Origin of the sequence: Arthrobacter parietis (genome assembly GCF_039530425.1) — a bacterium.
GTDB classification, from domain to species: Bacteria; Actinomycetota; Actinomycetes; order Actinomycetales; family Micrococcaceae; genus Arthrobacter_D; species Arthrobacter_D parietis.
This window is the reverse complement of sequence record NZ_BAAAON010000002.1, coordinates 1-185892: the sequence shown is the minus strand read 5'-3', so window position 1 is coordinate 185892 and position 185892 is coordinate 1. Positions and strand designations below refer to the sequence as shown.

Genomic DNA, 185892 nt, shown 5'->3' with positions numbered 1-185892 from the left:
GCGGACCGGCGGGATACTCCGCCGGTCCGGCCGTCGCCTCCAGGGTGTCAACAACGATGATCAGCGGGCGACTGAACCTTCGGTGTAGTCGTCGTTGGTCTTGATCCACGAGAACAGCTTGCGCAGTTCGCGGCCCGTTGCCTCGATCGGGTGATCCTCGCCCTGCTTGCGCAGCTTCTCGAATTCGGGCGCACCCGCGTCCTGGTCATCGATGAAGCGCTTGGCGAAGGCACCGTTCTGGATATCCGCGAGAACTTCCTTCATGTTTTCCTTCACCGACGGGTCAATGACGCGCGGGCCGGAGACGTAGTCACCGTATTCTGCTGTGTCGGAGACGCTCCAGCGCTGCTTGGCGATGCCGCCCTCCACCATCAGGTCAACAATCAGCTTGAGTTCGTGCAGTACCTCGAAGTACGCGACCTCCGGCTTGTAGCCGGCCTCGGTGAGTGTTTCGAAACCGTACTGGATGAGCTGGGACGCGCCGCCGCACAGGACAGCCTGTTCCCCGAAAAGATCGGTTTCGGTCTCTTCGGTGAAGGTTGTCTCGATGACGCCCGCGCGGGTGCCGCCGATTGCCTTCGCGTAGGACAGTGCCAGTTCGCGGGCTTTGCCGGACGGGTTCTGCTCAACGGCGATCAGGTCGGGAACGCCGCGTCCCGCTTCGAATTCGCGGCGAACAATGTGGCCCGGGCCCTTCGGCGCAACGAGGGCAACATCCACGTCGGCCGGAGGCTGGATGTAGCCGTAGCGGATGTTGAACCCGTGACCGAAGAACAGGGCGTCACCTGCCTGCAGGTTGGGAGCAATGTCCTCAGCGTAGACGTGGCGCTGGACCTGATCCGGCGTCAGGACCATGATGAGGTCGGCTTCGGCAACGGCGTCGGAGACATTGAGGACGCGCAGGCCCTCGCTTTCCGCCTTGGCGCGGGACTTTGAGCCCTCCTTCAGGCCCACGCGGACGTCAACGCCCGAGTCGCGGAGGCTCAGCGCATGGGCGTGGCCCTGGCTGCCGTACCCGATAACAGCCACGGTGCGGCCCTGGATGATCGAAAGGTCTGCATCGTCGTCGTAGAACAACTCGGTCACTTGTGTTTCTCCTGTGATGTGATTGTGCCGCCCACCTGACGTGGACCGGCGTGGTTGAGGTATTGAGAGTGAAGTTCGCGCTGCTGGCTAGGCGCTCCTGAGCGCCCTGTCACTCATCGATTTGGCGCCGCGGCTGATCGCCAGGGTTCCGGACTGCACTATTTCGCGGATGCCGAACGGCTCCAGCACTGACAGGAGCGCGGAAAGCTTTTCGGCAGTGCCGGTGGCTTCGATGATCAGCGAGTCGGTGGACACGTCAACCACTGAAGCGCGGAACAAGTCTGCTGCCTGGGTTACCTGCAGCCGTGTTGCGGCATCCGCGCGGACCTTGACCAGGATGTGGTCCCGCTGCACGGAGGATTCGGGGACAAGCTCGACAATCTTGATCACATTGATGAGCTTGTTCAGCTGTTTTGTGACCTGCTCAAGCAGGTCCCCTTCTGCCTCTACCACGACAGTTATCCGGGACATCCCGGTTACTTCGGTCGGACCGACGGCCAGTGAGTTGATGTTGAAGGCGCGTCGAGCAAACAGGCTTGCGACACGGGTCAAAACGCCCGGGACGTCCTCGACCAGAACGGAAAGGGTATGACGGGCCATTGTTAGTCCTCCTGCTCCCAGTCCGGGGTCATGTTGCGGGCAATCTGGATGAGGTCGTTACTGACGCCAGTGGGGACCATAGGCCACACCATCGAGTCACGGCTGACCACGAAATCGATCACAACGGGCCGGTCGTTGATGTCCAGTGCCTGCTGGATGGTGGCATCAATGTCCTCATCCCGCTCACAACGCAGTCCGGCGCAGCCGTAGGCGTCGGCAAGTTTCACGAAGTCCGGAACCCTCACGGTGTTGTGCCCGGTGTTGAGGTCCGTGTTCGAGTAGCGGCCCTCGTAGAACAGGGTCTGCCACTGGCGCACCATGCCCAAGGAGGAATTGTTGATCACGGCGACCTTGATCGGAATGTTGTTGATCACACAGGTGGCCAGCTCCTGGTTGGTCATCTGGAAACAGCCGTCGCCGTCGATCGCCCACACCACGCGGTCAGGGTTGCCGACCTTGGCGCCCATGGCGGCCGGAACCGCATAACCCATGGTGCCCAGGCCGCCGGAGTTCAACCAGGCATGCGGCCGCTCGTAGTTGATGAATTGGGCTGCCCACATCTGGTGCTGGCCAACGCCTGCCGCATACACGCCCTCCGGTCCGGTGAGCTCACCGATGCGCTGGATGACGTGCTGCGGGGCGGAGAGCCCGTCTTCGGGCTGGGTGAACCCGATGGGGTAGCTCTCGCGGAGCCGGTTCAGCACCATCCACCAGGCGCTGTAGTCCGGCGCGCCGGAGGCGGCGAACTGCTCGCGCAGTGCCGCGGTGAACTCCGGAATGATCTCTTTCACCGAGCCGACAATCGGTACGTCGGCCGTCCGGTTCTTCGAAATTTCGGCAGGATCGATGTCCGCATGGATCACTTTCGCCCCGGGCGCGAAGCTCGAAAGCACACCGGTTACGCGGTCGTCGAACCGCGCGCCGAGCGTAATCAGCAGATCCGACTGCTGAAGGGCAGTCACCGCGGACACCGAGCCATGCATGCCGGGCATGCCGACGTGCTGCGGATGGGAGTCGGGAAAAACCCCGCGGGCCATCAGCGTGGTGACAACCGGTGCGCCCAGCAGCTCCGCCAGCTCGAGCAATTCTGCTGCCGCATGGGCCTTGACCACACCGCCGCCCACGTAAAAGACGGGACGTTCCGAGGCCATGATGAGCCGGGCGGCCTCGCGGACCTGCTTGGCGTGACCCCGTACCACCGTGCGGTAGCCGGGCAAGTCAACTTTCGGTGGCCAGGAGAAGGACATCGCGCCGACCTGGGCGTCCTTTGCGATGTCCACGAGCACCGGTCCCGGCCGCCCCGTCGAAGCGATGTGGAATGCTTCAGCGAGAACCCGGGGAATGTCCTGTGATTTGGTCACCAGGTAGGAGTGCTTGGTGATCGGCATGGTGATGCCGACGATGTCCGCTTCCTGGAACGCATCCGATCCGATCACGGCGCTGGATACCTGGCCGGTGATGGCCACCATCGGCACCGAATCCATATGCGCATCCGCTATTGCGGTGACCAGGTTGGTGGCCCCAGGCCCGGACGTGGCAATGCAGACCCCCGGACGCCCGGTCACCATGGCGTAGCCCTGGGCCGCATGCCCGGCGCCCTGCTCATGGCGGACGAGGATGTGCCGAAGTTTGGTAGAGGCCATCAGCGGGTCGTAGGTCGGAAGAATTGCGCCTCCGGGAAGGCCGAAGATGTCATCAACGCCGAGTTCCTCAAGGGCGCGGACAATCGCCTGGGATCCGGTCATCTGGGTTGGCGGCACCACGCGGTTGAGCCCGAGCACCGGACTGGCGGGCGCGGAAGGAGCCGCGTTGTCCCTGCCCGGCTGCTGGACCGGTGCCGCCGGAGCGGGTTGTCTGGTTGCCATCAGCGCCGGGCTGATGGGCGATCCCTTGGACATCTTTGAACTTCCTTTGTATCCAGCACAGCTTGATCGCTGCGCAAATGTACTGCGCGAATCTGTTCGGTGGGAACAAAAAAACCCCTCAGCCTGGTGGGCTCTGCGAGGGGTTTGCGCGTGACGTAGACGTACCAGCCGGGCTTTTAGGCCACGCGCTTGGTAACTAGGACTACGGATACGAACTGCATACCTGTAGTTTTCACTCCCTCGCCAGCAGTGTCAACAACACCCGGAACCGTCTCACTATATGGACAACCATTCCAGTTACTGGACACTAACTGAAGACGACGACGCCGGCGCGCAGCCTCCGTCGTCGTCTTCAGTTCCGGTTTCCAACCGGCGCAGATTAGCCGGTGTAGGCGCCCTCGGAGGCTGAATGCACCAGCTTCGCGTACTTCGCCAGCACTCCCCTGGTGTACCGGGCGGGAAGCGGCTCCCAACCGACCCTCCGGCGCTCCAGTTCCTCGGGATCGACCAGCAGGTCGAAGGTCTTGTTCGGAATATCGGCGCGGATACGGTCCCCGTCCTTGACGAACGCAATGGGGCCGCCGTCCACTGCCTCGGGAGCCACGTGGCCGATGCACAGCCCGGTGGTGCCGCCCGAGAACCTACCGTCCGTCAGTAGGAGTACATCCTTGCCCAGTCCCGCGCCCTTGATGGCTCCGGTGATGGCCAGCATTTCGCGCATGCCCGGTCCGCCTTTGGGGCCCTCATACCGGATGACGACGACGTCCCCCGCCTTCACCTCCCCCGCAGCGAGAGCCTGCAAGGCCCCCTGTTCGCGTTCGAAGACGCGCGCAGTACCTTCGAACACCTCTGCGTCGAAGCCTGCGCTCTTCACCACCGCACCTTCCGGAGCCATCGAGCCGTGCAGGATGGTAATGCCACCGGTTTTGTGGATGGGGTTATCCAGGGCACGCAGGATCTTGCCGTCAACGTCCGGCGGATTGATCGCCTCGAGATTTTCAGCGAGGGTCTTGCCCGTCACCGTCAGCACGTCTCCGTGGAGGAGTCCGGCGTCCAGAAGGGCACGCATGATCACCGGCACGCCGCCGATCTTGTCCACGTCGGTCATGACGTAGCGGCCGAACGGCTTGAGGTCACCCAGGTGCGGAACGCGGTCGCCGATGCGGTTGAAGTCATCGAGCGTAAGATCCACCTCCGCCTCGCGTGCGATGGCGAGCAGGTGCAGGACTGCATTGGTGGATCCACCGAAGGCCATCGTGACAGCAATGGCGTTTTCGAACGCCTTTTTGGTCATGATGTCCCGCGCTGTGATGCCTCGTCTCAGCAGGTTCACGACGGCTTCGCCGGACTTTCGGGCAAATTCATCCCGACGGCGGTCCGCAGACGGCGGCGCTGCCGAACCGGGCAGTGACATACCGAGCGCTTCACCGATGCAGGCCATCGTGTTGGCGGTATACATACCTCCGCAGGCGCCCTCACCAGGGCAGATTGCGCGCTCGATGCGGTCGACGTCACCCCTCGACATTTTTCCAGCCGCGCATGCCCCGACGGCTTCGAAAGCGTCAATCAGGGTGACTTCCTTCTCTGTGCCGTCTTCCAGCTTCACCCAGCCCGGCATGATTGAGCCGGCATACAGGAAAACGCTCGAGAGATTCAGCCGCGCAGCAGCCATGAGCATGCCGGGCAATGACTTGTCACAGCCTGCCAGAAGCACCGACCCGTCAATGCGCTCCGCTTCCATCACTGTCTCAACGGAGTCGGCGATGACCTCGCGGGATACGAGCGAGAAATGCATTCCTTCGTGGCCCATGGAGATGCCGTCCGAGACGGAGATTGTTCCGAACTGCATAGGGAACCCGCCGGCCGCGTGAACGCCCTCCTTGGCGCCCTGGGCCAAGCGGTTCAGGGAGAGATTGCAGGGCGTGATTTCATTCCAGGAGCTCGCGACGCCGACCTGCGGCTTGGCGAAGTCGTCATCACCCATTCCCACTGCACGCAGCATGCCTCGGGCAGGTGCCCGCTCCATGCCATCAGTGACCGCACGGCTTCTTGGCTTGATATCCGGTGTTGCCTTGGCTTCGCTATCCACGCTCATGGGTAAAAGTCTAGGCCCGAAAGCAGGTGCGCCCTGCGCGTGTGACCGACCTATTAAGCCCATCTTAGGGGTGTGCTGCGTCACAGGCGGCCGGCGTTCAGCGCGCCCGCCGGCCGAATGGACACCGCTTATTTCGGGTAGGGTGGTCGGCGCGGACCACGTGCGGCCGGCCATCGGCGGCCGCATACCGACCAGCCGTCCCGCGGGCACTTCCCTACCCAGGCCGAAAATGATTCCCCAGTTGCCGCACGCTTCACAGGACGAGCCCGGAAGCGATGCCCTGAAGAACATCCTCCGCGGAATCTTCGACTCCCAAATCCTTAACTACGGCGATTACAACCTCATCTTCGCTGTGAACGCTCGCCGCGAAGGCAGGGACGCCGACGGGACGCGAATCAGCGCACCGAGGTACTACGTCGTCGGATACCGTTGGCAACCCACGGAGATCATGGTGGCTCCCGTCAACGGGCAGACCCTGACCGGCGGCGGCGTTCCAGTCGAATTGAACATGACCAACCTCGCCCACGCCTTTCAGTTGGCGGATGGCGATTACGAGGTGGCAACAAACACCGGCAGGACGTTCCGCTTCGGGGTTCAGCCGGACGTCATTTTCCAGCCTGCACGCCACCAGGAACTCCACCTCGAGCAGGCGGACGACTACGCGGACTTCGAACTGTTCATGCAGACGTTCATCACGCTCGCATAGCCCTCAGACGTCGCGGCGCCCCGCTTCCCACGGTCCCGGCACCACCAGATTGACCGGCTCCCGACCGACGGCGAACGCCTCCAACTGGCGCCGCAGCAGCCGCACGATGCGTGGGAGGAACGCACCGGTATTCCCGCCGTTGTGGGGCGTGATGATCGCGTTTTCCGCACCCCAGAGCGGATGATCCGCGGGAAGGGGCTCAGGATCGAAGACATCGATTGCGGCATGCAGGCGGCCGCTGACCACCTCAGCCGTGAGTGCCTCCGAATCCACCACGGGGCCCCGTGCAACGTTGATGACGAGGGCGCCGTCGGGCAACGCCGCAAGCACGTCCCTTCCCACCAGTCCCCGGGTGGAGTCCGACAGCGGCGTAATGATAATCAGGACATCGTGGTTGGCAGCCAGTCCGAGAAGTTCATCGCTGCCGTGCACCTGCCCGCGCTGGTCGGTACGCGCTGTCCTGCCGACCCTCGTGAGCTCGACTTCGAAGGCATCGAGTCGATTGGCTATTTCTTCTCCGATGCCGCCAACTCCCAGGAGCAGCACTCTGCGGTCTGCAAGGCCCGGGAATCGTTCGGGCTTCCACACCCGCTCCCGCTGGTTCAACACTGCGACGTTGATGCCGCGAAGGGAGGTAATGGCGAGTCCGATTGCCATTTCGGCTGTAGCCGCAGCGTGGACGCCGGCGGCACTGCAGACGGCAACCCCGGCACCTGCCATTTCCGGCACGCCCTCATACCCGGTCGATTGGGTCTGCACCAGTTTGAGCGCGGGAGCTGACTGCAGCTGTGAGCTGAAATCGCCCCTGGCCATATAGGGCAGTACTGCGACGTCGACCTCCCGCAGGTCAGCCCCAAGGGGTTCGCCTTTGAAGTCCCACACTGCGAGGGTGATTCCGGCGGGTGCAGGACTGAGTGCTTCCAGAAGGTATTGGTCAGGCACTGTCACGGTACGGATTGTAGGAGCGGTCATGCGATCAGCGTAGCCGGACGACCGTGGGGCCCATGGACAGCCGTTTTCCGTCGTCGTAACGTGTCTGTCATGCGCACCGCGCAGCAGGAAAAACGGAACGATGGAATCACCCCGGCACTCCGGGGTCTCGCCGCAGCGTTCTGTCTGCTCGCCGGAGTCACCTCATGCAATGCCGGACCTGAGCCCGCCCCCATTGTCCGGCAGGCTCCGACCTCCCTGGGTGCCACCGCCGGTGAACCGGCGCCGTCGGTGTCCGAGCAGCCAATTCCGGCAGTCACCGCGGAGGTGGCAACAGGCTTGGATGTTCCGTGGGCAATGGCGTTGCTGCCGGACGGCAGCCTCATCGTCACTGAGCGGGAAAGCGCGGAGGTGAAACGGATTACCGACGGCGTGGTTGATGTCATCGGCGTAGTGCAGGACGCCATCGACGCCGACGGCGAGGGCGGATTATTGGGCGTTGCCGTGCCGCCGGACTTCACGGCTGACCCCCGCCTTTACTTCTACTACACGAGCACCGACGATAATCGTGTTATCAGCATGGCGTATGGCAACGGTGGCCTTGAAGGCACGGAAGAAGTGCTGACGGGCATACCGAAGGCGAACATCCACAACGGAGGCCGTATCAAATTCGGCCCCGACGGGTACCTGTACATCGGCACGGGCGATGCGTCCAACGCAGAAAGCGCACAGGACAGGGCGAGCCTCGGCGGGAAAATCCTTCGGGTTACTGCTGACGGCGAACCCGCCCCGGATAGTCCGTTCGGCTCTGCCGTCTATTCGCTGGGGCACCGGAATGTGCAGGGTCTGGCCTGGGACTCCGGGGACCGGCTCTGGGCAAGCGAGTTCGGCCCCGAGCGCGATGATGAGCTCAACCTCATCGAGCCCGGCGGAAACTACGGCTGGCCTGCAGTCACCGGGGCTTCGGGTCAGCGCGGTTTTATTGACGCCCAGGTGGTGTGGCCGTCCACCGCTACAGCTTCCCCCAGCGGCATGGCCATCGTGGAAGACGTCGCCTACATCGGCGGTCTACGGGGTGAACGGCTCTGGCGTGTACCGGTGTCCGGAGGTTCCGCCGGCAATCCGGCCAGCTTCCTCGACGGCGCTCACGGGCGGCTGAGGGACACTCTTGCGGGAGTTGACGGCAGCCTGCTCATTGCGACTAATGAAACCAGTGGATCCAGGATCCTGCGGGTGGAGATGCAATAGCTCACACGCAGCGCTCCGATTTCAACTTTCCGTCGCAGTGCTGGTAGGGTTTAGTGCTGTTGCGGAACGCGGTGAGACCGGATTCCGCAGGCACCTCTAGCTCAATTGGCAGAGCAATTGACTCTTAATCAATGGGTTCCGGGTTCAAGTCCCGGGGGGTGCACAGAAAAAGAAATCCTCCCGTTGGGCATCTGCCCGGCGGGAGGATTTCTGCTTTAACTCCAAGAACCGAGCGACCCGCTAATCGTCAATGAGCGCGGGCTCCGGAAGGCCAGCCCGCCGTGAGGCTGCAGGCGCACCATCAGCTTCCCAGTTCCAGCGCGGGGCACCGAGGTCCTCAATGACGGACTGGAGGTGTGACCTCAGTTCACTGGAGACAAGCCCCTCGCCGGCGATGAGCGTACGCTCAACATCTTTCGCTTCTCCGAGCACCCGGCTGCCCGCGGGCGTAATAGAGACTGCATGGCTGCGGCGATCGATGTCGCTGCGCGTCCTCAAGATGTGTCCGCGCAGTTCGAGGCGGGACAGGGTCTTGCCCATGGTTTGCGCCTGGACACGCACCAGCTGGGCAAGATTGGCCTGGGTCATGGCTCCCTGGGTTTCCAGCACGCCGAGCGCAATCACGCCGGCATGAGTGACACCAATGGAAACCAACCGTTCATTCCACGCATGCTCCACCAACCGAGCGGCCGTCGTCAGTAGTCGACCGGTAGGCCATTGCTCGAGATGCGGCATCAGCAAAAACTCCCTTTCACCCCGCGTAGCTCGTGTAGCTTCGCTTGGGGACCTTGAAATCCACCCACATATGATAGCTACTGCTCGGGCCGCAAACCCGGAGAGTTGCACCGCTGATGCACAATCGAGACCGAAAAGAGAGACCAATATGTCAAAACGACTCCAGACCGGGGACCGCGCACCCGATTTCAGGCTTTCGTCCGCGGACGGTTCGGACGTTTCCCTCAGCGACTTCGCCGGCGAGAATGTCGTCGTCTACTTCTATCCCGCAGCAGCGACACCGGGCTGCACAACCGAAGCCTGCGATTTCCGGGACAACCTCGCCTCGCTTGGCGCTGCAGGATACAGGGTCCTGGGAATTTCCCCCGATTCGGAAACGAAGCTCCGCTCCTTCAGTGAGAAGGAGTCACTGACTTTCCCGCTGCTTTCCGACCCGGATCATGCAGTGGCAGAGGCCTATGGCGCGTGGGGCGAAAAGAAGAACTATGGGAAGACCTATGAAGGTCTCATCCGATCCACAGTGGTGATCGACGGATCCGGGCAGGTCAGCCTCGCCCAATACAACGTCAGGGCCACCGGTCATGTAGCCAAGCTCCGCCGCGATTTAGGGATCAGCTAACGCGAAACCGGCAGCTCCGTAAGCGGCATCCGTTGCCCGTGATGGAACCAGTACAATGGACCGTGCGCCGGATCGTTCTGGCCGGCCGGCAGGCCCACGCGCGAGTGGCGAAATTGGCAGACGCGCTGGATTTAGGTTCCAGTGTCTTCGGACGTGGGGGTTCGAGTCCCCCCTTGCGCACTACCAGCTGGAGACGTAATCGGCGTCGATTATCCGGGCCCCCAGGCTTCACGCCTGGGGGCCCGGCTCGTTAAGCCCCAATGCGAAATCACGGCCCCGAGCCGCTGTCAACAATTTTTTCAGCACTCACCCATCCACCTTCATCGCTCAGCCGAATGACCTGTGAGACATCGACACGATGTGTTCGTCCGGAAATTAGACCATCGCGTTTTGCCGTGGGGGTCGGAATGAATGAAGGAGAAATGAAATGGAACTTCTCAAGCGCAGGAATCTCTCCGTATTCGGTGTCGCAGCTGTAGCCATGTTCGGCCTGGCAGCCTGTGGCGGTGGCGATGAAGCAGCCACCAGTGATTCGGAGACCACCGAATCAACCACGACTGAATCCTCAGCACCCGAGATGACCGAGGAAATGACCGAAGAGGCCATGGACCCCGCCGCCAACCTGGTGGGCCCGGGCTGCGAAGGTTACGCGGAGCAGGTGCCCGACGGCGACGGCTCGGTAGCCGGCATGGCTCAGGATCCGGTAGCGACGGCTGCTTCGAACAACCCGCTGCTTACTCAACTGACCGCCGCTGTGTCAGGTGGCATCAACCCTGATGTCGATCTGGTTGACACCCTCAACGGATCTGAAGCGCTGACCGTCTTCGCGCCGGTTGACGACGCCTTCGAAGCGCTCGATGCAGCAACCGTCGAGGCGCTGCAGACCGACGCAGACCTCCTCTCCGGAATCCTTACCTACCACGTCGTTGAGGGCCAGCTGGCTCCCGATGAGGTTGCCGGAACACACACCACGCTCAACGGTGCCGAGCTGACGGTCGAAGGCGAGGGTGACTCCATCACCGTCGGCGAAGAGGGCGCAGCGGTCATCTGCGGTGGCGTTCAGACCGCCAATGCAACGGTCTACCTGATCGACTCCATCCTGATGCCCCCGAGCGAGTAGTCAGTCCCGGGTAACAGGCACGGCAGTCCAGGCGAGCAATCGTCTGACAAAGACTCCTTGATTCGACTCCTCTAATCTGGATCAGGGACACGGTGGGTATCTGCACTCCGATGCAGATACCCACCGTTTTTGTGTGTCGGGCGTGTCGTACGATGCACCGCGATCAGCTTCCCTTCAGTCTCGTGACCTAAACTGGAGATTCCGCCCGCAGTCGTGCCCTACTGCACGCGCGCCCCGAGGAGACCATGCCAGCCAGCCCAACGCACCGCCGTCGTAAGCTGTCGGGACCGTTCCTGCGTGCGCTGGCGGGAGCAGCAGTGCTCGGCCTGACCGCGTGCACTGCAGCCACGCCGGTACCAACAACGACGACGGCGCCCGCCACCAGTGCGGAGCCGGCGGCTCCGGTTGGCGATACCACCACCGCAACGTTCACGTTCGGCACTGCCGCGACGCCTACCGGCCTTGATCCGGCACTTGTTGCAGACACTGAGTCCTACCGAATCACCCGGCAGATGTTGGAAGGTCTCGTCGGAATCGACCCGCTGACCTCAGAACCGGCGCCGCTCCTGGCCACGTCATGGGAGGAACGGGACGAGGGCCGCGCCTACGCCTTCGATCTGCGCCAGGACGTTGTCTTCCACGATGGCGAACCGTTCAACGCCGCAGCGGTCTGCGCAAACTTCGAGCGCTGGTACACGATGCCTCCCGAAACCCGGGTACTGGACGCCACCATCGCGTTCAAGTCCGTGTTCAAAGCCTTCTCTGATGAACCTGAGGAATCCGTCTACGATTCGTGTCAGCCGCTCGGAGAGCACACCGTGCTCATCCGGCTGACCGGTCGCCTCACGTCCTTCATTCCCGCCCTTGCTTTGCCTGCCTTCGGAATGGCCTCGCCAAAAGCGCTCGACGAGCTCAACGCGAACCAGCTGACTGTTGAACGAAATGGCAGGCAACTGTCGGAGTTCGCGCTCAGTCCGGTCGGAACGGGTCCGTTCACGTTCACCCGTTGGTCCGCGGATGAGGTGACCTTGAGCGCTTTTGAAGGTTACTGGGGCACGGCGGGTGAAATTCAGACCGTCACTTTTCGTACCATTCCGAACACAGCTGCCCGATTGCGTGCGCTGCTGAGCGAGGAAATCGACGGATACGACCTCGTGACCGTGGACAACGCCGCCGAGCTCGCCCGGGAGGGCCAGCAGATCCTGCAACGCGATCCATATTCGGTCCTGTACCTCGGGATGAACCAGGACTTTCCCGGCGTCGACGATGTGCTGTTCCGGCAGGCAGTAGCCCACGCGATCGACAAAGATGCACTCATCGAGGGCCGCTTCCTGGCCGGCACCAGCCCGGCCAACCAGTTCATTCCGCCGAAGCTCGGGGTGACCAATGAAGAGATCACCGATTACGAGTACGATCCTGAGCTGGCGAGGGAACTGCTGGACGAGGCCGGGTACAGCGGTGAGCCGCTCCCCTTCCACTATCCCCGCAACGTCTCCCGTCCCTATCTCTCCTCACCGGAGAAGGTGTACGCCGAGCTGAGCCGTCAGCTCACGGCCGCCGGATTCAATCTTCAGCCCGTCCCGACCGAATGGGCCGACGGCTATATCGAGACCGTCCAAAATGACGATAACCGTGCGTTCCACCTGCTCGGGTGGAGTGGGAGCTACCAGGATCCCGACAATTTCGTGGGCGCCCTGTTCGGCAGCTACAGCGAAGAATTCGCTTTCCGTGACAACCAGCTCTTCAGCAAGATTGCCAGGGCAGTCACCCTGCCCAACGGTGAGGAGCGCGTTGCCGCGTACCAGGAGATAAGTGAGAGCATCGCCGTTGACATTCCTGCCGTTCCGCTCGCCTTTCCCATCTCGGCCGCAGTGGTGTCTCCCCGTGTGCTCAGCTACCCCGTAAGCCCGGTCATGCACGAGGTTTTCAACAGCATTGACCTCGCTGATGTTGAACAACCGGTCCCCTGAACCGAGAACTGATTCGGCACCTTGCCAGCCGGGTGAATTCGGCGGAGCACTGGGACGAGGATCACTGCGCCGTGCGGCATTCGGATTTAGGGAACGCCTCTGCCAGAGGCTACGCTTCTAGGGCTAGCGCCCTTGCTATTGGAGACCCATCGTGACTGCTGACAGCCAGGCGGGAAAGCCCGCGAATCACACTGACGTCGTTCTTATCGGCGGCGGAATCATGAGCGCCACCCTGGGTGCGTTCCTCAAGCAACTGCAGCCGGACTGGAGCATCACTCTGTTCGAGCGGCTTGACCGCGCTGGGCTCGAGAGCTCCGACCCCTGGAACAACGCGGGGACCGGCCACGCCGCCCTATGCGAGCTCAACTACTCGCCGGCAGGCAAGGACGGCTCCGTAGACCCGTCCAAAGCCATCGCCATCAACGAGCAGTTCCAGATCTCCAGGCAGTTCTGGGCGCATATGGTCTCGAACGGCCACCTCGGCGATCCGGGCGGCTTCATCAACGCCGTTCCGCATATGAGCTTCGTCTGGGGTGAACCAAATGTGGAGTATCTCCGTCGGCGTTATGAGGCACTCCGCACGCAACCACTCTTCAAAACCATTGAGTTCGCCACTGAGCACGCGGAGATTGCAGAGTGGACTCCGCTCATCATGGAGGGCCGCAGTCCTGGTCAGCCCGTCGCAGCATCACGGGTAACCGGCGGTACGGACGTCGATTTCGGATCACTTACCCGCGGTCTCACAAGCTACCTCGGCGAAAATGACGTTGACCTGCGCTACGGCCATGACGTCATCAATCTTTCGAAGACCTCGCAGAACCGCTGGGATGTCACCGTTCGCAACCGGGCAACCGGGCAAGCGCACACCGTGAACACGCGGTTCGTCTTCATCGGGGCCGGCGGCGGTGCGCTGCATCTGCTGCAGAAGAGCGGCATCCCCGAAGGCCGCGGTTTTGCCGGATTCCCGGTCTCCGGACAGTTCCTGCGCTGCACCAACCCAAAGACCGTGACACGGCACAACGCCAAGGTGTACGGGCAGGCGTCGGTCGGTGCCCCGCCCATGTCCGTGCCGCACCTCGACACCCGCTACGTCAATGGCGAACGTTCGCTCTTGTTCGGCCCCTACGCCGGTTTTTCAACCAAGTTCCTCAAGCGCGGATCACTGCTGGACCTGCCAACGTCGATCCGCCCGTCCAACCTCCTGCCCATGCTGGCGGTAGGCAAGGACAATATCCCGTTGACCAAATACCTGATCAGCGAGGTGCTCAAGAAGCGTGAGGCGAAAAATGAGTACCTCAACGAGTTCCTGCCCGCAGCTGATGGCAACCGGTGGGAACTGATCAGCGCCGGGCAACGTGTACAGGTCATCAAGAAGGCACCCGGGAAGGGCGGCGTTCTGCAGTTCGGCACGGAAGTCATCACTTCCGCAGACGGCACTGTCGGTGCCCTGCTGGGAGCATCTCCGGGGGCGTCGACTGCGGCGCCGATCATGCTTGAGCTCATGCGTCGTTGCTTCCCCGGCCAGCTTGCTGACTGGGAGCCCAAATTGAAGGAAATGATCCCCGGCTACGGCACGAAGCTCAACGAGAATGAGTCGCTTGCCGATGACATCCAGTCAATGACTGACAGGGTCCTGGGACTCAACTAGACCGCGGTGCCGCCAGGACTGGATGCCCGCAGAAGGCAGAACCGATGTTCCGTTTGGCGCAGCTATCCCTGGCGAACCGCGCACTGATTGCCCTCATCACCGTGTGTGCGGCGGTGTTCGGTGTGATCGCCATGGGTTCCCTGAAGCAGGAGCTCATCCCCTCGCTGGAGTTCCCGCAGATCACTGTGGTTTCCTCATTGCCTGGGGCCGGGCCGGAGTACCTGGACAAGCAGGTCAGCGAACCGTTGGAAAGTGCCCTCAGCGGTGTCGAAGGCCTTGAATCGTCTTCGACGACGTCGCGGAACGGCGTTTCCACCGTCAGCTTGATGTTCGCCTACGGTACGGATCTGGACCGCGCCCGAGGGCAGGTGGACCGCGCCATCTCGACCGTACGTTCTGCCCTGCCGGACGACGTTGAGCCGCAGTCGTTGGCCGGAAGCATCAACGACCTCCCCGTTGTCTTCATGGCCGTGTCCTCAGACCGCTCCCTGAGCGAACTGGGCGAGGAACTGACGAGGCTCACGGTGCCGCGGCTTCAAAAGGTAGAGGGTGTTCGCAGCGCCGAGATCACCGGCGGTGCCGAACAGCACATCTCCATCCTTCCCCGCCAGGAAGATCTCGCTGCACAGGGACTATCCACCGGCGACATCATCGACGCCCTCGAAAACAACGGCGAGCTGTTTCCCATCGGCACCCTCGAGGAGGGCGAACGTTCCCTTACGATCCAGGCGGGCAGTCCCGTGCAGTCGCTGGACGACATCCGCGCCCTGCCGATCCTGCCACCGGAAGCCAGTACAGGCGCCACCGACCCGGCAACAATTGGGGAGGTTGCGGAGGTTTCAATAGCCGACGACGACGCCACGTCCATCACGCGTACCAACGGCACCGAAACACTCGCGCTCACGGTAACGAAGGTTCCGTCCGCAGATACCGTGACTCTCTCCAATGCGGTGACTGCCCTGATCCCCGAGCTTGAGGCTGAACTGGGCGACGGCGCGAATATCACGGTGATCTTCGACCAAGCGCCCTTCATCGAGCGTTCCATCGCCGACCTCACAACCGAGGGGCTGCTGGGGCTGGGCTTCGCCGTCGTCGTTATTCTGGTCTTCCTTCTCTCCGCGCGGTCCACGCTGGTGACCGCAGTGTCCATCCCGCTGTCGCTGCTGATCACGTTCATCGGGTTGTGGGCTACCGGCTACTCGCTCAATATCCTGACGCTCGGTGCGCTGACTATTGCGATCGGCCGGGTCGTTGATGACTCGATCGTGGTCATTGAGAACATCAAGCGTCACCTCAGTTACGGCGAGGACAAACGCTCGGCCATCCTCACCGCCATCCGCGAGGTTGCCGGCGCCATTACAGCTTCCACGCTGACCACGGTGGCGGTTTTTGCCCCGATCGCCTTTGTCGGGGATCTGGCGGGTGAGCTGTTCCGGCCGTTTGCGTTGACCGTCACGATTGCGCTGCTGGCGTCCCTGGCTGTGTCGCTGACAATCGTCCCGGTGCTGGCCTACTGGTTTCTGCCGCGGACGCGGATCGCAGCCGATCAGGCAGATCCGGCGTCGGCTGCGACTGCTGCGGCGGAGCAGCGGCACCGCGCTGAGGAAAAGGAGCAGCGGTCCTGGCTCCAGCGGGGGTACCTTCCCATCCTCCGGATAACCCAACACCATCCGGTGTGGACTGTGGTGGCCGGAGCGCTAGTGCTTGCCGGAACAGTGGCGCTGGTTCCCTTCATGCAGACCAATCTCCTGGGCAACACCGGTCAGAACAGTTTCAGCGTCATCCAGCGCCAGCAGCCGGGGTCAAGTCTTGAGAACACCGTTGCCGAAGCGGGGCGCGTGGAGGAAGCGCTGGCCGGTTTCGAGGAGATCCGTGACGTGCAGGTCACGGTCGGGAACGCAGCGGGGGCAGTCGGAGCCCGTTTTTCCGCCGGCGCTTCCACCGCGCAGTTCACCGTGACTACCGAGGAGGACGCAGACCAGCAGCAGCTGCAGAACGAGGTTCGCTCCGCGCTCAACGAGCTTGAGGGAGCGGGCGAGATCTCGCTGTCCAACCAACAGGGTGGATTAGGGACGTCGAGCACGGTGGACATCAATATCACTGCTCCCGAACCGGACGTCCTCGCTAAGGCAAGCGAGGCCGTCGTCGCCGCCATGCAGGGGGTGCCGGGAGCTCGCGATGTGACGTCGAACCTCGCCGCCGCCCAGCCGCAGATCCAGGTGAGCGTGGACCGGAACGCGGCGGTGGAGGCAGGGCTGACCGAGGGCCAGATCGGCGCGCTGTTGGGCGGCAGCATCAGCGCCGTTCCGGGAGGCACCGTCCGGCTCGATGCCACGGATTACCCCATCCTGATCGGTGAGGGAACGGAAATCACCAGCGTGGACCAACTCCGCAATCTCTCGTTGCCGACGCCGGCCGGGCCAATCCCGCTGACGGATGTCGCCACGGTGGAAGAGGTCCAGGTTCCGCTGACGATCACCAGTTCAAACGGCGAGCGGACAGCGCAGGTTTCCATCACGCCGTCCCAGGACAATCTGGGCGCACTGACGGCGTCCGTCACTGAGCGGCTGGACGCCGTCACGCTGCCAGCCGGGGCCACTGCCACACTGGGCGGCGCGTCCGAACAGCAAGCTGATTCCTTCGGCCAGCTCTTCCTCGCGCTCTGGGCGGCGGTGGCGATCGTGTACGTGATCATGGTGGCAACGTTCAAGAGCCTCATCCAGCCGCTTATCCTCCTCGTCTCGGTTCCTTTCGCGGCCACCGGTGCGATTGCCCTGCTTGTTCTCACGGGAATCCCGCTCGGGCTGCCCTCACTGATCGGCATGCTCATGCTGGTCGGCATCGTTGTAACGAACGCGATCGTGCTCATTGACCTGATCAACCAGTACCGCCGGCCGCAGAATGGTTCGCCGGGGCTGAGCGTTGCCGATGCAGTCACCCGCGGGTCCAGGCAACGTCTTCGTCCCATCCTGATGACGGCCCTTGCAACGGTCTTCGCCCTGACCCCGATGGCCCTCGGTCTGACCGGAGAAGGCGGGTTCATCTCCCAACCGCTTGCCGTCGTCGTCGTTGGTGGTCTTGTCTCTTCGACGCTGTTGACCCTGGTACTGGTTCCGGTGCTCTACCGCCTCATCGAAGGCCGGCGGGAGCGGCGTGCTGCGGTGGGTCGTGAACGGGAACAAATCCCGGAGCCTGCTGGTTACGGAGTACAGTAGATGCAAATGCATGTACTTCTAGGAGGAGGAATCCCATGCAGATCGGTATCTTCAGCGTCGGGGACGTAACGGTTGATCCCACCACCGGCAAAGCACCGAGCGAACACGAGCGCATCAAGGCGATGGTGACCATCGCCAAGCACGCCGAAGACGTCGGCATGGATGTCTTCGCGACCGGTGAGCACCACAACCGGCCCTTTGTTCCCAGCTCCCCCACCACCATGCTTGGCTATGTGGCAGCGCAGACGTCGCGGATCATCCTCTCCACCTCGACCACGCTGATCACCACCAATGACCCGGTCAAGATCGCCGAAGATTACGCGATGCTGCAGCATCTCGCCGATGGTCGGGTGGACCTGATCCTGGGACGCGGCAACACGGCGCCCGTCTACCCCTGGTTTGGCAAAAATCCGCAGGACAGCGTGGACCTCACCGTTGAGAACTACCATCTGCTGCGCCGGCTCTGGGACGAGGACGTGGTGACCTGGGAGGGCAAGCACCGCACCCCCCTGCATAACTTCACCTCCACACCCCGGCCGCTCGACGGTGTTGCACCCTTCGTCTGGCACGGCACCATCCGCACGCCGCAGGTCGCGGAGATCGCCGCCTATTATGGCGACGGCTACTTCGCCAACAACATCTTTTGGCCGAAGGAGCACTACCAACAGCTGATCTCGCTTTACCGCGAGAGGTACGCCCATTACGGCCATGGCACACCCGAGCAGGCAATTGTCGGGCTCGGCGGACAGTTCTTCATTCGGCCGAAGTCCCAGGACGCCGTGAACGACTTCCGCCCCTACTTCGACAATGCACCGGTTTACGGGCACGGGCCGTCGCTGGAGGACTTCACCTCGCAGACACCCCTGACCGTCGGCAGTCCGCAGGAGCTGATTGACAAGACGCTCTCCTTCCGGGAGTTCTTCGGGGACTACCAGCGCCAGCTGTTCCTCGTGGACCACGCGGGACTTCCGCTGAAAACCGTCCTGGAGCAGTTGGACCTGTTCGGCTCCGATGTGCTGCCCACGCTGCGCAAGGAATTTGCTGAGCGCACGCCGGCCTCGATACCCGCTCCCCCGACCTTCGAGAACCGGATGGCTGCGGTGTCTGCCCATGCCTGAGTCTCCGGCGACACCGCTGCGCCTCACTGCCGACGCCTGGGAGTCCCTCTTCCGGGCGCAGGTGGCGGTGATGCGCAGACTCCGGCGGGATCCTTCCTTTCAGACGCTCGCCATCGGGGAGTATGACGTCCTTTTCAACCTCAGCCGCTGTCCCACCGGTTGGACACGGCTCAACGAGCTGAACAGCCATCTGTTGATCAGCCAGCCAAGCCTGAGCCGGATGGCTGAGCGCCTTGAGCACAAGGGCCTCGTGCAGCGCAGGCAGGCGCCGGATGATCAGCGCGGTGTGCTGTTGTCACTCACCGACGAAGGCCGTCGCCTGCAGCGCGAGATCGGTTCGGCACACGTGCGTGCCATCCACGCGCTGCTCGGTCCCCTTCTGAACGAAGAGGAAATGGAACAGCTGTTGACCCTGACCACCAAGCTCCGGGCGGGCCTGGAGCACGACGACGGCGCTCACCGGCCGGACTGAGCGCCACTTGTCGTCGGCTTCGTCGGTTTCCGCTCGCTTCGCTCCGCTTTCGGCTGGCTGAATAGCCGGACGGCCGGCCGCTCTACGCTAGCCGAGCTGGACCGGCGAGGTGCCGTCGTCGTCGTGCAAGGTGTCTGCCACAGCGGTGACCTGCAGCGTGTCCAGGGTGAGGCTCCCGCCGACCGTGGAGAGAAACGCGGTATCCGAGGCGTCCCGCCCGGTTGCGATGCGCAGCAGGTTGGTCCGAGGAGCGAGCCCTGTTGCGTCGACGACATGCCACGCTTCGTCCACCCAGGCCTCAACCACCGCATGGAAGTCCATCGGATTCAGGCCGGGAGCATAAACGGACACCAGGCGCGCGGGTACGTCCTTGGCCCGCAGCAGCGCGATCACCAGATGGGCGTAGTCGCGGCAAACTCCTCTGCGGTCAAGCAGTGTCTGCGTGGCACCGTCGGTTGGCCGGGATGATCCCGAGACATAACTGATGTTGCCGCTTACCCAGGCGCGCACAGCGGCCAGCAGCTCGCTGCCGTGCAGGTTTCCGAACAGACTGTACGACGTCGGCAGCAACCGATCGGATTCACAATATCGGCTTGGGCGGACGTACCGGATGAGGTCGGCGTCGTCCTCCTCCGGCGCGGCAGCTGAACCCCGCACCTCGGCCCGGTAGGTCAGTTCGAGCACCGACGGCTGCTCGAGGGTGAGCGTGTGGAGGATCCCGCCATGGCTGTCCCGGATGGGGGTTGGCGCTACCGGTTCTCCGTTGGCCGTGATCTCAAGGACTTCGTTCACCGCTGAATACCCGGAGTTTCGCGCCACCGCTACGGAAAAGGCCATTGAGGTGTTGGCCCGGGTATTTGCGGTGAGACGAGCCGTGACTGATCGATTCATTCCGGTAGCTCCTGGCGGATGTCGATGAGCGGTGAACGGTGCCGGTCTGAAACACTGGCTGTAACACGGTACGACGAGAAAGGCGCCCCTGGTGAATCGCTCTACCACTGACAGCTCCGCAAACCACCGCCTGGACGGCCTGACCGCCGTTGTGACCGGCGCCAACAGCGGGTTGGGGCTACAGACCGTCATCGATTTGGCCCAGCGCGGGGCGTCGGTGGTTCTGGCCTGCCGCAGCGAGGAACGCGGAGCGGCCGCGCTGGAGAGGGCACGCATTGCCTCAGGCAGCGGGTCACTGACGCTGCGGCAGCTCGATCTCGGAAACCTGGAGTCGATACATTCGTTCGCTCGAGACTGGACCGGCCCCCTGGACCTCCTGGTCAACAATGCCGGAGTCATGGCCACACCATTGAAGCGCACGGTTGATGGTTTTGAGCAGCAGTTCGGCATCAACCATCTGGGGCACTTCGCACTGACCGGCCTGCTGTTGGACTTCCTGCGGCAGTCTCCGTCCGCGAGGGTTGTGACGGTCTCTTCCCTGGCCCACAAGCGCGGACACATCGACTTTTCCGATCTGAATTCCGATGCCCGGTACCGTGCCTGGAAGGCCTATAACCAGAGCAAGCTCGCGAACCTCATGTTCACCATGGAACTCGACCGGCGGGTACGGGCGGCCGGTTGGCCGCTGATCGCAGTTGCCGCCCACCCGGGTCTGTCAACGACCAACCTGACGGCCGGGATGCGCGGAGCAGCCGTGCTCGATCTCATGGGCGGATTCTTCCGGATCATGGGCCAGTCGGATGTGGACGGCGCACAGCCTATCCTTCTTGCAGCAACCGGCCCGCACGTTCATGGTGGTGATTACTACGGCCCGGATGGACCGGGCGAAACCCACGGGAACGCCGTGCTGGTAGCTCCGGCTCCGTCAGTCCTCGACGAGGGTGTTGCTGCGAAGCTCTGGGCGGCGAGTGAAGAGCTGACCGGTGTGACGTATGCGGGGCTTCCTGCCGCCTGATCCCTGCCCTTGAACCGAACGCGATAGTAAGCATGCTGCCCGCTGACGTGAGCAAGGCCGTCTCCGAGTAGGTCGCGCTCGCAGAGCTTCACGCTAACGGAGCTTCCAAGCAGGAAAGCGGCGCCAGGTCAGCTCGCAACCTGGAGGGACATGATCATCCGGCGGATCCGCTCGAAGTCCTCCTGATCGAATCGCTTCTGGGCCTCGGCGATGGTCGCAAATGATTCCGTCCGCGAGCCGACCTGCGTCGGATCCAGTGCCTGGAGCTGGATGCCGTCGCCGAAGGCGTACAGGCCGATGTGCCCCGGTCCCTGCACTGTGTTGTTCAGGACACACGCCGCTCCATCGGCTCCGCCCACCATGTCCGTGATCCCATACGAGCTGAAGAACCGGTAGCCCTGGATGAGCCGCACAACAAAGCGCGGCTCGATCGAGCCCTCTGCCTCTGCTGTGGATGGAACATCAACCGGCTCGCTGGTCAGAACGATGTACGGGTTCGCTGCCTCCTCGCCGCATTCCTCGGAGGGCGGGATGATTCGGGTATGCAGCTCTGCCATGCTGGCGCCCTCCGCGTTCGACACGTCGAAGTGCAGGCCTCCCTCGTCATACCCCTCACCCGGATCTTCGATCGGCTCCACCGTCCAGTCCTCGGGCACCTCGAAACTGACAAGTCTCTGTTCGTCGGTGAATGCGGTCCATCCATTCCCCGGCGCCGTCCGTTCCGGGAGCATGGGAAGCGCAACGGGAGTAGGGCTGGCGCTTGCCGAAGCCGGAGCATCATTCGTTGCACTTGCAGCAGGACTGGCAGGCGGCCGGTCGCCGACAACGAAGTCGTCACAGCCGGTGATGGTGGCTGCGACGGCGAGAATCAGCACAGCCCCCAGCGCACGGGACCCGACGGTGCGTTTCATAACAGCTCCTTTCGAATGACCTGATGTCCACTCTATGCAGTGAAGCACACCACTTCGGAGACATCCGCGGCGGGAGCGGCGCAGAATCACCTACATGAAGCGGTTCATCCATACATCCCTGGGATCAGTCGCAGTGCGCATACGCCCGGCCCATTCGAGTGCCCGGATCACACCGAACACCCCGCCATGGGTTCTGCTGCATGGCGCATCGGGCTCATGGCGTACGTTCCGTGAGCTCGTTCGGAGTCCAGTGCTGCCGGACACCTGCGACCACGTCATGATTGACCTGCCGGGCTGGGGAGAATCCCCCGGCATGCTGCCCTTCACGGTTGAGCAGCAGGGCAGGGCCGTCGCCGAGGTCCTGAGGGGTCTCAACTACCGGTCCTGGTACCTCTTCGGGCATTCGATGGGCGCGGTATTGGCGCTGGACATTGCGGCGTCGCATCCGGAAGAAACGCACGCCGTCGTCGCTCTTTCACCAACCGCACTGACAGCCGGCGCCGCCCTGAAGCACCCGCTCCGCCATCCCTCCATGGCACCGCTTCTTGGCATGTTCGGACTCATGTTTATTCTGCGGATACTCGGGAGAGCAGCCCCCTGGCTACTGCGTCGGGCAGAGCGCGCGGGATTACTGAGGCTCGTCCTTGGCCCGTTCTTCGCCGCCCCTTCTGACCTGCAGCGCCCCGTGTTCGCTGACCTTGCGCTCGATGCGCGGCCGGCGTCCTTCATTGCTGCAGCACACGCTCTGAAAAAGTACGACGCCGGCACCTGGCACTCCATCACCGCCCCCGTAGTTCTCGCTCGCGGCAGCAAGGACATCTTCACCCCGCCCGGCGAGCTGCGTTCCCTGGCTGCCCTCATGCCGCATTCACAAAGCGTGGTGCTGAACCGCACCGGACACTTCGCGCAGATAGAAAATCCAGCCGAAACGGCAGGGTTGATGACGGCCTTACGTGCGGCTTCCAAGACTCTGGATGCTCCTGACTGAAGCGACAACCGCGCGCCCGGCGAGCGCAATCTCTGCATCACTCGTTGCGGCCGTCCACGACAACCGCAGTGCTGTCTGGGCGATGTCCGGTCCCAGGCCCAGCGCCAGCAAAACCGCCGAGGGCTCGCTGGCGCCGGCCGCGCAGGCCGAACCGCTTGAGGTCACGACTCCGGCGCGCTCCAGTTCCAGCAGGATCGCCTCGCCGCTGGCGCCCGGAAAGCAGAACGAGGCAATATTCGGCAACCGCTGCTCCCGGTGACCCGTCAGGAGTGCGCCCTCGACCCCCTTAAGTACGGCGCTGATCAGATGGTCACGGCGCAGGATCGAGGCCGCTGTATTTGCGGTACGCTCCTGCTGGGCAAGCTTCAAGGCAGTCGCCATGGCCACCGCACCCGCTACATTCTCAGTACCTGACCGCTTCCCCCGCTCCTGCCCGCCTCCATGAACGAGCGGTTCCAATGGAAGGCGCGAGCGGATGAACAGAACACCACAGCCCTTCGACGCGCCGAGCTTGTGACCCGAGATGCTGAGAGCGTCCACGCCGAGCTCTGCACTATCCAGCGGCAGCCATCCCGCCGCCTGCACTGCATCGGTGTGGAAGGGAACGCCCTGTTCCCGGCAGATCGAGGCCAACGCTGGAATTGACTGCACCGTCCCCACCTCGTTATTCGCGTACATGATGGTGCACAACGTGGTCTCTTCCGTGAGGACAGCGCGGAGAGTCGCTTCCTCCACCAGTCCCTCCGCGGTTACAGGAAGAAGGGATATCCGGAAGCCGTGAAACCGCTGCAGATAGTCCAGCGTTTCCAGGACGGCCGGATGTTCGATTGCGGATGCAACAATATGCTTCCCCTTCGGACGGGCCAGGGATATGCCCTTGATTGCCAGGTTGTCAGCCTCTGTGCCGCCCGAGGTGAAGACGACGTCGTTCGGTTTGCAGTTGAGTTCCCTGGCCACCAGACGGCGTGCGTAGTCGAGAGCGCGCGCGGCCGATTCACCGACCGTATGGGAACTCGACGGATTACCATAGTCGGTGGTGAGCAGCGGCCACATCGCTTCGAGTGCCTCCCGGCGAACCGGAGTGGTGGCCGCAGCATCGAGATAGATCACCGCACGCTCCCGGGAATTTCGCGGGTGGAGCCGGAGCCGTCCTCCCGCGCAAGCGCATCGATATGGATGTCCAACCCGAGGTCCAGTGCCTTGACGCTGTGGGTGAGCGCACCGGACGAGATAATATCGACGCCGGTGCGCGCAATAGCGCCGATCGACTCGAGCCGGACGTTGCCGCTTGCTTCCACCAGCGCGCGCCCCGCGACCTGCTTCACTCCACTGGCCAGATCCTCGAGGCTGAAGTTGTCGAGCATGATCGTGTCGACGCCTGCTGCCAGCACCGGCTCGATCTGATCGAGCCGGTCAACCTCGACCTCGAAATGGACGGTATGCGGCAACCTGGCCCGCACTCCCCGGAGTGCCTCCGTAAGGCCGATCGCACCGCCCTGGGTCAGTACCGCAAGATGGTTGTCCTTGGCCATCACTGCATCGGACAGGCTGAAGCGATGATTGGCCCCTCCGCCGCAGCGCACCGCATGGCGTTCCAGGACGCGCAGTCCGGGAGTTGTCTTGCGGGTATCGACCACGCGCGCACCGGTCCCGGTTACTTCCGCAACAAATCTGCCGGTGAGCGTAGCGATACCGCTCAGTCGCTGCGCCAGGTTCAGGGCGACCCGTTCAGCGGTGAGGATCGACCGGGCGGGACCGGACACCGCAGCAAGCGCAGCGCCGGCGTCGAAAGCGTCGCCGTCCCGCACACTGAACGTGACGCGGATCCGCGGGTCGGTGAGTCGCATGGAAGCCTCGATGACCTGCTTTCCGCAGAAGATGCCTGGTTCGCGCGCTACAACGACCCCCTCGGCGTGTGCCTCCTCCGGAATGAGTACCTGCGAGGTTATGTCTCCCCACGGCGCGTCCTCGGCGAGCGCGGCTGCGACAATGCGGTCGACGTCGGCCGGGGATGGTCTGGCCGGTGTGAAATTCACGGAGCTCTCCTCAGGATGATGGGGCTGCCCTCGGGGGCGGAGGTGTCGGGAAAATCTGCTCGGTAATGCGCTCCACGCGATTCTGCGCGTGCCAGCGCAGACGCTGCGACGAGCCGGGAACAGAGGAGCAGATTCGCGGTCTCCCGCTCCGCGACAGAAGAGCCGTTCGAATGCCAATCGGCGAGTTGCTTCGAGGCAATACGGAGCCCCGCATCCTCGCGCAGGATGGAGACGTGGTCGGACATCACCCGCTGCACGTCAGCGCGGGCCGCGCGTACCGAACCGGGCGCCAGGCTCAGCGCCTCCGCCTCGACCGCCGGCCACTGCATGCGTTCTGCGGCGATCGCTTCCGCAGCCCGCGCGCCGAACACCAGTCCCTCCAGCAGCGAGTTGGACGCGAGCCGGTTGGCCCCGTGCACTCCGGTTCGGGCAACCTCCCCCACGGCGTACAGCCCAGGTACGGACGTCCGTCCTGCGGTGTCCGCCACCACTCCGCCCATCCAGTAGTGGGCAGCAGGGACAACCGGGAGCAAGTCGCGTGTCCAGTCGAAGCCTGCACGCGCAGTCACTGCGCTCAACGTCGGAAACCGCTGAGCGAGGAAGTCCGCACCGAGGTTCGTCGCGTCAAGAAAAACTTCCTCCCCTCCGGTCCGCGCAAGATGCAGTGCGATGCTGCGGGAGACAACATCACGCGGAGCAAGCTCACCGGCAGGATGATAATCAGCCATGAACCGACGCCCTGAGGCGTCCCTCAGCACTGCGCCCTCCCCACGCACCGCCTCGGAAATGAGCGGATGCCCGGCGACGTTCAGCGATGTCGGGTGGAACTGGAAAAACTCGAGGTCAGCCACCGCCGCGCCGGCGCGCCAGGCCGCCGCGACGCCGTCGCCTGTGGCCACGGACGGATTGGTGCTGTGCTGGAAGAGCCCTCCCGCACCGCCTGTCGCAAGCACAACCGCGTCAGCGGAAACTACACGATGGACACCGTTCTGCACGACGACGGCGCCGGTTACCCTCCCGTTGTCCCTGACGAGGTCCGCGGCAAAAGCGTGCTCCCACACGCCGATGCCGGGATCCGCCTGAGCGGCACGGACGAGCGGAGCCGCGATTCCCGCCCCGGTGGCATCCCCGCCAATATGTAGAATCCTTGAGGCTGCGTGCGCGGCTTCCCGACCGACTGCGAAATCACCATCCGCGGTGCGATCGAAGAGTGTTCCAAGATCCACCAGCCTCTGAATCTGGGCGGCCGCCTCCGAACAGAGAATGCGCGCGGCCCGTCGGTCGCAGTGCCCCGCTCCTGCCGCAAGGGTGTCGGCTACATGCGACTCGATGCTGTCATTCTGCAGGCCTAAGCGGCGCTCGCCGGCCTGGCCCGGCTCAGGAATCACTGCAGCAATCCCGCCCTGTGCGTACCAGGTGTTGCTCTCGACAAGCGCGCCCTTGGCCAGAACGGTGACCTGCGCATCAGTTCGCCGGCGCACCTCCAGCGCCGTGTACAGCCCCGCGATTCCGCTGCCGATGACGAGGACGGCGGTCACGGTTTGGCCGCCAGCATTCGCTCAAGCGCTACCCGTGCATCCGACGCCACGTCGGAGTCGACTCCGATTTGATTGCGGACCACTCCTGCGACCAGTCCCTCAAGCACCCATGCCAGATAGCCCGGATGGATCCGGTACATGGTCGAGCACGGGCAGATGACGGGATCCAGGCAGAAGATGGTGTGCTCGGGATGCTCCGCGGCGAGTCTGTTCACCATGTTGATCTCTGTCCCCACCGCGAACACGGAACCCGGCTCTGCCGCAGCGATTGCCTTCCGGATGTAGTCCGTTGACCCGGCTTCGTCAGCGGCGTCCACAACGGGCATGGGGCACTCCGGGTGCACGATGACCCTCACCCCGGGGTAATCAGCCCGTGCCTTCTCGATCTGGTTCACGGTGAAACGCTTATGCACGGAGCAAAAGCCGTGCCAGAGGATGACCTGCGAATCCAGGAGCTCCTGCTCGGTGTTGCCGCCCAGCACCTTGCGGGGGTTCCACATGGGCATCCGCTCGAGCGGCACCCCCATGGCTTTGGCTGTATTCCGGCCCAGGTGCTGATCCGGGAAGAAGAGAACGCGCTGGCCCCGCTCGAACGCCCAGTCGAGCACTGTGGCAGCGTTCGACGACGTACAAACGATGCCGCCGTGGCGGCCACAGAAGGCCTTCAACGCAGCTGAGGAATTCATGTAGGTGACCGGGATGACCGGTTGGCGGCCGGCGTCGTCGGGCTCTGTTCCGAAAAGCTCCTCGAGCTGTTCCCAGCAGTCCGCCACCGAATCGGCGTCAGCCATGTCCGCCATCGAGCATCCCGCGGCAAGGTTCGGCAGAATGACAGTCTGGTCAGGACTGGACAGAATGTCAGCGGTCTCCGCCATGAAATGCACTCCGCAAAACACGATGGCTTCGGCGTCGGGCCGGGTTAGCGCCGCGTTGGCGAGCTGAAAGGAATCTCCCACGAAGTCAGCGTGCTTGACGACCTCGTCCCGCTGATAGAAGTGGCCGAGGATGACAAGGCGCTCGCCCATCGCTTCCTTTGCTGCGAGGATCCGCGCTTCGAGCTCCACCTCACCGGCCCGCTGGTATTCCTCTGGAAGCACCTCCTGCCGCGGCGTTGAAACCGGCGCCGTGTCAGTCATCGAAGCGCCGGGCCCGTAGTCCGGACCCTGATTGGAGACGCCAGGCATGTCGAACTCCCATGGTCCCCTCGCGAGGTCCGGGCTGCAGGTACCACCGCGTGCGCTTGACCGCTCGGCGTCCTGGCGGGACATGAGTTGGATGGCGGTATTAATGCTCGTCATGGTGGTTCTCCCTGATGGAAACGGGCTCCGGTGAGCCGGTGGGTGTTTGGTGGTCTGGGCGTGCCTTCAAGGCGAGGCCGGCAGGGGTTGCCTGACACTGCCGTCCGGGACGGGCCCGGCATAGCGGTAGAGCCGCGGTGGCCGGTGCCGTGTGCCCGTGAGGTGCTCGTCAGTAGGTTCGATGTGCGGAGTTGAACGGAGCTGCCGACGGAAGTTGGCGGGGTCCAGTTCCTTGTCGAGCACCGCCTCGTATACCTCCCGGACCTGCGCAAGCGTGAACCGTTCGCCCAGAAGGTGGTAGGCAATCGAGCCGTACTCCATCTTGTTGCGCAGCCGCCAGAGCGCGTACTTCACGATTTCGTTGTGATCGAAGGCGAGCGACTCCAACCGGTCCGCGCGGAACCACCGAACGTTCTCGGATTCGCGCGTCAACGCTGCCTCGTCCGGTTGAACCAGCGCCCAGTACACGATCGACACCAGACGCTGCCCCGCAGACCGGTCCAGGCCTCCGAAGGCGTACAGCTGCTCCAGATAACGAGGTGCAAGCCCGGTGGTCTCGAGGAGGTTGCGCGATGCCGCATCCTGGAGCGACTCTGAGTGCGCCAATGGTCCACCCGGCAGCGCCCACTGGCCAAGGTACGGCTGGCGAATTCGCCTGACCAACGGCAACCACAGCGTTGGCCTGCCCGAGGACTCACTCGGGCGCAGGGCGAAGATCACTGTGGAGATAGCCAACGACGGCGGCTGCACGCGTCGTTCGGAGACGTTCGCTGAAGTTGCGCTCATGCTGGCTCTCCCTTCACCCTCCGTACTTATAGTCATCATGACTATAAGTGATTCTAGCGCGGCACCTCGATCGGCGCCGAATTGATGCGCTCCATGACGGACATGCCGGAAGATTCCGGGAATGACAGCGAAGCACTATCAGCCAATTTGCATCCGGGCAGAAGCGGTGACTAAAGTCACACGGGTTGGCCACTGCTGGCCGGGCGGCGGAGATCTGTTCAATGAAGCACAGTTCTCTGCCGCTTTTTCTTTTCGTACGAGTCCCGGCAAGGGACGCTAGAGTTCAGGAAAGACCGCAGCAAGAGCACCGGGGAGGAACTCATGGGACGTCACAGCGATCATCTGGTTGAGGGAACAAACCCGGGATTGAATGTCCTTGTCCACGAGCCCGCGAGCCCGTCAGCACTGCGCCCCATCCTGCTCCTTCACGGGTTCGCCTCCTCGGCCCGGCTCAATTGGGAAGATTCCGGCTGGATTCGTGCCCTTACTGACGCCGGCCGCAAAGTCGTCACCCTCGACCTCCCCGGTCATGGATCAAGTACGGCTCCCGAAGAAATGGACTCCTACTCCCCCAGCCGCATCCGGGCGGACCTGCTCCAGATACTGCTCGATGCACACGTCCACCCCCTCGCCGACGGTCAGCCGGGCAGCGGCGTCGACATCATCGGATACTCGCTCGGTTCACGTCTGGCGTGGGAATTCGGCGCCACGCAACCGGAACTGGTGCACCGTATGGTGCTTGGCGGACCTGGAAGCGGCGATCCGCTGGCGGCGTTCGACCTGGCAGCCGCGCAACGATTCCTGACCGACGGGTCACCCATCGCCGACGAGTCGACCAGCAGTCTGCTTCGGATGGCACGGCTTATTCCGACAAACGACGTCTTTGCACTGCTCACCATGGTAGAGGCAATCAAGCGAGAGCCTTTCGTGCCCCGTGACGCCATACCTCACATGCCGCTCCTCCTGGTGGCCGGAGACAAGGACGAACGAGCGCAGACCATTCCGGAACTGGCGGAGCTGAGCGGTCATGCGGAAATACTCTGGCTCCCAGGAAGAACCCATACCAACGCAGTAACGTCCCGGACCTTCAAGAGCGCGGCCATCAATTTCCTCGCCGCGTAACAATTATTGAACGTTTGAGGCTGCGGCGCGGGGCGGTCTTCCGCATCTCTCCGCGCAGGGTAGAATGTTAGAGGTGATCAGCATGCTTATCACCTGCTCTTCACCCCCATAACTTTTCTTTCTTCCCCGGAGGTCTCACGTGGATGAACTCCTGGCCGAGCGGTACCAACCCATTGAGCTGATTGGTACCGGCGGCGCAGCATCGGTGTTTCGGGCACTGGACCGAAACCTCGGCCGGGACGTGGCAATCAAGGTATTCAACCCCACCACCTCCGATGATGACGATTACCGGCGTCAGCATACAGAGACCCTGTTGCTCTCGACGCTGAACCATCCCGGGCTGGTGACGCTGCATGATGCCGGCCTGCAGGATGACGGCAGCGGCAAGACCACCAGTTTCCTTGTCATGGAACTGGTCGACGGACTGGATCTGCGCAAGCTGTTGAAATCCGGTCCGCTTCCTTCCGAGCACGTGGCTCAACTGGGTGCGGATCTCGCGGATGCGCTGGCCTACATCCACTCGCAGGGAGTCATCCACCGCGACGTGAAACCTGCGAATATCCTGATGTACCACTCCGGGGAGCAGGACACCCGCCTCTACCCCAAACTCACCGACTTCGGCATTGCCCGAATGGTGGAAGCAACGCACTCCACCGCACATGGCGCCACCATCGGCACGGCCAACTACCTCAGTCCGGAGCAGGCAGAGGGTGCGCACGTGGAAACGAGCAGCGACATCTATTCGCTCGGCCTGGTGCTTCTGGAATGCCTTACCGGGGAAAAGGCGTTTCCCGGCCCCGTCGTCGAGGCCGCCGTTGCCCGCCTCCTGCGGGACCCGGATGTTCCTGAGTCCCTCGGCGCCGACTGGGTCAATCTCCTCACGCGCATGACCGCCAGAAATCCGCAGTCGCGCCCTGACGCGCATGAGGTCGCGCTTGCGCTGCGCGTGGGAAGCGACTCCGATAAGGACGGCGGCATGATCCTCAATCTGCCAACACCCAGTGACACTCAGGCAGATACACCCGACGTGATCACGGGCGGAGTGACGACCGGAAACGTTCACATTCCCGAACCGCCCTCACACGCCCCGTCACTGGGTTAGCAGCTTCCAGCGTCAGAAACCGCTCAGTGCCTCACTTGGAGTCCCCGTCCTCATCCGGGTCTTCCTCCGGTTCGAAGCTGCTCGGCTCCTCAGTTGTAGTCGCGCCCACACCGTCCTCGGTGTCGGGTATGGTTCCTTCCGGCTCCGTGCTGGTGGAATCCCCGCTCTGGCGGTCGTCTTCCCGGTCGTGTGAATCATGCGTCATGGTGACCTCCGTAGTTGGAACCGGATTGTTACATCTTCGATCCTAGGGTCATTGATGTCGCCTGCGAAAGGTGCAGCCGCCACCAGGACCGGCGATGTCCAATCACTTGAGAAATTTGGAGGTCCGCCGATCTGCCAGTTGCTTCCCTCCTGTCTGGCAGGTTGGGCAGTACTGGAGCGCGGAATCGGCGAATGAAATTTCACGAACAGAGTCCCCGCACACCGGGCAGGGCTGACCGGTCCGGCCATGAACCTTCATCTCCCGCCGCTTGGAATCCTTCAACTCCTTCGCCGGCTTGCCGTCGGCCGCAGCAATAGCCGATTGCAGGACCGAGTGCATCGCGTCGTGAAGCACCCCCACTTGCTCATCAGTCAGCTTGGATGCGAGGGCAAACGGAGACAGGCGGGCGGCATGCAGGATTTCGTCGCTGTAGGCGTTGCCGATTCCCGCAATGAAAGACTGGTCCCGCAACGCACTCTTCACCTGGCTGCGGTGCCCATGGAGCATTGCCATGAACTGCTCCCGGCCGATGTCCAGCGCTTCGGGTCCCAACCGGCTTACCCCCGGAACCTCCGCCACCTTCCGGACGAGGTAGACCGCTGCTGACTTCTTTGTGCCCGCCTCGGTGAGATCGAATCCGTAGCCTGCTGGTTCCGAACATCTCAATCTCAACGCAATCGGCCCCTTGCCCGGCCGCAGGGCGGTATCCGGAAGCGCGTTAGACCAACGCAGCCAGCCGGCTCGCGCGAGATGCATCACGAGATACACGCCTTCAAGGCTCAGGATGAGGAACTTTCCCCTCCTGTCCACGCCGGTGAAGGTCATCGAGGACACGGCGTCAAGGGGAACCTCGGCAGTCTTCAGCACGGCGAAAGAGCCAAGCTCAACGTTCCCTACCCGGGCTGGTTCACCGTCCTCCGGCACTAATTTGCCGGCCAGGAAGTGGGCCAGTCCCTGTACCTCAGGCATCTCAGGCATGGCACTACGGTACCGCGGGAGGCCTTCGCTGCGAGTGCTGCGCCACGAAACCTCCAAGGCAACAGAGCAGCAGGTCTTCCACTACCGTGTAGGAGGGAGCAGGTGAACGGTGCCGGCTCCGGGCCGGAAGGAATCAGGAACACAAACGATGGTCGGCGCAACCGGTACATCCCCCCGCTCAGCGGGCAGGCCGCTGAACAGGATTCTTTCCCAGGAAGCAATCACCCGGGCGGCTCTCACGCTCATCGAAACCCGCGGGTATGAGGGCTTGACCATGTCTTCCCTTGCCCGCGCTCTCAAAGTGGCGCCGTCGTCGTTATATAACCACGTGGAATCCAAAGGCGACGTACTCATCCTTCTGCAGGACCACGTCATGACTCAGGTGGACGTGTCAGGTTTCGAGTCCGAACCGTGGGAGCAGGCTGTCCGCCGGTTCGCCTGGTCCTATCGCGATGTCTTCACCCGGCATACTCCGCTTATCCCGGTGATCGCCGTACTGCCCGTGAGCGGCGCGCCGCAGACCCTTGCCGTCTATGAGGCAGTGACCCGTGGATTTGAGAAGGTCGGCTGGCCGGAACCTTTGATCGTGCCGGCAATCATTGCTCTTGAGTCTTTTATCTTCGGGTCCGCGTTCGACGCGACGGCCCCGGAAACGATCTTCGAATCGGGAGCTCTGGCAGGGGCTTATCCCCGATTCACTGCTGCCGTGTCCGCGCGCAAGGACCAGGCGAACCAACGGCAGGCGGACGCTGCGTTCGGTCTCGGGCTTGACTCACTCATCACTGGGCTCAAGTCAGCGGCGGCAGTGCATCAGCAGTGACGCCAAATACACCGGCACAAGTTCGCGCAGCTGAACGTATGCGGTTTGTTGAATCAGAGGCCGGACATGCAAAAGGCCGGCTCGGTGGGCTGGGGGAACCCGTGGCGAGCCGGCCTTTCGTGTACCGGACCCGTCAGTCCGGCGGCGGGCCCCTCGTACAAGGCCCGTCTTGATCCTCAGTGTATGAAGGGCCGGCAGCGGACGCCATGGGGAGAACTACCCATGGATTCCACTGCCGGGCGCCGACGTTCCGGCTACTTCGCCTGAGTGTGACCGGAACCGACGTGCAGCGGTACCCCGCGTGTCTCCTTCACCATGGTCACAGCCGCGAACGAGATGGCGCAGAGCACCATGATGTAGACGCCGATCGAAATGGACGAGCCGGTGCCCCTCAGCAATGCTTCCGCAATCAGCGGGGCGAAGGCACCACCGAGAATGGCGCCCAGTGCGTAACCGATTCCGATACCGGAGTACCGCACGTTCGCAGGGAACATTTCGGCATACATCGCGGACATCGGTCCGTAGGACAGCCCCAAACCGATCGTAAGGACGAACAGAGCGACTCCATAGGCGAGGATGTTGCGCGTGTCGATCATCAGGAACAGGGGGATCATCCAGACGAACACGAGCCCATAGCCGATCTGGAAAGTACGCACCCGGCCAATCCGGTCGGAAAGAATGCCTCCGTACATCGTGAAGATCAGCCAGCCGAAGGAGGCAAGCAGGGTGGCGAACAGCACGGGCCCGCCGGGCATCCCCAGCGTGCGCTGGGCGTACGCCGAGAAGAAGGCGATGAGGAGATAGCCTGCCGCGTTGTTAGCAATGAAGATGGCTGCGGTCAGTACAACCTGCTTGGTGTTGTGGCGGAAGAGCTCCTTGAGCGGAACAGATGATTCCTGCTTCCGCTCGGTCATCTCCTTGAAAACGGGGCTTTCCGCAACTGCCTTGCGGATGAAGTAGCCGACAACGATGAGGACCACGGAGAGCAGGAACGGAACCCGCCAGCCCCAGGCGAGGAAATCTTCCTGGGACATGGAAGAGCGCAGCAGGAACAGCACCAACGTTGCGATGATCATGCCAACGGGAACACCGATCTGGGGGTATGCACCCCAAAAGCCGCGCTTGTGAACCGGAGCGTGCTCTACCGCCATCAGGGCCGCACCGCCCCATTCTCCGCCTGCCGAGAAGCCCTGCAGGATGCGCAGCAGCATCAACAGAATCGGCGCCGCCACGCCGATCTGCGCGTAGGTCGGCAGGAGGCCGATCAAGGCGGTGGCCGAACCCATCATCACCAGGGTGAAGACGAGCATGGCCTTGCGCCCGATGCGATCCCCCAGGTGACCTGCAACTACCGCTCCGAGCGGCCGGAAGAAGAAGCTGATGCCGATAGTGGCCCATGAGACCAGCTGCGCCAGGCCCGGACTGTCCTCGTTCAGCGGCGCGAAGTACAGCTGCGCGAAGACGAGCCCCGCGGCTTGCGCGAATATGAAGAAGTCATACCATTCGATGGTGGTACCGACCATGGTCCCCGCGACGACCTTGCGGTCCTCCCGAGACATGCGCTGCCGTGGGGCAGCCGTTGAAGACGTCATTGTTACTCCAGGTGGGACGGACTTTAATTACCGACAGAACGTTCGGTAACTGTGGTTCAGATCATACTCTTCAGGGGCACTACACCGCAGCATTACCGGAAGTCGACGCCTCCTATTGCGCGCCGCTGCCGTTAACCGACCAAACAGGCAGTTGCAGTTCGATAGTTGAACATATCGTTCCGATATAGAATAATATCCGAGTGTGAGCTCCGACACAACACCATCGCCCCAGCATTCGCAGACCCTGTCCCGCGGCCTGCGATCCCTCGAGATTCTCGCGGATGCTCCGCGGGCGCTATCAATTGCCGAGTTGTCAGTGGAGTTGGGCGTCCACCGCTCCATCGCATACCGGATTGTGCGCACGCTGGAAGATCATTCGCTCATCGTCAGGGACGATGCCGGCAAAATCACGTCCGGCCCTGGTCTGGCCGCCCTAGCGCGAGGAGTTTCCCGTGACCTGCAGACTGCAGCGCTTCCTGAATTGACGGTTCTGGCGAACGAACTCGGTATGACCGCATTTGTCGCCGTCTGGGACCGCCACGACTGCGTCACGCTGGTGACGGTCGAGCCGCGCCACTCCAGCGCCGCCGTCGCCCAGCGGCCGGGAACACGGCACGCCTTCAGCGCGGGCGCGCCGGGCATTGCAATCCAGTCGGCGGTGAGCGAGGAGGATTGGGAGCGGCTCGCGCCGGGCCAGCTCTACCGGGAAGAAGCTGCTGCAGCGCGCTTGCAGGGCTTCGCCACCAGCCACGATGAGGTTATCGCCGGCCTGTCGTCCGTTGCAGCTCCCATCCGGCTCGCCGGCGGACTGCCTGCGGCGGTGGCCGTCGTCTACATCCGCTCAGCCCACCCGGAGGCTGAACTCGGTCTGCGGATTGCGGGCAGCGCCCGCACCATCGAGGAACAGCTCAGCTGACTTCCGCCGCGTCAGTCCTGCTGGGCAGCATCACGGTCGACACCACGCCCAACAGCAGGAGTACGACGGCGGCCGCCACCGGAACCGCGAAAGCTTCACGGACGCTCGCCTCCGCCAGCGCTCCTGCTATGGACGCTCCAAGCGCCGTGCCGGCGACAATGCCGCTAGCCAACAGGGTCATCACCGTGCCGACCAGGTGCTTCGGGGCCACGAGTGAGCCGACGCTGAAAATTGTGACCATCGTTGGACCGACCGGGATCCCGAGGATCAGTAGTGCTGCGAGCATGAACGGAATGTCCAGAGCAAGGAGGGGCAGGAAAGCGGCCGCGCTCATCATCGCCGCTGAAGCCACCCACCGCAGTGGGTGGCGGAATCGCTGTGGCCAGTACGCTACCGACAAGGCGGTGAGGGCGGAGCTGACGCCCATGACGGCATACAGCAGGCCCGCCGCCGTCTCCGCTCCGAAACCTCCGGCGAAGGCGATCAAGGCGGTCTGGGTCGAACCGAAGAAGGTGCCCATCATCACCATCCCGAGAACCGGCAACGCCACAAGAAAACCGGTATGCGCTCTTCGCTGGGTCTTCACCTCCGAGCTTCGCGTCCGGGGGCGGCGCCGCAGCGGAATTACCGCCCGTTCCGTTGGGTGCACAGCGAAGGCGGAAACAAAAGCCAGGGTCAGTGCTGCTGCGAGGGCTAGCGGCAGCCAGGGCGCAATCAGGCTCGCCAGCAGTCCCACCAGCGCAGGACCCAGCACGAAGGTCAACTCATCGGCCGTGCTCTCGTAGGAGAGCGCCGTGTCGAGATCCGTTGGTCGTTTGTCCTGGGTCAGTGCCATCCAGCGAACCCTTGCCAATGGACCGATTTGAGGGCAGGTGGCGCCCACGAGGAAGGCAGCAATGAGCGTGGGAAGCAGCCCTGTTTCGATGCCCGACACGCCGCTGACAATGATCGAACCGACGATCGCCACGGTATTGAGTGCGGCTGAGAGCAGCAGGACCGGGCGTTGGCCGTAGCGGTCCGCCAGGAAACCGAGGACCGGCGCGCCCAGTGCAGAACCGACGCCGACAGCGCCGGCTGCAAAACCACCGAAAGCGTAGGAATCCGTGCCGGCTGTCACCAGGGTGAGCGCTCCAACGGTGAGCATCGCCAGAGGCAGGCGGGCAATCAAGCCGAGTGGAAGGAAACCTGCGCCTGCAATCTCAGGTAGCCGGCCGAAACGTCCGCGGTGCGAGGTATCTACTTCAGAGGTTGGTGTAGCCATGTGCACTCCGGGTGCTATGAAACGCGCATCGTCCCTCCTCCCGATGCGCCCAACCCGGTAACACCAGCAATTTTACACTCGCTGCAGCTGATTGACGAAGCGCACGGTAGACCCTGTCCGGCTCTTGGAAACGTGCAGCTGGGCGGGGATCCGCTGCATCAGGTCGGCAACATGGCTGACGAGCCCGACTACACGTCCGCCATCACGCAGGCTCTCCAGGGCGTCCATCACCTGCTCGAGGGAATGCTCGTCGAGACTTCCAAACCCCTCGTCAACGAAAAGCGTCTCGATATCCAGGCCGCCTGACTCCTGCTGCACGACGTCGGCAAGCCCCAATGCGAGCGCCAATGATGCCATGAATGACTCGCCGCCGGACAGCGTTGCCGTATCCCGGTGCAGTCCGGTCCAGCTGTCAATGACATTCAAACCAAGGCCCGATTTTCGATTTCCCGACTTGGAATCACTGTGGACAAGCGAGTACCGGCCGTCTGACATTTTCTGCAGCCGCTCGGTTGCGGCACCTGCAACCTGTTCCAGGCGGGCCGCCAGCACATAGGTCGCCAAGCTCATCCGATACAGGTTCTCGCCGTTGCCCCTGGCTGTGTCAGCAATCGACCGGGCGAGCTGGTGAGCGTGCCGCAGCGGCACGAGCCGTTCCTCAAGCGCTGCTGCCCTGTCCGCATAGGAGCCCATCTGAACCACTGACTGCTCCAGCAGCCCCACCTCCAGGACAGCCTGGTCAAGAAGCTTCGATGCGTCCGCTTCCTCGGTCGCGGCCGACGCAATGTCATCTTCGTTCGGCACGGGGCTGCCGTCCTTCTCCAGAATGGCGGCGGCCAGGTTCTCCGGCCGCTGCAGGTCCCGTTCGATCCGATGAGCAGAATTTTCGGCATCGCGGATGGCCCGCTCCGCGGTTTCGGCCTCCGTGCTGGTCAGCAGCGCGTCGCGGACGGCTTCCGCTGAAGCGAAGTCCGTTATAGACAGGCGTGTCCGCAATGCAGCTTCGGCCTTGTCAAGGTTCTCCTCTGCCTGCTCACAGCGATTCAAGGCAGCGCACACCGCCCCAAGACTCCGCTCCGTTGCTTCGAGCGCCGTGATTTTCTTCTCAACGGAATCGTAAGAACCACGCACGTCAGACAGCTTTGCGGCCAACGCCGCCTGCTGCTCCGCGAGTGCGGCTAGCCGTGATGATTCTTCTGCCTGAGTCCGCGCAAGGTCCGCCTGTTGCTCGTGCAGCCTGGCAAGCGTTGTATCCGCCGCGGTCTTCCGTGTGCTGAGGTCGGTGGCCAGACGGACCGCCCGTTCCGCTTCCGCATGCTCCTGCTCAAGGGACACAAGCGTAGCGCGAAGCTGCCCGGCATCGGCTTCGCCGCTTCTGGCGCGTAGCCCGGCGGCCTTCAACGCGGCCTCGTCGCGGGCCGCGGCGGTCTTCCGCAGCCGGTTCTCGGCTGCATCCTGCTCTTCCCTGGCAAGTGCTTCGTGTTCGCGGGTGACGAGGGACTGCGGATCCGCAGCTGCAGGCGCCGGATGATCCTCACTCCCGCAGACGGGACAGGGCTCCCCTGCATCCAACCGCTCGGCAAGCTCCGCAGCTGCCTGTTCCAGACGCGCCTGGAGTTTCCGCAGCCAGTCATCTTTCGCTGTGAGAAAGAGTGCTTGATGCTCCTGCTGCAGCTCGTTCAGCTCACGCACAGCACGTTCCGCACTGTCCGCCTGCCCCAGCAACTCCAACCGGCTGGCCGCTTCGATGCACTCCGTTGCCAGTTGTCCTTCACGGGCTGCCATCACCTGCGCGTCTTCCAGGCGCGATGTCAGTTCGACGTATTCCCGCCGCAACTGTTCATCTGCTTCACTGCAGCGCGTTGCCTCGGCCTTCTGACGCTCCAGAGCAGTCTCGGTAAGACGAATCCTTGCTGACAGCTGGCTGAGGTCCTTTTCCAGCGGCAGGGCTGCGCGCGTCGCGGCCAAAGATTCACGAACCACCTCGTGAGCACGTTCGAACGTGGCCAGCGACCGCAGGGAGTCGGGATGGAGAACCTCGGGGGCTTCGTGCCGGACTGCGGGATCGGCTTGCAACGGACGTGCTGCTGATTGCAGGCCCTCCCGCAGATTATGCACCTCTGCAGCCGCCTCGTCCCTCGATTGCAGCGCTCCCTGGAGGATTTGAGCGCGTTGGTGATCTGCCAGCTTTGCCCTCAGAGTTCCAGCCCCGACCAAGGCACCCTGGTTAGCCTGCGCTTCTGAAACCAGCTCGCGGAACGTCAGGCGATCCCTGCGCTCCGCCTCAAACCGGGTGCGCCTCTCTGCGGCGGCATCGCGCAGGATCCTGAGCTCGCGGGTCCTTTTCCGACCCTCAGCCACGGCCGCCGTCAGCAGGTCTTGAAGAAGCACGGGATCAGGCGTCCAATCAACGGAGGCACTGCCCTCGTGGCCGGAACCATCCGGTTCTCCTTCCGGGAATGACGCCGGGGTGCTTGACTGCCGGGGTGTCAGGCCGTGGCGCTCAACTTCCTCTGCAGCCCGACTGAGGAGGGCCTCCAGCTCGGTCTCGGCCTCCTGGAGCCGCGCGGATGTCCGTGCGGAGTGCTCTGCCAGCATGTGTTCCATAGTCGAGAACCGGTCGGTTGCGAACAGCCGCTGCAGGAGCTCGCCGCGAGCGGCTGCGTCCGACCGGAGGAAAGCCGCAAACTCTCCCTGCGGCAACATGACGACGCGCGTAAACTGTTCACGGTTCATTCCCAGAAGATTCTGGAGCTCCGCTCCCGCTTCATCATTGCGAGTGGACCGGGTTACCCACTCGCCGGCAACCCTTTCGCGCAGCAAGGTCTTGGCCTGCTCTGTGGTTGTTCCGCTTCCGCGTTTGGACGGCCGGTTCCAGGAAGGGTTTCGGGTCACTTCCAGACGCCGGGATCCCGCCGAGAACTCGCACACCACTTCCGGCGCAAGCGCATCGGGGGCGTGGTCGCTGCGCAGCCGCTTCGCGTTCTGACGTGCTCCCGGAACGGAACCATACAGCGCGAAACAGATGGCATCGAGCACGCTGGACTTACCCGCCCCGGTGGGCCCGTTCAGCAGGAACAGGCCTTGATCGGTGAGGGCGTCAAAATCGATGTGCTGGCGCACGGCAAAGGGCCCGAAGGCCTGTATCTCGAGTCTGTGGATTCTCATGCGCCGCTTTCAGCTGCCCGCAGGGCGTCGATCGTCTCAGCGAACAGGGCTGCCTCCTCGGTGCTGGCACTGCGTTGACGTACATGCTCAAGGAACCCGCAGCAGATGGAAGCATCATCAGCGGCCTGGGCGATCCGTTCACTGTAGGTACGCTCTTCCCCCGCGTTTCGGGACGGTTCGAACGCGAGCACCAGGGTTCCCGGAAACCGTGCCCGCAACCGTTCCATGGCCTGGTGCGGCCGCTCGGCATCGGTGAGCGTCACCTGGCACCACGCGTTTTCTGCCGCTGCGTGCTCCGGCGCAGTGATGAGCTCAGCGATAGGACCGCGCAGGATTGCAAGCTCGCGTTGCGGGGCCCACTTCACCGGCTGGATTTCACCTACCCCACCTTCATCGATGTCTACCAGCCAGGCTCCCTTCGACTGCCGCGCCTCGGAGAAGGAATATGCCAGCGGAGATCCGGAATAACGTACCCGCTCCTGCAACTGCTGCTGCCCATGGAGGTGGCCCAGCGCAACGTAGTCAAACCCTTCGAAGAGGTTCAAGGGCACAACGCCGAGACCGCCCATGCTGAGCTCCCGTTCGCTGTCCGAGCCGACGCCGCCACTGGCGAAGGTATGTGCCATGACGACCGAGTGCACGATTGATTGCGTGCGGCGCCGCCGCAGGTCCGACCTGATCTGATCCAGCGCCGCAGCAGTCACTGCCGTATGCGTGGAACTCTCACAATTAAGCGGATCCGCAACCATCCGGGGTTCAAGATATGGCACACCGTAGACGGCAACCTCAATCCCCTCGTCAATTCTGAAAACGGCAGGGCGCCCGATGTCTTCCAACCGGGTACGGAGGTGGACCCCTCCGCGCTCAATGAGCTTCCCGCCGAATCCCAGCCGCACTGCCGAGTCATGGTTGCCGCTGCTGACCACCACCTGCGCGCCGGCTACCGTAATCCGTTCCAATGCCTCGTCGAAGAGCTCGACGACGTCAACGCCAGGCAAAGCGCGATCATAGACATCACCGGCAATAAGCACCACGTCCACGTTCTCCTCGCGGACCGTCTTCTCCAACTGATCGACGAAAAGCCGCTGAGCCTCGAGCATCCCAACACCATGGAAGGAGCGGCCCAAGTGCCAGTCTGACGTGTGCAATAACCTCATGATTCCAAGCTACCGGCCGTCTCCGACAGTTTCGGACGGCAACGCCGAAGCACCGGTTGGAACGCCGCCCGGACGGTCGGTACGCGCTACGGGGTGCCGTCGTCGTCATGGGTGTCACGGCGGGCTGCCAGCGTAGCGGCGGCTGCCGCGGAACCGGCTGCAGTGTCGCCGGTTTCCGGAGCGCCGTTGTCCCCCGCCGGGGCGGACACGCTCTGCCGGCTGTGGATCGCGAGGTCGAAGCTCCGGTAGAGCAGGCCCGCGATCAGCGCACCGAGCAGGGGTGCAAGCCAAAAGAGCCACAGCTGCTGGACTGCCCACGCCTCGGCGAACAGTGCCGTTGCCGTGGACCGGGCAGGATTGATCGCGCCGTTGTCCATGGGAGCGAGCGCGGTGAGCAAGACGGCGTATCCCAGGCCGATGGCGAAGGGAGCCGCTGCACGTGAAAGTGACCGGCCGGTCGATCCAAGCACTACTGCGGTCAGCAGAGCAGCCGCAGTGACCTCGATCAACAGCACACTCGCGATCGGGAACTGGGTGGAGGAGTGCTCCGCATATCCGTTCGCCGCTGCCGAGAACAGCCCGGCAGTCTGGATGTCCTGCGGGTGCGCGCTGAAAATCACCCAGAACAGGCCGGACGCCGCAAGCCCGCCAAGAACCTGCGCCATGATGAAGGGCAGCACCGACCTCCACGCCAGGCGCCCGGCCATCGCCAGTCCGAGCGTGACAGCGGGGTTGAAGTAACCGCCCGATAGCCGGCCGAATGCGGCGATGGCCGCGGCCATCCCCAGCCCGAATGCCACACCGGGAGCAATGCCGCCCTGCGGATTGAGCATGGTCACGCCCAAGCCGCCCAGGATCACCAGAAACGATCCAAGCGCCTCCAGCAGGGAAGCCGTGATGAGGCCCGGGCCGTTGTCGTCGTACCGAGTGCCCGTGGCGGGCTTTTCCTGGCTGATCGGGTGCATGGTGGTTGATTCCTTCGATGGTGGTGCGTGCTGGGCACGAGGCAAACCCGTCAAGCGTTCCACTCGTATCTGGGCGTTTCCTGAAGGCATCGTGGCAGGGATCGGCTGGGCGGACTGCCTAGACTAGCGGGGTGACATCTTCTGAATGCTTCCCCCCTGCATTGCGCAGCAGAATCACCGGCTCGATCCTGGCCTGTGCACTCGGTGAGGCTGCCGCAGGATCACCCGATGCGTCTGTCTTCGGCGATGCCACCGCACTGACGCTCTACACGGTCGACGGCATGACTGAAGCGCTCGAGTGGGCCAACGACGGCGTCGCAGCCGATGAAACCGCCTGTCTCTGGCTTGCATACCTCCGGTGGCTCGGGACTCAGGGAGAGGCACCGCCGTCGTCCGCTCCCGCTCCTCCTGCCCGCTGGATCGACAGGCAGGACGTCCTGCATACCCGACGGCACTCGGACGCTGCCAGCATCCGTGCGCTCAGAAGCGGCGAGATGGGCAGCCGTCAGCGGCCGCTTGAAACGGACGACGACGGCCCCGGTGCGCTCCAGCGGTCCGCACCCTTCGGCCTCATCGCCAATGTTCCGCCCGCGATGGTCGAGAAGCTCACACTCGATGCCGCAGCGATCACACACGGCAATCCCGCTGCCCGGATTCCCGCAGCAGTCTTCGCCGGCCTGATTCATGCGATCGCCCACCGGGAACTCTCGCTGTCGGACGCTGTAGCCGAAGCTGCAGCGCACGCGGCGGCATTGGGGTCGACCGACCTCTCGGTCCAGCTCACGAGTCCGGATGCCGGCGCGCTCCCGACTGCTTCACCGACTGCCGGAAACATCCTGTGCGAGGCAATCAGGCTGGTGCTTGCCACCGCAACCGACGACGACGCTGCCCATGTGAGCGCTTTCCTCGCCGCTGCTGCGGAGCAGGATGCGCCTGCAGCGCGGGTTACCGGAGCTGTTGCCGGTGCAATCATCGGCGCACTGCATGGACGCGATGTACTCCCTGCCGCCGCAATTGATCAGCTCACGGGAGCACGGGCGGTCGAGGAATTAGCCGGCCGCTTCGCGTCCGAAATGGGCGCATAGGAAAGGCTCTACTGGCTCGTGACGGGCCAGCGTCCCTCGGTCATCTGCAGGAACTCTGCTTCCGAGAGCACTTCAATGTTCTGGCCCCGGCCGTGAAGCTCCATCACGCGTCGTGCCTTGCCCGTTACCCGACCACTGCGCAGATCTGCGGCAACGAAACCGTTCCCCACCACCAGCACTGTGGTCTTGCGGGTCACGGCGCTTGCCGGTTGCGCTCCGAGCACAGCGGCCCGCTGCTTTGCCTGCGGCCGCGGAATCCCGAGGTCGCCGGTGAAGACAACAGTCTGCCCGTACAACGGGTGTGTGGGATCCGCAGCCGGGTTCGGGTCCGGGTTCAGTCCTTCGTCCGGCCAACCTGCCCAGCCGGTGGCGGGCCCCCGTTCCAGCGCCGTACGGGTCGCCTTCGAAAGCTCGGAAATTCCTGGCTCGTAGGCTTCAAGACGGGACAGCTTCAGCCGGTGCCCGGATACAAGCTCCTCGAGCGTCGCCGCTTCGGCGCGACGCGCGATGTCCACCAGAATTCCTGCGCAGGCGCGGGCATCCTCAACAGCGTCATGGTGGTTCACCAACGGCACTCCGGCAGCTTCCGCCACGTAAGGCAGCGAGTAGGAGACAAGGAAGTAGCTGCGGCGCGAGAGCAGAACCGTGCAAGCGTAGTCGTAAGCAGGACCGGCCAGGTTGGACACTTCAAGCGCCGAACGGATAACGCCCATGTCGAAGGCAGCGTTGTGGGCCACTACGACATCGCTTCCAATGAAGGCACCGATCTCCGGGAACAGCTCACCGAAAGTCGGCTGGTGCGCCACCATGTCGGCGGTGATCCCGTGGATGGCGACGTTGCGGGAGTCGAAGTGGTCGTGGCCTGCCGGCGGGCGCATCAGCCACTGCGCTTCCTCGACGATTCGGCCATTGCGGACCTTCGTGAGCCCTACGGCGCAGGGCGATCCGCGAAACCCGTTGGCAGTCTCGAAGTCGATGGCCGTGAACTCAATTCCCACCCGCTCACGGTATCCGGTGGAGAAGCGTAGGCAGTGGAACCGACTCCGCGTGGCGGGGCCGGTTCCACTTCACGGCGGAACCGACTAAGGCTCTGCCCGACGCAGGGTGAGGAACGAACCGCCGGCAAGGGCAAGGGCCAGAACGGCGAGCCAGCCGGCAACTGTTAGCTGCGTCTGCGAACCAAGGAAGGCTCCGACCTCGGGCCAGGCGCTGCGTGAGCCGATCAGGTACAGGATTCCCACCAGCGCAAGAGCCACACTGATTCCGGCGATCAGCAATCCCGTTGCCTGCCAGCGCTTGTAAATTGTGGCTGACCAGAACCCGATCAGGAAGAGAGCCATCATCACGGCGAAGTAGAAGGCTATTGGTTGATACCAGGGGCCGTCCGCAATCCAGTCGAGGGCGAAGAAGCTTCCGCCCACTCCCCAGCCACCGGTCCCCTGCTCCACCAGTCCCAGCAACCAGTAGGTCACGGCGGTGATAAGCGCTATCAGCGAGAAGAGGGACAGGGTGCCGAGAAAGAAGGTGCGCCGGGTGATGCTCAGTCCCTGGGAGAACGGGAAGGTGAGCGTCAGGGACTGGATGCCCAGGGCGAAGAAGTACCACATGACAGCCTGGGATCCGCCTGAGATGCGCACCCCGCCGTCGTTCGGAATGAACGACCAGATGATCAGGGTCAGCAGAAAGGATGCGGCGAGGATGATCAGGGGTATCCCGATGAAGATCCAGCGGTTGGCCAGTTGCATCCGCATGACTTTGACGACGCGGTTCATCGTGCTACCTCCGAGAGGGGCCGGTCCGCGGCCCCGGAACTTGCCGGTGATGCGGACATGGTTCTGCGGACAATGAGTTGCTGCAGGGAAACGGGCGCGAGCTCAAGGCCGAGTTCAGCAGCTTCCCGGGTTTCGGACTCGTTCAGCGTGCCGAGTGCCGTTACCGACGCCAGTGAAGCGAAATTGTCTGCGTGGACCACCTCGCGGCCGCCGAGGAAGGTGCGAACCTTCTCGGCCGAGCCCACTACCGTGAATGCTGATCCGCGGATGGTTTCGGCGTCATCATCCATGATGATCCTCCCCTGATCGATCACGATCACGTGCTCCAGCAGGTTCGCTACTTCGTCGATCAGGTGAGACGACAGGACCACTGTGCGCGGGTGCCGCGAGTAGTCCTCGACCAGGCGGTCGTAGAAGAGCTGGCGTGCAACCGCGTCGAGTCCCAGGTAGGGCTCATCAAAGAACGTGAGCTCCGCGCGGGAGGCCAGCCCGATGATTACTCCTACTGCTGAGAGCTGGCCTCGGGACAGCTTCTTGATGTTGCGGCGCAGCGGAAGCTGGAAATCCGTAACCAAGCGATCCGCAAGTTCCTGGCTCCAGTTTGCGAAGAAGAGCGCGGCGGATTTGAAGGCGTGCTCCGCGGTGAAGGAGTCCGGGTACTTCTGGGATTCGCGGATGAAGCAGATGCGGTTGAGGACGCGCTCGTTCTCGTAGGGATGCTCGCCGAAAACCCGTACTTCCCCGGATGATGCGAAACCCTGGGCGGTAAGGATCGACATGAGGGTGGTCTTACCGGCACCATTACGGCCGAGGAGCCCGTAGATGCGGCCAGGCTCCAACGCGAGGTTGATCCCGCGCAGGGCCTCCGATTTCCGGTACTTCTTCGTGAGGTCGGTGACCTCGATGATGGTTTTCACTGCGCTCCCCCCTGCAGGGCGTGTTCGCCCTGCCTGATCATGTCTGCAAGTTCGTCCGGTTCAATGCCGAGCTTGCGGGCTTCCCTGGAAAGCGGCTGGACGTACTGGTCAAAGAACTGCTCCCGCCGACGCTGGATCAGCACCGTCCGGGCTCCGGTTGAAACGAACATGCCGATTCCTCGTTGCTTGTAGAGAATCCCGTCATCGACCAGGCGGTTGACGCCCTTTGCCGCCGTGGCCGGATTGATGCGGTAGAAAGCCGCAAACTCATTGGTTGACGGAACCTGGGATTCCTCGGCCAGGGTTCCGTCGATGATGTCGCTCTCGATGCGCTCGGCGATCTGTTGGAAGATTGGCCGACCATCCTCGATTAGCATGGCGATCCCGCACGGGGCCCACCGGCCCTGTCGACGGGGTTCGCTGGTTCATTACTCATGTAGCTAACCATATAACCAACGAGGGCAATGTCAAGAAAGGAACAGGTGTGAGTTTCAGGCGGTGGTCAAGAGCGGCAGAACAGGTTCCTCACCGTTGACGCCGAGGCTCCACTCAGGTCGCTTAAACCAATCCGCCTGAAGCCGAAGGTGCACTTGCCTGGTCACCTCACCGGGCCGGGCGACAACCTCCGACACACCGTTCGCTTCATAGCCGAGGCTGCGCGAAACCCCGAGCGATGAGTTGTTCCACTCAGCTGCCTCCGAGAGCGCCGCGACGGCACCGAGGTGATCGAACGCGAACAGGAGTATTGCGGCGCGCATCTCCTTGCCGAGGCCCCTGCCCTGAACAGGCTGCGTGAGCCAGGACCCGCTGTGAACGGTGCGCAGAAGCGGGAAATCACGGGCGGAGACATCCTGCATTCCCACCACCCGGCCCTCAAAGCTCACGGCGAAATTGATTGTCCAGGAACCCGGCTCAACAGAGCAGCGCTGGCGCCACTGGTGCCTGACGGTCTCGCGGATCAACACGTCCCGCGGCGCGTCCGTCCACGGCACACCGAACGGCATCTTCGCCGGGTCATGGATTCCATCCAGCACGGCATCGATCAGCTCCGGCAACTGCTCGTCCCGAACCGGCGTGAGCGACAGCCGCGGCGTCCGGAGTTCCAGACCGAAGAGCGGCCACACGTCACTCAGCCGGGTCATGAGGCTTCGCGCTTGCGACGCACCTTCCGTACCTTGCTGACAATGAAGAAGGCAACCACCAGCACGACGGCGGCAATCACCAGTTTCTGAAAGATGCCCGCATACTGCTCCACCAAATGCCAGTTTTCACCCAGGTAGTAGCCGGATAACACGAAGATAGTGTTCCAGATCAGGCTTCCCGCGAGGGTCAGGCCAAGGAACTTCCACACCGGCATGCGTTCGATACCGGCAGGAATGGAGACCAGGCTGCGGAAAATCGGCACCATCCGACCGAAAAAAACGGCCTTGTAGCCGTGGCGGTCGAACCACGCCTCAACGCTGTCAACATCCTCAAGATCGACCAGGGGGACCTTGGACACCAGAGTCCTCATCCGGTCCCGGCCGAGCAGTACTCCCAGCAGGTAGAGCAGGTAGGCACCCACCACCGAGCCGGCGGTGGTCCAGAAGAGTGCTTCGAACAGGGTGAAATCTCCCCTGCTGGCCGTGAAACCTGCAAGCGGGAGGATGACCTCGCTGGGAAGCGGGGGGAAAAGATTCTCGAGGGCGATCGCCAGGCCCGCACCGGGTGCACCGATCGTCTCCATCATGGTTACCGCCCAGTCAGCGACACCTCCGAGTGTGGATTCATTCCCGGTCTGCAGGGGCAGGTAACTCATGATTGTTCTCATAACCCGGTTAAGTCTGCCCTATCAGGCCGCCCACACTGAAAGCGGCAACCGGGCCGCTGCCTTTGAACGGCCAGTCATCCCAGGAGTTCGACGATCGACGGCAACAGCGCCTCGAACGCCTGCCCCCGATGGCTGATAGCATTCTTCTCCTCCGGTGCCAGCTCGGCGCAACTGCGGTTCATTCCCAGGGGCTGAAGCGCGGGGTCGTATCCGAAGCCGCCCTCGCCCCGCGGCTCACTCAGAAGCGTTCCTTCCAGTTCACCACGCCTCACGACGTCGGTGCCGCCGGGTAGTGCAAGAGCCGCCGCGCAGACGAACCGCGCCTGCCGCCGGCCCTCCGGAATGTCGGCTAGCTGGCTGAGCAGGAGGTTCAGGTTTGCGGAGTCATCGCCGTGGCGGCCGGCCCACCGTGCCGAAAAGATGCCGGGAGCACCGCCGAGTACGTCGACTGCCAGACCGGAGTCGTCAGCGATCGCAAGGATGCCTGTTGCCTCTGCAACCGCACGTGCTTTGAGCAGAGCGTTCTCCTCGAAGGTTGTGCCGCTTTCCACCACATCGGGTGCGCCGGCGGTGACAGCGTCAATCACCTGGGTATCGACGTCGAGCCCCGGTACCTTTCCGCGCAGCAGCGAGCGCAGTTCACGCAGCTTGCCCGCGTTTCGCGTTGCGAGGACCAGTCGCGGCGCAGCGACAGGATGTTCAGACACCGGCGGACTCCCCCAGTGTCTCGCGCTGCATCTGGGCAAGCTGGGACGTGCCCAGCAGTGCGAGATCAAGCAGCGCATCCAGTTCCGCCCGGTCAAAGGGTGCACCCTCGGCTGTGCCCTGAACCTCGACGAAGCTTCCGCTTCCCGTGACCACGACGTTCATGTCTGTCTCTGCGCGCACATCTTCGACATAGGGCAGGTCAAGCATCGGCACACCGTCGATGATGCCGACGCTCACGGCCGCCACGGTGTCCGTCAGCGGGCGGGAGGACTGCGGGATCATCTTGTGTTCCTTGGCGTAGCGGATTGCCTCCGCGAGCGCCACGTAGGCGCCGGTGATAGCGGCCGTGCGGGTGCCGCCGTCGGCCTGCAGTACGTCGCAGTCAAGAACAATGGTGTTCTCCCCAAGGGCCCGCGTATCAATGATCGAGCGGAGGGAGCGTCCGATCAGGCGGGAGATCTCGTGGGTCCTCCCGCCAATGCGGCCCTTGACGGACTCGCGGTCGGAGCGGGTGTTGGTCGCCCGGGGAAGCATTGCATATTCGGCCGTAACCCAGCCCTTGCCCTCCCCCTTGAGCCACCGCGGAACTCCGGTGGTCAACGACGCAGTACACAGCACCCGTGTGTTCCCGAATTCAATCAGCGCGGACCCTTCGGCCTGGTTGGACCAGCCCCGCGTGATGCTGATGGGCCTCAGCTGGTCAGGTGTCCGTCCATCCGCACGGACACCGTTGCTTTCGGAAGTCGATACAGGCGCAGAGTCAGGCTCGGAAGAAGAGGGGGAAGTCATGGTTCCAGTCTGCCAGAGCCGGTTCGGTGCGGGCTATTCACGCCCGCACGCAAACGGTCAGACCAGGTACGAGACCCCGGCAACCGCAACGGCGACATCCCCCGGATAACTGCTGCGTGCCTCTTCCATGGTGAGCACGGCATCGTTCCACACCGGTAGGTGTGTCAGCAGCAGCCGCCGCGATGAGGCAGCGGACGCGACCTCCCCGGCGCGTTTCCCAGTGAGGTGGACGCCACGGATGGCATCGTCCCTGCCCTCGTGGAAGGCTGCTTCGCACAGGAAAATCCCTGAGTCGGCGGCGGCCTCGACCAAACCGTCACATGCGTCTGTATCCCCCGAGTAGGTGAGGACCCGCTTGCCGCCCGGAGCTTCCGGATCCGTAACCTCGATGCGAAGGGCGTACGCCTCGTCCACCGGGTGCAGGACGGGGTAGGGAGTAATGGTGAAGGGACCAACCTGCACGGGAGTGCGCGGCGACCAGGCGCGGAAGTCGAAGTCATCATGCATGCCCGGATCGAGGTCCAGCCCGTAGGCGGTGGCCATCCGGTCCGCGGTCCCGGCGGGACCCCACACGGGGATACGCGGCTGGTTCCAGCCTCCCGGGTCCCAGTGCACTGCCACATGCAGACCGCACAGGTCCATGCAATGGTCCGGATGGAGATGGGTCAGCAGGACAGCGTCAATATCCCGCAGGTCCATATAGCGCTGGAGTGCGCCGATGGATCCGTTGCCGAGGTCGAGCAGGATCCGCCAGGTCTTGCCCTCCTCCTGCACCGTCACGAGGTAACAGGAGGCAGGCGAGTGAGGTCCAGGGAACGATCCGCTGCACCCGACGATGGTGAGCTTCATGGACGGCGGTTCCCGGCAGCGCCAGCGTCCGCCCGGGCCGTGGAAATCATTTCCGGCGTGATCCGAGCCATGCTTCCTGTCGGATACTGCGCGGACACATGGTCGACATGTTCCACGCTCAAGACTTCCGGTCCAAGGAAGCGCCGCGCCAGTTCCTCGAAGCGGGCTGCGTTGCCCGTAGCCACGAAGTGGTGCCGCGGCTGCCCGGATCCGGTGCGCAGGAGATTGTGGGACACAAGCGCGCGGTAGACGTCCTTGGCGGTTTCCTCCGCGCTGGAGACGAGGGTCACCGAGTCACCCATGACGTAGGAAATCACGCCTGTCAGAAGCGGATAGTGGGTGCAGCCAAGAACCAGGGTGTCGACGTCGGCATCCTGCAGCGGACGAAGGTAGCGGGCGGCCGTCTCGAGGACGTCCGAGCCGGCCGTGACGCCCGCTTCCACATAGTCGACGAACGCCGGGCACGCGGCGGAGAAGATATCGAGGTGGGGAGCCGCGGCGAAGGTGTCCTCATAGGCGCGGGATCCAACGGTTGCGCTGGTTCCGATGACGCCGATCCGTCCGGTCCTCGTCGAGGCGACTGCGCGGCGGACTGCCGGCTGGATCACTTCGATGACGGGAATTCCGTACCGGGCGGTGTAGCGCTCACGCGCATCACGCAAAACGGCAGCGGACGCGGAGTTGCAGGCGATGACGAGCAGTTTGACGCCCGAATCCACCAGTTCGTCCATGACACCGAGTGCGTAGGCCCTTACCTGCGCAATGGGAAGCGGACCGTACGGTGCGTGCGCGGTGTCTCCGACATAAAGCACCGATTCGTGGGGCAGCTGATCGATGACGGCCCGGGCCACCGTGAGGCCTCCGACGCCTGAGTCGAAGATGCCGATGGGGGCTTCGGTGGACCTCAGAGCGGCCAGTTCGGCAGCCTCGGAGTCGGCGGGGTCAGAACTCATGATCCTTTGAGGATAGGATGCACCGCCGGAGTTGGCTAAGCAGGAAGGCGTGTCCTTAATCACAGCGCAGCTCCGGTTTCCAGGCGGAAGCCTTCACCAGGACGGTCAATCGGAGGGCCCTGCCGATGACAGAAGAGCCTGCATCAGCCCCTCCTGCACCCACGTGACGAAGTTGTAGACCAGGGCAAGGTAGGACTCAAGATCCTCGGCATCCTCAAGGTCGGCGATCCCGTGCAGCCGGGCTGCATCCTCGTCTGTCTTGATCTCCAGGCGGTCCGCCAGCACCAGCCGGACATCATTGAGGGCACGGGCCAGCACCTGCGACTGGTCGGGATTCAGAACCATCTGCGGGTTCTCGAGCAGCAGCGCCGCCCCGCGCAGCGCACTGACCTTCTCCTCCCGTAGCGAGCGTTCGGTGAGGCGACGGAATTCCAGCGCGCCGTCGTCGTCGTTCCTTACTGCGTCCGGCAGCAGACGGATCACCGCGCTGTCCTCGGGCTTCACCGCCTCGAGGTCGAGGCCGATCAGCGCCGCCAGCGGATCCTCGTCCTCCCGTTTCTCGGTCTCGAGCAACTGCACGACGTCCGCGAACAGGCGCCGGAGCAGCCGCAGCTCCCCCGGTTCGAATTCACCGGCGATACCGCGCCGCGTTTTGCGAAATGCCCTGGCCACTGCTGCTCCCTACGCGTCCGCTGTCTGGAAAGTAGCCCACAGGCCGTACGAATGCATTGCCACCGTGTCACGCTCCGCCTGTTCGCGCGAACCGGTGGAGACAACCGATCTGCCCTGTTCGTGGACTTCCAGCATGAGGGTCCGCGCTTTCGCCTCGCTGTAACCAAAGTAGGTCTGGAAGACATAGGTCACGTAGCTCATCAGGTTCACCGGGTCATTCCACACGATGACCACCCACGGAACGGCGGTGCCGGCTGCCAGGTCTTCTTCCGTCTCCTCAAGCTGGTGGGTTTCGGGAATTACGCCAACACTCATGGTCTCCATTGTAGGTTGGCGCATGGTTCTGCCTGCGCTGCGCTCTTCGAGGCACCCGGAGCGCGAACGGGGCTAGAGTTTTCCTGTGAGCCCACATCGAACCTGGCAGCACCCCAATTCCGCGCTCTACACGGACCACTACGAGCTGACAATGCTGCAGGCCTCCCTCCACTCGGGGGCCGCGCACCGCAGATCGGTCTTCGAAGTCTTCACCCGGCGGCTGCCCGAGGGCCGCCGCTACGGTGTCGTGGCAGGAACCGGGCGCCTGTTGGAGGGCCTGGCGCACTTTCGCTTCGGGCAGGAGCAGCTGGACGCTCTCCGTGCTGCCGGAGTCGTCGATGACACTACATTGGCCTGGCTGGCCGACTTCCGCTTCACCGGAAACATTTGGGGGTACGCCGAGGGCGAGGCATACTTCCCCTCCTCCCCCATCCTCATTGTGGAGGGCACGTTTGCTGAGGCCTGCATCCTCGAGACCTATCTGCTCTCGGTACTCAACCATGACAGCGCCATCGCCTCCGCCGCATCCCGTATGACCGGAGCAGCCGGGTCCCGCCCGTGCATTGAGATGGGTTCGCGGCGCACGCAGGAGGAGTCCGCGGTGGCAGCCGCCCGCGCAGCCATCATCGGTGGTTTCGCCACCACCTCCAATCTCGAGGCGGGACGCCGTTACGGCCTGCGCACTGTCGGTACCGCAGCGCACTCCTTCACGCTGCTACACGATTCGGAGCCTGAGGCCTTCGCGGCACAGGTGGCTGCCCTCGGAAAGGGCACGTCACTCCTCGTCGACACGTACGACGTCGAACAGGGCGTCCGTAACGCCGTCGCCGCCGGTGGGCCGGACCTGGGCGCAGTGCGCCTGGATTCCGGTGATCTCGTGGAGCAGGCCCGCTGGGTGCGGCAGCTGCTCGATGACCTGGGGAACCACCAGACGCGCATTGTGGTGACATCGGACCTTGATGAGTACGCGATCGGGCTGCTCGCCTCCGCTCCCGTAGACAGCTACGGTGTGGGCACGTCCCTCGTCACCGGCTCGGGCGCACCGACCGCCGGCATGGTGTACAAGCTGGTCAGCCGGACCGACGACGACGGCGCTTTCGTCTCCGTGGCGAAGGCGGCCAAGAACAAAACGTCAGTAGGCGGCCGCAAGTATGCGCTGCGACGCCTCAATGAGTCCGGCAGGGCGGTCGCCGAAGTCCTTGGCATCGGCAGCCACCCTTACGACGACGGCAATGACCGCACGCTGCTGCACCAGTTCGTGGCAGACGGCGAGGTGCTCCCCGGGTGGACAGGACCGGAGGGCGTGCAGCGCGCCGTCGAACGCCACCGCCAGTCCATGGCGGAGCTGCCCGGCTCCGTGATGCGACTGCAGCGCGGTGAGCCTGCCATTCCGACCGAATACGAGGAGTCCACATGACACGCGCACTGATCATCGTCGACGTACAGAACGATTTCTGTGAGGGCGGCTCGCTGGCCGTAGAGGGCGGTGCGGGCGTGGCCCAGGCACTCAGTGATTACATCGACGCACAAGGTTTCCACTACGACTACATCGTTGCCACCCAGGACTGGCATATCGATCCTGGTTCGCACTTCTCCGACCAGCCTGACTTCGTGGACTCATGGCCTGTGCACTGCGTTGCGGACCAGCCGGGCGCACAGTTCCATCCCGATCTGGACACCGAGAGCCTTGACGCCGTCTTCCGCAAGGGTCAGTACGAGGCGGCGTACTCGGGGTTCGAAGGCGTCCTGGCACCGGAAGACCAGGTACCTACCGGCGAGCGGAAGATGGATGCAGCCGTCCCGGCCGCGGCGGATGAAGCCGTCTCACTGGACGACTGGCTGCGCGAGAACGAGGTGGACGAAGTGGCGGTCGCCGGTCTGGCCGCGGACTACTGTGTACGGGCCACAGCGCTCGACGCTGTCGTGGCGGGGTACACCACGCGCCTCCTCGTGGATTACACACGGCCTGTCCACGCCGAGCGCCTCAGTGAGGTTCTTGCGGAGCTTGAGGACGCCGGGGTCGAGCTTCTCGAGTGATACAACCGGTCAGTGCGCTTGGGTCAGTGCACGTCGGTCAGTGTACGTCGGTCAGTGTGCTTCGGTCAGTGCGCGTCTCACGTGCGGCCGATGAACCAGTCCTGCAGCTTCTTGAGCCGCCGCTGCAGCTGTTCCTCGTTTGCCTGCGCCACGGCCGGGCCTCCGCACGCCTTGCGGAGTTCCGAGTGCACCACCCCGTGGGGCATTCCGGAACGAGCGGACCACGCCGAGACATTCTTGGCGAGCTGACCGCGCAGCTCTGTGAGCTGGCGGTGGTCCATCACCTCGGGGACCGCGGGCTCGTGCGCGGCAACGGGGCGCCGTCGTCGTGATTGCTGCTCCTGCTGGCGCTGCCGCAGCAGGACGCCCACCTGATCCGCATCGAGCAGGCCCGGGATGCCGAGGAAGTCCAGTTCCTCCTCGCTGCCCATCTCGCCGCCGGTGCCGAACTCTCCGCCGTCGAACAGCACCCGGTCAAACGAAGCCTGGGATTCGAGGGCTTCGAACTTCTGCTTGGTCAGCTCACCGGAGGCTTTCTCCTCACGGTTGGCAGCCTCCATCAGCGCTTCCTCCGGCGCGAAGCCGTCCTCGTTGTTGTCCGGACGGTCCAGTGCGTGATCCCGCTCTACTTCGAGCTGATTTGCCAGCGCCATGAGGTTGGGCACTGACGGCAGGAAAACCGACGCGGTCTCCCCGCGCCGTCGGGCACGGACATACCGGCCGACTGCCTGGGCGAAAAACAGGGGCGTCGCCGTGGAGGTGGCATACACACCCACGGCCAAGCGCGGAACGTCCACGCCTTCGGACACCATGCGGACAGCGACCATCCAGCGCGTCTCACCGGCAGAGAAGTCTTCGATCTTTCCGGACGCCTTGGCATCATCGGACAGAATAACCGTGGGGGATTCGCCCGTGATCTTCTTCAACTGCCCGGCGTAGGCGCGTGCATCATCGTGATCGGTGGCGATCACCAGGCCGCCCGCGTCAGGAACAGCGCGGCGGACCTCTGTGAGGCGTCGGTCGGCCGCCGCCAGCACTGCAGGGATCCACTCGCCGTTGGGATTGAGGGCCGTCCGCCAGGCCTGGGCCGTGATGTCCTTGGTGACGGCCGCCTCACCCAGGGAAGCGGCCATTTCTTCTCCCGCGCTGGTCCGCCAGCGCATCTGTCCGGAGTAGGCCATAAAGATCACCGGACGGACTACGTGGTCCCGCAGCGCGTCACCGTACCCATACGTGTAGTCCGACCGTGAACGGCGGATGCCGTCGGCGTCTTCGGCGTACTCAACAAACGGGATGGCCGCTGTGTCTGAACGGAACGGGGTTCCCGTGAGGGCGAGCCGACGCGTTGCCGGCTCAAATGCCTCGCGGATACCGTCACCCCATGACAGTGCGTCGCCGCCGTGATGAATCTCATCGAGGATGACCAGCGTCTTCGCCGCTTCGGTCTTGGCCCGGTGCAACATGGGCTTGCTTGCGACCTGGGCGTAGGTCACGGCGACGCCGATGAAGCCCTCGCCGTGCCGGCCGTCAGCGTTGCGGAAGTTCGGGTCGATCGACAGGCCAACCTTGGCGGCGGCGTCAGACCATTGGCGCTTGAGGTGGTCGGTGGGAGCAACAACGACGATTCGGTTTACGATGCGCCGTTCCACCAACTCGGTAGCCACCCGGAGCGCGAACGTGGTTTTACCGGCTCCGGGAGTAGCCACAGCAAGGAAATCCTGTGGTGAGTTGGCGAAGTACTTTGCGAGCGCCTCTTCCTGCCACTGCCGCAACTTGGGTGCAGTGCCCCAGGCAGCGCGTTCCGGGTACGCGGGCGGAAGTGCCGGACCGGCGCCGAACAGTGCGTTATTGCTCACTCTTGGGACGGCACCTTTCCTGTGTGGGTTGTTGCTGGGAGGTGCTCCGATTCACCTCGCGCAGCCCTCAACCCGGCCACTATACCGACTACCGCGAACACGCACAGAGCCAGCCAGATTGCAACAAACACCGGTATCTGGCCCGGCGCTTCCGGGTCCCTCAGGAGCGCGAAAAGGCCGCCTGCGCCGGCTGTTCCGACTACTCCGCCAAGCTGGTCGGAGAGCTGCAGAGCCGCCGAGTTGCGGCCCTGCTCGTGCGGTGCAGAGAGCTTCAGGACAAGCACCGATGTGCTGGACAACGTAAGTCCCATGGCAAAGCCGGCAGCGCTCCACACCAAAACGAGCACCCAGAAGGGCACCTCGGCAGCTACGGCCAGCGCAAGGCCGCCGATACACACGGACAGCAGCGAGGCACCGATCACGAGCAGCCATTGACGGCGGAAACTCACCTTGGCCTGCACGAAGGAGCCCGCGCTCCAGCCGATCGCCGCAGCGCTCAACGCCAGACCCGCGGTGGAGGCGCTGAGGCCTCGAGCGGAGACCAACATCAGTGGAACAAACGCCTCCGCGCCGAAGAAGGCGACGGTCATCAGCCCGCGGGTTGCGATGACGCTCGGAAGACCCGGTGCCAGCCGGACCGTGCCGGCCGGCAGCAAGCGGGGGAAGGAAACGGCCGCGGCCGCCAGCCCCGCGACGCCCAACATCACCAGGAGCCAGGCAGCAACAGGATCGGCGAATCCGTCAGAGGCGATTTTGGTCAGTGCGAACTGCGCCGCAAAAACGCCGCCCGCCAGCAGTAATCCAGTTCCCGCATTCCTGCGTGCAGCCCTGTCCAGCGGCTCCGGCGAACCTGCCACTTTGAGCCGTTCTGTCCGCGGCCAGACCAGGAGGAATGCTGCAACGATGACAGGCGCCACACCAAGGAAGACCCAACGCCAGCTCGCCTGCTCTGCGAGGACACCGGCAACGTACGGTCCGATCAGCGAAGGGACGACCCACGCCGCCGCAAGCCAGCCGAAGACCACCGGCTGCATCCGCTGCGGATAAGCCTTGGCAATGATCACGTAGACGGCAACGATCATGAAGCCGCCGCCAAGGCCCGACACTGCGCGTCCGGCAGTCATGATCCAGAATGCCGGCGCGCTCCCGGACACCGCCAGACCGGCGATCATGAGGCCCATGCCGACGGCAAGTGCAGGGCGGGGTCCACGCCGGTCGCACCAGATCCCGCCCAGGACGCTGCCGAGCAGCGAGGCGGTCAGATACATGGAGAACGCGAGTCCGTAACTGGATACGCCGTTCAGTTCCGCTGCGACGGAGGGCATCGCCGTCACCACCGCCATGGCCTCGAAAGCGGCACAAGTGATGATGGCGATGACCCCGATTGTCAGGGGCCGCAGTGATGCCGACATCGCCCCGCTGCGCAGAGCCTGAGGGTGTGACATGGATTCCTCACGAGCATGCGAACGTCCGCCGGGATATGCCCGGCGGACGGATGGGAAAGGTGGCTAGGACTTGTCCCCTGGCCGCATCGAGTTATAAATTTCCTTGCATTCGGGGCACACCGGGAACTTCTCAGGATCCCTGCCCGGGGTCCAGACCTTGCCGCACAGTGCAATCACGGGTTCGCCGGAGAGAGCGGATTCCATGATTTTCTCTTTGCGTACGTAGTGGGCGAACCGTTCACGATCGCCGGGCTCAACTTCTTCACGCAGTTCTTCGCGTTCGATTGTGGCTGTGGACGTGCCGGAGTCCCCCGGCGCTCCGTGCGGGCTGTCGTCAAACGGGTCTGCAGGCATACTCATTCTTCCATTCTACTGCGCGGCACCCGGCACCCGCCCGGCCTACTTGTTGACGCTGACAGCCTGTAACAATTCCGGTCCGCGTTTGTCATACCAGGCTCCCCCAAGGCGGACACCTCCGATCAGCACTGCCGTCCCGAGTACCACTCCGGCGAGTAGTGTCAACCATCCGAGCACTGCGTCCCCAGTGACAAGATAGGCGATTGCGAGTGCGATTTCCGGCAGCAAAAGCACCATCAGGACCACCCAGCCGATCGCCTGGATGGCCAGCATCGAGAATCCCGTGCCGGGCGGTGTCTTGAACGGGCTTTCTCCCGGAAGCGGAACATTGTAGGTATAACGTGCCGAGAGAACGCTGGAGAAGCCGGCTCCCGTCAGCAGCGCTCCCAGGCTCAGCCCGAGCATCATGGGAAGATCCGCGAGCGATTCGCTCAACCAGAGCGGAACGATGGTGAAAACCAGCACCACGGGCAGTGCGAAAACCATCAGGGCGAGCACCCGGCCCGCGCGGTCGGCCGTGCCGCTGATTCCCGCCGAAAGGTGTAGCCAGAACGCCGTGTTGTCATATGAGATGTCAGCCGAAATGGACCAGGCGAGCAGGAACGCTGTGATGGGGCCCAGATAGTTGAGCAGGGACAGGTCACCGGAATCTCGGCTGATGAACCAGAGCAGAATCGGCAGCAGCGGCACAACGATGACGGATGCCGCATACCGTGGGTCGCGGATCCAGTAGGTGAAGGCCCGCGCTGCCACCGCGCCGGTCGGCGTTCCGGGAAAGCGTGCGAACAGGCCGAGGTTACCCGCCCCTTTACGGGTGACCGCGTTATAGGGCGGCGTAACCAGTGCATGGCTGAGGCTCTTGTGCCAGAGGTAGGCCAACCCGGCGATGGTTCCGATACCGATGCAGAAACGCGCCACCGCAGTCAGCGCATCCCCGGCAGCGAGGTCGGCTGGAACGGCAACGAACACGCCGAGCGGCGTCCACGCGAGGATGTCCGCAAGCTCCCCCGCGAACTCCGGCGAGTTCTGGAAGCCGGCAGTGATCCCGGCGAAGATCGGACCGAGAAGGATCAGCGGAATGATCGCAACCGTCGAACTGAGGTCCTTGAAGCGCCGCGAGGAGGAAAGCGCCGTGCCCGCCGTCGTGATCAGGCGGGAACCTACGATACACAGCAGGACAGCGCAAAGCGCGCAGACTATCGCTGCAACAGCTGCTGCCGGATACCGTATCCAGGTCAGCGCCAGGGTGAGGAACGCAACGAGGGTCACGATCCCGGGGATGCCTATCACCCCGCCCAGGGCGAGGCCGGCCATGAGCTGGCGCATGGGTACTGCAAACGTGACAAACCGGGCCGGGTCAAGCGTCATGTCCACCCCGGAGGCAACGAGAGGAATCACCAGCCAGCCGAGAACGGCGGCGGATCCGCCCAGCACAGCGACGGTCCGCATCAGGTCGAGGTCGAGCGTACCGAGGACGATCAGCCCCGCCACGATCAGTCCGAGCAGACCAAGACCGTAGAGACCACCGAGAACGACGCCGACCAACTGCCAGGTGCTGCGACGAAGGGAATTGCGCAGGAGTAGAAGCTTGAGTTTCAGGAGGTGCGCAACCACGACAACCCCTCCGCGGTGTTCCTGCCTCCGACAAGCTCCACGAACCGGTCCTCCAGGCTCGCGCCGCCGCGCACAGCATCGACCGTCCCCGCCGCCAGCACGGTACCGGAGGCGATAACCGCCACATGGTCACACATCCGCTGAACCAGGTCCATGACGTGACTCGACACGATGACGGTGCCGCCGGAAGCCACGTAAGTAGCAAGGATGTCCCGGATATTGGCCGCTGAGACCGGATCGACGGACTCGAACGGCTCATCGAGCACGAGGAGTCTTGGTGCATGGACAAGTGCCGACGCGAGCGCAATCTTCTTCGTCATGCCTGCCGAGTAGTCCACGACAAGCGTTCCTGCGTCCTGTGCGAGGTCGAGCGCCCGCAGGAGGTCTGCCACTCTTCCAGCGACCTCGTCCCGGTCCATCCCTCGAAGCAGGCCCGCGTAGGTGACCAGCTGTTCACCGGTCAGGCGGTCGAAGAGCCGGACGCCGTCCGGCAGGATGCCCATCAGCCGTTTGGCGTCCAACGGGCTTTCCCACACATCGACGCCATGCACCCATGCCTGCCCGTAGTCAGGGCGCAGCAGTCCCGTAGCCATCGACAACGTTGTGGTCTTACCGGCGCCGTTCGGTCCGACGAGCCCGTAGAAGGAGCCTGCCGGAACATCAAGGTCAATGCCGTTGACTGCAACCTTCTCGCCGAAGCGCTTCGCAAGTCCGCGCAGCACCAGGGCGGGCCTGCCCGCCGACGTCGAGCCACCGGCGGGCGGCTGGAGCGGTTCCTGGGCAGGCGGTGGCTCAGAAGGAGAATGGGAAGTCATACGTCAACGCTAACAACGGCGTCGGCGCTTGTTCGTCATCCGAAAGGACTAAAAACGGACGCACGGCGAGGATGGAGCAGGCGATTAGAACAGCGCCCTCGCCAGTGCGCTCCGCGCCTTGTTCACCCTAGGGTCAGTAGGACCGACGATGTCGAACAACTCAAGGAGGCGAACCCGCGCGGACTCCCGGTCCCCACCGGCACTGCGTGCGATGAAAGTGGTCAGTCGAGCAAACGCATCTTCGACATGTCCGCCCGAGAGGTCAAGATCCGCAACAGCGAGCTGCGCTTCGAGGGAATCGGGAGCCTCCGCCGCTGACGCGCGAACAGCGGTGGCGTCAGCGTCCTGAAGCCGCTGCATGAGCTGCACCTGGGCGAGCCCTGATTTTGCATCGGTGTCGGCCGGCTGCTCGGCAAGCGCCTTGCGATAGGCCGCGGCAGCTGTTGCGTAGTCGCCTGCTTCGATGGCGTCGAACGCTTCCTGATGCAGCGGCGGCAACGGCTCCTCGGCCGGCTCCCCGGTGGAAGTCGGCTCCTCGCCCGGAGAGTCATTGAGCGAACCACTCACGCCATTGGCCTGTGCGACCTTGAGCAGCTCGTCCACGTAGGTTCTGATCTGCGGTTCCGCGAGCGGGCCTTCGAACAGGGGTACGGGCTGCCCCTTGAGGACGCCAACGACCGTGGGGACGCCCTGCACCTGAAAGGCCTGCGCAATCCCCGGCTGCGAATCGAAGTCCGCGCGCGCGAGCAGGATCCTGCCTGCCTGTTCCACTGCAATAGCCTCAAGGGCGTAGAGGACCTGCGCCGAATGTTCGCTCCAGGACGCGCTGATCGCAACGATCACCGGCACCTGCGCAGACAACTGCACCAGCTGCGGGAAAACCTGCTCCGTTACGTCGACGATGTACGGGCTACCGCCTGCCGCTGGACCTGCGGAACCGGGGCCTTCAGCGGCGGGACCGCCCTGGCTTCCGGCCGCTCCGCCAGCCGACTGCGCTCGGGCCTTCAGTGCGGAAAGATCGACGGCGCCGCGCAAATTCATGGACGATGGCGCGGGGCCGCCCGGGATATTCGGAATGCTCATGCTTTCACCTTATTACTGGGGCTGGACCCATGGGCAACTCACGCCCATGGCAATGGCGGTCGTCAACGCAGTTCAGCGGAAAGGAGCTGCTGGGCAGCACCGATCACAGTAATCTTCTTCTCGCTGCCTGCAGCCGGGACGTACATCATCACCGCTTCGCCATACCGGACGTCGATGCCTTCCTCGGTGGACTCCTCGCCGGTGAGCGTCTCATAGACCGTTCCCTCCAGTGCGATCGAGTCGCCGGGGCCTTCCGGAACGCTGCTGTAAGTGTGCTCGAGGTATCCGAATACCATCGCTCCACCGTCACCGGTGGAGATAGCACTGGTGTGCTCGGCAACCGGCTCGTGGGTGAAAGTGATCTCGGCCGAATCATTCCCGGCGTCGGCTACAACGTCGGATTGGAAAGAGGTGATCGCGTCCGCGAAGGAGTTGGGTTCGAACGTCCCCGCGTTGCCGCCGTCCGGACTGGTCAGATAATCGGCGATTGCAGCAACCGCGTCCTGAGGAGAGGCAACGAGGTCCTCTCCGCCGTCGACCGGTATTTCCTGGAGCCCCTCCGGCGATCCCGCCGTAGGGAAGGTCGTGCCCGGCAGCATCTGGATAGAGGAGGTGAGCCTGTAATTGGACCGGGGATCCTCCTGGACAAGCACGAGAGCCTGCGGCACCGGGTTCGACTCCCCCTGCGTCAGCGCGACGACGGTGCGCGGCCAGTCATTTCCTGTGGGGATCATGCTCGCGAGTACCGGATCCGCAGCTACCGGCGTGGGTGCCGGCACATCGTCCGCCTGCGAACGGACGGAGTAGTTTGCGGTTCGCAGAGTTGCGGCGGCACCTGCGACACGCTGCTCAAGCAGCGTAGCGTCCGCGGCAGCGTCAGCCTCTGTCACGGAGGTGGCTACTGTTGCGAGGATCCGGTCCAGCTGGCTCTCGAGGAGAACCGGGTATTGCGTACCCTCTGCTTCCTCGGCCGGCGTTGCTTCCTCGCCCGGCGCTGACTCGCCCGGCGTTGCAGATTCGGATTCCGACGCAGTACCCACGGCCGTACCTGTCAAGCCAAGCGCGGCGGCCAGACCCAGTGCTGCCAACGGACGGACCTGGTGAGCAGAAAAGGCGGTTCCACGGCCTTGGCGGTGCGCCTGCTGGCGTGCGTAGGCGCGGGAGCCGACGGTGGCCGGTTCCCGCCGGGTCTTGCGCGGCTTGATGAAGGCAAGTGCGATCCCGAGAACCAACAGCAGAGCGCCGAGGATGAGTAACGGAACCGCCCAGGGAGTCGCCGTGTCGTTGGGGCTGGTGATTGAGACAGCAGTGGGCGCAGGATTTTCGCCGTCAGCAGCGATCAGGATGGACCACTCACCCTCCCCCGGGTCCAGCCAACGATGGGTCAAAGTACCGTCAGCGGTCTCCTCGCTTGTCCACAGATCAGACCCCGAAGGGTTCGGAACCGACTCTACGCCCTCCGTAAACTCAGTGAGCAGTTGATCCTCTCCTACGCCCGTGACCGTCAGGTGTGCTGCATCCGCCACCCAGGCATCGACGTCGGACGCCCTGCCCACGGCAAGAGTGAACGTGCCCTCCGACTGGACCGTGATGTCCATCTCGCCGTCGTCTGCCTCCTTGGCGCCGGCATCGATCACTGTGACCGGACCGCTGCGAACGTCTGCGGGGACGCCGACCGTTACCGTCTCCGACGGCGCCCACCACGTGAGCTGACCGACACCCAGTACGACGAGCAACGCACCGATCACCATGATCGGAGCAGCAAGAGGAAAGCGCACGCGAGAAACCTAACGTTGGATTGAGTCAAGCCCGAGCATTACCCCGAGAATCGGACCAGATCCCATCGTAACGAAAATGCACCCAGCGGACCCGTCGGCCGCCGACGCCTGCGAGGACCCCCTTGACAACGCGCGGCGCCGCCCAGGAGTTTCCGGCGGAGGGCCCGCCGCTCCTGTTACTGTTTCGCTAGTCATGCATCCGGCGCTGCAGCGCCAACAGGCAAATGAAAGCGGACATACGTGAGTGAACCCGAAGACGTGCCGATCAGCGAGCCGCTGCCTCGCCCGGTATCGTCAGTGAACTCCGCGCCGGAGGCTCCCCGCGTAGAAGAACCTGCACCGCGCGTCGAGGTGCGCCGGCGGGGGCTGGGCTTCGCCTTGGCACGCCTGCGGCACCTGGTGCCCGTGGCGCAGCCCCGGCCGCGGTTCGAATTCCCGCCCGAACGCGGCGAGGAGGTGCCCGTCGACGAGTCAGTCAGCATCAGCGACGATCGCCTCAAGTTCGGTGGCCCGCAGCCGCGATCGATGCGCCAGCATCCAATTCACTTCGGCTTCATGGCGAGCGTCGGTGCAGGGCTTGCGCTACTGGCATACTTCATGATTACCAATGTCGGCCAGCTTCTTGTCTGGATCGGCGCAGCGCTTTTCATAGCACTCGGGCTCGACCCCATCGTTCGCTGGCTTGAGAACCGAAACGTGCCCCGCCCCGCCGGCATCACTTTGGCCTTGGTGATGCTTGTTGGCATCATCGTGGGTTTCTTTGCGGTCCTGATCCCGACGATTGTCTCGCAGACCGCCCAACTGGTCGAACGCGCGCCCGGTTACGCGCGGGAGTTCCTGGCGTCCGACTTCTTCCAGACGGTTGACCAGCAGTTCGAGGTACGGGAACGCGCAACCGAGGAAGTCAACAGGTTCTTCGCCAACTCGGAAGCGGTCGGCGGCATCTTCGGCGGGGTTCTGGGTGTGGGCACCGTAATCCTCAACAGCCTGTTCGGCGTTCTCGTGATTCTGGTGCTCACGCTGTACTTCCTCGCCTCGCTGCCCGCGATGAAGAAATGGGCGTACCGTCTTGCTCCCCGCTCGCGCCGGCCCCGGGTCGAGCGGCTCGCCGAGGAGATCACCCGCAGTGTGGGCAACTACGTCATCGGCCAGGCCTGCGTGGCCTTGCTGAACGCAACCTTCGCCTTCATCTTCATGACCATCGCGGATGTGCCGTTCTCGGTACTGCTTGCTTTCGTCGTGGCAATGCTCGCATTCATACCGTTGGTCGGCGCGGTGATTGCCGCCGTCGTCGTCAGTCTGGTGGCGCTCACCGTGGGCTGGCAGACCGCAGCGCTGTTCGCAGTGCTGTACGTTGCCTATCTCCAGGTAGAGGCGTACTTCATCTCTCCGCGGATCATGCAGAAGGCTGTGGCGGTACCCGGCGCGATCGCCGTCATCGCGGTGATTGCGGGCGGGAGCCTGCTCGGAGTGCTCGGCGCCCTCATCGCCATTCCGTTGGCAGCCGGCGCGATGCTGCTCTTGAAGGAAGTCTTCATTGCCCGCCAGGACAATCAGTAGCGGCAGAACCAGCTGCCGAAGGCGCTAGTCAGCCCGTGCCGTGGGTCCGTTCCATTCTGTTGCCAGGGCAACAGGCTTACCGAGTACGACGGCGGCGACCTCCTCCAGTATGCGGCTCACGTACTTCTCCCCCACCCACAGGTGCTTGGCGCCGTCCACCCCGGTTACCCGGGCCTGCGGCACCCGGGCGAAGCGGCTAACCGCCTCCGGCGGCTGAAGGTAGTCGTCGTGCTCGGGAACGAGGACAAGCAGGGGCAGCTCCGCTTCCGCCCAGGAGTCGAGATCTGCGTCCGTGGCCCTGTGCAGCGGCGGAGACAGCAGGACGGCGCCCTCGATATACTCGGCGACCGGCTCCCTCGCCCCATATTTCAGGCACAGCTCTGTGCCGAAGCTCCAGCCGACCAGCCAGACGTTGGTCAGGCCCTCGTTGACGACCCACTGCACCGCAGCCTGCAGGTCATACTGCTCCAGGCCGCCGCCGTCGAACTCCCCGTCACTGCACCCCCGAGGTGAGCAGGTGCCCCGGGTGTTGAATCTGAGCACCGCGATGTCCGCCAGCGCCGGCAACCGAAATGAGGCCTTCCGGTAGATGTGGGAGTCCATGAAACCGCCTGCTGTCGGCAAGGGATGCAAAGTCACGAGCGTTGCAGCCGGGACCCTACCCACAGGTGCGGCAAACTCGCCCACCAGCGTCTTGCCATCCGCCGTCGTCAGTTCGATATTTCGGCGGTCAGCAGGCAAGACCGTACCCGCCCTGATTTCGGCCGGTTCGGAACTTTCGGAAAACTGGTACGCGGGCTCTGAGCTGGTCACCTGATCCAGTCTACTTACCCCGACCGGCGGGTACGCCAGCACGCCAGATGCCAGTGCCGCCGGTCGGCCAGCGCAGTCTCGGCTCCGAACAGCGAGTCTTCCTGCCACGCCACCAGATGGGCGACGCCGGGTGGAATGTCCCGGTGGCAGCCGGGGCACAGATAGTGCTTGGAAGCGTTCTGTTCGGTGATTCGCCGCACCGACCAGACGCCGTCACGACCGGATTCCCTCGTGGGAATGCCCGCCCTGGCCCGCTCCAGATCGAGCTCCGGCGCCTCGGACCACTTGCGGCGCGGCTGGGCGCGCGACTTCCTCGGCTGGTTCGAACGGGGCATGGATCAAGTCTGCACCGGGCGCCCTGAGAACGGGAAACTGCCCTGGGGCGGGTAGTGTGCACAGGGTGCGTTTAGTCATTGCCCGCTGCTCCGTCGATTACATCGGACGCCTCCGCGCCCATCTTCCCCTCGCGACCAGACTGCTCATGGTCAAGGCGGACGGCTCGGTTCTGGTCCATTCCGACGGCGGCTCCTACAAGCCGCTGAACTGGATGAGCCCGCCTGCCACCCTGAGGATCCTCGAGCCGGCAGCCGAGGATGCCGAGCTGGGGGTCACCGAAACCTGGAACGTCCAGCATGCCAAGAGCGATGACCGCCTGGTCATCAGCATCCATGAGCTACTGCATGAAAGTTCGCATGATCTCGGCGTGGACCCCGGCCTGATCAAGGACGGCGTCGAAGCAGACCTGCAGCGGCTGCTCGCGGAGCAGATCAGCCTTCTCGGCGACGGCTACTCGCTCATCCGCCGCGAATACATGACCGCAATTGGTCCGGTGGATATTCTTGCCCGGGACGGCGAGGGCCGCACGGTCGCCATTGAGCTGAAGCGCCGTGGCGATATTGACGGTGTCGAACAACTCACCCGGTACCTCGAACTACTGAACCGCAATCCGCTGATGGCTCCGGTTAAAGGCATTTTCGCGGCACAGCAGATCAAGCCCCAGGCGCGGGTGCTGGCTCAAGACCGGGGAATCGATTGCCTGACACTTGACTATGATGCAATGCGCGGTGTTGACGATGCGGATTCGCGCCTGTTCTAACCGCTGTCCGGATCTGGGGGACCGCGGTGACGGTTTGAACCGCTTACCGCAATCCTGAGCATCCGGATATTCGAATTCCCGCTTAACAATCGGTTTAATCGTCGGAATGTCCGTTGACCAGCCCATACGGCTATGTGATGCTTATTTCAGTCTTTGTGTACGTGGTTTTCATGCTCGCAAGACAGGTTGCGAGCGTGAAGCTTGTCGTAGGTGCAGGGTCGTTCTTGTCCTCGATGGAATTCACGCGAAGTAACTCGCGGTCGGCATACAGTGTGTCGATTCAGAAATATGTTCCATTATGAGGAGAAATATAAATGGCACAGGGAACCGTCAAGTGGTTCAACGCTGAAAAGGGCTTCGGCTTCATCACGCCGGACGACTCCGAGGGCGATGTCTTTGTTCACTACTCCGAGATCCAGACCGGAGGATTCCGGAGCCTCGATGAAAATCAGCGAGTACAGTTCGAGATCGGCCAGGGCGCCAAGGGTCCCCAGGCTACAGGCGTCACCGCGCTGTAACTCGAGTTGAAGCACATAGTTTGGGCCCCCACTTGTGCGGGGGCCCAAACTATTTAACTGGTTCCTGCTGCCCTGCCGTGCACGAACATCAGCGCCACGTACCGATGCCTATCACCGGGCCTGCTTCCAACCAGGAGGACAAACCGGCATAGACGTCGAACTTCATCGCGAGAAGCACCTCGGTCCCCTCGTAACTCAGCGTCACCACTATTGCCCCCGGCTGGATACGGGCCTTTTCCACCTCAGTGGGCTGACGCCAGCCTTTCAGTTCGAGCGAGCTGCGTAGGTACCGCTGACGGGGTCGTGGGCTGAGCGAGACCAGCCGTAACCACTCAAGGTGCTTGTCTGTATAACGACAAACCCCCATCCGCCAGCCCTTGCTCGGGAGGCGAATGGAGGCGTCGAAGGTTCCCAGCGCGGTGCGCAACTGAAAGCGGCGCAGACAAAAAGCACCGACCATGAAGACCAGCAGGGCAAAGAGCGCAGCAAGCGAGATGAACGTGATACCGATGCCGTCCATCAGGCCTTACGCTACTTAGCGTCTGCGGTCACTGAACCGCCGATCCTGGCATTGTCGGCAACAATAACCACACGGTTGCTGTCCACTGAAAAGAAGCCGCCATCAACGCCGACGATGAGCCGTTCGCCGGAGACCGGCTGGATGGCGAGCTCTCCTTCTGCGAGGATCGCGAGCACCGGAGAGTGTCCGGGAAGGATCCCGATCTCGCCGTCAGCAGTGCGGCCCTTGACCATGGTCGCCGCGCCGGACCACACGAAGTGGTCCGCCGCGACGATTTCGACTTCGAGTTCAGCCATGGAGCTTACTTTCCGCTCTGCTCTTGAATCCGTGCCCACTGACGCTCGACGTCGTCAAGACCGCCGATGTTGAAGAACGCCTGCTCGGCAATGTGGTCGAGATCGCCGTTGGCGATGGCGTTGAAGCCCTCGATCGTGTCCTTGATGCTCACGGTCGAGCCCTCGACACCGGTGAACTGCTTTGCCGTGTAGGTGTTCTGCGACAGGAACTGCTGGATGCGGCGTGCGCGCGAAACAACAATCTTGTCTTCTTCGGACAGCTCATCGACACCGAGGATGGCGATGATGTCCTGGAGTTCCTTGTTCTTCTGCAGGATCTGCTTGACGCGCACAGCGGTGTTGTAGTGATCGTGACCGATGTACTGCGGATCGAGGATCCGCGACGTGGAGGTCAGCGGATCGATGGCCGGGTACAGACCGCGTGAAGCGATCTCACGCGACAGTTCCGTGGTTGCATCGAGGTGCGCGAACGTGGTGGCCGGGGCCGGGTCCGTGTAGTCATCCGCCGGCACGTAAATGGCCTGCATCGAAGTGATGGAGTGGCCCTTGGTGGACGTGATGCGCTCCTGGAGGAGGCCCATCTCATCTGCCAGGTTGGGCTGGTAGCCCACGGCCGACGGCATGCGGCCCAGCAGGGTCGACACCTCGGAACCTGCCTGGGTGAAACGGAAGATGTTGTCGATGAAGAGCAGCACGTCCTGCTTCTGAATATCGCGGAAGTATTCCGCCATGGTGAGTGCGGACAGCGCAACCCGCAGGCGCGTGCCTGGCGGCTCATCCATCTGACCGAAGACAAGGGCGGTGTCCTTCAAGACGCCGGCCTCTTCCATTTCGACCCAGAGGTCGTTTCCTTCACGGGTACGCTCACCGACGCCGGCGAAGACCGAGGTACCACCGAAGTTGCGTGCCACTCGGGTGATCATTTCCTGGATCAGCACCGTCTTGCCCACTCCGGCACCGCCGAAGAGACCGATCTTTCCACCCTTGATGTAGGGGGTAAGAAGGTCAATGCTCTTGATTCCGGTTTCAAGCATCTCGGTGGAGCCCTCAAGCGAGGCGAAGGAGGGAGCCTTGCGGTGGATTGGCCAGCGCTCGGTGATCTCCAGCTGCGATTCCTCGACGTCGAGCGGCTTGCCCAGAACGTTGAAGATGTGGCCCTTCACGACGTCTCCGACGGGAACCGAAATGGCAGAGCCGGTGTCCTGAACGGTGGTACCGCGCACCAGGCCGTCGGTCGCCTGCAGGGAGATCGCACGCACGAGATTGTCGCCTAGATGCTGCGAGGTCTCGAAGGTGATCATGCGCGTCTCACCGTTGAGGGTCACCTCGGTGGTCAGCGCATTGTAGATGGCGGGAATGGCGTCAGCCGGAAACTCAACGTCGACAACCGGGCCGATGACACGGGCTATGCGGCCGGTCGCGCCGGGGGCAACTGAGTCCGTACTGTTCTCAACAGTCTGGGCAGTCATCTCTCTCACTTCATTCAGTAGATGGCGTGGTGCTAATGGTAGTGCGGTTGGGAACCCCGTGGGGTCCGCGGAGGCCGGGGGGTCAGGACGCGCTTAGTGCGTCCGCACCTGCCACGATCTCCGAAAGCTCCTGCGTGATTTCCGCCTGGCGGGCGGTGTTGCGAAGGCGCGTGTACTTTTTGATCAGTTCGGTCGCGTTGTCGCCCGCCGACTTCATGGCACGCTGGCGTGCTGCGAGCTCGCTCGCAGCCGCCTGAAGCAGCGCTGCGAAGATCCGGGACTCGATGTACCGCGGAAGCAGCGCATCAAGAACTCTTTCGGGTTCCGGCTCGTACTCGTACAGGGGAAGGATGTCCGACTCGCTCGCTGCTTCCTCTTCGACAACCTCAAGCGGCAGAAGACGAATGACCGTCGGTTCCTGGGTGACCATCGAACGGAAACGCGTGTAGACGACGTGGATCTCGTCAACACCACCGTCCTCGAAGTCGGTTCCGAACTGCTCCAGAAGCACGGCGCCAACCTCACGCGCGGTCTCGAACTCGGGCGCATCCGTGCCGCCCGTCCAGACCTGCTCGTAGGGACGACCGCGGAAATCAAAGTACGCCTGGGCTTTCCGGCCGATCAGATAGGTCTTGACTTCCTTACCCTCCTCGCGGAGAAGCTCAAGGAGAGCTTCCGCCTGCTTCAGCACAGTGGCCGAGTAGGAGCCCGCCAGGCCTCTGTCCGAGGTCATGATGAGCACTGCCGCCCGCCGGATCTGCTCCGGCTCGGTGGTCAGTGGGTGATCAATCTCGGACTGCGACGCAACAGCGGAAACCGCACGGGTGATGGCATTGGCATAGGGCAGTGACGACGACACGCGGGCGCGTGCCTTGCCAATGCGAGAGGTGGCGATCAGTTCCATCGCCTTGAAGATCTTCCGCATCGACGTCGTCGACACGATCTTCTGGCGGTAGACCCGGATCTGGGCTCCCATACTTGTCCTTTCCTTCGTAGTCCCTATGAAAGGAACTACGGTTCAGGCATCGGGCGTTCGCGCGGTGCGCGCGAACGCCCGCGCCGTTAGCGCTTCTGCTTGACGATCTTTTCCTGGTCCACGGAGCCCTCATCGAGTGGGCTGTGTTCCTCGTGGCCTGCGACAAGACCATCATGACCTTCGCCGAAGAACCCCTGCTTGAAGTCCGTGATGTGGGACTTGAGCTCATCCACAGTGGAGTCTTCGAGCTTATTGGTCTGCGCCAGCGTGGTCAGCACTGAGGACTTGTGGCGCAGGTGCTCCAGGAACTGGGACTCGAACTTGCGGATGTCCTCAACCGGTACATCGTCAAGGTACCCATTGGTGCCGGCCCAGATCGAAACGACCTGCTCCTCCATGGGGAACGGCGCGTACTGGCCCTGCTTCAGCAACTCCATGAGGCGTGCCCCGCGGGTCAGCTGCTGACGGGAGGCAGCGTCCAGGTCCGAAGCGAACATGGCGAACGCCTGCATGTCACGGTACTGGGCGAGATCGAGTTTCAACGTACCCGAAACCTTCTTCATTGCCTTCACCTGCGCGGCACCGCCCACGCGGGACACGGACACACCGACATCAACGGCGGGCCGCTGGTTGGCGTTGAACAGGTCTGACTGAAGGAAGATCTGACCATCAGTAATGGAGATGACGTTGGTCGGGATGTAGGCCGACACGTCGTTCGCCTTGGTTTCGACCAACGGAAGGCCGGTCATCGAACCTGCGCCCAACTCGTCCGAGAGCTTCGCGCAACGCTCCAGCAAGCGGGAGTGCAGGTAGAACACGTCGCCCGGGTAGGCTTCGCGTCCTGGCGGGCGGCGCAGCAGCAGCGACACCGCGCGGTAGGCCTCAGCCTGCTTGGAGAGATCATCAAAGATGATCAGTACGTGCTTGCCGCCGTACATCCAGTGCTGGCCGATGGCTGAACCCGCGTAGGGAGCAAGGTACTTGAAGCCGGCCGGGTCCGAGGCAGGCGACGCCACGATGGTGGTGTACTCCAGGGCGCCCTTGTCCTCCAACGTCTGGCGAACGGCCGCGATGGTCGAAGCCTTCTGGCCGATGGCGACGTAGATGCAGCGGACCTGCTTCTGCACGTCTCCGGATGCCCAGTTGGCCTTCTGGTTGATGATGGTGTCGACGGCGATGGCCGTCTTGCCGGTCTGGCGGTCACCGATGATGAGCTGGCGCTGTCCGCGGCCGATCGGGATCATGGCGTCGATGGCCTTGAGGCCGGTCTGCATCGGCTCGTGCACCGACTTGCGCTGCGTTACGCCCGGCGCCTGGAGCTCAAGTGCACGACGCGCCTCTGCCTTAATCTCACCGAGGTCGTCGATCGGCTGCCCAAGGGGGTCAACCACACGGCCAAGGAAGGCGTCGCCCACGGGAACGGAGAGAATCTCTCCGGTCCGGTGTACTTCCTGACCTTCTTCGATACCGGTGTAGTCACCGAGGACAACGACACCGATTTCACGGGTGTCGAGGTTCTGGGCGAGGCCCAGCGTGCCGTCTTCGAAACGCAGCAGCTCGTTTGCCATGACCGAGGGAAGTCCCTCTACCCTGGCGATGCCGTCGCTCGCGGATGTTACGCGGCCAACTTCGACCCGCTCCGCGTTTCCGGGTTCGTAGGACGCCGCGAACTCGTTCAACGCATTACGGACGTCGTCGGCGTTGATGGTCAATTCGGCCATCTGCAGTCCCTGCTCTCCTGTGTTGTGACCACCGCCGGTAAGCGGTGACCGTTTTGTTTTCGTCTGTAGTCGAAGCCCGCGAGCTTCAGCGTTGCCTTGTCCGCAGCTAAACGGCCATCTTTCGACGGAGTTCGGACAGACGGCTTACCGCCGTGGCGTCAACCACTTCGTCTCCCACCTTCACGCGAACGCCGCCCACGAGGGACGGATCCACGCTGACATTGACCTTGAGGTCTCGCCCGTAGAGCGCATTCAGCCCTGCCTGGAGCCGGGCCAATTGCTCGTCCGACAGCGGACGGGTAACGCTGACGGTAGCAATCCAGCGCTCCTGGCGCAGTGCAACAAGCTCGACAAAGCGTTCAACCAACGCCGACGGCCGCAGGCCACGCGGCGACAGAACCGCCTGACGGATCAGAAGCCTGGCTTCATCTCCGGCCGAGGGAACGAGCTTCAGCGCAAGGGCCACTTTCGCTGATCCTTCTGCCTGGGGTTCAGACAATGCGCGCTGCAGATCGTGGTTCGAGCCAACGACGCTCAGGAATGAGAAGAGATCGTTCTCAAGTCCCTCGAGCCCTCGGATTCCCTGTCCCCTGTTTTCGGCCACCGCAATAGCGACGGTTGCGGCGAGCGCTTCCAGTGCGTCACCGATGTCGCGGGGCTTGGCCCAGCGGCGGGCAACGAGGTCGCGAACGATGTCCGACGCCTCCGGCGAAATCCGTCCAGCGAACAACCGCGTGGACAAAGCAACCTTCTGCTCGCCGTCGCGATTCGGGTCAGTGACGGCGCGGCGGAGCCCGGCGTTCGAATCGAGTGTGTCCAGCACACCGAACAATTCCTCGGCCAGCGTCAGCGATGCTGTGCCGAGACGAGGCTCAAGTTCCTGCCGCGCCGCCGTGAGGGACTGGCTTGATACGCCTGCCATTATTTGGCTGCACCTGCGCTCTGGGTAGCGGACTGCGCCTCCAGGTCAGCGAGGAAGCGGTCGACAACGCGTGCAGAGCGCGCGTCATCAGCCAGGGACTCGCCGACAATTCGGCTGGCCAGATCAGTGGCAAGGGTTCCGACGTCAGCCCGCAGTGAGACAGCAGCTGCCTGACGGTCGGCCTCGATTTGTGCCTCAGCCTGCGCGGAGATGCGGTTCGCCTCGGCGACTGCCTTCTCCTTGAGCTCAGCCAGGATCTGGGCGCCCTCAGCACGTGCTTCCTCGCGGATGCGATTCGCCTCGGTGCGAGCGTCGACCAGCTGCTGCTTGTACTCCTCGCGTGCCGCGTTGGCCTCAGCCTGTGCGGCCTCCGCCTTTGCGATGCCACCCTCAATGGCTTCAGTCCGCTCTGCAAACGTCTTCTCAAACGCCGGCATGACGAACTTGATAACGATGTACATCAGTACAGCGAACCCTGCGACCGTAACCAATAGTTCCCATAGGTTCGGTGCGAGGGGACTTTCAGCTGCAAGTATGACTGCGCTATCCATGTTGTTTCACCCGTCTTTCTACCACTAGTCCGTTTGGTCAGCCAGCGACTCTTCTAGAGAACGAAGGCGAAGACCAGACCGAGGATTGCGAGGGCTTCGGTCAGTGCCAGGCCAAGGAATGCGATTGGCTGCAGTACACGCTGCGCCTCCGGCTGACGAGCAACACCGTTGATGTACGCGGCGAACACGAGGCCCACACCGATACCACCGCCGATTGCGGAGAGACCGTAGCCTACGAGGTTGATGTTGCCGTTGATAATGCCTTCCATTTTCTTCCTTTCAAGATGCCGCGCTATGCCGGCAGGTTGGTTGGGATCATCCCCAGCGGGGAAGACTTTTGTTAGGTATTAGTGGGCGTCCGCATGAAGGGCGCCCTCGATGTAGATCGCGGCCAGCAGGGTGAAAACGTAGGCCTGGAGAACCATGATCAAAGCTTCGAGCATGTACATGGCAACCGCGCCGCCAAGAACCAAAACTCCGGTTCCCTGCAGGAGGATGTTGCCGGACAGGGTCATGAATTCGATCGCGCTGCCGGCCAACATCACGATGAGGTGACCTGCCAGCATGGTTGCGAACAAACGGAGGGAGTGGGTGACCGGACGAACCAGGAAGTTCGAAATGATCTCGATCGGAACTACCAGCGGCATGATGTACCACGGCACTCCGGAGGGAACCACGGCGAGCTTGAAGTAGCGCAGGCCATGCTTCTTCACGCCGACGGCAATCCAGAGGATGTAGAAGATGGCCGCGATCGCGTACGCGCTGCCAGGGTGGGAGAAAGTGGGGATTTGAAGCAGCGGGACCGCACCGAAGATGTTGTTCACGAGGATAAAGAAGAACGCGGTGAAGAGCCACGGCACATACTTCATGTACTCGCGTCCGCCGATGATGTCCTTGCCGATGGAGTTACGCACGAAGCCGTACGCGGCTTCTCCGAGGAACTGCATCTTGCCCGGAACAAGTTGACCACGGCGGGAGGCTATATAGAAAAATGCGCCGATGAGGATGACCGACAGGATGACCAGCAGCATCTGCTTGCCGAAGCCTGGCGCGAACCAAACGCCATATTCACTATTCCAGGGAAGAATGTTCGGCGGGTGCGCTTCTTCAATCGTGGGTGGGACAAAGCCCTCTTCAGTGGTGGTTTGAGCGGGGAGCGCAAGCGCGATCAACGCGTTTCCTCTCTGCAGTGTCCATCGTTGGGCGGAGTTGGATCGGGCACAGCGTTACTGCTCCGACGCATGAAGTTATGGGACATTACTCAGGGGAACCTTCCTCCGGACCGCTCCTGCGTTCCGGCGTTGATCCAGGACCGGAGGAGTTGGAACGGGTGAGGTTGTGCTTGTGGGAGAGATAAAAGCCGCCCACTGCACCCAAGAGGCCTCCTGCGAGCACGATCCAACGCGTCCCCAGGAGACTGTCCAGCCCCCAGCCTATCAAACTCCAGACTATGATCCCGCCAATGATGTAGCTGAAAACAGCTATTCCATCGTTGTACCCGGCTTCGCCGTAGCGACCGCGCGCGTCAGCCTCTGGGCGCTCATCGCCCGAGCCCGAGCCGGTGCTGGAGGCTCCTTTACGCACGTCCATCAACCGCCTGCGTTCCGGACGACCCGGTCGAGTCACAGTCGTTGTAGAGCTGGTGGCGCGCCTTGGCAAAAACGGTGACCTCGACAATCTGCCAAAGAACTACTGCTCCCACGGCCGCACCGAAAAACCAGGTGCGTTCCAGCCAGGAGGGGACACCGACAAAAAACAGGACAGCGGCAAAGCCGACCACCTTGATGGCGTAAGTGACCATGAAGATTCCGAGGGCGCCGCTGGGATTCGACCGACCGACGAAATGGCCGATGAGCAGGCTCAGCCCGAAGAAGAGTGCCACCACGGCGTAGCCGAAGAGCACGCTCGCGGCCCCGCTCCCCCCGTTCATCGCGAATGCGATGGCGGTGGTGATGACCAGCGCCGCCCCCGTGACAGCGAGGCAACGCAGCAGGATCCGCAGCCACAGGGACTCAGTGGGACCAGACGCGGAGGCACGGGACACACTGGCGCGCGGTGCGTCGGGTGTGCTCATGGGGTTCCGTCCATCGAGGGGTAGGTTGGGCAGGCGTCTCAGCCCGGCCGGTCCCTGAAATTCTACAGCAGATAGAAATCGATCCCGCTCTTAGTTGCTTTTCTCAACCGTCAGCCGGAATCAGCCGTCGTCGGGCAAGGAGTTTCGGCGAGTAGATGTACAGCGCGACGACGGCGGCCGCGAACACTGAGCAGACGATCGCCAGTGGTGCCGGTGCCGTAGCGAGGACAAATCCGGCCGCACCGACCAGTGCAGAGCACGCGGTGACCACAAGCGCTGACTGCACGTGGGTGAGTCCGACGTCGGTCAAACGCTGGTAGACATGCTCGCGGTGCGAGGCGTACCAGCGATCCCCCGCTCTCACTCGCCGCAGGAAGGTGATGAAGGTGTCGGCCAGATAGATCAGCACAGGAGACAGCAGGTACTCGAGGTAAACGCCCGCCAGCAAGCCAGCGACCGCCATGCCGGCGATGGACGCGCCCAGCAGATAACTGCCGACGTCGCCGAGGAAAACAAAACCCCGCCCAAGATTCCAGGGCAGGAATCCAGCGAAAGCTGCAGCAACCACAAGTCCAGCGACTGTAAGCCAGAACTGGCCCACGAGCATGCCGGCTACCGAGTAGAACACGCCCACCAGGACGCCATGGAGGCCGGAGATACCGTTGATGCCGTCCATGAAATTGGCGGCATTCACGTAGGCGGCCACTGCAAGCGCGCCAATCGGCACCCACCAGTAGGATTGCCCGATCGTCCATGCAAGAGCAGTGGTTCCGACTGCTCCGATCGTCAACTGGATCAGCGCACGCAGCCGGATCGACAGACCCCGGTAGTCTTCGATCCAGCCGAGTACGGCCGCCGCTGAAAGGATTGCCAGGACGATGAGCACCACTGAGCGGTCTACCGGGACCAGGCCGGTCAGCAGGGACAGAAGAAGCCCGACGACGATCCCCACTGCGACGGTGATGCCCACTCCCCGGATAACCACCGAGGTGTGAGAGGACCGTTCATTGGGGATGTCGAGCACGCCCAGCTTCTGCAGGATCGGCTTCAGTCCAAACGGCAGGACCAGGCTGAGCAGCAGGGAGGAACCGACAACAACCCAGAGCAGCATGGTCAGGCCCCTTTTTCAGCCGGAGGTTGCATGCCCTCGGAATAGGCCTCGATGCCGCCCTTGACCTTCCAGTCACGCAGGTCGAGCATGCCCGGATCAAGTGCCGCTACCCGGGTGTGCGAAATCTTGGGGTGGAGGGGGCGGGCGTCGTCCTCGTCGATCCCCACAAGGTCTTCGTGTAGTTTCTCGCCTTTGCGCAGGCCGGTGAAGACTATTTCGATGTCCTTCCCGGACATTGCGATCATCCGCTGGGCCACATCCAGAATCTTCACCGGCTCCCCCATGTCGAGGATCAGGACTTCCCCCCCGCTGCCGATTGCTCCCGCCTGAATGACGAGCTGGCAGGCTTCAGGGATGGTCATGAAGAAGCGGGTCACCTCGGGGTCGGTGACAGTGATCGGTCCGCCCACCCTGATCTGCTCAGTGAATAGCGGCAGCATCGATCCGCGGCTACCAATAACGTTGCCGAAGCGGACGGACACGTACCTTGCGCCCGCCGCGCCGGCCGTCCAGGCCGTCAATTTCTCAGCGACGCGCTTCGAGTGACCAAGAACGCTGGTGGGATTGGCGGCCTTGTCCGTGGAAATGTTTACGAAGTTGCTGACACCGGCCGCTTCGGCTGCCCGCAGAACGTTGAGCGTGCCAAGGACGTTCGTTTTCCACGCCTCTTCCGGATACTGCTCAAGCAGGGACACGTGCTTAAGCGCCGCCGCATGGAAAACCACCTCAGGTTTGCGGTCTACGAAGATTGCGCGCAGCGTGTCTGCTTCCCGGATGTCGGCAAGGACTGTGTCCCTGCCCGTCAGCAGTCCCCTGCCTGTCAGGGAGATCTGGGTGGTCTGAAGTCCCGTTTCGTCACGATCAAGCATGATGAGTTCCGCTGGCCCGAACTCTGCGATCTGGCGGCACAGCTCGGAGCCGATGGAACCGCCTGCACCGGTCACCAGAACCCGCCTGCCGGCGATGTAGCCCGCCACCTCGTCAGCGCGGATATCCACCGGACGCCGGCCGATCAAATCCTCCACCGCCACTTCACGGAAATCGGTGAGGCCCTTCTCTCCGCCTCCAGCGAGCATCTCGCGCAGCGGCGGCAGCACGAGTACGCGTATGTTAAGCCCAGTGACGAGGTCCGAAACGCGCCTCACCTGCGCCGCTTCAACATCGGAAAACGCAATGACGAGGGCGGTTGCACGCGTGCGCCGCGCCATCTCGGGCAGATCTTCGAGGCGGCCCAGTACCGGAACCGTGGCGAGCCGCAGGTGCTTCTTGGCGGGATCATCATCGATCAGGCCGACCGGAAAGTAGGGGGACTCCCGATCCTGCATCATCCGGGTTACCAGCGACTTGCCGAGGAAGCCTGCCCCATAGATCAGGGTCCGCTGCGCGTCGTCGCCGGGTTTGGCCTTGCTCTCCACATACATACGCTTCAGATAGCGGGTTGACGCCATGAAGATACAGGCAAAAGGGAAAGCGATAATAGCCACGCTTCGCGGGATCTGGATGACGCTGATGAAAGCGATGCTCACCAGCAGCAGGATCACAGAAACAATCACCGTCACGATCACCAGCAGACGCGCTTCGTGGAAGCTACCGAACGCATAGCGCCCCCGGTAGAGGGCGAAGCTCATCCCGACAACCAGCTGGGAGATCACTGCAACGGCGCAGAAGACGACTGCACCCGGCACATTGATCTGGGTGACCAGCAGCTCCAGGCGAAGGATCACGGCCAGGAAGACAGCAACAATCCACGCGAAGGAATCAAAGGCGTACTGGGACCACAACCACAGGGCCGGCTTGTCTGTCCTGCCGGCGGAGTCGTCCTGATTCACGCGAGCCGCGGAATTCTGGTTATCCGTCTGTGTCATGATTCCTTTGGATGGGCGGTTGGCGTAGCGTCACGCCCCCTTCGATCCGGCGCGAAAAGGCCGTCCGGGCCGTGTAATAGACTTTCCCTACCCGAGAATACTAGCCCGACTGATGCGTGCTCCCTGTGACCGATCACCGCGAGCTGAGCGTTGCGGAGGCTGGCCGAAAGGACCGTTTTGCAGGAAACCGTGGCTGTAGCGGCAGTGACTTTCGACAGACCGGATGACGTACAGACACTTCTCGAAGCGCTCGCACGGCAAGATCACCCGATCGCATCTGTGGCACTGGTTGACTCGGGCACACAGGACGTCTCTGCCCTGGCTGAACAATCCAGCGCTCCCGTGAACTACATCCGGTCCGCCACCAATCTGGGCGGCGCCGGCGGTTTCTCCCTCGCAATTCTTTCCGCGATGGCGAGCGGCGCCGAGTGGATCTGGATCATGGACGACGACGCCCACCCTGAGGACACCGCTGTCCTCAGCAAACTGCTTGAGTCCGCCCATCTGCGCAACCTTGACGTCGTCGTGCCCCTGATCGTCGCACCGACCGATTCCACCCGGCTCTCCTTCCCCTTTCGCATCCAGGGGCGCACCACCCACGATCGGGATCAGGTGGAGAACCTTGGCTTCATTCCGGACATTGCCCAGTTCTTCAACGGAGCGCTGATCCGCGCCGACGTCTTTTTCCGGGTCGGGCTGCCGGATCTACGCCTGTTCATCCGCGGCGATGAAACTGACTTCATGCTGAGGCTCCGCCGCGCCGGCATCCCCTTCGGTACGGTCACCACCGTTGCGCTCAGCCACCCGCCGGGATGGGCTGAAGTGCAGCACGTCATCGGCGACCGGCTCCATGTGCTGGTTCCGGAAACACCCTTCAAGCGCTTCTACTTCTTCCGGAACCGCGGACATCTCACGCGTCGGTACATCCGTGTGCGTTCCTTTGTAGCGGACGTGGTGGGGTACCCGGTCTACTACGTCCGCAGGGGTGATATCCGCGGGCTTGCCTCCTGGGCCCGTGCCTACGCTGCAGGAATGCGTGGGCGAAGCTTCGGCCCTCCCTCCGACTTCGGGTTCTGATTGATGACCGCGCAGCCGTCCGTCACCGTGGTGGTGACTACCTTTAACCGCGCCGGCTACTTGAGCCGACTGCTGGATTCTCTGGGACAGCTCGATCCGGCGCCTGCCGCCGTCGTCGTCGTTGACAACGCCAGTACCGACTCCACCGGTGAGGTACTGGAAGCGGCGGCCGCCTCGTTTCCGGTCCCGCTGACGGTTCACCGGCTGGGAGTCAATGCCGGTGGCTCCGGCGGCTTCTCCGCCGGTGTTGAGCGCGCGCTGACCGACGGCGCGACCTGGCTGTGGCTGATGGACGACGACGTCGAAGTCCTGCCCGGCGCGCTGGCCGCCTTTTCCCCGTGGCTCGAACACTACAGATGCTTGCACGGCCGGCGCCTGGACCACACCGGTGAACCTTTCTTCTGGCAACACCGTTTCAACCCGTTCCTTGGCGTGCACTTCCCGATTCCCGGCAACGTCTTCGCTTCTTCTCCGGTTTTCCGCACCAATGTGGCGTGCTTCGAGGGTGTTCTCCTGCATGCGGGCGTCGTCCGCGAGGTGGGACTGCCTGACCCGCGGTTCTTCATCAACGGCGATGACACCACTTACGGCTGGCTCATCTCCCAGCGGGAGCCAGTTGTCTACATTGACGAGTTCGTGCTGCGGAAGGCCCGCCCGCAGAAGCAGATCGACCTCGGCCTGCGGCATCTGAACGATTCGAGCAACCTGGGACGCTACTGCGGAATGCGGAACCGCGGGCATCTCGCAAGGTATTTGATGGAGTACGGGCAATTCAACCGCGTCGGATTCGCACTGGGAACAGCCCTCACCGCAGCGAAGGAACTGGTACGGCTGATCGCGGTCGAGCATACTCTTTCGGGCGTCGGTTCCCTGTGGCACGGGTGGCGCGAGTCGCGCTTTGTCCTGCGGGATCCCGACTGGCTGCCGATGCCGGCGCTGACTCCCCGGGCAACGGGCGCTGCCTCATGATCTGGTCCGTCGTCGGCGGCAGCGGCTTCGTCGGGAGCGCAGTCCTCAAGGCGCTCACGGAGGCAGGTGAGGAAGCAAGGCCGGTCAGGGCACCGCGCGTCAGTGCATCAGCAGACACACCGGCACGGGTACTCGCGGAGGCTGACCGGCAGGCCGCCGTCGTCGACCGCCTGGCGGCTGAACTCGCCGGTTGCACCGTGGTGGTCAATGCGGCAGGCGCCGCCGCACCGCGCAGTCCCGGCTCACCGGAGCTGACCGGCGCCAACGCCCTGCTCCCCGTGCTGCTCGCCCGCGCGTGCGCCGCGGCGGGGGTTCATCGGCTGGTGCACCTCAGCAGCGCGGCCGTGCAGGGGCACCGTCCGGTCCTCGACGAATCGCCGGACACTGCACCCTTTTCCCCTTACTCTCGGAGCAAGGCGCTCGGGGAACAGGCGCTTGGACTCGGCCCCTTCGGCACGCTTGAAATTGTCTCGGTGCGCGCCACCTCCGTCCAGGGCCTTGAACGGCCGACGACGACGGCACTGGCCCGGCTCGCTGCCTCACCGCTGGCATCGGTCGCCTCACCCGGCACCGCACCCAGCCCGGTCTCCTCGGTCGACGCGCTCGCGGAGCTTGTCCGCACGGTTGGTCTGCATCAGGGCCAGCTTCCGGAGGTGGTGCTGCAGCCCTGGGAAGGGATGACCGTGCGCACGGTGCTCGAGGCCACCGGAGGCACTCCCCTGGTTCTTCCGGCATTTCTCTGTCGGCTCATCCTGCGCACGGGATACGGGGTATCCGCACTTCTGAAGGAACGCCTGCACGGGTCGATCCGGCGCGTTGAGCTGATGTGGTTCGGCCAGGATCAGGTTGCCGGCTGGGTTGCCCGGCAGGGCGTCGCCCTTCCTGCCCGCGTCAGTTCGATCCTTGAGGAGGCCGGGGCTCGTCGACGCGGTCCTCGCTAGTGGGCTGGCTTTCAGCGGGCGTCGCGTCCGGCGGGCCCGCAGGTTCTTCTTCCGTGCCGCGTTCCTCTTCCGCGCTCCCGTCCTCTGCACCGGCGTCGTCACCGGCGGTTCCACGTACGACCCCGGGAACCACAGCGCGCAGCTCTTCGAACGAAATCACGCCCTCGCGAACCACGACGGGCAGATCTCCGGTGGTATCCACGATGGTGGACGCACCGGCGTCGGCTGAGCGTGCACCGTCTTCAAGGTAGACCTCCACCGCGTCTCCCAGCTGGGCATAGGCATCAGCCGCGGTAGCAGCCGCCGGCTGCCCCGTGCGGTTCGCCGAGGAGACGGCGAGCGGACCCGTCAGGATCAGGAGGTCCAACGCAACGCGGTCGTTCGGCATGCGAAGGGCCACAGTGCCGAACGTGTCCCCGAGGTCCCAGGTGAGCGAAGGCTGGGCATGACAGATGAGGGTGAGGCCGCCCGGCCAGAACTCCTCGGCGAGCCTGCGGGCTTCAAGGCTGATGTCGGTTGCCAGCCCGTCCATGGTCTGGAGGCGTGGAATGAGAACCGGCGGCGGCATGCTGCGGCCGCGGCCCTTGGATGCGAGCAGCGTGGCAACGGCTTGCGGTGTGAAGGCATCCGCGGCAATGCCGTACACGGTGTCGGTGGGAATCACCACGCACTGCTTTGCGGCAAGCGCACGTTGGGCACGCGCAATTCCCTCACTGCGTTCGGTGGAGTCGGAGCAATCGAAGGTGGCACTCACGCCAGCCATCCTTTCATTTACAGCACGTCGGTTCGAATTGCCGATGTTGCACGGTCCCGCTCAGCAAGGTCCTGGTGCGTGCAGACAGTCTTCCACGACGGGTCTGCGCCCAGTATCCGCATCAGTGCTTCTGCCTGCACCTCGGCGTGTTCCATCACGAAATAACCGCCGGGCTTCAGGAGGCGCACGGCCGCAGCTGCAGCGGCCAGGGGTAGGCGCAGCCCGTCGGCACTCCCCCCGAACAGTGCAATCTCCGGGTCGTGCTCAGCAACTTCGGGGTCGCGAGGAACCGCATCGGTTGGGATGTAGGGAGGATTAGATACGACGACGTCGAACGTTCCGTTCAGTTCGCTGAGCGCCGTGGCATAGTCGCCGTTGACCAGGGTGACACCGTGCGGCTTCAAATTGCGCGCCGCCCATGCCAACGCCAGCTCGCTCAGTTCAACCGCATAAACGTCCGCGTCGGGCACCTCCTGCGCAATCGAGCCTGCTATGGCGCCGGACCCGGTTCCAAGGTCCGCCACGCGCGCCCCGGAGATACCCCGCGCCGCATCAATGGCAAGCTGGGCAACCGCCTCCGTCTCCGGGCGTGGAATGAAGACGCCAGGTCCCACTGCAACCTCCAGACCGCGGAAGTACGCAATGCCCGTGATGTGTTGAAGCGGCACCCGCTGGGCCCGCTCGGCAACGAGTTCGCCGTACCCCTCCGGCACCGCAGCCCCGATCAAGGCGAGGGCACGCACCCGACCCACACTCTCAGCCATGAGGTGCGCGGCGAGGAGTTCCGCGTCGACCCTCGGACTCGGCACACCTGCCTCAGCCAGCGTCGACGCAGCTTCGCGCAGGGCATCCGCCAGCGACTCCATGCTGTGCCGACTCTCCTACGCGTCGTCGCCGATGGCGTCGAGCCGGGTCTGTTCGTCCAGTTCGATGGCGGACTGTACTACCGGTTCGAGCTCACCATTCATGACGGCGTCGAGGTTGTACGCCTTGTAGCCCGTGCGGTGATCAGCGATGCGGTTTTCGGGGAAGTTGTAGGTGCGGATCCGCTCTGACCGGTCCATGGTGCGCACCTGGGACTTGCGGATGTCAGAGTTCGCGGCGTCGATCTCTTCCTGCTTGGCAGCGAGGATGCGAGAGCGCAGCACGCGCATGGCTGCCTCCCGGTTCTGCAGCTGGGATTTCTCGTTCTGCATGGCAACGACGATGCCGGTGGGAAGGTGGGTGATGCGCACGGCGGAGTCCGTGGTGTTCACCGACTGGCCGCCGGGCCCGGACGACCGGTAGACGTCAATCTTGAGGTCGTTCTGACTGATTTCCACCTCTTCGGGCTCATCAACCTCGGGTAGTACCAGTACTCCGGCTGCCGAGGTGTGAATCCGCCCTTGCGACTCCGTGACCGGAACGCGCTGCACCCGGTGAACTCCGCCCTCGAACTTCAACCGCGCGTACACGCCTTCGGCAGGGTCATTCGATGATCCCTTGATGGCCATCTGGACATCCTTGTACCCGCCGAGATCGGATTCATTGGCGGAAATGAGCTCGGTCTTCCAGCCGCGGGATTCGGCGTACCGGGTGTACATCCGGAGGAGATCGCCGGCAAACAGCGCGGCTTCGTCTCCTCCTTCGCCACCCTTGACCTCGATGATGACGTTGCGGGAGTCGTTGGGATCACGCGGGATCAGCAGCCGTCGCAGACGTTCCTGCGCGGCAGCCAACTGTTGCTCAAGCTCGGGGATCTCGGCAGCGAATTCAGGGTCCTCGGCCATCTCACGGGCGGCTTCAAGATCATCTTCCAGGGCCTGCCACCGTGTGTGCGCTTCCACGATGCCGCTGAGTTCGGCATAGCGCCGGCCAAGCTTGCGAGCCAGGGACTGGTCTGTGTGGACGGCCGGATCAGACAGCCGGACCTGCAGCTCGGCGTGCTCATCGAGCAGGCCCTGAATGGACTCAAACATGGCGGACACAACCTTCAGTATCGGATTCGAGCGGTGGTGGGTGGCTTAACGCGCGAAGCCGTTCGAGACATGCCGGCCGGCATGTCTCGAACGGCTACTCAACTAATCGTTGTCGCTTTTTGATCCAAGCGTGGTTTTCTGGACCTGCATGAGGAACTCGACGTTCGACTGCGTCTCCCGGATCTTGTTGGTGAGCAGCTCGAGTGCCTGCTGCTGCTCCAGTCCGGAAAGGACCCTGCGAAGCTTCCACATGATCTTGACCTCGTCCGGCGAGAGCAGGTTCTCCTCGCGCCGGGTACCCGATGCGTTGACATCGACCGCGGGGAAGATGCGCTTGTCCGCGAGGTTGCGGGACAGTCGCAGTTCCATGTTGCCGGTGCCCTTGAACTCTTCGAAGATCACTTCATCCATCTTGGAACCGGTCTCCACCAACGCCGTGGCGAGAATGGTCAGCGAGCCGCCGTTCTCGATATTGCGGGCTGCACCGAAGAAGCGCTTCGGCGGGTACAGGGCCGCCGAGTCGACGCCGCCGGAGAGAATACGGCCCGAGGCAGGTGCTGCCAGGTTGTAGGCGCGTCCCAGGCGGGTCATCGAGTCAAGGAGTACAACGACGTCCATTCCCATCTCGACGAGGCGCTTGGCGCGCTCGATCGAGAGTTCGGCAACGGTCGTGTGGTCGTCAGCCGGGCGATCGAAGGTAGAGGCGATGACCTCACCCTTGACGGTGCGCTGCATGTCGGTGACTTCCTCGGGACGTTCGTCCACGAGCACCATCATGAGGTGCACTTCCGGGTTGTTCACCGTGATGGCGTTGGCAATAGCCTGCAGGATCAGGGTCTTGCCGGCCTTCGGAGGCGACACGATGAGTCCACGCTGGCCCTTGCCGATCGGCGCCACCAGGTCAATGACGCGCGGACCGATCTTCTTGGGCTCGGTCTCCAGGCGCAGGCGCTCGGAGGGGTAGAGCGGAACGAGCTTCGCGAAGTCCACGCGGTCCTTCAGCTCTTCAGGGTTCTTGCCGTTGATGGAGGTCAACCGGACGAGCGCGTTGAACTTCTGGCGGGTGCTGCTCTGGCTCTCGCCCTCGCGCGGCGCACGGATGGCACCGACTACGGCATCGCCCTTGCGCAGCCCGTGCTTCTTGACCTGGGCAAGAGAGACGTAAACGTCGTTGGCTCCTGGCAGGTAACCGGAGGTGCGCACGAATGCGTAGTTCTCGAGGACGTCCAGGATGCCTGCAACGGGCAGCAGGACATCGTCATCGGTGACCTCGACGTCGTCGACGTCCGGGTTCTGGTTGCTGCGCCCCCGACGGCGCTCGTTGCGGTCGCGGAACCGGTTGTTGCGGTCATCCTCGCGGTTGTTGCGGTTACGGTTGCGCCGGTTGCGGCTGTTGCCTTCGTCGCGGTCGCCGCGGTTGTCCCGGTCACGGTCATTCCGGTTGTCCCGGTCGCCACGGTTGTCACGGTTGTCACGGTCGCCACGGTCTCCGCGATCATTCCGGTTGTCCCGGTCGTTCTGGTTATCGCGGTTGTCTTCGGTTGAACGGCGATCGTCATTGGAGCGTCGCTCGTTGCGGTCGCGGTTGCGGTCGCGGCGGTCATTGCGCCGCTCGCCCTGGCTATCCGAACCCTCGGAGTTCTCAGCATTCTGCTGCGCGCCCTGCTCGGCACCGTCGGTCTCAGATGCTTGCGCACTGCCCTGTGCCTCAGACTCGGTGCGTCGCCCACGGCGCCCGTCCCGGCTGCGGCGGCCTCGATCCGGAGTTTCCGAATCAGCTGCGGAATTCTCCTGGACGGACCCGCCCTCGGACTCGGCCGCGGAGCCCACAGCCTGATTGCCCTGCGCACTGTCAGAGGCAGCCTGCTCCGTCTTTACGACGCCGTCGCTTCCCGCCCGCCTATTACGGTTACGGGTGCGGGTTGGCCGCTCGGCAGGCTCAGCTGCCTGCTCCTGCGATGCAGCACCGGCACCGTTCTGTGCAGCAGCGTTGCCTGACGAAGACGATGCATTCTCGTGTGCCGGAGCCTGTGCAGACGTCGCCTTGGGGCGGTCTGCCACTGCCGAGCCGCGCTGGTGGTCGGAGATTGCGGCCACGAGGTCACCCTTGCGCATCCGCGAACCTACGGTGATACCAAGCTGACCGGCAAGCGCCTGCAGCTGGGCGAGCTTCAGTCCGGCAAGCCCGGAACTTTTGGAAGCTGGTGCGCCGTTCGTTTCGGCGGCTTGGGTATCCACGCCTGTCGGCAGGTCAGTGGTTTGAGTCACGAAGGATTCCTTCCCCCTCGTCGGGCGATCCATCTCTGATGTGGATCGCGGTTTTGGTTTGCCCGCCGCCAAGTCAGAAGAGTTGGAAGCTAAGGTTTCGGTGCTGGCCGGATGCTTTCCGGCGTGGCCGAGCGTGCTGGAGACCTCGAGCCCCAGTGCGTAGCAGTCACGATGTGACTGCTGCCGCATCAGGTTCTGGGAGGTACACCTGAGATTGAGCCACTGCTGACACACAGGCAGTTTCACGACGGTCACAGAAGATGACGGCCAGATCAACAGAAGCACATCTGAATACGGAACTGTCTTCGTAAGATCGGTGCGTGATGAACGTCAACGATTCAAGCAGGCAATTACCGTTGGTGCACCTTCACTTTAGCACCTTCTGTGTCCACGTTCAGCCGTAGAACACGCCAGTCAATACCCTCATCCGCACCGACGACGATGCGCTGGACCGCCTCGATGACCGCGGCTGCCTGGTCCTGACCCACGGCAAGCGTCATTACTGTAGGCCCGGCGCCGGAGATCACCGAGGCGAAGCCCTCGGATCGCAACGCCCGCATCAGTGTGGCACTGTGCAGCATGGCCTGGGCGCGGTAATCCTGATGCAGCAGGTCCCTGGTCCCATCGAAGAGAAACTCGGGCGAGTTTGTCATCGCGTGCACCAGCAGGGCGGCGCGGCCGGCGTTGGATGACGCGCTGTTATGCGGTACGGAAGCGGGCAACAGGGCACGCGCTGCCTCTGTCGACAGTTCGCTGGCGGGAATGGCGACAACAGGCACTACATCAGGATGCACCGGGAGGATGGTGCTCTGGTAGGCACGACCCGTTTCCCACGAGACCGCTAGTGAACCCAGCAGCGCCGGTGCCACATTGTCCGGGTGTCCCTCGAGCGTGGAGCACAGTTGCAGGACAGCGCGCGCATCCATCCGGGCGGACTCGGGAAGAATCGCGTTGGCCGCCAATACGGAGGAGACGATTGCCGCCGCGGAAGACCCGAGGCCCCTGCCATGGGGAATCACGTTCCGTGTCTCGATTTCCAGGCCGGGGCTGGCGAACCCTGCACGCTCCAGCGTGCCGAGGATAGTTGCTGCAACCAGGTGCGTCTCGTCCCGCGGCAAGGACTCCTCGCCCTCTCCGGTGACCGTCACCGTCGTCGTGCCGGTTTCGGTGGTCCGGACACGGATGGAATCGTAGAGCGTCACGGCCAGCCCCAGGCTGTCGAAACCGGGGCCGAGGTTGGCGCTGGTTGCCGGGACTTCCACCGAAACCTCCTGCCCGGACGCAACCATGGCCTCAGTCATGGCCGGCGCTCCGCTAAGCATCTGCCCGCTGGCCCACGTGCGAGTCCGCCAGGCCCAGCGCCCCTGCAACGCTGACGACGTCGAACTCCACCTTGGTGGGCTCAACGTCAGAACCGTCCGCCGCCTTGAGCGCCCACTGCGGGTCCTTGAGGCCATGCCCCGTGACTGTAATGACGATGGTCTTGCCCTCCGGGACGTCTCCGGCTGTGTGCTTCTTGATCAGGCCCGCAACGCCGGCAGCCGACGCCGGTTCCACGAAGACGCCCTCACGGGACGAAAGCCAGCGGTGCGCCTCGAGGATCTCCTCATCGGTCACCGCCTCGATGAGCCCGCCCGATTCATCCCGCGCGGTGATGGCCTGGTCCCAGGACGCCGGATTGCCGATGCGGATGGCGGTGGCGATGGTGTCCGGCTCAGTCACGGGGTAGCCCTTCACCAGCGGCGATGCCCCTTCGGCCTGGAAGCCCCACATGATGGGGGTGCGAGTCGATACCGCGGGCAATTCCCCTGCTGTGGGAGAGGTATAGGGCTGCGAGTACTCCTTATAGCCCTTCCAGTAGGCGGTGATGTTTCCCGCATTGCCCACAGGCAGCAGGTGATAGTCGGGGGCGTCGCCCAGGGAATCAACAACCTCGAAGGCGGCTGTCTTCTGGCCCTCGATGCGTGCAGGGTTCACGGAATTCACGAGGAACACCGGGTAGGACTCCGCCAGTTTCCGGGCCACATCGAGGCAGTTGTCGAAGTTGCCGTGCACCTGCAACAGCTCTGCGCCGTGGGCTATGGCCTGGCTGAGTTTGCCCATGGCGATCTTGCCGTCCGGCACCAATACCGCGCAGGTCAGACCGGCCTGCGTTGCGTAAGCCGCAGCGGACGCCGAAGTGTTGCCAGTGGAGGCGCACACGACGGCCTTCGCCCCGGCTTCAACAGCCGCGGTGATGGCCATGGTCATGCCCCGGTCCTTGAAGGAACCGGTCGGGTTCATCCCCTCGACCTTCAGGTACACGCTGCAACCGGTGAGCTCCGACAACGCCGGTGCGTGCACCAGCGGCGTTCCACCTTCACCCAGCGTGATCACGCGCGTGGACTCCGTCACCGGCAAACGGTCAGCGTACTCGCGGATAACCCCGCGCCATTGGTGAGCCATCAGAGTCCCTCTACTCGGAGGACGGAGGTCACTGCATTGATGACGTCCAGGTCCTGGATATGTTTCACAGTTGTTGCCAGCGCGGATTCGGTGGCCCGGTGTGTGACGATGCGCAGTTCCGCGCTCGCCGCCCCGACGTCGCTCGCCGGGTGGATAGTCTGCCGCATGGTCTCGATCGAGACGCCGTGCTCGGCGAAGAGTTGCGCGATCCGAGCGAGCACGCCGGGCTGGTCCGCCACGTCCAGGCCGATGTAATAGCTCGTGTTCACCATGTCGATGCTGAGCGCAGGGACGTGGCCCGTCGTTGTTTCGGTTCGGCCCGGACCGCCAAGCACCATGCGGCGGGCGGCGCTGACCACATCTCCGAGGACGGCGGAGGCGGTCGGTGTTCCGCCGGCTCCCTGGCCATAGAACATGAGCTCGCCGGCGTTCTCCGCTTCGACGAAGACCGCGTTGAACGCTCCGCGCACCGCGGCGAGTGGATGCTCACGCGGCAGGAGGGTGGGGTGCACGCGGACGCTGACGCCGTCGTCGCCCGCTTCATCCTTCAGCAGCTCCGCAATGGCGAGCAGTTTGATGACGTAGCCGGCGTCCTTGGCCGCAGAGATGTCCTCCGCCGAGACGGAGGTGATGCCCTGGCAGTGCACGTTTTCCAGCGCGAAGCGCGTGTGGAAGGACAGGGAGGCGAGGATCGCCGCTTTGGCAGCGGCGTCATATCCCTCGATGTCCGCCGTGGGATCGGCCTCGGCGTAACCGAGGCGCTGCGCGTCGGCCAGTGCATCGGCGAACTGGGCGCCGGTGGAGTCCATCTGGTCCAGGATGTAGTTCGTGGTCCCGTTGACAATACCGAGGACGCGCGTGATGCGGTCTCCCGAGAGGCTGTCGCGGATCGGGCGGAGAATGGGAATGGCTCCGGCGACGGCGGCCTCGTAGGACAGCTGGACGTGCGCCGCGTCCGCGCGCTCGTAGAGGGTGGGCCCGTCCTGGGCGAGCAGTGCCTTGTTGCCGGTGACCACGGTGGCTCCGTGGTCGATCGCCCGCAGGATCAGGGTGCGGGCGGGTTCAATTCCGCCCATGAGCTCAATGACGATGTCCGCTCCCTCCACCAGGGATTCCGCATCCGTGGTGAACAGCTCCCTGGGGAGCTCGGCCTCACGGGGTGCGTCGATGGATCGCACCGCAATGCCGGTGAGCTCCAGGCGCGCACCGATGCGGGCGGCCAGGTTGTCGGCGTCCTCGAGGAGGATCCGCGCAACCTGCGAACCGACGTTTCCGCAGCCCAGCAGGGCCACACGCAGTGTGCCGTCGGAAACGGTGGTGTGGGGGGCATTCATCAAATCGATCAGGCTCCTGCTTCCAGAGTTGCTCGGTCGTTTCCCGTCTTGCGCAGCACATCGCGCGAGAGGAGGTCTTCTTCGGTTTCGCCGCGCACGATGATGCGTGCCTCGCCGTCCTTCACTGCGACCACAGGGGGTCGGGTGAGGTAGTTGTAGTTGCTGGCCAGCGACCAGCAGTAGGCGCCTGTTCCCGGCACCGCAAGCAGGTCTCCATGCGTGGTGTCGCCGGGCAGGTAGACGCTGCGCACAACGATGTCACCGCTTTCGCAGTGCTTCCCGACAACGCGCGAGAGCACCGGCTCCGCTGCGGAGGTGCGTGATGCAACCACGGCCGAATAGTCGGCGTCGTACAGCACCGGGCGAGCGTTGTCACTCATTCCGCCGTCAACTGAGACGTAGCGGCGGGGGTGGGAGGCGCCGTCGACGTCCGCCTGCACCGTCTTGGTGGTGCCGGCGGTATACAGGGTGAAGGTGCTTGGTCCGGCGATGGCGCGGCCGGGCTCGATCGAGATCCGCGGCGCCCGCAGACCGTGCGCAGCGCACGCCTCACCGACGACGGCGGCCATTGCCTTGGCGATGGCCGCGGGCGAGCGCGGGGTGTCTTCCTCGGTGTAGGCGATGCCGTAGCCCCCGCCCAGATCGAGTTCCTTCAGTTCGACGCCGTGACGGTCCCGGACCTCGGCGAGGAAGCCCAGGAGGCGGCGCGCCGCCAGCTCGAACCCGGCGGACTCGAAAATCTGTGACCCGATGTGGCTGTGTACTCCGAGCAGGCGGATGCAGGGGTGGTCCAGTGCCGCAGCTACGGCTTGCGCCGCTGGTGATTCCGTGCCCGACGACGACGGCGCCAGCGACAGCCCGAACTTCTGGTCTTCGTGCGCGGTGGCAATGAATTCATGCGTGTGCGCGTGCACACCAGGAGTGAGCCGGAGCATGACATTCGCAGTGGCGCCGCGGGCCTGGGCGAGCGCGCCGACCCGCTGCAGCTCATCGAGGCTGTCAACCACGATGCGGCCAACCTCGAGATCGAGCGCACGGTTCAGCTCGGCGTCGGACTTGTTATTGCCGTGCAGCGCGAGTTGGCGTCCCTGCAGGCCCGCGCGGAGCGCGACCGCCATCTCACCGCCGGACGCGGTGTCCAGGCGCAGGCCCTCCTCCGATACCCAGTGGGCCACCTCCGAACAGAGGAACGATTTGCCCGCGTAGTAGACGTCCACTCCACCGCACAGGTCACGGAACGCAGCGTTGAACGCCTCCCGGAAATTCCTTGCCCGTGTGCGGAAATCTGTTTCCGAGACCACGTACACAGGGGTGCCGAACTTCTCAGCGAGTTTGGTCACAGAAACACCGTCCACGGACACGGCGCCGCTTCGCGTCCTGGTGACCGTGGATGCCCACAACGCCGGGTTGAGCTCGTTGGCGTCAGCCGGGTAGGTAAGCCAGCCGGGAGCCAGAGGTGAGGCAGGCATGCTACATCCGTTCCGGCGCTGAGACGCCCAGCAGATCGAGGCCGTTGGCGAGCACCTGCGTCACGGCGTCATTCAGCCAGAGCCGGGTGCGATTGGTGTCAGTGACCGGCTCATCGCCCAAGGGCGTCACGCGGCAGGCGTCATACCAGCGGTGATACGCACCGGCAATGACCTCGAGATGCCGTGCAACCCGATGCGGCTCACGGAACTTCGCGGCCTGCGCGACAACGGCTGGGTAGGAACCGAGGTGGGCAAGCAGCTCGCTGTCCGCCGGCTGGTCGAGAGCACCGGCGTCGAACGCCGAGCGGTCAACTCCGGCGGCGGCAGCGTTGCGTGCCACGGCGCAGGTTCGGGCGTGGGCGTACTGCACGTAGAACACCGGATTTTCGTTGGTGTTCTTCTTCAGCAGCTCCGGATCAAGGGACATCGCCGAATCAGCGGGAGACCTGCCGAGCGAGTACCGCAGCGCGTCCGCTCCCAGCCAGTCGAGGAGATCGCGGAGTTCGATGATGTTTCCGGCGCGCTTGGACAACCGGGCACCATTCACCGAAACCATCTGTCCGATGAGCACCTCGATATTGGCGTCCATGTTGTCTCCGGCGCAGGCGGCGATGGCCTTCAGGCGGCCGATGTAACCGTGGTGATCGGCACCGAGCAGATAGATCTTCTCGGTGAAACCGCGGTCCTTCTTTGAGAGGTAGTACGCGGCATCCGAGGCGAAGTATGTCGGCTCGCCGTTGGCGCGGATGAGGACGCGGTCCTTGTCATCGCCAAAATCGGTGGTGCGCAGCCAGACCGCACCGCCGTCGTCGAACACGTGGCCCTGCTCGCGCAGCCGGTCCACCGCCTGTTCAACAGCTCCGCCGGAGTGCAGGCCTGTCTCGGAGAAGTAGACATCGAAGTGGACACGGAAAGCCGCCAGGGTCTCCTTGATGTCATCCATCTGCGCGCGGTAGGCAATGTCCCGGATCACAGGCAACGCTTCGTCGTCGGGCAGGTCCGCGACCTCGGGGCGCTCAGCGAGCACCGTGCGTCCGAGATCGGCAATGTACTCACCCGGGTAGCCACCCTCCGGCGTCGGCCGGCCCTTGACGGAAGCCAGCACGGACGCGGCGAAGTTGTTCATCTGGGTACCGGCATCGTTGATGTAGTACTCCTTGGTGACGTCCGCACCGCTCGCGATCAGCACGCGCGCAAGGGAGTCACCGAGGGCAGCCCAGCGGGTGTGCGCCAGATGCAGCGGGCCGGTGGGGTTCGCAGAGACGAATTCCATATTGATTGTGTGGCCTGCGAGCGCGGCGTTGGTCCCGTACACCGGGCCCGCCTCAACGATGTTCCGCGCCAATTCCCCGGCGGCGGCTGCGTCCACACGGATGTTGAGGAATCCCGGACCCGCGATTTCCACGGAGGCAACGCCGTCGAGCGCGTCCAGGCGGCCCTTGAGCAGTTCCGCGAACGCACGCGGATTCATTCCGGCCTTCTTCGACAGCTGAAGCGCGATATTGGTGGCCCAGTCCCCATGCTCGCGGCTCTTGGGCCGCTCAACCCGCACCTCTGAGGGCAGCTCCACATCGATCTCGCCGGCAGCGACGGCGTCTTTCAGGCATGAGGAGATTGCGGAGGAGAGTTCTTCGGGAGTCACTCATCCAGCATAACGGCGCGGGTCTAATCCCCCGGATTCTGTGACGGACGCCTTACTCGGGGTTCATCCATACCGTGGCCCATCCGGAGTACCGCACTGAACCGAATCAAGTTCGCTAGCGTTGTACTTCGAGCGCAGACCGGCCCCAGCTGCGTCTGAAACCAAGGAGATTCTGTGACCCCCGCCGTAAACAAGCCATACCAGCGCTGGGCCCTGACGGGGCTCGCCGCCGTTTCCCTCCTGGGGTCGGCTGCCTGTGCTGCCAGCCCGACGCCGGCACCGGGCGCAGGTGGGGATGCCGCCAACGCGGCAGAACCGGACACCGCGGGGTCCGCAACCGGCGACTACGCCGACGGCACGTACTCGGCCACCGGCTCCTACCAGACCCCGGGTGGTGAGGAGGAGATCGGAGTAACGATCACGCTTGCATCGGGCAGTGTCAGCGACGTACAGACAGAGCCGATGCCGAGCAATCCCACCACGGAGCTCTACCAGGGCAAATTCAGCAGCGGCATCGCGGAACAAGTCGTCGGAATGCCGCTCAGTGAACTGAACGTTGACAAAGTGTCCGGATCATCCCTGACCAGCGGCGGATTCAGCGACGCCATCGAGCAGATCAAGGGCGAAGCCGCGCAGTGAGCCCCGCGGGCCAGTGGCAGCGGTTCAGCTTCGACGCCATCGGCACCGCCTGGCACATCGACACCCCTGCGGAGTTGTCGGCGAACGCGCTCGCCGTCGTCGTCCTTGCCGTTGAACAGTACGACGCCGTCTACTCCCGTTTTCGACCCGACTCACTCGTTGCGGCGCTCGCCGGGGGCGGCAGCATCACCCTTCCGCCGTCCGGTGAGGCGCTGGGCGATCTCTACCGGATGCTCTACCGGCTCACGACTGGCGCCATGTCTCCCCTGGTGGGAGGGTCCCTTGAACAACTGGGGTACGACGCCGGCTACTCCTTTGTGCCGCACGGCGGACCTGTGCCGGCGGCTGTCTGGGACGAGCAGTTCGAGTGGAGCGGGAGCACAATCCGGTCCGAGCGCCCGGTGACCCTGGATGTCGGCGCGGCCGGTAAAGGACAACTCGTTGACCTCGTGTCCACAGCACTGCACGACGCCGGCTACCCGGAGCACACCATTGACGCCGGCGGGGACATGCTGCACCGGGGGCCCACGCCGCTGCGGGTCGCCCTGGAGCACCCGTACACCGCTGATTCGGCGATCGGCGTGGTGGACCTCCAGGACCGCGCGCTGTGCGCATCCGCGTCCAACCGCCGCCGCTGGGCGGACGGCCTGCACCATGTCCTTGATGCCACAACCGGGCAATGCGTGGATACAGTGGTGGCTACCTGGGTACTGGCTGACGACGCGATGGTTGCGGACGCTCTCGCCACTGCCCTTTTCCTTGTTCCACCCGAGGTACTGCTGGCCGAGTTCGACTTCGACTACGTCCGGATCAGCTCCGAGGGACGCGCGCAGTATTCCCTATCCCTGGCAGGAGCGTTGTTCTAGATGGCCGGACGGCTGAAGTGGCTTAGCAGGTTCGACACGTTCCTCGGCCGCGCCACCATGTATCGGCTCGTACTGATCCTGCTGCTGATCCTGGCGGCGTACGCGTTTATCCTCTCTGCCCTCGGGCTTCTTGCCTTCACACCGGCGGAACTCGGCGTGACCTTTGCCACCGCTGTTATCACCTCGTGGGGCGGCACGCGCGTCATGGCGATGATGCTTCGTGCGCGCCCGCACACGGAATCCTCAGTCATCACCGGCCTGCTGCTCTTTTTCGTGATGTTCCCCTCTGACGACGCCAGCGGTGTGGCCGGAATTGCGCTGGCGGGGCTCCTCGCGTCCGCGTCGAAATACCTCATCGTCGTCCGCGGGCGGCACATCTTCAATCCGGCCGCGTTCGGAGCAGTGGCGGTAACGCTGCTGGGCCTTGGCGCCGCAGCCTGGTGGGCAGCCAATCCCGCCATGCTGCCGCTCGTGCTCCTCGCCACGCTCCTGATCCTCTACCGGACGCGGAAACTTCCGATGGGAGCCGTCTTCATCGTCCTCGCCGTCGGCATCCTGGTGGTGCGCCTCGCCGCCGGCGGCACTGATCCTGCCGCTGCCCTGCAGTTGGTCTTTGTGTCGTACCCCGTGCTTTTCCTGCTCGGTTTCATGCTGACCGAACCGCTGACCCTCCCGCCCCGGCGCTGGCAGCAGTTGCTCGTTGCGGGCGTCGTCGCAGTAGTACTGGCGCTGCAGATCAGTATCCCGCCGGTGTTCCTCGGGCCGGAGTACGCCCTGCTGATCGGAAACGCCGTCGCTTTCGGCATGGGCCAGCGGCGGCGCATCCGCCTGCGTTTCGAGGGATCGCGGCAGTTGACCCCGACCAGCGCGGAGGTCTCCTTCATTCCGGACAAACCCGTCCGGTTCGAACCCGGCCAGTACATGGAACTCACCCTTCCGCATGCGCGGGCGGACCGGCGCGGCTTCCGCCGCATCTTCAGTATCAGTTCAGCGTCCGACGACGGAACGGTCCGTTTTGGCCTGCGCCTCTCGGACCCGCCCAGTTCCTTCAAGGCAGCACTGCTGAATCTCAGGCCCGGCGCTCACGTCGATGCAACGAGTGTTGCGGGTGACTTCCTCCTTCCTGCCGATCCGTCAGTGCCGCTGATGCTGTTCGCAGGAGGTATCGGCGTCACGCCGTTCCTCAGCCAACTGCGCTCGCCTGCAGGAGCAGAACGCGACATCATCCTCATCTATGTTGTGAGCGCGCCGGACGAGCTCGGCTATGTCGACGAGCTGGCCAACTTCCGGGTGGTGCTGTTTTGTCCCGGAGAGCCGGGACCACTGCCCGCTGCCTGGACGCGCGGCGGCGGAAGCTTCCCCAGCGCCGATGAACTGCGCTCCCTTGTTCCGGACCTTGACCGGCGGCGCGTCTATCTGTCGGGTTCCCCGAGTACTCTCGCGCGGGCCAAACCCGTCATCCGCGACGCCGGCGGCAGGTCCATCCGAACCGACGCTTTCCTCGGTTACTAGCGCTTTTCCGGCACTGCCGGCAGGGGTTTCGTTCCGCCAACTTTTCCCTGCTAAGCTTCATAAGTCCCTTTCGACCAGCGGTTAACACCGGTTGGCCGTGCCCTCGTAGCTCAGGGGATAGAGCGTCTGCCTCCGGAGCAGAAGGTCGTAGGTTCGAATCCTATCGAGGGCACTTTTCGTAGCTGCCGGGCTCCCGGCCAGAGCGCACCACCTAGACTGATCCCACGGACGAGTTACGCGGGAGGCCTTGATGCAGGTGCGCAGATTCGCCGCAGTGCGCGCCGAACCCCTCCTGCTTTTCGGCATCCTGACCTTGCTCCTTGTTATGGTCGCGGCCGGTTTCGTTGGCTCGCTGAGCGCTGTGGCTCCTGATCTGGAGCTGAACAATGGCGCCCTTCTTCCCACCGCTGAGCCCACCCCCTCCAGCACGGAGTCTGCACAGGACGAGTCGCGGGAGCTTCCTGATGCAACGGGTTCCTCGCTGCCTGTTGTGATCTTCACGATCGTTCTGCTCGTCTGCACCTTCTACCTCGTTTCCTTCCTGGTATCCCTTCGCCGCGAGAGGTTGCCGTACGCGGACCAGGTTGACTACGTGCATGATTCCAGCGCTGCCGGGAGTCGGGAGGCTGACCGGGGCGTCGTCGTCGACGGTCTCGCGCGCGCCGAAGCAGAACTGTATGGGCCAGCCGATTCGAGGAACGCGGCCGTTGCCTGCTGGCTCGCGCTTGAGCGCGCAACTTCGGCTGCCGGCCTGCCGCGAATACGCCAGGAAACGACGTCGGAATATGCCGGGCGGGTACTCACGGCTTTCAGCGCACCGGCGGCCCACGTCGCTGTTCTGCGTCGCCTCTACGACCGGGCCCGGTTCGGCGTCAACGCCGGCGCCCGGATGACTGAAGAAGACCTTGACAGCGCACGGACGAGCCTCGCTGCCATCAGTGCGGCCGTCAGTAATCATGATCCGGCAGCTCGCCGGAACGGCCGGCCAACGCTCCGCCCTTCGGTACGGAGGGATTACCCGTGACCGCGGGACAGTGGAGGGTAGCCGCCCTGCTTGTGGTGCTCGCCCTCGCGTCCTCGATCTTCCTCACCCTCGATCCTGCGCACGCCGCGGTCCTGGTGACAGCGGCATTCACGGCCGGTGCGGTGAACGGCATCCTTGACAACCTTGACGCCGATCGCCTGCCTGCCTTGAGCACGCGGCCGCGGTCGAAAGGTTTGGCCGAGGTGCAGGCACTCGAATTTTCGCTGTCCGGCTCCCGATCCGGGCTGGGCGCGCGCGCGGTCAACCAGTTGGCCGACGTGGCAGCTCGAGTGCTTGAATCGCGGCGGATGGACCCTTCCACCATTGGAGGACCGCTTGGTACCCTCCTCGCTGCCCGGCGGGGAACGGACCCGTCAGCCGTGATTGACACAGGGGTGTTCGACGCCGCAATGGACCAGCTGGAGCAGCTGGTCCTGGCGGGTCCGGGCCAGCTGCCCGATTCCCGCCAGGTCCCCCAACCACCGAAGGATTATCTATGACGCGAGGCCTCCCGCCTGAAGAAGCCGCAGCTCGATGCGGGAACGTCCTGAGCGAGATCGGAACCGTGGTGGTCGGAATGGACACCACGCTCAAACTCACACTTGGAGCGGTTCTCGCAGGCGGGCACGTCTTGTTCGAGGACCTGCCCGGACTCGGCAAGACGCTCGCCGCAAAAACCATGGCGCAGGCTTTGGGACTGGAATTCCGACGACTGCAGTGCACGCCGGACCTGCTGCCCTCCGACGTCACGGGTTCCTCCATCTTCGACCCGGCCGAACGCCGGTTCGACTTCGTGCCCGGTCCCGTCTTCACCAATCTGCTGCTGGCGGACGAGATCAACCGCACCTCACCCAAGACGCAATCAGCACTCCTGGAAGCCATGGCCGAAGCCCAGGTGTCGGTCGAGGGCCGCACCCTTGTCCTCGATCAGCCATTCCACGTATTCGCTACTGCTAATCCGATTGAATTCGAGGGCACTTATCCCTTACCCGAGGCGCAGCTGGACCGGTTCCTCATCCGTGTCGACGTCGGCTATCCGCAGCCGTCGGCCGAGCAGGACATCATTCGCCGCCGCCTCGCCCGGGGCACGGAGGCCACCGCTGTACGCACCGTGCTGAAGCCCGGCGAACTCCTGGAGCTTCAACGGGCGGTCAACTGCGTTGACGTCGATCCCGATGTCGTTGACTATGCGGTACGGGTCACCGCCGCGACCCGCACGCACGATGCCGTCGATGTGGGAGCCTCCCCTCGCGGTTCACAGGCGCTGGTCCTGCTGGGGCGTGCGTTGGCGCTCATGGACGGCCGGGCGTTTGTCCTTCCCGAGGACATCAAGCTGGGAACCAAACCCGTACTTGCACACCGGTTGACCCTGACGCCCGGTTCATGGGCACGCGGCATACGGGCAGTGGACGTCGTTGCAGAAGTTGTGGACCGGGTGGCTACTCCAACCACCGCGTCGGCCCATGAGCGGTAAGGGCGGCTTCCGCCCCGGAGGTCAGTGGAGTCTCGCCTCGATCACCATGATGGTGTGCGTCGTCGTCGGGCTGTTCATGGGCCGGCCAGACGTCGTCGTGCTTGGTCTTCCCCTCGCTTTTGCCGCCGCCTCAGGGTGGAGCGCACTCCGGCCGCCGCCGGCCGGGCAGGCACGATCCTCCGCTGGTATGGAGGCAACGACGTTCGGGATCGAGCCGGACCCTGGAGAGTCCGACGAGGGACGCCGCACCTTCCGCGTGGCCTCCGGCGGTCCAAGCGGCATCGCGCTGATTCAGGCCGCTGCCGCGGGAGGTCCAGCTGTCTCCGCCCTTGTGCTTCTCGGCGGGCCATTCGCTGTTTCGGTTCCCGTTCCGCGGTCAGGCCGAGCGAGGGTGCTCACGGTCGGGGCGGCCGCGCTGACCCTTGACGGCGTCATGCGTCAGGAGGCCCGGGAGCTTGAGCCCGTGCGGCTGACCGTTCTGCCGCGGGTTCGCGAAGCCAGGCTGCTTCCGCTGCCTCACCGTCTGCAGGGCCGCACCGGCGAGCATACCTCTCGAAGCATCGGAGACGGCGGGGAGCTTCGGAGCATTGACGAGTTCCGTCCCGGGGACCAGCTGCGACGCATCGACTGGCGGGCAACGGCCCGCCAGTCAGCGAATGAAGACCGCCTCTTCGTCCGCCGCTCCTACGCCCGCTCCGAAGCGGGCGTCCACCTCGTTCTGGATACGGCACACGACTATCCCGCCCTGCTCCGCGCCTGGTTCCCGCTGCGCACTGAACCTGTGAACGCGCTCAGCTCGCTCCACCTCGCGCGGGAAGCAGCAACACTGCTCGCCGCGTCCTATCTTGCTGCGGGTGACCGGGTAGGGCTGAACGATCTCTCCGCCAGGCATTGGCCCGTGCGGGCCACGGGCGGGCACCGGCAGCTTGAACTGATCCGCACCCAGCTCGCCCTGATGACGGCGTCCGGACGGCCCGAGCAGTCCTCACGCGATCCCGGCGCGCCGGCAGGTTCCCTCATCTACGTGATGAGCACGTTTACTGACGAGGAACCGGCGAGACTCATGGGGTTGTGGCAGGCGGCAGGTCACCGGGTCATCGGTGTGGACATTCTTCCAGCGCTGGAAGGCAGCGCCGTTTCCCCTTCCGGCCGCCGGGCCTCGCGCCTCGTGCTGCTAAGACGCCGCGAAGTGATGAATGCTCTGGCGGTGTCCGGGATGGCGGTTCTTGGCTACCGCGGCGGAGGATCGATCGCCGCGGGCGGCGCGTTGGACTCGATTCCCGGACAACTTCCCCTCGAAACGGGGTTGGCGTCGCTGCGTCGGCCGACCGGGAGCTACCGGTCCGCGGTAGGCGGACCGGTATGAGTGGCAGGTTGAGTACACGCCCGCCGGAGGCCGACCGATCGCTGAATATCGGCCCCTCATTTTCGGCGGGTTGGCTGCGGATCTTCGCCTTCGCACTGTCTGCCGTGCTCGGTCTGTCGCTATGGCAGAACACTGCCCTGGTACTTCTGCCGCTGGCTTTCTTCGCGGCTTCGGTGCTGGTTCCATTCGTCCTGCTACCTCTTGGATCACTCCTGTTGATCGTCGGCAGCTATGCGGCGATCGTTCCGAGTGGATCCTGGGCGGTCTTCCCTTATGCCGCCGGACTCCATCTGCTTTTCGTGTGTTACGCCCTGCTGCTCGGCATCCCGCGACGGACAGACCTGAGCACAGCGGCGGCGCTGAAGTTCCTTGTTCGCGCCGGGAAGATTCAGATGCTTGTGCAGCCGGCGGCGGCCGTCGCCCTGCTCGTGCAGGACGCCGGAACTCAACCGGTGCTCGTCACTATCGCCTGCATTGTCCTGGCAGCGTGGACGTTCTGGCTGGTCAGGACGTTGCGGCGAATCTAGCATCCCTGCCAAGTCCATGCGCCCAAAGGTCCCGCAGCAGCGCGATCTCGGCAAGATGATGGATCATCTCACGGTTGATGTGCTGTATGAGCGCAGCCATGGGAGCCTCTGCAAACGGACCTTCGGCAGGTCCCACCGGCCGCTCCAGGGCATCGGGTGACAGTGCGGACACAGCACTGTGCCAGTGCGCGTACATGCCGTCCAATTGTTCGAGAGCCGCGACAGCTGTACCCGGGTACTCATACGTTTCGTAGCTGACCGGCACACCGCCGAAGTGCGACTCCAGCCGCCCTCCCAGCACGCCGACCAGGATGTGGCCAAGCCGCCAGGCAATGGTGGTGACTGGAGCCGGCGCCGGTTCAGGAACGGCAAAGTCGATCGTATAGTCTCCGCTGCCGACCTGCAGCGGTGCTGTGCCCGTGCCGCGCGGCCTCACGCTCCAGCTACCGGGTACGGGCTCCCAGAAGTACTCGTCATCACCCAGCCCTTCCAATCGTGGCCGCGCGTGATTCTTCCAGTGCCATTGAAGCTGGTCTGTCAGCTCCCTGCGAATGTCCATTGGTATTTCCTTCCGTGAGTGGGGACCATTCCAGTGTAGAAAGCATTGCGGACAGCAACTGTCCGCATGGATCGGTACCGTGGTGTCATGTTGGAAACCTCGGCGCGGCTGCTGCAGCTTCTTTCCCTGCTTCAACTCCGGCGCGAGTGGACTGGGCCTGCCCTCGCGGAGCGGATGTCCGTCACCGAGCGCACCGTCCGCAGGGACATCGGCAAGCTGCGCACTCTCGGTTACCCTATTCACGCTTCCCCGGGCATCGCCGGCGGATACCAGTTGGGCGCGGGTGCCCAACTGCCTCCGCTGCTCCTCGATGATGACGAAGCCCTCGCCGTTGCCATCGGCTTGAGTGCCGTCACAGCGAGTCCTGTCTCGGGCCTCGGTGAAGCGTCGGTGAGAGCCCTCACCAAGTTGGAACAGGTCCTTCCCGGCAGGCTACGGCCGAAGTTCGCCGGACTGCGCACCGCCGTCACCCGGATGGCTGCGGTCAGCACACCGGTCAATCCGGAAGTGCTCACTGCTTTCTCAGCCGCCATTACGGAGCGTCGGGTGGTGGTCTTCCGGTATGAACGCCATGACGGTGAATCTTCCCGCCGGGTCGTTGAGCCGGTTCGTCTGGTGGACACCGGCCGCCGGTGGTATCTCGTGGCGTGGGACACCGGCCGGCAGGACTGGCGGACGTTCCGCGTGGACCGGTGCCGGAGCGTGCCCTCGCCGCGGGCTAGATTTTCCGGACGTCCCCTTCCTGCCAGCGATCTTGCCGGCTACGTGCAAAAATCCATCACACGGTCGCCGTACAGCCATGACGTGGTGGTTCGGATTCACGCCTCTGTTGCAGATGTCAGCCAGTTGGTCCCGCCCAATATCGCTGAACTCGAGGACGACGCCGGACGCACCATTATGCGGTTCGGCGCAGATTCGCTCGAATGGCCTCTGATGCATGTCGCGGCTCTGGGCTTCGATTTTGACATCCTCGAACCTCTCGCACTCCAGGAACACGCCATCACCGTTGCCGCGCGGCTGATCCACGCGGCCGGACCCACCGCCCACGCCACGGCGCCCGGTGACGGTCATGGACCAGTTTCACGTTCGTCATAGGCTGGATCCGGCACACAAGGACAGGAGACCACCATGGTTGAAGCAGAGCACGCGGAGACGACGGTCGATGAGGTAATGGCCGAGCTTGCCGCGCTCGAGGACCCGAAGATGCGCGCGGTGAACCTCAGGCACGGCGATGACCACGGAGTGAACCTCAGCAAGCTGCGTGCGCTTGCCAAGCGCCTGAAGACGCAGGAGGTGCTGGCCTCTCAGCTCTGGGAGACAGACGACACCGCAGCGAGGCTCCTCGCGATTCTGATCTGCCGCCCCAAAACACTCCGACCGGATGAGCTGGATACGATGCTGCGCACGGCACGCGCACCCAAAGTCGAGGACTGGCTCATCAGCTACGTGGTGAAGGAGAATCCGCACGCGGAGGATCTGCGCCTCACCTGGTTTGCTGATCCGGATCCGGTGGTCGCCGGCGCAGGCTGGGCGCTGACCGCGGACCGGGTGGCGAAGAACCCCGATGGGCTTGACCTGCCGGGTCTTCTGGATGTCATCGAGACGGAGATGAAGAACGCACCGGACCGCCTGCAGTGGGCCATGAATACCTGCCTGGCCCAGATCGGGATTGCACACCCCGAACACCGCACCAGGGCGCTGGAGATCGGCGAGCGGCTGGAGGTGCTGAAGGACTACCCGACCTCCCCCGGCTGCACCTCGCCGTTCGCACCCGCATGGATCAACGAAATGGTGCGTCGACAGGAGGCCGGATAGGGCAGCCGGATGGCTCCGAGTAAACTTTGAAGCAATCATGTCGCTGACAATCACTTACCCTGCCCAGCTCCCGGTCTCGGAACGGCGGGCAGACATTATGGCTGCCATCGCGGCGAACCAGGTCACCATCATCGCCGGCGAAACGGGCTCGGGAAAAACCACGCAGATTCCCAAGATGTGCCTGGAACTCGGCCTTGGCCGGTCCGGAATGATCGGCCACACCCAGCCGCGCCGCCTTGCGGCCCGTACCGTTGCCGAACGCATCGCCGAGGAACTGGGCGTCAGGCTCGGGGAGGAAGTCGGCTACCAGGTCCGGTTCACCGGAGAGGTGGGTCGGAGCACGCGCATCAAGCTGATGACGGACGGTATCCTGCTCGCCGAGATCCAGCATGACAAGCTACTGAAGAAGTACAGCACCATCATCATCGACGAGGCCCATGAGCGCAGCCTCAATATCGACTTCATCCTGGGTTACCTCAAGCGCATTCTACCCAAGCGTCCCGACCTGAAGCTCATCATCACTTCGGCCACCATCGATCCGCAGCGCTTCGCAAACCACTTCGCGGCGGATGAGGCTGCGCCGGATAAACAGCCAGCGCCTATCATCGAGGTGTCCGGGCGGACCTACCCGGTGGAGATTCGTTACCGCCCGCTCAGCCAACCCGCCGGTGACACAGGGTCTGACGCTGAGCTCGGCGCACAGGACGAGCTTGAGGAAGACCGCGACCCACTGGACGCTGTGTGCGACGCCGTTGACGAGCTTGCCCGCGAAGCGCCCGGCGACATCCTGGTCTTCTTTTCCGGCGAGCGCGAGATCCGGGATGCAGCCGATGCACTCCGCGCACGTGTGCAGGTGAACCCGCGGCTACGTGGCACGGAGATCCTGCCCCTCTTTGCCCGCCTCTCCCTGCAGGAGCAGCACCAGGTCTTCAAGCCGGGCGGGACTGGACGGCGCATTGTCCTCGCTACCAATGTCGCCGAAACGTCACTGACCGTTCCCGGGATCAAGTACGTCATTGATACCGGAACCGCCCGCATTTCCCGGTATTCGCACCGTACTAAGGTGCAGCGGCTGCCTATTGAGCGGGTGTCGCAGGCCTCTGCGAACCAGCGGTCCGGCCGCTGTGGCCGCGTATCCGACGGCATAGCGATCCGCCTCTACTCCGAGGAGGACTTCGAATCCAGACGCCCCTTCACGGATCCGGAAATTCTCCGTACCAATCTCGCTGCGGTCATCCTTCAAATGACGGCCATGGGAGTGACCCGCGGACCGAAGGACGTCGCAGCCTTCCCCTTTGTGGAATCACCGGACTCAAAAGCAATCAACGACGGCGTCACGCTCCTTCGCGAGCTCGGCGCGCTTAGCGCGGACGGCAGCATTTCGCCGGTGGGTCGGCAACTGGCCCAACTGCCCGTTGATCCGCGGCTCGGGCGCATGATCGTTGAGGCCGGGCGCCGCGGCTGCACCAAAGAGGTCATGGTCCTGGCTGCGGCACTCACCATCCAGGACCCGAGGGAGCGTCCGCAGCCGGACCAGGCTGCGAAGCTCCAGAGTGCAACCGAAAAACACCGCCGGTTTGCGGATGAGAAGTCAGACTTCACGGGATACCTCAACCTGTGGCGGTACCTGCAGGAGCAGCAGAAGGAACTGTCCTCCACCCAGTTCAGAAAACTGTGCCGCAACGAATTCATCAATTACCTGCGCGTACGCGAGTGGCAGGATCTCTTCGCTCAGCTGCGGCAGCTCGCGAAGCCGCTGGGGATCACACTGGCTCCCAGCGCAGTGGATCCGGTGGGCCGCCATGATGCGATCCACATCAGCATGCTGTCCGGCCTGCTCAGCCACATTGGCCTCTATGATCAGCGCAAGCGCGAATACTCAGGCGCGCGCGGCACCCGCTTTGCCATTTTCCCGGGCAGCGCGCTGTTCAAGAAGAGCCCTGATTGGGTGATGGCCGCGGAGCTGGTGGAAACTTCCCGGCTATGGGCCCGTGTGGTGGCAGCGTTTGATCCTCTCTGGGCCGAGGAGGTGGCGCCGGATCTGGTGAAGCGCAGCTATAGCGAGCCCCATTGGTCCCGCAAAATGGGCTCAGTCATGGCCTATGAGAAGGTCACCCTCTACGGCGTACCGATTGTGCCCCAGCGGCGCATCAACTATGGCCGCATCGACAGGGAGCTGGCCCGTGAGCTCTTCATTCGCCATGCCCTGGTGGAGGGCGACTGGCGCACCCATCACAAGTTCTTCCACCGCAACAAGGCGCGCATCGCCGAGATCGAAGAGATGGAAAACCGGATGCGCCGCCGCGACCTCATGGTGGACGACGAAACACTGTTTGCCTTCTACGATGCCCGCGTGGGGCAGGATGTGGTGTCCGAGCGCCACTTCGACAAGTGGTGGAAGCAGACACGCCAGGACCATCCGGATCTGCTGGACTTCAAGCCCGAGGAACTGCTCAGCCGCGATGCCGACCTTGACGAGACGGCATTTCCGAAGACATGGCACCAGCAGGGCTTTGACCTGCCGCTCCGTTACGAGTTCTCCCCCAACATCCCGGGTGCCTCGGACGGCGTCACGGTGCAGGTGCCCATCCTGTTCCTGAACCAACTGGAGCCTGCCCCTTTCCAGTGGCAGATTCCCGGGTTGCGCGTCGAACTTGTTGCCGCGCTCATCAAATCGCTGCCCAAGCAGGTGCGCAAGAATTTCATTCCCGCACCCGACGTCGCACGGAGCGCCGTCGATGCCCTGCACGCCGATTTCGATCCGGGCAGAGACGCACTTGAGCCATCGCTGGAACTGGCCCTGCGCAGGTTGAAGGGACACATCATTCCCCCGGGGTCCTGGAACCGTAATGCCCTGCCGCCGCACCTCTTGATGAGCTTCGAGGTGGTGGACGGGAACGGCCGCATTCTGGACGAAGACAAGGATCTGCAGGCGCTCCAGGAGCGGCTTGCCGCGCAGACCCGGCGGGCAATCGCCGAATCACTCGGGGCCACCCCTGGATCTGTTCAGCGGATTTCGAAGGCAGCAAGCCGAAAGCAGGAGGCAGCGCCGTCGTCGTCACCGTCAGCGTCGCCAGCGGCCACACCAGGCATCAAGGAGGTCAGCGGCGCAACCGCGTGGACTTTCGGAACTATCCCGCGGGACGTTTCCAGGCTTGTCGGCGGTCACCGGGTGACCGGGTATCCCGCGCTCGTAGCTGAGGATAACGCCGTCGGACTCAGGGTTTTCCCCGACGCCGCCGGGCAGGCAGCTGCCATGCGGGCGGGTGTTATCCGCCTGCTTGCGCTGCGGGTTCCTAGCCCAGCGCGCTACGTCCTTGAGCACCTGAGCAACGCCGAGAAGCTCACGTTCAGCCAGAATCCACACGGCAGTGTCGCGGCGCTGATTGAGGACTGCGCCATCGCGGCCATCGACAAGCTCACGCCCGAGGAGCTGCCGTGGACCGTCAGCGAGTTCGATGCGCTGTACGAGAACGTCCGCGCCGAACTCATCGATACCGTGTTCATCGTTACGGCAACGGTTGAGAAGATCCTCGCAAGTGCACGCAGGATCGAAAAACGACTGAAAGGCACCACGAGTCTGGCGCTCATCACCGCACTCAACGATGTGAAGAGCCAGCTTGAACAGCTCGTCTTCCCCGGCTTTGTCGCAACGACCGGATACGCGCAATTGACCCATCTGCCGCGGTATCTTGCCGGCATCGAAAGGCGGCTCGAGAAACTGGAGACCAATGTCCAGCGCGACGGCGTGAATACCGCAGCAGTGCAGCGCCTGGAAGACGAGTACGACGACGCCGTGGCCGCAGTGGCTCCAAACGGACGGCCCGTGCCGCCGGCGTTACGACGGGTTCGCTGGATGCTCGAGGAACTCCGGATCAGCCTGTTCGCCCAGGAGTTGGGAACCGCCTACTCGGTCTCCGAAAAGCGTATCCGGACAGCTTTGGGCGAAGCACTCGCCGCCTGAGAACCGGGAAATTTTGCGCAGCTCCGGCGGGTTCGGCACCCCTCGAACCCGCGGAAGCTGCACAAACTTCCGGTTGAGGGTTCAGTCAGGGACGTTGTCGCCGAACCCTGCGCTTCGCAGGCCCGCGCGGAGCCGTTCCGCATTTTCGTCGAGCTTCGCCGGATCGGGATTATGGTCCACGTTGTGTACGTCAAAGTCAGCCGGGCTCTGCGTCGGCCAGATGTGCACATGCACGTGCGGAATTTCGTAGCCCTCCATGAGCACTCCGATGCGCCGGGAGTGAAAGGCTGACTCCTGAACTTTGGCAATTTTCTGCGCCACATCCATGACCTTGCCGAGCAGGTCCGGGTCCAGGTCCACCCAGTGCGCAACCTCGTGGCGTGGCACCACCATGAGGTGCCCGTCAGTGATGGGCTCTATGGTCAGGAACGCCACCACGTCCTCGTCCTTCCAGACGAACCTGCCCGGGATTTCCCCGGCGATGATCCTGGTGAACAGCGTGCTCATAAGTCCTCCTTCAGGGATCCGGCATCAAGCACGAAGCGGTACTTCACGTCGCCTGCAACCATGCGGTCATACGCGGAGTTGAGCTGGTCAGCAGAAACGAGTTCTATATCCGATGCCACCTGGTGCTCGGCACAAAAATCAAGCATCTCCTGGGTTTCTGCGATACCGCCGATGAGTGAGCCCGCGTACTTGCGTCTCTTCCGGACCAGCAGTCCCGGGTCAACGGCGGGCATCGGGTCCGCCGGCAGCCCGAGCTGGAATAGTGCACCGTCCAGGCGAAGCGCGCGGATCAGGGGGTTCAGCTCATGAGGCGCCGCCACCGTATCGATGACGACGTCAAGCGTGTTGGATACGGCTGCCATGGCGTCCGCATCCCTGGACAACACCACGTGATCCGCTCCCAGTTCGCGTGCGGCGTCCATCTTGCCGGACGAGGTGGTGAAGACCGTCACCTCCGCCCCCATCGCCTTGGCGATCTTCACCGCCAGATGTCCGAGGCCACCGAGCCCGACGACGCCGACAGCGTCACCTTTCTCCACGCCGAAGTGGTTCAGCGGCGAGAAGGTGGTGATCCCGGCGCACAGCAGCGGCGCAGCGGCGGCTGGGTCCATGGACTCCGGTATCCGGAGAACGTAGCCCTCATTCACGACAATCGAGGTCGAGTAACCGCCCTGGGTGACTTCACCGTCACGCCTTCGGTCCGGAGTCCCGTAGGTAGCGGTCATTCCGTTGACGCAGTACTGCTCCAACCCTTCCGCACAGCTTCCGCATTCGCGGCATGAGTCCACCATGCAGCCGACTCCCACCCTGGCGCCGACCGCAAAGGACGTCACGGATGCCCCGACCCGGGTGACCCGGCCTACAATCTCGTGGCCGGGCACCAGGGGGTAGCGGGCAGTGCCCCATTCGCTGCGGGCTGCATGGACATCCGAGTGGCATAGTCCGCAGTATTCGATGGCGATTTCGACGTCGTCGTCCTCAGGTTCCCTGCGTTCGACGGTTGTGCGTCCCAGTCCGCTGGAGGCCGAGGTGGCAGCGTAGGCGTGTGCGATGCTCATAACGGCTACTCTCTCACGGGCGAACGCCTGCAACCGAGCCCGTCCGGTGCAGGATCAGGGACCGGTGGCCACCGGCAGATCCGCACGCTGGGACCACTGAGACCATGAGCCGGGGTAAAGCGCCGCTTGATAGCCGGCAACCTCAAGCGCGGCGATCTCGTGCGCAGCAGTGATACCGGAGCCGCAATAGACGCCAACCTCTGCTGTCTCGGTAATGCCGAGCGCAGCGAAACGCCGGCGCAGTTCCGGCGGCGGCAGGAATGTGTTTTCCGCCGTGAGGTTCTCGGACGTGGGAGCGCTGGAGGCACCGGGAATGTGCCCGGCCTTCGCATCGACCGGCTCGGTCTCGCCGCGAAAGCGTTCAGACGCCCGGGCATCAAGCAGCACGCCGTTCCCAGCCAGAGCGAGAACGCCGTCGGCCGTCGTCAGGACCGGCATGTGTCCGGAACTCAGGGTGACTTCGCCCAGGCAGTGCTGCTCCTCGCCCCGCTCCGTCTCATACCCGGCCGCCTGCCACGCATTCAGTCCGCCATCGAGTAGATAGACGCTGGTGAGGCCCGCATCGCGAAGCAGCCACCAGAGGCGCGCTGCCGAAAGGTTCCCCGTGTCGTCATAGGCAACAACCACATCGCCGTCGTTGATGCCCCACTGACGGGCCGCCTCCTCGAGCGCGGCCGGTTCGGGCAGCGGGTGCCGTCCCTCCGCTGCTGATGGACGGGAGCACAGCTGCGTTTCAAGGTCAACGTAGACGGCGCCGGGAATGTGAGCTGATCGGTACTGCTCGTGACCGTGGGGGTTGCCCAGCGTCCAGCGAACATCCAGCAGGACGGTCTGCTGACCGGAGGTCATCCGGTTCCGCAGCGCCTGCACGTCCATCAGAGTCTCCATGAAGATCTCCTTATGAATGTGTGACCGGTGGCACGCCGGTCACAGGTGTGAGCCAAGTTCACCACAGCTCCGCGGTCCCCTCCAAGCCGGCGGCGCACACCTGGTGACCAAGCGGGCAGGGCTCTGGTCCTGAAGGGCGTCACGGGGTACAAAAGGGTAATGACAGCTTCACTGGTGCTCGGTCCCATGCTCCGGTATGTCGATGAAACCTCGGCGACGCTATGGATGGAAACCAGTGCAGCCTGCACGGTCGAGTTGCGCGCGGATGGAAAGACGTGGACCGCTGCCACGTTCGGCGTCCATGGTCATCACTATGCGCTGGTCGAGGCGGAGCATCTTCCGCCGGGCACCACCGTGGAGTACACCGTAGACATAGCCGGCGAGCGCGCATGGCCGGAACCTGCCTCTGAATTCCCTGCACCGTCCATCCGTACGCTTCATCCTCAGGGGCGGCTGCGCCTCGCCTTCGGCTCATGCCGGACCAGCGTCCCGCATGACGCGCTCGGCAACGCCGGCCACGGCGTCGACGCGCTGCGCGCCTTCGCCCTGCATCAGGCCCTCCACAACGACGACGGTGCCCGCCCCGATCTGATCGCCTTCCTCGGCGATCAGGTCTATGCGGATTCAACGAGTAAGGAGATGCAGGACTTCATCCGTTCACGGCGCTCCCTTGATGATCCGCCGGGTGAGGAGCTGAAGGACTACGAAGAGTATACCCACCTGTACAAACTCGCCTGGTCCGACGACGCCAACCGCTGGCTGCTCTCCACCGTTCCCAGCGCGATGATGTTCGACGACCATGACATCCGCGACGACTGGAATGCCTCCCTCACGTGGCGGGAGAAAATGCACGGCACCTCCTGGTGGCAGGGCCGCATCGTTGCCGGACTAGCCTCCTACTGGGTATATCAGCACCTCGGGAACCTTTCTCCGGTTGGACGCGCCGACGACATTCTCTGGCAGAGAATCCGCGCCCATCAGGGCCCTGACGAACTCGATCTCACCGCGGACCTCGAAGCTTTTGCCGAACGGGCAGACGCCGAGCCGTCCAGCTACCGCTGGAGCTATTGCCGGGACATCGGGGACGTGCGGATCATCACTGTCGATTCACGTGCGGCACGCGTGCTCGATCCTGGGCAGCGCTCCCTTCTGGATGATGCCGAACTCGCCTGGCTGGACGAACACTTCCAGGGCGGAGTGCGGCACTTGATCGTTGCAACCTCGCTTCCGTTCCTCCTCCCGCGCGGGCTGCACCATATCGAGTCATGGGACGAAGCCCTGGCAGAGGGTGCCTGGGGGAAGCGGGGGTCGCGCATCGGCGAGGCGCTGCGGCAGGCACTGGACCTTGAGCACTGGGGCGCGTTCCAGCGCAGCTTCAAGGTGGTCGCGGACCTCGCGACCGAGGTGGCTGACGGCAAGCGCGGGTTGGCACCCGAGACCGTGACCTTCCTTTCCGGTGACGTGCACTTTTCCTACATAGCAGAGGTTGAACGGTCCTCGGGCAGCCGGATCATCCAGGCCGTGTGTTCCCCGATCCGCAACCCGCTCCCCCGCGCTCTGCGCTTTGCCACAGTGGTGATGTCCTACGGCGTCGCAGGCCCGGTGGGAGCACTGGCTGCCCGTTCCGTGAAGGTGCCGAAGCCGCCCTTCTCCTGGAAGAGCATCAGGGGTCCCTGGTTCGACAACAACCTGGCGGTTCTTGAAGATACCGACGACGGGTTGAGCCTGCGCTGGGCAACCGGCGCCACTGACGGCGATCCGCGCGCTCCGCAGCTGAAGGAAGTTGCAACCTACACCGTTTCACCGCGCAGCCCGGAATCGCGGAAGTCGCCGGATGGATGATGCCCGAGGCTCAGAGCTCGACGCTCCGGCCTGGATCCAGGTGCTCGAAGTCCGTCCCGTAGTGCTTCCCCAGCCGGGAGACGTGCCCCTCGACCATCGCCAGTCCGGTCCCGTTCAGCAGTGCGTCATGAATCTGGTGCGCCCTCTCTGCGCGGACTGAGGTGACGAAATCAATTACCTCAGCCGTCTTCGACCACGGGGCGTGAACCGGCACGAGGAGCGTCTGCACCTGCACGCCGTGAGGAACGATGAACGAATCGCCCGGGTGGTAGAGGGCACCGTTGATCAGGTAGCCGATGTTCCTCACCACCGGGATGTGCGGATGGATGAGGGCGTGTTGTCCGCCGAAGGTCTGCACCGTGAAGCCCGCGATGGTGTAGCTGCGCTCCGGTTCGACTGAGTGCACGCGCGCGGCCGCGCCGTCATCGTCCAGCGCCTCCCTCAACTGGGCAGCGACGCCCTGGGGTGCATACACCTCCAGTAGTGAGTCGGCGCGGATGGCAGCGCTGATTCGTTCCCGGTCGAAGTGGTCGGCATGTTCGTGGGTAATCAGGACCGCCGCCGCGCCGGACACTGCCTCCTCGACTTCGGAGAAGTTCCCGGGATCCAGGACAAGAGCTGTCCCGTCCTTCTCGACCCGGACGCACGCGTGGGTGTACTTGGTGAGCAACATGCGCCCACACTACCGCCGTCGCGACGCTCCGTCTCCGGTTCCGCGCAACCGATAGGGACAACGGCCGGTGCTACCCTTGACCCGGGTTCATTCCGGAGCATCGGTCCGGAAATCCACTGCAGATTCCGAGAGTGAGGTGACCTAAGCGGACATGCCAGCTGAAGCAGGCCAGCCAACACGCAAGGGCTCGGAACAGCGCGTCACACGGCAGCGCCGGGCAGTCAGCGCAACCCTCGATGAGCTGGACGACTTCGTCAGCACTCAGGAGCTCTACCGCAAAATGCACGAGCGCGGCGAGTCGGTCTCGCTGGCAACCGCCTACCGGATCCTTCAGTCAATGGCCGACGACGGCCTGGTGGATGTGCTGCGGAACGGCGAGGGAGAGGCTGTCTACCGCCGGTGCGCCGTCGAACATCACCACCATCACCTGCTCTGCCGCAGGTGTGGACGGGCAGTGGAAATCGAAGCGCCGGCGGTCGAGCAGTGGGCTGCCCGCATGGCGCAGGAGCACGGGTACACCGAAGTTGCGCACACGGTTGAGATTTACGGGCTGTGTCCGGAGTGCAGCGCCGCAAAGGCTTAGGCGGGCTGGACGGCCCGGGATTCCGACGCCGTCGCCTTCTGTGCGCGACGCCAGCTGATAGCTCTGCACACCAGGTAGATCACGAAGGAAATGGTGGTCACGTAGGGACTGATGGGGATCCCTCCACCCAGCGCCAGCAGGATCCCACCGACCACCGATGTGCACGCGAATGCGACGCTCAACAGCACCACCAGCCGCGGTGACGAGGTGACCTTGAGCGCTGCCGCAGCGGGAGTGATCAGCAGCGCGAGCACCAGCAGGGCGCCCACCACCTGGATGGACAGCGCCACGGAGACTCCAAGCAGGAACATGAAGATCAGCGAGAGACCGCGCACCGGCACACCGCGTGCCTCTGCAAGATCGGGGTCCACACTGGCGAAGGTCAGCGGACGCCAGATGGCGCCAAGGGCAACCATGACGACGACGGCGCACCCCGCCAGGAGCGTCAGTTGAACCTGGTCAACTGAGACGATCTGCCCCGTGAGCAGACCGAACTTGTTGGCCGCCCTGCCCTCGTAAAGGGCCAGGAACAGGATGCCCAATCCGAGCCCGAACGGCATGATGACGCCGATGATCGAGTTACGGTCGCGCGCCCGGATGCCCATCAGTCCAAGCAGGAGCGCGGCGATCACTGAGCCGATCAGCGAGCCGAACACCACATTGGCCCCGATCAGCAGTGCGAAGGCAGCTCCGGCGAAGGAGAGTTCGGCAATGCCGTGAACTGCGAAGGCAAGGTCCCGCATCATTACGAAGGTGCCGATCAGGCCGCCCAGCAGGCCCAGCACTGCGCCGGCCCAGATCGAATTTTGCACCAGCGGCAGGAGTTCGCTGTAGTTGTCGAACGTGAAAACGGCCTGGAGCATCTCCTCGAACGTCATTGCTGCGCTACTTCCGCGTGGTGGTGGGTGGTTGCATCCGGCAGGCCCACGACAACAATGCGGCCGTTGTTGTGGATAACGTCCACCCTGCTGTCGTATAGATCGGACAGCACTTCGCTGGTCATCACGTCCTGTGGCCTGCCCACACGGAACTGTCCGCCTGCCAGGTAGAGGACGCGGTCAACATAATCGATGATCGGATTGATCTCATGCGTCACGAAGACAACGGCGGTGTTGTGCTTACGGCATTGATCATTGATGAGCCGGCTCACCGCCTGTTGGTGGTGGAGGTCCAGTGAAAGCAACGGTTCATCGCACAGCAGTACCTGCGGGTCGGTAGCCAGCGCCTGCGCGGCACGCAGGCGCTGCTGCTCGCCGCCGGACAGTCGCCCGACCGGCGCATCCGCATACGACGACGCGCCCACCTTTTCCAGGAGGGCATCCACGGTTCGCCGGTAGGATGCGCCGCCTCGGCGAAAACCCCAGCGGTGCCCGTCCACTCCCAACCCCACCAGGTCCCTCGCACGCAGGGGGGTCTCCGGCGCAAATGACTTCTGCTGCGGTATGTAACCGAATGCCCGGCTTCCACGGTGCAGTGCGTGGCCGTTCACGGTGGCTGTCCCCGAGTCCAACTCCTGCAAGCCCAGGAGAACCCGCAGCAAGCTGGTTTTCCCCGACCCGTTGGGACCAAGCACAGCAAGGAACTCACCCGGCCGGATGTCCAGCTCCAGGTCATGCCATAGGCTCCGGCGACCAAAAGAGAGCGAGGCTGAGCGCAGGCTCACCACGGGGTGAGCGGCAGCATCGCCGTCGTCGTCGGTGACCATGAAGTCTCCTAAAGCCGTGGGAGGGAGGGTCTTGGCCAATTCTGTCAGGACTTCAGGGCTTCAGCGATGTTCTCGACGTTGGCGCTCATCCAGGAGAGGTAATCCTCGCCCTCCGGAAGCGTCTCAGTGAACTGAACGACCGGCACGGACGCGGCCTCGGCGGTGCTGCGTACCGCCTGTGTCTGCGGGCCTTCGGTTTGCTCGTTGTAGGCCAGGAAGGCAACGGACCGGCTCTGAACGAGTTCCTGCATCTCGTTCAGCGCCGCAACGGGCACATCGGCCCCCTCCTCGATGGCCTCCGTGTAATCGGCGGGGGTGGCATCCTTCAGCCCGGCGGCCTCCAGCAGGTAGGCGGGAACGGGTTCGGTTGCGGCCACGGTCCTACCGTCCGCCTCCGAGGCCAGGGCCTCGGCCTGGCCCTGCAGCCCTGCGATTTCCTCTGCGAATGTGTCCGCGTTGCTCTCATAGGTGTCTGCATTAGCCGGGTCCAACTCAGCGAGCTTTTCCCCGATAGCATCAGCAAGGTCTGCCATGGCATCGAGGTTGTACCAGACGTGTTCGTTGAAGGATCCGTGGTCATGCTCGTCCTCCGAGTGCGCCTCCTCCTCCGCGTGGGCTTCATCCTCGGGAGCTACGCCCGAAATCCCGACGGCGCTGAGCACGTAGTCATGATCCATTTCCACCGAGTCGGCGAGCTGGTGAAGGAAGGGATCATAACCTCCGCCGTTTTCCACCAGCAGGTCGGCTTTGGACACAGCGAGTTTGTCCTGCACTGTCGCCTCATAGGAGTGCGGATCCTGGCTAAGGCTGTTGACGATCGCCGTCACCTCGACGTTCTGGCCACCCACGGTTTCAACGATGCTGCCGTAGACATTCGTGGAGGTCACAACCTGCAGGGCTCCCGACTCTGCCGTCTCTCCGGCGCTGCCGGCGTCCTGTCCGCAGCCGGCCAGAGCCAGCGGAAAAAGGGCTACAGCGGTGAGCGCCGCCGTCGTTCGCGCGGAAATGCTGCGCATGAAGGTCCTCGATCTGTTCCAGGGGATAGCAAAGCGGTTCAAGTGGATGGACCAACTCTAACCTAAACGCGAATCATTCGCATTTCGCGTCCGGTGCCGCCCGCTCGCAGGAGGAGGGAGCCGAAGCGCTCGCCTAGCGTGCTTCTGTGGTGCCGAGGTTGACGCCTTCCTGAAGCGATTCGCCGGTTCTCCTCAACCCCTGGTTCTGCGTAGCATCGCGGATTTCGCCAATCAACTGCTCGATGACGTCCTCCAGAAAGAGAACACCGCGCGCCTGGCCGTCCTGCGTCATGACACGAGCGAGGTGGGATCCAGTGCGCTGCATGGTGGCCAGCGCGTCCTCGATCTCATCGTCCATGCTCAGGTTCGCAAGCGCGCGAACCTTGTTCTCCGTAATAGGCCTGGCGTACGCCTGTTCCGGCATGGACATGACATCTTTCAAGTGCATATAGCCGGTGAGATTGCCGAGTTCATCCACCAGCACAAAACGGGAGAACCCGGTGCGGCCGACCGCCCGCTCAAACTCCTCGGGAGTGGAATCGGTTCCGAGGGTAACCAGCTCATCCAACGGGACCATGACTGTCCCTGCTGTCTGCCCTGAAAACTCCAGTGCGCTGCTGATCAGCCCGGCGTCGTCATCCACGAGCCCGTGGCGCGTCGATTCCTGCACAATGGACTGCACCTCTTCCAACGTGAAGGACGAGGTCACCTCATCCTTCGGCTCGATGCGCAGGGCGCGCAGGATGTGGTTGGCGGTCCAGTTCAGGCTGGAAATCACCGGGTGCACAACCTTCGCTACCATAACCAGCGGCGGCGCGAGGAGCAGGGCAGCCTTGTCAGCTACCGATACCGAAATGTTCTTCGGCACCATTTCGCCGAACGTCACATGCAGGAACGTCACGAGCGCCAGCGCGATACCGAATGCAATGCCGTCCGCAAGGCCTCCCGGCAGACCGATCGCCTCAAGCGGTACCACCATCAGATGGTGGATGGCAGGCTCGGCCACCTGAAGAATGAGCAGCGAACATACGGTGATGCCCAGCTGCGCGCAGGCAAGCATGAGCGAGACGTGTTCCATCGCCCAGAGCGTAGTGCGCGCCCGCTTGGACCCCTCCTCCGCGAGCGGTTCGATCTGGCTCCGGCGTGCGCTCATGATCGCGAATTCCGCACCGACGAAGAACGCATTGCCGATCAACAGAAGGACCAGCCAAAGAATTCCTGCCCAGTCGCTCATCGGATGCCCCCTACTGACGAGGCGCCGTCGCCGGACTGCCCGGATTCCGCGGGCTCGACCGGGAGGAAGCTGATGCGGTCAATGCGGCGCCCATCCATGCGTTCCACCTCAAGAATTCCACCGGGCACCTCCACGCGGTCACCGACCTCGGCGATCCGGCCCAGGACAGACATCATGAAACCGCCGACCGTCTCATAACCTGCTTCATCGGGCACCGACAGATGCGGGACCTGGTCGCTGACCTCGTCCGGGCGCATGATTCCGGGGAAGAACCAGTTCCCGGCGGCGCTTTGCAGTACACCGGGCTTGAGCTTGTCGTGTTCATCTGCCACCTCGCCGACGATCTCCTCGACCAGGTCTTCGAGCGTGACCACACCAGCCGTGCCGCCGTACTCATCGAGTACTACAGCGAGCTGCAGGTTGGCCTCCCGGAGCTCACTGAGCAGGGAATCAAGATGCACCGTCTCGGGAACCCGGAGCACGTCGGTCATGATGGTGCCGGCCGGAAGTTCGGCGCGTCTGGACCGCGGCACGGCGACCGCCTTCTTCACGTGCACCACCCCGCGGATGTCGTCCGGCGATTCCCCGATCAGCGGGAACCGGGAGTATCCCGTTCTTCGTGCCAGATCAACGACGTCGGCCACAGTTTCATCGGATTCGATGGTCGCCATCCGGATCCGCGGCGTCATGACGTCCGCTGCTGTGCGCTCGGAGAAGCTGAAGGTGCGAGCGAGGAAGTTCGCTGTGCCCTGATCCAGGGTTCCCATTTCTGCCGACCGGCGCACGAGCGAGGACAGCTCTGACGGTGACCGCGCTCCCGAAATCTCCTCTTTCGCTTCCAGGCCGAACAGGTGCAGGACCCGGTTGGAAAAACCATTGAGGACAACGATTGCGGGTTTGAAGATTGCCGTGAAGAGGAGTTGCGGGCGTGCGAGTGCCCTGCCGACTTTGAAGGGCAGGGATATTGCCATGTTCTTGGGCACCAGCTCACCGATGAGCATCGAGAGCAGCGTCGCCAGGACCATCGCGAGGATGAGTGAGATCGAAGACCGCGCGGTGTCCGGGACACCGAGGGCAGCCAATGGCGACTCGAGAAGACGCCCCACTGACGGTTCCATGACGTAACCGGTCAGCAGGGTGGTCAGCGTGATGCCCAGCTGACAGCTGGAAAGCTGGGTGGAAAGCGACTTGAGGCAGCGAAGCAGCGGCTCCGCGCGCTTGTCGCCCTCGTCGACTGCCCGCTGGACGTAGGTCTGATCCAGGGCGACGAGTGCAAACTCGACGGCAACGAAGAAGCCGGTGCCGAGGATCAGCAGCAGGCCGATGGCCAGGTAAAACCACTCCATTAGCTGATCACCGCCAGGGTGAGCCTGGATGCGCCGGTTCCAACCGGCGCGCCGGGTTTCGGGGGTTCCGCCGGTTCGGAGGAGTCATCCAGCTGGGTGACGTCCGTCGACGGGGAAGTCCCGCACGTGGGCTCTCCTAGAGGGACGGTAACCGCGCCGGCCGCACTGACTGCAGCTGGTCCGCTTACCGCGGACCGCGAAGGGGGTAGGTGATGGGCATGGAGACGGGGATTGCCGGCACTGGATGGCTGCGCTGCGCGTCGGATCAATGCTGACTGTCGCTGCGCGCGCGCCATGGTCCGGCCCCTAGAAGGACTGTCCATAAGGTTTCCAGTTTACAGCAACAGCACCGCAGCTGACACGGAAACGGGCAGTGCCGCCGTCGTGGTTTTACCAGCTCTGCTGCAGCGGGCGGCCTTCCTCATAGCCCGCCGCCGACTGCACGCCGACAATGGCGCGTTCGCGGAATTCAGCGAGGGAGCGCGCGCCCGCGTAGGTCATTGAACTGCGGACACCGGCAGTGATCATGTCCAGCAGGTCCTCCACACCGGGGCGGGCAGGGTCGAGGTACATCGTCGAGGTCGAGATGCCCTCCTCGAACAAGCCCTTGCGTGCCCGCGCAAAGACGTCATCGCGCTGGGTCCGGTTCTGCACTGCGCGGGCGGAGGCCATGCCGAAGCTCTCCTTGTACTGTCGGCCCTGGCTGTCCGTCTGCAGGTCCCCGGGGCTTTCGTAGGTACCGGCAAACCAGGATCCGATCATTACCTGGCTGGCCCCGGCAGCCAGCGCCAGGGCGACATCCCGCGGGTATCGGACTCCACCGTCCGCCCAGACATGCGCACCCAGCTCTGCGGCCGCCTGCGCACATTCGCGGACGGCAGAAAACTGCGGACGACCAACCGCGGTCATCATCCGGGTGGTACACATGGCGCCCGGACCGACACCTACCTTAATGATTGACGCGCCTGCTTCGACGAGGTCGCGAACGCCGTCGGCGCTGACCACGTTGCCGGCGACCACCGGCACGGATGGATCGAGCGACGCGACAGCCTTGAGCGCATCCAGCATCTTGCGCTGGTGACCATGGGCGGTGTCCACCACCAGCACGTCCACGCCGGCAGCAAGCAGCTCGGCTGCCTTGGCGGCGACATCTCCATTAATTCCGACCGCCGCTGCGACGCGCAGGCGCCCCTCGTTGTCCGTGGCCGGCTGGTAGATCGTGGAGCGCAGTGCCCCTTTGCGCGTGATGACACCCGCCAGCTGTCCGTCCCGCGTGACTGCCGCGAGGGAAGCGCCGGCAGCATCGAGTTCTTCGAAGGCCTGCTGCAGCGCGGTGTCACGATCCTGGGAGAAACGCGAGGCGTCGAGCGTGAGCGCACTCCGCATCACCGACTCCAGCGAGGCGAACCGGTCCACTCCCTCGCAGTCAGCTGCGCGGACCATTCCCACACAACGGTTGGCGTCGTCGACGACCATCACGGAGCCATGGGCGCGCTTATTGATCAGGTGCAGCGCATCAATCACAGTGTTCCCGGGCTGCAGCTTCAGCGGGGTTTCGAAGACGAGGTCGCGCTGCTTGACCCATCCGGTGACTTCGCTGATGACCTTCGTGGGGATGTCCTGCGGCAGTACGGCCAGTCCGCCGCGCCTGGCCACGGTTTCCACCATGCGGCGACCGGTAACGGCCGTCATGTTCGCAACGACCAGAGGGATGGTGGTTCCCGTTCCGTCGTCGCTCGCGAGATCGACATCGAACCGTGAGATCACTTCGGATGAGGACGGAACGAGGAAAACGTCCGAATAGGTAAGGTCAGTTGAGGGCGTGTTGATGAAACGCACGGGAGCTCCTGCAGTCGGTTACACAAGCGAGTGTATGCCGAATCCGGCACCTGTCCGGGCACATGGCGAGCCATTGGAAAAGCTACGCGGGGGTAAGCCCCGGAGATTGGCTTGTTGCCTGAAACTGTCATTAGACTGAAGGGCAGGTCAACAGGGTCAGGCGAGCGCCGATTGGAACCTTCTGCGGATCTTTTTGGGCCAAAGGGCAACTCATGGAAGAGGGCGTATAACAAGTGCCACAACAACCCAACCACCGTCTACCGGAAGAATTCGGCGGGAACGAATGGCTTGTGGATGAGCTCTATGAGCAATTCCAGCAGGACCGAAACTCGGTAGACAAGAAGTGGTGGAGCCTTTTCGAATCGTTCGAGTCGGACAACACCGGCTCAGACAACGGGCGGCATTCAGCCAAGCGTTCGTCCGGTTCGGACCCAAATCCGCCTACGCGGGAGCTACCCGTTGTCCAGGCGGAACAGGATGCTCCGAAGGCGTCGGGTGAATCCCCCGCTGCAAGCCAGGAGTCCGGAATGCCCCCGGTGCCCAAGGAAGAATCAAAGAACAAGAACTCAGGTGAGCCGGCAGCCTCGGCGAAGCCGTCGGGTGAGGCCAAGCCGGCCGCCAAGGCTGAACCGAAGACCGAAACCAAGCCGGAAAAGGCTCCCATTCCCGCCCAGCTCCCGAAGTCCGAGCTGAACCCCGAGATGGATGAAGACTCAGTCACGGTGCTTCGCGGGCCCGCCAAGGCGATCGCCACCAACATGGATGCCAGCCTTACGGTGCCCACCGCCACCAGCGTGCGTGCCATTCCGGCGAAGCTGCTCATCGACAACCGCGTCGTGATTAACAACCATCTGGAGCGTGCGCGGGGCGGCAAGGTCTCCTTCACCCACATCATCGGATACGCGATCATCCGCGCGCTTGCCCAGTTCCCGTCGCAGAACGTGTATTACGACATCGTGGACGGCAAGCCCGCCGCCGTGCAACCGGCTCATGTGAACTTCGGTCTGGCTATCGACATGCCTCGCCCGGACGGCAGCCGGCTGCTGGTGGTGCCCAACATCAAAAAGGCGGAGACGCTCAACTTCTCCGAGTTCTGGCACTCTTACGAAGATCTCGTCAAGCGGGCGCGCGGGGGCAAGCTCGGTGCGGACGACTACGCCGGCACTACCGTTTCCCTTACCAACCCGGGAGGAATCGGGACCGTGCACTCGGTCCCGAGGCTCTCCAAGGGGCAGGCCTGCATCATCGGAGCCGGCGCACTGGAGTACCCGGCGGCCTTCCAGGGCGCCAGCGAAAAGACACTTGCCCAGCACGCCATCAGCAAGACAATCACCCTGACCTCCACCTATGACCACCGGGTCATCCAGGGTGCGGGCAGCGGTGAGTTCCTGCGGATCGTGCACCAACTTCTCCTGGGCGAGCAGAACTTCTACGATGAGATCTTTGAAGCGCTGCGTATTCCGTACGAGCCCGTCCGCTGGAGCGCAGATATTCAGGTTGATCCCATGGATGAGATCAACAAAGTTGCCCGAATCCAGCAGCTCATCCATGCCTACCGCGTACGCGGACACCTCATGGCGGACACCAATCCGCTGGAGTACGTGCAGCGCAAGCACGCGGATCTCGATGTACGTACCCATGGACTTACGCTGTGGGACCTCGACCGCGAATGGCCGACCGGCGGCTTCGGCGGCAAGCCTGCCCTCAAGTTCCGCACCATCCTCGGTGTGCTCCGGGACGCTTACTGCAGGACCACCGGTATTGAATACATGCACATTCAGGACCCTGAGGAACGCCAGTGGTTCCAGGACGAGCTTGAGCATTCATACTCCAAGCCCAGCCGCGAGGAGCAGCTGCGCGTCCTCCACCGCCTGAATGCCGCTGAGGCGTTTGAAACCTTCCTGCAGACAAAGTTCGTCGGCCAGAAGCGGTTCTCACTCGAAGGTGGTGAGTCGCTTATTCCGCTATTGGACGCAATCCTTTCCGACGCCGCAGACGACGGCCTTGATGAGGTCGCGATCGGCATGGCCCACCGCGGACGCCTGAACGTCCTCACCAACATCGCCGGAAAGACCTACGCCCAGGTTTTCCGGGAGTTTGAGGGTACACAGGATCCGCGCTCGGTCCAGGGTTCCGGTGACGTGAAGTACCACCTCGGAACGGAGGGCACCTACACCTCGGACAGCGGCAACGAGACCAAGGTCTACCTTGCGGCCAACCCGTCACACCTCGAGGCTGTTGACTCGGTGCTTGAGGGCATTGTCCGCGCCAAACAGGACCGCCTGGACCAGGGAGATACCTTCCCTGTCCTGCCCATCCTGGTTCACGGCGACGCCGCCTTCGCAGGCCAGGGAGTGGTGGCGGAAACGCTGAACCTCTCCCAACTGCGCGGGTACCGCACCGGTGGAACTATTCACATCATTGTCAATAACCAGGTCGGCTTCACCACCTCGCCCACAGCATCCCGCTCGTCTGTCTACTCCACGGACGTGGCAAAGATGGTGCAGGCACCGATCTTCCACGTAAACGGTGATGATCCGGAGGCCGTGGTCCGCGTAGCACAGCTCGCCTACCAGTTCCGTCAGCGGTTCAACAAGGACGTCGTTATCGACATGGTGTGCTACCGCCGGCGCGGTCACAACGAGGGCGACGACCCCTCGATGACCCAGCCGATGATGTACAACCTGATCGAGGCGAAGCGTTCGGTGCGCAAGCTGTACACCGAGGCCCTCATCGGTCGGGGCGACATCAGCCAGGAAGAAGCCGAGCAGGCTTTGCGCGACTACCAGGAACGGCTGGAGCGGGTCTTCGCTGAGACCCATGCAGCCCAGACCTCCCCCATCCCGGTAGTCACCAAGGATGCAGCGGCCGTCTCCGACATCGAGCGCCCTATCGCGCAACGCGGAGACAACAGTGTCGGAGCCCCGGCAAGCACGGCAATCACGGCGGAGACGCTCGCGCACATCGGCAAGGCGCACCTTGCCTTCCCGGAGGGCTTCACGGTCCACCCCAAGCTCAAGGCCCTGCTTGAAAAACGCGAGCAGATGTCCCGCGAAGGCGGAATCGACTGGGGCTTCGGCGAGATCGCAGCGTTCGGGTCGCTGCTCATGGAGGGCGTCCCCGTGCGCCTTGCCGGGCAGGACTCCCGTCGTGGGACGTTCGTGCAGCGGCACGCAGTGTTCCACGACCGCGCCAATGGCAACGAGTGGCTACCGCTTGGTGAACTCAGTGAGGGGCAGGCCAAGTTCTGGATCTATGACTCCCTACTGTCAGAGTATGCGGCCATGGGCTTCGAGTACGGCTACTCGGTGGAACGCCCTGACGCGCTGGTGCTGTGGGAAGCGCAGTTCGGCGACTTCGTCAACGGCGCGCAGACCATCATCGACGAGTTCATCTCCTCTGCCGAGCAAAAATGGGGCCAGCGTTCGTCGCTGGTGCTGATGCTCCCGCACGGTTATGAGGGACAGGGACCGGACCATTCGTCGGCGCGCATAGAGCGTTTCCTGCAGATGTGCGCTGAGGACAACATGGTGGTAGCCAACCCCACGACGGCGGCATCGCACTTCCACCTGCTGCGGCGACAGGCCTACACCCGCCCCCGCAAGCCGCTCGTGATTTTCACGCCGAAACAGCTGCTGCGGCTCAAGGCTGCAGCGAGCGCCGTCGAGGACTTCACGCAGGGCAGCTTCAAGCCGGTCATCGAGGACACCGCGGGGCTCAACCCGTCGGACGTCACGCGGGTCCTGCTGGTATCCGGTCGGCTCTACTATGACCTGGCAGCAGCGCGGCAGAAGGCGGACGACACTTCCACCGCCATTCTGCGGGTTGAGCAGCTGGCGCCCCTCCCGGTCGATGCGATCAAATCCGCGATCGCCGCCTACCCCAATGCTGACCTGGTGTGGGCGCAGGACGAACCGGCCAACCAGGGACCGTGGCCCTTCATCGGCCTGAATCTTCCCCAGCATCTGGACCGCGGGCTGCACCTGGCCTCCCGTCCTGCTTCAGCCTCGACGGCTACCGGATCCGCGAAGCACCACGCGGTGGAGCAGGAGATCCTCATCAAGAAGGCTTTCGACCGCAATCCCTGAGCCTTCAGCCCGAACGTACTATGGGCAGGGCCTGTCGGGACCCTGCCCATTGGCGTTCCCCGCACCAGGTCGCAGCCGCGGCTTGACGGCCCGACGAGTAACAACCCGACAAGCAACCAGAGGGAAAACGTGGAACAACGCAGAATAAGGCTTGCCGCTGTGGGAGACGAGCTGCTGGCAGGACTCGGTGATCCACGCGCGCTCGGTTGGCTGGGCCGGGTGCTGGCGCGAACAGCACCGGATAACGCAACGCTGGAAACGTTCAGCCTTGCTGCGCCCGGCGAGGGCACGGAAGCGCTGGCGGCACGTTGGTTGGAAGAAGCTTCCCGCAGGTTCTCGGACAGTACCGAGAACCGGCTGCTGATTGCGCTCTCGGATCGGGACCTTGACCTCGACCTTTCAACGGCACGCAGCCGGCTCAACCTTGCCAACATCCTCGACGGCGCAGCACACATGAGCGTCAAGGTGCTCGTTGTTGGACCGCCGCCCGGGCTGGACGCCGAGCGCAACCGCAGGCTCGCTGACCTCTCAGCGGCGTTCGCTGACGTGACCACCCGACGAAAGCATGTCTATGTGGACACTTTCACTCCCCTGCACGCGCACGAACAGTGGCGCTCGGACCTCGCTGCCAACGGTGGCGGACCAGGGCAGTCAGGCTACGGCCTGATGGCCTGGCTTGTCCTGCACCGCGGCTGGTTCCAGTGGCTGGAGATTCCCGCGCCCGCCTGATTCATCAGGCCCTCTCAGGGTCATGATTCCGCAGGAAGCGCGCCTACGCTCCGTGGTCGAAGACCACCTTGCCGAATACCTCTCCGGCCGCCATGCGCTCGAAGCCTGCCCGCGCGTCCTCCAGCGGATGCACAGAGTCGATGACCGGACGCACGCCGGTTACCGCAAGGAACTGTGCGAGGCGTTCCAGCTCGTTCCGGGTCCCCATCGTGGAACCCAGGACACGCAGCTGCAGAAAAAACACACGGTTAAGGTCCGCTGACGGAGCGGGGCCGCTCGTAGCACCGCAGGTGACCACAGCGCCGCCCGGCTTCAGCGCTTTCAGGGAGTGCGCCCAGGTGGCTTCCCCAACGGAATCGAACACCACGTCCACCCGCTCCGGGAGGCGGGCACCGGCGTCGAACACTTCGTGTGCGCCGAGCTTCCTCGCCCGGTCCTGTTTCCCGGCGCTGCGGCTGGTAACCCATACCCGGTAGCCCGCCGCGCGCGCCAGCGCGATGAGCGCGGTGGAAACCCCTCCCCCGGCGCCCTGTACGAGGATGGTCGAGCCCGGTGCTGCCGGCGACGTGGTGAACAGCATTCGGTACGCCGTCAGCCAGGAAGTCGGCAGGCATGCGGCCTCCTCGAAACTGAGATCCGCAGGTTTGGGTACGAGGTTCCGCTCCGGCACCCACACGAAGTCCGCCATGGTGCCCGGATAACTTTCCGACAGTAGTGAACGGCGGGGGTCAAGGGTCTCGTCGCCCTGCCAACCGGAAGCGGAAATGACACTGTGCACGATCACCTCGTTGCCGTCGTCGTCCACTCCCGCGCCGTCGCAGCCCAGAATCATGGGCAATTTGTCCTCGGCGAGGCCAATGCCGCGCAGTGACCAGAGATCGTGGTGGTTCAGGGCTGAGGCACGCACGCGGACCCTCCGGAAACCTGCCGGTGGCTCGGGTTCGGGGAGCTCACCCATCCGCAGGCCGTCGAGCGGGGATTGGGCGGACACTGACTCGGCATACACTGCGCGCATTCGGCGCTCCTTCGCTAGGGACCGGCTGAGAGACGTTCCGCTCCATCCTAGGCAGGTGCTGCGGCGCATATGGGTTGCAGCGAGCCGGCCTGCACGTTTAGGTTCGTGCCGCCTGCGTGTGGGAGACTGGAGGGCAGTCCGGACCCATGTGGTCGATCGGCAAAGCCACAACAGGCAACATAAGGAGGCAGCCATGAGCAAGCGTGCACGTAAGCGCCGTGATCGCAAGCGCGGCGGCGCTAACCACGGTAAGCGCCCCAACACCTGACATCACGGTCATAGCAAACAGAAAGCCCCCGCACGCGTGCGGGGGCTTTTCTGTTTGCTATGGCCACACCGGCCGTCCGGCCTAATGATCCACTGTTTTGATCTGGCTGATGCGGTCGAGGATGCTGGCCTTCAGCTTCGCCGGTGCAACCTCCGTACAGGAGCGCTTCACCACTGACCGGATCAGGCATTCCAGATCGTGTTCCTGCGCGCATTCCGGGCAATCCTCGAGATGATCTTTGATCTCGACGAGGTCTGCATGCGAAAGGGCGCCGTCGAGGTATTCGTAGAGCCGCTCGATCCGCGTGTCATCGCAGTTGCCGAGGCTATGGCAGTCGCTCATTTTCCGCCCTCCTGTGTAGTTCCACCATCAGCGGTGGACGCGCGTACCGAACTACCCATGCCGCGCTCATGCGCATACTCGGACAGCGACTCGCGCAGGAGCTTGCGTCCTCGGTGCAGCCGTGACATGACGGTGCCGATCGGGGTGTTCATGATTTCTGAAATTTCCTTGTACGCGAAGCCTTCGACGTCCGAGAAGTAGACTGCCAGCCGGAACTCCTCCGGAATTGCTTGCAGGGCCTGCTTCACATCGGAGTCCGGAAGATGATCCAGCGCCTCCACCTCGGCCGAACGCAGACCGAGGGAGGTGTGCTCCGCTGCTTTCGCCAACTGCCAGTCCTCAATGGTGTCCGAGTGGGACTGCAGGGGTTCCCGCTGCCGCTTGCGGTACAGGTTGATATAGGTGTTGGTGAGGATGCGGTACAGCCACGCCTTCAGGTTGGTTCCCGGCTTGTACTGGTGGAACGCGGAGAATGCCTTGGTGTAGGCCTCCTGAACCAGGTCTTCCGCGTCTGCCGGATTACGGGCCATTCTCATGGCAGCCGAATACAGTTGGTCCACGTACTGCATGGCGTCCCGCTCGAACCTCGCCGTGCGATCAGCAACGGATTCGGTGGACAGGTCCAGTTCCTCGTCTTCGGCTGGGGTGGGCCCCGCCGCGGCTGTGGTATTCATTGCTGCAAAGTCTACGCGTCCGCGGGTTTGCCGGCGCTGCGCCGGACCGGCCGGCGCATCAATGTGGATGCGCGGGATGTGGCCCCGCACCGATGTTGCTGTGCCCATCTGCTCCTCGTATCCGTTTACTGCGTGTTCATGTATCTCCAACCATGGGCAGCAGGTGAATATTCCGGTGCACACGCGGCGGCCGGATCGCCTCGGTCCGCCAAAAGTGCAAAACTAGACATATTCATCCACGGTTGTAACTGACTTTGTTCGCCAAGTAGATCCGGTGCCGCCCACGGTGCTGGAAGCCAGGAGGCATTGTGACCCTTGTTCGCGTATTCGCCCGCCCATTGCTTGCCAGCAGCTTCGTCCTCACGGGCATTGACCGCCTCCGGAATACCGAGGCCACAGCTACTGCCCTTCGTCCCACCCTTGACCGCATCAACAAGGCGGTGCCCGCAACGGCCTCGGCAACGAGCAACGAACAGCGTGTCGCGAAGGTGCTCGGCGCTGCCCATCTCGGTGCGGCGGTTCTGTTGGGGATCGGGCGCTTTTCCCGCGTCTCTGCTCTGGTGCTGGTCGCCACGTCCACGCTGAACGCCGTTGTTGAGTTCAACAGCGCGGATTCGTCCACGTCCAAGACCCGCAAGGACCGCCGCAACCAGCTCCTCAAGAACCTGTCGCTGATCGGTGCTGTGCTGCTCGCCGCCGTGGACACCAACGGCCGGCCGAGCTGGGCCTGGCGTGCAGAGCATTTCGCCGAGGATGCGCGCCGTAATGCCCTGGCCCTCAGCCATGACACCCGCAAGAGCATCAAGAAGGCGGAGAAAGCTGTACGCAAGACCGCTTCGGAAGTCACGGGCAGCTAAGGAGCATGAGCGCGCTGTCCGCCGCACCGTCCGCCACATCCTTTTGGCCGGCACCGTACGCAGCCGGTCCCGTTGATGCAACAGTGGAGGTCCCGGCGTCGAAGTCACTGACCAACCGGTACCTTATCCTCGCTGCGCTTGCGGACGGCCCGAGCAGGCTGCGCGCACCGTTACACTCGCGGGATTCCCTGTTGATGGTGGAAGCCCTTCGGTCGCTGGGTGCCACGGTGGAGGAGCTCGACGGCGACGGCACGTATGGCCCTGACTTGCTCGTTACGCCCATTCCGCCCGACGCGTCCGGGGATGTGAGCGTGGACTGCGGGCTGGCCGGCACGGTCATGCGCTTTGTTCCTCCGCTAGCGGCGCTTCGTGCGGGGCGCACCTCGTTTGACGGTGACCCTCACGCCCGCAAACGCCCGATGGGCGCGGTCATCAGTGCTCTCCGCGAACTTGGAGTACAGCTCGAGAACGACGACGGCTCCCTGCCCTTCACGGTCGCAGGAACCGGAGCGGTAGAGGGCGGCACGCTGGTGATAGACGCGAGCGCCTCGTCCCAGTTTGTCTCTGCGCTGCTGCTCGTTGGCGCCCGCTTCACGGACGGCCTCAACCTGCAGCATGTGGGCAAGCCGGTGCCGAGCCTTGACCACATCGCCATGACGGTTGCAGTGCTGCGGGAGGCCGGCGTCGTCGTCGACGATTCCATTCCGAACTCGTGGCGGGTGGAGCCGGGAACCATCAGCGCGTTCGATGTGCGCATCGAGCCTGACCTCTCCAATGCCGGTCCGTTCCTCGCCGCTGCCCTCGCTACCGGCGGCACCGTGCGTGTGCCGCACTGGCCTTCGGACACCACTCAGGTCGGAGCGAAGTGGCTGACCATACTCCCCCTGCTGGGCGCCGAGGTTGAGCTGACCGATGACTCCACTCTGGTGGTCCGCGGCACCGGGACGATCACCGGCGCCGAGTTGGCCGACACCAGCGAGCTGGCGCCGACCGTCGCTGCGCTGTGCTCGCTCGCGCGGACACCGTCGGCATTGTCGGGCATTGGACACCTGCGCGGGCACGAGACTGACCGGCTCGCCGCCCTCGTCGCGGAGATTACCCGCCTTGGCGGTGATGTCGAGGAGACCGTTGACGGCCTGGTCATACGCCCGGCTCCGCTGCACGGCGGTCCTTTCCACACCTATGAGGATCATCGGATGGCCACGGCCGGCGCCATCCTGGGGCTCGCAGTGGACGGCGTGGAGATTGAGAACATTGCGACCACCGGCAAGACCATGCCCCAGTTCCCCGAGCTGTGGAAGGCACTCGCTGCCACCGCTGGTCCGAGCGGCTCTCGGTGACATCCGCCGGGTCGCGCCGCGGGACCGCTTCCTGGGATGAATCCGATGTTCGGATCCGGCCGAACAAGAAGGGTTCCCGGCCACGCACGAAGGACCGCCCGGCTCATGAAGATGCGGTGACCGGACGAATCATCACGGTGGACCGCGGACGCTATACCGCGGTTGTGGATGAGGACACCAACGCAGAGCGGGTTGTCATTGCCGCCCGGGCACGGGAACTCAGGCGGTCCCCCGTCGTCGCCGGAGATCTGGTGGCGCTGGTGGGAGATGTCAGCGGTGAACCGGACACTCTCGCCCGGCTGGTCCGAATTCAGGAAAGACGCACGCTGCTTCGCCGCAGCGCGGATGACACCGATCCCGTGGAACGCGCTGTGGTTGCCAATGCCGACCAGTTGGTGATCGTGGTTGCGGCCGCGAATCCGGAGCCGCGCACGGGGTTCATCGACCGCGCGCTGGTGGCCGCCTACGACGCCGGTATTCAGCCCCTCCTCTGTGTCACCAAAGCAGACCTGAAGGATCCGTCGGATCTGCTGGCGAACTACGAACATCTTGACCTGCTCATCATCACCAGCCAGACTGCGTCCACACCGGACGCGGTGGAAACCACATCCGCTACCGGCGCCTCAGCGCTCCTCGCGCCCGGCGCCGTCGAGCAGTTGAAGGAGCTTTTGGACGGCAGAGTGAGCGTACTGCTCGGTCACTCCGGCGTGGGCAAGTCGACGCTGGTGAACGCGCTCACCGGAGCCAATCGGGCGACGGGCGGAGTGAACGCGGTCACCGGGCGGGGGCGCCATACCTCCTCATCGGCTTATGCCCTCAAAGCTGCAGACTCAGCACCCGGTACGTGGATTATCGACACTCCGGGCATTCGTTCCTTCGGCCTTGCCCATGTCGAGGCCGACCGCATCCTCGCCGCCTTCCCGGATCTTGCACCCGGCACCGAGGACTGCGAGCGGGGCTGCCGCCACGATGCCGCCGCCGTCAACTGCGGACTGGACGGCTGGGTCGCGTCGGGCGCTGCCGGCGAATCCGGTCCGGTGCGCCTGTCTTCGCTGCGCCGGCTTCTCGGGGCGGGCGTCGAACCTTCCCAGGGTGCCAAGGAGCTGGGGATGCAGTGAGTGATGTGACTACGGCGCCGATTGCCTGCTAGACTGAACAGAGTTGTTGTGTTGCGCACGAATGTTAAGCCTTGATTTCTCTCCGGAGTTCGAAAGCTTTTTTTGCAGGCGAAATGAACACCGCGACAGGAACCCCGAAGTACGGGGGGATCCTCACACTCAAGGAATAAAAAAATGGCAACAGGTACAGTCAAGTGGTTCAACGCTGAAAAGGGCTTTGGATTCATCGCTCCTGACGACGGCGGCGCTGACGTTTTCGCTCACTTCTCCGCAATCAACTCCGGCGGCTTCCGCTCGCTTGAGGAGAACCAGAAGGTCAGCTTCGAGACCACCCAGGGCCCCAAGGGCCCCCAGGCTGAGAACATCTCCGTTCTCTAAGTCTCCGTTCTCTAAGTTTCAGCGCTTCAAGATCTAGCGCTTCAAGAAAGGGGACATCGGCTTCGGCCGGTGTCCCCTTTCTTGCGTTTAACAGCACACCGTTCAATGACACCCGTTCCTGTGCGTGCGTGAACCGATCGTAGCCCAGCGCTGAGCGCGTCCGCATCGGGACCTCCCGCATCTGTGCACCCTGACCATATAGGTTGAAAGTATGAACCTCCAGAGCTACAACGATGACCTCCGCCTTGCCCATGTAATGGCCGACTCCGTAGACGACCAGACCATGTCCCGGTTCAAGGCGCTGGATCTGGCGGTCGAAACCAAGCCGGACTTCACCCCGGTCACGGATGCGGACAAATCGGCGGAAGAGGCTATCCGCGGGCAACTCTCGCGTGCGCGTCCGCGCGATGCCGTACTCGGTGAGGAGTACGGCAGCAGCGGCGCCGGCTCGCGGCGCTGGATCATCGATCCTATTGACGGAACCAAGAACTTCGTCCGGGGCGTACCGGTATGGGCTACCCTCATTGCATTGGTGGACGAGGGCCGGCCTGTCGTCGGTGTTGTGAGCGCCCCCGCGCTCGGAAAGCGTTGGTGGGCTGCAACGGGCACCGGTGCGTTCATGGGTAAGTCTCTCGCGGCAGCCAGCCGGCTCCGGGTTTCGAGCGTATCCCGGCTGGAAGACGCCTCGCTCTCCTACTCGAACCTGTCCGGCTGGAAAGAGCGCGGCAACTTTGACGAATTCGTATCGCTCACCGAATCCGTGTGGCGTACACGCGCCTACGGTGACTTCTGGTCCTACTGCCTTGTCGCCGAAGGCGCTGTGGACATCGCCTGCGAACCTGAGCTGAACCTGTATGACATGGCCGCGCTGGTACCCATCGTCACGGAAGCCGGCGGTCGCTTCACGTCACTCGAAGGCTCCGACGGACCCTTCGGAGGCAACGCGCTGGCAACCAACAGCACACTTCACAATGATGTCCTGAAGCGACTGAACCCCTCGCTGGACGATCTGCTTCAGGAAGGTACCGGCGTCTGACGTGGTCGCTTAACACCAACGCGTAACACAAGGACCGGATATTCCCGGCCTGCTTTAGTCTGGATTCCTAGGTCACGAGTGTCAGCGTTAAACCCCGGTTTGCTGGCCGGCAACCCTCCTTCCGCGGCGGGGTGCCCCGGGTGACGACCTGGCCGGGCCAGAACGTGGTTCGGCAAGCGCGGGGCCTGGTGAAGCAGGTCCCCTGAACCTACGTGGGGTACCTCCTGTGAGCAACGCACTTCTTGAGAACGAACTCTCCGCTGCACCGCTGGCGTCCGTGATGGGCGCTGAGCTGCAGGCGCCGCTGGTGGACGGCACTGCCGTCCGTTACGTCAACCTGGACTATGCCGCTTCAACGCCGGCGCTGCAGCAGGTCAATGACTATGTGCAGAGCGTGCTTCCCTACTATGCGAGTGTGCACCGGGGCGCCGGGTACGCATCGCAGATCTCCACCTCGCTCTACGAGAATGCACGAAGGACTGTGCGGAACTTCGTCGGCGGCCGGGAAGATGATGCGGTCATCTTCACCCGCAACACCACCGATTCGCTGAACCTCCTGGCTGGATGCCTGCCGGAGGACGGTGAGGTCCTCTACCTCGACGTGGAACACCATGCCAATCTGCTGCCCTGGCTGCAGCTTCCCCATCGCGGGCTGGTCGCCGCGGGAACCATCGAGGAAACGCTCGCCGCTGTGGAAGAGGAATTGGCATCCGGAGGAATCAGCCTGCTTGCTGTAACCGGTGCGTCGAATGTCACCGGAGAAGTTCTGCCCATCGGCCGGTTCGCAGCGGCGGCTCATGCGCACGGCGCGCGGATCGTCGTCGACGCGGCTCAGCTCGCTCCCCACCGGCGGCTGGATTTGCTCCGCGACGGTATCGACTACGCGGCCTTCTCGGGCCACAAACTGTATGCGCCTTTCGGCGCGGGCGTCCTGGTCGGTAGAGGCGACTGGCTCGATTCCGGAAGGCCCCACCTCGCCGGAGGCGGCGCAGTGAAGACTGTGAAAGTGGACTCGGTGTCCTGGGCAACCGGTTCCGCGCGCCATGAGGGCGGGTCACCGAATGTGCTCGGTGCAGCCGCGCTGGCGAAGGCAACAGAGGCCATCGCTGGGTTGGATGAACCGGCCTGGCTTGCGCATGAATCAGAGCTGCGGGATGCCCTCGTGGAAGGGCTCTCCAACCTTCCCGGCATAGCAGTTCACCGCATCTTCGCTGACAGCACCGATGCGATCGGCGTAGTGAACTTCTCTGTCCACGGTTACGACGCCGGGCTGGTCGCCGCATATCTGTCTGCAGAACACGGGGTTGGACTGCGGGACGGGAAGTTTTGCGCTCATCCGCTGCTGAAGCGGCTGGGCCTGCCGTCAGGTTCGCTACGGGCGAGTTTCGGGCTCGGATCACGGCAGGACGACGTCGACAGGCTGTTGACCGGTTTGCGCTCGCTTCTTCGGGATGGACTGGGGACTGACTATGCGGTCGACGCCGGGCGCTGGGTGCCCGCGGTCGAGACCCGCCCTTTCCCTGACTGGGCTCCGCCCACGCCGGGAACTGCCGGCGCCGCGCCCTGCACAACCGACTGAGCGCTGCGACCGCACTTCCTCGGCACGACGCCGCCTTCAACCGGGTGCTTTAATTGACGGGTTCCGTACCCGTCATGCGAGGAGTTCCCAACATGGGTGTTGGAGGTCCGCGCCTCGCCGAACACCGCCGTCGTGAATTGGCGCGGGGCTACCTGCAGGAAAGTGACCGCTACGAGCGCGTGCGTCCGGGCTACCCCCAAGACAGCGTGGACTGGCTCATACCCGCCGGAGCGTTGCGCGCAGCAGACGTTGGCGCCGGCACCGGCAAGTTCACCCGGGAGCTCATCCGCCGCTGCCCGGAGGTGACAGCTGTTGACCCATCCCTGGACATGCTTGCAGTCCTCGGACAACAACTCCCGCGCGTAGCCAGAGTGCAGGGAACTGCCGAGGCATCGGGACTCGCAACGGCGAGCGCTGATGTACTCACAATTGCCCAGGCCTGGCACTGGTGTGATCCTGCTGCGGCAAGCCAGGAGGCCGCACGTGTGTTGGCACCGGGGGGAAGATTCGCGCTCGTCTGGAATCAGCTGGACGTCAGCGTTGCCTGGGTACACCGGCTCTCCCGCATCATGCATGCCGGAGACGTTTTCCGGCCGAGCTACCGCCCTATGCTTGGTCCGCGCTTTTCGGAGCCGGAGTCTAGGGTCATTCCATGGACGCAGGTTCTTCCGGTCTCGGACATCGTGGAACTTGCGCGCTCCCGCACCTACTACCAGAACGCATCAGCCGGTGTGCGCACCAAGGTGGAAAACAATCTGTCGTGGTACCTGCACGATCACTTGGGGCACCAGCCGGACGCAGTCCTCGAGCTGCCGTACCTTACCTACTGCTGGCGGGCCGGCCGGCTTTAGCCCTCAGCGTCCGTCCCGTTCGTTTCCGGCCCGGAATCTGCACCCTCAGCCGGGTCCTGTGAGTGAGTGCCTGTGTCGGCGGGATTCTGAGCGCGATCCCCCTCTGCCGGCTGTTCAGAGTGCTCGCGCGGCACTTCCTCGTGTTGTGGTTCTTCGCTCATAACCCGACCTCCTGATAGTGGTCCTGCCGTGCCCTGCCGGCAACATACCGTTAGGCCCACCATGCCCTGTCGATTGCTCTCCTGTCGAGTGCCGTGGCTCCGGCTGCACAGGAGCAGTGGCGGCAGCAGCGTGATCGGGCTATATTTTCGGTATGCCGAAACTTCGGATTCAGGTACTCCTCATCCTGACAACGTTGGTGCTTGCAGGCTGTGGCACCCCACTTGTGGAGCGGACCAGTTCACACAAGGACCCGCGGCCTGTTGTACTGACCACCTTTTCCGTTCTCGCGGACCTCACACGCTCGGTGGCAGGTGAGCATATCCGGGTTGAATCGATCACCAAGATCGGAACCGAAATCCACGGCTACGACCCCACTCCCTCAGACCTCGTCGAGGCTCAGGACGCGGATCTCGTCCTTGACAACGGCCTGGGCCTGGAGCGCTGGTTCGAACGTTTCGTCCTGTCCATCGATGCGCCGCATGTGGTGCTTTCCGAAGGCGTGGAACCCGTTGACATCCGTTCCGGCGATTACCAGGGACTGCCCAACCCCCATGCCTGGATGTCCCCGAAGGCGGCGCAAACGTACGTAGACAACATTGTTACGGCACTGTCAGAGCTTGATCCCGCACATTCCGGAGACTACCAAGCCAACGGCGCCGGCTTGAAGCGGGAACTCCAGGGCATGCTGACCGCTCTGCAGAATGCGTTCAGCACTGGTGAGGCAACGCCGGCTCTGGTCACGTGTGAGGGTGCGTTCTCCTACCTCGCGCGGGACGCCGGAATCAAAGAAGCCTTCATCTGGCCTGTCAATTCCGACACCGAGGGAACCCCCCGGCAGATCAGCGACGTCATCTCCTTTGTTCAGGAGCACAACGTGCCCACAGTCTTCTGCGAGTCCACCGTCAATCCGTCCGCGCAGCAGCAGGTTGCACGAAGCACCGGCGCTGAATTGGCCGGTCCGCTTTATGTGGACTCGCTGTCGGAGGGGAACGGACCGGTCCCCACGTTCCTCGACCTGCTCCAACACGACATCGACCTCATCGTTGAAGGACTGACCCGATGACCCTGGCAACCAGCGAACAGCCGGCCATCGCTGTCGAAGGTTTGGGCGTCCGCTACGGAGACGTGACTGCGCTCCACAGCGTGAGCTTCACCATCAACCGTGCCCAAATCTGCGGACTGATCGGGGTGAACGGCTCAGGAAAATCGACCCTCTTCAAGTGCCTCCTGGGGTTGGTGACGGCGCAACAGGGAACGCTCTCGCTCTTCGGCCGAACGTCCACGGCAGCCCGTAAAGGCAAGCTCGTCGCCTATGTTCCGCAGGCCGAGGACGTGGACTGGGACTTCCCTGTCTCCGTCGCCGATGTCGTCATGATGGGGCGGTACGCTCACATGGGTCCCCTGCGGCATCCCTCACGGACTGACCGTGCCGCGGTGACGGAGGCGCTGGAACGGGTCGGGTTGTCAGAGCTTCGCCACCGGCAGATCGGGGAACTCTCCGGCGGACAGAAGAAGCGCGCCTTCGTTGCCCGCGGAATCGCCCAGGACGCCCAGCTCCTTCTCCTCGATGAACCATTCGCAGGCGTAGACAAGGGCAGCGAGGCCACCATTGTGGAGCTCCTCCGCGAACTGAAGAATGAAGGCCGGACTGTGCTGGTGTCCACCCATGACCTCGCCGGCCTGCCCCGCCTGTGCGACCGCGCAATCCTCCTGCACCAACGGATCCTTGCCGAAGGAACCCCCGATGACGTGCTCACCCATGCCAACCTCGCGCGCGCGTTCGGGCCTGCGGACACTCTTGACTCAGCGGTGGCGCCTACCCGGGCAGGTGCCTAGATGGATCCCGTCATATTCCTCCTTGAACCGCTGCAATACGGCTTCCTGACCCGCGCTCTGTTGGTGACGCTGGCGGCTGCCGTAGTCGCCTCGGTTCTATCCTGCTGGCTCATCCTGATGGGCTGGTCCCTGATGGGTGATGCCGTTTCCCATGCGGTGCTGCCCGGGGTCGCGCTCGCCTACATCGTCGGTATTCCGTTCTCGATCGGCGCCTTCATTTTCGGTGCCGGTGCCGTTGCGCTGATCGGCGCTGTGAAGTCGACCACCAGGCTGAAGTCCGACACCGTGATCGGTGTGGTGTTCACCGCTCTTTTCGCCGTGGGACTGGCCATCATTTCGCGAACGCCCTCGCAAGTGGACCTTATGCACATCCTCTTCGGCAACGTTCTCGGTGTCACGGACGGTGAGCTGTGGCAGGTTCTGATCCTTGGTGCGTTGACCCTGGTGATCGTGCTGGTCAAGCGGCGGGATCTCACGCTGCTCGCCTTCGACCGCACGCATGCACACGTCATCGGGCTCAACACCAAGGCGCTGGCTGCGCTCCTGTTGGGATTGCTCGCCCTCAGCGTGGTGGTGGGGCTGCAGGCTGTCGGTATCATCCTCGTCGTGGCCATGCTGATCACGCCTGGCGCCACTGCTTTCTTGCTGACACGCAGTTTTGACCGGATGCTGATACTCGCTGTTCTGATCACTGCGACCGCCGCGGTCTCCGGCATCTACGCGAGCTACTACTTCGACATCTCAACCGGGGCCGCAGTTGTACTTGCGCAGGCACTCGCGTTTTCAGTTGCCTACATCGCGGCGCCCCGGACTGGCCTCATCGCACAACTGAGACAGCGACGCCGGCGGGCCGGTTCACCGGCAAGGCAGGCTGTCTGACATGGCGTCGAAAGTGAGCACACCCGGCAGCGAATCCTCAAGTGTCCAAGACTATGTGAAGACCATCTACGCGCTCTCTGAGTGGCATGATGAGCCCGTGACATCATCGCGGCTCGCCGCCCGGCTGTCGGTTGCCAACTCGTCGGTCTCCGAAATGATCCGGAAGCTGGCCGAGCTCGGGCTGGTGAACCACACACCGTACCGGCCCGTCGAACTCACTGCTGACGGTCGCCGCCTGGCCCTGGCCATGGTTCGGCGGCACCGGCTGATCGAGACGTTCCTGGTACGCGATCTCGATTACCGCTGGGATGAAGTCCATGATGAGGCGGAACTGCTGGAGCATACTGTCTCCGATACCTTCATCGACCGGCTCGACGCCCGGTTGGGCTTCCCTTCCGTTGACCCGCACGGTGATCCGATTCCGACGGCTGCGGGGGCGATCACGCTTCCCGACGCATTACCCTTGGACAGCTTCGACGATGGCCACTCCGGACGGGTTACCCGGATCAGCGATGAGGACCCACAGCTCTTGAGGTTCCTGGCGGCCGAAGACATCGGTATTGGTTCTCCGGTGGAAGTGCTGGGCAGGGCTCCCTTCGGAGGTCCGCTTCAGGCGCGCGTCGGCACCGGGACCGGTGCCCGGGACTTCAGCTTCGGTAAGGAACTCACCGGGGCCATCTGGGTCGAGTCAGTGGGCCGACACGCCGGCTGTAGCTTGGTGCCATGACCGCTCAACCGGATGCCCTTCCTGCACCTCTCGGCTGGAAGGTATGGACCGCCGTCGCCATGGGAGGCTTCGCAGGAACCGAGGCACGATATCTGCTCGGCCTGCTCTTTCCCGAGCCGCCCGGCGCGTTCCCCTGGACCACGCTCGCGATCAATGCGGGTGGAAGTTTCCTGCTTGGCTGGCTGACCGAGCGCTGGGCAGGAACCCGCGGGCCGCGGGAGTTGCGGGCGGGGTTGGGGCCGGGCCTCCTTGGGTCATTCACAACCTTCTCCGCGGTTTCGCTTGCCGCGGTGATCGAGCCGGCGCTGATGGTGCCGTACGTCGGGTTGTCGCTCGCGCTCGGTGTATCGGCCGCTGCCGCCGGAATCATCGTGGGGCAGAGGCGGGCGCCATGATGACTGCGGCTCTGGTGGGCCTTGGAGGAATGGTCGGCGCGCTGCTCCGCTTCGCCGTCGACACCGCGTATGAAGCGCTCCGTGCACGACGGCGGCACCGGTCTTCGCTGGTGCCACCCTTTCCCATGGGAACGCTGGTGGTCAACATTCTTGGATCGGGTGGAATCGGCATCCTTTGGGGACTGCTGCTGAACTCTGCACTCAGTAGCCCCGTCTACACCGCGCTCAGTGCGGGGCTGGCCGGTGGGTTCACCACGTTCAGCACCTTCACTGTCGCGGCTGTTCTCCTGTGGCGGGGCAGGAGGCGGGTGGCCGCCGTCGTGCATGTGCTTGCAAACACCGGCTGCGGGCTGGCCGCGGCCGCGCTGGGACTTCTGATCATCGGCACAATATGACGCGGGAAAACACAAGTACAAAGCTGGCTGACTAGACTGAAGTGGATCCTTGAACGCATCGAAAGGCGCTCCATGACCACGCTGGGAATCGAAGAAGAGTACCTCCTGCTCCATCCCGAATCGGGGTTGCCCGTCTTCAATGCAGCGGATGTCCAGGCACTTCTCGAATCCGGCGGCGCAGTCAGCGGCGAGGATATCCAACGCGAATTGCTGAGCTGCCAAATCGAAACCGCAACGCCGGTGTGCCATACGCTCACCGAAGCGGAGGAGTCGCTGCTGAATTTCCGGCGGCAACTGGCGGCAGCGGCGCGGAAGTCAGGAGTTCGGGCCAGCGGATCGGCAACGGCTCCCCGCATCCAGGAGGGGTACCCCGAGCTCACTGATAAACAGCGCTACCACGAACTGAAATCGAGCGCCCGCGGGATCGTAGCGGACCAGTTCGTTAACGGGCTTCATGTGCACGTGTCCATCCCGGACAAGGAAATCGGTGTACAGGCGCTCAACCGGATCCGACCCTGGCTTCCCATCATCACTGCGTTGAGCACAAACTCTCCGTTCTGGCTTGACCGGGACAGCGGCTTCTCCAGCTGGCGGACGGTGCACTACCGTCGTTGGCCGGTACAGGGCATTCCGCCGATTTTCGCGGATGCTGCGGAGTACGAGCGCCGGATCGAACGCCTCGTGGACACCGGCGTCATCATCGACCGCGGGGTTCTCACTTGGGTTGCCCGGCTCTCCGACAGCTACCCCACCCTGGAGGTTCGCACAGCAGACGCACAGCTGGAGGCGCAGGACTCCGTGCTCATCGCCGGCCTGGTGCGCGGCCTCGTCAGCACAGCGGTCAGCGATGCCCTGAACGGCACGCCGTATCCGGATCCCGACGCCGAGTTGCTGGATGCGGCACAGTGGCAGGCCGCGCGCCAGGGGCTGAGCGACGTCGTCGTCAATCCACTGACCGGAAAGCTGACGCCCGTCCGTGAACAGATGGACCGCCTGCTCGAGTACGTCGGCACGGCACTGGAGGACGCGGGCGATTCCCACTGGATTGAAACCGGCCTCAAGACGGTGTGGGAGCGCGGTACCGGCGCTGTCCGCCAGCGCCGCGCAATGGAACAAAGCGGTGTCACCGGGCTGATTGACCTTTACACCGAGACGCTGATCGCCGAACGCTGAACGTTCAGTCGCCGATCACGCCCCTAATGGCGAAGCATTAGGGGCGTGTCCTGCCGAATCAACGCCGATCACGCAGTGCGGAGGATCCGCACTTCCCAGGGTCGAAGCTCAGGCGTGGGTTCGTCGCCGTAATTGCCGAGGATCAGTGTTCCGCCGCTGACCTGATCCGCTAGCTCTGCGTCGTCGGGGAGGCTCAGCGTGTCACCCGAGACGTTGCCGACAATGAGGAGCGACCCGCCGCCCAGCGTACGGGTGAAGGCGTAGAGGGTGGGATGGTCTTCAGCGAGCATCACAAACTCGCCGAGACGGACTACCTCGTCCTTGTGCCGGAGTTCGATGAGCCGCTGGTAGAACCGGAAGACCGATTGGTCGGCTGCGCGGTCCGTGTCCGCATTGACCGTCGGATAATTCGGGTTGACCGCAATCCAGGGCGTACCGCTTGTGAAGCCTGCCTGCTCCCCCGCCGTCCACTGCACGGGCGTGCGGGCATTGTCCCGGCTCATGATGCGCAGGTTTCGCAGCACTTCCGCCGGTTTGTGGCCCAACGGACCTGTGGCCTCGTAGAAGTGGTTGATCGACTCGATGTCACGGAAATCCTCGACGCTCTCGAACGGAGCGTTGGTCATACCGATTTCCTCGCCCTGGTAGACATACGGCGTCCCGCGGTGCAGGTGAAGCAGCGCCGCCCACAGGGTGGCGGATTCGTAGCGAAAAGCCTCGTCATTGCCGAACCGGGAAACCAGGCGCGGTTGGTCGTGATTGTTCAGGTACAGGCTGTTCCAGCCTGTACCGGCCAGTCCCTTCTGCCAGCGGTTCCATGAGGTCTTGAGATCACGAAGGTCCAGTCCCTTGTAGTCCCACTTGCCGCCTGGCCCATGATCGAGGCCGACGTGCTCGAACTGGAAAACCATGTCAACCTCGCGGCGGGCAGGATCAGTGAAGAGCTTCGCCTCGTCGATGGTGACACCTGGCATCTCGCCGACCGTGATGAGCTCGGCTTTCCGCCCCTCGAAAACCTCGCGGTGCATTTCCTGCAGATAGTCGTGGATGCGGGGTCCGGACACGAAATACTGGGAGCCGTCGCCCCACAGTTTCCCGGGCTGCACCGGGCCGTCCGGCAGCGCAGGGTCCTTGGAGATGAAGTTGATGACGTCCATCCGGAAACCGTCCACTCCCCGGTCGACCCACCAGTTCATCATCTCGTAGACAGCCTGGCGTACCTCCGGGTTCTCCCAGTTCAGGTCCGGCTGCTCGGGTGCGAAGAGGTGCAAGTAGTACTGGTTCGTGGCGGGATCCAGTGTCCAGGCCGGACCGCTGAACGCCGAGCCCCAGTTGCTCGGCTCGGCGCCCTTCTCCCCCGTGTCAAAGCCCTCCCGTGCGTCCCGCCACCAGTACCAGTCCCGCTTGGGATTGTCGGTCGACGACGCCGATTCAACGAACCACGGGTGCTCGTTCGATGTGTGGTTCACTACGAGATCCATCACCAGCTTCATCCCGCGCCGGTGCACGCCCTCAAGGAGCTCATCGAATTGCTCGAGCGTGCCGAAGGTCGGGTCGATTCGGCGGTAATCGCTGATGTCATAGCCGTTGTCGTGCTGGGGCGAGGAGTAGATCGGGGAGAGCCACACGACGTCCACGCCGAGTTCCGCGAGATGGTCGAGTTTGCTGATGATCCCGCCAAGGTCCCCGATTCCGTCTCCGTTGGAGTCGGCGAAGCTGCGGGGGTACACCTGATAGACGACGGCGCCGGTCCACCAGGCGGGTTCGGTTTCAGGACTGTTGGTGGTGCTCATTTGGTTGATCCTCTCATCACACCGGAGATAACCCATCGCTGTGCGAAAAGGTACACCAGAAGCAGTGGCGCCATGGCCATCAGGTAGGAGGCGAACGCCACGGAATAGTTGGTGTTGAACTGGCCCTGGAAGACGTACTGGGCCAGCGGCAGGGTTTGAGCCGACGGGTCGGAGAGGATGACCAGCGGCAGCATGAAGTCGTTCCAGGCCCACAGGCAGGTGAGAATTCCGACCGTGGCGTTCATCGGACCAAGAAGCGGAAAGATGACCTTCCAGAAGACCGTCCAGGTGCTGGCGCCGTCGGTGATCGCCGCTTCCTCGAGCTCCATCGGGATGGACCGAATGTACGCGACGTAGACGAAGATATTGAAGGAGAGGCCGTACACCGTATAAAGCAGGATCAGGCCGAGCTGATTGTCCAGCCCGAGCAGCGCAGTCTCCTTCACGACGGGAAGCATGATAATCGGGAAGGGTACAAAGAGCGCTGCGATGAAGTAGAAGTACAGCCCCTTGAAGAGCTTCCGGTGCATGTTGCGGGCAATCGAATAGGCCACCATGGAGTTGGTGAGTAGGGTCAGCAGCACTGCCCCCACCGTGATCAGCGCGCTGTTCATCAGCGCCTGCGGGAAGTCGGTGAGGGTCCAGGCTTCGGCGAAGTTGCTCCAGGCCGGAGTGCCGGGCAACCCGAATCCGGAACCGCCCAGCTCATCGGGAGTCTTCAGGGCCGTCACCACCGTGAAATAGAGCGGAATGAAGATCGTCAGCGAGAGCACGGAAACCAGCGCGGTCAGCCACCAGTTGATCTGACGCCGATCGGGACGGTGGACGCGTGAATCTCGGTCGTTATTCCCGAGGGCACTTCGCTCGGCGGAGTAGGCAGTTGCAGTCATTAGAACGAGGCCTCCCTACGCTGCAGGATGCGCAGCTGGATGAACGAGATAGCAATGATGACAAACAGGTAGATCACTGCGTTGGCGGTCTGGTATCCGTATTCGCCGCCCTGGAATCCACCCCGGTAGATGAGCACGGAAATCGACTCCGTGGAGGTGCCCGGTCCGCCTCCTGTCAGGGAGATGATCTGGTCGAAGACCTGCAGGAAGTTCTTCAGCGACAGGACCATGTTGATGGTGAAGAACGCACCGATCAGCGGGAAGGTGATGGTGCTGAACTGCTTCCAGGCCGAGGCGCCGTCAAGCGACGCCGCTTCGTAGAGCTCACCGGGAATGGTCTGGAGGCCGGCCAGGTAGATGATGATGTTGAAGGCCGCCGCCTGCCAGACCGAGAGGATGACGACACCGATCCACGCCGTATCCCCGCTGGCCAGGATGCTGCTCGTGAGCGCATTGATTCCGAGCGCTTCGGCGATGGCCGGCACGGAGTTGGAGAAAAGGTAGTTGAAGACATACCCGACGATCAGGATCGAGAGGATGTTCGGAATGAAGAAGATTCCGCGGAATCCCGTCTTGAACTTGATCCGGCTGTTCAACGCCATGGCCACCGACAGAGCGATGATGTTCACTGCGATGGTGGAGACGATGGCGAACAGGAAGGTGAATCCGTAGGCGTTCAGGATCCGTTCGTCACGGAACAAATTGATGTAGTTGCTGAGTCCGATGAAGGACCACTCGCCGTAGCCTGCGTAGTTGGTGAAGCTGTAGTAGATGCCGGTCAGCACCGGTACGGTGTGAAAAATCAGGAACAGCGCGAAGGCCGGCAGCACCATGATGTAGAAAGCGCGTGGCAGCTTCTTCGCGGGCCGGGACAGGGTGGGAACGCTCATGAGCGTGCCTCCTCACGGGTGATGGTGCGCTCGGCAATCTTGTCCCATTCGTTGTCCATCCTCGCGAGGAAGCTCTCGGTGTTTCCGCTGAGGATGAATTCCTGGAGGTAGGCGGGCAGTGGAAGGCTGGGCGGGATCTGGTGGTCGATGAATCCGATGATTCGGCCGCTCTCGAAGTACGGGGCCAATCCTTCGAGGGCGGGATCCGTGTTGGAGGGGCTTTCACTCAGCGTCGAGAACGTGCTTTGCGCTTCCGAATACCGTTCGACGATGTCAGGTGACATCATGAACTCGACGAAGCGGCGCGCTTCTTCCGGATGCTCAGTGTCCCGTCCAATTGAAAGTCCGACGTCGACACCTGAGACCACGACCGTGTCCTGCGGATCGTTGGTGGCCGGGTACGGAAACGTACCGACGTTGACGTCGGGGTTCGCGGCTCGGATGGGCGGTATGGCGTAGCTGCCCTGCAGGTACATGGCGGATTCCTCGTTGGCGAAGGCTGCGTTCCCTGCGTTGTAGTCCCGGCTGGGCGAGTTTTCCTGACTGTAGGAGAACAGTTTTGAAACCTTCTCCATGGCTTCTTCGTACTCAGCAGAGAATGAAGTCTCGTCCTGCCGCAGCGCATCGTAGAAACCCTCCGGTTGGAGGGCCCCGCCAAGGTTGACGAAGGCGGGGCTTACGGTCCACCCGTCCTTCAGCGTTGTGTAGAACGGGGTAACACCGTTTGCCTCGAACATGTCGGCGAGCGCCACCAGTTCATCCCAAGTTCCCGGCACCTCGGCACCGTACTCCTCGAAGATGTCCTTGTTGTAGATGATCCCGCTTGCATTGTTCGCGAAGGGCAGCGCGTTGATCTCCGAGCCGTCGCAGCTTCCGAGCTCCTGCACGATGTCCTGCACCGCGGGAAGGACCGTCTGAGCAGAGGGCATGTCCGTCAGGTCGGCGAAGACGCAGGCCTCGGCGAGCAGCCCATAATTCCCGTTTGCGTTCAGCGTCAGCACGTCCGGGGTCTTGTTCTTGACCAGCAGCGTGCGGATTGCCGTGTCGGCGTCCGGGACATGGTTCTGGACTACGTCGATATCGGGGTTGGCAGCTTCGAAATCGGCGATGATTTCCTCGAAGTTGCCCACCGCCTCGGGTTTGAACTGAAAGAAATCGAGGGTGACGACGTCGTCGTTCCCGCTGGCGGGAGTGCAGCCGGACAGCGTCAGCGCCGCCAGGGCCGCAGCCGCCGCCAGTTTCCTTCGTGTAGCGGAATGCTTCACGAATCTCTCCTTAGGATGTGTGGTGTCGCTCTGGTGTCTGTGCCCGGACTTCGATGAGAACGGACTGTTCGGGGAAAAGTACCGGCGCCTGGACGCCGAGTGCGCCGAGAAGCCGGCCGCTCATGGCAAGGGGTGCGCCATTTCGGGCGGCTTCGACCCAGGCAAGGCCGGATTGGCCCTGGTCCTCGTAGTCGAAAGCAGCCGGTGTGATGCTGTAGGTCGTCATGGGATCAAGGCCGGGAAAGGTGATTCGGCCGGGTGGGTAGGATGCGCTTGAGCCCGTGAGCGAGTAGCCGTACAGGGCGCTTTGCTTGTCGCTCGCAACAACGCCGCGCAGGTCCATTGACGGGTCCGGGAGATCCGCGTGCACGGTCGTCCCCGTGTGGAGGACGTCCCGCCAGCGTTTGTGGAGGTCGATCCAGGAACCGAGCCGGCCAAGTTCTTCGGCCGTGAGGTTGGAGATGTCCCATTCCACGCCGAAGTGACCGAAGATCGCTGTAGCTGCACGAAATGAGAGGGTGTGCGTGCGCCCGGTCGAATGGGATCGGGGACCGCCCACATGCATGCCCGTCAGCTCAGGCGGAACCAGGAGCCCAGTGTGTTTCTGGTTGACCAGCCGTTCGATGGGGTCGATGCAGTCGCTCGTCCAGATGCGGTCGGTGTGACGCAGGATCCCCATGTCCACGCGTGCGCCGCCTGAGGCGCAGGACTCGATCTCCAGCCCCGGGTGACGTTCCTTCAGCTCGGCCATGAGTCGATAGACGGCCTCCACATTGGAATGGACGACGGCGGCACCGCTCGTCGCGTCTGCGGCTTCCAGCAGGTCGCGGTTATGGTCCCACTTGATATAGGCGATGTCATTGGTTCTGAGCACATCATCGATGCAGGTCAGGATGTAGTCGTACGCCTCCGGGATCGACAGGTTGAGCACCTGCTGCTGGCGGGCGGCGACCGGCAGTCGGCCCGGCGTCTGGATGATCCACTCCGGGTGATTGCGGGCAAGCTTCGAGTCCGGGTTCACCATCTCCGGTTCGAACCAGAGCCCGAACTCCATCCCCAGGGAGCGCACGTGATCGATCAGCGGGGTAAGGCCATCGGGCCACACTGTTTCATCGATGAACCAGTCCCCCAGACCCGCGGTGTCATCGCGGCGTCCGCTGAACCAGCCGTCGTCGAGCACATAGCGTTCGATGCCCGCCTGGGCAGCCCTGTCTGCAAGTGCCTTCAGAGTGGGAAGGTTGTGATCGAAGTAAACGGCTTCCCAGGTATTGAGCGTGACCGGCCGCGGCCGGTCGGGGTGTTCCGGCCGGCCGCGGAACTCGGTGTGGAAGCGGGATGCAAGTTCATTGAGCCCATCGCCCCAGGAACCGAATGCATCCGGGGCCGCATAGGTGGCACCGGGAGCCAACGACATCTCCTGGGGCAGCAGGAGCTCACCGCACGCGAGGAATCGATCACCGGACGGCGTCTGCTCCACAATGTACTGGTGGTTCCCGCTCCAGGCCGTATGCACGGCATGCACGCGCCCGCGTTCGAAACCAAATGCTCTCTCCCCCGCTGCAACGAGCAGGGTTGCGTCTGCGCCGGGGCGGCCGCGCCTGCTCTCGCGGTGATAAGAGCCGGTGGTGAGGTTGTGGCGCTGGGGCGATCGTTCGCGCAGATGGCGCCCGGTGTGGTCGAGGACTTCCTGCGCACTGTCGGGAAGGGGAAAAAAGGCGAGGAGGGAACGCACCTCATACTCCTCCGTTCCAGTGTTTGTCACGGCAAGCCGCTGGCGGAGAAGCCCTGCGTCCGTAAGGGTGAGCTGTATTTTCAGGGCGAGGCCGGCGTCGTCGTCGTTCGCCGTGATGGTGAGTTCGTTTTCGCCGGCGGTCAGGTCCGTCACCTGGAAGGCAGGGGTCAGGAATCCGCTGCCGCGTTGCCCGGTGAACCCAGCGGTGCCCTGCCAGCCGTAAGACTCCTGAGGAATCAGCGTGAGGCGGGCAGGGGTGTCAATACTTCCGGATACCCGCTGCGGAACGGAGGCCGAGGCAAGCGCCGCCAGTTCGGCAGCCGGGCACTCACCGAGCGCCGGCCCCCAGTACAGGATGGACGGCAGGCCGGCGGTGGAGGTGTCGACGACGACGCTGGTGCCGCCGCGGGCGAGATGGATAGGGCGTGGTGAATGCATGCAATAATTTTTACCGTAGAACTAAGTAAGTGTCAATCATCACATTGTGCGCCGAATCCGCGTGTGACAGATCCAGAAACAACGATTATATTTTCGTTATGGAAACTACTCTCCGGTGAAAGGTACGCTCATGAACGTGGTCGCGTCCCTCTCTCCTGACAGCCCCTCCCGTCTGCTTGCCAGGGAGGTCCTGATCGGCGGTCCGCTGTCCCGCGGCGAATTGTCACGGCGTCTTGGCCTCTCTGTGGCGAGCCTGACCCGCCTGAGTAAGCCGTTGATCGAAGCCGGGATCCTGCAGGAGGGCCGCGAAGTAATTGAAGGCGGAGTCGGCCGTCCCACCAGGCCACTTGAGGTGCCCGGCGGCACGCACCGGTTCATCGGCATCAAACTCACCGGTACCGCCGCTTCCGGCGTGGCAACGGACCTGCGGTGCCAGACAGTTGCCGCTGCCGAGGAACCGCTTGTCAGCCACGCTGTCTCCGACGTCGTTGAAGCGATTGTCTCCGTGGTCGGCAGGCTGAACGACGGCCAGGTGGCGGACGGCATCGGGATCAGCATCGGCGGCAAGGTCAGCGACGACGGCACGGTCCTGCGGGCACCCTTTCTGCAGTGGCGCGATGTACCGCTCGGTTCCCTGGTTCAGGAGCGAACCGGCATCCCGGTCACCGTGGAGAACGACGTCGTTGCCCTCACCGTGGGTGAGCAATGGTTCGGGGCGGGCAGGGGTATCAGCAACTTTGCGGTACTTACGGTGGGGGCGGGCGTGGGCTACGGCCTGGTGATCAATGACAGGGTCATTGCCCCCGTTGATGCCGGGCTCGGCCTCGTCGGGCATTACCCTGTGGACTCCGCCGGCCCACTGTGCAGGGAGGGTCACCGTGGATGCGCTGGGGCTGTGCTCACCATGGCGGCCATCAGTGGCCAGGTGCGGATGGCCACCGAGGAGGAATGCACCTACGAAGAGGTCCTGCAACGGGCGCGAAGCGGAGAAAGGCTCGCCGCGCTGGTGGTGAAGAACGCGGGCACTGCCCTTGGTGTCCTCATTGCTGCGGTAGCCAACCTCACCATGGTGAATCTCGTGGTCCTGTCCGGCGAGGGCGCGGCTCTCGCCGATATTGCAGCCGAGGAGATCAGGGCGTCAGTCCACGAACACCGGGACCCCGAGGCAGCGCCGGTGCACCTGACACGTGAACCGACCGACTTCGGCCAGTGGGCTCGAGGCGCCGCAGCGGTGGCAATCCAGAGCTCGATCCTGGGCCCGAGACGCTGACCTAGCGCCCCTCGTTTCGTCTGGTGAGGCCTACGATGAGGCAGATCAGTCCGGTTGCCAACGGCAGCAGCGTGTATAGCGTGTGCGTTCCACCGACGTAGCTCATGATGAAGATGTAAATAAATGTCGCGATGACTAGCACCAGACCCACCGCGATCAGCGCACGGCCGCGGTGCGGAGGCGGAAGCGGGGGCAGCCACGACGGGCGGCCGTTCACCGAACTCATGTGTTCAGTGTACGTTCGCGGGTCCTTGAGGTGGTTCGTGTGCCGAATCAGCGGAATAGGTTGTAGTCGCTCCAGCCGGATCCGACAATCGATCGGGCCGCCCAGCGGCCGGCGGCGAAGGGATAGTAGGCGAGCCGGCCGTCGGTGAGCCGGGTCATCAAGGCCTGCCCGCCGGACTGGTCGAACCCGGGGAGGGAGCCCATGGAGTTGACACTCCGCCACCCCGTGCCGATTGTCCTGCGGGATTCCGACAGGAACTGACCTGTCCCGTTGGAACGGTACTGAATGAGCTTTCCGTCAGCCTTCTTCGCGAGGATGTCCATGCGGGAGTCGCCGTCGAAATCAGTCATGGTCAGGTAAAGACCATTCCAACCGGTACCGATGCGCGTCCGCGGGCCGAGCACGCCGCCTGACGGGTTCGGGTAGTGCCACAGTGCGCCCTGCGGATCGTAGGCAACGATGCCCGGATACCGATCTCCGGAGCGCCACTTGCCGACCGTCACAAAGTAGCTGCCCCAGCCGTTGCCGATTGTCTGCGCCGGCTGGAAGCCTCCGCTGGTTATTCCGGCATAGTGCGTCAGCCGCCCATCCTTCCACTGCGCAACCAGGTCAAGCACCCCGTCCTGATTCCAATCAGTGACGAAGCCATTCTTCAGCGCGGACCACCCGCTGCCGATCCTTGCCCGCTGGGCGAATCCGCCCTTTCCGTTCGATGGATAGTTCCAGAGTGTGCCCGCAGCATCAGCAGCGACGACATCGGCAGTACCACGGATAGACGGCGGGAAACCTGCCGCCCACCAGACGGCCGCGTTGGCGTCGACGGTACCGGTGCCGCAGCCGTTGGCGCAGGCGCGGGTCAGCGGCCGGGTGGAATCAGCGAGGATTCGTTCGATGTCTTCCGGGCTCAACGCCGGGTTGACCGAAAGCATGAGCGCTGCGACGCCGGCAACATGCGGTGCAGCCATGGACGTTCCCTGCATGTACCCGTAGGCCTCGGCCACCGGTGCTGTCCTTCCGCTGTTCATGGTGGAGAGGATATTTTCAGCTCCGGTGCTGCCGTCTCCGCCTGGCGCACTGAAGTCCACCTCCGGGCCGAAGTTGCTGTAGCTGGCGTGGTTGCCGGCTCGACTAGTAGCGCCGACGGTGATCACGTTGTGGCAGTTCGCGGGCATCACGTTGGTTGCGGGCTGGGATTCATTGCCCGCAGCGGCGATGATGACGGACCCCTGCTGCACCGCGAAGTCAATAGCCTGCTGCAGATACGGGCTGCATACTTCCTCTGCTCCCAGGCTCATGTTGACGACCCTGGCGGGGTGAGGGTTCGCCGGAAGCGTGTGCGAGATTCCGTTCTCGGTCCAGGCGACCGTGCCGCCCACCGCCCATCTGATGGCATCAGCGGTGTCGCTGAGGAGCCCTCCGCAGGCTCCCATTACACGCAGAGGAAGGAGTTTGGCCCTATAGGCCACCCCTGCCATTCCCTTGCTGTTGTTACCCATTGCGGCCGCGATACCTGCCACATGCGTGCCGTGCCAGGATGATTCGGTGGGTTCCGCGCCAGGTTCCGGGTCCAGACAGGCATCGCCGGGATCGCTAGGGTCGGCATCACGCCCTGTGTTGCCGTCAACGGCGATTGCCGGATCCGCAACGAAGTCATAGCCGGGCAGCACGTTAGCGTCCAAATCAGTGTGAGGGGTGATTCCGGTGTCCAGGATTGCGATTGTCTGACCGGCCCCGGTTGACCGGTCCCACGCAGCCGGGACACGAAGGCCTGCCGGCTCGCCGAAAAGGTTCCACTGGTCCCTGAAGCCGGGATCGTTGACCCCGGCGAGCGGCCGCATGAGCACATCCTCCTGGACATGCACAATGCCTGGCAGTTCGTTAAGTGCCGCGACAACGCCGTCCGCAGCCACGGTTGATACTTCACCATCGGCTTTGACCACCACGGCGCCGTCCGCCGTCTCGCGGACCTCCCTGACGGACAGGCCGAGATCCTTCGCCAGGCGACCAAACGCGTTCGCCTTGGCGCCTTGCACCGCAGCGGGGCCGTCCTCGAAGGTGATGATGAAGCGCCCGGTGGATGCCGTCGCCTCCGATCCTGCCGTGGCGGGGGCCGCCACGACCTCATCGGGGAGGACCTTCGCCGGGATAGGCGAAGCTCCGGCCGACGGCGCGACCAGCAGGGAGCAGGCGATGGCCGTCGTCATCGCGGCGGGAAGAAGAGCGCGAGAGCCGGAGCGCAGGAAAGGCATATGAATCCAGGCGGTTGTGAAGCGGGACGGCATGAGGTCAAACGTACAGAAACACGCCGCCTGCCGTGACGAACCTGTGGATATCTTTCCGATCAGCAGGACTGAATGCTGCGAAAGGCAGAGAAAAAGCCCCGGCGAACCGGGGCTTAGTCAGTGGAGATGGCGGGAATTGAACCCGCGTCCGATGCAGTGTAGTCAGGGCTTCTCCGGGCGCAGTTTGCGTCGGTTTTTCTCAGCTCCAGCCATCATGCAAACAAGTGGCTGCCAAGCTCAGTTGCATAAGAGTCCCCTTGGTTCCTGCAACGAAAACCAAGAGCAGTGGCCCTCTAAATGACGCCAGGATCCGGGTCGAGAGCATACCCGGGCTGACGGACTAGCTCGGCTGCTTAGGCAGCGAGAGCGAAGTCAGTGCGCTTTTGTTCGGCACTTATTGTTTTACAGAGAGCGTTTACGAGATAACTCTGTATCCTCGGCCCGCTTCACCTGTCGCGACTAACATCGTCGAAACCTGTCATCCCCATGTTCAATTTTCAAGCAGCCATTCTACTCGCTGTCTCCCCGGGTTGCTCCGGGATACCTAGTCTAACGCAACCACTTCCCGAATCATTCCGGAAGTCCCGAAAACCGGCAGCGGATGCTAGAACCTGATTCCAAGGATGACGATCTGCGCCTGCCACAGCATCAGGACAACGAAGGAAACGGCCACGAACGCCAACCCCAGAGCCGCCAGCGCCGTCGTCGCTGCCTGCTTGCGACGGAAGCTCCACCAAAATACGGCCATGTTGAGCAGGATCAGGATCGGAGAGATCCACACGAGGATCTGTGCAAAATACACGTAAATCAGGAAGAAGAACGGAATCAGCGACAGGAACCCAGCGGGAACTACGGCGAACAGCAACAGCAGGTTCACGATGGCTCCGACCGTCACCCACCAGGGGCGCTTGTACTTGAGCTCGGACTCTTCCTCGGCCTCGTCGGGTTCCTGGGCATCCCAGAAGACATCGCTCATGCCCCAAGGTTCCGTTCCCGCATGGCGCGCTGCGCTTCGCGGCTGTCCTGCTGCTCACGCAGCGTCTGGCGCTTGTCATACTCCCGCTTACCGCGAGCAATACCGATCTCCACCTTCGCGCGTCCGTTGAGGAAGTACAGCTGCAAAGGCACGATGGTGTATCCGCTCTCGCGGATCTTGTGGGAGATCTTTGTGAGCTCTTCGCGGTGCAGAAGGAGCTTACGACGCCGGCGTGCAGCATGGTTGGTCCAGCTGCCCTGCGTGTATTCGGGGATGTGGATTCCCTCGAGCCAGAGCTCGTCATTGTAGAAGATGGCGAACCCGTCAACCAGGGACGCCCGGCCGGCCCTGAGTGACTTCACCTCGGTACCTTGGAGGGCAATTCCTGCTTCATAGGTGTCCAGCACCTGGTAGTCGTGCCGGGCCTTCCGATTGGTGGCCACTACCTGACGGCCACTTTCCTTGGGCACGGTTCAACTCCTTCAATAGTGCGGTGCGCTTCAAGACTGAAGGCGAACAACGCGTCCTAGTCTACGGCGTTGGGCCGGACCTGCGCTGTGCGCGTCCACAGCGCAGGTCCGTTCGCCGTATCCAAGTGCTAGAGCAGGCCCATCGGGTCAACCAGACTGCCGTTGAGCACGGTCTCGAAGTGCAAATGGCAGCCGTTCGAGTTGCCGGTGGTACCCGTGTAACCGATCAGCTGTCCGGCGCTCACACGCTGTCCCGGGCCCACGAGGTAGCTCGCCAAGTGGTAGAAGTTGGTAGCCAGCGCGTTGCCTCCGACCACGCCGTGGTTGAGCACAATCCGGTTGCCGGCACCCGGAAGGGCGTTGGAATCCGCGTACCAGACTTCGCCGGCCGCCGGGGCATACAGCGGGGTTCCGCAGTTCACCCCGTAGTCAATTCCGGTGTGGGTGTAGCCGCCGGAGCCATTGAAATCGATGGTGCCCAACGGAGTTGGACGCCATCCGTAGCCGGAGGTGATCGGGCCGCTCACGGGAGAGCGCAGCCCGAAAGCCGACGGGCTGGACGCCGGCGGCGGAACGATTACGGGCGCAACCGGCTTCGGGACTATCGGGGCAGGTACGACGACGGGAGGCGGTTTCGGGCGATTGGCGGCTGCCGCTGCTTCCGCTGCACGCCTGTTTGCCTCCGCTGCCTCTGCTGCCGCGCGGCGGTTGGCCTCCGCTGCCGCCGCTGCGCGTCGCTCATTCTCGATTCGTGCCCGCTCCTCGGCCTCGGCCTTGAGCCTGGCCTCTTCCCGCTTGCGGGCTTCTTCGATCAGCCTGCGTTGGCGTTCCGCTATGTCGACCACGACCTGCTGGTGCGCCTCTTCGACTTCGGCGAGCTTTGCCTCGATCACCGGCTTCTGCTTCTGCAGCTTCTCGGACAGCGTTGACGTGTCGGAGATGAGTTTGTCGACCTTTGCCTTCTCGGCAGCGGCTTCATCCCTGGCAACCTGTTCCGCCGCGAGTGCAGCCTCGGCCTTCGCCTTCAGGTCAACGATCTCCTCTTCAACCGCGACCAGCCGCGCCTGCGAGTTCACGTTGGTGGCGTTTTGCTGCGCCATGCGCTCGAGGGCGGAATTCTGGTTACGGAGTGCCTGCTCCACGAGCTCCATGGATGCGAAGCCATCAGAACCGTTGCTCCCAAGCATCAGCGAGAGGCCAGTCGGCACTCCCCCGCTCTTGTACGCCTGCGTCGCGATCTGGCCAATCACCTTCCGGGTTTCAGCCATCTCGGCTTCGTCCTGCTTCAGCTGTTCGGTGAGCTTGTTCTTGGTTTCCTGCGCCAGCTGCACCCGCTGCGCGAGGGCGTTGACCTCGCTCGTTGCAGCTTCAACGCGACCCTGCGCATCCGCAAGCGACTGCTGCGCACCCGGGAGCTGACCCTGGTACACCTTCAGCTGGGCGATGGTTTCAGTGATGTCCTCGTCGAGGTACTCGATCGACTGCTGAACTTCAGCGATCTGCTCCTCGAGGGCGGACTTGCGGTCCTCGAGCTGATCAGCGTGGACGGGACCGCTCAACGTCAACGTCAGACCGGCCACGGCGGCCAGCGACAGAGCAGTCAGCGTCTTGAACGCCGGTGGGCGGGGAATCCAACGAAGCGAACATAAGTTCACGCTGCGCATACAGTCTCATTTCTCACAAGAACCTACCCTAAACCTTCAAGTAGCGTCTGAGGGTTAGGAGCGATGAAGCGCCTGCCAGCAATGCACCCAGGAGGAACAGTGCAGGAACCACGAGCAGAAGCTCCTGGGTGGAGATGAAGCCCATCTGCGGATACTCCCGGGACAGCCATTCCCCGCCGTAGCGCAGAACAGCCCAGAGCGTCCCCGAAGCGATGGCAGCTCCCAGAATGGCGGCGATGACTCCCTCAAGAACGAAGGGGAGCTGGATGATCGCCTTACTTGCGCCGACCAGACGCATGATGCCCGTCTCCCGTCTTCGGCTGAACGCCGAGAGACGAATTGTGGTTGCAACCAGCAGGATGGCACCAACGCTCATCACTACGGCAATACCCAAGGCGACGAGCGAGGCGATATTGATGTAGCCGAAGATCTCCTCGAGATACTCGCGCTGGTCGCTAACGATATCCACCCCTGGTTCAGAGGAGAAAGCCTCGCTGATGACCTCGTACTTTTCCGGGTCGACGAGACCAACGCGGAAGGACTCCGGAAGCTGATCGGCCGTCACGGCCTCCACGATCGGCGAGTTTGCGAGCTGTTCACGGAAGTGGACCAGTGCCTGATCCTGCGACTCGTACTCCACTGTGTCCACATAACTGCTCAGTTCGGGCGAGTTCAGCTTCGCTTCAATGGCACTGCGTTGCTCATCAGTAACGGGGCCCGATGCGCAGCTCTCCGAGGTGGAGTTCTCAACGCAGAGAAACACGGCCACCTGCACGCGGTCATACCAGTACCCCTTCATCTGGTTGATCTGCAGCTGCAGCAGCCCCGCCGCGCCCACGAAGGTGAGCGAGATGAAAGTAACGAGCACCACCGAAACCACCATCACGAGGTTTCGTCGCATCCCTGAAGCGATCTCCCCAAGTACGAATGCGAACCTCATCCGGCAGCCGCCGTCGTCGTCGTTTCTCCGATGTAGATGCCCTGCGCATCGTCGCGGACCACGGAGCCGTCCCGAAGTTCAACGACGCGTTTGCGCATCGTGTTCACGATGTCGTCGTCGTGGGTTGCCATCACTACCGTGGTGCCGTTCTGGTTGATCTTGTCGAGCACCTTCATGATGCCCATAGAGGTGGTCGGGTCCAGGTTCCCGGTGGGCTCATCCGCAAGCAAAATCCCGGGCTTGTTCACGATCGCACGGGCAATGGCCACACGCTGCTGCTCGCCGCCGGAAAGTTCATGCGGCATGCGGTTGTTCTTGCCTTCGAGGCCCACCGTCTTCAGCACTTCCGGGACGGTTTCGCGGATCACGGCCCGGCTCTTCCCGATGACCTGCATTGCAAAAGCCACGTTGGCGAAGACGGATTTGTTGGGCAGCAGCCGGAAATCCTGAAAGACGACGCCGATACCGCGTCTCAGCCGCGGAACGCGCCAGCTCGGGATATTGGCGACGTTCTGCCCGGCCACATACACAGCGCCGCGTGTTGCCCTGTCTTCTTTGAGCACCAGGCGGATGAACGTCGACTTACCGGAGCCGGATGCGCCAACCAGAAAAACGAACTCGTCACGGTCGACATCAAGGCTGACACTGTCCAGTGCCGGCTTCGATTTCTGGTCGTAGACCTTGGTAACTTGCTCGAATCTGATCATGACTACTCTGCGCCCACATAACACTGCCGGTACATGGGCATGGGTGGGGAAAGGGAGACCGGCCTTCTCGACTATAGGCAGCAGTTCCGCGCTGCGGCAGGCACCATCACGGTGTGTCGCGGATCCATAACGGGCGGCATCGTGCCGAACAGCGCCGCCGGCTCACTCTCCGCTGTTGCGGTTGTTGGCGCGCCAGCGAATTCCCGCGTCGATGAAGTCATCGATCTCGCCGTCGAACACTGCGGACGTATTGCCCACCTCATGCTCGGTGCGCAGGTCCTTCACCATCTGGTATGGATTCAGCACGTAAGAACGCATCTGGTCTCCCCAGGACGCCTTGACGTCACCGGCATGCGCCTTCTTCTCTGCATCTTCCTGCTCCTTCTTGAGCAGGAGAAGCCGGGACTGAAGAACCCTCAGTGCCGCCGCGCGGTTCTGGATCTGCGACTTCTCGTTCTGCATGGAGACGACGGTGCCCGTGGGAATGTGCGTCAGCCGAACTGCCGAGTCTGTGGTGTTGACCGATTGGCCGCCGGGGCCGGATGACCGGAAGACGTCAACGCGGATTTCGTTGTCAGGAATGTCAATGGAGTCAGTCTGCTCGATCAGCGGAATCACCTCGACCGCCGCAAAGGAGGTCTGGCGCCGGCCCTGATTGTCGAAGGGGCTGATACGCACCAGGCGGTGGGTACCTGCTTCGACGGACAGGGTGCCGAACGCGTACGGGGCCTTGACCTCGAAGGTAGCTGACTTGAGGCCCGCTTCTTCGGCGTAGGACGTGTCGAGCACCTGAGTCGGGTAACCGCGGCGTTCCGCCCAGCGGAGATACAGGCGCAGGAGCATTTCCGCAAAATCTGCGGCATCCACTCCTCCGGCGCCCGAGCGGATGGTGACGACGGCTTCGCGTTCGTCCCACTCCCCCGCGAGAAGTGTGACGACTTCGAGGTCATCCAGCGCCTTGCTCAGGGACGTTAGCTCCTTCACGGCCTCGACGCGAGACTCTTCGTCGTCCTCATCCTGCGCCAGTTCGACGAGGACTTCGAGGTCATCAATGCGCGCGGTCAGCTTGGCCAAGCGGTCGAGTTCGGTCTGCTTGTGGGACAGCCTGGAGGTTATTTGCTGTGCGGCGGCAGGATCATCCCACAGGTTGGGTTCGCCGGCCTGCTCGCTGAGTTCGGCGATTTCCGTCCGGATCGCCTCGACGTCCGTCACTGCCACGATGGAGTCGTATTTTGCACGAAGGGCGCGGATCTCCGCGGAAAAATCAATAGCTGCCATGGTGTTTCAAGACTACGTCATGGTCCTGCGGTCGGAGTTAACGGGTCAGGTCCGCTCGCGCATCAGCCGTCGCGGCAATAGGGATGCCGGCTGGAACCAGAAAGTTCACGATCGGCGGATGAACGACGGCGGTCAGAACCACCCGAGCGGTTTGCGAATCCGGTGCTCCTGTCGCAGGGTCCAGGTTCAGGTTATTGAACCGCGCCGGCGCGCCCGACCGCTCGAGGTAGGCGGCCGCTGCCCGCGAGACCGAGTCGCTCTCAAGTTCCGGTACTGGTTCCCCGCCGCCTGAATCTATGGAGGCGACCGAGAAGGTATCGGCTGCGCTCAATGCCGCTCCGTCCGCTACCGATAGCAGCTTCTTGTGCTCGATGTAGACGGCGGAAACCGCGGTGACAACCGCAACCACCAGGAGCGAAAGCAAAATGTACCCGATAATCAGAACAGTGATTTGCCCCTGTTCGTCATCATCCTTATCCACGTTTCGGTCCGGCGGCATCATCCGAAACGCTCCACGAGCTGGGTTGCGCTTGAATCGACCGTGGCTGCTGACGTGTTGAGGCCGGGCATCGTGGGGATCAGCGGCAGCGGAACCCTCAGATCGACGGCGACGGTGACGCTCGACCCGGGCTCCAGGCAGGTGCCTGCGCAGGTAATCGTCACCGCTGCGTCTTCGGGTGCGAATCCGAAATCGTTGATGGTGAACTCCACAGCCTGTTCAGCGCGGGCATAAGCCTCCTCTGGGCTATCCGAGTCAACGAAAACCTTGGCTGCCTGGTCGGCAGCGCCAACGACGGCGAATGACGCCCCCTGCACTGAGCCCACAGTCAGCACGAGGTAGACAACGGGCACCAGCAAGAGCAGACCAAGGAAGGTGAATTCGAGAACTGCGCTGCCGTCGTCGTCGTTGTCTTGCCAAGCTGCGCGGACGCGCTCAGGAAGGAAGCGCAGCATGTCCGTTGACCTCCATGGTTCCGGACGGACCAATCAGCCCGATCACGGGAATCGGAGCGCGAACCGTGACCTGAAGGACGGCAGAGCCGCCCCGATTGACCCGGCTCACCGACACGTCCTGTGCGTAGGCGCTGTTGATCGCATCGGCGATGAGTGAACTTGTGCGCGCTGCTGCATCCGCTGGTGAGCGATCGGCGAGAGTGCCGTAGCGAGCACCGGAAGAGGCCGCGTCGATCAGCGTGTTTCGCACATGAAGTACGAGCGTGAGTTGAACGATCGCAATGAAGATGATCGTCAGCAGGCCGCCGATGAGAGCGAAGTCGACCGTTGCGGCGCCCCGTTCATTCGGGTGCCGGTGCCGGTTGTCCATGCCCGAGGAGAGGAGAGTCACCGCGTTATGGACTGACGCGGTTGATCGCCTCGTTGAACAGTCCCTCCAGCGCCGGCGATGCAATAGCCAGAAGTGCGGCCACCAGGACGGCTGACATCAGCGTGATCATCACCCACCCAGGCACGTCACCGCGCTCGGGGTGGTCCGCAGTGTGCGTGAGGTGCCCACGGATTCGGAGGAGGGTCGTCGTGAACAGAAAGCGTGCGATGAGGCGGTTACGCATGCTGGTTCCTTTCTTTGAGGTGATTAGAGTCCAAGGTTGATCAGGGCAATACCTGGGTAGACGGCAAACAGAACGGTGAGCGGCAAGACGCCAAATACGAGGGGCACCATCATGGCGATCTCCTTTCGTCCGGCAGATTCCATGAGTTCCCGCTTTGAGAGGTCCCTCACGTCCTGCGCCTGGGCGCGGAGTACATCGGCGAGCGGTGTTCCCCTCTCAACAGCTACGCTGATGCCGTCAACGAACCGTACGAGCGGCGCCAGTTGGGTGCGGTTGGAGAAGTTCTGAAGGGACTGCATCAAGGGCGTTCCGGCTCGGGTTTCGGCAAGAACGCGTGCGAATTCTTTGGTCAGCTCACCGTGGCCTGTCCTGCAGATACGTTCCAGTGCGCCGGTAGCGCTCTCGCCCGCGCTGACGGCGAGGGCCATCAACTCGGCGAGGCTTGGGAATTCTGCGAGGATGCGGCTTTCCCGCTTCCTAATCTGTGCACCGAGCAGGTAATCGCGCAGGAGATAGCCGCCGGCAGCACTGCCGAACACGATGAGGATCGCGAGCATTACGTTGAAACTGCCGGAGGCCGCCAAAGTGAGAAGGATTGTTGTCGACGCGGCAAGCCCGATGCTCCCCCAGATGATTTGCTCGGCACGAAAGTCGAGGACGGATTGTGAGCGGCCCGCCTGCTCCAGCCTTCTCGCGAGAACGGACGACGCCGGGCTGAACCTGTTGAGCCAGGTGACGGCGTCGCGCGCCACTGGCCGGATGATTCGTTCCAGCGGTCCAAAGGGGGTAACCGTTTGGGCATGCAAAAGTCTTGAGCTCACGTCTACAGACTTCAGTTGGGGAGCGATGCGCTCAACGAACCGCGGCTGACGCATGATCGGCAGCCGGACGAATATCAGCCAGAGCCCGGATCCCAGGCATGCGCCCACGAGTGCCGCCAGTGCAAACTCCATCAGCTCAGCACCCGCTCGTCATCAGGCAAGGCGCCGATCCGCAGCATAATCCAGTAGCAGAACGCCGAAACCAGTAGTCCCCCGATGAGCACTACCGCGCCACCGGCTGTGTTGTACGCCGCGACGGCTTCAGGCCGGGTCGAGAGCAGGGCCAACACGATCCATGGTGCTGCCACAGCAAGCCTGGCGGCATTTACGGTCCAGGATTGGCGTGCCTCAAGCTCGCTTCGGGTTCTTGCGCTGTCACGCAGGAATTCCGCGAGGGTGCCCAGCAGCCTGCCCAGATCGGTGCCGCCGACCTCGCGGGTGAGGCGCAATGCCTCCACGATGCGGTCGGCCACAGGATCGGCCAGCCGGTCCTTCAGGCGATCGAGGGACTGATCGAATTGTCCGCCGGATCGATAATCGCCCGCAAACTCTCGGAAAGCCGGCCGTAATTCCTCCGGCCCCTTTACGCCTAGCTGCATCAGTGCTTCGGGCAGGGACAAGCCGGCGCGGATGGCGGATCGAAGGTGGTCTACTACATCAGGCCACAGCTCCCGCAGCGAGGCTGTGCGCTTGCGCGCGCGCCAGCGGACCAGCATGACCGGCAACAGCCCGCCGAAGATCGCGAAGCAGGCCGCTATGGCCGGCGTGCCCGTAAAGACGAAGACAAAGAGGAACACAAAGAGGGCCGCAATCCCGCTGGCTGCCAGCAAACCGCCCGCTGATACGCGCTCTACGCCGGCCCGCAGGAGCAGTTCCTCCACCTTGCCGGCACCACGCCGGGCCTTCGCAGGCCGCGGTGGGACCGCCCAGGTCGACCACCAGATCAGCAACAGTCCGGCTCCGAGTGCCACACCGACTGCAACGGTCATGATGGGCTCAGGAGCGAGGCGACGGTGTAGCCGGCGGCCGCGAACTTCTCCTCGGCAGGCATGCTCGAAGCGGTGGCATGCAGCTCACCATCCGCTCGTTTGAACAAGGTCGAGGTCTCAATCACACCGTTCTCGACGCGGCGCCCCAGTGCAACGATCTCCGCCACCCGCCGTTGCCCGGATCGCTCGCGAACGCAATGCACCACTAAATCGATGCAGGAGGCAACCGTCGGCACCACGAAAGCGCTGGAGATGTTTGCGCCCGCCAACAGAGGCAGCGTACAAATTTTGGTCACTGCATCATGGGCACTGTTGGCATGCACGCTGCACATTCCAGGCAAGCCCGAATTCAGAGCGATGAGCATATCGAGACTTTCAGCTTCCCGAACTTCACCGACGATGAGCCGATCGGGACGCATGCGGAGTGCCTCCTTAACGAGGCGTCGCAACGGTATTTCGCCATGACCCTCAAGGTTGGGCTGCCGGCACTGCAACCCCACGACGTCACGCAAGGGAAACTGAAGCTCGAAGATTTCCTCGACAGTCACGACCCGTTCGCGAGAGCCGATGCTGGCTCCAAGGCAATTTAGCAGTGTGGTCTTGCCTGCCTGCGTCGCACCGGAAACGAGTATGTTCAGGCCGCTTGCCACGGCGGCGTTGAGGAACTTGGCGGCCTGCGGCGTCAGTGACCCCAGTTCGACCAGATGCTCAAGGCGCGTCGCACGAGAGATGAACTTTCGGATGTTGACTGCCCAGTGGCGTCGGGTGACATCCGGTATCACGACGTGCAGCCTCGACCCGTCGGGCAGGGAGGCGTCGACGAACGGCGAAGAGAGGTCCAGCCTTCGACCGGACGATTTCAGCATCTTCTCAACGAGGTCGCGGACCTGCTGTTCGGTGAGAGTCAGTGATGTAAGCTCCGACTCGCCTGCCCGCGCGACGTAAATTTCCGAGGGCGAGTTAATCCAAACTTCTTCAATGGCTGGATCGTCGAGCAGCGGCTGTAGCGCGCCGTAGCCGGCCACAGCGTCGAAAACATGGCGCCGGGCTTGCTCCAGTTGGCCCAGCGGCGGCAGCGGACCGACGAGCGATCGTTCGTCGTAGTCATTAACCGCAGCCTCGACAAGCCGCCGCACTTCCGGCCCCTGCAAGGACGGATCAAGACCACGACGACGGATGAGTTCTCTTACCTCATCCTCAACAATGCGCACTGCATCCATAGTTTTCCCCAAGGATTCGGCATGCAGGAGGGAGGCGCACGCCGGAGACTGTCAGACTGGTAACGCACGATCGAAGGTTTGTTTCCCTGCCTCAAAGCGTAGGCCACGGCGAAACAACTTACCTAGCCCGATGAAGCGACCTGTGGACAACCATGCTTCAAGTCGTCACATCTGTCCCTCTTCATAAGTAACACGCAGGTACCCTTTCCTGGGAAACGCCCGGCCCCTGCCGGGGCTTGCACTATCTGGAGATTTCCCTTGATAGCTTCCCGCGCCTCGAAAACGTTCGCACTCTCCTCGCTGGTCACTCTTGGCCTCCTCGCCGGAATGACGCCAGCGGTCGGAACTGAAACGCCGACGACGACGGCCACGGCTCCGGCGGAAGTAGCCACCGCTTCCCCGCCGGCGGCTCCGGCGGCTCCTGCGAGCGAACCCGCGGATCCCGTAGAGGAACCGGCACCATCGCCAGCGGCCTCGCCTTCGCAGTCATCAGTGGCACCAGAGGCGCCCACTGCTCTTGATTACCGAAACAACTCCGACCTGCTCGCGGACCTCATAGGAGAACATGGGGCAAGCATGGGACAGGGCATCGAGCGTCTGGAAGTGACGGGAGATGCGCAAAAGCCGGCACCCCGTGAGGATGCTTCCCCGCTCAGCAACGGTGCTGACTCAACCGATTCAGTCGAAGGCGCAGCAATGGCGCCCCTTGCAACCAACTACTGGCAACCGTCGTCGGGCGTCCTTGGTGTCGACGTCAGCAGCCACCAAGGCTACGTGGACTGGGACGGCGCATGGAACTACGGCTCACGTTGGGCCTATGTGAAGGCGACAGAAGCGCTTGTCTACAAGAACCCTGAGTTCGCTCACCAGTACAACGGTTCCGGCGGCCGCGGAATGCTCCGCGGTGCCTATCACTTCGCCATTCCGAACGTCTCGAGCGGTGCCGCCCAGGCGAATTATTTTGTGGCAAATGGCGGTGGCTGGAGCGCGGACGGGAAAACCCTGCCTCCGCTCCTGGACGTTGAATACAACCCTTACCCCTCGCTGGGGAACACCTGTTACGACATGAGCGCATCGCAGATGGTCACTTGGATCCGGGACTTCTCGAATCGGATGGTGACCCTCACCGGCCGCAAGCCGATGATTTATACAACTACCGACTGGTGGAACCGGTGCACAGGCAGCAGCACGGCCTTCTCGGACCATGCGCTTCACGTGGCCTCCTACAATAACTACGGCGCAGGCACTTTGCCCGCCAGCTGGGATTTCTACAGCGTCTGGCAGTACACGAGCGAGGGACCGGTTGTCGGCGACTGGAACCAGTGGAACGGATCCTTCACCAGCCTCCAGGCTTTCGCGCGAGGCGGCAGTGCTCCCACAGCCGTATCACCCAAGCCGTCGGTGCGGGCGCTAGCGGATATGGTGGCAATCGATTCGTCCGGGCGGTTGTGGAACTACCCGGCCAACGGCGAGGGTGGGTTCGGCACACGATTCCAGATTGGGCAGGGATGGGGCAGCGCCAAGTCCATCAATCCCGTGGACTGGAACGCCGACGGCACGATCGACCTGCTTGCCCAGTGGAACAACGGAACTTTGAACTACTACGCGGGTAAGCCCTCGGGCGGGTTCGAAACTCCCGTCCAGATTGGATCTTCGGGCTGGCAGGACATCAGCATCGCCGTCGGACCGTGGGTCAAAGGCCAAGGCATCACGGTAGTCGGCGCCCGTTCTGACGGCACGCTGCACTACTGGCCACATACCTCAACGCACCGGCTCGGCAGCGCCGTGAAAATCGGATCCGGCTTCACGAACATGGCGATCGTCATGGCGGATCAGAACCTCGACGGACGCATGGACCTTCTTTCCCGCGACTCCAACGGCAACCTGCTGCGCTACACCGGCAGCGGAACCGGAACCATCGTCTCAGGCTCACGAACTGTGGTCGGTAACGGGTGGGGCGTGATCGACGCCATCAATGTTGTCGACGGCTTCAACGGCACCAACAGCCGGGGGATGATCGGGCGCAACACGGCCGGCAACCTCACCTACTACCCCTTCACCACCAACGGCTTCGGACAAGCAACCAGCGTTGGGTCAGGCTGGAGCACCTACACCATCGCTGGCACTGACTTCACGTCGACTGCCCCTGTGCCCACTCCGGAGCCGACGCCGACACCTGAGCCAGACCCCGCGCCTGCACCAGCGCCCGCCCAGCCGTCTGTGCGTGCGCTCGCGGATATGGTGGCTATTGATTCAAGCGGCAGGCTCTGGAACTACCCAGCCAACGGGAAAGGCGGGTTCGATGCGCGGTTCCAAATCGGCTCGGGATGGAGCGCAGCCGCGTCCATCAATCCCGTGGACTGGAACACCGACGGCACCATCGACCTTCTCGCGCAGTGGGACAACGGAATCCTGAACTACTATGCGGGCAAACCCACGGGTGGCTTCGACTCCCCTGTTCAGATAGGTACCGGCTGGCAGGGCATCAGCATAGCCGTCGGTCCCTGGGTTACAGGACAAGGCACCACGGTAGTCGGCGCCCGCCCCGACGGGACCCTCCAATACTGGCCGCATACCTCAACCCATCGGCTAGGCAAAGCAGTGAAAATTGGATCCGACTTCACGGATATGCCCATTGTCATGGCAGATCAGAACCTCGACGGACGCATGGACCTGCTCTCCCGCGACTCCAGCAACAACCTGCTGCGCTACACCGGCAGCGGAACCGGCAGCATCATTTCGGGCTCTCGGACCGCCATCGGAACCGGATGGCACACCATCGACGCTGTCAACGCCGTGGACGGCTTCAATGGAAGTACTAGCCGCGGCCTCATCGGACGCGACATCACAGGCGACCTTACCTACTACCCCTTCACCACCAACGGCTTCAGCCAAGCCACACCAGCCGGAAAGTCCTGGAGCACCTACACCATCGCCGGAACTCCGTTCAATTGATCGGCACAGGTTCACGGCGGGGGAATCACCGACCCCGATACCCGTGCCCTGCCTGTGGCTAACGAACGCGATGTACGGATGGCTGTAGCTACCGGGTAGGCGGTGAGAAGTGGCTGTGCAGGACTTCCCACCGCACGGCTTTTACGCTCTTTCTATTCTTGAACGCCGCACCAGCATCGACTGAAATATCCTAGTACCCTCGGCCGCCGTAAGACCCTTGCGGAAACGGTTTCGAGTACGCTGATGGACGGCATGAAAAACCTATTAGAAATATTGCGCCCTCTTTTGGCCACGCTCCCCTCAGGCAGCCGCCGCTTCCTTCTGGGCTACGGAATCGCTAGCGCATGTCTCGCCGTGCTGGACATGGTTGCATTGGGAGCGGTTGCGCTGATTCTTCCCGCCCTCGTGAGTGGAGACTCAGTCGTGCTCCCCGTCGTCGGTGACGTTTCGGGCGTGATTCTGCCTATCCTCCTCGGGGTTTGCCTATTGATCGTCCTAAAAGGAGTCCTGGCAGTCCTGCTGCTGCGGATGGCTACCGCGCGGTTCGCGCAGCATGAAGTTTCGATCGGTGACCGCCTCTTCGCCTCCTATCTTGCGTCCCCTTGGGTGAACCGTCTAAAGAAAAATTCCAGCGAACTCGTTCGTATGGTCGACGTTGGCGTAGGAATCACGGTAGCTGGCGTTCTCATTCCCGCTATGACCTTGTTTGGCGAATTCGGGACTCTTTTGGCCGTTATCGTAGTGCTATTTGTAGCCGAGCCGATCATCGCGATCGTGACACTTCTTTATCTCGGTTTCGTTGCCTTCCTGCTCGCCCGCGTCATCTCTCCTATGTCGGTTCAAGCTGGTCGAGAGAACCGCCAGTGGTCGGGTAAAACCGTCACGATGCTCACCGAAGCAATGAACACCTTGAAGGAATTGACCCTGGCAGGCAGGGCTCCTGATGTTCAGGAGCGGGTCAATATGACCCGGACCAAAAGCTCAAGGGCTCGCGCAAGGTCTATCTTTCTGAGTCAGGTGCCCCGCTACGTCCTTGAAACTGCATTGATCCTAGGATTCGCGCTGGTCGGAGGGGTTGGGCTGATAATGGATGGCCCCGAGGGAGCAGTAAGCGCGGTCGGCCTATTTGCTGTTGCCGGCTTCCGACTCGTTCCATCACTCACGCGCCTCCAGGCAGTCCAGTCTCAGGCAAACTCAAGCGCTTCTTTCGCCAATAACGTCATGCACGACATTCGGGAAGGCGACGCACTGCTCGCGGCGCGCGTACGTGATCGTCCTCAACAGAAGCTGGACTCCGGGAGAGTTGACATTAAGCTGCGAAACGTCAGCTTCACTTATCCCGGGGCTGAGTCTCCCGCCCTGAATCGTGTGAGCATCTCTATTCCGGCTGGAACACACGTCGCTTTCGTGGGAAGCTCCGGTGCGGGAAAATCCACGCTAATAGACCTTCTGCTCGGACTAATTGAGCCTAGCGAGGGGCACCTGGAAGTGGGTGGCGTGCGAATGGACTTCGTTCTTGATGATTGGCGCAAACGCATCGGGTACGTTCCGCAAGAGGTATCCCTATTCGATGCGTCTGTTGGCCAGAACGTAGCGCTCACGTGGAACCCGTCCAATGTTGACAGGCCCAAAGTCGAGACGGCACTTCGACGCGCCCAGCTGCTGGAGACGATCATTAGTCGCCCTGGCGGAATCGACGCTGTGGTCGCTGAAAGAGGCCACTCGCTCTCGGGCGGTCAGCGACAGCGATTAGGGATAGCGCGCGCTCTTTATGACAACCCGAATGTTCTTGTGATGGATGAGGCAACGAGCGCGCTGGACACGGCGACGGAGGCAGCAGTAACCTCTGCAATACGAAAGCTTCATGGTGAAGTTACCGTTATAACGGTAGCCCATAGGCTCTCAACCATCAGAAACGCCGATATTGTCTTCTTCATGAAGGACGGGCGGGTCGACGCCCAGGGATCGTTCGACGAGGTAGTTGCCAAAGTTCCGGATTTCGCGCGACAGGCAGCTCTGGCAGGTCTAAGCTAACTCGCCATAAATGGTTGCGAGCTGATTCACAACTGCATCCGGTGAGTGATGTTCGTTCACCCATTGACGGCCCTGAAGTACGTTTGCAGTTCCCACGGGGTCCTGCATGACGGAAGCGACCTCAGCGGCAAGACCATCCGTGGTTGGTGCGCTGATTACCGGCACAGGATCGGGGTAGAACCCCGGCTCAAGACGCGCCACCAGCGGAACCCCGATGGCAACGCTCTGAAGCTCGCTCATAGCTAGGATTCCCGACGTTTGACCGACGACGCAATGAGCTTTCGACAGCCACCGCAGATAGTGCTGCTTCGACATCCGAGGAATCAATTCGACGCCTCGGCGGCGCGCTTCCTGAGCACCATTGCCCCATTCCAGGCCTTCTAGGCGAACTTCAGGTCCCAACGCTCGACGAATTGCTGAAAGAAGCTCCAATTGCTGCTGTCCACCCTTGGAGTCATCCCATCGTGAGGAAAAGACGACAACCGGCGCTCCGTTTGGATCCCAGGCTGGCAGCTCGCCCAAATTTACGGGATTGGGGAGATAAATTGCATCACTTCGCGCTCTTTCTGCATGGACCTTGAGGTCTGGAGTCGAATACAACACGACTTCCGCGTTGTCCGCGCCCCATTGTATTCTGCCGCGCTGCAGGGGATCGTAGTAGAAGGTTCGGATGTCCGTTCCATGATAGTGAACGATAAATGGTCTACGGGGCCACTTGGCGAGCACATCCAACCTGGTGCCGAAATGGATATGAAGCAGATCAGCATCAAAACTTTTCAGCCAGCGGGTCGCAGTCCACTTCGCTATGCTCGCAGTCCGCCCAAGGGAGCCCATCGTGCTCGCGTTATCGAGACTCGTGTCCCGTGCCGGAAGGAAGCGCCAAGGCCGGCCCATCGCACGGCCGTACTGAACGAGAGTTGCTCCGACGTCAGCGCAATCGTAGAGGTGGAGCGCTGTTGGTTCCTCGCCGGCGGCAGACATATTCCGAACTTAGCAGAGGTTTGACGCCAGAAAACAAGCCAGCTGTAAAGTGGTTCATGCCCCAGCCAAATGGAGAGGACCCAATGACCGTCGGAAAACGCCCGCACCTCTTATATGTTGCATGGGGTTTCCCTCCCTCGCGAAGTGCAGGGGTCTACCGAGCGCTGGCGACCGCTAATGCTTTCGCGCGGAGCGGGTGGGAAGTAACAGTCCTTACGGCAAGCCGTGAAGTGTTCGAGTATCAGACGGGCACAGATACCGAACTGGAAAAAGCTGTCGACCCCACGATCCATGTAGTACGGGTGCCGTTCAGCTGGATTCGTGGAGAGCCCGATCTATCAAACTGGTCTAAACTCCGCGTGGCCTCCAACCTGCTGTGGACGCATTTGCGCGCACGGAAGGACTGGCTTGAGTTCCCCGAAGCAGTGTATGGCGGTTGGCGACGCGAGCTGATCAATGCCACGAATATAGTTCATAAAGAGAAGCCAGTGGACTTGGTGATTGGCTCCGCCAATCCAAATGTGGATTTCCTCCCGGGCTGGCACCTACACAGGAAGTCGCGTGTGCCTTACGTCATGGATTATCGTGACACTTGGCATCTCGACGTCTACGCGGATAGACGAATCGGGTCCCCGCGCTCCCGCTCGGTGCGAAGAGAACGCCAACTACTCAAACAATCTGTAGAAGCTTGGTTCGTGAATGGTGCAATTTGTGATTGGCACGCGCGGGAATACCCGGAGAACTCGAAGAACTATCATGTCGTTGCGAATGCATTTGAAGAAGAGTTCGCTTCAAATTTCGTAGGACTACAGTCCCCCGCCAAGGATGCGCTTGGCGATGGGCTCGTCTTCGGCTATCTCGGTACAATCTACGGCCCTATGCCTCTCAAAGAAACACTGGAAGGCTGGCGAAAAGCCAGGCAGAAGTCACGGCTCGTTGCGGCATCCCGCCTCGTTATCAGAGGAAGGCTAGGTCATTTCACGGAGCCTGACCCGAAGGTCCTCGCCATTTTGAGTGAATACCGCAATGACCAGGTTTCCTATGAGGGACCGGTGAGCAAAACAGATGTTGCTGCCGTCTATAAGCAGTTCGACGCGCTGCTTCTAATTCTTGGACGTAGCAAATATGTTACGAGCGGGAAGGTCTTCGAGTATGCCGCCACCGGGCTGCCGATCACATCGCTACATCACCCAGAGACCGCGACTACTGAGGTATTGAGCGGGAGAGAGGACTGGTTCCCAATGCAAGAAGTCAATGCTGATGAAGCTTGCAGGGTATTGCTTGCCACAGCGGAACGGGCGGCTGAGATGACCGCAGCTGACTATGCAAAGAACCAGCAGTGGGCACTGCACCTCTCCCGTGGGAAGCAACTAGAGCAACCGATCAAGCGCCTCGCGGAAATTGTCAAGAAGGACGGAGATCAGTGCGTTCCTCCGCTCGAGTTCTCGTCCTCATCGGAGTCAGACCACATATCGTAACCACACCGGCGCTCGATTGAGATTCGTCCGATCGGGGTGGTTGTGAAGGCACCCGAGAACTAGGGGATGAAGACCCGTGTGTTTGAACGAGTTCGGTCTGACCCGGAAAAGTTGCGAGCGTGGGTCAAGCGGGAGATTGAGAGCGCTTAAGGCCTGTCACGATGAGCAGCGATGCTAGGCGGCAGACAGCACGCAGGTGCGCAACCATGACTAACCATGCGTTCCAAGCTGGAGGCTTCCCCAAGAGAGCCGTCCTCCGGATGATGCGCGGCGCAAATTCATAGAAAGAACCCCTAATCACTTTGGCACTCTATCCGCCAGCGCCGGAGACAGGGCCGGCTGGAGCAACTCGTCTTTACCTGCCGCGGAACTTGTAGCGTTCTACCCAACGTCACCCCGCAGGTCTAGATCGCACCTTTGGATGAGGGCAACCGCTGACGAGGGCTGTCCTACGGACGGACCGCGCCAGATTGAAACGGGTAGTCACAGCCGTCGTGGAGCCTGAAGCACGTGCTGGACGAATCACTGTAGAGTTTGATTGCTCACCGATGAATTGGAGAACGCTGCATGACAGTCGACGAACGACCGCACCTTCTTTACGTCGCTTGGGGATATCCACCCTCACGTGGTGCGGGCGTTTATAGGGCACTGGCCACCGCGAACTCCTTCGCACGCAGCGGATGGAGAGTTACCGTCCTCACAGCGAGTCGAGAGGTTTTCGACTACCAAACGGGGACCGATGGCGAGCTTGAGAAGACCATCGACCCAGGAATCGCCATCGTGAGAGTTCCCTTTAGCTTGGAGAGAGCTGAACCTGACCTATCGCAGTGGTCACGAGCCCGAATGACATCAAACCTTCTTTGGTCCTATATCCGCGCGCAGAAGGATCGCATCTCTTTTCCCGAACCCGTATACGGCGGATGGCGTAGAGCCCTCGTCAATGCTACGGATCGCGTTCATCAAGAGAACCCGGTGGATTTGGTCCTCGGCACCGCAAACCCAAACGTCGATTTCATTCCTGGTTGGCACCTTCATAGGAAGGCCGGTGTGCCATATGTTATGGATTATAGGGATGCTTGGCACCTAGACGTTTTCTCAGGCGAACGAATCGGCTTGCGCCATTCAAGGTCCGCACGATTAGAAAACCGATTCCTAAAGAACGCGACAGAAGCGTGGTTTGTGAACGTGCCGATTCGAGACTGGCACGTCCAGGAGCATCCAGACCTTGCGGATAAGTTTCACGTTGTTGCGAACGCGTTCGACGCCGAATTCGCATCCCAATTCAAAGACATGGAACGGCAGACGGGCATCCATCAGAGCCGTAGTTTGGTCTTCGGTTATCTTGGAACTATATACGGCCCTATACCGCTAAAAGAGGCGCTCGACGGCTGGCGAATGGCTCGGTCACAGTCAGACCTCATCAGCAGATCGCGCCTGGTATTTCGCGGAAGGCTTGGACATTATTCCGAGCCGGACCCGAAAGTTCTCAAGTTGCTCGAACATTATGCTGGGGATAGTGTGTCTTACGAAGGGCCCGTCAGCAAGACAGAGGTCGCAGCTGTATATGCACAGTTCGATGCGCTGTTGTTAGCCTTGGCCGGAAGCGAATACGTAACAAGTGGCAAAGTCTTCGAATATGCAGCAACCGGCCTTCCTATTGCTTCAGTGCATTACCCTAAGAGCGCCGCTAGCACTATCTTGCAAGATCGCAATGATTGGTATCCTGTCAAGGAAGTCTCCGCACAAGCTGCATGTGAAGTGTTTTTGCAGACGGCGGAACGCGCGGTACATATGACTGCAACCGATTACGCCAAAAATCAAAATTGGGCGTCCCACCTTGCGCGGGAAAGGCAGCTTTCACCGCGGATACAGCGCTTAGAAGAAGTTATTGGAAAGGACTGAGCCTCGTGAATCCGCCCCTTCGAGTTGTAGCTATCGTTGGATCTGCAAGCGATCCAGAACAATTATTCCGCTCGGCGCTCGGTGAGGAGGCCTTGAATCAAGCTCTCGCTAAGGCGACCGGCCGGCAGATCGAACTTGAACTCATTAGTTGGTTGCCTTCCTACGAAACCAACCGAAGCATCGTTATCGGTAAGTCAGATCGCAGCAAACCACCTCTTGACCAATTTCTTGCATTGACGCCTTCAGTTAAACTCCACGCCTTTCTTCAGAAGTTCCCGGTCGGACGAATGATCAACTCCCTCGGTCCACTAGATGAGTCAAGGGTATTTTGGAGGGCAGTGCAGCGAGATGATTCAGCTATGTCTGTTCTTGGCTCAGCAGACGTCCTCGTCGCCGTCGATTTGACGGCTGTGAGGACGGCTTGGAAAATGCGGCGCAGGAACTCTTCTAGCCAGGCGTACTTCGGTCTTAGTTCTACTCTGAAGATTCTCGCTACAAAGTTTGCCCTCTAATATCCTCGTAATGGCCGGCGAGTTCGGCGCAGCTCACGTTCAAGCTGCGTTCTTCAACGGCGAACTTCCGCGCTGCCGAGCTCATTGCCGCATACGAGTGCGCGGGTAACTGAATGATTTCTCTGATAGCCTCGCCAAGATCGTCTATATGACCTTCCCTCACAAGCAAACCGGTGCTGCCCGGCACCATCATCTCGCGGAGCCCGCCGGAGTCATTGGCAACGACCGGAACTCCACAGGCCGCGGCCTCCAGTGCAACCAGCCCCGCCGCCTCGCGGGCACCCTTATACATGCGGCTTGGAACAACTAATGCACGCGCCCTACGCATCCAATCCCGCACTAATTCTTTATCTTGAGGGCCAACCAGTTCGATATGCGTGAACTCAGCCGCCGTTTGTCGAACCTCAGCCCTCAAATCACCATCCCCCACTATGACGAGCTTATGCGGGGCGCTCTTGTTCACCGCGCCTGAAGCGGCTATTAGGTCACGTATACCTTTACCTTCGCTAAGCCCACCTACGAACAGCAGCATCGGCTTTTCGCCGAGCTCTGAGCTGCGGACTTTCTCAGCCGGAGTGAAGTAGTCAGTATCGATGCCCTGGTAATGCACCTCCAATTTGCGCGGATCCAAACCCGCTGCGATGGCTTCGGCCGCAAGGAAGTTACTCACGGCGAGGAGCTTCCTACTTTGCTTGTTCGCAACTCGAACGTTGTAATGGTGCCATCGTGCCATCGCCGTGGATGGCGGCCGTTGTAAGGCGAAAACATCGGCCCCGTGAAGGGTGGTTACCAGCGGGACGCGTGTGCTCATGGCTACGTGTGCAGCAGCGACGGCCCAAGTACCGAAATGCTGATGGATTATGTCGGGATGAAACTTCTTGACTCCTCCTACCATGCTTGGGATAAACCCGGGCATGACAAGTTCGCGCCTCCGAAATCCGAGCTGGCGGAGCGGTACATAGTCATTAACCGGAACCGAAGAGTCTGTGCTTAGGTCCGCGACCAGGCAAAACACCTCGAACTGATGCAAATCGCTCATTTTTTCGGCGTGTGTCAGGGCAAAGTACGTAGGAGGAACCCGCAGCGTTCCCTTGGTCACTGCAACTCTCACGCTTGCGACTCCCCCGCTGAGGTGGCGATTGTTGAGCGGACCTTACGCATTGGGTTGGGTGGGATTGTTCGACCGCTGTCCGCTCTCCCAGGGGCGCGTCGCTTCATCCAGCGCCACACGGCGGGCCAGTTTAGTGATTGACGCTTCCGTGTGTCTGAAACGTTGATGCGTTGTGGACATGTAAACAAGAAAGCTGACGATGAATGCGTAGAGAACGAGGTCGGTGCCACGTCCAATGCCGAGGACATGAGCTGTGGCGGAAAGCAGCGAAGGGAGGAAGATGGAGAGAGCAGCGGTCAAGGCGAAGAGAAGAACCATGATTCTGCGAACAGCCATGTGCTTGGCATTTGAACCACCTCGGATGAGCACCAGCGAGACAGTAACGACCGCAAGAACGAGCAAAATTTGCACAACGATTAACACGTTAGATCACCTAAACAGTAAATCAGCCATAATATTGACAGAATTAAGGAGCGACTGCCCCTTCGATTTTGAATACTCTGTATAGATAATTTGCACTGGGTGTTCCGTCCAGCGTGGGTGTAACAGTGCAAGTAATTGCACAAGTTCGGAGGCATGCGCCATGCGGTTCTGCGTCAAATGAATGTTGGAGGTAATGCCCCGAGAAAATGCGCGCAGCCCGTTGTGCGCGTCTGTGAGGGGCATGCCTGTAGTCAGTCTCGTCTGCAACGCGGCGGTGCGCAAAACCAACCGCTTCAACCAGCCTATATTGGTCCGGCTGTCAAGGAACCTCGAACCTAGCACAACGTCGGCCTCACCGGAGTGGATCCGAGCGACCATGGCCATGGCGTCGTCCACCCGGTGCTGGCCGTCAGCATCGAATGTCACCACACTGGTCATCTCGGGATCCGACAAAGCGTACTCGAAACCCGTCTGCAAAGCGGCACCCTGCCCAAGATTGACTGGGTGTTGAACGACGACGGCACCCGCCTCGTGGGCGGCTCTGGCCGAAGTGTCCGTGCTGCCGTCATCCACACAAACCACGTGCGGAAAGTACGGGAGCAGACCCCGGACGACATCGCCAATTACCGGTGCTTCGTTGTAGAGAGGAATAACGATCCAGGTGCGACTCACCGAGCAAGTATCCCATAGTCGAGTGGACGCGGAACAACGCGCAACAGTGCTCAAACGTGTTTGTCAGCACTTCGCGATCCGATATAGCTCTGCTTCACCTACGCTGCGCACCAGCTCAAACCCGGATTCAGCTGTCACATCGTCAAACGCGGGGTATTCAAATGCTTCTTCAAAGTCGAGGAGGTAATCGTCGCCAAAGTCGAGCACATACTCGATCCCCAGATTTTGGGCGGTGCTGCAACTGTCCGATCCCTGGACCGCAGCATCCAGCGTCTGCGCTACCATGGCGAGGTCATCTCCCGGGGTGTCCATGTGATACTGCGAAACGGGAATACCTGTATAGGCATAGGCTAACGCACCTCCGTTCCAAGGGTTCACCCCAAGGACTGTGTCTTCAGGAACGAGCTCTGGAAGCTGCTCAATGAGCTTCCTCTCGTCAAGAGACAGGACATCAGCCTTGGCATTCTCGAAGCTGTACGCCCGTTTCGCATTCGCCACCGCGTCGTCGATCGCGCCTTGAAACGAGGTGGCGCAGAGTATGACTAGGAACGCCATCACGGAGGCCGAGACAACAGCTCCGGCGACCGGTCTTCGCACCCCTCTCCCTGCATCCGTTACTCGGCGAACTGCCCAATCGCGCAACCATAGGAAACCCGCAACTGCGACCACTATGCTCACCATCGGCGTCAACGCGGCCAGCCGCGGAGCGTCCTGGTACCAGGATCCGATGAAGAACATACGGATCGGCCCGGGCGGGACCGATGCGGCAACAACGTAGAGAAAAGCAGGAACCACGAAAACGAAAAGGAGCCATACTCTCCTCTTATCGGAAGCCAGTACCACCAGGCCCCCGGCTATGGCAGTAGCGGTGAACCAGTTGGTAGCGGTAGCGCTCACGGAACCAGTGAGCACTGCGCCCAGTGCGGCGCCTCCCGTGGTGAACGGCTCCCGGTCATCGAAGGATAAAAGCAACTGCCCCCACACGAGCAGATAAGTGATGCCGACGACGATCAGCACTCCAGTCTTTCGCCACAGTGCGACATCCCGTGGGGTTCGAGCCGGCCGTGCCCACATCCACCAAATCCACAGACCGATGGGGACGAACATCGCCAAAAGAGCGACCAGTCCGTTTGGCTGCGCAGTGACCAACCCTGCCAACACGATGCCGAGCAGCACGGTGTGGCTCGACCAATGCCACTGGTCTACCGGTTCCAATACCAGCCGCGAGACATGAATCAGAAGTCCAAGTGCTACGGGGAGAATGCTGTAGGACAACATGTTGGGAAATAGAGTCCCATACTCGAACAGGGCGAGCGGGAAGGCTGGAAAGACCGTGGCCAGCACTGCCGCGGTCAGCGCGGCCAGATTGCTTCTCCCAACCACACTCCTCACAAGGAACATGCAGCATAGAGGCCAGACAAGCGCGGCGATCACGATGTTCAACATATTCACGCTCACTGGGATGCCGAGACCAGCCAGCTGCCCAACCAGAGCAGCGACGGAGTGCCACGCAGAGGGATAGATTGCGATGTCGCGATCAGGCGAAAGCATTCTGCCCAGGTTGAGAGTGGAGGCGTTCCCTGTCTCAACAATGTAGCGCACCGCGTTGAGGTGAAAAACGTCGTCATACCGCTGCGCGATGTGATCAGGCCGGTCCATCGCAGTCTTCACCTGCAGGGCGATTACCAATGCCGCGAGAAAGGCGCCAGCGATAGTGCCGAGCCAGCCGTTGGACCTTGGCTCCGGATCTCGCTTTGGCCTGCGCTCTTCCTTCCCTTGCCCGGTGAAACGCCGGCGGCACGCCCGCACGATGAGGTAGACCGCTGCTGCGCCCGGGACCACGCACAAGAGGAGCCATGCTGCAGACCACTCAACTCCGAGAAGCGCTCCTAAAATGCCGGCTATCCCGACAGCTCCTACCCCGAGGGCCGGTGCTGCGGTCACTAATGACGGCCCACGTGCTCCGCCGGCGAGAGCCAACAGAACGCCTGGAACAAACAGACAACCAAGAGCCGCTCCGAGCGCGGGAACGGCAGCCCACCATGTCACCGCGCGCGCCTAACCCTCACCACGGAGAATGGACACAGCTCGGCCCACCGGCCCGTCGAACTGTACCTCGCCATGATTGAGCAACACCCCCCGGTGGCAGATCTGGGAAACCAGATCAAGATCGTGACTGACAACAACCAGCGTCTTTCCCGCCGCAGCTAGTTCCCTAATCTTGGCGATGCACTTCTTCTGAAACGGCTCATCTCCGACGGCAAGAATCTCGTCTACAAGGAAGACTTCAGGATTGGTGTGTACTGCCACGGCGAAAGCCAGGCGAAGGTACATACCTGACGAGTAAAACTTCACTTCCGTATCAATAAATTGCCCAATTTCCGAGAACTCCACTATGGAGTCGAATCGCTCCCTGATTTGAGCTTCCGTCATTCCGAGGATAGCCCCATTGAGAAAGACGTTGTCCCTCCCGCTCAGATCCGGATGAAAGCCTGCACCCACCTCGATCAGCCCCGCCACCCGCCCCCGAGTCCGAACATCCCCTGTATCGGGCAGCATGACCCCGGAAATGTGCTTCAGGAGCGTGCTCTTACCTGAGCCGTTCAAACCTAGGAGGGCCACGGACTCACCTTCCTCTACCGTAAGATGGACGTCACTAAGCGCGTGAAACCGCTCGGAGAGATCACCCTTGCGGCCCTTTACAAGCCACACAAACGCTTCCTTGATCGACCTGGTGTGCCTCAGGACGAACTGCTTGGATACTCCCCGAACTTCAATTGCTGTACTCACTTATAGCTCCTGGGCAAAACGGCCCTCGAGCCGACGGAAGGTGTACTGCCCCAACAGGATCACCAGCACTGCGAGTATCGCGGCCACCGGTACCCACAAACTGAAGAAATCGGGCGGCACTAGGGTCCCGGCGTCCGTCACGGAACCGGTTGTGGGTCGCCAAAAAGCGAAGTGGAAGAGCTCGACGGCGATGGTCAGCGGGTTCAGCAGGTACAGGGTGAGAAATACTTCACCCAGTGCATCCCGGACCATAGTCCATGAGTACAGCACCGGCGACGCCCAGGTGGCGATCATGAGGAGCATATCGACGAAATTTTCGGAATCCCGGAAGTAAACGTTTGCCGCGCCAAAAAACAGACCCAGCCCGGTTGCAAGGAGTGCCACAATTGCGAAACCGCTTAAGGCAGCGGCAATTTCCAGCAATCCCGGCCTCCATCCCGTGAAGACGCAAGCGATGAGCAGCACAACAAGTTGCGGCACGAAATGCACCGCCGACACCCAAACTGAGGCCACAGGGAACAGCTCACGCGGCAGATAGATCTTCTTGATCAGGCCGCCGTTCCCAACGATCGATCTGGATGCGTTGCCTAATGCCTCATTGAAGAAGTTAATGAGAACGATCCCAGAGAACAGGTAAATAGGATAATTCTCCGTACTTCGATTCATGCCCAAGAAGACTCCGAGCGCGAACCAGAACACGATGAACTGGACACCCGGCTTCACATAGGACCAAAGAAGCCCCAGCACAGAGCCCCGATAGCGAACCTTCAGTTCCTTTGCGACCAGCAGCTTGAGAAGGAACCTCGAACGAAGCACGTCCTTGAGACCACGCCCGAGCCCGGGCGTGGCCAGCTCAGCACTCAATCTTGCGGGTTCTTCCGGGAATGCGCATCAAAGGTCTGCTTCCATGCCTCAAATGACGTGATGCTCGTCAGCTCGTTGCGGTACGACTCTCTCAGACGTGGCCACTCACGAAGAATCTGGGCATTGAGGCTGGCGGCTTCCGCAAGCATGGAGCGCAGTTTACGGGGATCGCGCTGATACCAGGAAGCTCCCGTTCCCTCTGCGTTGGAAACGACTGCGCTGTCATATTGAGACATTCGCCACCATTTGTTGTCCTGATGCGCAATAAACGCCTGCGGGCGTTCCTTGCTCGACGCGGCGATTGGCTTACTGAGCTGGCGGACGATCGTCTTGGCGGCCCACGGCATCAGCTGAAAGTAGGAGGGTGCCTTGAACCCTTGCCCATGCCGAGGGGGTTTGTCCATCTTCGGACCGGGAAACGCATCTGGATCATTGCGGAACTGCGAATCTGGGTACTCGCTTGCCATCGACCTGATCTCCGGCAACTTGGTCGCGAGAATGGAGTGCAGCTGCTCGGGCCCCTTGAGGACGTCGCGCATCGCCATCAAACGTCCCATGGCCGTGTAGTACTGCATTGAGATCAGGTGTTTGATGTCCATGTACCCGGACTCCCGGACTACGCGCCCACCCCGGTCATACGGACTGTGGAGCAGTGCCGCGATCATGCGGTTCCGGGTATGAAAGTACGCCTGCCAACCGACCAGATCGTCCTTATCAATCCAGGAGACATGCCACACGCCGGCTCCCGGCATGGACACAGTCGGGTAGCCCGCGGCCTTGGCCCGGAGGCCATATTCCGCGTCATCCCATTTGATGAATACAGGCAGCGAAAGCCCTATGTCCCGAATGACAACGGTAGGGATCAGCGCCATCCACCAGCCGTTGTAATCCACATCAACACGGCGATGAAGCCATGGGGTCTGCCGGAGGTTGGAACGGACGAAGTCGTGTCCCAACGTCTGATCGGAGAGCGGCTGGTCCGGCTGAAAGCGCCAGGGATTGACGATTTCGCCGAAGGTGTGGAGGACAGTCCGGTTGTAGAGGTCGAACATGTGCCCGCCGACTATCGTGGGACTCTTACAGCGGTCGGCGAATGTGAGCAGGCGCGAGATGCTCTCCGGCTCCACCACGATGTCGTCGTCAAGCAGAAGCGCGTAATCGCTTCCGTTCTCCACCGCCTCGTACATGCCCCGCGCGAACCCTCCGGATCCCCCGAGGTTGTCCTGATCAATGATTCGAAGCTTACCCTTCAGCGCCGTGCGAACCTCATCAAACCCGGGCTCATCCGATACTTTCTGCGTCCCCTGATCGACGACCAGAATTTCCTTCAGTTGCTTGAGGTTGTCCGGGTGATTCGCCAGGATCTGAAGGTTATTGAGGCAGAAATCGGGTTTGTTCAGAGTGGTGATTTCCAGCGTGACGGACCCCGCTTCACGAGGTTCTTCATGAGCGAGCCACTGCGCAGACTCAAGAACGAAATCTTCGGCGCCCGCAACGAGATCGAACCAGTACCACCCGCCGTCGCCGAATGGCTTCAGGGAGAGGTCGAAGTGAGTGTTGGCCACGGCATCAACCCGCTGTGTCTCGACATGTTGCAGGGAACCACGCGCGTTCGACCGGTAGACGCTGATACTGCCCGAACCGGACGTTGTAACCGCGAGGCGCACATCATCGACTGTGGTCCATTTGCGCCAGTAACTGGCTGGGAATGCGTTAAAGTAGCTCGCGAAGGAGACCCGCTCCCCCCTGCGGACAAGGGTCGAATGGCGAGATCGGAAATCCTCGGCGTGGATCTGCTTCGCATTGCTGAAACTACTGAATGCAGCTCGTTCGTTGGACACGCTCCCGTCCATGGTGTTCAGCTGGATGCTGAGAGCACTGCCCGTATCAATGTAAAGCGGCGCCGTGTCAAGGTTGCTCTCACTCGGCAGAATCACCCGCTGAAGAATCTGCCAGCGCGCGCTTTCCTTTTTGCTACCCGTCGGTGCTGCCGCCGTCGTCGTGCTCATAGGTCCACGCCTCCACTCTCAAACCGTGCGCCACCATCGAAGTGAGGCTTGATCTTGTTGTCGAACATCGATAGCGCCGCCCCGATGGCCATGTGCATGTCGAGATACTTATAGGTGCCGAGGCGCCCGCCGAATAACACCAGCTCTTCCCCTCGCGCAAGCTCGCGGTAGGCAAGCATCTTCGAGCGGTCGGCCTCTGTATTCACCGGGTAGTACGGCTCATCGTCCTTCTCGGCAAACCGGGAAAACTCCCGCATAATAACTGTGGCGTCCTTGGTGTAATCACGCTCAGGATGGAAATGCCTGAACTCGTGAATCCGCGTGTAGGGAGCGTCTTCGTCGGGGTAATTCATCACGGGACAGCCCTGGAAATCTTCAATCGGCAGGACTTCTTCCTCAAGATCAATCGTGCGCCACGACAGGTCGCCCTCGACATAGTCGAAGTACCGGTCCACGGCACCCGTATAGATCACTGGCACCTGACCTACAGCGGCCCGACGCGAATATGCGTGTCCGTCGTCGAAGAAATCAGTGTTCAACTCGACGGTGATGTTTGGATGCTCAGCCATGCGTTCAATCCACGCCGTGTAACCGTCGACGGGCAGGCCCTCGTACTTGTCGTTGAAGTACCGGTTGTCGTAGGTGTAACGGACCGGCAAGCGGGAGATAATTTCCGCCGGTAAATCTTTGGGATCGGTTTGCCACTGCTTGCCGGTGTAGTGCTTGATGAAAGCTTCATAGAGCGGGCGTCCAATGAGTTGGATGCCCTTGTCATTCAAGTTCTGCGGGTCGGTGCCAGCCAGTTCACCGGCTTGCTCCTGAATCAGCGCCCGAGCCTCTGCCGGTCCCATCGATGATCTGAAGAACTGATTGATGGTACCTAGGTTGATCGGCATGGGGTAAACCTCGCCTTTGTGGCTGGTGTACACCTTGTGCTGGTAGCTGGTGAACGACGTGAAGCGATTGACATACTCCCAAACTCGCTCATTCGAGGTGTGGAAAAGGTGCGCACCATACCGGTGCACCTCAATGCCGGTCTGCTTCTCGTTCTCGCTGTATGCGTTACCGCCAATGTGATGCCGGCGGTCGAGGACTGCAACTTTCAACCCTAGTTCTGTTGCGGCCCTTTCGGCGATCGTTAGGCCGAAAAAGCCCGATCCGACGACGACGAGGTCAACGTTCACGAATTCTCCTGGGTCGGTTTTGGTTGCGTGCAAGCGACACACACCCGCGGGTCAAGGTTACCCGACCGCCCCGGAAGAAGCGCATCGCAGGAGTGCCACAGTCTAGAGTTGTGAACATGCGCCCCAAAATACTCTGCATTTCCTTTTCGGAGATAACGGCGGATTCACGAGTCCTTCGGCAACTCGATCTGCTGGCCGAATTCGGCGAAGTAACAACCCTTTCCTACGGTAGCAAGCCTGCAGCTGCAGCCGACCACCTCGAAATAGACTCAGGATTAGCCTCGCTCCCTCAAACACCGCTGGGAGTAGCTCTTCTCACCGTCAGATGGCATTCGAAAGCAGAACTGGCGGCACCTGCAGTGCAACGGGCGCTCGCATTGGTTAAAGATCACAACTTCGATCTCATCGTTGCGAACGAGGCAAGGGCGCTACCGTTTGCACACCACATCGCGGGTGAAACACCGATATGGGGTGACATGCACGAATGGGCGCCGGAAGAAAGAGTGCAAGTCCTGTCGTGGAGGCTTCTGGTCGCGCCGTTGATGGCTCGTGTCTGCAAGAAGTACCTGCCACGAACCCAAGCGATCACCACAGTCAACGAGTCAATCGCGGTGCTCTACAAAGAGAATTTCGGGAGCCCGACCGAGATCGTACGGAACGCACGGCCTTTTGTTGACCTCACGCCCCAACCATTGAGCGATTCCGTGATCCGTCTGGTGCACAGTGGAGCCGCCGTACCAGGACGGAACCTTGAGGGCATGATTGAGGCGGTCCAGCAGCTCGGGACTGGATACACTCTCGACTTCTACCTGATTGAGGCGAGGGATAACGGAAGATACCTGCGCCGCATTCAGCACCTCGCAGCGAACTCCAAGCGAATTCGCTTTCATCCTTCCGTTTCTCCCGACGAGCTGCCTGAGGTACTTAACAGTTACGACCTCGGAATCTATAGTCTTCCGCCGCAAACACGGAACCAAGCTTTGATGTTGCCCAACAAGTTCTTCGATTTTGTTCAAGCGAGACTGGGTATCGTCTTTAGTCCTTCACCAGAGACATCCCGCCTCATCCAGGAACACCATGTAGGTTCGGTCACTGAAGATTTCTCTCCTGCATCCCTGGCTGCGGCAATTCGATCACTCTCACGAGATCAGATCTGGACGTACAAACAGAACACTGACCGTGCAGCGCAGGCGCTGAGCTCCGAGTCGGATAACGAAATTGTCCGTGGCATTCTGCGACGGCTGTTGCTCGACGGAGCCCGGCCTGCGAGCCGGTAAAGTGAGTGGCATGCGTATTCTCAGCGTGGTCGGCGCGCGCCCCCAATTCGTGAAGCTCGCTCCCATCGCCACTGCGCTGCAGGGCAAGGCTGAACACCTCATTGCCCACACCGGACAGCACTATGACGAGTTGATGTCCGATGTCTTCTTCCAGGATTTGGGCATTCCCGCCCCGGACTTCAACCTGGCTGTCGGGTCCGGGCCGCACGGGCGGCAGACCGGCACGATGCTGGCAGGGCTGGAAGAGGTGCTTGAGCAGGCACGGCCGGACTGGGTCCTCGTGTACGGCGACACGAACTCAACCCTCGCTGCGGCGGTAGCCGCTGTGAAGATGCATATCCCGGTGGCCCACCTCGAGGCCGGTCTGCGGTCATTCAACCGTCGGATGCCGGAAGAACACAACCGCGTGCTGACGGACCACGCCGCGGACCTCCTGCTCGCCCCCACCGAAGTGGCAATGGCCCATCTCGCCACGGAAGGGCTGGCGGACCGCAGCGTCCTGGTCGGCGACGTCATGACCGACGTGCTCTACCTCACCCGGGATGCAGTCAACGCAAAACAGGAACCGCTTCCCGCTGGACTGGTTACGGGCGGATATTACGTGAGCACCATCCACCGTCCGGATAACACGGACGCCGCCGGCCGCCTCGCCGCAATTGTCAGCCAGCTCTCGGAGCTGGATAAGCCGGTGCTTCTCCTGGCCCACCCGCGCCTGCGCACCCTGGCCGGCGAGCACGGTATCTCCCTGGACCACGGTTCCCTTCGGTCAATTGCCCCGCTTGCCTATCCGCAGCTCATCAACGCCGTCCAGAACTCGGCCGGTGTCGTGACTGACTCGGGCGGGCTCCAGAAGGAGGCCTTCCTCCTGAGGGTGCCCTGCACAACCGTGCGGCCGGAGACCGAATGGGTTGAAACAGTCGAACTGGGATGGAACACGCTGATTTCCGCTGACCTGAGCCAACTGGGAGCTGCGGTTAGCCGCCCCGCCCCGGCCGCCACGGATGCCAACCCCTACGGCTCCGGAGAAGCAGCCCACCAGGTAGTTGCCGCCCTGCTTAACGGGTCAGCCTCTTCCTGATCCGCAGACCGACGGGCTGCCCGTGCCCCTATCTGGCCCGGGCGGCCAGGACGGCCCGAGCGGCACGTTCCCCCGCCGTCCGGAGGGAAGCGTTCTCCTGGACCCAGGTGACGCGCGACTGTTTCCCGTCGTCGTCGTGCCCTTCGAGGAGCCGGCGCATGGCTGCCGCGACATCAAGCGGGTCGTAGGAAACACTCTCGCCCAGATCATTCCCGGCCACCATGTCGGCGCAGTCGCCGGCACCGGAATAGATAACGGGTATGCCGCATGCGGCTGCAGCGTAAATCTTTGTGGGCTTGGCGAAGTCGTAGCCTTTCCCGGGGACAATGCTCACCAGCGCGCCTGCTGCCCCACGGATCCAGGCGGCCGTCTCTGCCGGAGACTTCACACCGCCGAAAGTGACGCGGCCGGGGGCTACACGCTCAGCCAGTTCCCGCAACGCAGGCTCCGACGCTCCCTGACCGAGGAAATACAGCCGGACATCCCGTCGGTCCTCAAGCAGAGTAAGCGCATTGATGAAGATTTCAGCGCCCTGCCACTCCGACATTGTTCCGGTGTAGACGAAATACGGGTGTCCAGGCTGCTGTTTCGGCCCTTCCATGGCAAAGGTTTCGGTGTCGATGCCGTTTCCCACAACGCTCACGCGCTCGGCGGGTACGCGGAACTGCGCCAGCTGCTCAGCCACGCCGTCGGAGATCGCCAGAATGTGGTGGGCATTCCGCAGGACCACGCCCTCGATCAGCCGCATCACGGAAACCACCGGTGAGGAGGCACCCATCGCGATCACTGCGTCGGTCCAGACATCAGCCGCGTAGTAGACATACGGACGTCTCCTCAGCCAGGAAGAAACGGTAACCATCAACCCGGTAGTGGGTGGGGGTTCGGAGACCACCACATCTGCACGGCTGAAAACGAGCCGGAAAAACAGCGGAACGTCAAAGCTCAGATACTGGATGTACCCCCGAACATTTCCCCCGCGGTCCCGCAGTACCGGCCAGCGGGAGACCCCCTGCTCCGCGGAGTGGCCCGTCGGTGGGAGCGTGGTGAGCACCCTCGCCGATGCGCCGTCACGCTCAAGTGCGGCAACGAGGGCTTTCAGTCGAAAAGCGGCGGCACCGACTTCCGGCGGGTAAAGCCGGGTGGCTAGGATGACCCGCGCATTCACGCGGTGACGTCAACCATCTGCCCCGTCCGGGCAGAGTCGATCATTGCTTCAGCGACCCGCAGAGTGTTGAGTCCCTCGCGCATGGTCACGACATCGTTGCGCTTGCCCAACACAGCGTCGCGGAAGGCTTCATGTTCGGCCTTCAACGGCTCGCGCTTCGTGAGCGCCAGACGGGTGATGTTGCCCTCGCTCACGCCACGGAAGTTCGACACCGCTTCCCATTCGGTGTTGATAGTTCCGTTTTCATAGAAGGTCAGGTCGGCCGTCAAAGTATCAGCGACGAAAGCACCCATCTCCCCCGTCACCACCGTTAGCCGCTCTTTCATCGGCGAAAGCCAGTTCACCAGATGCGAGGTGATGACGCCGTTGGCGAGTTGGCATGATGCCGTGACCATGTCCTCGTGTGGGCGCCCCGATCGCGTGCTCGTCCGGGCGGAGATCGACTTGTAGGGCGACTGCGCCAGCCAGGCGGTCAGGTCGATGTCATGGGTGCCTAGGTCCTTCACGACGCCGACGTCTGCGATCCGCGAGGGGAAGGGACCCTGACGTCGGGTGGCCACCTGGTACACATCTCCAAGATCGCCGTTTTCGATGCGGGATCGCAGGGACTGAAGTGCCGGGTTGAACCGTTCGATGTGCCCGACCGCGCCGACCAGACCAGCTTCCTCGAAAGCCTCGGCCAGCTTTACGCCGCCCTCAATGGTGGAAGCGATCGGTTTCTCCACCATGGTGTGCACTCCCGCAGCTGCCAGGGTAAGCCCGACTTCCTCATGCAGACCGGTGGGCACCGCGCACACGGCCATATCGATCCCTTGCGCAATCAGCTCATCTACAGACCCACACAGCGGCAAGTCCCCAGCGACGCCGTGCGGATCGCCGTAAGCATCCGCGACCGCCACCAGTTGAACGCCGTCGAGTTCGCGCGCGACGCGAGCGTGATGACGGCCCATCATTCCCAACCCGATGATGCCTACGCGAAGATCCGCCATTATGCGCCTGCTCCGGCGAGCTTGTTCACGGCCGTCACAATCCGGTCCAAATCCTCTTCATCAAGTGAAGGGTGCACCGGAAGCGAGAGCACCTCGCGTGCCGCGAGCTCCGTGTTGGGCAGGTCCTCGGTCCGGTCGAAGGACGGTAACCGGTGATTCGGAATCGGGTAATAAACACCGCTGCCGATGTTGTACTCATCCTTCAAAGCCGCCGCGAAGCCGTCCCGGTCACCGGAGATACGGATGGTGTACTGGTGGTACACATGTTCGGCACCCTCTGCCACCGCGGGTGTTCCGACCCCTTCGAGGTTCTCGTTCAGGAACTGCGCGTTCGACCGACGCTGTGCAGTCCACCCGAGAACCTTGGTCAGCTGAACACGCCCGATCGCAGCGTGGAGATTGGTCATGCGCGCATTGAATCCGACCAGTTCGTTCTCGTACTGACGCTCCATACCCTGGTTCCGCAGCAGTCGAAGGTTCCGCTCGACCGTGGCGTCACCGGTGGACACCATGCCGCCCTCGCCCGAGGTCATATTCTTCGTCGGATACAGCGAGAACATGGCGAAATCGCCGAAGGTGCCGACCTTTCGGCCGTCCAGCGCAGCCCCATGAGCCTGCGCAGCATCTTCGAACAATTTGATGCCACGGGCGTCAGCAAGTTCCCGGAAGGCGACGACATTCGCCGGGTGCCCATACAGGTGCACCGGCATAATCCCCTTCGTCTTATCGGAGATCAGTGACTCCACATGCGCGATATCCAGGCAGTAGTGGTCGAGCTCAATGTCCGCAAACACAGGCGTCGCGCCGGTCAGCGCCACCGAATTCGCGGTTGCAGCAAACGTAAAGGAGGGAACGATGACCTCATCACCCGGTCCGACACCTGCGGCGAGCAGACCGAGATGCAGCCCGGACGTACCCGAGTTCACGGCAACAGAGGCCCTACCGTCGAGGAGAACGTCCGAGAACTCCTTCTCGAACTCGGCAACTTCGGCGCCCTGCGCCAACATGCCCGAGACGAGCACGGCATCAACAGCAGCACGCTCCTCATCTCCTACGATCGGCTTCGCTGCCGGAATGAATCCTGTGCTCATTTCTGATCCTCTACTGGTGCCAGTGTGCCGTGTGCTTCGCTGTACTTCTCGCCGGTCTCGGGGCAGACCCACAACCCGTCCTGTTCCTTGAGCGGGTGACCGGCCTTACCTACCCAGCCGAGACGGCGCGCGGGTACTCCTGCCATCAGCCCGTAAGCGGGAACGTCTTTAGTGACGACGGCGCCGGCAGCCACTGTCGCCCACGCCCCGATAGTCACCGGAGCAACACACACCGCACGCGCCCCAATCGAGGCACCATCCTCGATCGTGACGCCGACCGGCGTCCAGTCGTGCGCGCT

The 185892-nt window shown here is 62.8% G+C and carries 172 protein-coding genes, 3 tRNA genes, 1 other RNA gene and 1 riboswitch; of the genes, 64 read left to right on the top strand and 112 right to left on the bottom strand.

Going from position 1 to position 185892, the window contains the following annotated elements:
• Nucleotides 1-60: 60 nt before the first annotated feature.
• From ilvC to ilvD, 4 genes are all read right to left on the bottom strand, one after another.
• Nucleotides 61-1086 carry a ketol-acid reductoisomerase gene (ilvC, locus tag ABFX19_RS09040; protein WP_056548180.1) on the bottom strand — a complete coding sequence of 342 codons (1026 nt, stop codon included), beginning with the start codon at nt 1084-1086 and terminating at the stop codon, nt 61-63.
• An 87-nt stretch (nt 1087-1173) separates the two neighbouring features.
• Entirely contained in the window at nt 1174-1686 is a 513-nt protein-coding gene (gene ilvN, locus ABFX19_RS09035; protein WP_056548179.1) for an acetolactate synthase small subunit, read from the bottom strand.
• A gap of 2 nt (nt 1687-1688) precedes the next feature.
• The gene (locus ABFX19_RS09030) at nt 1689-3584 is read right to left on the bottom strand and encodes an acetolactate synthase large subunit (protein ID WP_277358549.1); all 1896 of its coding nucleotides are present in this window, start codon (nt 3582-3584) and stop codon (nt 1689-1691) included.
• Nucleotides 3585-3930: 346 nt separating this feature from the next.
• Nucleotides 3931-5646 (bottom strand): dihydroxy-acid dehydratase, encoded by a 1716-nt coding sequence (ilvD, locus tag ABFX19_RS09025; RefSeq protein ID WP_346028142.1) that lies wholly within the window; start codon nt 5644-5646, stop codon nt 3931-3933.
• Between the two features lie 229 nt (nt 5647-5875).
• On the opposite strand from ilvD, the gene ABFX19_RS09020 reads away from it, so the two are divergent.
• The gene (locus ABFX19_RS09020) at nt 5876-6352 is read left to right on the top strand and encodes a hypothetical protein (RefSeq protein ID WP_277358551.1); all 477 of its coding nucleotides are present in this window, start codon (nt 5876-5878) and stop codon (nt 6350-6352) included.
• Nucleotides 6353-6355: 3 nt separating this feature from the next.
• Here ABFX19_RS09020 and ABFX19_RS09015 read toward each other — a convergent pair whose 3' ends face one another.
• Nucleotides 6356-7324: a 2-hydroxyacid dehydrogenase gene (locus ABFX19_RS09015; RefSeq protein ID WP_277358552.1), complete on the bottom strand. Its 969-nt coding sequence runs from the start codon at nt 7322-7324 to the stop codon at nt 6356-6358.
• A 69-nt stretch (nt 7325-7393) separates the two neighbouring features.
• Here ABFX19_RS09015 and ABFX19_RS09010 point away from each other — a divergent pair, with 69 nt between their 5' ends.
• Nucleotides 7394-8530: a PQQ-dependent sugar dehydrogenase gene (locus ABFX19_RS09010; protein ID WP_346028141.1), complete on the top strand. Its 1137-nt coding sequence runs from the start codon at nt 7394-7396 to the stop codon at nt 8528-8530.
• A gap of 90 nt (nt 8531-8620) precedes the next feature.
• Nucleotides 8621-8693 (top strand) — tRNA-Lys (locus tag ABFX19_RS09005).
• A 77-nt stretch (nt 8694-8770) separates the two neighbouring features.
• Here ABFX19_RS09005 and ABFX19_RS09000 read toward each other — a convergent pair.
• Nucleotides 8771-9265 (bottom strand): MarR family winged helix-turn-helix transcriptional regulator, encoded by a 495-nt coding sequence (locus ABFX19_RS09000; RefSeq protein WP_346028140.1) that lies wholly within the window; start codon nt 9263-9265, stop codon nt 8771-8773.
• Nucleotides 9266-9413: 148 nt separating this feature from the next.
• Here ABFX19_RS09000 and bcp point away from each other — a divergent pair, with 148 nt between their 5' ends.
• The 8 genes from bcp (at nt 9414) to ABFX19_RS08960 (ending at nt 19427) form a co-directional block, all read left to right on the top strand.
• Nucleotides 9414-9884, top strand: coding sequence for a thioredoxin-dependent thiol peroxidase (gene bcp, locus ABFX19_RS08995; protein ID WP_277358555.1), 471 nt, complete (start codon nt 9414-9416; stop codon nt 9882-9884).
• A 98-nt stretch (nt 9885-9982) separates the two neighbouring features.
• Nucleotides 9983-10064, top strand: a tRNA-Leu gene (locus tag ABFX19_RS08990).
• A gap of 247 nt (nt 10065-10311) precedes the next feature.
• Nucleotides 10312-11004 (top strand): fasciclin domain-containing protein, encoded by a 693-nt coding sequence (locus tag ABFX19_RS08985; protein WP_056548173.1) that lies wholly within the window; start codon nt 10312-10314, stop codon nt 11002-11004.
• A 245-nt stretch (nt 11005-11249) separates the two neighbouring features.
• Nucleotides 11250-12974 (top strand): ABC transporter substrate-binding protein, encoded by a 1725-nt coding sequence (locus ABFX19_RS08980; protein WP_346028139.1) that lies wholly within the window; start codon nt 11250-11252, stop codon nt 12972-12974.
• A gap of 151 nt (nt 12975-13125) precedes the next feature.
• The gene (locus ABFX19_RS08975) at nt 13126-14622 is read left to right on the top strand and encodes a malate:quinone oxidoreductase (protein ID WP_277358557.1); all 1497 of its coding nucleotides are present in this window, start codon (nt 13126-13128) and stop codon (nt 14620-14622) included.
• A 44-nt stretch (nt 14623-14666) separates the two neighbouring features.
• Nucleotides 14667-17837, top strand: a complete 3171-nt coding sequence (locus tag ABFX19_RS08970; protein WP_346028138.1) for an efflux RND transporter permease subunit — start codon at nt 14667-14669, stop codon at nt 17835-17837.
• A gap of 35 nt (nt 17838-17872) precedes the next feature.
• Nucleotides 17873-18955 (top strand): LLM class flavin-dependent oxidoreductase, encoded by a 1083-nt coding sequence (locus ABFX19_RS08965; protein WP_346028137.1) that lies wholly within the window; start codon nt 17873-17875, stop codon nt 18953-18955.
• Entirely contained in the window at nt 18948-19427 is a 480-nt protein-coding gene (locus tag ABFX19_RS08960; RefSeq protein WP_277358559.1) for a MarR family winged helix-turn-helix transcriptional regulator, read from the top strand. The genes ABFX19_RS08965 and ABFX19_RS08960 overlap by 8 nt, the downstream gene beginning before the upstream one ends.
• 87 nt (nt 19428-19514) lie before the next feature.
• Here ABFX19_RS08960 and ABFX19_RS08955 read toward each other — a convergent pair whose 3' ends face one another.
• Nucleotides 19515-20318, bottom strand: coding sequence for a transglutaminase-like domain-containing protein (locus ABFX19_RS08955; protein ID WP_346028136.1), 804 nt, complete (start codon nt 20316-20318; stop codon nt 19515-19517).
• Nucleotides 20319-20409: 91 nt separating this feature from the next.
• Between ABFX19_RS08955 and ABFX19_RS08950 the strand changes: the two genes are divergently transcribed.
• Nucleotides 20410-21333, top strand: coding sequence for an oxidoreductase (locus ABFX19_RS08950; protein ID WP_346028135.1), 924 nt, complete (start codon nt 20410-20412; stop codon nt 21331-21333).
• Nucleotides 21334-21461: 128 nt separating this feature from the next.
• Here the strand turns inward: ABFX19_RS08950 and ABFX19_RS08945 are convergent, their stop codons facing one another.
• The gene (locus ABFX19_RS08945) at nt 21462-22244 is read right to left on the bottom strand and encodes a hypothetical protein (RefSeq protein ID WP_346028134.1); all 783 of its coding nucleotides are present in this window, start codon (nt 22242-22244) and stop codon (nt 21462-21464) included.
• A gap of 94 nt (nt 22245-22338) precedes the next feature.
• Between ABFX19_RS08945 and ABFX19_RS08940 the strand changes: the two genes are divergently transcribed.
• The gene (locus tag ABFX19_RS08940) at nt 22339-23232 is read left to right on the top strand and encodes an alpha/beta fold hydrolase (protein WP_346028133.1); all 894 of its coding nucleotides are present in this window, start codon (nt 22339-22341) and stop codon (nt 23230-23232) included.
• Here the strand turns inward: ABFX19_RS08940 and ABFX19_RS08935 are convergent.
• From ABFX19_RS08935 to ABFX19_RS08915, 5 genes are all read right to left on the bottom strand, one after another.
• The gene (locus ABFX19_RS08935) at nt 23194-24342 is read right to left on the bottom strand and encodes a cysteine desulfurase family protein (RefSeq protein ID WP_346028132.1); all 1149 of its coding nucleotides are present in this window, start codon (nt 24340-24342) and stop codon (nt 23194-23196) included. The genes ABFX19_RS08940 and ABFX19_RS08935 overlap by 39 nt on opposite strands.
• Nucleotides 24339-25268, bottom strand: a complete 930-nt coding sequence (nadC, locus tag ABFX19_RS08930; RefSeq protein WP_346028131.1) for a carboxylating nicotinate-nucleotide diphosphorylase — start codon at nt 25266-25268, stop codon at nt 24339-24341. The genes ABFX19_RS08935 and nadC overlap by 4 nt, the downstream gene beginning before the upstream one ends.
• Nucleotides 25265-26806, bottom strand: a complete 1542-nt coding sequence (nadB, locus tag ABFX19_RS08925; protein WP_346028130.1) for an L-aspartate oxidase — start codon at nt 26804-26806, stop codon at nt 25265-25267. Before nadB ends, nadC begins: the two co-directional genes overlap by 4 nt.
• On the bottom strand, nt 26803-28104 hold the full coding sequence (nadA, locus tag ABFX19_RS08920; protein ID WP_277358567.1) for a quinolinate synthase NadA: 1302 nt from the start codon (nt 28102-28104) through the stop codon (nt 26803-26805). Before nadA ends, nadB begins: the two co-directional genes overlap by 4 nt.
• 66 nt (nt 28105-28170) lie before the next feature.
• Nucleotides 28171-28890 carry an NUDIX hydrolase gene (locus ABFX19_RS08915; protein WP_277358568.1) on the bottom strand — a complete coding sequence of 240 codons (720 nt, stop codon included), beginning with the start codon at nt 28888-28890 and terminating at the stop codon, nt 28171-28173.
• A 321-nt stretch (nt 28891-29211) separates the two neighbouring features.
• Here ABFX19_RS08915 and ABFX19_RS08910 point away from each other — a divergent pair, with 321 nt between their 5' ends.
• Together ABFX19_RS08910 and ABFX19_RS08905 are read left to right on the top strand one after the other, a co-directional pair.
• Entirely contained in the window at nt 29212-30012 is an 801-nt protein-coding gene (locus ABFX19_RS08910; protein ID WP_346028129.1) for an alpha/beta fold hydrolase, read from the top strand.
• 139 nt (nt 30013-30151) lie between these two features.
• Entirely contained in the window at nt 30152-31114 is a 963-nt protein-coding gene (locus ABFX19_RS08905; protein WP_277358570.1) for a serine/threonine-protein kinase, read from the top strand.
• Between the two features lie 31 nt (nt 31115-31145).
• On the opposite strand, the gene ABFX19_RS08900 is transcribed toward ABFX19_RS08905, so the two are convergent.
• Nucleotides 31146-31319: a hypothetical protein gene (locus tag ABFX19_RS08900; protein WP_277358571.1), complete on the bottom strand. Its 174-nt coding sequence runs from the start codon at nt 31317-31319 to the stop codon at nt 31146-31148.
• 102 nt (nt 31320-31421) lie between these two features.
• Nucleotides 31422-32297 carry an Fpg/Nei family DNA glycosylase gene (locus ABFX19_RS08895; protein WP_277358572.1) on the bottom strand — a complete coding sequence of 292 codons (876 nt, stop codon included), beginning with the start codon at nt 32295-32297 and terminating at the stop codon, nt 31422-31424.
• Between the two features lie 148 nt (nt 32298-32445).
• On the opposite strand from ABFX19_RS08895, the gene ABFX19_RS08890 reads away from it, so the two are divergent.
• On the top strand, nt 32446-33117 hold the full coding sequence (locus ABFX19_RS08890; protein ID WP_346028128.1) for a TetR/AcrR family transcriptional regulator: 672 nt from the start codon (nt 32446-32448) through the stop codon (nt 33115-33117).
• A gap of 254 nt (nt 33118-33371) precedes the next feature.
• Here ABFX19_RS08890 and ABFX19_RS08885 read toward each other — a convergent pair whose 3' ends face one another.
• The gene (locus ABFX19_RS08885; RefSeq protein WP_277358574.1) at nt 33372-34709 is read right to left on the bottom strand and encodes an MFS transporter; all 1338 of its coding nucleotides are present in this window, start codon (nt 34707-34709) and stop codon (nt 33372-33374) included.
• Between the two features lie 202 nt (nt 34710-34911).
• On the opposite strand from ABFX19_RS08885, the gene ABFX19_RS08880 reads away from it, so the two are divergent.
• Nucleotides 34912-35625, top strand: coding sequence for an IclR family transcriptional regulator (locus tag ABFX19_RS08880; RefSeq protein ID WP_346028127.1), 714 nt, complete (start codon nt 34912-34914; stop codon nt 35623-35625).
• On the opposite strand, the gene ABFX19_RS08875 is transcribed toward ABFX19_RS08880, so the two are convergent.
• From ABFX19_RS08875 to ABFX19_RS08860, 4 genes are all read right to left on the bottom strand, one after another.
• Nucleotides 35618-36886 (bottom strand): MFS transporter, encoded by a 1269-nt coding sequence (locus ABFX19_RS08875; protein ID WP_346028126.1) that lies wholly within the window; start codon nt 36884-36886, stop codon nt 35618-35620. The two genes, ABFX19_RS08880 and ABFX19_RS08875, sit on opposite strands and share 8 nt — an antisense overlap.
• Nucleotides 36887-36958: 72 nt before the next feature.
• Nucleotides 36959-40054: an AAA family ATPase gene (locus ABFX19_RS08870; RefSeq protein WP_346028125.1), complete on the bottom strand. Its 3096-nt coding sequence runs from the start codon at nt 40052-40054 to the stop codon at nt 36959-36961.
• Nucleotides 40051-41211, bottom strand: a complete 1161-nt coding sequence (locus ABFX19_RS08865; RefSeq protein ID WP_277358579.1) for an exonuclease SbcCD subunit D — start codon at nt 41209-41211, stop codon at nt 40051-40053. The genes ABFX19_RS08870 and ABFX19_RS08865 overlap by 4 nt, the downstream gene beginning before the upstream one ends.
• An 86-nt stretch (nt 41212-41297) precedes the next feature.
• On the bottom strand, nt 41298-42176 hold the full coding sequence (locus ABFX19_RS08860; RefSeq protein WP_346028124.1) for an aquaporin: 879 nt from the start codon (nt 42174-42176) through the stop codon (nt 41298-41300).
• Between the two features lie 131 nt (nt 42177-42307).
• Here ABFX19_RS08860 and ABFX19_RS08855 point away from each other — a divergent pair, with 131 nt between their 5' ends.
• On the top strand, nt 42308-43261 hold the full coding sequence (locus ABFX19_RS08855) for an ADP-ribosylglycohydrolase family protein (RefSeq protein ID WP_277358581.1): 954 nt from the start codon (nt 42308-42310) through the stop codon (nt 43259-43261).
• 8 nt (nt 43262-43269) lie between these two features.
• Here the strand turns inward: ABFX19_RS08855 and ABFX19_RS08850 are convergent, their stop codons facing one another.
• The 12 genes from ABFX19_RS08850 to clpS form a co-directional block, all read right to left on the bottom strand.
• Nucleotides 43270-44259, bottom strand: coding sequence for a 3'-5' exonuclease (locus ABFX19_RS08850; protein WP_277358582.1), 990 nt, complete (start codon nt 44257-44259; stop codon nt 43270-43272).
• 84 nt (nt 44260-44343) lie between these two features.
• Nucleotides 44344-45033 carry a hypothetical protein gene (locus ABFX19_RS08845; protein ID WP_346028123.1) on the bottom strand — a complete coding sequence of 230 codons (690 nt, stop codon included), beginning with the start codon at nt 45031-45033 and terminating at the stop codon, nt 44344-44346.
• Nucleotides 45030-45950 carry an ABC transporter ATP-binding protein gene (locus ABFX19_RS08840; protein WP_277358584.1) on the bottom strand — a complete coding sequence of 307 codons (921 nt, stop codon included), beginning with the start codon at nt 45948-45950 and terminating at the stop codon, nt 45030-45032. The genes ABFX19_RS08845 and ABFX19_RS08840 overlap by 4 nt, the downstream gene beginning before the upstream one ends.
• Complete coding sequence (locus ABFX19_RS08835) at nt 45947-46327, bottom strand: GntR family transcriptional regulator (RefSeq protein WP_277358585.1); 381 nt, start codon at nt 46325-46327, stop codon at nt 45947-45949. Before ABFX19_RS08835 ends, ABFX19_RS08840 begins: the two co-directional genes overlap by 4 nt.
• Nucleotides 46328-46441: 114 nt before the next feature.
• Nucleotides 46442-47092, bottom strand: a complete 651-nt coding sequence (locus ABFX19_RS08830) for a GNAT family N-acetyltransferase (protein WP_277358586.1) — start codon at nt 47090-47092, stop codon at nt 46442-46444.
• Entirely contained in the window at nt 47089-47748 is a 660-nt protein-coding gene (locus tag ABFX19_RS08825) for a DedA family protein (protein ID WP_277358587.1), read from the bottom strand. Before ABFX19_RS08825 ends, ABFX19_RS08830 begins: the two co-directional genes overlap by 4 nt.
• An 86-nt stretch (nt 47749-47834) precedes the next feature.
• Nucleotides 47835-48467 carry an RdgB/HAM1 family non-canonical purine NTP pyrophosphatase gene (gene rdgB / locus ABFX19_RS08820; RefSeq protein WP_277358588.1) on the bottom strand — a complete coding sequence of 211 codons (633 nt, stop codon included), beginning with the start codon at nt 48465-48467 and terminating at the stop codon, nt 47835-47837.
• A complete protein-coding gene (rph, locus tag ABFX19_RS08815) occupies nt 48460-49257 on the bottom strand; it encodes a ribonuclease PH (protein ID WP_277358589.1) in 798 nt (265 codons plus the stop codon). Before rph ends, rdgB begins: the two co-directional genes overlap by 8 nt.
• A 57-nt stretch (nt 49258-49314) precedes the next feature.
• Nucleotides 49315-50106 carry an MBL fold metallo-hydrolase gene (locus ABFX19_RS08810; RefSeq protein WP_346028122.1) on the bottom strand — a complete coding sequence of 264 codons (792 nt, stop codon included), beginning with the start codon at nt 50104-50106 and terminating at the stop codon, nt 49315-49317.
• Nucleotides 50103-51059 (bottom strand): glutamate racemase, encoded by a 957-nt coding sequence (murI, locus tag ABFX19_RS08805; RefSeq protein WP_346028121.1) that lies wholly within the window; start codon nt 51057-51059, stop codon nt 50103-50105. Before murI ends, ABFX19_RS08810 begins: the two co-directional genes overlap by 4 nt.
• Before the next feature lie 105 nt (nt 51060-51164).
• The gene (locus ABFX19_RS08800) at nt 51165-51731 is read right to left on the bottom strand and encodes a DUF2017 domain-containing protein (protein ID WP_056548123.1); all 567 of its coding nucleotides are present in this window, start codon (nt 51729-51731) and stop codon (nt 51165-51167) included.
• A gap of 9 nt (nt 51732-51740) precedes the next feature.
• The gene (clpS, locus tag ABFX19_RS08795; protein ID WP_204531134.1) at nt 51741-52046 is read right to left on the bottom strand and encodes an ATP-dependent Clp protease adapter ClpS; all 306 of its coding nucleotides are present in this window, start codon (nt 52044-52046) and stop codon (nt 51741-51743) included.
• Nucleotides 52047-52131: 85 nt separating this feature from the next.
• On the opposite strand from clpS, the gene ABFX19_RS08790 reads away from it, so the two are divergent.
• Nucleotides 52132-53463, top strand: coding sequence for a nicotinate phosphoribosyltransferase (locus tag ABFX19_RS08790; RefSeq protein ID WP_277358592.1), 1332 nt, complete (start codon nt 52132-52134; stop codon nt 53461-53463).
• The gene (locus tag ABFX19_RS08785; RefSeq protein WP_277358593.1) at nt 53460-54083 is read left to right on the top strand and encodes a nicotinamidase; all 624 of its coding nucleotides are present in this window, start codon (nt 53460-53462) and stop codon (nt 54081-54083) included. Before ABFX19_RS08790 ends, ABFX19_RS08785 begins: the two co-directional genes overlap by 4 nt.
• Before the next feature lie 77 nt (nt 54084-54160).
• Here the strand turns inward: ABFX19_RS08785 and ABFX19_RS08780 are convergent, their stop codons facing one another.
• The 7 genes from ABFX19_RS08780 to ABFX19_RS08750 form a co-directional block, all read right to left on the bottom strand.
• Nucleotides 54161-55939 (bottom strand): DEAD/DEAH box helicase, encoded by a 1779-nt coding sequence (locus ABFX19_RS08780; protein ID WP_277358594.1) that lies wholly within the window; start codon nt 55937-55939, stop codon nt 54161-54163.
• Complete coding sequence (locus tag ABFX19_RS08775) at nt 55936-57384, bottom strand: MFS transporter (protein ID WP_277358595.1); 1449 nt, start codon at nt 57382-57384, stop codon at nt 55936-55938. Before ABFX19_RS08775 ends, ABFX19_RS08780 begins: the two co-directional genes overlap by 4 nt.
• Before the next feature lie 63 nt (nt 57385-57447).
• A complete protein-coding gene (locus ABFX19_RS08770; RefSeq protein ID WP_277358596.1) occupies nt 57448-57744 on the bottom strand; it encodes a DUF3039 domain-containing protein in 297 nt (98 codons plus the stop codon).
• Nucleotides 57745-57783: 39 nt separating this feature from the next.
• Nucleotides 57784-59355, bottom strand: a complete 1572-nt coding sequence (locus ABFX19_RS08765; protein WP_277358597.1) for an ABC transporter permease family protein — start codon at nt 59353-59355, stop codon at nt 57784-57786.
• Nucleotides 59337-60170, bottom strand: a complete 834-nt coding sequence (locus ABFX19_RS08760; RefSeq protein WP_277358598.1) for an ABC transporter ATP-binding protein — start codon at nt 60168-60170, stop codon at nt 59337-59339. The genes ABFX19_RS08765 and ABFX19_RS08760 overlap by 19 nt, the downstream gene beginning before the upstream one ends.
• Before the next feature lie 84 nt (nt 60171-60254).
• Entirely contained in the window at nt 60255-61253 is a 999-nt protein-coding gene (locus tag ABFX19_RS08755) for a tetratricopeptide repeat protein (protein WP_346028120.1), read from the bottom strand.
• A gap of 62 nt (nt 61254-61315) precedes the next feature.
• Entirely contained in the window at nt 61316-63031 is a 1716-nt protein-coding gene (locus tag ABFX19_RS08750) for a DUF8094 domain-containing protein (protein ID WP_346028119.1), read from the bottom strand.
• A gap of 240 nt (nt 63032-63271) precedes the next feature.
• On the opposite strand from ABFX19_RS08750, the gene ABFX19_RS08745 reads away from it, so the two are divergent.
• Nucleotides 63272-64591 (top strand): AI-2E family transporter, encoded by a 1320-nt coding sequence (locus ABFX19_RS08745; protein ID WP_056548110.1) that lies wholly within the window; start codon nt 63272-63274, stop codon nt 64589-64591.
• A gap of 24 nt (nt 64592-64615) precedes the next feature.
• Here ABFX19_RS08745 and ABFX19_RS08740 read toward each other — a convergent pair whose 3' ends face one another.
• A complete protein-coding gene (locus ABFX19_RS08740; RefSeq protein WP_346028118.1) occupies nt 64616-65404 on the bottom strand; it encodes an alpha/beta hydrolase in 789 nt (262 codons plus the stop codon).
• 14 nt (nt 65405-65418) lie between these two features.
• Nucleotides 65419-65739 carry a hypothetical protein gene (locus ABFX19_RS08735; protein WP_277358602.1) on the bottom strand — a complete coding sequence of 107 codons (321 nt, stop codon included), beginning with the start codon at nt 65737-65739 and terminating at the stop codon, nt 65419-65421.
• A gap of 65 nt (nt 65740-65804) precedes the next feature.
• On the opposite strand from ABFX19_RS08735, the gene nucS reads away from it, so the two are divergent.
• Nucleotides 65805-66500 (top strand): endonuclease NucS, encoded by a 696-nt coding sequence (gene nucS / locus ABFX19_RS08730; RefSeq protein ID WP_056548106.1) that lies wholly within the window; start codon nt 65805-65807, stop codon nt 66498-66500.
• A gap of 314 nt (nt 66501-66814) precedes the next feature.
• Nucleotides 66815-67018: a cold-shock protein gene (locus tag ABFX19_RS08725; RefSeq protein ID WP_056548105.1), complete on the top strand. Its 204-nt coding sequence runs from the start codon at nt 66815-66817 to the stop codon at nt 67016-67018.
• 88 nt (nt 67019-67106) lie between these two features.
• Here the strand turns inward: ABFX19_RS08725 and ABFX19_RS08720 are convergent, their stop codons facing one another.
• The 13 genes from ABFX19_RS08720 to ABFX19_RS08660 form a co-directional block, all read right to left on the bottom strand.
• Complete coding sequence (locus ABFX19_RS08720; protein WP_277358604.1) at nt 67107-67538, bottom strand: DUF2550 domain-containing protein; 432 nt, start codon at nt 67536-67538, stop codon at nt 67107-67109.
• Nucleotides 67539-67549: 11 nt separating this feature from the next.
• Nucleotides 67550-67834, bottom strand: a complete 285-nt coding sequence (locus tag ABFX19_RS08715) for a F0F1 ATP synthase subunit epsilon (protein ID WP_056548103.1) — start codon at nt 67832-67834, stop codon at nt 67550-67552.
• Between the two features lie 5 nt (nt 67835-67839).
• A complete protein-coding gene (gene atpD, locus ABFX19_RS08710; protein ID WP_056548102.1) occupies nt 67840-69303 on the bottom strand; it encodes a F0F1 ATP synthase subunit beta in 1464 nt (487 codons plus the stop codon).
• An 82-nt stretch (nt 69304-69385) separates the two neighbouring features.
• Nucleotides 69386-70279: a F0F1 ATP synthase subunit gamma gene (locus ABFX19_RS08705; protein ID WP_056548101.1), complete on the bottom strand. Its 894-nt coding sequence runs from the start codon at nt 70277-70279 to the stop codon at nt 69386-69388.
• An 86-nt stretch (nt 70280-70365) separates the two neighbouring features.
• Nucleotides 70366-72000 (bottom strand): F0F1 ATP synthase subunit alpha, encoded by a 1635-nt coding sequence (atpA, locus tag ABFX19_RS08700; protein WP_056548099.1) that lies wholly within the window; start codon nt 71998-72000, stop codon nt 70366-70368.
• 106 nt (nt 72001-72106) lie between these two features.
• Complete coding sequence (locus ABFX19_RS08695) at nt 72107-72922, bottom strand: F0F1 ATP synthase subunit delta (RefSeq protein WP_277358606.1); 816 nt, start codon at nt 72920-72922, stop codon at nt 72107-72109.
• Nucleotides 72922-73473, bottom strand: coding sequence for a F0F1 ATP synthase subunit B (locus tag ABFX19_RS08690; RefSeq protein WP_204531172.1), 552 nt, complete (start codon nt 73471-73473; stop codon nt 72922-72924). Before ABFX19_RS08690 ends, ABFX19_RS08695 begins: the two co-directional genes overlap by 1 nt.
• 53 nt (nt 73474-73526) lie before the next feature.
• Complete coding sequence (gene atpE, locus ABFX19_RS08685; RefSeq protein ID WP_204531175.1) at nt 73527-73742, bottom strand: ATP synthase F0 subunit C; 216 nt, start codon at nt 73740-73742, stop codon at nt 73527-73529.
• A 78-nt stretch (nt 73743-73820) separates the two neighbouring features.
• A complete protein-coding gene (atpB, locus tag ABFX19_RS08680) occupies nt 73821-74645 on the bottom strand; it encodes a F0F1 ATP synthase subunit A (protein WP_277358607.1) in 825 nt (274 codons plus the stop codon).
• Between the two features lie 85 nt (nt 74646-74730).
• Nucleotides 74731-75063: a hypothetical protein gene (locus tag ABFX19_RS08675; RefSeq protein ID WP_404800719.1), complete on the bottom strand. Its 333-nt coding sequence runs from the start codon at nt 75061-75063 to the stop codon at nt 74731-74733.
• On the bottom strand, nt 75050-75547 hold the full coding sequence (locus ABFX19_RS08670; protein ID WP_277358609.1) for a Cg1360 family ATP-synthase-associated protein: 498 nt from the start codon (nt 75545-75547) through the stop codon (nt 75050-75052). Before ABFX19_RS08670 ends, ABFX19_RS08675 begins: the two co-directional genes overlap by 14 nt.
• A 103-nt stretch (nt 75548-75650) precedes the next feature.
• Nucleotides 75651-76658 (bottom strand): MraY family glycosyltransferase, encoded by a 1008-nt coding sequence (locus ABFX19_RS08665; protein ID WP_277358610.1) that lies wholly within the window; start codon nt 76656-76658, stop codon nt 75651-75653.
• Nucleotides 76659-76660: 2 nt separating this feature from the next.
• The gene (locus ABFX19_RS08660; RefSeq protein WP_277358611.1) at nt 76661-78523 is read right to left on the bottom strand and encodes a polysaccharide biosynthesis protein; all 1863 of its coding nucleotides are present in this window, start codon (nt 78521-78523) and stop codon (nt 76661-76663) included.
• Nucleotides 78524-78700: 177 nt separating this feature from the next.
• On the opposite strand from ABFX19_RS08660, the gene ABFX19_RS08655 reads away from it, so the two are divergent.
• Genes ABFX19_RS08655 through ABFX19_RS08645 form a run of 3 tightly spaced genes read left to right on the top strand, consistent with a single transcriptional unit; the run spans nt 78701 to nt 81510 of the window.
• On the top strand, nt 78701-79600 hold the full coding sequence (locus tag ABFX19_RS08655; RefSeq protein WP_346028117.1) for a glycosyltransferase: 900 nt from the start codon (nt 78701-78703) through the stop codon (nt 79598-79600).
• A gap of 3 nt (nt 79601-79603) precedes the next feature.
• Entirely contained in the window at nt 79604-80569 is a 966-nt protein-coding gene (locus ABFX19_RS08650; RefSeq protein WP_346028116.1) for a glycosyltransferase, read from the top strand.
• Nucleotides 80566-81510, top strand: coding sequence for an NAD-dependent epimerase/dehydratase family protein (locus tag ABFX19_RS08645; RefSeq protein ID WP_346028115.1), 945 nt, complete (start codon nt 80566-80568; stop codon nt 81508-81510). The genes ABFX19_RS08650 and ABFX19_RS08645 overlap by 4 nt, the downstream gene beginning before the upstream one ends.
• Here ABFX19_RS08645 and ABFX19_RS08640 read toward each other — a convergent pair.
• From ABFX19_RS08640 to argS, 9 genes are all read right to left on the bottom strand, one after another.
• The gene (locus ABFX19_RS08640) at nt 81461-82264 is read right to left on the bottom strand and encodes an L-threonylcarbamoyladenylate synthase (RefSeq protein WP_277359707.1); all 804 of its coding nucleotides are present in this window, start codon (nt 82262-82264) and stop codon (nt 81461-81463) included. The two genes, ABFX19_RS08645 and ABFX19_RS08640, sit on opposite strands and share 50 nt — an antisense overlap.
• A gap of 17 nt (nt 82265-82281) precedes the next feature.
• The gene (gene prmC, locus ABFX19_RS08635) at nt 82282-83130 is read right to left on the bottom strand and encodes a peptide chain release factor N(5)-glutamine methyltransferase (RefSeq protein ID WP_346028114.1); all 849 of its coding nucleotides are present in this window, start codon (nt 83128-83130) and stop codon (nt 82282-82284) included.
• 15 nt (nt 83131-83145) lie between these two features.
• On the bottom strand, nt 83146-84222 hold the full coding sequence (prfA, locus tag ABFX19_RS08630) for a peptide chain release factor 1 (RefSeq protein ID WP_056548352.1): 1077 nt from the start codon (nt 84220-84222) through the stop codon (nt 83146-83148).
• Nucleotides 84223-84324: 102 nt separating this feature from the next.
• Nucleotides 84325-86490 (bottom strand): transcription termination factor Rho, encoded by a 2166-nt coding sequence (gene rho / locus ABFX19_RS08625; RefSeq protein ID WP_346028113.1) that lies wholly within the window; start codon nt 86488-86490, stop codon nt 84325-84327.
• Nucleotides 86491-86840: 350 nt separating this feature from the next.
• A complete protein-coding gene (gene thrB, locus ABFX19_RS08620; protein WP_277359704.1) occupies nt 86841-87791 on the bottom strand; it encodes a homoserine kinase in 951 nt (316 codons plus the stop codon).
• 13 nt (nt 87792-87804) lie between these two features.
• Nucleotides 87805-88935, bottom strand: coding sequence for a threonine synthase (gene thrC, locus ABFX19_RS08615; RefSeq protein WP_277359703.1), 1131 nt, complete (start codon nt 88933-88935; stop codon nt 87805-87807).
• Nucleotides 88935-90269, bottom strand: coding sequence for a homoserine dehydrogenase (locus tag ABFX19_RS08610; RefSeq protein ID WP_277359702.1), 1335 nt, complete (start codon nt 90267-90269; stop codon nt 88935-88937). The genes thrC and ABFX19_RS08610 overlap by 1 nt, the downstream gene beginning before the upstream one ends.
• A gap of 8 nt (nt 90270-90277) precedes the next feature.
• The gene (gene lysA / locus ABFX19_RS08605) at nt 90278-91738 is read right to left on the bottom strand and encodes a diaminopimelate decarboxylase (RefSeq protein ID WP_346028112.1); all 1461 of its coding nucleotides are present in this window, start codon (nt 91736-91738) and stop codon (nt 90278-90280) included.
• Between the two features lies 1 nt (nt 91739).
• Nucleotides 91740-93380: an arginine--tRNA ligase gene (argS, locus tag ABFX19_RS08600; protein WP_346028111.1), complete on the bottom strand. Its 1641-nt coding sequence runs from the start codon at nt 93378-93380 to the stop codon at nt 91740-91742.
• A gap of 174 nt (nt 93381-93554) precedes the next feature.
• On the opposite strand from argS, the gene ABFX19_RS08595 reads away from it, so the two are divergent.
• From ABFX19_RS08595 to ABFX19_RS08555, 9 genes are all read left to right on the top strand, one after another.
• Complete coding sequence (locus tag ABFX19_RS08595) at nt 93555-94019, top strand: FMN-binding protein (protein WP_346028110.1); 465 nt, start codon at nt 93555-93557, stop codon at nt 94017-94019.
• Nucleotides 94016-94885 (top strand): FAD:protein FMN transferase, encoded by an 870-nt coding sequence (locus ABFX19_RS08590; RefSeq protein WP_277357862.1) that lies wholly within the window; start codon nt 94016-94018, stop codon nt 94883-94885. Before ABFX19_RS08595 ends, ABFX19_RS08590 begins: the two co-directional genes overlap by 4 nt.
• Complete coding sequence (locus ABFX19_RS08585) at nt 94886-96397, top strand: ferredoxin--NADP reductase (protein WP_346028109.1); 1512 nt, start codon at nt 94886-94888, stop codon at nt 96395-96397.
• A gap of 99 nt (nt 96398-96496) precedes the next feature.
• Nucleotides 96497-96569 (top strand) — tRNA-Arg (locus ABFX19_RS08580).
• A 78-nt stretch (nt 96570-96647) separates the two neighbouring features.
• Complete coding sequence (locus ABFX19_RS08575; protein ID WP_346028108.1) at nt 96648-97421, top strand: DUF4129 domain-containing protein; 774 nt, start codon at nt 96648-96650, stop codon at nt 97419-97421.
• Nucleotides 97418-97921: a hypothetical protein gene (locus ABFX19_RS08570; protein ID WP_346028107.1), complete on the top strand. Its 504-nt coding sequence runs from the start codon at nt 97418-97420 to the stop codon at nt 97919-97921. The genes ABFX19_RS08575 and ABFX19_RS08570 overlap by 4 nt, the downstream gene beginning before the upstream one ends.
• Nucleotides 97918-98895 (top strand): AAA family ATPase, encoded by a 978-nt coding sequence (locus ABFX19_RS08565; protein ID WP_346028106.1) that lies wholly within the window; start codon nt 97918-97920, stop codon nt 98893-98895. The genes ABFX19_RS08570 and ABFX19_RS08565 overlap by 4 nt, the downstream gene beginning before the upstream one ends.
• Nucleotides 98885-100261 (top strand): DUF58 domain-containing protein, encoded by a 1377-nt coding sequence (locus ABFX19_RS08560; protein WP_346028105.1) that lies wholly within the window; start codon nt 98885-98887, stop codon nt 100259-100261. The genes ABFX19_RS08565 and ABFX19_RS08560 overlap by 11 nt, the downstream gene beginning before the upstream one ends.
• Before the next feature lie 8 nt (nt 100262-100269).
• Entirely contained in the window at nt 100270-100788 is a 519-nt protein-coding gene (locus tag ABFX19_RS08555) for a hypothetical protein (RefSeq protein WP_277357868.1), read from the top strand.
• On the opposite strand, the gene ABFX19_RS08550 is transcribed toward ABFX19_RS08555, so the two are convergent.
• A complete protein-coding gene (locus tag ABFX19_RS08550; protein WP_277357869.1) occupies nt 100766-101347 on the bottom strand; it encodes a DinB family protein in 582 nt (193 codons plus the stop codon). The two genes, ABFX19_RS08555 and ABFX19_RS08550, sit on opposite strands and share 23 nt — an antisense overlap.
• An 87-nt stretch (nt 101348-101434) precedes the next feature.
• Between ABFX19_RS08550 and ABFX19_RS08545 the strand changes: the two genes are divergently transcribed.
• The 3 genes from ABFX19_RS08545 to hrpA are packed head-to-tail and all read left to right on the top strand — an operon-like array spanning nt 101435 to nt 107126.
• Complete coding sequence (locus ABFX19_RS08545; protein ID WP_346028104.1) at nt 101435-102442, top strand: helix-turn-helix transcriptional regulator; 1008 nt, start codon at nt 101435-101437, stop codon at nt 102440-102442.
• A gap of 33 nt (nt 102443-102475) precedes the next feature.
• A complete protein-coding gene (locus ABFX19_RS08540; RefSeq protein WP_346028103.1) occupies nt 102476-103162 on the top strand; it encodes a DNA alkylation repair protein in 687 nt (228 codons plus the stop codon).
• A gap of 37 nt (nt 103163-103199) precedes the next feature.
• Nucleotides 103200-107126 (top strand): ATP-dependent RNA helicase HrpA, encoded by a 3927-nt coding sequence (hrpA, locus tag ABFX19_RS08535; RefSeq protein WP_346028102.1) that lies wholly within the window; start codon nt 103200-103202, stop codon nt 107124-107126.
• An 81-nt stretch (nt 107127-107207) separates the two neighbouring features.
• On the opposite strand, the gene ABFX19_RS08530 is transcribed toward hrpA, so the two are convergent.
• The 3 genes from ABFX19_RS08530 to ABFX19_RS08520 are packed head-to-tail and all read right to left on the bottom strand — an operon-like array spanning nt 107208 to nt 109579.
• A complete protein-coding gene (locus ABFX19_RS08530) occupies nt 107208-107633 on the bottom strand; it encodes an HIT family protein (protein WP_277357873.1) in 426 nt (141 codons plus the stop codon).
• A complete protein-coding gene (locus ABFX19_RS08525; RefSeq protein WP_346028101.1) occupies nt 107630-108691 on the bottom strand; it encodes an NAD(P)-dependent alcohol dehydrogenase in 1062 nt (353 codons plus the stop codon). The genes ABFX19_RS08530 and ABFX19_RS08525 overlap by 4 nt, the downstream gene beginning before the upstream one ends.
• A gap of 54 nt (nt 108692-108745) precedes the next feature.
• Nucleotides 108746-109579, bottom strand: coding sequence for a sulfurtransferase (locus tag ABFX19_RS08520; RefSeq protein WP_346028100.1), 834 nt, complete (start codon nt 109577-109579; stop codon nt 108746-108748).
• Between the two features lie 159 nt (nt 109580-109738).
• On the opposite strand from ABFX19_RS08520, the gene ABFX19_RS08515 reads away from it, so the two are divergent.
• Nucleotides 109739-111421 (top strand): alkaline phosphatase D family protein, encoded by a 1683-nt coding sequence (locus ABFX19_RS08515; protein ID WP_346028099.1) that lies wholly within the window; start codon nt 109739-109741, stop codon nt 111419-111421.
• 10 nt (nt 111422-111431) lie between these two features.
• Here the strand turns inward: ABFX19_RS08515 and ABFX19_RS08510 are convergent, their stop codons facing one another.
• Nucleotides 111432-112094: an MBL fold metallo-hydrolase gene (locus ABFX19_RS08510; protein WP_277357877.1), complete on the bottom strand. Its 663-nt coding sequence runs from the start codon at nt 112092-112094 to the stop codon at nt 111432-111434.
• 151 nt (nt 112095-112245) lie between these two features.
• On the opposite strand from ABFX19_RS08510, the gene ABFX19_RS08505 reads away from it, so the two are divergent.
• Nucleotides 112246-112677 carry a Fur family transcriptional regulator gene (locus ABFX19_RS08505; RefSeq protein ID WP_056548042.1) on the top strand — a complete coding sequence of 144 codons (432 nt, stop codon included), beginning with the start codon at nt 112246-112248 and terminating at the stop codon, nt 112675-112677.
• Here ABFX19_RS08505 and ABFX19_RS08500 read toward each other — a convergent pair.
• From ABFX19_RS08500 to guaB1, 6 genes are all read right to left on the bottom strand, one after another.
• On the bottom strand, nt 112674-113555 hold the full coding sequence (locus tag ABFX19_RS08500) for a metal ABC transporter permease (RefSeq protein WP_346028098.1): 882 nt from the start codon (nt 113553-113555) through the stop codon (nt 112674-112676). The genes ABFX19_RS08505 and ABFX19_RS08500 overlap by 4 nt on opposite strands.
• A complete protein-coding gene (locus ABFX19_RS08495; protein WP_346028097.1) occupies nt 113552-114382 on the bottom strand; it encodes a metal ABC transporter ATP-binding protein in 831 nt (276 codons plus the stop codon). Before ABFX19_RS08495 ends, ABFX19_RS08500 begins: the two co-directional genes overlap by 4 nt.
• A gap of 44 nt (nt 114383-114426) precedes the next feature.
• Nucleotides 114427-115398, bottom strand: coding sequence for a metal ABC transporter solute-binding protein, Zn/Mn family (locus ABFX19_RS08490; RefSeq protein ID WP_346028096.1), 972 nt, complete (start codon nt 115396-115398; stop codon nt 114427-114429).
• Nucleotides 115399-115531: 133 nt separating this feature from the next.
• On the bottom strand, nt 115532-116632 hold the full coding sequence (locus ABFX19_RS08485; protein WP_277357881.1) for a hemolysin family protein: 1101 nt from the start codon (nt 116630-116632) through the stop codon (nt 115532-115534).
• The gene (locus ABFX19_RS08480) at nt 116629-117978 is read right to left on the bottom strand and encodes a hemolysin family protein (RefSeq protein ID WP_277357882.1); all 1350 of its coding nucleotides are present in this window, start codon (nt 117976-117978) and stop codon (nt 116629-116631) included. Before ABFX19_RS08480 ends, ABFX19_RS08485 begins: the two co-directional genes overlap by 4 nt.
• A 390-nt stretch (nt 117979-118368) precedes the next feature.
• Nucleotides 118369-119817 (bottom strand): GMP reductase, encoded by a 1449-nt coding sequence (gene guaB1 / locus ABFX19_RS08475; protein WP_056548034.1) that lies wholly within the window; start codon nt 119815-119817, stop codon nt 118369-118371.
• Nucleotides 119818-120050: 233 nt separating this feature from the next.
• Between guaB1 and ABFX19_RS08470 the strand changes: the two genes are divergently transcribed.
• Both ABFX19_RS08470 and ABFX19_RS08465 read left to right on the top strand, forming a co-directional pair.
• A complete protein-coding gene (locus tag ABFX19_RS08470; RefSeq protein ID WP_346028095.1) occupies nt 120051-123905 on the top strand; it encodes a multifunctional oxoglutarate decarboxylase/oxoglutarate dehydrogenase thiamine pyrophosphate-binding subunit/dihydrolipoyllysine-residue succinyltransferase subunit in 3855 nt (1284 codons plus the stop codon).
• A 129-nt stretch (nt 123906-124034) separates the two neighbouring features.
• Nucleotides 124035-124634, top strand: coding sequence for a GDSL-type esterase/lipase family protein (locus ABFX19_RS08465; RefSeq protein WP_346028094.1), 600 nt, complete (start codon nt 124035-124037; stop codon nt 124632-124634).
• A gap of 43 nt (nt 124635-124677) precedes the next feature.
• Here the strand turns inward: ABFX19_RS08465 and ABFX19_RS08460 are convergent, their stop codons facing one another.
• Nucleotides 124678-125649, bottom strand: a complete 972-nt coding sequence (locus ABFX19_RS08460; RefSeq protein ID WP_346028093.1) for a zinc-binding dehydrogenase — start codon at nt 125647-125649, stop codon at nt 124678-124680.
• Nucleotides 125650-125842: 193 nt separating this feature from the next.
• Here ABFX19_RS08460 and ABFX19_RS16090 point away from each other — a divergent pair, with 193 nt between their 5' ends.
• Entirely contained in the window at nt 125843-125917 is a 75-nt protein-coding gene (locus ABFX19_RS16090) for a 50S ribosomal protein bL37 (RefSeq protein ID WP_369299106.1), read from the top strand.
• Nucleotides 125918-125998: 81 nt separating this feature from the next.
• Here ABFX19_RS16090 and rsrA read toward each other — a convergent pair whose 3' ends face one another.
• Together rsrA and ABFX19_RS08450 are read right to left on the bottom strand one after the other, a co-directional pair.
• Nucleotides 125999-126259, bottom strand: a complete 261-nt coding sequence (gene rsrA, locus ABFX19_RS08455) for a mycothiol system anti-sigma-R factor (RefSeq protein ID WP_056548021.1) — start codon at nt 126257-126259, stop codon at nt 125999-126001.
• Nucleotides 126256-126933, bottom strand: a complete 678-nt coding sequence (locus ABFX19_RS08450) for a sigma-70 family RNA polymerase sigma factor (RefSeq protein ID WP_235563265.1) — start codon at nt 126931-126933, stop codon at nt 126256-126258. Before ABFX19_RS08450 ends, rsrA begins: the two co-directional genes overlap by 4 nt.
• 308 nt (nt 126934-127241) lie before the next feature.
• Between ABFX19_RS08450 and ABFX19_RS08445 the strand changes: the two genes are divergently transcribed.
• The 7 genes from ABFX19_RS08445 (at nt 127242) to ABFX19_RS08415 (ending at nt 134092) form a co-directional block, all read left to right on the top strand.
• The gene (locus tag ABFX19_RS08445) at nt 127242-127790 is read left to right on the top strand and encodes a DoxX family protein (RefSeq protein ID WP_277357886.1); all 549 of its coding nucleotides are present in this window, start codon (nt 127242-127244) and stop codon (nt 127788-127790) included.
• 5 nt (nt 127791-127795) lie between these two features.
• Nucleotides 127796-129130: a 3-phosphoshikimate 1-carboxyvinyltransferase gene (gene aroA, locus ABFX19_RS08440; RefSeq protein ID WP_346028092.1), complete on the top strand. Its 1335-nt coding sequence runs from the start codon at nt 127796-127798 to the stop codon at nt 129128-129130.
• On the top strand, nt 129127-130248 hold the full coding sequence (gene rsgA / locus ABFX19_RS08435; RefSeq protein ID WP_346028091.1) for a ribosome small subunit-dependent GTPase A: 1122 nt from the start codon (nt 129127-129129) through the stop codon (nt 130246-130248). Before aroA ends, rsgA begins: the two co-directional genes overlap by 4 nt.
• Before the next feature lie 174 nt (nt 130249-130422).
• On the top strand, nt 130423-130626 hold the full coding sequence (locus tag ABFX19_RS08430) for a cold-shock protein (RefSeq protein WP_026545912.1): 204 nt from the start codon (nt 130423-130425) through the stop codon (nt 130624-130626).
• A gap of 211 nt (nt 130627-130837) precedes the next feature.
• The gene (hisN, locus tag ABFX19_RS08425) at nt 130838-131662 is read left to right on the top strand and encodes a histidinol-phosphatase (protein WP_056548009.1); all 825 of its coding nucleotides are present in this window, start codon (nt 130838-130840) and stop codon (nt 131660-131662) included.
• Nucleotides 131663-131732: 70 nt separating this feature from the next.
• Nucleotides 131733-131847: riboswitch (SAM riboswitch) on the top strand.
• Nucleotides 131848-131942: 95 nt separating this feature from the next.
• Complete coding sequence (locus ABFX19_RS08420) at nt 131943-133241, top strand: aminotransferase class V-fold PLP-dependent enzyme (protein WP_346028412.1); 1299 nt, start codon at nt 131943-131945, stop codon at nt 133239-133241.
• Nucleotides 133242-133333: 92 nt separating this feature from the next.
• Entirely contained in the window at nt 133334-134092 is a 759-nt protein-coding gene (locus ABFX19_RS08415) for a class I SAM-dependent methyltransferase (protein ID WP_277357889.1), read from the top strand.
• Here the strand turns inward: ABFX19_RS08415 and ABFX19_RS08410 are convergent.
• The gene (locus tag ABFX19_RS08410) at nt 134089-134253 is read right to left on the bottom strand and encodes a hypothetical protein (RefSeq protein ID WP_200954787.1); all 165 of its coding nucleotides are present in this window, start codon (nt 134251-134253) and stop codon (nt 134089-134091) included. The two genes, ABFX19_RS08415 and ABFX19_RS08410, sit on opposite strands and share 4 nt — an antisense overlap.
• A gap of 152 nt (nt 134254-134405) precedes the next feature.
• Between ABFX19_RS08410 and ABFX19_RS08405 the strand changes: the two genes are divergently transcribed.
• From ABFX19_RS08405 to ABFX19_RS08375, 7 genes are all read left to right on the top strand, one after another.
• Nucleotides 134406-135317, top strand: coding sequence for a metal ABC transporter substrate-binding protein (locus tag ABFX19_RS08405; protein WP_346028090.1), 912 nt, complete (start codon nt 134406-134408; stop codon nt 135315-135317).
• On the top strand, nt 135314-136090 hold the full coding sequence (locus tag ABFX19_RS08400; RefSeq protein ID WP_346028089.1) for a metal ABC transporter ATP-binding protein: 777 nt from the start codon (nt 135314-135316) through the stop codon (nt 136088-136090). Before ABFX19_RS08405 ends, ABFX19_RS08400 begins: the two co-directional genes overlap by 4 nt.
• On the top strand, nt 136091-136969 hold the full coding sequence (locus tag ABFX19_RS08395) for a metal ABC transporter permease (protein ID WP_277357892.1): 879 nt from the start codon (nt 136091-136093) through the stop codon (nt 136967-136969).
• A gap of 1 nt (nt 136970) precedes the next feature.
• The gene (locus ABFX19_RS08390; RefSeq protein WP_277357893.1) at nt 136971-137696 is read left to right on the top strand and encodes a metal-dependent transcriptional regulator; all 726 of its coding nucleotides are present in this window, start codon (nt 136971-136973) and stop codon (nt 137694-137696) included.
• Entirely contained in the window at nt 137693-138091 is a 399-nt protein-coding gene (locus ABFX19_RS08385) for a fluoride efflux transporter FluC (protein ID WP_346028088.1), read from the top strand. Before ABFX19_RS08390 ends, ABFX19_RS08385 begins: the two co-directional genes overlap by 4 nt.
• Nucleotides 138088-138486, top strand: a complete 399-nt coding sequence (locus ABFX19_RS08380) for a fluoride efflux transporter FluC (RefSeq protein ID WP_346028087.1) — start codon at nt 138088-138090, stop codon at nt 138484-138486. The genes ABFX19_RS08385 and ABFX19_RS08380 overlap by 4 nt, the downstream gene beginning before the upstream one ends.
• 72 nt (nt 138487-138558) lie before the next feature.
• A complete protein-coding gene (locus tag ABFX19_RS08375) occupies nt 138559-139659 on the top strand; it encodes a carboxylate-amine ligase (protein ID WP_277357896.1) in 1101 nt (366 codons plus the stop codon).
• A 68-nt stretch (nt 139660-139727) separates the two neighbouring features.
• Here ABFX19_RS08375 and ABFX19_RS08370 read toward each other — a convergent pair whose 3' ends face one another.
• From ABFX19_RS08370 to ABFX19_RS08350, 5 genes are read right to left on the bottom strand one after another with little or no spacing between them, the layout of a single operon-like run.
• A complete protein-coding gene (locus ABFX19_RS08370) occupies nt 139728-141452 on the bottom strand; it encodes an alpha-glucosidase (RefSeq protein WP_346028086.1) in 1725 nt (574 codons plus the stop codon).
• Nucleotides 141449-142342, bottom strand: a complete 894-nt coding sequence (locus tag ABFX19_RS08365; protein WP_346028085.1) for a carbohydrate ABC transporter permease — start codon at nt 142340-142342, stop codon at nt 141449-141451. The genes ABFX19_RS08370 and ABFX19_RS08365 overlap by 4 nt, the downstream gene beginning before the upstream one ends.
• Nucleotides 142342-143232: a carbohydrate ABC transporter permease gene (locus tag ABFX19_RS08360; protein WP_277357899.1), complete on the bottom strand. Its 891-nt coding sequence runs from the start codon at nt 143230-143232 to the stop codon at nt 142342-142344. The genes ABFX19_RS08365 and ABFX19_RS08360 overlap by 1 nt, the downstream gene beginning before the upstream one ends.
• Nucleotides 143229-144497: an ABC transporter substrate-binding protein gene (locus ABFX19_RS08355; RefSeq protein WP_346028084.1), complete on the bottom strand. Its 1269-nt coding sequence runs from the start codon at nt 144495-144497 to the stop codon at nt 143229-143231. Before ABFX19_RS08355 ends, ABFX19_RS08360 begins: the two co-directional genes overlap by 4 nt.
• Before the next feature lie 10 nt (nt 144498-144507).
• The gene (locus ABFX19_RS08350) at nt 144508-146667 is read right to left on the bottom strand and encodes an alpha-galactosidase (protein WP_346028083.1); all 2160 of its coding nucleotides are present in this window, start codon (nt 146665-146667) and stop codon (nt 144508-144510) included.
• A 130-nt stretch (nt 146668-146797) separates the two neighbouring features.
• Here ABFX19_RS08350 and ABFX19_RS08345 point away from each other — a divergent pair, with 130 nt between their 5' ends.
• Nucleotides 146798-147937: an ROK family protein gene (locus ABFX19_RS08345; protein WP_346028082.1), complete on the top strand. Its 1140-nt coding sequence runs from the start codon at nt 146798-146800 to the stop codon at nt 147935-147937.
• 1 nt (nt 147938) lies between these two features.
• Here ABFX19_RS08345 and ABFX19_RS08340 read toward each other — a convergent pair whose 3' ends face one another.
• The 16 genes from ABFX19_RS08340 to ABFX19_RS08265 all read right to left on the bottom strand — a co-directional run bounded on the left by ABFX19_RS08340 (nt 147939) and on the right by ABFX19_RS08265 (nt 161078).
• Nucleotides 147939-148163, bottom strand: coding sequence for a hypothetical protein (locus ABFX19_RS08340; RefSeq protein ID WP_277357903.1), 225 nt, complete (start codon nt 148161-148163; stop codon nt 147939-147941).
• A 47-nt stretch (nt 148164-148210) separates the two neighbouring features.
• A complete protein-coding gene (locus ABFX19_RS08335) occupies nt 148211-150445 on the bottom strand; it encodes a S8 family serine peptidase (RefSeq protein ID WP_346028081.1) in 2235 nt (744 codons plus the stop codon).
• A 118-nt stretch (nt 150446-150563) separates the two neighbouring features.
• Nucleotides 150564-150931, bottom strand: a transfer-messenger RNA (tmRNA) gene (ssrA, locus tag ABFX19_RS08330).
• Between the two features lie 118 nt (nt 150932-151049).
• The gene (locus tag ABFX19_RS08325) at nt 151050-151421 is read right to left on the bottom strand and encodes a hypothetical protein (RefSeq protein ID WP_277357905.1); all 372 of its coding nucleotides are present in this window, start codon (nt 151419-151421) and stop codon (nt 151050-151052) included.
• Nucleotides 151418-151891 carry an SsrA-binding protein SmpB gene (smpB, locus tag ABFX19_RS08320; RefSeq protein ID WP_277357906.1) on the bottom strand — a complete coding sequence of 158 codons (474 nt, stop codon included), beginning with the start codon at nt 151889-151891 and terminating at the stop codon, nt 151418-151420. The genes ABFX19_RS08325 and smpB overlap by 4 nt, the downstream gene beginning before the upstream one ends.
• Before the next feature lie 128 nt (nt 151892-152019).
• On the bottom strand, nt 152020-153555 hold the full coding sequence (locus ABFX19_RS08315; RefSeq protein ID WP_277357907.1) for a M23 family metallopeptidase: 1536 nt from the start codon (nt 153553-153555) through the stop codon (nt 152020-152022).
• Nucleotides 153556-153583: 28 nt separating this feature from the next.
• Nucleotides 153584-154495, bottom strand: coding sequence for a permease-like cell division protein FtsX (gene ftsX, locus ABFX19_RS08310; RefSeq protein WP_277357908.1), 912 nt, complete (start codon nt 154493-154495; stop codon nt 153584-153586).
• Nucleotides 154492-155202 carry a cell division ATP-binding protein FtsE gene (gene ftsE / locus ABFX19_RS08305; protein WP_277357909.1) on the bottom strand — a complete coding sequence of 237 codons (711 nt, stop codon included), beginning with the start codon at nt 155200-155202 and terminating at the stop codon, nt 154492-154494. Before ftsE ends, ftsX begins: the two co-directional genes overlap by 4 nt.
• A gap of 162 nt (nt 155203-155364) precedes the next feature.
• Nucleotides 155365-156480 carry a peptide chain release factor 2 gene (gene prfB, locus ABFX19_RS08300; RefSeq protein WP_277357910.1) on the bottom strand — a complete coding sequence of 372 codons (1116 nt, stop codon included), beginning with the start codon at nt 156478-156480 and terminating at the stop codon, nt 155365-155367.
• A 37-nt stretch (nt 156481-156517) separates the two neighbouring features.
• Nucleotides 156518-156961 carry a pilus assembly protein TadG-related protein gene (locus tag ABFX19_RS08295; protein WP_346028080.1) on the bottom strand — a complete coding sequence of 148 codons (444 nt, stop codon included), beginning with the start codon at nt 156959-156961 and terminating at the stop codon, nt 156518-156520.
• Nucleotides 156962-156978: 17 nt separating this feature from the next.
• Nucleotides 156979-157434 (bottom strand): hypothetical protein, encoded by a 456-nt coding sequence (locus ABFX19_RS08290; protein WP_277357912.1) that lies wholly within the window; start codon nt 157432-157434, stop codon nt 156979-156981.
• A complete protein-coding gene (locus ABFX19_RS08285) occupies nt 157415-157804 on the bottom strand; it encodes a TadE/TadG family type IV pilus assembly protein (protein ID WP_346028411.1) in 390 nt (129 codons plus the stop codon). Before ABFX19_RS08285 ends, ABFX19_RS08290 begins: the two co-directional genes overlap by 20 nt.
• A 25-nt stretch (nt 157805-157829) precedes the next feature.
• Complete coding sequence (locus ABFX19_RS08280; protein WP_277357913.1) at nt 157830-158048, bottom strand: hypothetical protein; 219 nt, start codon at nt 158046-158048, stop codon at nt 157830-157832.
• 23 nt (nt 158049-158071) lie between these two features.
• Nucleotides 158072-159001, bottom strand: a complete 930-nt coding sequence (locus tag ABFX19_RS08275) for a type II secretion system F family protein (RefSeq protein ID WP_277357914.1) — start codon at nt 158999-159001, stop codon at nt 158072-158074.
• Entirely contained in the window at nt 159001-159858 is an 858-nt protein-coding gene (locus ABFX19_RS08270; RefSeq protein WP_346028079.1) for a type II secretion system F family protein, read from the bottom strand. Before ABFX19_RS08270 ends, ABFX19_RS08275 begins: the two co-directional genes overlap by 1 nt.
• Nucleotides 159855-161078 (bottom strand): TadA family conjugal transfer-associated ATPase, encoded by a 1224-nt coding sequence (locus ABFX19_RS08265; protein ID WP_346028078.1) that lies wholly within the window; start codon nt 161076-161078, stop codon nt 159855-159857. The genes ABFX19_RS08270 and ABFX19_RS08265 overlap by 4 nt, the downstream gene beginning before the upstream one ends.
• A 258-nt stretch (nt 161079-161336) precedes the next feature.
• Between ABFX19_RS08265 and ABFX19_RS08260 the strand changes: the two genes are divergently transcribed.
• The gene (locus ABFX19_RS08260) at nt 161337-164033 is read left to right on the top strand and encodes a lysozyme (protein ID WP_346028077.1); all 2697 of its coding nucleotides are present in this window, start codon (nt 161337-161339) and stop codon (nt 164031-164033) included.
• A gap of 243 nt (nt 164034-164276) precedes the next feature.
• Nucleotides 164277-166067, top strand: coding sequence for an ABC transporter ATP-binding protein (locus ABFX19_RS08255; protein ID WP_346028076.1), 1791 nt, complete (start codon nt 164277-164279; stop codon nt 166065-166067).
• Here the strand turns inward: ABFX19_RS08255 and ABFX19_RS08250 are convergent.
• Entirely contained in the window at nt 166059-167048 is a 990-nt protein-coding gene (locus ABFX19_RS08250) for a glycosyltransferase family protein (RefSeq protein WP_346028075.1), read from the bottom strand. The two genes, ABFX19_RS08255 and ABFX19_RS08250, sit on opposite strands and share 9 nt — an antisense overlap.
• An 83-nt stretch (nt 167049-167131) precedes the next feature.
• On the opposite strand from ABFX19_RS08250, the gene ABFX19_RS08245 reads away from it, so the two are divergent.
• Nucleotides 167132-168526, top strand: coding sequence for a glycosyltransferase (locus ABFX19_RS08245; protein WP_346028074.1), 1395 nt, complete (start codon nt 167132-167134; stop codon nt 168524-168526).
• A gap of 567 nt (nt 168527-169093) precedes the next feature.
• Complete coding sequence (locus ABFX19_RS08240; RefSeq protein WP_346028073.1) at nt 169094-170428, top strand: glycosyltransferase; 1335 nt, start codon at nt 169094-169096, stop codon at nt 170426-170428.
• Nucleotides 170429-170920: 492 nt separating this feature from the next.
• Here ABFX19_RS08240 and ABFX19_RS08235 read toward each other — a convergent pair whose 3' ends face one another.
• From ABFX19_RS08235 to glf, 8 genes are all read right to left on the bottom strand, one after another.
• The gene (locus ABFX19_RS08235) at nt 170921-172039 is read right to left on the bottom strand and encodes a glycosyltransferase (protein ID WP_346028072.1); all 1119 of its coding nucleotides are present in this window, start codon (nt 172037-172039) and stop codon (nt 170921-170923) included.
• A 54-nt stretch (nt 172040-172093) separates the two neighbouring features.
• The gene (locus tag ABFX19_RS08230; protein WP_346028071.1) at nt 172094-172474 is read right to left on the bottom strand and encodes a DUF2304 domain-containing protein; all 381 of its coding nucleotides are present in this window, start codon (nt 172472-172474) and stop codon (nt 172094-172096) included.
• 6 nt (nt 172475-172480) lie between these two features.
• Nucleotides 172481-173146 carry a glycosyltransferase family 2 protein gene (locus ABFX19_RS08225; protein ID WP_346028070.1) on the bottom strand — a complete coding sequence of 222 codons (666 nt, stop codon included), beginning with the start codon at nt 173144-173146 and terminating at the stop codon, nt 172481-172483.
• A 63-nt stretch (nt 173147-173209) separates the two neighbouring features.
• Nucleotides 173210-175195 (bottom strand): DUF6541 family protein, encoded by a 1986-nt coding sequence (locus ABFX19_RS08220; RefSeq protein ID WP_346028069.1) that lies wholly within the window; start codon nt 175193-175195, stop codon nt 173210-173212.
• Nucleotides 175196-175204: 9 nt separating this feature from the next.
• Nucleotides 175205-175936 carry an ABC transporter ATP-binding protein gene (locus ABFX19_RS08215; RefSeq protein ID WP_346028068.1) on the bottom strand — a complete coding sequence of 244 codons (732 nt, stop codon included), beginning with the start codon at nt 175934-175936 and terminating at the stop codon, nt 175205-175207.
• Nucleotides 175937-176800: an ABC transporter permease gene (locus ABFX19_RS08210; RefSeq protein WP_346028067.1), complete on the bottom strand. Its 864-nt coding sequence runs from the start codon at nt 176798-176800 to the stop codon at nt 175937-175939.
• Nucleotides 176797-178809, bottom strand: coding sequence for a glycosyltransferase (locus tag ABFX19_RS08205; RefSeq protein ID WP_346028066.1), 2013 nt, complete (start codon nt 178807-178809; stop codon nt 176797-176799). Before ABFX19_RS08205 ends, ABFX19_RS08210 begins: the two co-directional genes overlap by 4 nt.
• Nucleotides 178806-179993 carry a UDP-galactopyranose mutase gene (glf, locus tag ABFX19_RS08200; protein WP_346028065.1) on the bottom strand — a complete coding sequence of 396 codons (1188 nt, stop codon included), beginning with the start codon at nt 179991-179993 and terminating at the stop codon, nt 178806-178808. The genes ABFX19_RS08205 and glf overlap by 4 nt, the downstream gene beginning before the upstream one ends.
• A gap of 116 nt (nt 179994-180109) precedes the next feature.
• Here glf and ABFX19_RS08195 point away from each other — a divergent pair, with 116 nt between their 5' ends.
• Both ABFX19_RS08195 and wecB read left to right on the top strand, forming a co-directional pair.
• Nucleotides 180110-181270 carry a glycosyltransferase family protein gene (locus ABFX19_RS08195; protein ID WP_346028064.1) on the top strand — a complete coding sequence of 387 codons (1161 nt, stop codon included), beginning with the start codon at nt 180110-180112 and terminating at the stop codon, nt 181268-181270.
• A 10-nt stretch (nt 181271-181280) separates the two neighbouring features.
• Nucleotides 181281-182348 (top strand): non-hydrolyzing UDP-N-acetylglucosamine 2-epimerase, encoded by a 1068-nt coding sequence (gene wecB / locus ABFX19_RS08190; protein ID WP_346028063.1) that lies wholly within the window; start codon nt 181281-181283, stop codon nt 182346-182348.
• Nucleotides 182349-182376: 28 nt separating this feature from the next.
• Here wecB and ABFX19_RS08185 read toward each other — a convergent pair whose 3' ends face one another.
• From ABFX19_RS08185 to ABFX19_RS08170, 4 genes are all read right to left on the bottom strand, one after another.
• The gene (locus ABFX19_RS08185; RefSeq protein ID WP_346028062.1) at nt 182377-183513 is read right to left on the bottom strand and encodes a glycosyltransferase family 4 protein; all 1137 of its coding nucleotides are present in this window, start codon (nt 183511-183513) and stop codon (nt 182377-182379) included.
• Complete coding sequence (locus ABFX19_RS08180) at nt 183510-184502, bottom strand: Gfo/Idh/MocA family oxidoreductase (protein WP_346028061.1); 993 nt, start codon at nt 184500-184502, stop codon at nt 183510-183512. Before ABFX19_RS08180 ends, ABFX19_RS08185 begins: the two co-directional genes overlap by 4 nt.
• Nucleotides 184502-185593, bottom strand: a complete 1092-nt coding sequence (locus ABFX19_RS08175) for a DegT/DnrJ/EryC1/StrS family aminotransferase (protein ID WP_346028060.1) — start codon at nt 185591-185593, stop codon at nt 184502-184504. The genes ABFX19_RS08180 and ABFX19_RS08175 overlap by 1 nt, the downstream gene beginning before the upstream one ends.
• Nucleotides 185590-185892: DapH/DapD/GlmU-related protein (locus ABFX19_RS08170; protein WP_346028059.1), on the bottom strand; the 303-nt coding region annotated here is incomplete at its 5' end. The genes ABFX19_RS08170 and ABFX19_RS08175, both read right to left, overlap by 4 nt.

What these genes read in the sequence shown, in the direction of transcription:
- ABFX19_RS08275 (WP_277357914.1), bottom strand. Translation starts at nt 159,001, where the DNA reads ATGGAGTTTGCACTGGCGGCACTCGTGGGCGCATGCCTGGGATCCGGG.
- ABFX19_RS08900 (WP_277358571.1), bottom strand. Translation starts at nt 31,319, where the DNA reads ATGACGCATGATTCACACGACCGGGAAGACGACCGCCAGAGCGGGGAT.
- ABFX19_RS08460 (WP_346028093.1), bottom strand. Translation starts at nt 125,649, where the DNA reads ATGCGCGCAGTGTATGCCGAGTCAGTGTCCGCCCAATCCCCGCTCGAC.
- ABFX19_RS08610 (WP_277359702.1), bottom strand. Translation starts at nt 90,269, where the DNA reads ATGAATGCCCCCCACACCACCGTTTCCGACGGCACACTGCGTGTGGCC.
- hisN (WP_056548009.1), top strand. Translation starts at nt 130,838, where the DNA reads ATGAACCTCCAGAGCTACAACGATGACCTCCGCCTTGCCCATGTAATG.
- ABFX19_RS08705 (WP_056548101.1), bottom strand. Translation starts at nt 70,279, where the DNA reads ATGGGAGCCCAGATCCGGGTCTACCGCCAGAAGATCGTGTCGACGACG.
- ABFX19_RS08505 (WP_056548042.1), top strand. Translation starts at nt 112,246, where the DNA reads ATGCCAGCTGAAGCAGGCCAGCCAACACGCAAGGGCTCGGAACAGCGC.
- ABFX19_RS08345 (WP_346028082.1), top strand. Translation starts at nt 146,798, where the DNA reads ATGAACGTGGTCGCGTCCCTCTCTCCTGACAGCCCCTCCCGTCTGCTT.
- ABFX19_RS08390 (WP_277357893.1), top strand. Translation starts at nt 136,971, where the DNA reads ATGGCGTCGAAAGTGAGCACACCCGGCAGCGAATCCTCAAGTGTCCAA.
- ABFX19_RS08720 (WP_277358604.1), bottom strand. Translation starts at nt 67,538, where the DNA reads ATGGACGGCATCGGTATCACGTTCATCTCGCTTGCTGCGCTCTTTGCC.
- ABFX19_RS08520 (WP_346028100.1), bottom strand. Translation starts at nt 109,579, where the DNA reads ATGGAGACTCTGATGGACGTGCAGGCGCTGCGGAACCGGATGACCTCC.
- ABFX19_RS08285 (WP_346028411.1), bottom strand. Translation starts at nt 157,804, where the DNA reads ATGGACAACCGGCACCGGCACCCGAATGAACGGGGCGCCGCAACGGTC.
- ABFX19_RS09010 (WP_346028141.1), top strand. Translation starts at nt 7,394, where the DNA reads ATGCGCACCGCGCAGCAGGAAAAACGGAACGATGGAATCACCCCGGCA.
- ABFX19_RS08290 (WP_277357912.1), bottom strand. Translation starts at nt 157,434, where the DNA reads ATGCTGCGCTTCCTTCCTGAGCGCGTCCGCGCAGCTTGGCAAGACAAC.
- ABFX19_RS08985 (WP_056548173.1), top strand. Translation starts at nt 10,312, where the DNA reads ATGGAACTTCTCAAGCGCAGGAATCTCTCCGTATTCGGTGTCGCAGCT.
- ABFX19_RS08865 (WP_277358579.1), bottom strand. Translation starts at nt 41,211, where the DNA reads ATGAGGTTATTGCACACGTCAGACTGGCACTTGGGCCGCTCCTTCCAT.
- ABFX19_RS08450 (WP_235563265.1), bottom strand. Translation starts at nt 126,933, where the DNA reads ATGAATACCACAGCCGCGGCGGGGCCCACCCCAGCCGAAGACGAGGAA.
- ABFX19_RS08545 (WP_346028104.1), top strand. Translation starts at nt 101,435, where the DNA reads ATGTTGGAAACCTCGGCGCGGCTGCTGCAGCTTCTTTCCCTGCTTCAA.
- ABFX19_RS08955 (WP_346028136.1), bottom strand. Translation starts at nt 20,318, where the DNA reads ATGAATCGATCAGTCACGGCTCGTCTCACCGCAAATACCCGGGCCAAC.
- ABFX19_RS08410 (WP_200954787.1), bottom strand. Translation starts at nt 134,253, where the DNA reads ATGAGCGAAGAACCACAACACGAGGAAGTGCCGCGCGAGCACTCTGAA.
- ABFX19_RS08870 (WP_346028125.1), bottom strand. Translation starts at nt 40,054, where the DNA reads ATGAGAATCCACAGACTCGAGATACAGGCCTTCGGGCCCTTTGCCGTG.
- ABFX19_RS08530 (WP_277357873.1), bottom strand. Translation starts at nt 107,633, where the DNA reads ATGAGCACGCTGTTCACCAGGATCATCGCCGGGGAAATCCCGGGCAGG.
- murI (WP_346028121.1), bottom strand. Translation starts at nt 51,059, where the DNA reads ATGAGTTCTGACCCCGCCGACTCCGAGGCTGCCGAACTGGCCGCTCTG.
- prfB (WP_277357910.1), bottom strand. Translation starts at nt 156,480, where the DNA reads ATGGCAGCTATTGATTTTTCCGCGGAGATCCGCGCCCTTCGTGCAAAA.
- thrC (WP_277359703.1), bottom strand. Translation starts at nt 88,935, where the DNA reads ATGGCTCACCAATGGCGCGGGGTTATCCGCGAGTACGCTGACCGTTTG.
- ABFX19_RS08250 (WP_346028075.1), bottom strand. Translation starts at nt 167,048, where the DNA reads ATGTCTGCCGCCGGCGAGGAACCAACAGCGCTCCACCTCTACGATTGC.
- ABFX19_RS08890 (WP_346028128.1), top strand. Translation starts at nt 32,446, where the DNA reads ATGGTCGGCGCAACCGGTACATCCCCCCGCTCAGCGGGCAGGCCGCTG.
- ABFX19_RS08585 (WP_346028109.1), top strand. Translation starts at nt 94,886, where the DNA reads ATGGCCGGACGGCTGAAGTGGCTTAGCAGGTTCGACACGTTCCTCGGC.
- ABFX19_RS08350 (WP_346028083.1), bottom strand. Translation starts at nt 146,667, where the DNA reads ATGCATTCACCACGCCCTATCCATCTCGCCCGCGGCGGCACCAGCGTC.
- hrpA (WP_346028102.1), top strand. Translation starts at nt 103,200, where the DNA reads ATGTCGCTGACAATCACTTACCCTGCCCAGCTCCCGGTCTCGGAACGG.
- ABFX19_RS08895 (WP_277358572.1), bottom strand. Translation starts at nt 32,297, where the DNA reads ATGCCTGAGATGCCTGAGGTACAGGGACTGGCCCACTTCCTGGCCGGC.
- ABFX19_RS08380 (WP_346028087.1), top strand. Translation starts at nt 138,088, where the DNA reads ATGATGACTGCGGCTCTGGTGGGCCTTGGAGGAATGGTCGGCGCGCTG.
- ABFX19_RS08525 (WP_346028101.1), bottom strand. Translation starts at nt 108,691, where the DNA reads ATGAGCATCGCACACGCCTACGCTGCCACCTCGGCCTCCAGCGGACTG.
- ABFX19_RS08715 (WP_056548103.1), bottom strand. Translation starts at nt 67,834, where the DNA reads ATGGCTGAACTCGAAGTCGAAATCGTCGCGGCGGACCACTTCGTGTGG.
- ftsX (WP_277357908.1), bottom strand. Translation starts at nt 154,495, where the DNA reads ATGAGGTTCGCATTCGTACTTGGGGAGATCGCTTCAGGGATGCGACGA.
- ABFX19_RS08280 (WP_277357913.1), bottom strand. Translation starts at nt 158,048, where the DNA reads ATGCGTAACCGCCTCATCGCACGCTTTCTGTTCACGACGACCCTCCTC.
- ABFX19_RS08690 (WP_204531172.1), bottom strand. Translation starts at nt 73,473, where the DNA reads ATGGATAGCGCAGTCATACTTGCAGCTGAAAGTCCCCTCGCACCGAAC.
- ABFX19_RS08645 (WP_346028115.1), top strand. Translation starts at nt 80,566, where the DNA reads ATGATCTGGTCCGTCGTCGGCGGCAGCGGCTTCGTCGGGAGCGCAGTC.
- ABFX19_RS08845 (WP_346028123.1), bottom strand. Translation starts at nt 45,033, where the DNA reads ATGAACCGCGTCGTCAAAGTCATGCGGATGCAACTGGCCAACCGCTGG.
- ABFX19_RS08245 (WP_346028074.1), top strand. Translation starts at nt 167,132, where the DNA reads ATGACCGTCGGAAAACGCCCGCACCTCTTATATGTTGCATGGGGTTTC.
- ABFX19_RS08550 (WP_277357869.1), bottom strand. Translation starts at nt 101,347, where the DNA reads ATGGACATTCGCAGGGAGCTGACAGACCAGCTTCAATGGCACTGGAAG.
- ABFX19_RS08830 (WP_277358586.1), bottom strand. Translation starts at nt 47,092, where the DNA reads ATGACCCGGCTGAGTGACGTGTGGCCGCTCTTCGGTCTGGAACTCCGG.
- ABFX19_RS08490 (WP_346028096.1), bottom strand. Translation starts at nt 115,398, where the DNA reads ATGCGCAGCATTTCCGCGCGAACGACGGCGGCGCTCACCGCTGTAGCC.
- ilvN (WP_056548179.1), bottom strand. Translation starts at nt 1,686, where the DNA reads ATGGCCCGTCATACCCTTTCCGTTCTGGTCGAGGACGTCCCGGGCGTT.
- ABFX19_RS08375 (WP_277357896.1), top strand. Translation starts at nt 138,559, where the DNA reads ATGACCACGCTGGGAATCGAAGAAGAGTACCTCCTGCTCCATCCCGAA.
- ABFX19_RS08660 (WP_277358611.1), bottom strand. Translation starts at nt 78,523, where the DNA reads ATGACACAGACGGATAACCAGAATTCCGCGGCTCGCGTGAATCAGGAC.
- ABFX19_RS08825 (WP_277358587.1), bottom strand. Translation starts at nt 47,748, where the DNA reads ATGAGTTACCTGCCCCTGCAGACCGGGAATGAATCCACACTCGGAGGT.
- ABFX19_RS08770 (WP_277358596.1), bottom strand. Translation starts at nt 57,744, where the DNA reads ATGAGTATGCCTGCAGACCCGTTTGACGACAGCCCGCACGGAGCGCCG.
- ABFX19_RS08755 (WP_346028120.1), bottom strand. Translation starts at nt 61,253, where the DNA reads ATGAGCATTCCGAATATCCCGGGCGGCCCCGCGCCATCGTCCATGAAT.
- rsrA (WP_056548021.1), bottom strand. Translation starts at nt 126,259, where the DNA reads ATGAGCGACTGCCATAGCCTCGGCAACTGCGATGACACGCGGATCGAG.
- ABFX19_RS08420 (WP_346028412.1), top strand. Translation starts at nt 131,943, where the DNA reads ATGGGCGCTGAGCTGCAGGCGCCGCTGGTGGACGGCACTGCCGTCCGT.
- ABFX19_RS08785 (WP_277358593.1), top strand. Translation starts at nt 53,460, where the DNA reads ATGACACGCGCACTGATCATCGTCGACGTACAGAACGATTTCTGTGAG.
- bcp (WP_277358555.1), top strand. Translation starts at nt 9,414, where the DNA reads ATGTCAAAACGACTCCAGACCGGGGACCGCGCACCCGATTTCAGGCTT.
- ABFX19_RS08565 (WP_346028106.1), top strand. Translation starts at nt 97,918, where the DNA reads ATGACGCGAGGCCTCCCGCCTGAAGAAGCCGCAGCTCGATGCGGGAAC.
- ABFX19_RS08340 (WP_277357903.1), bottom strand. Translation starts at nt 148,163, where the DNA reads ATGAGTTCGGTGAACGGCCGCCCGTCGTGGCTGCCCCCGCTTCCGCCT.
- ABFX19_RS08195 (WP_346028064.1), top strand. Translation starts at nt 180,110, where the DNA reads ATGCGCCCCAAAATACTCTGCATTTCCTTTTCGGAGATAACGGCGGAT.
- ABFX19_RS08970 (WP_346028138.1), top strand. Translation starts at nt 14,667, where the DNA reads ATGTTCCGTTTGGCGCAGCTATCCCTGGCGAACCGCGCACTGATTGCC.
- ABFX19_RS08775 (WP_277358595.1), bottom strand. Translation starts at nt 57,384, where the DNA reads ATGTCACACCCTCAGGCTCTGCGCAGCGGGGCGATGTCGGCATCACTG.
- thrB (WP_277359704.1), bottom strand. Translation starts at nt 87,791, where the DNA reads ATGACTGAGGCCATGGTTGCGTCCGGGCAGGAGGTTTCGGTGGAAGTC.
- ABFX19_RS08180 (WP_346028061.1), bottom strand. Translation starts at nt 184,502, where the DNA reads ATGGCGGATCTTCGCGTAGGCATCATCGGGTTGGGAATGATGGGCCGT.
- ABFX19_RS08365 (WP_346028085.1), bottom strand. Translation starts at nt 142,342, where the DNA reads ATGACTGCAACTGCCTACTCCGCCGAGCGAAGTGCCCTCGGGAATAAC.
- ABFX19_RS08835 (WP_277358585.1), bottom strand. Translation starts at nt 46,327, where the DNA reads ATGCTAATCGAGGATGGTCGGCCAATCTTCCAACAGATCGCCGAGCGC.
- ABFX19_RS08500 (WP_346028098.1), bottom strand. Translation starts at nt 113,555, where the DNA reads ATGACGTTCGAGGAGATGCTCCAGGCCGTTTTCACGTTCGACAACTAC.
- ABFX19_RS08335 (WP_346028081.1), bottom strand. Translation starts at nt 150,445, where the DNA reads ATGCCGTCCCGCTTCACAACCGCCTGGATTCATATGCCTTTCCTGCGC.
- ABFX19_RS08540 (WP_346028103.1), top strand. Translation starts at nt 102,476, where the DNA reads ATGGTTGAAGCAGAGCACGCGGAGACGACGGTCGATGAGGTAATGGCC.
- ABFX19_RS08240 (WP_346028073.1), top strand. Translation starts at nt 169,094, where the DNA reads ATGACAGTCGACGAACGACCGCACCTTCTTTACGTCGCTTGGGGATAT.
- ABFX19_RS08255 (WP_346028076.1), top strand. Translation starts at nt 164,277, where the DNA reads ATGGACGGCATGAAAAACCTATTAGAAATATTGCGCCCTCTTTTGGCC.
- atpA (WP_056548099.1), bottom strand. Translation starts at nt 72,000, where the DNA reads ATGGCCGAATTGACCATCAACGCCGACGACGTCCGTAATGCGTTGAAC.
- wecB (WP_346028063.1), top strand. Translation starts at nt 181,281, where the DNA reads ATGCGTATTCTCAGCGTGGTCGGCGCGCGCCCCCAATTCGTGAAGCTC.
- ABFX19_RS08265 (WP_346028078.1), bottom strand. Translation starts at nt 161,078, where the DNA reads ATGGATGCAGTGCGCATTGTTGAGGATGAGGTAAGAGAACTCATCCGT.
- ABFX19_RS08480 (WP_277357882.1), bottom strand. Translation starts at nt 117,978, where the DNA reads ATGGAGTGGTTTTACCTGGCCATCGGCCTGCTGCTGATCCTCGGCACC.
- ABFX19_RS08205 (WP_346028066.1), bottom strand. Translation starts at nt 178,809, where the DNA reads ATGAGCACGACGACGGCGGCAGCACCGACGGGTAGCAAAAAGGAAAGC.
- lysA (WP_346028112.1), bottom strand. Translation starts at nt 91,738, where the DNA reads ATGCCTGCCTCACCTCTGGCTCCCGGCTGGCTTACCTACCCGGCTGAC.
- ABFX19_RS08945 (WP_346028134.1), bottom strand. Translation starts at nt 22,244, where the DNA reads ATGAAACGCACCGTCGGGTCCCGTGCGCTGGGGGCTGTGCTGATTCTC.
- ABFX19_RS08910 (WP_346028129.1), top strand. Translation starts at nt 29,212, where the DNA reads ATGGGACGTCACAGCGATCATCTGGTTGAGGGAACAAACCCGGGATTG.
- rph (WP_277358589.1), bottom strand. Translation starts at nt 49,257, where the DNA reads ATGACTTCCCCCTCTTCTTCCGAGCCTGACTCTGCGCCTGTATCGACT.
- ABFX19_RS08325 (WP_277357905.1), bottom strand. Translation starts at nt 151,421, where the DNA reads ATGAGCGATGTCTTCTGGGATGCCCAGGAACCCGACGAGGCCGAGGAA.
- ABFX19_RS08415 (WP_277357889.1), top strand. Translation starts at nt 133,334, where the DNA reads ATGGGTGTTGGAGGTCCGCGCCTCGCCGAACACCGCCGTCGTGAATTG.
- ABFX19_RS08370 (WP_346028086.1), bottom strand. Translation starts at nt 141,452, where the DNA reads ATGAGCACCACCAACAGTCCTGAAACCGAACCCGCCTGGTGGACCGGC.
- ABFX19_RS08430 (WP_026545912.1), top strand. Translation starts at nt 130,423, where the DNA reads ATGGCAACAGGTACAGTCAAGTGGTTCAACGCTGAAAAGGGCTTTGGA.
- ABFX19_RS08515 (WP_346028099.1), top strand. Translation starts at nt 109,739, where the DNA reads ATGACAGCTTCACTGGTGCTCGGTCCCATGCTCCGGTATGTCGATGAA.
- ABFX19_RS08915 (WP_277358568.1), bottom strand. Translation starts at nt 28,890, where the DNA reads ATGAGCGCAACTTCAGCGAACGTCTCCGAACGACGCGTGCAGCCGCCG.
- clpS (WP_204531134.1), bottom strand. Translation starts at nt 52,046, where the DNA reads ATGAGTGTTGGCGTAATTCCCGAAACCCACCAGCTTGAGGAGACGGAA.
- ABFX19_RS08810 (WP_346028122.1), bottom strand. Translation starts at nt 50,106, where the DNA reads ATGAAGCTCACCATCGTCGGGTGCAGCGGATCGTTCCCTGGACCTCAC.
- ABFX19_RS08695 (WP_277358606.1), bottom strand. Translation starts at nt 72,922, where the DNA reads ATGGCAGGCGTATCAAGCCAGTCCCTCACGGCGGCGCGGCAGGAACTT.
- prfA (WP_056548352.1), bottom strand. Translation starts at nt 84,222, where the DNA reads ATGTTTGAGTCCATTCAGGGCCTGCTCGATGAGCACGCCGAGCTGCAG.
- ilvD (WP_346028142.1), bottom strand. Translation starts at nt 5,646, where the DNA reads ATGAGCGTGGATAGCGAAGCCAAGGCAACACCGGATATCAAGCCAAGA.
- atpD (WP_056548102.1), bottom strand. Translation starts at nt 69,303, where the DNA reads ATGACTGCCCAGACTGTTGAGAACAGTACGGACTCAGTTGCCCCCGGC.
- ABFX19_RS08400 (WP_346028089.1), top strand. Translation starts at nt 135,314, where the DNA reads ATGACCCTGGCAACCAGCGAACAGCCGGCCATCGCTGTCGAAGGTTTG.
- ABFX19_RS08385 (WP_346028088.1), top strand. Translation starts at nt 137,693, where the DNA reads ATGACCGCTCAACCGGATGCCCTTCCTGCACCTCTCGGCTGGAAGGTA.
- ABFX19_RS08495 (WP_346028097.1), bottom strand. Translation starts at nt 114,382, where the DNA reads ATGGTCACCGACGACGACGGCGATGCTGCCGCTCACCCCGTGGTGAGC.
- nadA (WP_277358567.1), bottom strand. Translation starts at nt 28,104, where the DNA reads ATGACGAGCATTAATACCGCCATCCAACTCATGTCCCGCCAGGACGCC.
- ABFX19_RS09015 (WP_277358552.1), bottom strand. Translation starts at nt 7,324, where the DNA reads ATGACCGCTCCTACAATCCGTACCGTGACAGTGCCTGACCAATACCTT.
- ABFX19_RS08510 (WP_277357877.1), bottom strand. Translation starts at nt 112,094, where the DNA reads ATGTTGCTCACCAAGTACACCCACGCGTGCGTCCGGGTCGAGAAGGAC.
- ABFX19_RS08980 (WP_346028139.1), top strand. Translation starts at nt 11,250, where the DNA reads ATGCCAGCCAGCCCAACGCACCGCCGTCGTAAGCTGTCGGGACCGTTC.
- ABFX19_RS08670 (WP_277358609.1), bottom strand. Translation starts at nt 75,547, where the DNA reads ATGAGCACACCCGACGCACCGCGCGCCAGTGTGTCCCGTGCCTCCGCG.
- ABFX19_RS08560 (WP_346028105.1), top strand. Translation starts at nt 98,885, where the DNA reads ATGAGCGGTAAGGGCGGCTTCCGCCCCGGAGGTCAGTGGAGTCTCGCC.
- ABFX19_RS09030 (WP_277358549.1), bottom strand. Translation starts at nt 3,584, where the DNA reads ATGTCCAAGGGATCGCCCATCAGCCCGGCGCTGATGGCAACCAGACAA.
- ABFX19_RS09020 (WP_277358551.1), top strand. Translation starts at nt 5,876, where the DNA reads ATGATTCCCCAGTTGCCGCACGCTTCACAGGACGAGCCCGGAAGCGAT.
- ABFX19_RS08875 (WP_346028126.1), bottom strand. Translation starts at nt 36,886, where the DNA reads ATGGCTACACCAACCTCTGAAGTAGATACCTCGCACCGCGGACGTTTC.
- ABFX19_RS08860 (WP_346028124.1), bottom strand. Translation starts at nt 42,176, where the DNA reads ATGCACCCGATCAGCCAGGAAAAGCCCGCCACGGGCACTCGGTACGAC.
- ABFX19_RS08960 (WP_277358559.1), top strand. Translation starts at nt 18,948, where the DNA reads ATGCCTGAGTCTCCGGCGACACCGCTGCGCCTCACTGCCGACGCCTGG.
- ABFX19_RS08760 (WP_277358598.1), bottom strand. Translation starts at nt 60,170, where the DNA reads ATGACTTCCCATTCTCCTTCTGAGCCACCGCCTGCCCAGGAACCGCTC.
- ABFX19_RS08735 (WP_277358602.1), bottom strand. Translation starts at nt 65,739, where the DNA reads ATGCCCCGTTCGAACCAGCCGAGGAAGTCGCGCGCCCAGCCGCGCCGC.
- ABFX19_RS08360 (WP_277357899.1), bottom strand. Translation starts at nt 143,232, where the DNA reads ATGAGCGTTCCCACCCTGTCCCGGCCCGCGAAGAAGCTGCCACGCGCT.
- atpE (WP_204531175.1), bottom strand. Translation starts at nt 73,742, where the DNA reads ATGGAAGGCATTATCAACGGCAACATCAACCTCGTAGGCTACGGTCTC.
- ABFX19_RS08940 (WP_346028133.1), top strand. Translation starts at nt 22,339, where the DNA reads ATGAAGCGGTTCATCCATACATCCCTGGGATCAGTCGCAGTGCGCATA.
- ABFX19_RS08395 (WP_277357892.1), top strand. Translation starts at nt 136,091, where the DNA reads ATGGATCCCGTCATATTCCTCCTTGAACCGCTGCAATACGGCTTCCTG.
- ABFX19_RS08315 (WP_277357907.1), bottom strand. Translation starts at nt 153,555, where the DNA reads ATGCGCAGCGTGAACTTATGTTCGCTTCGTTGGATTCCCCGCCCACCG.
- ABFX19_RS08665 (WP_277358610.1), bottom strand. Translation starts at nt 76,658, where the DNA reads ATGCTGCTCTGGGTTGTTGTCGGTTCCTCCCTGCTGCTCAGCCTGGTC.
- ABFX19_RS08175 (WP_346028060.1), bottom strand. Translation starts at nt 185,593, where the DNA reads ATGAGCACAGGATTCATTCCGGCAGCGAAGCCGATCGTAGGAGATGAG.
- ABFX19_RS08485 (WP_277357881.1), bottom strand. Translation starts at nt 116,632, where the DNA reads ATGAGCGACTGGGCAGGAATTCTTTGGCTGGTCCTTCTGTTGATCGGC.
- ABFX19_RS08575 (WP_346028108.1), top strand. Translation starts at nt 96,648, where the DNA reads ATGCAGGTGCGCAGATTCGCCGCAGTGCGCGCCGAACCCCTCCTGCTT.
- aroA (WP_346028092.1), top strand. Translation starts at nt 127,796, where the DNA reads ATGAGCGCGCTGTCCGCCGCACCGTCCGCCACATCCTTTTGGCCGGCA.
- prmC (WP_346028114.1), bottom strand. Translation starts at nt 83,130, where the DNA reads ATGGAGTCGCTGGCGGATGCCCTGCGCGAAGCTGCGTCGACGCTGGCT.
- ABFX19_RS08885 (WP_277358574.1), bottom strand. Translation starts at nt 34,709, where the DNA reads ATGACGTCTTCAACGGCTGCCCCACGGCAGCGCATGTCTCGGGAGGAC.
- ABFX19_RS08650 (WP_346028116.1), top strand. Translation starts at nt 79,604, where the DNA reads ATGACCGCGCAGCCGTCCGTCACCGTGGTGGTGACTACCTTTAACCGC.
- ABFX19_RS08405 (WP_346028090.1), top strand. Translation starts at nt 134,406, where the DNA reads ATGCCGAAACTTCGGATTCAGGTACTCCTCATCCTGACAACGTTGGTG.
- ABFX19_RS08270 (WP_346028079.1), bottom strand. Translation starts at nt 159,858, where the DNA reads ATGACCGTTGCAGTCGGTGTGGCACTCGGAGCCGGACTGTTGCTGATC.
- ftsE (WP_277357909.1), bottom strand. Translation starts at nt 155,202, where the DNA reads ATGATCAGATTCGAGCAAGTTACCAAGGTCTACGACCAGAAATCGAAG.
- ABFX19_RS08965 (WP_346028137.1), top strand. Translation starts at nt 17,873, where the DNA reads ATGCAGATCGGTATCTTCAGCGTCGGGGACGTAACGGTTGATCCCACC.
- ABFX19_RS08675 (WP_404800719.1), bottom strand. Translation starts at nt 75,063, where the DNA reads ATGGACGTGCGTAAAGGAGCCTCCAGCACCGGCTCGGGCTCGGGCGAT.
- ABFX19_RS09000 (WP_346028140.1), bottom strand. Translation starts at nt 9,265, where the DNA reads ATGCCGCATCTCGAGCAATGGCCTACCGGTCGACTACTGACGACGGCC.
- ABFX19_RS08725 (WP_056548105.1), top strand. Translation starts at nt 66,815, where the DNA reads ATGGCACAGGGAACCGTCAAGTGGTTCAACGCTGAAAAGGGCTTCGGC.